This window comes from Quyinboa ferrireducens (assembly GCF_042436675.1).
In the GTDB taxonomy this organism is placed as follows: domain Bacteria; phylum Bacteroidota; class Bacteroidia; order Bacteroidales; family UBA5342; genus JBHJHP01.
The window spans coordinates 230,685-447,517 of the sequence record NZ_JBHMVA010000003.1; the positions used below are offsets into that span (position 1 = coordinate 230,685).

Sequence of the window (216,833 nt, forward strand, 5' to 3'; positions counted from 1 at the left end):
AATTTCGTCTGGCAGGTAATATTATGAAATTCATTATGTTCGCCGGAACCTTATTCACCATTCCAATTTATCTGCTGATCGCAAAGGAATTTGCTGTTCCTTTCTTTAACCTTATCATTCAATGAGTTCTCCGTTAATTAACCTTGAGAAATATCACATTATTCTGGCTTCAAACTCTCCACGGCGTAAAGAGCTGCTAAAAGGTTTGGGCATTATTTTTCAAATCAGGGCCTCAAACGAACTGGATGAATCCTTTCCGCATGATCTTCATCCCGCAAGCGTAGCAGAATTTCTGGCTCAAAAAAAAGCAGCGCATTACAAAAAAAGCATGGCCGATAATGAACTGATCATAACAGCAGACACGGTTGTTATTTCCGGTTCAGACATACTCAACAAACCGGCCAACAGAGAGGAAGCCATAGATATGCTTACGCTTTTATCGGGTAAAACACACGAGGTAATTACCGGCGTTTGCCTGACCACAAAACATAAACAAGTGGCTTTTTCAACTGTTTCTGATGTAACCTTTTGCAGGTTAACACCAGAGGAAACAGCCTTTTACGTTGATAACTACCGTCCATTTGACAAGGCTGGTGCTTACGGCATTCAGGAATGGATAGGTTTTATTGGTGTCGAAAAAATTAACGGATCATTTTATAATGTAATGGGACTCCCCGTTCAAAAACTCTATCAGGAACTCAAAAAGTTTTAATTGCAAATGAAACACATCTTACTCTTATTTCTTACTACCCTTATATCTTTTTCTGCCGCTGCCAAAGAAGGCATGTGGCTTCCCTTACTCATTGAACAATATAATATTGGCGAAATGCAGGCCAATGGTTTTAAACTCTCTGCCGAAGATATTTACAGTGTGAACCAGGCATCGATGAAAGATGGTGTGGTTAAATTCGGCGGCGGTTGCAGTGGTGTGGTTGTTTCGGACGCAGGCCTGGTCTTTACCAATCATCATTGCGGCTTTAAATACATACAACGACACAGCACAGTTGAACACGACTATCTTACAGATGGTTTCTGGGCTATGAACCGAAAAGAAGAACTTCCGAATCCGGGTCTTACTGTAACGTTTTTAAAAGAAATGCGTGACGTAACCAATGATGTTCTGAAAGGCGTTACCGATAATATGACTATCAGCCAACGCAATAATATCATACAAATCAACAGCGATACACTGATTAATCGTGCCATTAAAGGGAACCATTATAAAGCAGATGTAAACGCGTTTTTCGAAGGAAATCAGTATTTCCTGTTCATTTACGAAGTATATACCGATGTTCGTCTGGTTGGAGCACCACCTTCTTCGGTGGGCGGATTTGGCGGCAATACGGATAACTGGATGTGGCCACGCCATGGCGGTGACTTCAGCGTATTCAGAATTTATGCAGATGCCAGCAATAATCCCAAAGATTATTCCGATGACAATGTGCCTTATAAACCGGCTCACTCCTTTCCTGTTTCATTAAAGGGCGTTCATGAAAATGATTTTACAATGGTTTTCGGATACCCCGGCACAACAGAGGAATACAAAACATCGTACCATTTGAAAATGCTGCACGATATGCTTTATCCCAGGCTGATTGAGATCAGGGACAGAAAACTCGAAGTCATCAATTACCATATGAACCTTGATCAGGGACGACGCATAAAATATGCTGATAAGGAAGCCAGCCTGAGTAATTCATGGAAGCGCTGGCGAGGAGAAATCAACGGACTGGACCGGTTTGATGTTATCAGCAAAAAAGAAGCGTTTGAAAAAGATTTTCAAAACTGGGCCGACAACAAGGAAGCATACAAAAATATTCTGGATCAGTACAAAAAATTATACGGCAGGTATACACAACTAAATACAGATGCCAATGTATCGCGGGAACTTTTTGAAAAAAACAGCATGGAATGTTTCAGTAAAGCCGATGCCATACAGAAAATTGTGCAGAGAGCACAAATGGCTAAAAGCAGAGCTTCTAATGATGAATTTGCAGAGTTTTACAAGGATTATGATATAACCGTTGATCGCGATCTGACCAAACGGTTGCTGACATACTTATTTGCCTACAGTAACCAGAACATTGTTCCTGAAACACTAAAATCGGTTTATAAAAAGAAAAAGGGTGACATTGAAAAAGTTACGGACTATCTGTACAGGCATTCACTAATTGATGACACACTTTGGATCGCTGCCTACAACAAAGGAAATGACAAGGTAATTAAAAGTCTGGAAAAAGATCCGTTCCTTATTTCCTATAAGGAATATAACAGCATTTATAACGATAATTTAATGCCTCAGGTAAGAAAAATAAAAGCGTCTATTGACAGTCTGGACAGAATTTATATGAAAGCCATTATGGCGTATGAACCGGATAAGATCTTCTTCCCGGATGCCAATTCCACTATGCGGGTCTCTTATGGAAAAGTAATAGGTTATGATCCCAAAGATGGTGTACATTACAAGTATTACACAACTTCAGAAGGAATCCTACAGAAAGATGATCCTGAAATTTATGATTATAATGTACCGGATAAATTGCGTCAGTTATTGAACAAAGCTGATTTTGGACAGTATGGAGAAAATGGTTCGCTGCACATAGATTTTGTGGCAACCAATCATACCACGGGAGGGAATTCAGGAAGTCCGGTATTTAATGCCAATGGAGAACTAATCGGTCTGAATTTTGACAGGGCATGGGACGGCGTGATGAGCGACCTGTATTACAATCCAAAGATTTGCCGTAATATTACTGTTGATATCAGGTATATTCTTTTTATTATTGATAAATTTGCAGCCGCCGGATATCTGCTTGACGAAATGAAAATTATCCGGTAAACACAATAATTTAGAGAATATAAAGTTTTGGGTATTGTAGAAACGAACATGCGTAGATTATTCCTGATAATACCACTCATTTTGCTCTGTTTGCTTCCGTTGAATGCCCAGACGCGCTATGTTATTTTTGGTAAAGTAACAGACTCGATTGGCAATCCGCTCGAACTTGTAAGTATTCAGCAGAAATTTACCTTAAGGGGGACTACCACTGATTCTAACGGAAACTACGAGATCTCTTTCCCAAGAAAAGATTCAGTGACCATAATTTTCTCTCGTCTGGGAAGTAAAACCATCGAAAAAGTAATCCATCCAACAACTGATACTTACGAACTGAACATTGTGATGTCTGATGCTGTCACAACAATGACTGAGATTTCGGTGTCTGACAGAAAAACGCAATCAGCCACGATGCAGCGCATAGATTCCAAATATGCGGAAAATATTCCAAGTGCTTCAGGTAATAAAGTTGAAGAATTGATTATGACCCTGCCAGGTGTTTTCAATAACAATGAATTAAGTTCCCAGTATTCTGTGCGTGGAGGTAATTTTGATGAAAACCTGGTTTATGTAAATGATATAGAAATTTACCGTCCTTTGCTGATCCGTTCGGGTCAACAGGAAGGCTTAAGTTTCATTAATTCTGACATGGTCTCTTCCATATCATTTTCATCCGGTGGTTTTGATGCCAAATACGGAGACAAGATGTCTTCAGTTCTGGATATCAAATACAGAAAACCGACTGGTAACAAAGCATCAATTTCCGCCAGTCTTCTTGGAGCCAGTGCATTTGCAGAACACGCTACAAAGAATGGCCGGTTCACCCAGATGCACGGTTTCCGGTATAAAACATCTGCTTACCTGCTGGGTACTCTGGATACGAAAGCAGAATATAATCCAAGTTTTCTTGATTATCAGACCTATATGACTTATATGCTGACTAACAGAATTGAACTTTCGGTTCTGGGAAATATCAGCAAAAACAGATACGAATTCAGGCCCCAAAGCAGGGAAACCAAATTTGGAACATACAACATTGCCCGATCGTTAATGGTGTATTTCGACGGTTGGGAAAACGATGTATTCATGGCCGGAACCGGAGCAGCCAGTCTTTCATACCGTGTCAATGATAACAACATGGTAAAGCTCACCGGATCATACTACAGCACGGTTGAAGATGAAGCAAATGATATTCTGTCGGAATACTGGTTGAATGAACTGGATAATCAAATGGGGTCTGAAAACTACGGCGACAGTATTGAAAACATAGGTGTCGGAGGAGCACTGGAACATACCAGAAATCATCTGAATGCATCTGTGGCTTCAGTCTCTCTGCGTGGTACGCACGCGTTACTAAATCACACGCTGCAATGGGGAGCTACGCTTCAAAAAGAGATGATCACTGATAAAATCAATGAGTGGGAAATGCGCGACTCAGCTGGTTATTCATGGCCTTACAGTGAACAGGGTGTAGTTCTTTACAACCATTACAATACCATCAATTCAATATCAAGCAACAGGGTTAATCTATATTTACAGGACAGCTATAACTTTGTTGATATCGGTTTGATCCTGACCGGCGGCACCCGTTTAAGTTACTGGAGTTTTAATAATGAAACCTTATTCAGTCCCAGATTCTCTGTGTTATATACCCCAAAATGGAAACGAGACTTTGCCTTTAAAGGTGCCACAGGTATTTACTATCAGGCACCGTTCTACAAAGAGATCAGAAGTAGAACAGGAGAAATCAACACCCATATTAAATCGCAAAAATCAGTTCATTATGTGCTTGGCATGGATTACTATTTCCGGAAATGGGAACGGCCATTCAAGCTGTCCGTGGAAGCCTATTACAAAAACATGTCTAACCTGATACCTTATGATATTAAAAATGTTCAGATAAGGTATTACGGAGAAAATCTGGCTGTTGGCTACGCTGCCGGACTGGACTTCAGAATCTTTGGTGAATTTGTTCCTGGAGTGGATTCCTGGATTAGTTTATCTCTGTTAAGAACCAGAGAAGACCTGCTGAACGATATGCAACCGTTATATGAAGATGGCGTCCAAATAGGTATGGGTCCCGTAGATTATGTGCCGCGTCCAACGGATCAGGCCTACAACTTATCCATTTTCTTCCAGGATTATTTTCCGGGAAATCCAAATTACAAGGTTCACCTGAAAGGTGTTTACGCAGCCCCTCTTCCTTTTGGTCCGCCTAACGGTCAGAAATATCAGATGACAGGACGTTCTTCACCTTATACCAGGGTTGATATGGGTGCCTCCAGGTTAATCGTAGGTGAAAACCAAAAGAACTTTCTGCGCCATTTCAAGGAATTATGGCTTGGTCTGGATGTATTTAATATGTTTGATATTAACAATGTAAATTCATATTATTGGGTACCGGATAATTACGGCAATGTTTATGCGGTTCCAAATTATCTGACAGGTCGCAGGTTCAATTTCAGCATCACGGCAAAATTCTGAGGCATGCAACTGTTCTACACACCGGATATCATACAAACACAAACGCTTTCTCAGCTGGAATCTCACCATGCTGTTAAGGTTTTACGTTTAACCGAAGGTGATGTAATCCAGGTGGTTGACGGCAACGGCGGCTTCTATAATGCAGTTATTGTGAGCGCAAACGCAAAAGCCTGTAGGATTGAGCTTAATGAACCAATTCAGGACCAGCAGATCCGTCAATACAGATTGCACATGGCTGTTGCTCCGACGAAAAATATTGACCGGTTTGAATGGTTCCTTGAAAAAGCGACAGAAATTGGTATTGATGAAATTACACCTTTGCTGTGCGAACATTCGGAACGTAAAATAATTAAGCCAGACCGCATTGAACGTATCCTTGTTTCTGCCATGAAACAATCGCTTAAATCTTACCTGCCGAAGCAGAATGAAATGAGGTCATTTCAGGAATTCATTTCACAAGCCAATCCATCAGAAAACCTGATGATTGCCCATTGTTACGATACAGAAAGAGATACCATCAAAACCCTCATCCCGGACAGAGGAAATACCATTACCATTTTGATTGGCCCTGAAGGTGATTTTTCACCTGAAGAAGTAGAACAGGCTATAAAATCCGGCTTCTCCCCTCTTTCACTTGGAAATAGTCGCCTCAGAACAGAAACAGCCGCCGTTGTGGCCTGTCATTCTGTTTATGAATACTTTTTGTAAATTTCCAGGATAACCTTTATCTTAGTTCCATAAGGGTCATAAAGAACACAACAAATTTTAAAATGTTTGAAGAGCTTAATCAGTATCCATCCGATCAGTTTATTTTTCGTCCATGCGATTTGTTGGAAGAAGTCTGTAATGCACCGAAAGAAAGTTGTGGTATTTTCCTGATTTATGAATTAAATGAGGGAAACTCCAGGCTGGTCTATGTTGGGTCATCAGGAACGTCATTCGCTTCATGTAAACCCGGATTATTTGAGAAGATTGTTCATGCAGCGGATTACGACGGAGTTCCCGGTAAAATATTTTTCTACATGAATCTGATTAAAAGCAATGCTGAAGGCTTAAATTTTTATTGGTACGAAACTACCGAAGATGAGCCTGAAAAAATTGCAGGTTTGCTTTTCAAAAAATATTCAGATGTACATGGAAATCTTCCTGACTGGAACCTTTAGATAGTTGAACTGGTTTACTAAAACACTTATCTGGAATTTCTTCTTGCAGATTACCCTCTGAAACTGTATTTTTATTAATCTAATTTATATCTTCAGATTTAAGCAATATGTATCGGGTAATTTTATTATACATTTCCTTACTTTTTACAGGACTTTTTAGTTCTGGTTATGCCCAACAAAGGAACCAGGTTACATACCTCTTTATTGGTTCCTATACAAATGGTTCTCCAGCCGATGGTATCTACATTTACAAGTTCAATCCTTCCACGGGTGAACTCACCGAATCCGGCAGGGTAAGCCATGTTATAAATCCTTCCTTTCTGACTTTATCTCCAAATGGCAAATATTTATACGCGAGTAATGAAAGTCAGCTGGATAAACACGGTGCTGTTTCAGCTTATAGTATAGATTCTGTTCACGGAAAACTAACTTTCATCAATAGACAGGATGCCGGAGGAAGAAATCCGGTTCATGTTATTGTAAGTGCTGACAATAAGTATGTTGTTAACTCAAATTACACAGATCCTTCGGTTAGTTTTTACAGCTGTAATACAGACGGAAGCCTTGATCAGGCAACAGCTATTTACAGGTATTCCGGCAGCAGTATCGTAAAGGGCAGACAGGACGCAGCGCACATCCACTCCTCTATCTTCACTCCGGACAATAAATATGTTTTTTCTCCGGATCTGGGAACAGATCAGATTCGGGTTCTGAAACTCGAAAGAGGAACATTGATAAAAGACCCGGATCATCCTGACATTGAAGTGACACCTGGTGACGGCCCGCGACATTTTACCTTTCATCCTAACGGAAAATTTGGCTATTGTGTGGATGAACTAAGCGGTTCAGTTACAGCTTATAATTATAAGGACGGATCACTGGAAAAAATTGACCGTTATAAATCTTACAACAGCAATTCAGGAAAATACGCATCAGCCGACATTCATATCTCACCGGACGGAAATTTTTTGTATGCATCCAACCGGACAGATGAGAATACCATTTCTGTTTTTAGTATTAATACTGAAAACGGGACCCTCGAACGAATAGAAGTTTATCCTGTATTTGGAAATCATCCCCGTAGCTTTGTGCTTTCTCCCGATGGAAATTATTTGATTGTGGCAAACCAGTTCAGCGATAATATTATAGTCCTGAAAAGAGACGCAACAACCGGTAAACTTTCGAAAACAAATACAGAGTTAAAAATCTTTCATCCTTCCAGTTTGAAAATGAGAACATATTATAATTGATCCAGCTTATAAAACTTTAAATACGTCCCATGCAAGCCTTAAAATTTAAAATTGTATTATTTTCAATTGTAGCACTATTTGTATTCCCTTTCATGGTTTCATCCAAAACAACTGTCAACAAGCTTGTTTGCGAATATAAAACCAATCCGATTGGAATTGGAACAGTGCAACCAAGACTAAGCTGGCAGATAAACGCTGCGGGAAACAATGTCAGTCAGACGGCTTACGAGATAAAAGCTTTTTCCGGATCTGCAAATGATAGTGATGAATACTTAGTTTGGTCGACAGGGAAGGTACCCGGATCACAATCGGTAAATGTAGTTTATACTGGCGAACCCCTACAAACCGGTCAGCATGTTAATTGGAAGGTTCGAATCTGGGATCAGAACGACAAAGCAACAAAATGGAGCGATTTAGCCTCATGGGAAATGGGGATTCTTGAACCTGAATCGTGGAAAGCAAACTGGATAAGTGTATCTTCTGAACCGACAATGAAAGGTTCAAAACCATGCCAGTATTTTAGAAAGGATTTTAGCAGTGAGAAAAAAATTGCATCTGCAAGAGTTTATGTGACATCCAGAGGATTGTACCAGCTTTTTATTAATGGTGAAAAGGTAAGCAAGGACCTGTTCACACCAGGTTGGACAAGCTATAACAACCGGATTCAGTACCAGACTCACGATGTAACTAACATGATAAAAGCTGAAAATACAATTGGTGCGATTTTAGGAGACGGCTGGTACCGAGGATATATTGGTTTTAATAACCAGCAGAATTACTACGGTAATAAACTGGCTTTGCTGGCACAACTAGACGTAACCTACACTGATGGGACCAAAGAAACCATTGTAACTGATAATAGCTGGAAATGGAGTACCGGTCCTATTCTGTTTTCTGATATTTACAATGGCGAAACATACGATGCCAGACTTGAACAACCAGGTTGGGACGACACAAATTTTAATGATGCATCGTGGCAAAATGTTTCGGTTGAAAATTACACAAAGGAGGATCTGATTGCCCCACAGGGTGTTCCGGTTCGAGACACAGAGGAGATTAAACCATTGCGCGTTTTTCAGACACCAAATGGTGAAACAGTATTCGATCTTGGGCAAAACATGGTAGGATGGGTTCGTTTAAAGGTTCAGGGAAATGAAGGTGATAAAGTGACTCTGAAATTTGCAGAAGTTTTAGATAAAGAAGGAAACTTTTATACTGCGAACCTCAGGAATGCAAAAGCTACTGACACCTATATTCTGAAAGGAGATGGAGAAGAAATATACGAACCTCATTTTACATTCCATGGCTTTCGTTTTGTACAACTGGAGGGTTATCCCGGAACTCCTCATCTGGACGCCATAACAGGAGTTGTGATCCATTCGGATATGGAGCCCACCGGATCATTTTCGTGTTCCGATCCTTTAATTAATCAGTTGCAGCACAATATTCAATGGGGTCAGAAGGGCAACTTTCTGGATGTCCCGACAGACTGTCCGCAACGTGATGAACGGTTGGGCTGGACTGGCGATGCGCAGGTTTTCAGTATGACTGCTGCATATAATTATAATGTTGCAGGTTTTTACACCAAGTGGATGAAAGATCTGGCAGCAGATCAGTTGCCGGATGGTAAGGTTCCAAACGTAATTCCGGATGTATTGCATGGTGGCGGTGGTGCTACTGCATGGGCAGATGCTTCTATCATTATTCCGTGGACCGTTTACCGCGTGTATGGTGATACCCGAATACTTAAAGAACAGTACAATAGCATGATAGGATGGGTGGAATATATGAACGGTCGTGCTGGCAACAATCTTATATGGACAGGTGATTATCATTTCGGGGACTGGCTGGCTTTTGCCACTACCTGGTCCGACTATCCCGGAGCAACGACCGAAAAAGATTTAATTGCCACAGCTTATTTCTGTTACTCCAGCCATTTACTTAGTAAAATTGCCGGAATACTTGGGAATACAGAAGATGAAAAAAAATATGCGCAGTTGTCGAATCAGATAAAACAGGCGTTTAATGCTGAATTTGTCACTCCCAACGGAAGGCTGGTTTCGCATACACAAACAGCTTATGCCCTGGCCTTGTCTTTTAATTTGTTACCCGACAACCTAAAAAATAATGCGGCTAAATATCTGGCCGAAGATGTAAAGAAATTCGGTCACCTGACGACAGGATTCGTGGGAACTCCACTGCTGTGCAGTTCTTTATCCTCAACCGGAAGAGACGATCTGGCATTTAAGTTACTCATGCGTAAGGATTATCCTTCGTGGCTATACCCGGTTACTCAGGGAGCAACTACTATATGGGAACGTTGGGACGGACAAAAACCTGACGGTTCTTTCCAGGATGTTGGTATGAACAGTTTTAACCATTATGCCTATGGTGCAATAGGGGAATGGCTCTATACATACGTTGCCGGTATTCACCTTGATCCGGATCAACCGGGATACAAACACTTCTTCCTGTCTCCCCACATTGGTGGCGGCCTGACTTTTGCAAATGCATCATTTAAATCCATATATGGTTTAATACGATCAAATTGGAAAATCGAGAATAATACATTTGCCTATGAAGTAGAAATACCAGCAAATACCACAACAACAGTAATTCTACCTGGTGCAGATGTAAACAAACTGATACTGAATGACAAACCCCTGACAAAAATGATTAATAAAAACGCAAAAAGTACTTCTGCCGGATTATCAATGGAACTTGGTTCAGGTATTTACAGGTTCATGTATCCTGCCTTCTGATGCTTTTGAATTATTGTTTTTGATTATTTGTATAACTAATTCGTTTTAAATAAATTCGCAACAACGAATTTGTTGTTGAGTAACTATTATTCAAAATTTTTGACTAAGCATTTACCTGCATATCTCGAACATGAAACTGATATACTTATTTTACCTGATCATTTTTCTTTACAGTTGCAAACCATCGTGTAATCCAACCCATCTGGACATGGAAGCTATTCCTGATGAAATATTGAATAAGGTTCCTTATGAGGATGGCAAAATCTACCGGTTTCAGCATTCGGGTGGTAAAATAATAAACTTTACTGCAAGCAGATCCACATCTGTTTTAACGCACTACGACTACACAAACTGTCAATACACATTTGATTATCAGGAAAATAAAACACATTTATCACCAGATTATCCAGTGTTTGATATAGACATTGTTCTCCACTGGATACCACTATTCCCTGTAGAAGAAGATCCCTTTTTAGTGCCAGTTTGGGGACAACAACAGTATGATTCCTACTGTCATATAGGGAATTCAGCTTTTGAGTATGTTCTGGATACTTCTCAGTTAAAACAGAACTTTAATTTTCCTTCTTACGATACTAATGCTGAAAAAAAATATCTTGATTCAGTGTTTGTTGATTCGGTGCTCTATGATTATATATTGATTTTCAGGAATGACATATTTGTTAATACAGGTGAATTCCAACTCAAAAATATTGACAGCATTTACTTTAATTATGATGTTGGACTTATTAAAATCTTTATGTCAAATGGTGAATACTATAAAATATATCATTGAACTGCTTCTTGTTATCATTGTATTCATGTCCTGTACTGAAAATGCGGCTCTCAAAAAGGATGTCTATAATGTAAATATTGAAAATTCAGAGTGGATAAACTTTTCTGAACTGGAAAGAGATTTTTCCATGATCGACAACAATGCTATTTCATACAGCTTTGGTTTAAGTGATCGATATCACGAATATGATAAAAGCTGGACCTCAGTTGTAGGAATCAACACTCATATGTCCTATCGGGAAGAATATTACGAAAGTTATACATCAACATATGGCTTAAATTACAGCCTCAATTTAAGTGCTTCGTTTGAACCAAACGGTGATTGTCTGGATTGCAGACTGGGCGAGGTCAGGTTCAAATATGACCTTGATAAAAACATACTTTGTAATGTTGACTATGATAATGAATATAAATCGCTACAATCCACCTCTGATGGATACATTATACAGAATGACAGCATTTATTCAATAGCTGAATTTATAGATTCCGTTATGGTAAATCAGGTCACTTACTATAATGTTCTGCATTTTACATTGCATGATTTTGCAGAGGAATGGAAAGACTTTACAATAAATGAAATATATCTTGCTAAGCAAACCGGTTTAATTCAATACACCTACACAAACGGAATTTCGGTATGTCGTATTAACTGATGATTAAATACCACAAAAATCTTTCATAATTAACCAAACATAAACATCACTGCATTAATCAGCTTTGAGAAACAAAACCAAAATAGTTAATACAACGTTTAATATTAAGCTGGATGGTTTTAAAATAAAAATTAAGACACATGCATATAAATTTTAATTTTATGCCGTTAATACAAAAGTTAAAATCCATTTACATAAATAAAGGAATTAATGCATGAAGAAAACAATTAAGTATCTGTCAATAATAATCTTAATCATTATAATTCCGCTTGCCATAATACTGTACACTTCAGTATTGGGTTCAAATATCAAGGAGACTAAAACCGGATTTACTGAATTATTTGTTGGCGAAAATGTAACGCTTGACATTTTATTAAATGATTCTTTACCGCTCGGAAAAATTATTAATCATAAAAGGACCATCCTTTTAACTGCAAAACTTAAACGTTTTTCAGGCTACGTAAAACCAGGAAAATATATCATAAAAGAAGGCATGTCGAACAACGAACTGATTAATATTTTCCGATCCGGGAACCAGAATCCTATAACACTTACGTTCAATAATATCAGAACAAAAAATGATCTTGCAGGAAACCTGGGGAAGCAACTACTGGCTGATTCAGTTGAAATCCTGAATATTTTGAACAATACCAGTTTTCTTGCATCGCAGGGCTTCAATACATTTACAGCCGTCTGTCCTTTCCTTCCTGACAGTTATGAGGTGTACTGGACTATCAGCCCAAAGGACCTCTACGAACGTATGGTGTATGAATATAACAAGTTCTGGACCCAGGACCGTTTAAATAAAGCCAAAGCGCTTGGCATGACTCCTGATCAGGTCATTACATTAGCCTCGATCGTAAATGAAGAAAGTAATTTTTCAAAAGAACAGCCCGTTATAGCGGGTCTTTATATAAACCGCCTAAAGAGAGGTTATCTATTACAGGCTGATCCAACGTTGAAATTTGCACTGAATGACTTTGAAAAACAGAGGGTGATTAATGAGGACAAAGAAATTGATTCGCCATATAATACATACAAGTTTAAAGGTCTTCCTCCCGGCCCCATCAGGATTCCAACAAAAACAGCTATCGATGCGGTATTAAATTATAAAAAACACAAATACCTGTACATGTGTGCCAAAGCTGATTTTTCAGGAGAACATCATTTTTCGGAAACCTTTTCGGAGCATAAAAAATACGCCACAGAATATCAGAAGAAATTGAACAGCATGCGGATTTACAAATAAAAAAAGCCGGATCTTATGACCCGGCTCAAGCAATAAAAATATAATTTATTTTACTCTGTAACTGCTTTGATTCCAGGTAATTCTTTACCTTCGAGGAATTCAAGAGAAGCACCACCACCGGTTGAGATATGACTCATCTTATCAGCTAAACCACTTTGGTTAACGGCAGCAACAGAATCACCACCACCAATAATTGAAACAGAAGAAGAATCAGCTACAGCTTCACAAACGCCAAATGTTCCGTTAGCAAAATTTGGCATTTCGAAACATCCCATAGGACCATTCCAAACCACTGTTTTTGCTTTTGCAATTTCCGCAGCATACAGTTTCACAGTTTCAGGACCAACATCCAGTGCCATTCTTCCTTCCGGAATATCAACACCCACAACTTCAACATCAGCAGCATTATCAAATTTATCAGCAGCCAGGTTATCAACAGGCAGCAAAAACTTAACACCTTTAGCTTCTGCTTTGGCAAGAATTTCTTTAGCAGTACCTATCAGATCTTCCTCAACCAGAGAATTTCCGATTGAATGCCCCTGGGCCTTATAGAATGTATACGCCATTCCACCTCCGATAAGAATGGTATCAACTTTTTCAATGAAAGACTGAAGAACTTCAAGTTTACCTGAGACCTTTGCACCTCCAACGATGGCAACAAATGGTCTTTCAGGTTTTGCTACAGTTTCACCTAAAAACTTAATCTCTTTTTCAAGCAGGTAACCGGCCATTTTATCTGCCATAAAATTTGCAATAATGGCAGTAGAAGCATGTGCACGGTGTGCTGTTCCGAATGCATCGTTTACGTAAACATCACATCCTTCAGCAAGTTTCTTGGCAAATTCAGGCATTGCTTCTTTATCTTTATGCTCTGCCTTGTAAAAACGCAGGTTTTCAAGTACTAAAACTTCACCGGGTTTTAAGGCTGCTTTGGCTGCAAGAACCTTTTCTCCTATACAGTCATCAACAAACTTCACATCCTGACCCAATAATTTGGATAAGGTCGGAACAACATGACGCAATGAGAATTTATCCTCCGGACCATCTGTCGGACGACCGAGATGGGACATCAAGACGGCACAGCCTCCATCAGCAAGAATCTTTTTAATAGTTGGCAGAGCACCAACAATACGCGTATCGTCAGTCACTTCCAGAGTTTCCTTGTCAAGAGGCACATTAAAATCCACACGGACGATGGCCTTTTTACCTGCAAAATTGTAAGAATCAATGTTTAACATATATTTTATTTTAAAATTTAACTCTAAAAAGGGCTCACAAATATAGCAAATTATGGAAAAATGTCTTTAATACGGGTGCCTTACTTTTGCATTTTTTAAGGTATTGTGCAACGGGCGTTACACCCTATAAAAATTTGATTAAAAACGCGTAAAAAAGAACAATTTATTACCTTTGTGGGCATTAAATTTTTGAGCATGATTGACAAGATAAAACTGTTAGGAGAAGAAATAAATAATTTAAAGGCTGCCTCCCTTGATGAGGTTGAGGCACTGCGTATTAAATACATTAGTAAAAAAGGTTTGGTATCGCAGCTGTTTAATGACTTTAAGACCGTTCCAAACGAACAGAAACGTGAGATAGGTCTTCTCCTTAACGAACTGAAAAACAAAGCACTCGAAAGGATCAATCTGCTTAAAGAAGAAATGGAATCCGCTTCTGACAGCAGTAATGAAATGGATCTGACCATGCCTGGCTCTCCGATAGCAACCGGTTCAAGGCATCCTTTATCTGTTGTTAAAAATGAGATCATCGAAATTTTTAAACGCTTAGGGTTCACTATTGCAGAAGGTCCTGAAATTGAGGACGACTGGCATGTTTTTTCTGCGCTTAACTTTCCACCTGAACATCCGGCGCGTGATATGCAGGATACTTTTTTTATTAAAAAGGATCCGGATGTATTATTGCGAACACATACATCATCCATTCAGGTTCGTGTGACCGAAACCAGCAAACCACCAATCAGAATACTTGCTCCCGGCCGCGTATTCAGGAACGAAGCAATCTCTGCCCGTGCACACTGTATATTTCATCAGATAGAAGCACTTTATATTGACAAGGAAGTTTCATTTGCTGATCTTAAACAGACATTACTATATTTTGCCAAGGAACTATTCGGACCGGATACTGAAATCCGTCTGCGCCCGTCTTTCTTCCCTTTTACCGAACCATCAGCTGAAATGGATGTTTCCTGTTCGTTATGCCACGGTAAGGGTTGTAATGTATGTAAATATACCGGATGGCTTGAGATATTAGGTTGTGGTATGGTTGATCCCAATGTGCTTGAAAGTGCAGGCATCAATCCTAAAGAATACTCCGGCTTTGCTTTAGGCATGGGAATTGAAAGAATAGCTATGTTAAAATATGGCATAAAAGACCTGCGTCTTTACTTCGAAAATGACGTAAGATTTCTTAAGCAATTTGAATCTACATATTGATAGTTTTTACTATATTGCGGAAAGGCTTAAACTGTAATACATTTGAACTATGCGTAAAGTGCAAGGTGAAGATATCGATAAAAGTATAAATCTTAGAAAGTATTCAATTTTTGATTCTCTTACAGAAGGTGAAATAGAATCAATGAACATCGAAATTGAAACGCATGTATTTCCGAGGGGAAAACTCCTTTATGAAGAGGACCATCGGATAAACGGGTGCTATTTCGTTGAGAAGGGTATCGTAAAAATATTTAAGACCGGGATTGACGGGAAAGAACAAATTATACGGTTTGCCAAGGAAGGTGACCTCATTGGATTTCGTTCCGTTATTAATGCTGAACTGGCATGTACTACAGCTAAAGTAATTGATAATGCGCAGTTACTTTATATTCAGGGTGTTCATTTGCTGGAATTGCTTAAGCAGAATTCTGAGTTTTCAATGGCACTTATGCGTATGGCGTGTAAGGAATTGGGAGAATCCAACAAATATATTACAGATATTGCTCAAAAAACAGTTCGTGAAAGACTGGCAGAGGTACTTTTATTATTAATGGATTCATTTGATCTGGACAAGGATAACTACCTCAATATTTCATTAACCAGGGAAGAACTGGCAAACATGGTTGGTACAGCTACAGAATCTGTCATAAGACTTTTATCTGAATTTAAAGCAGACAACCTGATTGAACTCCAGGGAAGGCGGATTAAATTGATCAACATTCCAAAACTTATTAAAATAGGGAATGTTTACGATTAAAACAATTGAATGACAGACAGGCCTATAAATAGCCACAAAATCATTAACGACCCCGTTTTTGGATTTATACAAATCAACCACAATCTTATATTCCGGCTGATTGAACATCCGGTTTTTCAACGCTTAAAACGCATACGACAACTTGGGCTCAGTTCAAATGTATACCCCGGCGCACAACATACCCGTTTTCAACATGCCTTAGGTGCCATGCACCTGACACAGGAGGCTGTAAATGTATTGCGTTCAAAAGGTCAGAATATTACAGAGGAGGAAGAAGAAGCGGTACTTGCAGCTATCCTCTTGCATGATATAGGCCACGGTCCATTCTCTCATGTGCTGGAAGATACTATTGTCCATATAAATCATGAGGCAATTTCACTGGTTCTTATGGAAATGCTGAACAAGGAACTGGATCGCAAACTGGATCTTGCCATTAAAATTTTTAAAGGAAACTATCCAAAACGATTTCTTCACCAGCTTGTTTCAGGGCAGCTGGATATGGATCGCATGGATTATTTACGCAGAGACAGCTTCTATACAGGGGTTACAGAAGGAACCATTGGATCAGCCCGAATTATAAAAATGCTGAATGTGGTGGATGACCAACTGGTTCTGGAAGCAAAAGGCATTTATTCCATTGAAAAGTTTCTGATCGCACGCCGGCTAATGTACTGGCAGGTATATTTGCATAAAACAGCGCTTGCTTCAGAAAAAATGCTGATCAATGTATTAAAACGGGCCCGCGAATTACATAAACAGGGGAAAACACTTTATTTGACTCCTGCGTTAGAATACTTTTTCATTAATAACGTTTCAGTTGAAGGGTTGGAGTCCGACAGGAATGCCCTGAACCAGTTTATAAAACTGGATGATACTGATATTTTGACCTGTCTGAAATACTGGATTGACAATAAAGATATGATCCTTTCCGTATTATCAGATGGACTGATAAACAGAAGATTATATAAAATAGAAATAAGTAATACCCCTTTTCAAGAAACTTATATTCTTAAAAAAAAGCAGGAAATATTACAACGACACAATTTAAAAAACTATGAGCTGGAGTATTTTGTATTCCAGGGAACCACTTCATCTGAACTCTACACTCCGGATGTGGATAAAATTAAAATTCTATACAAAAACGGAGATGTGGTGAGTGTGGATGAAGCTTCTGAGATCATCAGAATTTCGCAACATATAACAAGTGAAGAGAAGTTTTTCTTCTGTTACATAAGAAATTGACAACAAAATTTGAACAAAACAGGGTTTTTAGAGAGAAATCTTTAATTTTGCCACAAATTTTTTTTTATGGAGTTTTCAGCTAAGCAAATAGCCGAATATCTTGAGGGAGACATAGATGGTAATCATAATACAACGGTTTCTGATTTTTCAAAAATTGAAGAAGGAAGGCCTGGTACTTTAAGTTTTTTATCTAATCCAAAATACGAGCCTTATCTATATACGACCAATGCATCGATAGTGTTGGTTAAAAGTGACCTCGAATTGAAACAGGAAATAAGTGCCACACTTATACGTGTTGCTGACCCCTACCAGGCCATAGCACGTTTGCTCACGCTGTATGAAAATTCCAAGCCGGTAAAAATAGGCGTGCACCCCAATACTGCAATTGATGAAACGGCTCAAATTCCTGAGACTGTTTTCATTGATGCCTTTGTTTCAATTGGGAAGAATGTCAGGATCAGCAGTGGCGTTGAAATTAATGCAAACTGTTCTATTGGAGACAATGTTGAAATAGGAGAAGACACAATTATATTTGCCGGCGTAAGAATTTACGATGGTTGCAAAATTGGCAGCAATTGTGTCCTTCATGCAGGTTCTGTTATAGGTTCTGATGGATTTGGTTTTGCCCCACAATCGGGAGACTATGCCAAAATTCCGCAGATAGGTAATGTAGTCATAGAGGATCATGTGGAAATTGGTGCTAATACAACTATAGACAGGGCAACCATGGGCTCAACCATAATCCGAAAAGGTGTAAAGCTTGACAACCTGATTCAGGTAGCCCATAATGTTGAGATTGGTGAAAATACGGTTATTGCTGCACAGTCCGGCATTGCAGGATCAACAAAAATAGGAAAGAACTGTATGATAGGTGGACAGGTTGGTTTTGCAGGTCATATTTCCATTCCTGATAATACTAAAATAGCGGCCCAATCAGGTATTGCAAACACCGTTAAAGGAGAGGGTAAAATACTGTTAGGTTCACCTGCTATTGGAATTATTGATTACAGAAAAGCATATGCAGTTTTCAAAAACCTTCCTGACATACAAAGAATTGTATATCAGACGGAACGAGAACTAAAGGCATTCAAAGAAGATATAGAAAAAGATAAAGCATAAAAACATGAGTATTTATCAGAAAACACTTGCTGCTGAGTTTTCCGTGGAAGGCCAGGGCTTACATACCGGGGCCAAAGTGAAAGCTACATTTAAACCAGCACCTGTTGACTCAGGATACCAGATTAAACGCATTGACCTTGATGACTCACCGGCATTTGATGCAGTAGCTGAAAATGTCGTAAATACCACACGAAGTACAGTAATCGGAAAAGGTGAAGCAACTGTTTCAACTATAGAGCATGCACTGTCTGCTCTTTACGCATCAGGCATTGATAACTGTCTGATTGAAATCAACGGCCCTGAAATGCCAATTATTGAAGGAAGTGCCAAACCTTTTATTGATAAAATAAAGGAAGCAGGAATTAAAGAGCAGGATAAAAAAGCGTTTATCTTTAAACCGACCTCTAAAATTGAATATACGGATGAAAAAACAGGAAGCAGCATTATAATTCTTCCAGACGATAAATTCAGTGTAAGTACTTTGCTTTCATACTCCGGTTCAAATCTTCTTGCAAATCAGTATGCAAATCTTGAGTCCATCGAGGATTATGAGGCTGAAGTATCCACATGTAAAACATTTGTTTTTCTGCATGAACTGGAGCCCTTACTAAACAGCAATCATGTAAAAGGAGGAAATCTTGATAATGCATTGGTAATCGTAGATAAAGAAGTTAATCAGGAAGAGCTGGACCGTCTGGCGGATTTATTCAATCATGAACATGTTAACGTGGAATCAAACGGTTACCTGAGCAATACCGAATTAACTTTCACCAATGAACCTGCCCGTCATAAAATACTTGATGTTATTGGCGATATTGCATTGATTGGATGTAGAATTGAGGGGAAAATAATTGCCACCAAACCAGGACACCTTGTAAATACTGAAATGGCAAAGGTTATTCGCAAAATCATTAAGCGTAATCCTGATCAGGTTCCGTTCTACGATCAATCCATAGAACCATTCATGGATGTGAATCAAATAAAAACGCTTCTGCCACACAGACCACCATTTTTAATGATTGATAAAATACTTCGGATTGAAGATCCTGAGACTATTATCGGTCTAAAAAATATTTCGATGAACGAAGATTTTTTCCGTGGCCATTTCCCCGAAGAACCTGTAATGCCGGGAGTATTGTTGGTTGAAGCTATGGCTCAGACGATGGGAATCCTTGTTCTGAGCGGTGTGGATGAACCCGAAAGATATTCAACATATTTTCTTAAAATAGACAACGTAAAATTCAGAAAAAAAGTGGTACCGGGAGACACTGTGATCTTCAAACTAGAACTCACTTCTCCCATACGTAGAGGTATTGCAAGTGCCAGAGGTCTTGCCTTTGTCGGCGACAAAGTTGTTGCTGAGGCAGAGTTCATGGCACAAATTATTAAAAACAAATAAAACCTAACACAAAGGAACAAATGAAACAACCATTAGCGTATGTACATCCGGAAGCTAAAATTGCTCCGAACGTGGTTATAGAACCTTTCGTTTCTATTGATAAAAACGTAGTAATTAAAGAAGGAACCCGCATTGGTTCCGGTGCCACCATTCTTGAAGGAGCAAGGATAGGAAAAAACTGTAACATTTTTCCCGGCGCAGTCATCTCCGGAATTCCCCAGGACCTAAAATTCAGAGGCGAAGAAACAACTGCTGAAATTGGTGATAATACAACAATCCGTGAATGTGTTACTGTTAACCGCGGTACTGTGGCTAAAGGGAAAACCATTGTGGGAAGCAACTGCCTTCTTATGGCATACGTACATGTAGCTCACGACTGTATTGTAGGTGATAATGTTATTCTTGGAAACGCCACACAGCTCGCAGGTGAGGTCATTGTTGACGACTGGGCTATTATGAGCGGTCTTGTAGCAGTTCACCAATTTTGCCACATTGGTTCACATGTCATGATTTCAGGCGGATCTTTGGTACGAAAAGACGTACCTCCTTTTATTAAAGCAGCACGTGAACCGCTTTCCTATGCTGGTGTAAACTCTATCGGTCTGCGCCGTAGAGGATTCGACAACGACCAGATCAGAGACATTCAGGAAATTTACCGTTATACGTATCAAAAAGGACTAAATAATACTGAAGCTTGTGATCTTATTGAAGCTGAACTGCCTGCTACAAAAGAAAGAGATGAAATAATTCTTTTCATCAGAAACTCAAAACGAGGAATTATACGAGGATATTTTCAATAATAAAAAAAGCGCTCTAAAGAGCGCTTTTTTTATGCCTTATTCAAACGATTCAGGGGACCTTCGGGTCCCTTGTTTATTAATCTTCAATTTCTTTTTCTACATCTTCAAGCTGATCCACTGATAGATCAGGGCCGGAAAACTGTCCGGGAAGTATTTGCTTTTTCAACGGATTTTTGTTGACTTCTAAATAGCTCTGACGATTTCTGAACGTATCCAGGGCCATATAAACGGCTTCACGCAAACTTTCTTCACTGGCTTCTCCTTTTCCAGCCAGATCAAATGCCGTTCCGTGTGCCGGACTTGTTCTTATTATGTTTAATCCGGCAGTATAATTTACGCCATGCTCCATGCTCAATACTTTGAAAGGTATCAACCCCTGATCATGGTACATCGCCAGTACAGCATCATACTTATATTCACGTTTCGCCCCGAAGAAACCATCAGCAGAAAATGGTCCGAACACCAACATTCCTTCCTCACGCATTCTGTTCAGCAACGGTTCGATCAACTCTTTTTCCTCATCGCCGATTACACCATTATCCCCTGCGTGCGGATTAAGTCCCATAACAGCTATGCGTGGTTTTCTTATATTGAAGTCTGTTATGAGTGACTGGTTAAGTATTCGAAGTTTTTTCTCAATCAGTTCTGCCGTAATGCTGCTTTTTACATCGCCCAACGGAATATGGCCTGTAACCACTGCAACTTTAAGATTATCACTCACCATCAGCATTAATGCTTCACCTTCAAAGTTACTTTCGAGATATTCTGTATGTCCGGGAAATTCAAAACCGGCTTTGGTAATACTCTCCTTGTTTATGGGTGCGGTAACAAGTACATCTATCAATCCTTCCTGCAAATCTTTAACAGCAGCATTGAGTGCATCAAATGAAGCTTTACCGGCCTCCGTTGTCAGTTGTCCAAGTTCTACTTTTATATCATCACTCACACAATTAATGATATTTGCTCTGCCATCTCTGGCATCACGCGTGTGATTAATGTTATTAAAGTTTATATTCTCAGATTCCGTTGCCTTTTTGTGATATGCCATAATCTTAGGCGAACCATAGATTATTGGAGTGCATAATTCAAACAGACGGTTATCACTTAAAAGTTTTATGATGACCTCGTATCCTATGCCGTTTATATCACCATGCGTTATTCCGACAACTATTTTATCATTCTTCATTTTCTTTTGTTTGAGTTCCCTGTGGTTTTTCTTCATCAGCCATCTTTACAGTATACAGAAGCGATTCCAGTTCGCGCAATGTATTGCGTTTATTCTGTTCCGGGGCATACAGAAATACCTCAACTGTTACAATCCTGTTAGAAGGTTCATCTATTCTTGTCTGGCTCACAAATGGTCCGCCCATCATGTCGTTAACTGTTTCCCAAATCCCCCTTATCTCTGCTACATACTTTCCATGATCCATAAACTGTGTAAGTACAGGTGGATAGAACATACCGGTAGACATATATGATCCCGGTCTTGAACCGGGAATATTTGCTCTCATGACAGAATCGCGGGTAGCAACCAGATTTTTCTCAGAAAGTTGACTTTGTGATTTATAATCATAACTGTAAATAGCAATGTACTTCATGTAGTCATTGCTTTTTGCAAGCATCCATACAAAATTATCCTGAAAACTGTATCGTGTAAAATCATTTGGTATTAGCATATCAACGCCTATAGAGTCTTTGACTTTTTGCATCAACTCTTTATTACTGAATTTACGGTAATTCGAAAGAAATCTCTCTCTTTCACCCTGATACATAAAAGATACCATCTTCATCCCTTCCTTTTCAACTACAGGCTTAAGATCACTGACTGAAGGAAGCTGCAATTTAATAAAGCGTTGTGTTTTGGAGAACAGATCTTTTTGATAGATAACTTTGGGTTGTGAATAAGTCTTACTTACATCTACATCAATAATACTGCGTGCTGTCTGAAGGATCCTTATGAAATTCTGATGGTCGGTATGTGATATATCAAACAATGTCTCTTCCCAGGGCAAACCAACTATATCCTGTTGAAACAGATTTTTAAGGGTATCTCCACCCGGAGAATTCCAGACATTCTGATCAATCACAATAAGCAGATCACCCGCACGTCCACTTGGCGTTGGCAGTGTGACCGATGTATTTTTACAAGAGAATAACAACAATAGCGATAAAATTCCAGCAAATGTTTTCAGATATTTCATTTATTTAAATTTTTTGTTTTGTTACGCCTTAAAACAAAAACTTCTGCACTCCTGTAACCTCTTCTATTCCCCATAAATTTTAAGCTTCTGTATTTGATATAATTTAGGATACTTAAAGTTTATGCTCATTTCATGGTGGTCAACATTTGGTTGAGTGATTGAGTTCCTTTTTACAAAACTAACAAAAAACAAAAAATATTGCTTTGAGAATCAATTAATTGTTTTCAATCCAATAAAAAGGATTTAAAATCACTGAACTTTGATGACAGAGACACAGTCTGCTTCTCGCCCTTCATAAACTCCTGAAGCTTTTCAGGTATGTCAACAGCTTCAGATACGATGCTTTCAACAGTATCAAGAAACTTTGCAGGATGCGCTGTTTCAATAAAAAACCCTGTTTCACCGTCCTGCAAACCTTCCTTTAAAGCTCTGAAACCAGTTGCTCCATGCGGATCAAGCAAATAGTTATATTCTTGCCAAACAGCTTTTACAGTTTCCCGTATTTCGTCATCAGTATATGTAAAAGCCGAAATATTCTTTTTAATTTCATCATACGATGACCCATACAGATCAAGCACACGGGCAAAGTTACTTGGATCACCCACATCCATGGCATTGGCTATGGTAGCTACAGATGATTTGGGTTCATATTTACCTGATTTAAGATAATTATAGAAAATATCATTTTTATTGTTGGCAGCAATGAACCTGGATAGAGGCAATCCCATTTTCTGTCCGAACAATCCAGCTGTAATATTGCCAAAATTACCACTTGGCACACTACAAACAATATCATCAGATATACCAAGCTTTTTTAATTGTGCCACCCCCCAGAAATAGTAAAAGGATTGAGGGAGAAAACGTGCCACATTAATTGAATTGGCAGAGGTTAATGTTAGTTTTACGGTAATTTCTTCATCCAGAAATGCCTCTTTCACTAAACGCTGACAATCATCAAAGGTTCCATCTATTTCAATGGCTGTTATATTTTGCCCCAGAGTAGTAAACTGCTTTTCCTGTATTTCACTAACCAGTCCTTTAGGATAAAGCACAAATACATTAATTCCTTCAACACCCAAAAATCCGTTTGCTACAGCACTTCCGGTATCACCCGAAGTAGCTACCAGCACATTTACTTCACCTTCGCCTTCCTTTTTGATAAAATGCGATAATAATCTTGCCATAAACCGGGCACCAACATCTTTAAATGCCAGTGTGGGACCATGAAACAGTTCCAATGAGTAGATATTGTCCGTAACTTTTACCAAAGGTATATCAAACTGCATGGTATCGTAAACCAACGCTTTCAATATATCGCGGTCAATATCTTCACCAAAGAATTTATCGGCTACTCTGTATGAAACTTCCTGTAAGGACAAATCTGTCATTGCATCAAAAAATGCAGAATCGAATGTGTTAATCCGTTCCGGCATGTACAACCCTTTGTCAGGAGCCAGACCTTTGGTTACAGCTGTTTGAAGTGTTGCCTTGGGAGCATTATGATTCGTACTGTAATACTTCATTTTACTATTTTAAAAACAGTTTCATAAATTCATTTCCGGATAATTCGCCAATCACACCTTTCTTGCAGGCATCCTCGTCATATTGTACAACATTGTCAGGTTTAAGTCCGGGCTTATAAATCACAAAAGGAATAGCCTCTCTTGTATGTGTTTTTATTTTCCATGGTGTCGGGTGATCCGGAAGAATGGCTATGGCAACTTCTTCATCCCATTTTTGCGTCTCTTCCCAAATAGTTTTCACCACTCTGTAATCAAGGTACTCTATCGTTTTGGTCTTTAATTTATAATCTCCTTCATGGCCCGCTTCATCGCTGGCTTCGATATGAAGATATACAAAATCGTGGCGTTTTAATGCATCAAGAGCTGCCTGAGCTTTGCCTTCATAGTTGGTATTGTAAAGTCCGGTGGCACCTTCAACCATAATCACTTCCATGCCGGCATACACACCAATTCCACGAATCAGGTCCACTGCAGAAATAACCGCCGAGCTGTTTACACCGTACAGTTCCTTCATGGTTTTCATAGCTGGCCGGAATCCGGGAGACCATGGCCAGATTGAATTTGCCGGATCCTTACCGGCAGCTTTCCTTGCGACGTTCACAGGATGGTTATCCAATAGTTCCTGCGATTTCAGGATCATGGAACGAATAAGTTCTGCTGTCTCTTGTCCATCTTCATTTGCTGCTTTGGGCAATACATCTTCAAACGGAGTTCCCGGCACATCGTGTGGCGGTGTACATTTAACCGCTTTACTGCCATTTTTAATCACCATCAGATGACGATAACTCACACCCGGATATATGGTTACTCCCTGGGGACATAAATTTTCATTCAGGTAAGCCACCAATTCTGCAGCTTCCTTATCACTGATATGACCGGCAGAATGGTTTTTCAGAATATCACCTTCTACACAAATAAGATTGCACCGTAATGCCAGGTCTCCATCTTTTAGTTCAACACCCATGCTGGCAGCTTCCAATGAACCACGGCCTTCGAAAACCTCAGCCACATTATACCCCATTACTGAAAGGTTTGCGATTTCACTTCCCGGATGAAACTCATCCGGTACCGTGTGAAGCATTCCACTTTGTCCATTTTTCGCTACCAAATCAATCCAGGGCTTCCCGGCCACCATCAGCGGAGTTTTATTATCAAGCTCCGGCTCCCGTTGGTCAGCCATCCCATCTCCTAAAATGACAATATATTTCATTTATTCTATTTTCAGTATCATGTATCAAGTATCGGGAATCAAGACAAATTACAAGTTACGGGTTACCGGGTTACTTGTGACTGACTCATAACTCTTTTACTTTCTACTTTTCACTTATAACTTACTACTAATTAACTTATTACTCCTAAGGATTCGCAATACTAATGATATCCGCAAACACGCCTGCTGCGGTAACACTTGCTCCTGCTCCATACCCTTTAATCATCATCGGGTATTCATTATAGCGTTCTGTGGTTATCAGTATAATATTATTACTCCCTTCAAGATCATAAAACGGATGTTTACTACCCACTTCCTTAAGTTCTACACTGCATGAACCATTTTCCATTGTGGCCACGTAACGCCATTTTTTGCTTTCGCCATCCAGAACTTTGCGTTTTTCTTCAAATTCGCCATCCAATTCACTCACTTTACTCCAGAACTCATCCAGTGTTCCATCAAAACAATCCTGAGGAATAAAAGGTTTCATCTGAACATCATTCTGCTCAACTTTATAGCCTGCTTCGCGCGAGAGAATGACCAGTTTCCGGATCACATCCACCCCACTCAGGTCAATTCTAGGATCCGGTTCGGAATACCCGGCCTGCTTAGCCATTAAGATAGCTTTACTCAATGGAATATCAGAACTTAATGTATTGAAAATGAAATTTAGTGTACCGGAAAGAACTGCTTCGAGTTTAATAATCTTATCACCACTTTTCATCAATGCATTCATGGTATTTATGATCGGAAGTCCAGCCCCAACATTGGTTTCAAATAAAAACTTCACACCACGTCTTTGTGCTATGGATTTTAATTCCTTATAATTATCATAAGCTGAAGATGCTGCAACTTTATTGGCGGTAACTACATGCACGTTGTGCTTCAACAGATCGTTGTACAATTTAGCCACTGCATCACTTGCTGTACAATCCACAAAAACCGAATTGAACATATTCAGATCAATAATTGACTTCTGATATTCAACCAAATTACTGACTTTAGCTGATTCATCCAGTAACTTTCTGTAATCAGATATTTCTATGCCATTCCGATCCAACACATATTTCTTTGAATTGGAAATACCCACCAGTCTGATTCTAAGCTGGTGTTCCTCCTTAAGCTTTTGCTGCTGTTTGGCAAGTTGCTGCAATAAGTCACTTCCAACAGTTCCTACACCAACCATAAACAGGTTCAACTCGATATATTCAGACAGGAAGAACGATTCATGTATAACATTCAATGCCTTACGCAAGCTTTCAAGCTTAATAACAAATGAAATATTCAGCTCAGACGCTCCCTGTGCACAAGCAATTACATTGATACCATTTTTTCCTAAAGTCTGAAACAACTTACCTGCTATACCTGGCGTATGCTTCATATTCTCACCGACAATAGCAATTGTGGCTAAATCCTTTTCTATGATAATATGGTTGATATCACCAAATTCAAATTCCTTTGCAAACTCCATGCGTATGGCCCGTTCTGCTTTTTCTGCATCGGCGTTTTTTATAGCGAAAGAAGTTGAATTTTCAGACGAGGCCTGAGAAACCAGGAAGACACTGATGTTGGCTTTGGCCAGAGCTTCAAACAAGCGGTGATTGATGCCGATTACACCAACCATCCCAATTCCCTGAATAGTAATAAGACAAGTATCGTTAATAGAAGAAATACCCTTGATGGCTTTACCGGAATCTCTTTCTTTACTTATCAGTGTTCCAACAACTTCAGGATTTATGGTATTTTTAATCATAACCGGAATCTCTTTTAAAAGAACCGGATATATAGTTGGCGGATAAATAACCTTAGCACCAAAATGTGACAATTCCATGGCCTCTGAGTAACTCAGCTTTTCAATGGGATATGCATTTTTAATCACTTTGGGATCAGCTGTCATAAAACCATCCACATCAGTCCATATTTCAAGCATATCTGCTTCCAGTGCGGCAGCAATAATAGCAGCAGTATAATCTGAACCTCCACGCCCCAGAGTAGTAATTTCACCTTTTGTATTACTGGCTATAAATCCCGGCACCACAGACAGCTGAGGCATCGCTGTAAATGCAGCACTGATCAGCTCATCGGTAATTTCAAAATCAACCACGTTTTTACCAAAGGAAGGACGTGTCTTAATAAATTTGCGCGCATCTTTATTAGGCACTCCACCTAAAACACTCGCCAGAATGATTGAAGACATCCTCTCACCGTAAGATACAATGATGTCTGATGTGCGATCAGAAAGTTCCTGGATCAGGTAAACACCGGTATAAATATTTTTGAGTTCATCCAGCAATTTATCGATCTGACTTTTCACGTCCTGATGAAGTCCGTTTGAAAGCAACTCATCTATAATAATCTGATGACGTGTATGAAGCTTCTCAAAATATTCCAAGTATTTTTCATCACCTTTCTGTGCATAAGCTGCTGTTTCAAGGAGCAAGTCTGTTACTCCGCCAATAGCAGATACTACAACTACTATCCTTTCCGAACGGGCTTCAACAATTTTTTTAACCCGCAAAATATTTTCAGCAGATCCTACAGAAGTACCGCCAAATTTTAAAACTCGCATATTATTTGAAAATTGGAAATTAATAAGACCATTAAAGAACACGTTGTATACACACAATTATATCATTTACCCCCCCAGGGGGTTGTTGTCATTGTTGTTGTATTTAACATAGCGTGCATTATGTCTTACTTATACAGAAAGTATTTTCGGCTGCAATATTAATTAAATTTATCCATACTTTAAAATTATATTAGAGCCCAAATACGATAAAAACTATTATTTATTAATTATCACCAATTAGAATAAAGCAATTTAGAGGTTTCTTCTTTAAAATTTATTATTTGATATTTTTGAAGAAATATAATACCTTTAACATCTGTTAAGTCAAGTTACCTTCAATTTGTATATATGAATCTCTTTACCCTATCACAAAGACCTTATATCCGAAAAGCAAAGAAGTTTTTATTGTACAGTTTCTTACTATTTGTTGTGGAAGGTTGTTGGGCACCCAAACTAGTTATTACATCAGCAAATGTGACGCAACCGGTAATGGTTGGAAACATCAGAACAATTGGGGGAAAACAGCAAATTGACACACTTCAATATTCACGAAGTGAATTTACTGCTAACATTCAAAATTTTGATTATTTCTGGAGTGCCGTATATGTTTACGGATATTCAACTCTAAATGAAGGTAGTAATAAAATTGATGCACAATTATTACCCATGATTGATACAGGTGATTCTTACGTGTCACTCAGAATAAATTCTGTGGATTTCAACGTTGCTGGTGGTTATTGGCTTTTTGTATATAGCTCTTATACTAAAGGTAAATTGAAAGGTACCGTTAGTTATCCATTTATGAAAGACTAAAGCTCGTTAATATGAATTTGATAAAATACAATTCCTTGCTTCTAATGTTATCTGTTTTACTAATATACAGTTGCAGTGCCAGCAAAGGATCCTTAACATTCTCCAAACTCGAATATCCTGCATCTATGAGTGCTTTTCTTTACGATCAGGATAATAATATCGTAATGAAAGGAGAAGAATTAATCACTATTGATACATTTGAAGTAAAAAAAACATTTTGGACTATGGCTTATGGTCTCATTCCTTTAACTAAAGAAGACACAATAATAGCCCAAATAAATAAAAGTGTAGAACAAGATGATGGTGACGGGATAATTAATTTAACAGTTATCATAGATCAGGGAGTAACCAATAAAATATTCTCATTTTTAATGTATGTCCCCAGTTATATTCCATTTGTTCCGGGTTCAGCACGAATAACTGTGCGTGGAGAAATAGTAAAACTTGTGCATACGCAACAAAACCAAGTCATAGAATCATACATTCCTAAAGAAGATATATATCTTGCTCTAAAACAGCGTATAAATGAAACTGAATAAATTTTTCGTAATATTATTTCTGACTGCTACTTTTTCGTTTGTTTACTCTTGTAAATCAAAAAAAGTACCTTTAACTCCAGAAGAATTAAATATTGAAGTAAGACCTGGAGACCAAGAGACATCGCTCCAATTATACATGATGTATATCCCAATAGCAACTGAAACTATATACACTGAAAACCAGGCAAGAACAAGAGCTGTTCAATTGGATGCAGATGTCATTCAATTTATTTACAGAAATTATTCAGGTAATGGCATTACCTATAGGTTCTGGAGGAAAAAGAATGATTAAAATCTATGTCCTTTATTTCATATCATAAATTCCAATTAAATAATTTTTTGTTATTGATATTGATACCCTAACAAGGCTGGTCATTACTTCCAAGCTTTGGAGAACAACCTCAACTTGATTCGATTTAAACGCCACTATTCATTAATCTTAAAAGAAATTACCATCTCCTATCTGTTAAATAGCAGTTGCACAATTGCTATTGTTAAAATTTGAAATATAAGGTAACTTTACAACTCTTTTTCTTTAGTTGAATTAAGGTCATTTGATATGTATAAATACTAATAAATACCATGAAAAAACACGTATTTCTTACTTGCATTTTATTCTTAACAGTTTCTGCTTTTTCGCAGGATATAAGCGGAACATGGAATGGTTTATTAAAGGTACAGGGCATGCAGCTCAGGCTTGTGTTCCACATCAGTAAAACAGATCAGGGACTTGATGCCAAAATGGACAGTCCTGATCAGAGTGCATTTGGTATACCCGTATCAAAAATTGAGTATAACGAACCGGAGCTGACAATAGAGGTTTCTAACATTGCATTAAAGTATACAGGAACGTACATGACCGATTCCATTGTAGGTACATTCACACAAATAGGGCAATCCATTCCTCTTGTTCTCAGGCATGAAGCAGTTAAAAAAGAAACGGTCAAAAGACCTCAGGATCCTGTTCAACCCTATCCGTACAAGGAAAAAGAGGTGACCTTTGAAAATAAAAAGGACGACATAACCCTCGCCGGAACATTAACCCTACCCTCCGCCGAAGGGAAATATCCTGCAGTGATCCTGATCACCGGGAGCGGTCCTCAGGACAGAAACGAAGAAATCTTCGGGCATAAGCCCTTCCTTATTATAGCCGATTATCTTACGAGGCATGGCATTGCTGTATTGCGTTACGACGATCGCGGTGTAGGCAAATCAACAGGCGATTTTCAAGCTGCTACAAGCAACGATTTTGTTAAAGATGTGGAAAGTGCCCTGGATTTTCTCAAAACTCAAACGAGTATTGATCCTAAAAAAATTGGCCTTATTGGTCACAGCGAGGGCGGACTTATAGCTCCAATTGTAGCAGATGACCGGCCCGATGTAGATTTTATTGTACTTCTTGCAGGTCCGGGGCTGCGTGGAGATAAAATCCTGCTGGAACAACAGAAATTAATAGGTAAAGTTTCAGGGATGAGTGATAATGATATAGCAGCTCAGCAAAGTAATAACAAAAAAATCTTTGATTTAATTCTCAATGCCAGGGATACAACGGGACTAAAAAATCAAATCAGAGCAATAATTTCCAATGCAGTGAATAAAAACGCTAATATGACTGTGCCTCCCGGAATGGATAAAGCAAATTTTGTAAAGATGCAAACAGATGCCATTACCACCCCGTGGATGCTGAATTTTATTAAATATAATCCTGCTCCTACCCTTGAAAAAGTTAAATGTCCTGTTCTGGCTCTGAACGGGGAAAATGATCTTCAGGTTCCGCCAAAAGATAACCTGCCTGCGATAGAGTTGGCTTTAAAAAAAGGTGGCAATAAAAATGTTACCGTAAAAGAGTTGACCGGTTTAAACCACTTATTTCAACACTCTGAAACCGGCAATCCTGCTGATTACGGGAAAATAGAAGAAACCTTTTCACCGGAAGCATTGGAGATTATGACTAACTGGATAAAAGAACAAACTAACTAACCAATTTTTATGAGATTTAAATTTTTTACTGCAGTTTTACTTATTGCAACTATTTCGGTTGCTACACGGGCACAACAACGTATCGAAACCGTACTTCAGTCAGAATGGAAATTCCATAAAGGAGAAGCAGTTGATGCCTATAAAATCAACTTTGATGACAGCAATTGGGAGACTGTTTCTGTTCCTCACGACTGGGCCATAGCAGGTCCGTTCATCAAGGACGGAAACGGTAGTACCGGTAAGTTACCATGGAAAGATGAAGGATGGTACCGGAAAAAACTGAACCTTACTGAAAATTATAGTGGAAAGCAGATTTACCTGGTATGTGACGGTATTATGGCATTCCCAAAGATTTATGTCAATGGAAAATTTGCGGGTCAATGGGATTACGGTTACAATTCCTTTTATCTGAACATTACAGATTTCTTAAAAACAGGTTCGGAAAATATACTCGCGATCCATGCTGACACACGAAATCATGACAGCCGATGGTATCCCGGTGGCGGAATTTTCAGAAAAATAACATTGGTCGCAGTGAATCCGGTTCACGTAGATACATGGGGAACCCAAATTACAACGCCGGTTATTAAACCAAATTACGCGGATGTACGCATTGGAACAATCATTCGAAATGCATCAGCCGCCGGTTCTGAAGTTACCGTTAAACACAGCATTATGAATCCTGAAAAAGAGTTGGTCGCAGAAAAATCCGTTAAAGGAAATATTGCTTCGGGCTCAGCACAAAGGCTGGAAACCACTCTTACCCTGAGCGAACCGCAAAGGTGGGATGTGGCTCACCCCAATATTTATACCGTGATTACCAGGGTTTACAGAAATAATGAGCTGATGGATACCTACAAATCCACGTTTGGGGTAAGGGAAATGCGATTTACAGCAGACAATGGTTTTTATCTGAACAATTGCAGGATTCAGCTTAAAGGGGTGAATCTGCACTCGGATCTTGGCCCTTTAGGAATGGCATTTAATAAAGGTGCGATGGAACGGCAGTTACAGATTATGCAGAGTATGGGATGTAATGCCATTAGAACCAGCCATAATGTGCCCGCACCCGAATTGCTTGAGCTTTGTGACAGTATGGGTTTACTGGTCTATAATGAGGCATTCGATAAATACGACCGCAAAGCAGATATCACTGACACCACAGATTTTGATGCTTTTGCAAAACGGAATATTGGAAATTTTGTAAAACGGGACCGCAATCATCCAAGTATTTTTATCTGGAGTGTCGGCAACGAAATGCACGATGTACAGACCAACAGTAATAACGGACTGTGGCGGCTGCATACCATGGTAAATTATGTGCATAAATATGACCCTACCCGTCCTGTAACCATGGCGTGCGATATGACGGGGCAGGCTGCAAACCGTCATTTCGATTTATATGATGTGCATTCATGGAACTATCAACGCAGATATGAGCTTGCCAGACAACTGGAACCAGAAAAAGCTGTTATCGTTTCAGAATCTGCATCTACATTAAGCACCAGAGGATTCTATGAATTTCCGCTACCGAAAAAACCGGATGATTTTACAAACTCGCTGCAGATTTCATCTTACGATCTGAATGCGCCTTATTGGGCAGAGATTCCGGATGATGACTTTAAATGGCAGCAGGAAGAACCATACGTAGCCGGAGAGTTTGTCTGGACCGGTTTTGATTATATTGGTGAACCAACACCTTACGATAACCGCTGGGTAAAAGAACATGGCATGACCGATGAAAATGCATCGCGTAGTTCATATTTTGGCATTGTGGATTTATGCGGTATTCCCAAGGATCGCTATTACCTGTACAAAAGTTACTGGAAACCTGACGAAACAACAATTCATATTCTTCCACACTGGAACTGGGAAGGTCGTGAAGGTGAAATTACACCGGTATTTGTTTACACAAACGGGGACTGTGCCGAACTGTTCCTGAACGGCAAATCACTTGGTAAAAAATGTAAAAATCCGAGGGCAGGTAAATCCGTCGACCGCTTCCGGTTGATGTGGGACAAGGTAAAATATGAACCCGGCGAATTGAAAGCTGTGGCTTACTTACATGGAAAAAAAATTGGCGAACAGATACTAACAACAACCAGCGATCCGGTTAAACTGAGAATATCACCTGATAGAAAAGTCATCAAAGCTGATGGTTCAAATCTGTCATTCATTCTTTTAGAAGCGGTGGATAAAGAAGGGAATGTATATCCGCTTGCTGACAATAAAATTAGCATATCAATCAAAGGTGAGGGAAAAATTGCAGGCGTCGGAAACGGCAATCCACAGTCGTTTAAAGGCTTTCAGTCCGCCTCCGTAAACCTTTTTTACGGTAAAGCCATGTTAATTGTACAATCAGGTGTTGATCCGGGAAAAATCATTATTGAAGCGACATCGGATGGGTTGAAGAAAGCTGTAACAACCCTGGAGACGAAGTAACGCTTTTACAATATTCATATCATAGGCAGTATCTTAAAATTAAAGGGTACTGCCTATGTTTTTTATAAATCATAAGTAGATGTGTTTCTCTGTAAATTTAATCAAGCTGTAAGCTACTCTTCAGGTCATGAATAAATTGTGCTTTTTCTTTTGGAAATTTAAAGTTATCATCCACTATCTTTCCGTCTGAATTTATCAGAATATACCTGGGTGCGCCTGATAAGGAAAAGTTCTTTTTAAAAAACGCAGTCTGATCAGAATTTAGCAAATAATTACGATCAAGCAGATCAAACTCGTTGGATACAAATTTCCAATCTTTTTCACTTGAATTAAAACATAAATAAACAAATACCACATTAGCTTCCGATTCCACTTCTTTTTTAAAGGCATTAATTGCTTTGAAGCCTGTTCTGCACGCGCCACAACCCGTGAACCAGAAGTCAAGAATTATGTTTTTCCCTTTATCCGTATTAATGATTGATTTTAATAGAACTTCGCCGCTTTCACCGGATTGCCATTGGTTCACAGGAAATGCAGTAAGTGCTTTCTCTTTTCCCTGAAAATCATTAATATGACCGGTAAGCATGTACAGATATGGAATATAATCAATCTTATCTTTAACCAATGTATAAACATACTCAACATTATCTGTTTGACGGTAATCTAAAACTTTGGCAACCAAATTTGAACAAACAATATCTCTAAATCTTCCAGGTGACATACTCAATACATTATTTGCCATAATTTTATATGCAGTTTTATCCAGTAGTTTAAGCTTTTCATTATTGTTAAGAAATTCATTTTCACTAATATATTTTTTGTTTTGCAGATGTGCTTCTTTATAGGCATTTCTAAAATCATACAATAGTTCACTTACAGATAGCGTATAAAAGAAATATAATCCTGATAGTGCTGCCAATGTATCATTCATGTTCACTTCCGCTTTAAACTTGCTCACAAAATTATCGAAGGCTCTCTTTTCTGAATTCTTATCGCCCAGATTATGATATTTGAGATTACATTTGAGTAATTCCATAATATTATCCAGATAAGAAGTCTTGTCATACCAGATTTTAAATATTTTGGTACAATATGGCTTGTCTGAATATTGCTGTAGATAATCCAGTTCGTTATTTCTTACTGTTTCTCTGTACAGTTTGTATTCATTAAAAGGTTTTCCAAACTGACGATTATTTTCCCTTGCATTGTTTAATTTACACCTGGTATTATAGGTTTCCTGCATGTCATAACATACATCAGAATGGCCTCCCTGATAATTCGTGTTTTCCTCACCGTCGGGATCAAAATAAAGCATGATGCTATCACCCGGTGAAACAAACAGATTATGAAGCTCATTCTTAAACTTATACATAATATCCTGTGCTGACAATAATTCCATTCTCAATGCAAACCTACCCAAACTATCAATTTTAGCATACTCTGAGTTTTCCTTAGTTAATACATAATTATTATAAGTAAACTCAATTACTGGATTTTCCGTTTTATACTTCTCATAGTTTTTTATAAAACCTAAAATAGTAACCGAACCAGGATGTAGAGTAAATGGCAGATTTCGGGCAATTCTTCCCGATCTGTCATTATTTGTTTTACAAATTCTGCTTGCATTATCATCTTTGAATTGAAATGCATTATCCGAAATTTTGCTAACAACCAAATTCTTTTGCTTATTATTATTCCCCAGAACAAGCTTAATGAACTTTTTTTTGTCAACTACTTTTTTAATTTCCCAGAATTTACAATCACTAATAACAAAATCCTCCTGAATGGAATAAACCCAGAAATCATCAGCATTTATATCAAAATAATTCCCATGGATACTTTCAGGTATCTTTACTGTTTTTCCTGAAGGACTACAACTAACGGAAGTAATAAAAAGAATGACAAAAAGAATTAAAATTTTTTTCACGGTATTTATAACGTAATTAGTAATCTGTTATAAAGGTAATTAAAAAATGTATACGTCAAATACATCGGCAAATATCAACAGGTTTCGAATAGTACAAACACTGTCCCATGAGCTTATAGAATAATATTTAGATAGAAAAATCCTCCTAATTTTTCACCAGCTTACCCGATGATATGGATTCACCGTTTACTTTTAATGAAAATATAAACAGGTTTGGACCTGAACCGGTGATATCTTCACTGAGGCTAATTTGATGACTACCCGGATTAAAGGTATTAAGCTGATGATATATTTCCATTCCTGTTATGGTTTGAATCCTTAATTCAACTTCCGCTTTATCAGGCAGCGTAAACTGAAACGTAACATTATCTTTGAATGGATTCGGAAATATTCTCAACCCCGTTGAAGTCAACCCGTAATTTGATGTAGCTATCATATCAATCTGGGTGTCCATCCATACCAATCGTTCCGTAATCCAGTTTTTCAGGAAATCCACCTCATTTGTGTAACTATGTCCGATGTAATAATTCGGCCATATATAGATATCAAGGACATCAAACCGGGTGAAGTTGCGTTGCTGGGCATCCTGTAACAGAACTGTACATGAATCGATATAACTCAGAATAGACTCATTGCTGTACGCACTTCTTCGCAGTTCATTCCAACGCTTTTTCAGTTGGGCTTCAAACCATGGATCTTCACGTAACCTGTCCCACCAGAAAGGAATAGCCAAACCATCCCATTCACTTACGCCATCCGATACCCAACCACTTATGTTGCCACCCTGGTAATAATCTGCATTACCGAAAGCCAGGTTAAAATCCCATAAAGGCCCCATGGTTAACCGTCCATTTTTACTCTCCTTATCCTTGTAAAAATAAGTACTTAAGCGGTAACCATCCACATTGCGTCCCAGTTCATTTATGAGGTAGAAATCTATATACGACGTTACATCAATAAAGGGACGGTAACCGGTAACAGGATCTTTAAATCCTCCGCCTTTTAGAGCATTTTCAAAACTAGTAACATAATTACGGATGTAATCCCGCTGAACCTGTGGCATGTTCTCATATTCCGGATAAACATAACTGATCGGAATATCGAAGTGACCACTTCTGTCTTTGCATGGAGAGGTCCATGCACCAAAATCAGGCCGGTCGATTTTAAGAATATACCCTCCGGTTACTTCATCACCCATTATTTCATCCGGGTTCAATGTTGCAATATTTACCCGGTCATTATCCTTTTTAACCTTTTCAGTTAACTGATAAACACCACGATAATCGTTGTTAATATAGAGTTCGCAAAAATGCGTACGTGGTGACCATCGTCCGGTTTCATTGCCCAGATGATATGCCACCGCATTCCGAATCAACGATTTATCAGAATAGGGTCCGTGTAAAACCCAGTCATTTTCTTTGGGTAATCCTAAAAGATTCACATTTAAATTGGTACCTGAATCTGTTCTTGTTTCTAATGTATAATTCTTTTTTTCAAAGGACTGGGACGATGATCCCCTGATCTCTATACCAATATATCCATCATATTCAAAGTCTGTATCTGTAATACTATTGTTTCCATCCGGATCATTTAAGACTTTCATGAGGGCCGTAATCTTGGGTTCATCCTGTATGGTTTGTCCCTGTGTATCAATCAGGATTAGCGGCAGATTACTTTCCTCTCCACTCTCCGGTGGTGTAAACCATGAAGGAACAGTCTGGTACAATCCTGAAACTCCATTGAGGCCTGCCGTCAAAAAAACTCTCCCACTCATATCGCTTGACCCAAGGCTAACGTTAATTATTTGTACTGCGAGTGTATTTGTACCGGTCACCAGAACAGAAGTACCTATGAGATAACGTTCAGGCTGCTGCCCCTGGTACATCAATGCTTCATGATCGAATGTTAGGGATGAATTGAAAACCGGACTGGGAGCCGTAAGATTCGATGATCTGGCTATTTCGGTTCCGTTGAGATAACAAACAAATGCATCATCATAATCTATATCCAGAACCAATTGATTAATAACCGAAACATCGCTAACCGTAAATGTTTTCCTGATATAAACAGAATTTATGTTGCTGAGAATTGTGAGGTCATCGTTATCACCATAGCCAAAACCTCCTGAACCGTATTTCCATGATGTATCATCAAAACCCGTCTTGTACCAATCTGCAGATGGTTCATAAGTTGCCTGAAGATATTTCCATGTATCTCCTTCAATAACGATCGATTCCCATTTGGTTTGTGAATAAAGGAATGGCGTTAAAACTAAAAACCAAATAATGAGGTAGCGCATTGGCACAAATTTTACGCATATTAGCGTAATTCTTTGTGATTTGCAAAAGTATTTGTCATGCCCGCATTATAAAAATATCTCTCACTCCAGTAAATTAAGTACATTTTGCCAGATCTTATCATCCACCGGAATGCCATTCTCCAGGTTTTTCTGACGGGTTAACAATGTACGTTCTCCGGGATAATAGGTATGTTCACCAGGCCGCATAGGTTCAACATCATGTGTGTAATTAATAATTTCATCCAGCAGTTTATCCTGGATATCCTTATCACCAAACCGTTCCGGATCAATACAAAGAAAGATTTGCGACACACCCGATTCATGCGTCTTCTGTCCAATCCTAAAAGTGGAATCACCTGCTGAAAGAACCGTAGCTATTATATCAAGAACCATGGATAACGCTGATCCCTTCCAATAACCTATTGGTAATCCTCGTTCCCTGGTTAAAATTTTTTCAGGGTCATTTGAAAGTTCATCATTTTGATCCCAGCCACCAGGAGAAGGTAGTTTTTCACCTTCAAGTTTGTATGAATTAATCTTACCAAACGAGTATTGAGACAAAGCCATATCCAGTACAACATGACCTTCTTTACGCGGAATGGCAACAACAAAGGGATTATTACCAATCCTACTGTCTTTGCCACCCCAGGCCGGCATATTGGGTTTGGTATTGGTAAATAAAATGGCTATACAACCGGCATTAGCAGCCTGCCATCCATATGTTCCTCCACGCATCCAATGATTGGTATTCCGCAATGCTACCAGTCCCATACCATGCATTTTGGCCAGTTCAATAGCTCGATTGGTACATTTAGTAGCATTTATAATTCCGGGACCAAGTTTCCCATCCCAACGTTCCATATTACCGAAAGATCCTAACATTTTAGCCTCAGCATTCGGGACAACCAATCCCAATTCAACATAGTCGAGGAATTGCCTGACCCGATTTATACCATGAGAATTTACACCATCGATGGTATTGTTGGTATATATCTCCGCCAAAACGGCTGCCTTAACTGAAGAAAAACCATATTTTACAAATAGCCGGAAAAGGACATCCTCCATTTCCTGAGATTGAATCAGCATGAATAATATTCTTTAAAATGAATAATTTACACGAATATTAAGATAATTAGCCGTGTTTTGCAAATTAGAACTTTAGTCGGACTAAAATTGTCAGGCGAAACAGTAAGAATATCTCCGTACAATTCTGGAATGTATAGAAAAAGGAAGAGGCTGCAAAAATATATGAAAATTGAGAGAATTCAACCGAGTTTTGATTCATAGATTTTAAATACCAAACGAAAACAAAACCATTCTCAGAAAAAATTTGGAAGAAAATTAAGACTTAGTCAGGTGCGAAACAGATGCATTTTGTAATAACTATTATTTTTCAGCTAACAAAATAAACTGATCATAATAATGCATTTTACCGTCACTCTTTTCACGCTTTAAGGTACTATAAACGTATGACTTTATATTCTTAAAACCCGCATCTTCAAACTGCGCCGAAAGATCCTCTGTTTCAAAGCCTTTATGAGGAACTTCTTCAAAATTATGAAATGAACCGTCCTCACTCACCAGATCGGATATAACAATTTTGGCATGATCCGAAGTTATTTTATACAAGTGTTTTAATACATCTTTGATGTTTATAATGTGATGAAAAGCCATATTGGAAACAACCAGATCAATGTCATTTTTAGTATAAAGCAATACATCACCATGGAGAAGCTCAACCTTATCATCAGGTTTAATTTTTCGTTTTAATATTTCAAGCATGGCTGCCGAGGTATCCACAAATACCACAGAATTTAGTTTGGGTAACAGTTTAAACCCAACAAGACCAGTTCCTGCACCCAGTTCAAGTGCCTTTTGATTCTTATGCAGGGTTACAAGCTTTAATAGCTCGGTCACATATTTTTCTGTCATTTTGATTTTTTGAGGACTGTCCCAGTCTGCAGCTTTGTCCGCGAAATTATCTATCATGATAGTTCTTTATAAAATTTTGGCAATTGATCTGATTCAAAAACATAAACTTTACCTAAAACAACATTTCAAGACTTTTGTTTTTAGGGAAAACCCGTGTTTTCAAAGATTTAAAAGTTTATAACCTATACCTTATTAAATCTAAGAATATTGTAGATTCCCTCCTTTCTTTCTTCTAACAACAAATTTCTATCAGGCAATTATCCTGCACGGCTACTTTCTTAAATATCCATTGAGATTCTGTAAGAGACAGCATAAAAAAATGCTGGCGAATTAATAATATGAAAATGAAGCATAGGAAATATGTTGCGATGGATACAAAATATTTTCTTAGACAAATTTAAAATTGCTTGTTGTCAGGGTGATTTAGAATAAATGTATTATTTTTAATCGATGTTTTATAATACGTAATCTAATATTTGACCCAGGAAATGCAAAACCTCAAACGAACAATATTATTTATGCTGTTACTGTCTGGACTAACAGTTTTTAGCCAGAATAAATATAAACCGGGATATTTTATTCAGAATAACGGTAAAAGAATAAACTGTTTTATCAGCGAATCAGATCTGAACCAAACCTTCAATGCATTTAAATACAGGTTAACGGCGTCGTCACCTGTTGTTAAAATTCTGGCGGATTCTGTAACTGAAGTAAATATAATAGATGGTATCAGGTATAAATGGACAGAAGTACCGAAAATTAACAAACGCTTATTTCTTAATGTTTTGGTTTCAGGAGAAGCAACTTTATTCCGTCAGGATAGTGAAGGTTCTGTCCTATACTTTTTTAAGTTGAGAGATTCGGAAACTATGCTTTTACCACCACCGGAATCAGAGAATCATCAGGATTATATTACACTACTGAAATCGGAACTTTTATGCCTTGGTTTAATTGATGCCGACTTTTCAAATCTGACCTATTCAGATTCTAAACTTATGACATTGTTTATCCGGTATAATGTATGTAAACAGGATAGTTACGTAAAGCTTAATGCAAAGAAGGAATATGACCTTTTTAACCTTTATATTAAACCTGGTTTTAGTTATAATTCGATGCAGGTTATATATATGCATGCAGATATGCCTTTTTCTGTACACTTTGGACATAAGCCGACAATGAGATTTGGTGCGGAAATTGAATTCAATATGAATATACTAAAAAACAGGACTGCATTGATTATTGACCCTTCGTATAATTACTTTTTCGCCGATAAGATTGAAAACTCCATCTACTCAAAAATAAGTTATACATCATTTGAATTTCCCTTTGGAATAAGGCAATATCTATCCATCTCTCCAAAATCAGAATTATTTGCAAATGTTGCTTATCTCGCCGATGTTGGTTTTAATTCTGACATTATTTATATTGATTATTTAGGTCATCGGACCACATATGATTTAAACAATGTAATTTTTTCGTACAATTTTGGCGTTGGCTATTGTTGGAACAAAAGACTGAACGTTGAACTTCGTTATAACTTCCAGAAGGAATTGTTCCCAAAAGAAGTATACTGGCAATCTAATCTCTCAGGATTCTCGTTAATAGTAGGATACAACATTTTTAAATAAGTTCAGATGTAAAACTATGGATAAAGTTTTAGTAGCAGGGGCAACCGGATATCTTGGCAAATACATTGTAAAAGAACTGTTAAACCAAAATTATTCTGTGCGTGCTATTGCCAGAACATCTGAAAAATTAAATGATATAAGGCATCCAAACCTTGAAGTGGTTAAAGCTGATGTAACCAAACCAGACACTCTTAAAGACTGCTTAACAGGGATAAAATATGTGATTTCTACTGTTGGGATCACACGGCAAAAAGATGGTCTGACGTATATGGATGTGGATTACCAGGCTAACATGAACCTTATGCAGGAAGCTAAAAATGCAGGCGTCCAAAAATTTATTTACACCTCTGCTATTAAAGGAAACCTATACCGCCATTTGAAAATTTTTGAAGCGAAAGAGAAATTTGTGGATGCATTGAAAAAATCAGGTTTATCTTACGTAATAATGCGCCCGAATGGCTTTTTCTCCGACATGACAGATTTCTTTGAGATGGCTAAAAAGGGACGTGTTTATTTGTTTGGTTCCGGAGAGCAAAAACTTAATCCCATTCATGGAGAAGATCTGGCAAAAGTATTTATTGAAGCAATAAATTCAAACACAACTGAAATTGAAATCGGCGGACCGGATATTTTAAGCCAAAATGAAATTGGTGAACTGGCCTTAAACGCGCTGGGTAAGCCGGTAAAAATTATGCACCTGCCGGATTGGATACGTAAATTTACCATTTGGACAGTTCGTACATTTACATCATCCAAAACATACGGTCCTATTGAATTTTTTTTGACGCTGATGGCAGATGATACCATAGCTGATTGCTATGGAAAGCATCATTTAAAAGATTTCTATAAGTCACTTACAGAATAAAATGCCTTCGTTTTTTTGTAAGGCTTTCAAAGCTTATTTGCTAAAATGAATCAAATTTGTGTAACATGAATTTTGAATTTATTATTCTGGTTTTCCCGGTTGTATTTATGCTCCACGAATTCGAGGAAATTATTTTCATGCGTCCCTGGATAAAAAGATCTGAATCAAAAATTATTTCAAAGTTTCCCAAAGCAGTACCTGTTATTGTAAAAAAACAAATGTCAGTAACAACTGAGGCCTTTTCATTCATTGTGGCGGAAGAATTCCTGATAGTCACAATTATTACACTGTATGCATTCTTTGTACAAAATAATACCCTTTTTGCATCGCTGCTTGCAGTTTATACGCTTCACCTGCTTATGCATATTGGTCAGGCCATATTGTTGCGATCCTATATTCCGGCACTGGCTACCTCTTTACTGACAGCTGTATACAGTATTTATACTTTGAACCTGTATCTCACGTCTGCATTTTTTGAGTTGAACCGGACAATAACTTATACGCTTATTATTTTAAGTGCGGCTGCAATAAATCTGTTACTGATGCATAAACTGGCTGCAAAAATTAAATGTTTACAATCAATAAAATAAAACGCATGAGTCTGTACAACATTATAAACTGGCTACTTTCAGGAGACGTTTCCATTCAGTATCAGGTTCATCGTGACCTTTTGAGAACAGAAAGAAAATACCTGAGATCAAGAATAGCTAAGGAAGGCTGGGGAAAAATGTTTCTATCAAAACAAAGACCAGATGGACATTGGGGCTTAAAATTTTATCAGCCAAAATGGACATCTACCCACTATACACTTCTCGATCTGAAAAATCTGGCAATCGATCCTGACATAAATTCAATAAATACTATTTTAACCAAAATATTGAAAGAAGAAAAGGCATCCGATGGTGGTGTGAATCCCATAGGAACTGTAAAGGTCAGTGATGTGTGCCTGAACGGTATGTTCCTTAATTACGCAAGCTATTTTAAATCCGATCCCGAAGAACTGAAATCAGTGGTTGACTTCGTTCTGACAGAGACAATGACTGACGGAGGTTTCAACTGCTGGTCGAACCGAAGCGGGGCAAGCCACAGCTCTCTACATACTACCTTGTCAGTTCTGGAAGGAATCGACGAGTATCGTAAAAACGGGTATACATACAGACTTGATGAATTAACGAAAGCTGAATCAACTTCACGGGAATTTATTTTAATGCATCATCTTTATAAATCCGATAAAACAGGAATGGTTATAAAGAAAGATTTTCTACGCATGCCCTACCCCTGCCGCTGGAGATACGACATTCTGAAAGCCATGGATTATTTTCAGTGTTCGGGTTCACCATGGGATAACCGAATGTACGATGCAACACGACACCTTATTACTAAAAGAAACAAGCAACAAACTTGGAATTTGCAGGCGCCATATCCCGGCAAAATCCATTTTGAAATGGAAACAGTTGGTCAACCATCGAGGTGGAACACATTAAGGATGCTCAGGATTTTAAAAGCGTATAACCCAAACCTGTTCCAACAATACATGCAATAACAGCCTTAATAAATCTTAAAACCGAAAATAATTTCTCCCGGGAGTTTCATTTTCCGTATTTTGTATAAATAGCAGAAAAAGTTTAGTCAAATGAAAATATTTGATCATTCCGTCGGTCTTTACACAGATCATTATGAGCTTACAATGGCACAGGGATATTTCCTTAGTGGTAAATATACACAACGTGCTTCGTTCGACTATTTTTACAGGCGTAATCCATATAAAGGTGGATTTGTAACCTTTTCAGGCCTTTCCACATTTCTTGAAATTCTAAAAGATTTCAAATTCAGTGAGGACGACTGTGCCTACTTAATATCGGTGGGTTTTGATAAGGAATTCGTGAATCATCTTAAAAATTTCAGGTTCCGTGGACATATCTGGTCAGTGCAGGAAGGTGAAGTTGTATTTCCCAATGAACCAATTGTCAGAGTTGAAGGTAATCTTTTGGAAACACAGCTAATTGAAACACTGTTATTAAATATTTTGAATTTCGAATCACTGATTGCGACTAAAGCCAACCGGATGAGGATGGTAGCAGGAGATCGTTTGCTTTTAGAATTTGGTCTGAGACGCGCCCAGGGTTTGGGTGGATTAATGGCCACAAAAGCAGCTATGAACGGAGGATTTGACGCCACCTCGAATGTTCTGAGTGCTAAAATATTTTCAGTAGTTAGTACAGGTACAATGGCTCATTCGTGGATACAGAGTTTCAGCACTGAACTGGAGGCTTTCAGAACCTACGCCAGAATATTTCCTGACAATTGCATTCTGCTCGTGGATACCTACGACACCTTAAAAAGCGGTGTGCCCAATGCCATTAAAATTGCGGAAGAGCTTAAAAGTCAGGGAAAAAAACTGGCGGGAATACGATTGGATAGCGGCGATTTAACGTACCTGAGTAAACAGACCCGCAAAATGCTGGATGCGGCCGGATTTCCTGACGCAAAAATTGTAGCTTCAAATCAGCTGGATGAATTCATTATTCAAAGCTTATTATCCCAGGGTGCCCCGATAGATTCTTTTGGTGTTGGAACTTCTCTCGCAACAGGGAAAGAGGATGCGGCACTGGATGGTGTTTATAAACTGTCCGATCTGGATGGGTCACCCACCATGAAATTCTCTGAAAACCTAGCCAAAATGACACTCCCGGGAAAGAAAAAAATCTTTCGGTATTTTGATGAAGAGGGATTATTTAAATGTGATGCCATTTTACTTGAAGAGGACACTCAGATAACTGCAATGTATCATCCAACTGAACCCGGAAAGCATTTGGATCTGCAATCCTTGAGGTTTGAAGAGTTATTAAAACCGGTTGTAAGCAGTGGTAAAATTGTGGTTTCTTCCGCTCAATCGAAAGAAATTGCTATATTTACAAAAAACAGGTTAAAAAAGTTACCTGAAGAATATAAACGTTTTTTAAATCCGCACGTTTATAAAGTCGGGATCAGTAATAAATTAATGCAGACCCGCAACAAGCTAACCAATCGTGAATAGATATCCCCTGACACTTTAATTAACTTTAAAACAGGAAAGGTATGAAAGCTTTATTAATTGTTGACCTGCAAAATGACTTTTTACCCGGCGGAGCGTTACCTGCACCAGACGGGAACAACATTATTCCGGTTGTGAATAATCTGATGGAAGATTTCCACTTTGTCATTGCATCCAAAGATTGGCATCCGAATGTATCCGTTCATTTTGAAAAATGGCCGGTTCATTGCGTTAGAGGCTCACTGGGATCGAAATTCCCTGTTGCACTGAGATCCAAAAATATTGATCTCGTCCTGAGAAAAGGAACAGAAGATACCGATGATGGTTATTCAGCGTTTGAAGCGACGAATGTTAATCTTGTAGATGTGCTCAACGAACGTGAAGTAACGGAGTTATATGTTTGCGGTCTGACCACAGAATATTGTGTTAAGGAAACGGTTCTGGATGCCATTAAAAACGGCTTTAAAACATTTGTGATCAAAAATGCTACCGAAGCTGTTAAAGCAAATCCGGGCGATGAAGAAAAAGCATGGAAAGAAATGTACGAAGCCGGTGCCGTAATTGTCGATGACATTAAGTACAACGGATTAAGTGCATAACCTGTTCGTTAAACCATTTTGGAAGGATCAACCCATTCATCAAACTCTTTTTCAGTAACATAATCCAATGCCATTGCTGCTTCCTTTAACGTGGTGTTTTCTTTGTAGGCTTTCATAGCGATTTCTGCTGATTTATAATAGCCAATATGCGGATTCAGGCTGGTTACGAGCATAAGTGAATTCTTAAGATTTGAATCAATTTTCGTCTTGTTTGCTTTAATTCCTTTAATACAATGATCACAAAAACTAAGACTTACATCTCCTAAAAGCCGGGCACTCTGTATGATATTAGCTGCTATAACCGGGCGGAACACGTTGAGTTCAAATTGTCCGTTACTTCCCGCAATACCGATTGTAACATCGTTTCCCATAACCTGGGCAGCCACCATTGTTACAGCTTCAGACTGAGTTGGATTTACCTTACCCGGCATAATGCTTGACCCTGGTTCATTTGACGGTATAATTATCTCTCCTATACCACCACGCGGACCACTGCTCAGCATCCGTATATCATTGCCAATCTTCATCAGACTTACTGCCACCCGCTTAAAAGCTCCGCTTAATTCAACAATGGCATCATTTGAGGCCAGGGCCTCAAATTTATTCGGAGCAGTTTTAAAAGGATAACCTGTTAATTCTGCAATTTTAAGTGCCGTGAGCTCATCGAACTTTTCAGGTGCATTTAAGCCGGTTCCAACAGCGGTCCCTCCCAGTGCAAGTAACGCAACTTTTTCCAATGCATTTTCAATCGCATCGATACCATTATCTATTTGCTGTGTATAGCCACTAAATTCCTGCCCTAAAGTAACCGGTGTTGCATCCATAAAATGTGTGCGCCCCAGCTTAACTATATCTGAAAACAAAACAGATTTTTCATGAAGTGCATCTCTTAGTTGCTTCAATCCGTTAAGTGTATTTTCTACCGTAAGCTGGTAAGCTGCTATATGCAGAGCAGTCGGAAAGGTGTCGTTGCTGCTCTGACTTTTATTGACGTCATCAACAGGGCTTAAAAATTTCTTTTCATCGCTCAGGTCTCCGCCATTCAGTACGTGTCCGCTATTAGCTATTACCTCATTCACATTCATATTTGTCTGCGTACCACTGCCTGTTTGCCATATAACCAAAGGAAACTGATCATCCAGTTTATGATCTAAAATCTCATCGCATACCGAAATAATAACATTGGCTTTATCTTTTTCAAATAAGCCTAATTCGTTATTAACCAACGCCGCTGACTTTTTTACAATTGCAAAAGCATGTATGATTTCCCCAGGCATGCTGGCTGCTGGTCCAATCTTAAAGTTGTTTAAACTCCTTTCCGTTTGGGCTCCCCAATATTTATCTTCAGGAACCCTGACATCTCCAAGTGCATCGTGTTCAATTCTGAATTTCATAGCATTGTAATTTATTGATAAACAAATTATCACGAAAAAATGCATAATACTTAAGGAACTTTAATATCTGCATAGAAGTTAAAACCATTGGGATTAAATTTGATCCCATAAATTATGTACAGCACAATTGTTTTTTTGTCAACATTCGACCAAAGAATCATTGCACTAATTTTGGTATATTTACAAACCAAAACTGAAGTTTATACTAACAATTAAAAAACAACTCTTATAATTCACAACATTATGACGCGTAAATTATTAGCAATTTTTCTTATTGCCTTATCTGTTAACCTTGTCGGGCAAACAAAACTTGTTGTAAAGCCCAATGATCCTATTGCAAAGATTCAGCCAACCATGTACGGAATCTTTTTCGAAGACATCAACTTTGCTGCAGATGGCGGAATATATGCTGAACTGGTAAAGAACCGATCATTTGAGTTTTTTGAACCAATGATGGGTTGGCTTGAACCAAACTCAGACAGGCATTCCCTCAATCTGAAATCAGGAAAAGCAACGCCCATTAAACGCAGTAGTGATGAAAAAAACCAGCATTTCATAAAAATTGAAGTGAATGATCCCAGTGGTTATTCCATTATCAACGAAGGATTTCGTGGCATGGGAATAAAAAAAGATGATACCTATAACCTGACTTTTTTAGCCCGCGAAGAAAAAGGGATCAATCATGTTATTTTCAGCCTCGTAGCTCAGGATGGCAGTATTATTGGTTCAGATACCGTAGCCGTTAATGGAAACAAGTGGGAAAATTATGCTACGTCCATTAGAGCAGATAAAACCTGCCCGAAAGCAAAATTGCAAATTACATTCGCTGAAAAAGGAATAATTGATATGGATATGATATCCATGTTCCCTGAAGATACATGGAAAGGCAGACCCAAAGGACTCAGAAAGGACCTTGTTCAGCTGCTGGCAGATATGCAGCCCGGATTCCTCAGATTTCCCGGAGGTTGTATCGTAGAGGGTCGTACGCTGGACCGTAGATACCAATGGAAAAAAACTGTGGGACCAATAGAGGAGCGCGAAAACCTGGTTAACCGTTGGAATACTGAATTTGCACATCGTCTCACGCCAGACTACTACCAGAGCTTTGGTTTGGGATTTTTTGAATATTTCCAACTGGCGGAAGACCTTGGCGCTCAACCGCTGCCTATTTTAAGTTGCGGTATGGCCTGCCAGTTCAACACTGGTGAACTTGTTCCCATGGAAGAACTTGATCCATATGTGGACGATGCTCTGGATTTAATTGAATTTGCCAATGGCGATCCTTCAACTGAATGGGGAAAGGTAAGAGCCGACATGGGTCATCCGGAACCATTCAACCTGAAATATATAGGAATCGGTAACGAACAATGGGGACCCGAATATTTTAAACGTTACAAAATATTTGATAAAGCCATTAAAGAGAAATATCCTGACATCGTGGTTGTTTCAGGCAGCGGGCCATTCCCTGATGGCGAGTATTTTGATTATGGCTGGGAACAACTTAAAAAACTTCATGCCGAAATTGTGGATGAACACTATTACCGTCCACCACAGTGGTTCCTTGATAATGCGACCCGTTATGACAACTACGACAGAAGCGGACCGAAAGTTTTTGCAGGAGAATATGCTGCCCAAAGCGTTGCAATAGCCAGTCCAAAAAACAAAAATAACTGGGACTGTGCACTTTCTGAAGCGGCGTTTATCACTGGAATGGAACGTAATGCTGATCTCGTTATAATGACTTCCTATGCACCTTTGTTTGCACACGTTGATGGATGGCAATGGACACCGGACCTGATCTGGTTTGATAATCTCAAATCTATGGGATCAGCAAACTATTATGTACAAAAAATGTTCTCCACAAACACAGGTGATGATGTGGTTCCAATTCTCCTGGACGGTAAAGATGTAACCGGACAGGATGGTTTATATGCAACTGCATCTGTTAAAAATTCTACCAATGAAATCATCCTGAAACTGGTTAATTCCACAAACACGGACAAAAGTCTTTCATTTGATTTTGAAGGCTTAAAAAAATTCGGTAAAAAAGTAACCGTAATCTCATTAACGGGTTCTTCTCCTGATGATATGAATACCTTGGATAATCCTAAGGAAATTTATCCCGAAGAAACCATCATAAAGACCAATGGGAAGGATATGAAACTTGACATTGGAGCCAAAAGTCTTGTTGTGGTTAAAATAAAAAAATAAGGAAACCTAACTAAAGAATAAAGGAGCAGGACTGAAAATTCGGTCCTGTTTTTTTATTTTTTCGTCAGTACAATTTCTGCCAAAACAGGAAAATGATCCGAAGGATAATGGCAATCCTTAGAATCCGTTAAAACACCATACCTGTTCACATCTCCAACCTTTTTGTTTACAAAAATGTAGTCAATGCGATTCTTAGGTATCTTGTGAAAAAAGAATCCATTGAATGTGGCATCAGGTCCATAAGGCGACTCTTTACTCAACATTTTGGTATCGGTATAATGTTGACTGATGAATACAATTGGTGCATCAACCGGCGTTGAATTAAAATCGCCCATCAGAATTACCGGATCATTTTCTGTATTCATTTCATCTATTTTGCGATGAATAAGCTTCAGTGATTCCAGCCTGGCTTTCGGTCCCATATGATCAAGATGAGCATTAAATATCCACATTTTTTCGCCGGATTTTTTATCCATGAGATAAACATATGAACATATCCTTTCCAAAGCTGCATCCCAGCCAATACTTGGTTTGTCAGGTGTTTCAGACAACCAGAATGTTGTTCCTTTTATACGTTTGAACCGTTCAGCATTATAAAAAACAGCCGAGTACTCTCCTTTTTGCTTGCCATCATCCCTGCCTACACCCTCGTAATGAAAACCCGGCAAATGTTGAACAATATACTCAACCTGATGATGCAGCCCTTCCTGAATTCCAAAAATCTCTGTTTTATGAAACCGGATCAAACCAACAACCATATCTTTACGGTGGTCCCAGTTATTAAGAGAATCTCCCGGATTATCATATTTTATGTTATAAGTCATTACGTTAAATGACTGGGCTGATAATGTTGCTATTGAAATAAATAATCCTAAAATTACAATCCGTATTCTGTTCATGTTCTTTCTTCTGTGTTTATAATTAAACAGTAGCATAGTTTAACTTGCTCTATTATCTGCTAAAATTAAAACTTTGTTTGTTTTCCACCGTAAAAAGTAATCAAAAATCAGCCTCCCGTTACGGTGTATCAGATTTTTTAATTCAATACAGGTTTTAACCGCGTGGATTCTTCATCGATATTAGTATTGGCAAGTTTGTACAGTTCTGCCACATCAATACTTATAAATCCCAATTCATTCATCACCTTTCCAATAATCAGATAACATCCGGGGCCTCTGAATGGAAAATCATTTGCAACCTGAGGAAACTGCACCGTATCTATCCAGTTTCCTTCTACATCCACAAAAACCCCGAAACTCATCATCTTACCATCATGAGTCTGAGTTCTTTTAACATGAACCAAATAACCAACAACACTAACGGTCTGATCGACTAAAAAACGTAATTCTCTGGCCTTAATAGTATTGTGCGGCATACTTTGTACTAACTGAAACGGTGTAAATGTGACCAGAAATCCCAGCAATTCCAACTCATTGTAAGCCTGCTCCAACTGATGATAGTACAAATCAGGCAGTTTGAATTCTTTTACCTTTTCTTCAAACAGCGTATTAGACGGGGTCGTCTTTTTGCTCTTCACCAAAATAAAATGTGCATCCCAAAGTAGTTCCTTCACAGATTTCCCGGTGAACCTGAATGCCCCGATCCGGATCAGAATGGTTATCTGCTCAAGCGATATAGGAACCTTTTTTATAAAATCCTGCAAATTTTTATAAAATCCATACTGGTAACGCTTTAGCAATATCTGACGTTGTGTTTCATTGTCGAGGTTATACATTATATTGAACCCCAGCCAGATTGTATCACCTTTAATCGTGGTTTCGTCCTCACTTCGGTTCACACATGGAACCTCAATCTTTGCACCATGCATCCTTGCCTCATGCAAATACAATTCTATTCTGTAAAAACCACCACCATTATTTATGGTTGCCACCAGATATTCCAGGGGATAATACGCCTTTAGAAACAAAGCCTGAAAACTTTCTACAGCATAAGATGCCGAATGGCCTTTGGCAAACGCATAATTGGCAAAACTTTCAATCTGTTTCCAGACCCTTTCGATGATATGTTCCGGAAAGTTTTTCTTCCGGCAGTTTGAGGAGAATTTTCCTCTCACCTTATCAAACTCATTGCGTTGCTTAAATTTCCAGGACATGCCCCGACGCAGAATGTCTGCCTCTGCCAGGGTCAGATCTGCAAATAAATGTGCTACTTTCAGTACATCTTCCTGGTAAACCATCACACCGTAGGTTTCCTTCAGTAAATCATACAATTCCGGCATTTCATTACGTGCCTTATCACGCAATTCCGGATGGCGGTACCGCAGCACATATTCCCGCATCATACCGCTTTTTGAAACTCCAGGCCGGATAATTGAACTGGCTGCCACAAGCCTCAGGTAATCATCTGCTTCAAGTTTTTGCAGCAGCATACGCATAGCAGGCGATTCCACATAAAAACAGCCAATAGTCATACCCTTCTTCAAGAGATCTTTTATTTTGACATCCTGCTTAAACCGGTTTATATCGTGAATATCCAGCTCTTCTCCCCTGTTATTGTAAACAATCTCCAGAGTGTCCTTTATTTTCCCCAATCCGCGCTGACCCAAAATATCAAATTTGGAAAAGCCAACATCTTCAGCTTCTATCATACTAAAAAATACAGTTGGGAAACCCTTGGGCGGCAACATGGTCGACGTGTAATAACTTAAAGATTTATCTGAAATAATGATACCACTGGAATGCACCGTTAAATGGCTGGGAAAACCTTCAATCAACTTACTGTACTTCAGCACTAACTGACCAATTTCATCAAAAGACCCGGTTCCTTTGTCTGCCTGTAACTTATCGATATCCGAAGCCGGTAGTCCAAACGACTTCCCCAACTCCCTGATAACAGATCTGTATTGAAATGTGCTGTAAGCGCCTACCAAAGCGGTCCGGTCCCAACCATGCCGGTCGAACAAATAACGGGTTACATCATTGCGGTCCCACGATGAAAAATCGATATCAAAATCCGGAGGTGATGTTCGGGAAGGATTAATAAAACGTTCAAAATACAGATCCAGTTCAACCGGATCCACATCGGTAATTCGAAGCAGGTAGGCGACCATACTATTGGCTCCGCTACCCCGACCGACATAGTAAAAACCACGGCTTCTGGCATAATTTACCAGATCCCAGTTGATCAAAAAATAAGAACAGAAATTCAGTTCCCTGATTATTTTTAACTCATGTTCCGTCCTGTCCAGAACAGCTTTTGACGGATGGTTTCCAAACCGGTATTTCAAGCCCTTTTTGCACTCCTCCACCATAAGTTGGTAATCTTCCTCCGGTGAGTTTGTAAAGCAACTTTTATTTTTAGGCGTTTTGAACTCAAACTGTATGGAACAGGAATCTGTCAAACGCTTAGTATTTTCCAGTATATACGGATAATCCGCATAAATCTTTGTAAGTTTTTGAGGAGTCAGCATAATTTCGTCAGGAGATGCCTCCTCCGACTTTGGTAACTTACTTAATAAGGTATTGTTATCAATGGTACGTAACAAACGGTGCACATTAAAATCGCGTTTATTCCGGAATGTTACCGGAGCGAGAATGACCAGTTTATCTGAATGATGTTGCCATTGTGAAAAGACAAGTTTAGATACGTCCGAAGGCCGAATGCCAATAAACTCATTCCGGACCAGTTCGCGAAACGGTGTTTTATTAAAAGGATAGACAATATAAACATCTGAAAATTCCGGAGCCCGTAACGAGAACTTCTTCCCGGAATGTAAATGTTGTGTGAGATGCTCATTCAGCGCCTGAAAACCTGCATTATTCTTTGCTATTCCTATGTACTTCTGTTCGGCACCATTTCGGAATTCAATACCAATAAGCGGTTTTATATTTGCCTTTGTGCTCAGACGAATAAAATCAAATACAGCCGAAGTGCTGTTAACATCGGTAAGTACCAACGTTTGATGCCCTTTGGATTGTGCCTCTTCCAAAAGCTGTTCGATAGAAAGCGTTCCAAACTTATAACTGAAATATGTATGGTTATTTAATAGCATTCCTTTTAAAGTTACAAGTGACTAAAGTTAAAAGTGAGCTAGAGTTATGTCAATTATAAACTGACGCATAATTTTATTCCTTCGCTTAGCCTTTAATTGCCTACCTCGCTCTGCTGAAGCTTTGCGAAGGCGAAGAAGGGACCCTCCCCGCGGAGTAGATTTCTCCTTTCCGCGAGTCGCCGAAGCTATAGCCGAGGAACAAGGGGACTGGGATGAGTAAAGGCAAATGATATTTAATCTTTGACACAACACTAATGTTAGTTGTACTCAAGTTTTAGACTTTAGTTCACTTTAGTCACTTGTAACTCTAGCTCACTTTAGTCACTTTCAACTTTAGCCCACTTATTTACAATCTTCTGTGAGCCGGAATAACAGGTGGTTCACCATTAAACGGATTACTCATCATTCCCACACCACTCGTATCCATTGTCACACTTCTCAGTACACTGTCCTGTCCAAATCTGTTACGTATCCTGTCCATTGCCTGATAAAGTTTCACATACCGTTCATTATCCTCAAACAAGTTCATCTGATATCCGCCACCCAGTAAATGACTGTAGCGCACACCCACTAATCTGACCAATACTCGTCTGTCGTACAACTGATCGAACAACTCCATTACGGTTTGAATAAGTGTATGATCAAGCGATGTATAAGTGATGCGTTTCTGACGTGTTCTGGTGTCAAAATCGGAATAGCGTACCGTAACCGTTACGCACGATGTAACTTTATTGCCGTTCCTGAGATAAAAAGCCAGTTTTTCCGCCATGGCCGTTAGAATACTTTTTAACTGACGTACATCAATGGTATCCTTTCCAAGTGTGAGCGACGATGATATTGACTTTCGTTCGTGGTAAGGAACAACTGGTGTGTTGTCAATTCCCTGAGCCTTTTTCCAAAGTGCAATACCATTCTTTCCCATCACCCGCTCAAGCAATTCAGGAGGCATTTCCTGGAGTGTTTTAATGTATTTTATTCCCAGACCAGTCAACATCTTATTGGTTTTATCACCAACCATAGGAATTTTTTTAACCGGCAACGGTGCCAGAAAAGCCTTTTCATTCCCATTAACAATCTGCATATGATTGTTCGGCTTAGCTTCTCCTGTTCCTACTTTTGAAACCGTTTTATTTGATGATAATGCAAAAGATATGGGAAGTCTTGTTTCCTTGATAATGCGTTCGCGTAAATCGATGGCCCACTTATAAGTGCCAAAAAAACGATCCATGCCTGTCATATCAATATAGAACTCATCTATGGAAGATTTTTCATACAAAGGCGAACGTTCTTTTATTATCTCGGTAATAGTGTCAGAAAATTTGCTGTATATAGAACTGTTTCCCCGTACCACAATAGCTTCAGGACATAACATTTGAGCCATCCGCATGGGCATAGCGGAATGAATGCCATAGGTACGCGCTTCGTAACTGCAGGCAGCCACAACTCCTCGGCCACTTGTTCCACCAACCAATACGGGTCTGTTGTTCAACTCCGGATTCAGAAGCCGCTCACACGACACAAAGAATGTGTCCAGATCGATATGTACGATTGATTTGTTCATTTTTAAGTTACGAGTGACTAGAGTTGGAAGTGACTAAAGTTGGAAGTGAGCTAGAGTTAGAAGTTTAGAAGAGTGTAAACTTTAGCTCACTTTAGTCACTATAGCTCACTTTAGTTCACTTTCTTATAGCTTTTTGCTTATCGAAGAAAAAATAGCAAGCAATTCCTTAGCTTCAACAGCCAGCTCATCCAAACCTTCTGTTCCATTTCCAAAATCTTTAATTACCTCTAACCAATATACTGTTTCACTTGCTTCACTTTCGGATATTTTAATTCTGCTTGAAAAATCAGCTCTACTTCTTGCCCTGTTTGCTTCACGGTAATTTGCTCCTATACTTGTTCCTGATTTTGAAAGTTGATTTTTTAAAACACGTCCTTCAACTAAACCCGGTAAGGCTGATGAAAATTTCAGTATACGAACTGCAAAAGATTTAGTTCTTTCTTCCAGAATTTTACTAAACTCTTTATTATCCATTTTCATCTAACTTTAGTCACTTTAGTTCACTTGTAACTTTAGCTCACTTTAGCTCACTTACAACTCTAGCTCACTTTAGTCACTTACAATTTTAGCTCACTTTAATCACCGAAACCACGACTCCCTGAACCCTGAAATTTCGGGTCAGAATAATGGGCTGATGAACCGGATTATCTGAGCAGGGACGCAATACAATGTGATCCTGATCCAACTGTAGTTGTTTTATGGTTGCATCATCATCAATGAGCGCCACAACGAGATCACCTGAGTTAGCTGAATGATCCTGCCGGATCAGGACCAGATCACCATCATCAATTCCTTTTTGATTCATGGAATCTCCTGAAGCCCTGAGAAAAAAATACCGCTTATCTTTTTCAATCAAATCAACGGATACAGAAATCTGAGCCTCCACATTTTCTTCTGCAAGCATAGGCAAACCGCACGCCACTGAACCCAACAATGGAACTTTAGCAGTAAGCGCTCTGTCACCCTGATCTTCAAACGTAAAATCTTCCAGTGCAAGACTGCCATCTCCTTTTCGGGTCAATGCTCCTTTTTCGGTAAGCTGTTGTAAAAGAACGGTTACTGAACGCGGCGATTTATAATCCAGATCACGCATTAAGCTCCTTGTACTCGGCATCTTACCATACAGCATTAAATAACTCCTTATGGCTTCCAATAATGCTGTTTCTTTATTTGACAACTCCAAAAACATACACAAATATACACTTTGTATATATCAGGATCAATAATTTTAACACTAATTTTGGGACAGGGATCAAAAAATATTTTGCAACCTTTACAGATCGAATTAATACAGAGTTGAATAACCCATCAGAATGCTTCCTGAATTTAACATACCACCTCCCTTTAGATACAATCCTTTAAAACATCACAGGTCATCCATTATTGAATTTATTAAATCGGCATCAAATACAACCATGAAAGAATGGGCTGAACTGGTTCAGTCGAATTACATTGATATTTACACAGGCCGGCTTACCCCAATAAACGTTTGCACCGAAATTGATGTCCTGCTAAACCACAAGGGTATTAAATCGAATGAACAATTTTTAAGTTGGGTTCATAGAGAAAAACCGTACAAAACACTGAGATTAAGCGATGATTCCGAATGGATTTTAAGAAAGGGAGAGCATGAAAAACGGTACATACACATTCATCCATCGCGTACCGGCGCTTTTACGTTAAGGTTTAAAGGAACCACGCTTATTACTGCTTATAAGCTCCATCAGAAATACAATGGAAAACGCTTTACACCAACACTTCAACAGGTAAATGAGGCCCGGAAAGAAATGGACCTCTCCCCTGTTAAACGTGTGGATCACGAAAAAGGGATCCTTAAGTGCTGGCAAACAATTTTCAGATAAACTTATCTGATCCTGATAATCTTACCTGTTTTAACCTGAGTTCCGCTGGCACCTGCTACCTTCAGTTCGTAGAAATAGACACCATCCGGCAAATCAGCTCCGGTTTGTGTTGTTCCATCCCAGTCAGCAAGATGCGTGCCTGCAGAATAATTTCCTGTCGTCAAGATCCGGACTACCTGGCCTGTTACACTTCGTATACTTAACTGAACCGATGCATGTGACTGCAATTCAAAGCTGATTGTCATCCGGTTATTAAACGGATTCGGATAACATGACGTCAGTAGTTCCTCAGGCATTTCAGGAGCCTGATTTGCAACAGACATCGGATCATCCCTGCCCGGAGAACCATTCACCAGTGAAGACACAGTCCAGTAAACTGAGCTGTCCTGATTTATTAACGGATTCTTTTTCACAGGAACAAGTGAATAACCATATCCATCCGGTTCTACCGGCCATGGATAGTCGTCAAAATATCTGACATCACAGATGGTATCGTTTGTCGCAGTAGCAACTAAAATACGCTCACCATTATTATCAAGCTGTCCGTCATATTCTCCAAATGGCATAAAACCATACCGGTTAAAAAAGTCATCTTCATCCGATGCCAGTACAATAAATCCACCCGGTTCCAGATAGGTTCCTTCAGGGAAAACATAACTAATGCCTTTAATAATCTGTACACCACTCATATCTATTGCAAAATCACCGATATTTTTCAGTTCAAGGAATTCAAATTTATCACCATCCACAGTATCGGATGCTTCAGGATGATAATTTATTTCTGTAATTCTTAAGTTATTTAAATCCTCCTGCACACTGAAAAATGCTTCAGATAATGCACTCCATTCATTGTTATAGTAGGTTCTTGCTTTTACATGTGCTGAACCGGATAACGTAATTGGTCCGCTATAGACATCAGCCATTTCACTACCTGAATCAGATTCCCTTATTCCCGCCTTTAATGTCGCTTTAATATAAAAATCTGAACTGGAAGTGTTACGGTTCAACCCCTGAACAGCCAGTACATTTTCCCCTTGCTTCAATAAATTAATGTTGGCAGATATCGAGAAAATTTCAAATGAAGCGGCTTCATGTGATCCTGTGGCAGCACTGGTAAATGTAAGAGATGACGGTGCATTGGCTCCGGCCACTAACTGTCCGTTCAGGTAAGCCGCAAACCCATCATCATATTGTACTGCTAAGGTTAATGTTGACAAATCATTTAAATTAAGATCACTGATTGTAAAAGGATACCGCACTAAACAACTACTATTTGGAGTGGTAGTATTACCATCATACATCTTATCTGCCACATCAATTGCAATCATAGCTTCATAACCGGAATTTGCTTCGTAACCAACACCTTTGGCTGAGCCAGATGTGTTTTCCCACGAGGAGGCATCATAACCGCTAGTATTCCAGGTATTGTCACTAAATCCAGACTCCGGAACCAATACCTGCATTGCATTTGTTGCGCTCACCAGATCCTCTTCTGTAACATTACCTACTTCACCTTTTATAGGATCACTTCCGTCCGTTGTATAATAAATCTCCCCATTGGCAACCTGCATGGTCAGTACGTCTCCCCTTGTTATGGTTGTTCCGGTTGTAACAGTGTTGTTCAGATACAGTTGCGGCACATCAATGTTTGGGTAAAATCCTGCACTTTTAAATTGTTGTAAAAGCTTAGCGGTTCGTTGAGGGAAATAGGTATTCTGCATGTAACTTTCAGCTGAAAGCCAGCTTGTTTTAGTATAAAGCAAATAAGGTGATGAACTCCAGGAATGCACATCACGTCTGTAGTCTCCCCAACGGGCCGATTCTCCATCAATGGCATCTTCAATCTGCACATAACGTTTCATCCATAATTCCACTGTTCTATCGGGAGTCAAAAGCCCGTCGTTGAAAAGATATTTATAGGCACGATCTGCAAAGCGACGCTTAAACAGTCCATTCTTCATCATATTCTGGAAAATATTGCTGGGACAACCATCGTTAAATTCACTTGTCACATTATCGTTCACGCCTTCCAGTATATGCTCTGCATCCCATACCAGGAATTTATATCCGGCACAACGATACACCCTGTTATACATAGCTGCCCAGTTATGGTGATCCCAATCAGAGTTGGCTCCATACATATTAATCAGCATATAGTCAATCAGGTTGTCCATATCCAGTAATGGCTTGTAACTGTAATTTACAGAACCATCCGGATTGTTGCCCTGAAGTTTTTGATAGGTTGCATCAGAAACAGTACCTGAATTAACTGTACTAATAAGTTCATTCCATGCATCACCTGATCCATCCATCACTTCAGAATAATCCTTAATCACATCAAACTCATCATCACTACCTTTCATATACGAAGCAGCAAAATCTTTATCCATGCGCTCAGATACGGTGTAAATACCCCAGTATAGTCCATTGATGAACAAATGGGTATACAAGGCATGACCTGACGGGTGCCCCATTGCACGCTGCATATCTTTTCCCCAGGTATCTCTGTGATATGTCGATCTTTCACGCTGATCAGAATCTCCATGAACCCATGTATTATTAAAACCACCGCGAAGAATCAATGTGTTAAAACTGTCATCAGCATCCTCACCAAAAATCGGAAAGTTCAACCTTGACGGGCCATATTCACTTTTAAACTTTAACCTGAAAGAGTGCTTTGGATTTTTAGTGGCCAGACGGCTATGTCCACCGTTAATGGTAATGCCACAATCAACCTGAAGAGAAAGAGAATCCTTGTTGTCAAACAATTCAAAGGAAATGGGTCTCTCCCAGTCCCTGCCTAGAGGATTATCGGTAAAAATAAATCCAGTATAAATATATATACCACCTGTTACTTCATCGTAATCGTGAGAAAAGAAATTTTCCTTTTTAGTCACGATTGAGATGGCCGGAAGCTCCTTTAAGGCTACCTTTAATGAAGCTGCAAATTCCGGATCAGCTACAAGTTCAGGATCCACTTCATAATCAGCAGGTGCATTCCCCGATAAGGTTTGAAACGGCCCCCACTCGTCGGGATAACCGGCAGGATTATTGGGCTGATGAATAATATCATCCACAAACAGATACGTTTGGGTGTTAATTTTACTGGCTGTCTGACCCGTCACAAAAGCAGAAGCCCGTAACACAGTGGTTGTACTGATATGGATTGGACTAACATACAGTGTTCCGTTTGATTCGGTCGGCTCACTGCCGTCGGTAGTGTAATATATTTTTGCTGAACCAACATTACTGCTTATTGTAAGATCAAATGCAGAATCATAAAATCCATGATTACGGCTGAATTCCGGTGCCGGAATGATACTGCTGCCCGACCCCGGATTAACTGTTCCGGGTGACAACACGGTAAACGAAACATAAGCGCCATCAAAATAACCGTATGATACATCTGTTTCCTGTACCGGGAAGGAAGGATCAAAGGCAGTTACAGGAACTCCCGAAGGATTTACCAATGCCAGGTATTCTCCGTTTCCACTCAGTTTGAAATTAGCATGTAATTCACCGGCAGGGTCCATACGGTCCTTTCCTGAAGCAAAAACTACAAGATATTTATCCGGTTCAAGCGTTATATCCGGGAAAACCCATTTTTTAAGATCGGCGGCATCATCGGTTAATGCCCATTCCTGTAAGTTGATAGCACCGGATGTTGGATTATAAATTTCTATCCAGTCGGAATAATCACCATCTTCATCGGTTATGGACGTTTGGTTTAATGCCAGAAACTCGTTAATACGCAGTGTCTGCGCCTGGATTCCAAAACTAATTGTCATGAGCATAAATCCCATAACAATACCTTTTAATAAGCGGTTAGCAGTAAAGATTAGATTCATAGTACCTTTTAAATTCCCAAAACAATAGGCTAAGATAATTTCTTTATTGTATTATTCACACTTTTTCTGAATATTTTTCCCATAAATGCCTTATTTTTAATGACTCTGATTAACTTTAGCCCTATGAATCATACACTAATTGTTTTTGTAATTGTCAGTATTCCGATGGTGGTTGCATCATGGCATCCGTTACAGAATATAAAGAGCCATGGGTTTTACAGATTTTTCGGGTGGGAAGGTATTGCCTGGTTATTCGCCAGCAACTATCGCTATTGGTTTAACAATCCTTTAGGTCTGAACCAAATTCTATCATGGATTTTTTTATTCATTGCAGCATACCTTGTAATATGCGGATATCTGGTTATGCGAAGAGCCGGAAAACCATCGAAAGAAAGAGACGAAAAAGAACTCTTCCACTTTGAAAAAACAACAAACCTGATTGATCATGGCGTTTTTAAATACATCCGTCATCCACTATACGCGTCACTGGTCTATCTCACATGGGGATTATTCTTTAAACATATAACTTTACCTCTTTTAATTGTTGCCATAATCTCCTCAATATTCATGTACATAACTACCTTGTATGAAGAAAAAGAATCCATAGCATATTTTGGAGAAAAATATAAAGCGTATATGTCAAAAACAAAGCGGTTTATTCCGTTTATTTTTTAACTCAACATTTACAAAATACAGGCCATGCAGGAAGAAATCCCTGATTTGTGTTGCCATGACATTATTTTCAACAAATATTTGAATACAGTGTTATTCTATATTTGAATTTGGTAAATTTAGCCTGATAAAACAGAAAGCAAAATGAAACTAACAAACTCCATCATCTTTATTTTCGGATTTACAATTTTTGCAGGTCTCTCATCATGTCAAATCGGATCAGAAGGTAATTCCGGATCTGCCCCTACAGCAAACGAAAATCTGAATGCTACGTTATGGATGCAAACTTCAGCAGAATATAACATGTTATGTCAACAAACCTACAAATTTGCATTTCTGAACTTAGAGCTGGCATTAAAGGATAAAACCTGGACGGCAGCACTGGAGCAAACCAATGATTTCTCTGACCTGCCACCGGCAATAATTGTAGATATTGATGAAACTATTTTAGACAACTCCCCTTTTCAGGCCAGACTCATAAAGAATCATCAGGCATATTCTGATGAATTATGGAAAGAATGGGTTCTTGAAGAAAAGGCTGAACCAATTCCCGGAGCCAAAGAATTCCTGGAAAAGGTGCAGTCCCATGGCGTAAAAATATTTTTTGTAACCAACCGCGTTCTACAGGATCCGACAGTAGAAAACCTGAAAAAGGAAATTTCTGCTGATATAACCGCAGAAGATGTACTTTGTAAAAACGAACAACCGGACTGGGGTTCAGACAAGACCTCACGACGTGCACTTATTGCACAATCCTATAGAATACTTCTGCTGATTGGCGACGATTATAATGACTTTACCTATCTGGGCAAACCCGATCCGAATGAAAGAAAACAAATGGCTTTAAATCAAATTGCTCATTGGGGAAAAGAATGGTTCGTCCTGCCTAATCCTACGTATGGCAGCTTTGACAAAGCACTGTGGAATTACGATTACAGTAAAACCGACCAGGAAAAAATCAAATCAAAATATCAGTATCTGAACACAAAAGAATAAAACGATCACAACCAGTTTACTGATTACTGAATATATTAATCGTTATTGAAACAAAAAAAATAAAAGGATATAAAGATGAGTTCTATCCACCTGTATCCACAGCAGTACAAAATTCCGGAGAACCAATTTTCTGTACCAGATATATAAGTTTTCAGACAGAACTACAAGGTAATGCGCATAGTGTTATGCGGTCATTCTACAAAATTTGAATGAATATGCATTTTTTATTTAGTATCGCAGTAAACATTAAGAGAATGAAGTGGTTTTACCACAGTACTGATATTTAATACAGGACCTATGCAACCGATATTAATTTACGGGATCATAATTATTGCCGGATATATTGCCGGTATAGGTGCACAGAAAGCAGGTCTCCCAAGGGTGACAGGTTATTTGCTGGTGGGTTTAATATTAAATCCTCAGATTACATCCGTTATTCCCGAAGGATTCATCAACAACACCGAATTTGTCACAAATATCAGTCTGGCATTCATTACACTATCTGTAGGTGGAACCTTAAAGATGAGCGAGCTGCGCAAAATGGGGAAAACCATCCTGCTTATCACAGTCATGGAAGCTGAAGTGGCATTTATAATGGTGTCCTTAGGCTTTTACTTTTTGTTTCCATACCTGGGAATTGACTCCAGCCTTGCAATATACTCACTGCCCATCGGATTAATCTTGGGATCGCTGGCCTGCCCCACCGATCCTTCAGCTACCTTAGCAGTCACTCATGAATACAAAGCGAAAGGAGAAGTCTCCTCCACTATTCTGGGTGTTGCAGCCTTTGATGATATTGCAGGCATTCTGAACTACAGTATATTTATTGTACTGGCCGCCACCATGATGACCGGTCAATCGTTTTCTTTCCATAAAGCATTTATGGAACCGGCTTACATCATAGGAGGTTCAATTATTTTAGGTATTGTAATGGGAACAGTTTTTAATCTTACCACCAGGTTTTCTAAAAAACTTAATGACGGGGTATTGATTTTAATGACCTTTGGATTTTTGATGCTGGCGTTCGGACTGGCAGAACTCATTAAAGTTGATGAATTACTGGCTACCATGACTATGGGAATTGCCATTGCAAATTTCAACCCAAAACAGGACAGGATTTTTAAAATTCTTGAGGGATATACAGAAGAACTAATCTTCGTACTGTTTTTTGTCATTTCTTCAATGCATCTTAATTTCTCTGTTGTTTCAAATTCTTACTGGCTCATTATAATTTTTATCATTTTAAGAGCGATGGGGAAATTCATAGGAACTTTCAGTGGTGCCATTATGGTAAAAGCAGACCGTAAAGTTCGCCATTTTACAGCCGGGGGACTGCTCCCACAGGGTGGCATTGTTATAGGACTGGCACTAATGATTAAACAAAACGACAGTTTTTCACAGATTGCCGACATGATAATAAGTATTGTTATCGGGGCAACCATAGTACATGAGATCATTGGTCCGGTAATGGCAAAATTCTTCCTTGTAAAAGCAGGAGAAATTAAAAAGGAAGCTGAAAGTAATACATAAAAAAGTGCCGCAACACATAGGTTACAGCACTTAACTATTTGGGATCAATACTATTTATTCAACGATCGTCATCTCATTAATTAATCGTTCTGCTCCGGCATATTTGTCAATGATGAACAGCACGTATCGTATATCCACATTAATGGTTCGCTGTAGCTCCGGTTCAAACGCAATATCGCCGCTCATGGCTTCCCAGTTGCCATCGAATGCCAAACCAAATAATTCTCCGTTGGCATTGATTACCGGACTACCGGAATTACCTCCTGTTATATCGTTATTTGTTAAAAAGTTAACGTGCATGGTTCCGTCTTTATCCGCATACCTGCCGTAATCCTGGATCAGGTACAGCTCCTTAAGTTTTTGCGGCACCACAAACTCCCAGTTTTTCGGATCTTCCTTTTCCATGACACCTTCAAGTGTGGTATAATATAAGTAGTGAACCGCATCGCGTGCCATGTAATCCTCAACCTGACCATAACTCATTCGCATTGTGAAGTTGGCATCAGGATAAAATACTTTATCCGGTTCCATTTCGTGAAGGCCTGCTTCAAAAAGTCTTCGTCCTTTTGAAATATTAAAATCCTGCTGTTTCATCAGTTCTGTTAACAGACTATATTCACTAAAAACAGAAACACCACCGCGAAATGCCAGATCATTTTTCAGAATTTTGATACTCGGTTTATCGAGAAATGCCATAAAACGATCTTTATCTACAAAAATTGATTTACGGAATAACTTATCGGCATATTTGGCATAATCGCCTTTATACTTTGATTTAATCAACTGGTAAACAGACGGATAATATACATTTGAAATTTCCTGTGCATATACCTTAAGCATAGCTTCCAGAACCTTCCTGTCGGTTGACGGATTATAGTCCTTGAAAAATTTTTCTCCATCTTCACGCATGCGATCAATCATAATCCTCTGCAGCTCCTCGTTACCGCTTATCATAATATCTGCGAATCGCTTTGCCCGATAAGCAAAGAAATAAACCTCAGTACCTGAAATCAAAGACTCACGCAGATAATTACGGGCTTTGTTCTGAGGTGCTCTGTTGATATAAGCTTCCTTCAGTAAAGGCAGTGCTTCGCCATATTTTTCTTTTCGTGCATCCGTTTGGTTGACCCAATTTGTAAACTGATCTTCCAGTTCTCTTTTTTTCTCCAAAACATGTAAATCGTTCAGACCCTTGTTCATTCCAATGCTATTCTTATAATAATTGGAACTGTGCGCATATTTTGTCGCGTACTGAATCCGGACCTTCTCACTTACCTGCATATCCTTAAGCCAGATATTCTGCTTAATTTCACGCACCTGGATCCGCGCCATATTAACAATGTCCATCCTTTCCTCGATACCCCATGAAGTCAGGTATCGATCCGTACTTCCCGGAAATCCCAGAATCATCGCAAAATCCCCCATCTGATTTCCTTTTAAGGACACAGGAAGGTGATATTTGGGCTTCATCGGGACATTCTGCTCAGAATAAGAAGCGGGGTTTCCCAAGGTATCAGTGTAAACGCGAAACATACTAAAATCACCTGTATGGCGTGGCCACATCCAGTTATCTGTGTCGGCTCCAAATTTACCAATTGAAGATGGAGGAGCGCCTACAAAGCGAACATCAGGATATTCCTGATAAACGTACAGGTAATATTCATTCCCTGAGTAGAAGGGCTTTACCACAGGAACATATCCCAAAGTATCAGGAACTTCACCTGCTATGGCAACCAAAACCGAATCAATTTTCAGTTCTCTTTTTGCTTCTTTCATATCGTCAGTTACACAACCAAGCACACGATCGGTAACATCTTCAATACTTTTCAGAAACTTTACAGATAATCCCGGTGTTGGAATTTCATCGGCCAATTCTTCAGCCCAGAAGCCATCCTCCAGATAATTATGCTCCACAGAACTATGACTCTGTATAGCAGAATAACCACAGTGATGATTGGTCAGGATCAAGCCTTTATCTGAAATGATTTCACCGGTACATCCCCTTCCAAAAATTACAACTGCATCTTTAATACTGGAATGATTAATACTGTAGATCTTATCCGCATTGAGCTTAAGACCCATTTCCTGCATGGTTTTGATATTAAGATCTTTGATGTAGGGCAGCATCCACATGCCCTCATCAGCCTTTACATAATTACCACAGGCAAGTAAGAATGCTACAAGCGTTAATAAAAAGTTTTTCATGTTTTTGTGTGTGTATTTCTTCAAAGTCCGCAAAAATAATAATAATCAGCAGATTGAAAATGAAAAAATCCTAAACATTTAAAAATTTATGTTTGTATATACGATCAAAAAAGGGAGAGATTGTTTATCATAAATAAAAAATAAATTTAATTTTATGCGCTTCAAACTTTATCATACAGTTGTGGGTTATTAAAACTGACTGTATGAATATGTTTAACCTTAATCTTTACAATTTTTTTTACTATGGCAGGAAATATAACACTTACCATGATTAAACCCAGAGCAGTAGAAAAGAACCATATTGGTCCAATTCTAGGTATCATCAACGAGCATGGGTTCAAAATCAAAGCAATGAAGTTAACCCGGTTATCCAAGGCACGTGCAGAACAGTTTTATGCGGTTCATAAAGGTAAACCGTTCTACGAAACACTGACAGAATTTATGTCGTCCGGTCCTATTGTAGCCGCGCTTCTGGAACATGATGATGCTGTTACCGAATTCCGTAGTTTAATTGGGGCCACAAATCCCGATAATGCCGAAGAAGGTACCATTCGGAAACTTTTTGCGGAATCAATGCAGCATAATGCAGTGCATGGATCCGACAGCGATGAAAATGCACTGATTGAGGCAGCATTTTTCTTTTCAGAAACAGAACGCTACTAATTTTTTGAATTAGTTCAGAACATTTAATACTTCTTATTGTTATTTAAATGAAATTGAAATAACGAAGTATAATGGAGAAATTGTGTCCGATTACATTTAAAAGCGTAGATAATAATGTTGCACGATTAAATTCGTCATTCATTATTGTTCTTTTTGCCTTGTTTTTTGCAACCGGGAGTCCTGTTGTCATTGGGTTTATCTTTCTTGACTTCCTGGTCAGAGGCTTTTGGGAATCTGCATTTAGTCCTGTATCAAGAACCAGCAAGTTTATTTTAAGCAATTTTCAGATAAAACCTAAAATGATTAATGCAGGCCCTAAAATTTTTGCAGCACAGGTAGGAACGTTTATTTCCGGTGCCGTATTGTTCTGCTCGGTTACGGGATTCAGCACAATAGGTTGTTACTTTGCAGGTGTTCTTGTATTCTTTGCCCTTTTGGAATCGGCATTTTCTTATTGTGTAGCTTGTAAACTTTATCCTTATTTAAGAAAAAGATAATTCTCAACAGTACATAAAAAATGCCCGGTGTTTGCCGGGCATTTTTTTATTCCGTAATATCAGTTATTTAACCAGTTGTGGAAGGTAACAAGCTATTAATCCAAGGTATTGTTTCTCTGACTTTGGTGTGGTTGAAATAACTTTTTGCCTGAACATCTGTTCCCTGTCAATTCGCTTTGCCGTAACATCTTTATCCAGTTTCCTGAATTCCTTATCCATTTTGGTTAAACCAAATACATTGTTCTTTTTTGCCTTGTACTGCAATTCCAGCTTATTACCGTACACAACATAATTATGGCAGTTATCACCCTCGCAAACTCTTACAACAAAAGTTTCATCTGTGTTTTCATATTTGATCACAAAAATTTTAAAATCGTCGTTCGACTTATCCAGATCCTTATACACTTCATAGTCACCCATTGAAGTGAATGTTTGTCCCTTCATCATTTTCTTTTCAGTAGCCTGGGCTGCAAAAGCCAGACAAATAACTCCTACTAATACTATAAGTTTTGTTTTCATGGCACTTGATTTAATATTCTGAACCAAATGTATAAAGCATTCTTACACCGTTCACTGAATTTTCAGTCTACCGCTGGTTTGAAGATACAAACGATAAACACCAATGTGCCAACAACTTCTGTTTCTGATCCAAGGTTGTTCACAACTCGTATTTATACGTTCCTGTAATGGGTCGGTCAACTCAGAATTAAACTTATAACACATACATTTGTTATTACATGTGATCATCAAAATTTTTACGTCATGAAAAAAAACATGGGTGCCATTGACAAGGTAATAAGAGTTATTATTGCTCTGACAGTTGGCGTACTTTATTTCACAAATGTTGTTACGGGAACTCTGGGTATTGTACTGCTTGTGATTGGAATTATTTTTCTTCTGACCAGCCTTGTAGGCACATGTCCACTCTATTTACCATTTGGAATTAGTACACAAAAAAAGAAATCTTAACCGTAATGTCTAAAGTTTTTGATCCGAAAAAACTACTGAAACTGGAATCGGAGGACCGCTATAAAGCGGTTCCTCCTAAAGAAACTCTCATTAAAACAGGACTAAAACCTGAATATTCTGTTGCCGATATCGGATGTGGAACGGGTTTTTTCAGTATCCCTGCAGCAAAATATGTTAATCCGAATAAGGTTGTTGCAGCCGATATTTCAGCTGAAATGCTGAATTTTGTCAATAGCCGCAAAATTGATGAAGAAATAAAGAATATTGACGTGGTAAAGATGGAACCAATGATAATTCCTTTACCAGACAATACATTTGATTTTACGTTTTGTTCTTTTGTGCTTCATGAGGTGCCGGACCAGGAAAAATATCTTAATGAACTTTTACGCATTACAAAACCCGGTGGCCGTGTTGTTATCCTTGAATGGCAGGTTATTGAAACACCTTCAGGCCCTCCTGTTAACATTCGGATTGAACCGGAAAAACTGAATGAATATATTAAATCGGAAACTGTGACATCAAAGGAAATGATGGTGATCGGTGACTGGTTTTATGCCACTATTGCTCATAAACGCTGATTCAGGTGACGTTAACAGAACCGTTATAATTCAGTGCCTTCATAACTGAATTTTTATAATTCCTTCCTATTGGTAATTCCTTCTCTTTAATTTCTATAATACTTGCACTGAACGCCGTAATATGCGGAACCGACACAATATAAGATTTATGAATTCTTAGGAAATCATCTGCCGGTAGTTTATTCTCAAGTTCGGTAAGACTGGCTTTTGTAATAATCCGTTTATCTGGCATGTATATTCTTACATACTCACTGTAACCCTCTATATAAAGAATGTCTTTCAACGGTATTTTCTTTACCATTTTATTCTCTTTCACGTAAATGTAAGAATCATCCGGGCCTTTTATTCCCTCGTTCACCTGAACCGTATCACTTTTGGTCTGGTAAAACTTATTCACCGATTTCAAAAACCGTTCAAACGTGATGGGTTTCAGCAGATAGTCCACAACATCCAGTTCAAACCCTTCAAGAGCGTGTTCCCTGTATGCGGTTGTAAATATTACTTTTGGCGGATTCTTAAGTATTTTCAAAAATTCGATTCCACTTATTTGCGGCATATGTATATCAAGAAACATCAGGTCAACTTTGCTATTATGCAAAGCTGTCATAGCTTCCATAGCATTACTGCAAACACCAACCAGTTCAAAATCTTCCAGTTTGGACACATGATCTTTCATCAGCTCCTGGGCCAATGGTTCATCATCAACTATAATACATTTGTTCTTCATGATAAAAACGATTGATGAATGAATACGCTAAAAGATGTAATAATTCCCCTGTGGTTTCCCCGTTTAATATCTGAGTTCAGAAGGTTCATTCTACTCAATTTTTTCAGGTATCAGTTGTAAAGTTACAAATTTATTGATTACAACAATTCAGCGTGTGTTTATCAACGAACAACATAATTCACAGGGTTAACGACACACATTACGGTTTAAAATACGTTCACATACCAAAATCGCGAAGGCAATATTACAATAACCTGATTCAATGCCACTTATCCATTTCTGACATCTTACATACTACGGTTGATTGAAAATTAACCTTATATTCGATGATCCGTTTTAGTTTTAAAGCTTAAATATCTTAAACAGACGGAATAATTCGGTAATTTTGAAACATGGATAATTATAGCCTAAGTACTGTTATATGAAAAGACTACTGCCTATATTAGTTGTCTTATTTGTTATATCAGGTTGTTCCGATAACAGAAAAGCAGAATATCTTTTAAAACATTTTATAGCTACGCACGAAAAAGGACTGGAACAATTGCATAAAGAAAATGCTGAGATGCTTTGGGATAATTATACCAGTCATAAAAATCCTGATAAATATTACTATAAGGCCGACAGTATACACAAACTTTTTAATCAAAAAACAGAAGCCGAATTAAATATCAGGGCAATATATAACAATATCTCGGAATATGATTTTCTAAACCGGTTGCGAAGTTCAGGTCTTGTTAGTGATCCTATATTAAAACGTGAACTGGAGAAGTTGTATGATCAGTATGCATGGGCAAGGTTTGATTTTTATACGCTCACAGACAAGCAAGCCCAGCTGGCTAATAAATTCTATGATCTGAAAAGGAGTAAACCGGAAGGTGATGACATTCAGTATTTGGGAAGTGACTCAATGTTGATGTATGACAGGAGAAGAAATGAACTGATTGCAGACTATAAAGATATCATCAGAGGAAAAAACAGTGCAGCAAAAAAGGCCGGATTTAAAAACTTCTGGTCTTACTGGCTTGATAAAAACGAACTATCAAATCAGGAACAGGAAAAAGTAATTTCAGCAATTGATAGCCTTACGCGCGGCGATTACCTGAAATTTAAACATACAATTGACAGTGTTATAGTTACGAACAAAGGTATTTCGCCAAATAAAATCACATACTCAGATTTTTACCTTAATGTATTAGAATTGACCCACCCTGACAAACCCAAAATTAACTTGAGTGAAGATTCTATAGAAAACACTCTCATAAATTACTTTAATGACAAAGGGTTTATAGACGGTAACATTTACTCAAACAGCGATATATGGTGGAGTAATGACAAGGTCAGAGGTAGTTTTGTAATCAATATGGATAACAGGGAAGACGTACGCATATATGGTTCTTTCAAACCTGGATTCTGGGACATGGTTAATCTTTTGCATGAAACGGGACATGCCTTTTATTTTAAAAATGTTGAACAGGACATTCCTTTTATGCTGCGTGAACCTAATCTTGCAATGAATGAAGCTGTTGGATTTGCTTTTCAATCTCTGTTTATTGCAGACCCTCAACTGACGGATCGTTTAGGTTTGAATCCTTTAAAATCAGAATATTTCAGCGATCTGAAAAATCCATACATGCTTTTTATGACGAGGGATTTGCTGGTCAGAGCCGAACTGGAAAAGGAGATTATTAAGGATCCGGATCAGGATATCAATAAACTATTCTGGGCACTGAAAAAGAAATATTTCTATTATGATCAGCCGGATGTTGAAAAAGTTCCGTTATGGATTCAGGATACGCATATCATTCATAATTCAGGAATTTACCAGGCATATATATATGCGGCAGCCATTGGAGGTATGTTGCTTGAAGAAGTAAAACACAATGAAAAATATGGTGAATGGATGACCGAGGACATCTTTAGATATGGCGATTCCAAATGTTGGAGAGATATCATAAAAGATGCTACAGGACAACCATTTACTCCGGAATATATCAGCAACTTATACAAATAAGTTGTAACATAATTGGGGAATTATGGCATCAAGTAATTACAAAGGACTTTTAAATGTAATATACCACAGTATATTCTGGTTGGTATACTGCCTTTTTATGGCTTCCTTAATCGGCATTAACGGGCAACAACCGTTCTGGCTTGTTTTTACGCATTACCTTTCAGGCATTCCTGCATTTGCTTTGTTTGCCTATACAATGTTAAAATACTTTGTCCCGGCACTGCTTACTAAAAAACGGAATTACCTGGCTGTTGCTTTAATTGTGACAGGCACAACAATTGCTTCGGGAATACTTTTTCTGTTACTGAATCATTTCGTGTTTTATGGTATATTCTGGCCTCATGCACTCGCCCCGGAAAAATGGTTTTCATTCAATCTGTTCATACAGTCACTTTTACCGGTTTGGATTCCCTCAATGTTCCTTGTTACCCGAAAGTTTACATCCGAATGGTTAAAAGAATCAAAAGCCAAAACAGAGTTGGAAAAAGAGAACCTGCAAACAGAACTAAAAATGCTTAAAAACCAGCTAAACCCTCATTTCCTGTTCAATACGCTTAACAACCTCTATACGCTGGCTCTAATGAAATCTGATAAAACTCCGGAAATGATTTCGAGGTTGTCAGATATGTTCCAGTTCATACTGTATGAATGCAATACGCCGGTTATTACACTAAAGAAAGAAATGAATCTGATCAACAACTATGTCAAACTGCAGCAACTCCGGTATGGTGACAGGCTGGATTATTCCATTCAAATCGATGTGGGCGTGGATAATTTCAGGATTGCACCTATGATCCTTTTTACATTTGTAGAGAACTGTTTTAAGCATGGAAGTGGTTCTGACCCCGGCATACCGTGGATAAAACTATCATTTGAACGCAAAGGTGACAAGTTGTTGTTTATTGCAGAGAACAGCAAACCCGGGAATTCCCAATCCCATAAAGCAGAAAAAAAAGGTATCGGCCTTTCCAACATGCAAAAAAGGCTTGAACTTCTTTATTCGGGTCACTATAAGCTTGACATAAACGAGAATAACAAAGTCTACAAAGCTGAGTTGCTGATGGAGGAATTATAAAATTATTCCGTCAGAATGTCTTTGAGATCAACAATTACGAAACTGCCATCCTTTATTTCGTATAAAACCTTCTTTGCGATGATCTGATTTGCTGAAACAGATAACAATGCAGCTGCTTTACCTGCCGGATTCAGAATTATGGTTTCCTTATTATTGGCAAATATATTGTACCCATACTTATTGCTGCGGTAGGGAAGATAATTCTCTGCCAGAACCAGATTTTTAACAAACTCAAAATTATGATCTATAACAACAAGATTATTATCACGAGTACTGATCAGATAATATGTATCCGGATCAATAATTTTACTGCCCTTAACATCTTCAGTTTTCAGATAAATTTTATCATTTAAAAAATGATTAAATGGATCAAGCACATTAATTAGAAATGATTTTTCCTCTATAACAGAACCGTCAACTAAAGAAAACGCTTTCATTTTGTCCTGATATAACACTGTCAACCTATCGTCCTGAATTTTCGAATCCAGAATCAGCTGATCATCTGTATTAAACTCTTTAACAAATAGTTGCTTCCCGTTATTCGGATTAAATGCAGTAAGATAAGGTTTACCATAGGATATTTTTTCATTCCCGTCTCTTGTATCCACACTCTGATCATAAACGTTCGGATCCAGCGGACCAACCGATGTTTCATTATACGATGCATATCCTTTATTAAAAAGATACAGTCTGTTGTAGCGGATAAATAATTCTGAACTACTTGACTTCCCCGATGGTATAGCAAATGTCCACTGAATATTTCCATCCAGATCGATTTTAATCAAATTATCCTTTGATGCAAAATAGATATAACCGTCTTCATTTAAAAGGTTTGAGCCAACATTAGATATTACTTCATTCTTCAGAAATACCCCTGAATACTTTGTAAATGCATATACATCAGATACATGATAGACGTCATTATTCACTATTTTTGTTTCATTCTCGCCTGTTATCATATCGTAATCCCAACCTTTGCCTGTTTTCAGATTTATGGTATGCAAACCGGCAGCAACAATAAGAATAACTGAATCGTTAATATGAATAATCTGATTGCTCCAGTTATACTGTTCACTTATTTCTCTTTTCCAGATAACTTCTCCGGTTTTCAGATCGACACCTTTAAGCATGTTTGTTACACCAATAGCCGAACGGTATGTATAACCTATTCCAACGTTCATTAGTGGATCAATATATTTCAGGTTTACTTTAGCATCCCACAATTCATCTCCATCACTTATCTTCAGACAGTTTAAAATATTATCCGATTCCAGAAATATATTATCGTTGTACTGCAGCACTTTGCTGTTTACATAATTTATGGACTTACTCCACTTTATATTGTCATCCTTAATGCTGAAGAGAATAAGGTCGCCACGGTTCTTAAGCCATTCTCCACTTTGGTTAACACGTTGCTGAACAACTGTAATAGAGTTGGTCAGGGTATCCAGATACGATTTCTGAATGACGCCCGGAAATTTGTATTCTTTTGCCACAACGGCTTTTCCGCTAATTAAATTTTTCCCTGCGTTATTTTCACTTACTTTTAGCTTTACCGAAGAAAAAGCCAAAGAAGAAATTAAACTGAAAATAATCAGAAATATAGTTGATGAATTTTTCATTGTTGATAAATATTCTACGTTGATCCATACATAAAAAGTGTCCCTAAGTTATAAAAAAAGAAACAATTTCAAAACTGAAAAGATTTCTGATATTGTAGTTTTCATGATGTTTATAAAACATTAACCCAAAGTATTTATTCAAAATAGATTTCCTCTTTTATTACGATCCTTTTTTTACTTTCTTTGTAGATATTACTACCAATTACATAATTATGAAAAAACTAATAATTCTTGCTATTTGTCTTTTTACGATAAATTTTTCTTTGCTGCATGCCCAGGACACAAACTGGGGTGTTGATTTTTCAGATGCCATTATGTATCGCTATCCCAATAACATTAACGATATGACAGGAAAAGGCTGGGAATATTCTAACAGCATTGTGTTATATGGGATGATAAAAATATACAACTACACCCATAACCCGGCTTATTTGGATTATGTAAAAAAGTATGTAGACAGTTATGTAAGTGCTTCAGGCTCTATAACTTTTAATTCTAACGCCAATAATCTGGATCATCTCCATCCCGGATTGCTGTTAAATTATCTTTATAGGGAAACAGGTATAGAGAAATATAAAAAAGCCGCAGATATTATACGAAGTGAATTTGACAAACAACCGCGAAATCCTTCCGGTGGATTTTGGCACAAACAGATTTATCCTAATCAGATGTGGGCAGACGGAATTTATATGGCCGAGCCTTTTTTACTTGAATATGGTTCAATGTTCAACGACATGGAATATGCCACTAATGAAGCAACTAAACAGACCACTCTGTTGGCAGCTCATGCATACGATGAGAGCAACCATTTAATCTATCATGGCTGGGATGAAACCAAAGCTGCATCCTGGGCTGATGCTAACGGTCGTTCTCCCGAAGTGTGGTCAAGGGGAATGGGCTGGTACTGCATGGCTTTGGTTGATATGCTGGATATTCTTCCAACTGATCATGCAAAATATCAGGATTTCATTTCTCTTGTACAGGGTTTGGCTCAGGGAATTAAAGAAAACCAGGATAACTCCACAGGACTGTGGTACCAGGTAGTTGATAAAGGGAATCTCTCATCAAACTGGATTGAGACATCAGGCAGCGCCATGTTTATTTACATGCTCAAAAAAGCACGCGATAAAGGTTATATTGATGCAACGTACGACGATGTAATTGCTAAAGGATGGGAAGGTATACAGGCAAAGATTACCATGGATAACAAAAATATGCCGGTTATCAATGGGTTTGTAGGTGGAATGGGGATTAAAGATGATTATGCAACGTATGTGGCGCAGTCAACCGTGAGTGCACCACCGTCCAGTCATCCTCATGGGTATTGCGCCATTCTTTCGTTGTCTTCGGTAATGGAATGGCCCAAAGAAAGAATTTACGATCTGAACATTGACATTGTCAGTAGAGGAAATGTAATCAATCCATATGAAAACACAGCCTACATGCCGGGAGAATACATTAAACTGACGGCCCGACCTCAAACAGGGTATCAATTTGATGGCTGGACCGGCGATGTAACAGACACAGATTCTGTAATCTATGTAAAAATGGATGCCAGTAAAAATATTACTGCGAATTTTAGTTCAATAACTCCGATTAAAAATGTAACTTCTGAAGCGTTAAACGTTTTCCCTAATCCGGTTCATAACAAACTACATATTACTACAGATGAACAGGTAATGGAATACCAGATACTAACAGTGGGAGGAAAAGTAGTTCAGGCAGGAACATGTACAACAGCATCTGAGAATACTATTTCAGTATCCGGCTTACCTGTTGGAATGTATGTATTAAAATCAGAGCATTCGCAGGCCAGTTTTATAAAAGAGTAAACGGATAAAACCAAAGAATGGGCATCCGGGTTAAACAATAATCTCCGGGTTCATAAAATTTCACTAAAATTCAACATTTTATTGAACAAAGAACACCTTTATGGTTTTATATACATTGAAATTTAAAACCAAAAAAAATGAGTAAAGTCACATTAAAAGGAACCCCGGTCAACACTATAGGTGCATTACCTGAAGTTGGACAATCGTTAAAAGATTTTGAATTAACCAAAGGAGACTTATCAAAAGCTAAACTGGCAGATTATAAAGGCCAAAAACTAGTTTTAAATATTTTCCCAAGTCTGGATACAAGTACATGTGCTGCATCGGTACGCCGCTTTAATAAAGAAGCTGCAGATTTAAATAATGTAAAGGTATTATGTATTTCGAAAGACCTGCCATTTGCACAAGGTCGTTTCTGTGGTGCAGAAGGTATTGAAAACGTAGAAACGCTTTCAGATTACGTAACCGGTAAATTTGGTAAAGATTACGGCGTTGAAATCGTTGATTCGCCGCTTGTTGCTTTGTTATCAAGGGCTGTTGTCGTAGCAGACGAAAATGGCAAAGTTTTATATACAGAGCAGGTTCCGGAAATTACGGAAGAACCAAATTATGAAGCAGCACTGAGTGCTTTAAAATAAAATACTAATCATTGCAAAAAGATCCGCTCAATAAATGGGCGGATTTTTTTATGGTTCAAAGTCACTGGGAAGATAAGCTCCATAGCGTTTTTTGGCAATGTCACCATTAAAAATCAATTCTCCACCTCCAGGGAGTGTACCGTCCTTTCTTATAACACAAGTATCTTTACCCACATATAAGAGCGAATATGATTCAGGCCTCAATCCGGTTAAAATTCTCCAGGATGCGTCATCGTTAAATTTAGATAAGTTGATTGGCTTAAAGTTATTGGTATAGTAATAAATAATCATTTCACGCCCTTTCATGCCTGTTATATATGCTTCATCATTTTCGTATGTAATACAACCACAGGAATCAAGGGAAAACTGATCCATTGTTTTAACAGAATCATTTTTGGAATATGTAAAAACATCGTACCCGTTTTCTGCCAGTTTATTTTCATACAACGAACGCATGAAATGCATAATAGAATGATAATACACCTTATACCTGTTTCTTCGGAACCGCATTTCCTGTAGTCTGGAAACCTGGTCGTAAGCTTTAAAGTAGGTATATCCGGCATTATTTATAACATTCATTCCAAGCTGCGGGTCATATGCTTCAACGAATTTTACCATATCATACTGCAGCAAATATCCCAGTCGTGGCAAATCAATCTGTAAGGGAGCTGTTGCCTTAACTTCAAAAGATTTGATTTTATTAATCAATTCCTTTTTGGGTGCATCATCTCCAAAATATTCACTTCTAAAGACCAACACACTGTCATTGAGGATTTCTGCATTTTCTCCCCAGAAATTATTCCCAAGAAAAATTTTTTTGAAATAGGTCATATTCTTTGACCTTAAATTCTCACTTTGCACGTTGATTTGTGAAATTTCGATATTTTTGGGTTCCAGGTTAATTTTCAGATTTCTTGAATATTCGGGCGTTATATCTAAAACTACCAGTTTATAGCTCAGGTGATTAATTACAAGCTGGCAGTTATCAATTTCATAATTCAGACTAAAGTATCCATCTGTACTGCTTATTGTACCAATAGTGGTTCCATTGATGTATACTGCAGCATATTCGACAGGCTTACCGGTATCGGCATCCATAATATTTCCTGTAATTTCAACAGAGTAACTCCTTGCAAATACAGCAAAAAGGAATATTAAAACGAGTGTTGATTTCATACTGCAATATCCGGTTATTTTAATGAGGTTATATCTAAAGTTGAAGTTTATAACATACCGGATAGAAGCAAGTTTTATGCCAGTAATTATTTAATAATTGTATTCCTCAAGTAATTGATTAAACACTTCAGTATCATCATCGATGATAATAACAATTTCTTCCTCAATACCCAACCTGAATGAATCCCGGGTTTGAAGATAAACTCTATCTCCATCCACATCTACATAAAATTTAACCGGGAATTTATTCGGCAGTCTGATATCATAATAATTGTAGGTATTATCTAAATGTAACGCTTCAGACCTTTGACCAGGCAACAATTCAGAGGCAACCCTTACCGTACCCCACTGAGCATTTCTAATGACAGCGTCAGAAAGACTATTTTGAATTTTAATAGAAGACGGTTCTTCCTGACAGGAGGATACGAGTAGAATAGCAAATACTATAAAAATAAACTTTTTCATAATCTCAGGGATTTACAATAATTTCAATATCACCAACATAAGAACTGGTTGCATTCTCCACCACGGTAAAATCAGAAAACACCTGCACTTTCCGATCAAGCAATTCCTTGTTATGGTTAGAATATTTAATCTTATTAATTTCACACACATATGCTCCCGGAGTAAGTACAATCCGGTCTTTAAGATATTGTACAAACTGGCCCGCAGTTTCCAGCTCATCCGGCGAATAATCATAAGGTGCTACGACCAGATAGTCGATTTTTTTATCTGAATAAGATAAATCGTTAATCACCCGGGATGTTAGCCCAGTGGTATCATGAAGCTCAGAAGTAAAGCATCCCCAGTACCTGGCATCAACGAACAACTTAACACTATCAATCCGTTCAAGATTCAGATATCCGTTTTCTTCATCCTTCAGACTAATTACGAAGGTAATCTGGCGGAACTTATTGGGACTATCAGGATCATCCACGACCACATCATCAAAAGAAATATAATCTGAAGTCCCTTGTGTTGAACAGGAATTTACTATTGGTAATATTATAATCAGTGCAAACAGGTAAAACTGATGTTTCATGATGCAAGTTTTTCAGGTTAATTTTAACTTCAACAGACTGCTTAACAGGTCAAACAATTCATTCAAATAAAAATAAGCAATTTAATATAAATAACAAATTTTATTCCACCACCTTTTATGCAATAGAAAACAGAACATCAAGATGTAACGTAAATGATAGAAATTAATCCTATAACAGCGGTAAAGTCACGGTAAAAACAGAACCATCTTCTTTCACAGAAATTGATTTCCCCGCCAGCATTTTATATTGGGCATCCAAGGTTTTCAATCCGGTTTGCGTGGAGTACGTTGTATCTTTTTTATTCAGGTTATTCTGAACACTTATAAAATTATCGTCAGAAGTAATTTTTACATTAAGCGGATGATTACGGTTCACGGCGTTGTGTTTAATGGCATTCTCAACCAGCAACTGCAACGCCATTGGCGGTAATTCTTTCTGAAGATCAGAATCCTTAATGTGTATTGCAACCTGCAATCCCTCACCAATACGTTCCTTATGAAGTGCAATATAAGAATGAAGAAACTTTACTTCTTCCTGCAAAAGCACCGTTTTCTGATCGTGACATTTGAGCATATACCGGTATACATTGGTAAAATTCTCTGTAAAGACCTCAGCATCATCAGGACTGTAATGTATCAGCGACTTTAGTACACTCAGGTTATTGAAAAGGAAGTGTGGATTCAGACGGTCCCGTAACTGATTGTAGTCACTCATGAGTTTAGCCTGTGTCAACTCATCAATTTCTTTTCGGCTGTTGAGGTAATCTCTTGTCAAATTTGACAATATGATAATCAATATGTGAATTAGGATTATTAACAGACCGATGATCAAGACAATCTGAGTTACATGGAGCGTTAAAAGATTTACTTCTCCCAACAGTTTTTCGGCAAGTTGGATCCATGCAAAAACCAAAAGAAGTGTAACAGCAAAAACGCTCAGAATCTGTATATAAAGGCTTTTCCCAAAACGTTCCCATTTTCTGAATAAACGGATAATAAAAAGATTAACTTCCGTTACACTGTTGAATGCCAGTACTGCTATGGTGTAAATTGTCAGTTTCAGTTCAGCCGGCAGAAGTTCCCATTTGGTCATTACACCGGTAATATAAATAATGATAATTGCCGATACAGATATGACAAGAGAACGTATCAGAACATATTTGGGCTTATATGTGCCGATATTTACAAAAAAATCAAAATTACCTGAACCAAACATATTGCTTTTTATTTCCCCATCCAGATTTTAAATTCGCCCGCTTTCAGCCTGCTGACAGTAATCACGAAGCCAGTCGGAGGTTTTGTCTCAACTATCAGCTTTCCGCCAAGGTCGTTATTCAGTTTACATACGGAATCTATATTTACAATAATTTTCCGGTTCGCCCTGAAAAAACGTTCCGGATCCAGTTCCGATTCCAGTTGTTCCAGGTTATAATCCAATATGTATTCTTTTCCCTCAAAATCAACGGCAAACGTCAGTTTATTATCACTGTAAATATAAGCAGTATCCTTGGTTTCCAGTTTTTGATATCCATGAATACCGGAGATCAAAAACCGTGTTCTGTTTTCCCTCTTACCGGTAACTATGGAGTTGAATAAATGCGAGATATATTCCTTGTCCTTCTGCAACGTGTATGAACCGGATCCCTCTAAGGCCTTCAGTTTTTCAAATTTTAAAAATGCCTGTTCCAGATCCTCCACATTAATGGGTTTCAGAAGATAATCAATACTGTTGACCTTGAACGCACGAATCGCGTACTCATCATAAGCCGTCGTAAATATAATCCGGCTGTCCATTTCTACGTCAATCTGCTTAAAAATTGAAAAGCATATGCCATCAGAAAGCTGTATATCCATGAGTATGAGATCCGGTGTTGAATGTTGCTGCAACCACAAAACGCTGTCCTCCACACTTTCGAGCACAGCTTCAATATTCCACAACGGACGAAGCTTTTCAGTCATTCCTCTAAGCATACGACTGTTGTGTGCTTCATCCTCAATAATAATCAGTCTTATGTTATCCCTGACTTTAGTGTGCATTATAAAATAAAGGCTTCTAAATGATAAAGATATAATAAAAATAATTTATTCACTCCGACTGAACCTTTCTTTCCCATCCTACACTTTTATCAAACAACTGGCATCAGGTTTAAAAATCGTAACAATCTGATCCTTAACCCAAAGGCATTATCATTCATTTTTCAAACTGATTGGTCACCTTGTAATAGTTGCTTTCCTTAATTTTAAAATCTGTCAACGCATCAATTTTGTCGCTGTATGCCTTCTGCCATTCAGCTTTCGCTTCAAGCACATTAACCACTGTCTCCATGCCAAGGCTGTAATTATCGTCGCAAACTTTCATGTTTTCATTGGCCTGATCCAAAGCTTTTCGAGTCATTTCAATGCGTGTCCAAGCATCCTGATAATTCAGGCGTGCCTGTTCAATATCGAGCATTAACAGCTCCTGTGCCTGTTGCAGTTCAAGTTGTTTTATCGTATAATCTGCTTTAGCTGATGCCACCTTCCCTTTGCGCTCACCAAAGGTGGTGATCGGTATTTTCACATTGGCAATGGCGCTGAAACCATGAGAATCATAGTTACTCATGTTTTCCAGTCCCACATTAAAATAGTTATATCCGGCAGACACACCGACGGTTGGCAGGTAATCACCCTGCACCATTTTCACCTGTTGTTCTGCAAGTTCTACCTGGCCCTGCAAAAGCTTATACTCCTCCCTGTCAGCAAATGATCCATGAGCCAGATGATCCGGATCAAACGACACATTACTTATGCTGTCATCAATCTGAATGGGTGAGAACAGGCCTACCCCAATTACTCTGCAAAGTGCCATCCGGGATAATTTAAGACCGGAGGCTGCTTTTTGAACCTGAAGGGTGGCATCGTTGTATTTTACCTGAACCTTCAGCAATTCATTCCGGTTCACCATACCCGTTTCGTAACTGTCATTCACTGTTTTTACAACCGCCTTCAACAAATCCTGGTATTCTTTGGCCAGTTTATATTTCTCCTGAACAGATAAATAGGTAAAATACATTTTATCCGTTTCAAAAATTACCTCATCCTCCTTTAGCTGTTTGTTATCAGAAGCCAGATTTTCAGCTATTCCGGCCATTCTGTTTCCTGCCAGAATCTTTCCACCAGCATAAATAGGTTGCTGTGCTGAAATGCCTGCAACAGCACCACCATACAACGTGATATCCAGTGGCAGAAAAGCATACGTATTGAATACAGGGTTTCCGTCCGGTCCGATAATGGGTTGCCCCGTAGCAGGATTAATGGCAATATTGGGCTTTAACTCCCCTGTTGTCATATCAAATGTTTTGGTAGGAAGTGTCAGTTCGGTCTGCAGTTCATGTCTGGAATACATACCGGTAGCCGACGCAGAAATATTCGGAAACCAGGCTGAACGTGCAGTAGTCTTCCCAGCCTTAGCCTTATTCATATTCTGTTCAGCAATTTTAATGGCTTTACTGTTTTCCAAAGCCATTGCATGGCACTGATCCAGATCCAGATTCAGCTTTAATGTATCCTGAGCTGCCAAGGAAACTGAGAACAGCACTGCCCAGCTATACATAATTATCTTCTTCATCTTTTTTCTCATTTTAATAAATTCAGGACTGTTTAACGGCTTCATGAATACTTACTCTGAAGAACACCGAATACAGGATCGGCACAAAAATCAGCGTTACCATGGTACCTACTATCAGACCGGCAATGATGGCCACGGCCATAGAGGCATACATCGGATCGGTTAATAAGGGGATCATTCCGAGAATAGTGGTCAGAGATGCCATAATCACAGGCCTTACCCTTGATATCGTCGCATCTACAACTGCATGGTAAGCAGAGGTGGAAGATTTCAATCTAACCCGTATTTCATCCAGCAGTACGATGGCATTTTTGATGATCATACCTGACAAACCAATTATACCGACTATTGCTATAAAGGATAAGGGCTGACCAGCCAGTAAAAGTCCGGGAACTATACCGATTACCGACATAGGAAGACACAGGATAATAATAAGTGGCCTCCGATAATCATTAAAAAGCAACAATAAAATCAGAATGATAATGCCTGCAGCCAGTGGCACAAAGCTCAGAATTTCCTTCATTGCATCTGATTTTAACTCCGACTCACCAACCCAGTTGAATTCGTAACCTTCAGGTAAATCAATGCTTCGGATCTGATCATCTATTTCAGCCTGAACCTCTGCCGGACTATGGCCGTCTATCGGATCACACTGTGCCTGTATGGCCCGTCTTCCATTCAGACGTCTCACCACCGGTTCTTCATAATCCATCACAACACCATCAGTTACCGAACTTAAAGGCACGGCTGTTAAGGTCTCCTTCAGAATATCGTTCATATTGGTTGAACCGGTAACCAAGCCCGTTATCGTATTCATACTAAGACTTGCTCCCACATTAGGAATGGTACTCCATACCGGAATATTATTCAGGTCTTCAATCCGGTTTCCGTTTTTATCCCGTAATCTGAAAATAACCTGCAACGGATTTTCTCCTTCGTATACTTTTGCTACAGGCAAACCGTCAGTGGCGGCAAGAAGGGCGTTGGATATATCGCTTCGGGTCACTGAAACACGGTTAGCCGCAGTTGGATTATAAACCGCCCTAAGTGTTTTTGCCATTGGGCTCCAGTCATCGTTCAGGGTATATTTGTCTACATGTGGATTCTGCAACATAATAGCCTTGGCCTGATCACTTAATCGTTTCAAAACTGCCGGATCGGGACCAGTAAACTGAGCCTCTATTGTATGTGTTGACTTAATTGACAGATTATATTTTCTAATCCGCGACTGTGCTTCGGGAAAGTGCGTATGCAGGTATTTACTGAACACCGGACGCATTTTCAGCATGGTTTCATAATCTTTAAAATTTACAATCAGTTCCCCGTAATTATCTGCATTCTCAAACATCATGGCCCGGACAAGTGCATAATGCATTGGCGACATACCCTGACTGGTCACCACCATTTTTACCTCATCGTAGGTATTAAAGTGATCGGTAATTTCTTTCAGTTTTTCATTAACTTCATCAGGCGTGCTACCCTTGGGAAGTGCAAACTCTATATAAAACTGGTTGTAATTGAAATCAGGGAAAAATGCTTTGTCCACCTTAGAGAAATTCCATACTGCAATGCCAAGCAGCAGGAAAGTTACCAAGATTGTTCCGGAACGATGATGCATAGCAAATTCCAGAAATCGCTTCATTCCCCTGTACAATGGTTTATTAAAAGGATCCGAAACTACTGTTTCCTTTTTGGGTTTCTTCTTTCCTTTTTTAAAGAAAATAGCCGTAAATACCGGGACCTGGGTCAGTGCCAACACCCAACTTATCGACAATGAAATAGCCAGAACAAGAAACAGGTCGCGTACATAAGTTCCTGCGGTATCCGGCGAGAGATAAACCGGCAGGAAGGCTGTAACGGCAATGAGTGTCGCCCCCAGCAGAGGTATGGCCGTTTGTTTTGTTGGTCTGGTATAGGCGCTCTTCCCTTTCCTGCCCTGTTTCAGTCCCACCAGGATTCCATCCATAACTACGATGGCGTTATCTACCAGCATTCCCATCGCCACAATAAACGCCCCAAGTGAGATGCGCTGTAAGGTACCATGAGCAATCAGTAAAAACGGAAAGGTAGCCAGAATTGTCAGGATCAGACCGGTACCGATAATAATACCGCCCCGTAATCCCATGGTGAACATCAAAACCAGGATGACAATAATCACAGAAAAGACCAGGTTCCACATAAAACCATTAATGGCGGTATTCACTTTCTCGGGTTGAAAGAAGACTTTTTGAAACGTTATTCCCTCAGGAATTTGTTTCTTCAGTTCCGCCATCTTTTCTTCCACTCGTTTACCCACAACCAGAATATTGTCTCCACTCTCCATGGAAAGACCAATCCCTATAGCTTTCTGATTGTTGACAAACATGGTGTTACGCAAGGGTTCGCTGTAACCTTTTTCAATAGTCACTATATCACCCAACCGGATCGATTCCCCTGTTACCGTCTTTATAAGTATATTTTCGAGATCCTCCTTTGTTGTTGCATTATTATCCACCTTAACCCTAAGCTGCTGGGTTCCGCTGATCATGTTACCGGCATAAAGCTCTTTGGTATAATCATTAAGTGCTGTAAAGATCTGAAGTGGCAAAATGCCCATCTCGCTCATTTTATCGGCAGTCAGCGTAATGTTCATCACAGGCTTCTGCTCACCGTAAATATCAATTCTACGTACACCTTTAACGTCGGTCATATTCTTCTCGATAAAGGTGGCATAATTGGTCATATCCTGGTACGAAAAGCCATCATCTGCTATCATGGCATAGAACATCCCGAACACATCTCCTTTATCGTCGTATACCATAGGCGTTTGAACACCCTCCGGAAGTTTAGGCATGGCCATATCCAGTTTATGCCTTAAGATATCCCAGCGCTGTGGAATCTCTTTTTGCGGAACCGTCATTTTAAGTTCCACCTGGATAATGGATACGTTGGCTTCCGAGCGGGAATGAATTTTATTGAGATCAGCCATCGCCGACAGTTCCTTCTCAAGAACGTCAGTCACTTTAAGTTCCACATCATGGGCTGAGGCCCCCGGATAGACTGTCACCACGTTGGCCACCATTACAGTGATTTCCGGATCTTCGAGTTTCCCCAGTCGCATATAGGAAAATATCCCTCCCAATATTATCGCGACAAGAACAAACCAGAAGATTTTTTTCTTCTTAAATACTAATTCTGAAATATGCATGATGTGGATAATTAAAGCAGGTTACCAATATTAGTCTTGCTCTCAGGAGCCACAATCCGTACCTTTTCATTTTCCTTCAAAAGGTTCAGGCCGCCTTTCACAACTTCATCTCCGGGGTTTAATCCGGACTTGATATTTATGTTACCATTGTTCAGGACACCGGATGTAATAATCTGCCGTGCATGCACCAGGGAATCATTTACAAGCCATACATAACTTTTACTGTTACGTTCAAAAACCGCACTGCCCGGAATACTGGTCACTGTTGTATCCTGTGCCTTATAGGTTACATGAACCGACACGTTCATTCCAGGCGCCAGTTGGGTGTCGCCTTCTGGATTATAATACAGATAAAGTTTATACAAACCGTTATTATTGGCCTTTTTATTAAAGCCCGAAGCAACAAGGGGGAAAATACGGTTGGGAATATCTTCCTGCGTACAGTTTATTTCCGTTATTCTGTCCCGCTTAATGTAAAGTTCTGCCGGCACATTAATATCCACCTTAAACGAACTGATGTTGATCAGCGAAGCTATCGGTGTTCCGTGGTTCACCAGTTCACCCTCATCAAACATCACATCTGAAATATAGCCGGAGAAAGGGGCGTACAGTTTAGTGTCCTTTAGCTGATCGTATGCATTTTTTAGTTTGACCTCGGCCATCTCCTTTCCGGCCTTCATTTTTTCGTAGTCGTTTTCAGACACGCTGCCTCGTTTTCTCAGTTCTGCAATACGGTCGTATTCAGACCGCAGCTGTTTGACCTGCGTTTCAATGGCATTTTTCTGAATCTCATAATCTCTTGTATCCATCTCGGCAACAAGCTGATCTTTCTCAACGAAATCCCCTTCCTTCACATAGATCTTTTTTATGGGACCTGCCACACGAAATGCCAGGTTAACCTGGTCAAGTTCTTCTATTACACCGGGAAATTGTTCCTGCCTGTCTGCAGAAATCTCAACAGCCCTAGCTGTTTTTACCAATTTTAAATACCCGTCTGTTGTTTCGCTTTTATGTCCGCATGATGCGAAAGACAAAAAAAATACCGCCATAAAGAGATTTACAGCGGCATTTGAGAGTGTACTTCTACGTACCATTAATTCTGGTTTAATATGTTACTATTCCTTGGAAAACTCATGACAAATTTAAGGTGCCCCGAGGGACTGAATGTAACAATCAGGCGTGCTTATTACCCAAATGCAGGAATCAGGGAGTGAAGTGAAAGCAGGAGTGAATGAAATATATAATTTCAGGTTAAAAACGTTGAGACCAATTGAGGAATATTAAATTGTTCCCCAATTAATAAAAGGGTTAACCTGATTTTGATAATGATGAACAATGCGTCTTTTCAGCACAAAAAGTATTCAATATATCTTAATGAAACGTTTGACATCATCTTGAAAGATATATAAAACTACCTAACCTGAGAATTAAGAGTATCCCCTTTATTGAAAATAACTCCTGCTAACCAAGAATATCTCTGATTTCTTTTCTCTATGTAGTGACTAAAAACTCGAATCAAGCTCAAACACAAACCACGATCCACCTTCATTAATCTCACGGAAATCGATTTTCTTTACTGATTTCTTTATAGGCGGGAAAAAAAGCTTATAAAAAATTTGACCATCTTTTGCTTCATCGGACAAAATACGTTCATCAATATTAGTGCCTTCTGCGGATGTAACAAACAAATTTTCTCCTCCTTCGCTATCACGAATACAGGATTTAGAAGGAATATAAATCCAACTCTCTTTGGGGATTTGTACCTGAAAATGTAATATGGTGGCAGTGTCACACAATTCAATTTTAGTAATATTAAAATTGCCCGATTTGGCTGTATACCCAGGATTATCAATATATTGACAATTTCCATCTTTACCTTTTTTCCCAGACTTTACCGATTTATCTACTCCAATATCGCTGGCAACATTAATTTCAAAGAAATGCCAGAAGTTCCCGTCTTTTCCTGAACGGTAGTCTATATTTTGCACTTCCTTATCAATTTTGGGAAAGTAAAGTTTTACAGATTTAAAATTAATACCCAAATCGTAATATGATTTATTGATTTCAATTCTCCCAAGACTATCCACAATTGATATTCCAGATGGTTGTACCTTTTTATAAAGTATATATACTCCTTCTGCTTTTTGCACATACAAACGTTCTCCACCCAAACTATTTATAATATAGGTTTTGGGTGAAACATGTAAAGCCCAGTTGGAATGATGTAATGCGCTTATCGTAACTATCGTGTATTCGTTTGTGATTTCAACACCTGACAATTCAACGTATTCTGCATTTTTAGCTTTATATTTCGGATGAGAAAACTTCTGAGCCCATATATTTCCTGCGCCCGTGACTAATATCATAAAAGTGATTATCAGTATTCCTGTGATTTTGGTTCTTTCTGTATTCATAGTTCTTTTAATTATTGAGTTGTTAATTATATTTTACTTTAAACGTCCAAGGTAAAGCCTGTACTCCTTTGGTTTTTTTCCCGTATTCAATTTTTATACTTTCCACATCATCTTGAATGCCGGCTAAATCCAACCGGTCAACTCCCAGACGAATCATACTTTCATTTTCTACTTCTTTAGGATTCACATAATCTTCATCAGTATTCCCTTTTTCTGTCACCGGTTCCTTTTCAATATACACTATTCTGGTTTTATAAACGGTATCAATTTTCGGTGGTTGATTTTTTAAATTCATCAATTGTTTTTTTACTTCCGACATATCTTCTTCCAGTAAGCTATTGTTATTAATTCGTTGCTGTAATTCAGTCCGGAGCCGGGCAATCTGCTGATTACGATTTTTAATACCGCTGTAGCCAAAGGAAGCTATTAAAATTATTACTACCGAAGCAGCCGCAAGTGTCCATGCCGGGATGCTTCGTGCTTCATTTGGCAAATTTGCTTGCACATTTTTCCAAACCTTATCCTTCCCATTTTCAATATCCTTACTGATGGAATCATTGAATTGGTTTTCCATAAAGGACTTAAACCGTTTTTCTATTTCTGATAATTTCATCTTTTGCTAAATGTTTTAGTTTTTTCACAATAAAACTGCGCGCCTTAAACAACTGACTTTTTGAGGTTGAGATACTGATATTCAATTTTTCAGCAATTTCCTTATGAGTATACTCTTCCACCACATACATCAAAAAAACAACACGATATCCATCCGGCAAGGTATTAACTACGCCTAGAAAAAAATCCATATCAATGCTTCCTTCTACATCTGCGGTGATTTCCAAATCGGTTTCATACATTTCCTCAGAGATTCCAATCTTTTTTTTCTTTTTAAGCATCCGGAGTGCTTCATTAATCACGATAGTTTTGATCCATTTAATCAAGCTTCCTTCTTCGCGAAATTCAAATGTATCTGAATACCTAATAACCCTAATAAAGGCTTCGCTTAAAAGATCTTCTGCATCTTCCCGAAGTTTAACGTAACGCACAGCCACTGCGTACATGGACTTGTAATACTGTTCAAACAGGATTTGCTGACCTCTTTTTGTGTGCAATATTTTAACTAAACGTTGCTCTTTCAAAGCAAGTAATTTGATTTTATTAAAGGGAACCTCAAATTATAATAAAAGGTTGCCTGCGAAAATATATTTTGTGAATTAACAAGGTAAGGGATTTGCTAAAATTTGTAAACAGAAGGAAAGGCTTGCTTCTCAACGTATTTATTAGACCTACCCATCCGGGACATGCGGAAAAAATGATTTCCCTTTCGTTTTAGCCTCCTCAATTAACCTTAGTATAGAATCATTGACCTCAATTCCGTAATCAATAAAATATCTGTTTTGTCCCAGAGATAATATCACAACATATTTTTCCCCTTGCTGAAGCCGGAAATAAGTATCATCGGAATAATGATTCATAGTCATTTCAATACGCCCCACTGTGTCAGTCCCAATCGTATCTCCGTTAATGTCAAAAGGATATAATACCTCTTTGGTTTCTTTACCTTCATAATTGTTTATTGAAAACTCCTGAGAAAAAATAGTATCAAACGAAATGAGTTGATCTTTATCTGGTTTAAGAATGGAATCCACATCAATTTGGTAGCGCTCTTTAACCAGGTCATATCTCACATGCATTCCATCATTTGCAAGAGAATCAAAATGACTTAGATAAATGGTATCAATATGATGTACAGAACAAATTAAGACAAGATCTGCATCGAGGAACCATCCGGCGATATCAAAGCTTGTAAAAACTCTTACAGAAAATGCCGACAGAACAGTTAAAAATGCCAATACCAGAACAATAAGGATTCTTTTCATAAAAGCCGTCTTTAAGCATCAATTTCTTTCACAGTCTGATCCAAACAGGAACAGGGTCAGTTCTTTAAAGAATTAAAGGTAAGGAATTTGATGAAATTTGCAAAGGGGATAGTGGGTTTACTGATCCGATGACTTCGAGTCATCGGATCAGTTTGTTGATGTTGCTTTGTGAATATTCAGCATCCTGCAATTGGCCGACAAGAGTACTATCTCATTAATCATCTTTTCTGCTCGGCCATGGATTTACATGACGTTATAATCACAGGGCTTCACCCTGTGTTATATGCCTATTGACCTTTGGCCAATTTTGTAATCCTGAATTGGCAGACTGCAGCTTTGCCTGAAGGGCAAACACAGCAATAGCCCGGAGTGAAGCTCCGGGTTTATTGATGTAGAGGGAATTAATAAACCGGGCAATAGCGCAATTAATCCTGATGCAGCATTTGTCGGTTTTGTTCAGGATGTTAATCATTGATGCATAATGAATATTCTGCTTTCTGCAATTGACCGACAAGAGAAATATCTCATAGAAGAACTTTTCTGCGAGGTCATTTTTATTTACAACAAAAACCCCGGGTGTTACCCGGGGCTATTATAAATATTGCCTTTCAGGCAATTTCTGGTTTGTTACTGATCCGATGACCTAAAGTCATCGGATCAGTTTAAATTTTTAACCTTTATTTCTTAAGTATGGTTTGTCTGAAGATTCCTTTTCCTGTATAGACTTTTATTAGGTAAGTTCCCTGGTTTAATTGGCTGACATCAAGAGTTTTTACGTTTCCGCTAATGTCATTGATTAACTGCCCACTCAGGCTGTAAATCTCCACATTTTGTACTTCTGCTTCGCTAGCAATATTCAGCGCTGCACTTACCGGATTCGGATACAACTGCACGTTAACTGCATTTGGATGATGAATGTCACTGGCAAATTCAATGCTCATCAGGAAGAGATTAGCCACATCAACCTTAGTAATTTCGTATGTGCCGGCAGTAAGTGTCGCCGTCATCACGCCATTGCTGATGGCATAAGCTGTTCCGTTAATATTGATCTCACCTGAAAAATCTTCGTTAAATACCAACACTAATGTTGCATCTTCTGCAATGGTAAACGATACGCTGGTGCCGGATTCTATCTTCAGACACTGGGTCAGCGTTAAGCCGCCATAGCTTACGGTACCTTTGGAATCCGACAGGTTCCCTGTGATATCAAAGAAATCACTTGATAAGCCTGATAAAGTGAAGTTATGCACCACATCACCGGTTATCTCACCGGTACCTCCTCCGGTTCCGCCACCTGATGCAACACTATCGCCCTGAACAGCAACCAATGTGGTTTCGTAACCTGTTAAAGCTGCTTTTAACGCAGTATTCACAGCATACGACTGATCATCTACTGCATTATTGAACGTCCATTTAAAATCACCTCCATTTACACGACCGGCCCACTGCATCACGGTATTTCTGGCATCCGCCGGAGTCTCTGCAGTATAGGTATACATCACTGATGAATTGGTATCGAAATTATTATAGGTATTGCTGCCATAAGACGATTTTACTGTTGCAGGAACAGTTTCGTCACGAGTAGTTGCCACATACGCGTCAAAATCAACGGTCGGATTAGGATATCCGGCATCACCATAAGGCACAAAGCGGCGTTGTCCTTCCATGTAGTTATTAAACGCCTTGATTGTTCCACCATCTTCTTTTGAGAATGTTGGCATATCTGAATAATCGTTGCTCTGCGTGCTTTCGTCGTACACATCCGACCCCTGCATGGATGTCAGCATCGGGTACCTGCAATGGCGGAAATAGTTGCCTTCCACAAACACAGACGATCCCAGTGTTGAGCCAACACCGTATTTTGCAATCCCATCGTAATAGTTGTTATATACATGAGCCGAATAATAACGCACACGCGGGTGACGGGAATCGGAATGGTCGTACCAGTTATGATGATAGGTGATAAACAATCCCTGGGTGGTTCCTTCACTCAGACCCAACAGGTTGCTTTTACCGGTATCCCAGAAATGGTTGTACGAAAATGTCACATAGGTGGATTTTTTACAATCCAGAGCACCGTCTCCTTTGGCCTGATCCGAATCACTTCCGGCATCACCGTAAAAAAAGTCACAGTGATGTACCCACACATAATCATTGTCCTGCTGCAGACCAATGTCATCACCTTCATTGCTGTTGCAGTTCATCAGGCCAATGTTCCGAATCTCAATATTCGATGCATTTTTGACCCGGATGCCCCAACCGTCTGCCACTGCATCTTCTCCTACACCTTCCAGGGTGATATAACTGGCTGCATTATTATCGTTTTCAATCACGATATCGCCTTTATCAAGGTATTCCGGATCGGTAATCTGACCAACCAGACGCAACACCAGCGGACGATTATCATCACCTTTCTTAAATCCTTCCAGGATCATTTCCAGACCAACGCACGGATTCTCATTGGCGCCGGTCACTTCCAGTGACACTTTATCTTTTGTGTTCTCTGTAATATACAGAACAACCGCATTATCTTTCAGCGTTCCGTCAGCTTTATAGGCTCCGGGAACCCTTCCGTTTGAAAATGAAAAACCGGTTCTGTCGTGAGCCAATACAGTGAGTGTCGCAGTTTCTGTAGCTTCGCCTTCTACATCCGAAATCACCGGAACAATTTTTAGGGTGTAACTACCGGCTTTCAGCCCCAACACGTCCGCACGAAAATACGAACCATAATCACGGATCAGTTGCGGATCGATTTGTTGATCAGTTATTCCTTCACCGGAATAATACACATTGTAGCTGTCGGCATTTTCAACAGGTTGCCATTTTACATAAGCAGATTCCAGCCAGCCGGCTGCATCATCAATAGTTACGGATTGTGCCAACATCGACACAGTCGTTAGCACAATGCTAACAAGCACCATAAGTCTTTTTACCATCATTACGTTTTTTTCAAGTATAGTTAGTACCAAGCAATTACTGGAACAAATTTAGCATTTTATTTAATTATAGGTTCGTTATGTATAATTTATATACAATCTGAAAAGTTTTAGAGACCGTGCAAACACTATTCATTTTTAAACATCCAGGTGATGCTCCCTTAATATATAATGAAGCAACGTCCCGTAGGGACGAAATCACAATAACTTTTCCGCAACCTGATTGATCAGGTCCGGCTCAAAGCCTTTACCGCTTAAAAAACGCATCAACTTCCCTTTGCGTTCAAATTCATTTTCGGCTTTAATGTATTTTAATTTTGTTTTGGCCAGATCATACGCCAGTTGCTGATAATCTTCCGCATCAATTTCATCATTGATTGCGGCGTTTATAATATGCTCAGGAATTCCTTTCCCATACAACTGGTATCTTATTTTAACCTTCCCCCATTGGTTGAACCGGAATTTATCACGCACATAAAACCTGGTAAAGCGCTCTTCATCAATATATTTTTCTGATACCAGATAGCTGATCAGTTTATCATGATCGGCAGGATTTAACTTCCAGTCGAACAGTTTCTTCCGGATATCAGTGATGCATTTCTCAGACCTGCTGCACAATGCTGCAGCTCTTGAAAGTGCATTCTGATATGTTATTTCAGCCATATTTAATCTTTACCGGCAATCTTAAAGAAACGGTTCCAGCGGATATTGGCAGGAAACGATTTATCCTTATCGAGTGACAACCAAACCAGAATCGGTTTACCCACAACATGATCCTCCGGCACAAAGCCCCAGAAGCGTGAATCCACAGAATTATCCCTGTTGTCTCCCATCATAAAATAGTAGTCCATTTTAAATGTGTAGGTATCAGTTTTTTCACCGTTTATATAAAAAATGCTGTCGCCTACCGATTTAAAATCATTATTCTCATAGGCATGAATAATCCTTTCATAAACCGGAATATTTTCTTTAGTCAGGTGAACGGTTGCACCCTTTTTAGGAATCCAGAGCGGACCGAAGAAATCTGCATTCCAGTCGTACAGATCAGAGTGAGGAAAGACCTGCGGATCTTTTTCACCCTTCATTTTTTTGCTGGGATTTACAGAAACCACATTGCTCAGTTCCTGTAACGCTTTCACATTATCATCTGTCAAAGGCATGCGGTAATATACGTTATAGTTCCCTGCATAGTGCTGATCCTCTTTGGCAATACCCAACTTCTCAAATATCTTAGGATTGATCTGGGTACCGTTGGTCACCACCATGTAATTAAACTGAATCCCTTTATGCGGTTTCTGCGGCACACCATTTACGATTACTCTTCCGTTTTTAACCACAAGAGAGTCACCAGGCAATGCCACACAGCGCTTTACGTAATTTTCCCTGCGGTCAACCGGACGCCATACAATCTCTCCGAAATCAACGCCAGGTACGGTATTATGACGCACCCTGTCCCGGCCATATTCACGACAAAGCTCGTAATAATCAGGATTAGGAATATTCGTACATACCGTGTCCCCTGTCGGAAAATTAAATACCACAATATCATCATGCTTTACATGTCCGAAACCTGCCAGACGTTTATATTTCCATTGCGGTTTTTCTATGTATGATTTGGTATGAATAATCGGCAAAGTATGCTGGGCCAGCGGAAAAGAAAGCGGCGTCATTGGGTTTCGTGGTCCATACGCCACCTTACTCACAAACAAATGATCGCCAACCAGCAATGTTTTCTCCAGCGATGATGTCGGAATTTTATAGTTCTGAAACAGATAAATATTGATAAGTCCAACAGCAATCAGGGCAAAAATAATGGCATCCAGCCATTCAACAATCCAGTGAGGTTTTTTACCACTTTTTGTTTTCTTGTAAAAGTCCCATGGAACTTTTTTAGAAACATACATATCAAAAATGATGACCACACCGGGTAATAACCACAGATTCTGTACCCAGATACAGAACAGAATGTAGATTGTTCCCCAGATGGCAAATTTTATCAAACCTTTGCGTTTAGCGTCCATAGTGTAATTATTAAAACTTTAACATGTCCTCCATTCCGAGGAATCCTTTATTATCTTTTACAAACTCTGCAGCAATTACTGCGCCCAATGCAAATCCTTTTCGGTTTTTTGCACTGTGATGAATCATGATCTCATCCACCTCTGAATCGTATTTTATGGTATGAATTCCGGGAACCTGCCCTTCGCGAATACTCTCAATGTACAAATCTTTCGTGTCACCACCCGGTTCATTAATCCATTTTTCCTTCCGGTCTATCCGGTCCATGATATCTTCTGCCAGTGAAATTCCTGTTCCACTGGGCGCATCCAGTTTTTGTGTATGGTGAACCTCAACCATGGATACATCGTATTGTGGAAAATCGTTCATTATATTCGCCAGATACTTGTTGACCGCAAAAAATATGTTTACGCCCAGACTAAAATTCGAAGCATAGAAAAATGTCTGACCCGCATTACACTGCTTCTTTATCTCGTCAATTTTATCCAACCATCCTGTTGTTCCCGAAACAACCGGCACATCGTGTTTAAAGCATTTCTGATAATTCTGATATGCTACGGAAGGAACCGTGAACTCAATAGCCACATCCGCACTTTTAAATGCCTCCGATTCAAAATCATCCTGGTTGTCTGCGTCAATGGCAACACAAACTTCATGTCCTCTGTCGATGGCGATTTTTTCAATCTCGTGTCCCATCTTTCCGTATCCTATTAATGCTATTTTCATTTCTTTTAGTATCAGGTATCAAGAATCAGGTATCAGGATTGAAATCCTGTGTTTTGATTCTTATGTCTTGATTCTTATTTTAAAACTGCAAATATACTATTTTATGCCTAACGCCTAATGCTTTCAGAAAACGACTTTGAAATCACTGAGGCTGCTCTCTCCGACGCACCCGGACCACCTACTTTATTCTGAAGCTCCTTATAGTCTTTCAGCATTTTAGTTCTGTAATCCTTGTTTTGAACCAGATTTTCAAACTCATGCTTTAATGTATTGTCAGTCAGTTTTTTCTGGATCAGCTCCTTCACCACTTCACTATTCATAATCAGGTTCACGAGTGAAACCCACGGAACTTTCACGATCCTGTTCATCACAAACTGAGTGATATTATTTCCCCACAGCCTGTAACAAACCACCTGAGGAACGTTCAGTAAAGCGGTTTCAAGTGTCGCTGTTCCCGATGCTACCAAAGCAACTTCAGCATGCTGCAACAACGCATAGGTCTCATCAAACACCAACCTAACCTTTGCACTTTCAACCAGTCTATTATAAACGGAACGATCCAAAACAGAAACACCGGCCACCACATACTGGTATTGCGGATATTGCGTAGCTATTCTTAAAAAATACGGCAATATCTGTGTCACCTCATGCTGACGGCTCCCGGCCAAAAGCGCTATGATGGGTTTATCATCCAGGCCAATCCGTTGAATAAATTCAGACCGTTTTTCATTTTTGCAGATCCTGTTTTCCAGTGCATCCACAACCGGACTTCCAACATATTCTACCGTAATGCCATGCTTTGAAAAGTAGTTCTCTTCAAACGGAAGAATAGCAAATATCTTATCGATATACTTTCTGATTTTTTCCACCCTCTTCTCGCGCGAGGCCCAGACTTTCGGTGCAATATAGTAGTAATTCGTTATGCCGGCAGTTTTTGTAAATTCAGCAATACGAAGATTAAATCCCGGATAATCCACAAAAATCATCAAATCCGGTTTCCAGCTTTCAATATCCTTTTTGCAGGCCTGAATGTTTCGGCCAATAGAACGCAGTTTTAAAATAACGTTGATAAGCCCCATCACCGCCGTATCCCTGTAATGTCTAACAAGCTCCATTCCTGCACCCTGCATCAAATCGCCACCCCATCCCCTGAATTCGGCATCAGGATGCAATAGTTTTAATGATTTAATCAGATTGGAGGCATGCAGGTCGCCCGATGCTTCCCCGGCTATGAGATATATCTTCATTTTATAGATATAAGACACAAGACATAAGACCTGACTTATATCTTTTTTATGGTTGATTTTTTAAGCCATCCCACATTCCCGTCTCCCAGTACTATTTCATTCCAGTCTCCGATGCTGTCCGTTACATTTACCTTAGTTCCCTCATGTAGGATAAACAATTCTGTTCCGCTATCATCAGGCGATCCCTTAACGGTTACCGTGGGACTAAATACTATGGCTCCGTTTCGCCCGGTAATCTTGTTTTTCTGTGAACCGGAATATGCAAAAGAAACCGCTGTAACAAGGATCATCAGAACACCAAAATAAAACCCTAGCTGCTTAAGTCCGGATCGGCCGGAAAACGTATAAACCGCAATGCTAACAATCAACAAAAAGAATGCGGCAATACCAGTGTAAGCCCATCTATCGGAACTCATATTATTTCCGATGCCAATGATCCAACGTTTCAGAAAAAACACATCCACTTTATCAATTTTGTCCACAACCATTTTCTGTGCCAACTGAAGATTATATTCCAGATCTTTATCTTTTGGCATGTAAAGTTTGGCTCTTTCGTAATTTAAAATGGCATACCCCAGCTGGCCAGTTTTATAATAGGCATTACCAAGATTAAAAAATAATGGGCCCGACACCAATCCTGTATCCACCAGGGATTCATAGACAGGAATGGCATTTTCAAAATCTCCTTTCGCATACAGATCGTTTGCCTTTTTCAGCTGATCGCTCTGCCCCATTACTGAAGTAAGGGAAACCAAAATAAGACTTAATATTATAAGCAATTGTTTCATGTCCTTTTTATTGTATCATGTATCAGGAATCGAGACTTCTATTTTACCAAACTTAAACTTCAATTTCTGAATTTGGCCAGTTACTATAGCTAACGCAAGTTCTCATAAATCTTATGTCTTAATTCTTAATATCTTGTGTCTTATGTCTTGATTCTTGTATCTAACTATAATTTATTATCCATATTGCTGATTACTGAAACAGCATTTTTATATGTTTCATCCATACCTCCGGCAACTGCAGAAGGTGCATAACGGGCATACTCGCAGGTATTCAGAAGGTCAATAAATTCTTTTACCTGATCCTCAGACACACCTTTTTCTTTCAGTATCCCTTCAATATTATCCTTATTCAACCGTGATAACGGAATATTAAGTTTATCGCTGGTATACCCCCACATGGCCCTTAGCACTTCTTCATAAAAGCCTTCCTTATCATCCTTTTTCATGAAATCGGCGGAAGTTTTCAACCGCTTTTTGGCCACTTTATTTGCCCGCTTATTTTTTACCAGCGCCACATTTGCTTTTTGTTTAGCCTGTTTTCTGTACAAAATCAGAGCAATAATATAAAGTACAACAGGTATAACAAGCAGCAACCAGAACGGTGTAGAACCGAACAGGAAAACACCCCTCGGTTTCAGCTTCAGATTGCCGGTTTTAATGTACCGTATATCCGATCCGAGAAACCTGACATCTTCCTTGGACGTATAATTTCTTACCGGACCTGACGTCTGGGTTCCCTCACCCTTTTCAACATGAATGGTATACTCCTGAGAACTCAGTGTTTTATATCTTCCGGCTTTCGGATCAAAATAAGGAATTTTAACAGCGGGAATTTTAAAATCACCTCCATATCTTGGAATAACCAGGTATTCGAATGAGCGTGTTCCGTTAACACCGGCAACCGTTGTGTTAAGACTGTTGGTCACCTTAGGATCATATTTTTCAAAATCTTCCGGGAATTCAACTTCCGGCGTTGGAAGTAGTTTCAGGTTTCCTTCACCCGATAACACCAGTTTAATAGTTACCGGATCGTTTTCCTTTACATCCTCGGATGTGATGGAAGACTTTAACGAAAAATTTCCCACCAGGTTTTGAAATCCTGCCGGTTTTGGTGATGGTAACGGCTTTACGTTCAAATTAATATCATTGGACGAAAGCTGTTTGGTAACATCCTGATATGAGTCAAACAGATCATCAAAGATATTATAACTTCTTCTTTGTGTCCGCATACGGATATTCAGGCTTATTTTAACCGGATCAATTTTAATCTCGCCCGAACGCTGCGGAAATAATACTTTTTGCTGTATCACATAGGTCTTATATACCAGACCATTATAATTCTCCACATTCTGAACCAGTGATCCGGTTTTGTTCTCAATGTCCTGTGTAAGGAAACCATTGAATTCCGGAATATCAGCATTTGTAATGTTGGAAACATCAACACGTGTATACAACTTTAAGGTATATAATACTGCGTCCTGCTGATACGGATTTGATTTGTTGACAATGGCACGGATAAAAATATCCCTGTTACTTATTCCGGCCTGCGAACCTGATTTCTGCCCTGTTCCGGTGGGCTGACCAGCTGCCACAACTTTTATAGTTAAAGAATTAGATGTCAGTTTCTTTCCATCCACTTCGATGGTAGCAGGCTGAATAGTATAGGTTCCCTCCTTTTGGGCAACCAATACATAGGTGTAAGTAAACGTTTGAGTTCTCGAAGATTTTCCGTTTATAAACTGATAACTTGAACTTTGCTGCGTGGTGGGCCCGGCTTTTTGTTGAAAACCATCAAAGGCCGGCGGACGTAAATTAGAACCGGCCTTGTTCAGTTCATATTGCAAATAAAATGGATTCCCCACAACTACAGCACCGGGAGCTTTAGCCACAAATTCCATATCTTCAGCATTCGCGCTTAATGCAACAAATGCCATCAGGAATAAGATTAATATTGTATTTATTTTATATGCTTTCATTGTGTCCACAAATGTAATAACGCTGTTTTCAATCACCAATCTTTTTCCACACGTTTTGATTTTGCTGCTTTAGCCTTCTGCAACTTGACTTTGTCCTGAACCTCTTTCTCATCCTGCTGCAACGCATTCAGAATCTGTTCTACATTCTGTTTGCTCATCTCACCTTCTTTAGGCTGTTGCTGTTGTTGGTCTTGTTGCTGTTGGTCCTGCTGATCCTGTTTCTGCTGCTCATTTTGTTGCTGTTGATCCTGTTTCTGCTGATCTTTATTCTGGTCCTGTTTGTCTTTATCCTGATCTTTGTTCTGATCCTTGTTTTGATCCTGTTTATCTTGGTTCTGATCCTGCTTCTGATTATTATTTTTATCTTCTTCCTCCAAAAGCTTCCTCAGTTTTGCCAATTCAACATTACCTGGATATTTATTTAATCCGGCCATTACAATAGATTTGGCTTCTTCATTTTTGCCATGTATATATGAAGCGGCTCCCCGGTCAAAATACTCTTCGATCGCCTGAGCACTCGAAGAAATACTTATTATGAGCATTGTTGTTAATATTAATACAAATTTTCCCATCATATTTTTATTCTGATATTCCTGTCACTTTTTTCATTTTATCAATAAAATCATTATATGCCGCTACCGTTTTATCCACTTTCAATCCTTCCTCCATAACATTCAATGCATCTCGAAACAAAAAACGATTGACTAAATCGTCAGCCTGTTTCTTAAGTTTTTTTGCATATTCAGACGGTTCAGGCTTATCCTGATTTTGTTGTTGTTGCTGCTGCTCTTGTTTCAGCATGGCCTGAGCATATGCCAGATTATAGCGGGTTTCATTATCAGAAGGATTATTAATAAGTGAGTTTTTGTAAGCTTCTGCACCCTTAGCGTACTTTTTAGTTTCCATATACGCATTGCCCAGATTATGATATACTTTAGCCAATTCTTTTTTATCTTCTGTCGTCTGAGCCAGAATCTGAAATTGCTGAATAGCTTCATCGTATTTCTTTTGCTTGAGCATGGCATTACCCAGATTAAATTTTCCCTGGTAAAGCTGATCCTTTCCTTCCAGACCTTTCCGGTAGGCAACCTCTGCCTCTGTATATTTTTTGTCCTTATACAAATCGTTCCCTTTACGAATCTGCTGCCTTTCCTGTTGTGCAAAAACAGATACTGTAAAAAACAGAATTAATATACTGATAACTGATCTCATCATATGCTTATTATATTCACTCCTTATCTTAAAATCCTCCGTCCCGTTAAACCGGGACACCTCCTGTAAAAAAAGAAGGACCGTGCTCAATGTCTTATATCTTATGTCTTGTGTCTTGTGTTTTCCTTAAACAAATTTATTCCGCTGAATAACCTGCTTTTTCTTTCGAGAATAAAAATTTCGAAAAACAAAACCACAAGTACAATCCAGGCCAGCCAATCGAACTGTTCCTCGTAATCGCTGTAAACCCTTGATTCCATTTCAGCTTTATCTAACTGATTTATATCATCATACAGTCTGTTTAATCCCACGTTCCCGTTTGATGCCCTGATTGGTTCTCCTCCACCAGCCCGGGCGATTTCCTGCAACATATTCATATCGAGCTTCGAAACGACCACATTTCCTTCTCTGTCTTTCCTAAAATCGTTGGTTCCGGGAACAGGAATCGGGGCGCCCTGTTCAAGACCCATTCCGATTGTATAAACCACAATGCCATCTTCTTTGGCTTTTTTTGCTGCTGCAACAGCATCATCCTCGTGATTCTCTCCATCGGTGATTACAATAATGGCCCTGCCGGCACCTGTCTCAGGACCAAATGATTTGATGCCCAGTTCTATGGCCTTCCCGATTGCGGTTCCCTGGACCGGAACAGAATTTGTATTAATAGTGGACAGAAACATTTTAGCCGACACATAATCGGTAGTCACCGGCAACTGTGTGTACGCATCCCCGGCAAAAACGATCAGTCCTATTTTATCATCATGCAATTTATCCAACAATTTTGAAATAGACTGTTTGGCTCTTTCCAAACGATTTGGTTTTATATCCTGAGCCAACATTGAATTGGAAACATCCAAAGCAATAACAATCTCAATCCCTTTGCGCTTTACAGTCTGCAGCTTTGATCCAAACTGAGGTCTGGCCAACACAAAGATCAATACAAAAAGAGAGAATAACAGCAAGTTATATTTCCATACCGGTCTCATCGGCGATACATCAGGCATCAGGCCTTTCATAAGTTCCGGATCACCGAATTCATTCAGTTTCTTTTTGCGGTTTTTCCTGTTTGCCAGAAAAAAAAGCCATAATGCAGGAATTAAAACCAGTGCATATAATATTTCGGGATTTGCAAATCTGAACATAACTCTGTCTTTATGGCATTGTTCTTAAAACGGTTAATCTCAACAAAATCTCTGCCAGAATAAATATGGCTGCCAGCATTGCAAAGAAGAAAAACTCTTCCGTTCGTTTATTAAACTGCTTCACATCCAACTTGGTTTTCTCCAACTGATCGATCTCTTTGTAAATTGCTTTCAAACTCTCATTATCCGTGGCCCGGAAATATTTTCCGCCAGTGGTTGAGGCAATATTTCGTAAAAGTCCCTCATCTATATTCACATCCATCATCTGATACTGTGTGGTGCCATATGGCGTTTGTATAGGCACCCTGGCTTTGCCCCTGGTTCCAACCCCAATCGTGTAGACCCTGATACCATATGTTTTTGCCATTTCAGCGGCTGTTTGCGGAGGAACTTCTCCGGCATTGTTTTCTCCATCTGTCAAAAGGATGATCACCTTTGATTTTGCCTTGCCATCCTTAATTCTGGCCACTGCCGTAGCCAGCCCCATGCCAATTGCTGTACCCTGTTCCAACTGTATGGATGGAATGTCTTTAAACAGGTTAATTAAGACTGCATGATCCGTTGTAAGCGGACATTGTGTAAAGGCCTCACCGGCAAAAACCACCAACCCGATATTGTCATCCGGGCGGCCGTTAATGAACTGCGTAGCCACATCAATGGAAGCTTCCAGACGGTTGGGTTTCAAATCCTCTGCCAGCATACTTCCGGAAATATCCATCGACAACACTATATCAATTCCCTCCGTATCCGTTTCCTGCCAGCTATTGGTAGATTGCGGCCTCGCTATAACAATAATAATTGAGGCAATCGCCAGCATACGTAAAATAAATGGCACATGGCGGAGATAATACTTATAACTTTTTTTTACCTGCCCGAATCCACGCAACGATGATACCTGTAGTGTAGCCGTATTCTTTTTCAGGTTCAGCACATACCAGGCAACTGCCGGTAAAATCAACAGCAGTAAAAACAGATAATGTGGATTCGCAAATATTAAATGTCCCATAACCTATTTTTGCTTTTCATCGTTAGTAACTTCACTCTCTTTGGCAATCTCCTCAATTGGTTTTACTTCCACAATTTTTGTCTGATTCACAATAAAGAAAGCGTTCATCATACTCAGATCATTTTCATCCGGGAGCGGATTCATTTTTGCAAATTTCACCAAGTCGGCCAGTTTTAATATCTGTCGCAGATTCTCCAGAACTGCATCACCTTCCAGGTCCGCCGTCTTCATAGCCTCCAGTATCTCATCCGATGTTTGCTCCATAGCTTTTATCTGGAATCGGTCCTCAATATAAACCCTAAGGATCTCCGTCAATCTGGTATAAAATTCCTTAATACGATCCGTTTGCCAGAGTTTTTCCTTCTTCAGTTTTTCCAGTTCATCCAGAGCCACTACATGAGCAGGCAGTTTTGGTTTTTCTCTTCTCAAGGAGAATACAGGCTCTTTGCGTTTTATTCTACGGAATAGCCAAATAAAAAGAATCACAAAACCAATTAGAAGTACACCACCTACCAGCCATGGCAACATCTCTCTGAAAGTGTAAGGTACATCCTCAACACCTTTAATATCGAAAATAGCCTGAGTTGTATCCACATTAAATGTGAAAATCTTTAAAGCCAGCGGGTTTGTTTCAACATAACCACCACCACTTTGTTGATCGATATTTATCCGGATAGGCGGAATCATGTAATGTCCACTATCGAATGATGTGATCAGATAACTTTTCTTCAGTAAAATATTATCTGCATCTATGGTAGTAGTATCCAGTTCCGTTGTGCCCAGAATATCAATTCCTTTTTGCAGAGTATCCCCGAATACGGGAAAATTGAGAATGACATTTTTGGGTTGCTTCACGTCCAGCCTCAAATGCGTTTGATTACCAATAAGCATCGTTACAGAATCAAGGGAAGCTTTTGCTTTGATTTCCTGTGAAAAGCTATTCACAGCACCACCAAACCAAATTAACAAACCGGCAACAAGTGAAATATTCAGTTTTAATCTGTTCATCTTAATCTTATGCTCTTTTCTTAAAAAGTGCCATTAATGCTTTCACATAATCTTCATCCGTTCTTACTGAAACAGCATCCACACCAGTTTTCTTAAACGACTGATCCAATTGCAACTGTCTGGTTTTCCAGCTTTCGGCATAACTGTTCCGTACTTTTACATCCGATGTATCAATCCATACATCCTCGTCCGTTTCAGCATCTTTAAACCTGACCAAACCTGCATTTGGCATCTCAGCTTCACGTTTATCGTAAATCTGCAAGGCAACCAGATCGTGCTTTTTAGATGCTATCATTAAAGAATCTTCAAATGATTCATCTATAAAATCAGAAATTACAAATGCTGTACACCTTTTTTTGATGGCATTTGTAAGATACTTTAAAGTCTCACCAATATTAGTCTGCCTGTGTTCAGGAGTAAAATCAATAAGTTCCCTGATGATATGAAGAATATGTTTTCGCCCTTTTTGTGGCGGGATAAATTTCTCAATACGGTCAGAAAAAAAGATGACCCCGATTTTATCGTTATTCTGAATGGCTGAAAATGCGAGTGTCGCCGCAATTTCGGTAATCATATTCTTCTTCAGTTTAGAAATGGTACCAAATTCACGGCTCCCCGATACGTCAATCAGCAGGACAACGGTCAACTCCCTCTCTTCTTCAAATATCTTGACAAACGGATGGTTGAACCGGGCCGTCACATTCCAGTCAATGCTACGGATATCGTCCCCGAACTGATATTCACGGACCTCACTGAATGTCATACCACGTCCTTTAAATGCGGAGTGATATTCACCGGCAAAAATGTTCCGTGATAATCCACGGGTTTTTATTTCAATCTGACGTACGCGTTTAAGCAGATCGCTTGTTTCCATAAAATCAGGAGTTGTTATTTAGCCTTTTACGGCACTTCTACTTTATTCAGAATTTCGCTTATAATTTCGTCTGAAGTAAGGTTATTGGCCTCTGCTTCGTAGGTTAATCCTATTCTGTGGCGCAATACATCATGACATACAGCCCTTACATCTTCCGGAATTACATACCCTCTGCGTTTAATAAATGCATAAGAACGAGCTGCTGTAGCCAGAGAAATAGATGCACGTGGAGATCCACCGAAAGCAATCATATTTTGCAGGTTCGATAATCCAAAATCCTGCGGATAACGCGTTGCAAATACAATATCCACAATATAGCGTTCAATTTTCTCATCCATGTACACGTCCTTAACAACCTCACGCGCATTTAGAATATCTTTGGGCGTCAGTACTGCCTGTGCAGTTGGAAATACCTTTGAAATATTTTGTCTGATAATCAGTTTTTCCTCATCCTTTTTAGGATAATCGATGACAACCTTCAGCATAAACCTGTCAACCTGTGCCTCAGGCAAAGGATATGTACCTTCCTGTTCAATCGGGTTTTGTGTTGCCATAACCAGAAAAGGTTTAGGTAGCGGATACGTTTTTTCACCAATCGTCACCTGACGTTCCTGCATTGCTTCAAGCAAAGCACTTTGTACTTTTGCCGGTGCACGGTTAATCTCATCTGCTAATATAAAATTGGCAAAAATCGGTCCGTGTTTTACAATGAATTCTTCCTTTCTCTGGCTGTAGATCATCGTTCCGATAACATCAGCCGGAAGCAGGTCAGGCGTGAACTGAATACGGCTGAAATCTGCGTCAACTACATTTGCCAGTGTATTAATGGCAAGGGTTTTAGCCAGACCAGGAACACCTTCAAGCAATACATGCCCATCGGATAATAATCCAATCAGTAATGATTCAACAAGATGCTTCTGCCCGACAATAACTTTGTTCATGCCAATGACGATGGTTTCAACAAACGCACTTTCTTTTTCGATGCGTTCGTTCAATGCTCTAATATCAACTGTTTGCTCCATGCTATAAGGTTTTATCTATCTTTTCATTTTGTAAGCCTTTGATTAGGCAGCACCAAAAGTAAACGATAACACTATAAAATTGATTTAACCATTGTTAAAAAAAATTAATGGTTAAGTATATTTTAAGAAGGTTAACATATTGTAAGATCAGGCTTTAGTCAGAAAATGACGCAACTCATCTTTGGAAATATTATGCGTTAATTTACCCTCATGTGCATAGGATATTGCGCCAGTTTCTTCTGAAACAATTATGACTTGCGCATCTGTTGCCTGAGCAACCCCCAGACCTGCCCTGTGTCTCAGCCCAAGATTTTTTGAGATATCAGTATTATGAGAAATGGGCAATATACAACTTGCAGCTTTAATCTTATTCCGGTTAATAATTACAGCACCATCATGTAAAGGACTGTTTTTAAAAAAAATATTTTCCAACAGGGAGGATGAGATATTGGCATTTAATAGTTCACCTGTTTTAGTGATATCAACAAGTTCCGACTGATTGCTTATAATAATTAAAGCCCCGGTTTTGGTTTTAGACATATTCTCACATGCCTGGACAATCGGATTGATATAAATATTCAGCATACCACTTTTATTAGTGGCCATAACCTTTTCCCACGAAAACCATTTATCAAATTTATACCGTGAGCCCAACAGCAGTAGGAATTTCCGTATCTCCTCCTGGAAAAGAACAATTATAGCAATCACACCCACGCTGACCAAAGCATCCAGTATTGAACCCAGCAGTTCCATTTCGAGAGCTTTTACTAAAAGCCAGAATACAATAAATGAAAAGAGTCCGAAAAAGATTTTCAGCGCTACCGTACCTCTTATAAGCTTATACAGCTGGAAAAGCAGCAATGCCACCAGGGTAATATCAAGAATATCAATGGGTCGTAGCTCTAAAAACATTGGTATAAATTATGAATGTGTATTAACATAAATACGAATACACTCTTTTGCCGCCCTCACATCGTGAACCCTTAAAATATTTGCACCGTTTTGCAAGGCAATAATATTCGCAGCAACCGTACCTTCAAGACTATGATCCTGTGTTGTTTCAAGGGTTTTATATATCATGGACTTTCTGGATAAACCAACAAGAAGCGGTAGTTCAAAAACCTTAAATTCATCCAGTCTGGCCAACAATTCAAAATTATTTTCAAGCGTTTTACCAAAACCAAATCCCGGATCCAGTATAATATCACTTACGCCCATAAGTCTGAGCTTATCAACTTTTTCGGAAAAATATTTTACAATTTCCCTGAAAAGATTTTCATAAAACGGTTCAGCCTGCATTGTTTCCGGCGTACCTTTCATGTGCATCAAAATATAAGGTACACGAAGATCGGCAATGGTTTCAAACATTTTTTGATCCATACTGCCAGCCGAGATATCGTTTATCATGTTAACATTAAATTCATTCACGACATTACGTGCAACTCCTGACCGGAATGTGTCAACCGATAAAATTATATCAGGATATGATGAACGAATCTCATCCAAAACGGGCAACAGTCTGTTTAATTCTTCCTGTTCACTTATCAGTTTTGAGCCGGGACGAGAGGACCAGCCCCCCACGTCAATAATGTCAACTCCCTCCTCAACCATTACCTTTACCCTCTCAAGAGCATTATCAGGACTGAAAAACCTCCCCCCGTCAAAAAAAGAATCAGGTGTGATATTCAGTATCCCCATAACTACCGGATCTTCAATTGAATAAAGAAATCCGTTTATATTCAAATGGTTTTGTTTTTTAAAAACTTTAGCCACAAATCAGAATTTGATATAATTTTTTACAAAAATAGGTGTTTTAATGAAAGTAGGAAACATTAATTAAAGTCTAAAAAAATTAAACTTTAACATTGTGTTTGTAAATAAATTATTAAAAAAATAATTCTTTAAACAATAAGGTTTGGTTTAAATAGTTATATTTGCAACGATTAGATACATAATTTTTATAAAGCTATGAAGCTGAAGACCATTTTGTATTATACCATTATTGCCACCGTACTCTCTTCTTGCGGAGCAGGTTCAGGAGGTAAAAATGAATCCGGAACTACAGGCTGGGTTTACAACGATGATAAATATGGAGGTTTCGAAGTAACTGACGAGCGCCAATTTTACAACAACCGCGTTATGCCTCCGGGCATGATTTACATTAAAGGTGGAACATTTACAATGGGGCGCATATCAGGAGAAGTTCTGACTGACGCGAATAATATGCCAAGAAGGGTAACTGTTTCCAGCTTTTATATGGATCAGTTTGAAATCAGTAATTTGCAGTGGAGAGAATACCTGCATTGGTTAAGCGTGGTTTATCATAATATGCCTGGTGTAACAGAGAAGGCTTTGCCTGACACTACCGTTTGGCGAAGGGAACTAGCCTTTAACGAACCTTATGTTGCTGGTTATTTCAGGCATGTGGCATACAATAACTACCCTGTTGTTGGTGTGAGTTGGGAACAGGCCGATGAATTCTGTCGCTGGAGAACCGATAGGGTTAATGAAAAGATTCTGGCGGACCGTGGTTACCTTTCCTTGCCGGATTTTGCAACAATAAAATCAATGACCAGTCAGGATTCTATAAATGATATCGTGTTCAATACTTCAAAATATCTTTTCAACACGACTTACAAGCCACTTGACAGAAAAGGAAATTCAGTAACCAAAACGAACTGGGACGAAGGTCACCTTTTACCGGAATACAGGCTTCCATTTGAAGCTGAATGGGAGTACGCTGCATATGGTATGATTGGCATCGAAGGAGAAGAAAACTACGGACAAAGAAGGATCTATCCATGGGATGGTCATAGTCTGAGAAATCCTGCGAAAGAGTTCAGAGGTCTGATGCTTGCAAACTTCGCACGAGGCCGTGGTGATATGGGCGGTATGGCTAGCCGGCCAAATGACGGTTTTACTGCCACTGCACCAGTTGACTATTTCCAGCCTAATGATTACGGATTGTTCAATATGGCCGGAAATGTAAACGAATGGGTTGCAGATGTATACAGAACACAGAGCTATAAATTTGTAGAAGAATATAACCCATACCGTGGTAACGAATTCAGGGAAATTGAATGGGAATATAAAAACATCGATGGTAATATGGTTAAAATACCTGCATCCGATTCACTGGGAAGAGTAAAATACGTTCTTCTTGATAGTTTGAATGATGTAAGAAATGCCAAAGATGGTGATCCTGCCTCACACCTTGAAGACTGGACAGCTCAGTTATCGCCGGAACAGGCAACAGATAAAATGTATGGCGGAACAACCAATGAAGAAAAAGTTCTTGCATCCAGAGTATCAAACGATGTAAGGGTATTTAAAGGTGGAGGATGGAGAGACAGGCCATACTGGTTGCAACCTGCAAATCGGCGCTTTCTTGATCAGGGCAAGGCCAGGGACGATTTGGGATTCCGATGCGCAATGACTTATTTAGGAACAGATATGTAAAACATTTAAACCCTGGCTTTTGCCGGGGTTTTTTATTGATGGTATATGATTAACCCCGGAATAGATACACTTTATAACCTGTACTCCACGAATCCTGTAATTACCACTGATAGTAGGCATTGTCCCCGGAACAGTATTTTCTTTGCATTAAAGGGAGATAATTTCAACGGCAACCGGTTTGCTCTGAACGCATTGAAAAATGGATGCAGTACAGTAGTTATAGATGAAAAAGAATTTTATGTAGAAGATGGTAGACATGTATTGGTTAGCAATGTGCTTGAATCCTTACAACAGTTAGCCAATTTTCACAGGAGAAAATTTACCATCCCCGTGATAGGCATTACCGGTACAAATGGGAAAACAACGACTAAGGAATTAATATCATGTGTACTTTCACAAAGATTTAACACACACTTCACAAAAGGTAATTTTAATAACCATATTGGTGTTCCCCTTACGCTTCTTCAACTTACCAGCAAACACGAGATAGCAATCATTGAAATGGGAGCCAATCATCCTGGAGAAATAGGTGAATTAAGCAAAATTGCAGAACCGGACTATGGCATAATTACCAATATCGGGAAAGCACATCTTGAAGGTTTCGGATCTTACGAAATTGTCATCAGGACTAAAAACGAACTTTACGATTTCATTCGTTCAAAACACGGAAAACTGTTTGTTAATAAGACCAACGAATTATTAATGCGTCTATCTGAAGGGATTGAAAGAATTCTTTACGGAACGGAAAAAGTTAAAGTTAATTCAGAACAAAGTTCGCCTTTACTGGAATTATTTTATAAAAAATCAGAGTCGGATGAAATTGTGAGAACAAATCTTATTGGGAAATATAATCTGGAAAATATTCAGGCAGCTGTATGTATTGGTAACTTTTTTGGCGTTTCAGATGAAAAAATTATTAATGCTATTGAAAATTATCAGCCAACAAATAACCGATCTCAGGTACTTAAAACGCAGAAAAATACACTTATCCTTGATATGTATAATGCCAACCCAACCAGCATGGCAGCAGCAATAAGTGAATTTCAGGCATCAGAATTCAGCAATAAAGTTGCCATATTAGGCGATATGAAAGAGCTTGGGGAGTTTGCGGAGAAAGAACATAAAACAATTTTAAATTTGTTTGAAAGAAAACTATTTTCTCGCTTAATTTGCATTGGTGAAGTTTTCACAAAATTTAATGATAAATATCCCAAAATTGAATTTTATCCTACGACAGAAGTGGCGTTGGAACAAATTGCTTTAAAACCCATTACAAATTCTTACATTTTGCTAAAAGGTTCAAGGAGCATGAAATTAGAAATCCTGTTGACAGAGCTATAGGTAACTTGCAAAAAATCTATTATATTTAAGGAGCGTAAAATATTAAAACAATGAGTTATCTCCAATTCGAGAAACAAGACCTTATAAATCTTGAAATCTCATTAGACAAAGAACTATTAAGAACGAGCCGAACAGGTGCATACAGTTGTTCAACAATAAGTGCATGCAACACCAGGAAATATCATGGATTACTGGTTTGTCCGGTTCCGGAACTTGATAACGACCCACACGTATTGCTTTCATCATTAGATGAAACTGTGGTTCAACACGAATCCGAATTTAATCTCGCACTGCATAAATTCGACAATGAGCACTATTCTCCCAAAGGTCATAAATATATCCGTGAATTTGAATGTGAAACAATTCCGAAAGTAACCTACCGGGTTGGAGGTGTTATTCTTACAAAAGAGAAGGTATTTATTTCAGGAGAAGACCGGGTTTTGCTGCGTTATACCTTAGTAGATGCACATTCGCCTGTCATCATGAAATTCAAACCTCTGCTGGCATTCAGAAATTACCACGCCCTAAGCGGTTCTAACATGAATGTCAATCACAACCACAGGATCGTTGAAAACGGCATAGCCACAAGCATGTACGACGGTTATCCCGAACTTTCTATGCAATTCTCAAAAACCGTAGAATATGTTGCTGTACCACATTGGTATTATGGAGTTGAATACAGAAAAGAACAGGAACGAGGATATGATTTCAAAGAGGATTTGTTCTCTCCAGGATTCTTTGAGCTACCTATCAAAAAGGGAGAAAGCATAATTTTTTCTGCCGGAACAAGTGAAATAAACACAAAAGGGTTAAAGCAGAAATTTACGTCTGAAGTTAAAAACAGGTCACCGAGAAATAATTTCATTAACTGTCTGAAAAATTCGGCGCACCAGTTTATTGTATACAAAGAAGACCGGGCAGATATTAAAGCCGGATACCCTTGGCTTCCGATAAGGGGCAGGGATACATTTATTGCTTTGCCGGGATTATCTTTATCCATAGGAGGCACACAACCATTCAGAAATACATTTAAGAATATTATTTCTGATATGAATCTTTACCTCGACAAACATATTATTCCTCCGGGCATTCAGGATTATGATGCCCCGGATGTATTACTTTGGGCTGCCTGGTCACTACAAAAGCTTACAGGAACAATCGGTCTGGAATTCAGTAACTACGAAACTGTATATGGAAAGGCAATAAAATATATTATTGATGGTAATGTCAATCGACTTAGCTTACACGATAATGGTTTACTATATATTGATGGACAAGACATTCCCGGTTCGTGGATGAACGCTGTTTCTGAAGGCAAACCATCTGTATACAGAAGTGGTTATCTCATAGAAGCCAACGCACTATGGTATAATGCATTATGTTATTTCAGAGATAACTGTTCGCCAAAATGCAAACAGAAAAAGCTGATTAAAGAAATTATAGCAAAAGTTGAAAAGAGCTTTTTAGGGATATTTAAAAACGGAGACAGTACTGCTTTGTATGACTTTGTTGATCCGGCCAATAATTATAAATGCAGAATTATCAGACCGAACATGCTTTTTGCTGTTTCACTTGATTATTCACCCATAGAAAAAGATCTTCAGAAAAAAGTACTGGATGTTATTGAAAAGAATTTGTTAACTCCACGTGGCTTACGGTCACTCTCTCCGAGGGAACCGGATTTTGTTGGTGATCTTCATGGCAACCAGCATTTCAGGGACAAATATTATTTTAACGGTTCAGTTTGGCCATGGCTACTGGGATCTTTTACCGATGCATATTTAAAAATATACAAGAATAGCGGGGTGCATTATCTTCAGACTTTACTTGATGAATTTGATGTTGAAATGACCCATAACTGTATCGGTTCAATATCAGAATATTATAATGGCAACCCACCCCATGAAGGACACGGCGCTATTTCTTCAGCGATTAATGTGGCTGAACTGCTGAGAATTGCATTGAAATTACAGGATTTAGAAAAAAATAATACTTTATGAAGGTACTCATGTTTGGGTGGGAATTTCCACCTCATATATCTGGCGGACTGGGAACAGCAAGCTATGGATTAACAAGGGGACTCTCTGCACAAAAAGACCTTGATATAATCTTTGTTGTTCCAAAAGCCTATGGCGACGAAGACACCTCACGCATGAGCCTGATTGGTGCCAATAAGATTCCTATAACCAAAACAAAAGTTGAGTTAAAAGAAAACAATACCCGAATTGAATATCTGGAAGTTTCTTCAAGAATTGTACCTTATGTTGATCCGGAAGAATATTGGAAGTTACTTGACTATAATGTGTCGACAGAATATAAAACAGTCCAGACAAAAGATGACGGTACGATTGATTTCAGCGGGACTTACGGAGCCAATCTTTTAGAAGAAATTTACAACTACTCGCTTGTTGCTGAAGTTATTGCCAGAGACTATGATTTTGACGTGATCCATGCCCATGACTGGCTGGCATATCCTGCAGGAATGGCTGCAAAAAGGGTTTCCGGAAAACCACTGGTTCTGCATGTTCATGCCACAGATTTTGACCGCAGCCGTGGAAATGTGAACCCGGAGGTTTACAGAATGGAAAAAGAGGGGCTGGATTATGCTGACAAAATTATTTCGGTAAGTAATCTGACCCGAAACACCGTTATAGAAAAATACTTTATTGACCCGGCAAAAGTTACGACCGTTTACAATGCCGTAGAACCGATAAGCAATCTCGATAAACTAAAAATCAAGAAAGGCATAGATGATAAGGTGGTTACCTTTTTAGGCAGGATCACCATGCAAAAAGGCCCGGAATATTTTGTTGAAGCGGCTTACAGAGTTTTACAGAGAATGAGTAACGTGCGGTTTGTAATGGCAGGTTCCGGCGATATGATGAGAAAAATGATCTCGATGGCGGCGTCACGAAAAATAGCTGACAGGTTTCATTTTACCGGATTTCTTAAGGGAGATCAGGTATTTGAAATGCTTAAGGTTAGTGACGTATATATAATGCCATCCGTTTCTGAACCCTTTGGTATATCACCTCTTGAAGCAATGCAGTCCAATGTTCCGGTAATTATTTCCAAACAATCCGGTGTAGCAGAGATTTTAACTCATGCATTTAAAGTTGACTACTGGGACATTGACGCGACAGCCGACATGATATACGGGTTACTAAATTATCCTGCTTTAAGTTCTATGTTTAAAAAAATGGGGCGGATTGAAGTGGATAACCTTAAATGGGAAAATGCAGCCCTTAAGGTTAGAGAAGTATATAACTCAGTTTACAGTCCAAAATAATCCTTTATGAAAACGATTTGTTTCTATTTCCAGGTTCACCAACCTTTCAGACTAAAAAGGTATCGTTTTTTTGATATTGGCAACGATCATTATTATTACGATGATTATACGAATGAATCTATAACAACAAAAGTTGCCTACAACTCATACCTTCCAGCAAACAAACTGATTCTAAGTCTGATAAAAAAACACAAAGGTGCATTTAAAGTTGCCTATTCCATCTCGGGACTTGCACTGGAGCATTTTGAACTTTATGCTCCTGAAGTTTTAGAAAGTTTTAAGGAATTGGCAGCCACAGGTCAGGTTGAATTTTTAGCTGAGACATATGCCCATTCACTGGCAGCTTTAAAAACAAAAAGTGGTTTCAAACAACAGATTGAAAAGCACAGCGAAAAGATTGAAGAATTATTCGGGCAAAAACCTACAGTTTTCAGAAACACTGAACTTATATACTCGGATGAAATGGGACTGACCATTTCTGAGCTGGGTTTTAAGGCAATGCTAACAGAAGGTGCAAAGCATGTTTTGGGTTGGAAAAGTCCTAATTTTATGTACTGCAACAGCCTGAATCCAAAACTTAAAGTTTTACTCAGAAATTATAAACTTAGTGACGATATAGCGTTCAGGTTTTCAAATTCTGCATGGAGCGAACATCCTTTAACTGCGGACAAGTATATTGGATGGATTAATTCTCATGATCAAAAGGAAGAAATTTTCAACATCTTTATGGACTATGAAACCTTTGGTGAGCATCAGAAAGCTGATACAGGAATTTTTGACTTTATTAAGTCATTACCAGAAGTGGCCATCAAAAATAAATTCAAATTTGCCACACCATCTGAGGTTGCAAAATCCTTTAATCCGATCTCTGCCATTCATGTTCCATATCCAATTTCATGGGCTGATGAAGAACGTGATCTTACGGCCTGGCTTGGGAATGAACTTCAGGATGAAGCATTTAATAAATTGTACAAACTAAAACATCTGGTTGATAAAGTAGATGATTTTGTTTTGAAAAAGAACTGGCAATATCTGCAGTGCAGCGACCATTTTTATTATATGTGTACCAAGTTTTTCTCCGATGGAGAGGTTCATGCTTATTTTAATCCTTACGATTCACCTTACGATGCATTCATGAATTATATGAATGTTTTGAGCGACTTTGAACTGCAGCTCAAGGAAGCAACAAAAGGGATGGATGAAAAAACATTAAAAATAGCTTCTCTTGAAAAAGAGCTGGAGGAAACCAAAAAGCAGCTTAAATCCATTCAGACTAAAATTGAAGTCAGAAACGAAGTAAAACCTGTGGCAGCCACCAAAACAACAACATCAAAAAGTGCTGCTACAAAAACATCTGCTAAGAAAACTACAAAAACCAAAACAACCGTAAAAGGTACAGCTAAACCGAAGACAACTTCCAAAGCAGCACCAAAAACAAAAGGCAAAAAATAAAAAACTGATCTAAATATTTACAATATTTTTAACCTTGCAAATTTAAGTAGCAAGGTTTTTTTTCCGGCAGTTTCAAAATCAACGATGGCTTTTTCACCCTGTAAAGTAATAACTTTTCCTTTACCGAATCTTATATGCTCTACCGTATCTCCTGCCTTGATATTCTCAGCAGGATCCGGTTTAAAATCAGACGTGTCTCGTACCGGAGTATTCCTTTCAGGTCTCTTAAACCGTGCACCGGATGCAGATTCTGTCTTCTTCCTGTTCACAAAACCTTGCCTGTCCTGATTGGCACGATTTACTGAACCATTCCCCAGCAGCAGGCCAACAGATTGTGGATTATCATAAAATTCCAGATCAATATCTCTTAAGAAACGGCTCGGTTTACAAAAAACAGGTGTACCATAGCGGTATCTGGATTTTGCATAAGATACCGTGCAGTTAACCTCGGCCCGGGTTACAGCCACATAAAACAGGCGTCGCTCCTCCTCCATGTCCTTTGGATTATCCATAGCTTTGGCCGAGGGGAAAAGCTCTTCTTCCAGTCCGGTAACAAATACATTTTTAAATTCAAGACCTTTTGACGCGTGTACAGTCATCAGGGTTACTTTATTCCGGTCTTCCTCTTTTTCATTATCCTGATCAGTTAACAGGGAAACCTCCTGCAGAAAATGTTCCATCCCGTCCGGACTTCCTTCTTCTCTGGCAGAATCGGCAAAATCCCGGATTGCATTCAGAAGTTCCTCAATGTTTTCAAGCCGGCTAACATTCTCTGGTGAATTATCTGACTTTAACTCTTTAACCAATCCTGATTTATGCGCGACCTCATAAGCCAGTTCGTAGGCATTACCATCCTCGGAAACAGTTCTCATCTGAACAATCAGATTTCCAAATCGGGTCAGCTTATTCGCAGTACCGGAATTAACATTAAGATTGTACCTGTGCGGATCTAGACAGACTTTTAGCATCGGTTCATGATTAACTGCAACCAGTTCAGACAATTTATCCATGGTTGTTTTTCCTATTCCTCTGGCAGGGAAGTTTATCACTCTCTTCAGAGCCTCATCATCTGAAGGATTAATAATAAGCCTGAAGTAAGCCAGTAAATCTTTAATTTCCTTGCGTTGATAAAATGAAAGGCCTCCGTAAATTTTATACGGAACATTTCGTTTTCTCAGTGCCTCTTCAAACACCCTTGACTGTGCATTAGTGCGATACAGAATGGCAAAATCCTGATAATCGAAATGATCACGAAGGCGCAATTCATTTAAACGGTTTACCACTAAAACACCTTCCTCCACATCGCTGTAAGCATTTATAAAAGAAATTTTATTCCCAGAATCATTTTCAGAAAATATATTCTTTTTATACTGATCCTTGTTTTTATCGATCAAACTGTTTGCCGCCAAAACAATAGTTTGTGTTGATCGATAGTTCTGTTCCAGCTTATACACATTGCATCCGGGAAAATCTTTTGGAAACCTTAGTATGTTATCCACTTTGGCTCCGCGAAAACTGTAAATACTTTGTGCATCATCACCAACGACACAGATATTCCGGTGTTTTTCCGACAGCTTCTTAATAATCAGATACTGAGCCATATTGGTATCCTGATACTCATCCACAAGCACATACCTGAACTGATCCTGGTATTTTGTCAAAGCCTCGGGATGATCCCTGAAAAGTATATTGGTAAAAAGCAACAGATCATCAAAATCCATAGCTCCTGCTCTTTTGCACCGGTTCGCATAAATTTTATATATCAAACTGATCTGAGGCATTTTATTCATGCCATCTGTCTGAACCAATTGTGAATTAGACTCGTAAGCACCATGCGTAATAAGATTATTTTTGGCAAGTGATATTCTGGATTGAATGTAACCGGGTTTATATACTTTGTCATCCAGCTTCAGCTCCTTAACAATGGTTTTTATCAAAGATTTGGAATCGGAGGTATCATAGATTGTAAATGTTGCAGGAAATCCAAGCAACTCGCTTTCCTTGCGTAGAATTCTTGAAAAAATTGAATGAAAGGTTCCCATCCATAAATACCGGGCAACCTGATATCCGGCAATTCTGGCTATACGATCCTTCATTTCCCTGGCAGCCTTATTCGTAAAGGTCAGGGCAAGTATCGATCCCGGATTTACACCATTATTTAAAAGATGTGCAATACGATAGGTTAATACCCTTGTTTTTCCCGAACCTGCTCCAGCAAGCACCAGGGATGGTCCGTCTGTATGTATAACCGCTTCTTTCTGAGCGCTGTTTAATTCCTTTAAAAAATCTTTCACTTTACCGGATTAAAACCTCAAATTTAATACCTTGACATGTGGAAGGCAAAATCACTTCTGCATACTTATTAACAAAATTCCTGCAGCAATTAATAATTATTAAATTCAATGATTATTTTTTAACGCTATCATCAATTACCTTTGTAGAGCAAAAGCACAATTAGGCTTTTTCATAAGGTTATATTAGGTTAATAGGTTATGGTTAAGGGGTGGGCCACCACCCCTTAATTTTTTTTGTACATTTAAATTAAATCCTGATTTTTTACAAATTGAAAAAAGTTTGGATTTTTTTTTTTGAACCATTGCAAAAATAAATTCTTGTTGTATATTTGCACCGCCTTTAACAATAAGGGCTGATCAATAAAGCGATTGATCAACATTTTGGTCTGGTAGTTCAGTTGGTTAGAATACATGCCTGTCACGCATGGGGTCGCGGGTTCGAGTCCCGTCCAGACCGCCTTCGCTCGCCGAAGTCACCGGAAATCCGGTACGAAGGCGAGCTTTTTATTTTTACCAGAACCTAATTGCAATGCAAACTACGAGCTACGTCGGTCAAGGACCGCTTAATCATGACAACCATTTTGTTTATATTCTTAAATGCTCAGATGGATCTCTTTATACCGGATGTACACAAAATCTTAGTGAACGATTAGAACGACATCGAAAAGGTTATGTCATTTCAACTAAATACAGACTTCCGGTTGAGATTATTACCTATATAGTATTCTCAAATAAATACAAAGCCTACGATTTTGAAAAATATCTAAAAACTGGTTCCGGTAGAGCATTTGTAAACAAAAGATTTGTTTAATCTCTTCGCTCGCCGAAGTCACCGGAAATCCGGTACAAAGGCGAGCTTTTTATTTTTACCAGAACCTAATTGCCATGCAAACTACGAGCTACGTCGGTCAAGGACCATTTAATCTTGTAAACCGTTTTGTTTATATTCTTAAATACTCAGATGGATCTCTTTATACGGATGTACACAAAATCTTAATGAACTATCTGAACGACATCAGATAGATTACGCCATTTCAACAAAATACAGACTTCCGGTTGAAATTATCACTTATATTGCATTCAAAGATAAATAGAAGACACATGTTCTTGAGAAATACTTTAAAACAGGATCAGCATGGCCGGTTAATCCAAGAGGCAACCATTAAGATTCCCCTTTGCCCGTTATGAAAGTGCAAAGGAATATCCTGATAACTTATGACCACGAATCACAGTTTGGTATTTGATTTGGATTTCCGGGCAGAAAAAACAAAAATAAAAATCAGGATATTTCCAGATTAACTAAACTCCTGAAGGAACGAATAATAAATTTCTGATAACCAGAATAAGACTATTCGTTAAACAGGGAAACGATCTTGTTTATGTAAATTATAGCCCGCTTTTTGGGAAAATAATCCCTATAATAGATATAAAAACACTATTAATTGTTAATTTTTTTTAACAATTTCGTATATTGAAAAACCGCATTTATTGAGAACAAGAAAAAAACCACACTAATTTGTATCAACATATGAGATACGAACCTCAAAACTCTGCAACAAAAATGAGAATCAAATATTAAGATTGAAACAATTATAATTTACTTAACTAAAAAAGTATGGCAAATTTTATGAAAAAATCCCTTTTGCAACCCGGGTTGTATATATCCCGAAAAGTTGCAGTTACAATTGCAGCACTTTTAATTACAACGTTTGGTGTTTTTGCACAAACACAAACGGTAAAAGGTAAAGTTACTGACGCCAAAACCGGTGATCCGTTACCGGGTGTTAATGTTGTAGCCAAAGGAACAGGAACAGGTGTTATAACGGATATTGACGGAAATTATACGTTTAATGTCCCTGAAGGTACAGAAACTATCGTTTATTCCTTCATAGGAATGAAAACTATGGAAATTCCTTTTACAGGTCAGTCGACTATTAATGTTAAACTTGAGGAATCAAGCATTGGTTTGGATGAGGTAATCGCAATCGGTTACGGCGTTACAACAAAACGCGATTTGACAGGTGCTGTAGCTTCCATAAAAACAGATGAATTAGTAGAAACCCCTGTTCCAAATGTTGCACAGGCACTACAGGGTAAGCTTTCCGGTGTAGCTGTATATACCCAGGATGGTCGACCCGGTGCTGATATCAAAATCAGGATACGTGGTGGAGGTTCTATTACTCAATCAAATGATCCTTTGGTTATTATAGATGGAATACCTGGCTCTTTGGATGAAATACCTGCAGATCAGATTGAATCCATTGATGTACTAAAAGATGCATCCTCTACAGCAATCTATGGAGCACGAGGTGCTAATGGGGTGATCTTAGTTACAACAAAGGGTTTGAATACTCCTGAAGGAAAAACAAAAATTTCCTATAGTGGGTATTACCAGTTTAAAGAGATTGCAGCAATTCATGATGTTCTGAACCCACAGGAATACCTCTTGCATCAATGGAGTTATATGAGAGCAATGGATGGAACCGGAAACGTCAATGGTGCAGCTTCTGATGCGTTGGCAAGCTATTATGGCTTAGGGACAACCTACGGTAATCATTATAGTGAATATGCCAATCAAAGCATCCATAACTATACCGATAACCTTATTCGTAATGCAGCTGCACAGGATCATAATATCAGTATCTCCAGTGCTACAGAAAAAACTAAGCTCTCTTTTAGTGCTAATAAAACAGAAGATCAGGGTATAAAAATTAAATCCGGATATAGCCGTCATAATGCGCTGCTCAAGCTAGAGCACCAACTCTATGACAAAGTAAAAATTGGTTTTGATGTAAAATATGTACAGTCCCGTGAAGAAGGAAGAGAAAGTACATCTAACGGTACAGGTTCGTTCCTTTCTTCAGCATACATGTTTAAACCCATTGACAATCCACTTGGACAGGCTGATGAAATACCTTCAGGTTTTGGAAATGGTGATGTTAACCTCGATAACACCTACAATCCTTATACCAGGACAATGGATCAGGATAATATAACGTATCGCCAGCGCATAAGAGGATTAGCCTATATAAACTGGGATATTATTAATGGACTAACATTACGTTCTGAAATTTCAGGCAACCGAAATAATAGTGAAAATCAATATTATGATGCTGGTGTTGCTTTAGCTGACAGTACTGGACTTGTTAAAGACAGATTTGCACGTTTGACACTTAGCAGGGGATATGGGTACCGTTCTGCTACTACAATTAATTATGAAGTACAAAATCTGGGCGACCACAAATTATCAGTCCTATTAGGTAACGAAATTCAAAAGTCCCAATCTTCCAGCAGTAGAATGCAAATGCAAGGCTATAAATCTGATTATTCCTTTGAAAAAGCCATAGCAAGAATACAATTGGGTCAGTATAAAGATATTGATAGGGAAAATTATTATGATGTGGATGGTAATCCTGTTAGAGTTGATTTAATTAATAAGAACTATTTTGATTTTTATAACGATATTGGTGTTGCCAGTACAACACTATCTTACTTTGGCAGATTAAATTATGGCTACAAAGGACGCTACTTACTTACAGCAACATTAAGGGCAGACGGGTCCTCAAAATTTGCGCCAAATAACAGATGGGGATACTTCCCGGCAGGTGCTCTTGCATGGCGTATTTCTGATGAAACATTCATGGATAATGCGAAAGGCTGGCTCGATAATTTAAAACTAAGGATATCCTATGGTACATCAGGCGCAGACCATATTCCTTATGATGCCTGGAATTATTTATATTATCCAAATTTTGATGAACGCGGCAATGTAACTTTTGTGGATAACGGATATTTTCCAAATGATGATCTAAAGTGGGAAACCACAATATCCAGAAACTTAGGTTTAGATCTTAGTGTTTTCAACGGACGTATTTATGGAAGTATAGAATTATACAACAATAGCACCAAAGATCTTCTTGTAGAGGTTCCGGTAGCAGTAGAAAGTGGGTATACAAGTAAGTACATGAACATTGGCAGAACATCTAATAAAGGGGTCGAAATTGCTCTTGGAGTAGATATTATTCGCAAAAAGGATTTTACACTGAGTCTCAATGCAACCTACAACTACAATAAAAGTAATGTTGACGAACTTCAAGACCGTGTAATCACTGATTATGGCACACAATGGAACTCAAGTGCTACTTACCCAGCATATGATTATATTTTTAAAGAAGGAACCCCAATTGGTACTGTTCAGGGCTATGTTTCAGATGGATTTTACACTACCGATGATTTTGATTACGATAGCTCTACCGGACAATATACTTTAAAAGATGGAGTACCTTACTATTCTGATAATTTTACTGATATAGGAAATTATCCAAATCCTTTTAACGTAGTTAGAATAGATTCATCCAGCAATCCTGTTACTATAGGAACTATTTTCCCGGGAGCTTTAAAAATTAAAGATGTAAATAAAGATGGAGAAATTAATACTGATGATATTACCGAGCTGGGGCAAATGACACCAAAGCATACCGGGGGATTTGGTATTAATTTATTTTATAAAGGCATTGATTTTAGTGCAAACTTCACATATGCGCTTGGAGGACATGTTTATAATATTGCAAGCTTATTGAATACAACTGGTAGAAAAGACTATACCTTCGGAGCTAACAGGTTAGGATTTGTAAGAGATTCTTATAAGATATTTGATATAAACGACTCGGGAGACCTTTATGCGGTTACTGATCCAGAAGAACTGGATGCATTAAATGCTTACGCCAAATACTTTACACCTTATATGGAAAATGGTTTGGTGCTTTCACAGTTTATTGAAAAGTCAGATTACCTTAGATTAAACAGTTTAACTTTAGGGTATACATTACCTAAATCGCTAACTAAAAAGATTTGGATTCAAAAATTACGTATTTATGCTACAGGAGGAAACCTGCTATTAGTGACAAAATATACAGGACTTGATCCAGAAGTAAGTGCAAATGAGAGTAAAGCGGCCTATCCAACTCCAGGTCTGGACTTTGGTTCTTATCCAAGATCAAGAACCTACACACTGGGTGTAAATGTAGATTTTTAAATTGTAAAAAAGTAAAAAGATGAAAAAGTTACATTATTATATACTATGGTTAATAGGGATAGGAGTTTTTGGAACTTCTTGCAGCGATTTTCTTGAACAAAAATCTTTGTCAGATATACCTGCCGATGAGTTTATGTCTGATCCAACAAATGCTCAAGCAGTTTTGGCAAGTGCTTATGATGCATGGACTTACCCAATGATACACTCTAATGGGTTATTTTATGAATTGAGTGTATGTAGTTCAGATGCAGAACGCCACCCTGAAAAGTATGAAGCTCAAACACGTCATATACCGGAGAATTTATACTATGGTGGAACCTCAGGCTTCGATATCAATTTTGCAAAAAATGGGTACTCTAATGCATATGATATTATTGCTATCTGTAACAAATTAATAACCAATTACGAAGCCTTAGATGTCTATCAGGAATGGATGAAAGAAGGAGCAACTCCAACCACATTATCGAATATTTATGGGCAGGCTATTACGTTAAGGGCAACCTGTTATTACGAATTGTGTCGTTATTTTGGTGATGTACCTCTTCAAACTACAAGTTTATTTGTAGATACAGTATTAACAAATAGAGACTATATTTATGAGTATAATATTGAGAAACTTAAATCTGTTGTTCCAATTATGTTCAGGGTTGGTGAAGCTGGTGAAGATGCAATAATTATGACCCGTACTTATGCTGAAGGTTTAATTGGCAGATTAAGTTTATTCGCTGGGGGTTATGCAACTCGTAGAACTGACATGGGACCGGATTTTTATCGTGACCTCGATGGAAATACCATTACATATGAACAGATGGGTGCTGCCAATAACGGTGGTGTATATAATCGACGTACTGATTATCTTGATTTTTACAGAACCGCAAAGAAATATCTTGAGGATTGCGTAGCGAATTCAGGAACAGTTGAACTAGTATCATCGGATCCTCGTGGGTCCATTAATGATGGCTATGGGAATCCTTTCCAGTACGTTTTCCAGCAAATGCTTGATCTTAGAGTATCTTCTGAGTCTGTTTATGAAATACCAGTAGAACAGGGAAGTGCAACAAATTCAGAACGTCCTTATGCCTTTGGACGTCCATCCGGAGGAGGTGGTTCAAATGCATTCCCATGTAAAAGTTATGGACAGAGCAGAATGCAGCCAACCTATTATTATGGTGATTTGGATCCTGAAGATTTAAGACGTGACGTTACCGTAGCTGTGACCGCAAGTGTTGGAAATGGAAGAGAAACCTTGATAAGCTTAGAACCAGGTAGTAAAACCAATGGAGGCCTTGCTAATAACAAATGGGATGAAAATCGTATGAACCCTCCATATTATCAAAAACAAAGAAAGGCAGGAGTAAATAATCCATATATGCGTATGTCTGATGTTGTTCTTATGCTTGCAGAAGTCTACGCAGAACTTGGTGAAGAAGGAACCGCCAAGGAGATGTTAAAAAGAGTAAGAAGCCGTGCTTTTCCTGCCAGCGCACAAACAGAAAAAGTTGATAATTACATTAGCGGATTATCCGGCGAAACTCTTAAAGATGCTATTTTAACTGAACGTAAGTTAGAATTTGCAGGCGAAGGATTACGTAAATGGGATATGATCAGAACAGGCAAACTTCCGGATATGATAAAAACTCTCAAAACAAATCTAACGAATATGATTAATGGCATTGAATCCAATGGTTATTATCAATTCAGTAACGGAAATGAAATCCCTGCTTATGTTTGGACGAAAGAAGTTGATGCCAAAGCTGAAATAGGTCATCGTTTAACAACTCAGTGTACAGACGAAACTAATCCTGTTTTATTTCCTGGCTGGAGAGGTCAGTATAACGATTGGGAAAATGTTGGCGGTGCAGGTATTGGTGCAAAGTACAACGACGATTACAATACCAATACAGCCATTAAAGGTTTATTTAGTCACATTGTTCCGGGCAGTTCTGAAGCTCTGGCTTTGGAAGCTGATGGATATGAGATGAAGAAATGGGGACAATGGTATGTAGAATACCGTGATGAATACTCTACATATGTTTTCCGTGGTTTTGAGGATGGTAAGGCACCTATTTATATGGTACCTCTTCCTGCAGTTACTATTTCCACATCTAATGGTTCTATAACAAATGGTTATGGATTTGACCAACAATAAACTTTAAAATATTCATAACAGAAGGGAGGTCCTTAAGGACTTCCCTTTTTCGGCTTAAATGCTAACCTTCTTCCCGCTGTATTATGAAAAAGAAATTATTCGCTTTTGTGGTCATATTGAGTTGCGCTCTTATCGGACCAATCAATAGTTTTAGTCAAACCGAAGATTCCATCACACAAAAAGTTTTGGAGACCATGTATGATGCCACCCGTTTTATGGTGGATGACGTCAGTACCAATGGTGGTTATCTTTGGAATTATCTGCCTGATATGTCTCGACAATGGGGTGAAATGGAAGCATACCCAACAATGATATGGCTCCAACATCCAGGCACAGTAAGCATGGGGCATGTGTTCATGGAAGCCTATCACGTTACAGGTAATGAATACTATTATCAGGCTGCAGAAAAAGCAGCTTCAGCAATTATCTGGGGACAAAACCCTGAAGGTGGATGGAATTACATGGTGGATTTTGCAGGTGATAGATCATTAAAACACTGGTACGAAACAATCGGGAAAAACGGTTGGAGGTTGGAGGAATTCCAGCATTACTATGGCAATTCCACATTCGATGATGATGTTTCAAGCGATGCTGCCCGTTTTTTACTACAGGTATACCTTGAAAAGCTGGATCCCAAATACAAACCCTCCCTGGATAAAGCAATCGACTTTATTTTGGAGAGTCAGTATCCAAATGGCGGCTGGCCACAACGCTATCCTTTACGACATGATTTTATCAAACAGGGATTTCCTGATTATACTTCGTTTTATACATTTAATGATGATGTAACTTGGGAAAACATAAATTTTCTGATACAATGTTACCTCACACTTGGTGAAAAAAGATTTCTTGAGCCCATAAAAAAAGGAATGGATTTTTACCTGCTTTCGCAGGACGGTTGCGGAGCGTGGGCACAACAACTGGATATGGATCTTAAACCTGCCAGTGCACGAACTTTTGAACCGCTGGCCTTTTTACCATCCACCACTTGCGAAAATGCATTTTTGCTGCTTAAATTTTACCAGTACACCGGTGATACTCGTTTTCTTGAAAATGTACCTGCCGCAATTAAGTGGCTTGAGAATACAAAACTACCAGAAACCGAGATTGAAGGCCAACGCACACATCCGACCTTTGTCAATACTGAAACTAACAAACCTATTTTCGTTCACCGAAAAGGATCGAATGTTAAATATGGCATTTATTATACCGATGAAAGTGATCAAAACCTCCCTTCACATTATTATGGAAAATGCAGGGTTCCATTAGAACAACTGAAAAACGAATATAAGCGCCTTTCAGAATTAAATGCTGAAGAAGTCACCAAAGAGTCTCCTCTCCTTCCCTCACCATTTACTCAAGCAAGTACACCACAAAAATATTATAATCTAAGTGGTTTCAAATTCATGTTTAACTCAAAAAAAGAAACTGTTTCTGATATCATAAATTCACTGGATGAAAAACACCGATGGCTTATTAAACATGCCATGACCAGCCACCCGTACATTGGTGACGGACAAAACAAAATCGAAACTGATAAATATGCAACGACCTTTGTAGGAGACGAAACAGACACGTCACCTTACAGGGATATGTCTGACCAGGAATATATCTCTACATCACAATATATACGTAATATGCTGGCGCTCATTCAATTTCTGAAAAATAATCAACATGAAAATTAATATCATCCTCACTTTTATAATACTATCATTGCTGAATTCCTGCAATACCAAAAAGCAGAAAGAAGATAAAAGTACCCAGGATATTTCCGGGACATATTACGAAAATCCTGTTCTCGGAGGGGATTACCCTGATCCGTCCGTTTTTCGTGATGGAGAAGATTATTATATGACACACTCCTCATTTGAATACTATCCCGGATTATTGATCTGGCACTCTAAAGATCTTATTCACTGGGAAAGAATTGCACATGCCTTGCATAAATATGTAGGTTCCGTCTGGGCACCTGACTTTTTAAAGTTCAACAATCGGTATTACATTTACTTCCCTGCCGGAGGTACAAACTGGGTAGTAACAGCCGATTCTCCTGCAGGTCCGTGGTCCGAACCCATTGATTTGAATCTCAGGGGTTTTATTGATCCGGGGCATATGGTTGATGCTGAGGGCAACAGATATTTATACCTCTCTAAAGGTTTCGTGGTCGGACTCTCAGAAGATGGTCTAAGTGTTTCTGGTGAACCAAAACATATTTATGATGGATGGCAATTCCCTAAAGAATGGAGTACAGAATGTTTCTGCCTTGAATCGCCTAAACTAACCGTAAAAAACGAATTCTATTATCTAACTGTTGCCGAAGGTGGAACTGCAGGACCAGCTACAGCACATATGGTAGTTTCTGCCCGTTCCAAATCCCCGTTTGGTCCGTTCGAAAATTCACCGTATAATCCTGTAGTGCATACAGAAAAAAGGGATCAGCGCTGGTGGTGTCAGGGCCATGGAACTTTAGTGGATGACACCGATGGGAACTGGTGGATAATGTATCATGGTTATGAAAAATGTTTTCAGACGCTTGGGAGACAAACATTAATGCTTCCTGTTGTATGGACAGATGATCTTTGGTTTAAGGTTCCGGATGGAATAAACAGCTCTGACAAACTAAAATTACCAACCGGCAAAGCATTAAATCTGAACAGTTCTTTATCCGATAATTTTTCAGCAGATGAACCGGGCTTGCAGTGGCAGTTTTATAAAGACTTTGATCCTGACAGAATAAAAGTCAAGAACGGAAAACTGGTTATGTCTGCAAAAGGAAGATCATTTGACGAAACAACGCCATTTCTTGTGAACGCCAGCGATCGTAAATATGAGGTTACTGTGGAATATAACTTAATCGGTGATGCAATATCCGGTCTTTGTCTTTATTACAATAAGGAAGGAAATATGCGGATAGAGGTCAGTAAAACCAGATTTACTGTTTACAACAGACAAAACGCAAAAATACGTGAACCCAATACGCTCGGGAATCATGGATACCTGAAAATATTAAACGATGAAAATGAAATTAGTTTCTATTTTAGTGGAGATGGCCAAATTTGGACAAAAGTTGAACGCAGTATAGATGCTACAGGGTTCAATCATAATGTATTCGGAGGATTTATGAGCTTAAGGCCTGGAATTTATTCTTACGGAACAGGCGAGACCACCTTCGATAATTTTACGTATACTAAACTTTAGGTATAAACTAATTTTTATACTGATCCGGGTCGATAAATTTACTCAGGTTAACCATATTAAAACGCTCTCCCTTAAATATGAGATCCGAGGCGTTTTCTCTGGTGACGTGTATATTAGCGTACTCACCACTGACCAGTATATCCAGTAAACGTTTTAATTCCAGCAAACTTTCATTATCACCTACTATCGAAATTGCCATGCCGAGAGCCGAACGTGCTTCTTCGAGTTCATTATTTTCGATCCTCAGTGCAATAAGCATGACCCATACATCCTCCTGTTCAGGGTTCAGCTTCAATGATTTTGTAAATGCCTCCGACGCCTCCTTTTTAAAACCTGAATAAAAGTAACTCTCAGCCATTCCTGTCCATGCTTCGTCATCTGTTTCATCCATTTCAATGGCTTTCTTAAAGCAGTTGACACTTTCTATATAATCTTTAGTAGACTGCTTACAATAACCTAGACCAATCCATGCATCATAAACATCCGGTTCAGACTCAAGAATAGAATAGTAAGTTTGCTCCGCAGATACATAATCACCTAAACCTTCATAACATTCCGCCAGATATATCAGCACCTCTTCGTTATGTGTTTCTGCTTTCAAAAATTCCTGAAATGAATCCAGGGCTTCCTGGAATTTATCCTGCCGCAACAGTGCAATGCCCTTCTGGAATATGGCATTATAAAAACCAGAATCGATCACTAAAGCATAATCAAACGCATCAACGGCTTTATCATAATCCTCATTCGAATTGTGCGACATTCCCATATTGTACCAGGCTTCTTCGTTGTAAGGATCAACATCCAGAAGCTGATTCAAATAAGTTATTGCCAGATCAGATTTGCCATTCTCTTCCGAATTAAGAGCAAGTTCAAACAATATATCAATATTGAACGGATTATGCATCAATCCCTTTTTCAGATAATACAATGCTACATTAGGCTGTTGAATACCCATATACAGAAATGCAATATCAAGGCACATTCTGTCGATATCGTCATCACTTGTTTTCAAAAGATTTTCGAACACATCATTTGCAGCCTGAAATTTATCCATACGCAGAAGTAACTCACCCTCAAGCATAAGCACTTCTTCGTCATAAATTTTAAAACTAAGCGTTTCAATAATTCCAAGGGCAGAATTATACTTACCCATTTTGTGCAATACCCTTGCCTGCCATAACAATAGCGTAATTGAACCAGGATGCTGTTTTAAACCTTCTTCAACAACCAACAGGCTTTTCTTAACCTTCATATGGTTAAGATAGTACTCTGTAAGACTTTCAAACTCTTCAACATCAAAATACCCAATCTTTTGTTGGTAAAGCATATCCTCATAACGACTTACAACATCATTGTTGCGATTTCCGTCCTGATTAAACTGTTTTTGATGCATAAAAGCAATTTTGAACAAATTTTGGAAGATATTTTGGCTGTAGCAATAGGTAATTGCCATAATTCTACAAAACCAACAGCTCATTTTTCACAAAAAACTGATTTACAATACCTTAATCACAGAAAGCAAGATGTTAATATTTTAAAAAGTTATTAACACTCTGTGTCTGCAAACACCTTTTTATACCGGTTATAGGCCAAAATCAGTAAAACGATAACAAATAATACCGCATAATAGATCCAGGATGGCAGTGAATAAATGCTTCCTCCGCCGGCATAAGAGTGCATACCACCAAGAAAATAATTTACACCGAAATATGTCATCAAAATAGTTGAAAATGCGACCAACGAACCTGCCACGTAGTAAAAACTCCCCTTCAGGCCCGGCAAATGATTCAGATGGGCAACCAACGTGTACACCAGAACCGAAACCAGGCACCAGGTTTCTTTCGGATCCCACCCCCAGTATTTTCCCCAGGACTGGTTTGCCCAAACGCCGCCAAGAAAACAACCAATTGTAATCAGGTATAATCCGGGAATCAGGATCATCCTGTTAACGACTATCAATTGACGGATTGTACCGGAAATACGGGGAGCGTTTTTATCTGTAAGAACCGTCATAAGCAAAAGGGTAATTAACGCCAGCATAGCACTCCCACCCAAAAAAGCATAACTTGACGTAATAACCGTTACATGTATATTGAGCCACACCGATTTTAATACCGGGACCAAAGGTGTAATCTGTGGATTCATAAAACTCAGGTGAGCCACCATTAAGGCCGATGCTGAGAGTAAACTCAGTAATGCAAACGTAATATCTGATTTCCTGAAGAAATAAATTCCGATGAGCAGACTTATCCATGAAACAAATATCATTGTTTCGTATCCATTGCTAACCGGAACATGTCCGGTCATGATGCCACGCAACAGTAAGCCTACACCATGAAAAAGGGCTGCACCAATCAGTAGTATTCCAAGTCCTGTAGATACATATCGTGCTAACTTTTTCCTGTTTATCTGGGCAATAATAGCCACAATCAAAAATATAAAGCCAACAAGCCCGTAAAAATGTGACAACCGTTCAAACACGTTCAGTTTATTATATAAAAGCTCAATATTCCGCATCCTGTCAGATGGCAGTATTTGGGGAGCAAACTGTTTCTGCCAGCTGTCCACAAAATCCATCGCTTTTTGAAATTCTTTCGGGTCCTTGCTGAAAAAATTCAGATAAAACTGAGAAAATGTTTTCTCTGTCAGACTGTCTCCGGTCATAAACACATTGGGCACAGACCTGAGATCTATCCATGGATCGGACGCTTTACCGGGCAATGGAAACAGGTTTATTAATCTACCTTGCCTTAACATATTAAATATGTTCGCCCGCTCATCCAGTGCCAGTATATTGTTCTCTGTCTTAGTCCGTTCAGAAGGTTTTTTCCGGTTAATATTCTGAACAACCGTTTGCAGAATATAGGCTCCGTCTTTAGTAAACAAATCATTGTATGCAATCCTTTTTCCCGGGTTATTATCCAGAAATGGAATTCCTGTTTCACTTTTGAAAATATATGGCTTGGCAGAACTGGCAGAAGGATCTTTAATGATCTCCAGAATGATGCCTTCGGCTTTCCGGTTTTTTTCTTCACTTTTCCGGCTCATTTTTCGCAACAGATCGCCCGCATATGTATTCATCGGCTTTATTCTTCCGTTTGCCTGAACCCAGACCTCTCCGAACATCCTGGCTGTTTCAGGGCTTACCTGCGAATCTGATTGTGCCGAAAGAGGTAATGTAAATAAGATTAATCCCAAAATAACAACATGCGTATTTTTTACTTTTCCTAAATATTTTACAAACCGGCTCTTCCGATCTGTAAGCGCTTTAAGCATTCCCAACGCCAGCAATAAATACCCAAGATAAGTAACGGACGATCCAACCGGGTCATGGTTTACGGCAAGAATAGTTCCAAGTTCATCCTCATCATAGGAAGCCTGAAAGAATCTGTAACCGCGGTATTTCAATATGTGGTTCATGTAAATAGAATAGGCAAAATTGTTGTTTTGTTCCGGGTCATTAACATGTACATAACTAATAAACGACGATGGACTTTGCGATCCCGGATACCGTTCCACTATAAAACTATCAAGCGCTATTTTGAATGGCAGAATTTTTTCCTCCTTACCAATTGACAGTACCACCGAAACGTCACCGAATTTAACTTCGGTAGGTTCGTGTTGCGAATAATGGTAAACAAAAGCCTCTGCCACTTCCTGATCCCGGGATATCCTGAATTTTGTCACCGGATATTGCATCTCGCCTTTTGAGTAGACCTCAGAACGAATATTTAAATCAGTACCATCTACCACAACACTTTTGTTATAGTAATCCTGATTAAATTTGTTTGGTCTTACTTTTCTATGATCCTCATAAATGACGGAACTGGCCTTCATAACTTTTACATTAAGCACTGTTTGGTCCAGTTGCAATAGATTTGAAGAGCTCCCTTCCCGAATACCGATACTGCCTGTTTCGCCCACAAATCGGGTAATTCCGGCACCAATGATTATCACTGCAATAGAAAGATGAAACAACATAATCCCTAGCTTACCCTTTCTGTAAAGCCGGGAATAAAAAATGTTTACCACAGAACCTACAGCAATGTATCCCAGCATGAATTCAAACCATGATGCATCATAAATCAGATACCGTGCCTCATCCGTCCCGGCATTATACTCAATAAAAGTAGCCACTGAAATAGCAATCGCAAAAACCAATCCCAGCAAAGCCAGAATTCTTACAGAAAAAAGTTTATAGATTATATGTTTCATTTTCTTGCCCTGAGCATTTCTCTTTTTCCAGGCGGTCCCGGAAGTCTTTCCACATTAAAACCAGCCCGTTGCATCCGCCTTCTAACCTCACCCTTGGCACAATATGTCACCAGGATGCCTCCTTTATTCATTGCACCGTAAATGGTTTCAAAGATTGCTTCATCCCACATTTCCGGTTGTTTTTCTGGTGCAAACGCATCAAAATAAACCAGATCGCAGTTTTCCAAATCTATCTCCTGAGTCAAATCTGCTTCCAGTTTTAAAATTGAAAACCGATCTGTAATCTCCGAAACCAAATTCCACGGAGCCTGATGTATATCAGAAAACAACTCCCTGATCGTATTGTTTGAATGTACCGTATAATTTAATTGAATTATAAGATTAAGATCCAACGGATATTTTTCCAAAGTTGTATAGTGAACCTTCAATTCTGGATCACTATAAGTATAGTCCAGCGTAAGCAACGCATTAAGTCCTGTTCCAAAACCTATCTCCAGTATCCTGATATTTTTTCTTGCCCTGGATAATTCTTCAAGACCAGCCTGAATAAATACATGTAATGATTCTCTAACTGCCCCTTTATAAGAATGATAGTGTTCATTCAATTCAGGCACAAATAATGTAGCCGAACCATCTTCGGTTTTTTTAATTTTAAGTTCCTTAATATCCATGCCATGTAAAACTAGTAATACTTCAAAATAAAAACAGATCCAAATATATCACTTTTTAAAGTGTATTTTCAACAATTATTTCGCTCTAAATCCCTCGTTTAATAAGGGTTGCAAAATATACAGTGATTCATTTTTATGTTTTATAGCATTTTTTTAACGTATTTTAACGCTCCAATATGTTGTCCAGCATAATTATTTGCGTACTTTTGTTGTGGGATTTTTTTCATAGTATTAGATTTAAGGTTAGCAAAAGAGGTAGGCGGTGCTTTGGATAAGTGGCCTACCTTTTTCTTTTTCACCTATTCATAAAAACATTATCAATCCTGCAGATTTATTTCTATAATCTGTTTATTATTTAATCAGTTACAGCTTATTATATATTGTAAGGGGATAGAGATTCCGCACATTTAATGCATAATCTTATAAGCCAGTTCTTTCAATAAATCTCCCTGGGACGAAGACACATTTCCAAAACCTTTGCTCTTAGCATCGTATTCACGCAACAACGACACCACATCCATGACCTTCCAGGCATTGTATATTTTTGCGGCGGACTTGTATTGCCCGACGAAATAAGGATTAATGCCAAGTGATTTTGCCACCGATCCATCAGACTTATCTTTCAGGTAGTGAAAGATCATCAGGTTAGAAAAAAAATTAAAGACAGGCACCATAACCATCTGCATCGGGTAGTTCTTCTGATTAGCAGCAAAGTAGTTCACAATCCTGTTTGCTTTTAGCACATTTCGTGTTGCAAGTGCTTCCTGCAGTTCAAATGCATTATAATCTTTTGAAATACCAATATATTCTTCAATCAGCTTCGGGGTAATTTCATTGGAATCCTTCGGCATTACCAGCTTCAATTTGTCTAACTCATTTACAACCTTGCTCAAATCGGTGCCAAGAAACTCCGCCAACATTAATGATGATTTTGGAGATATGGACAAACCTACGTTCCTGCAATAATCGTTTATCCACTCCCCCATTTTATAATCCCTCACTTTGTCAGAGGTATAAACCACACCGACATCCCCAAGCATCCTATAAACTTTTTTCCGTTTATCGAGCTTCCCGTATTTGTAGCAAATTACGAGTAAAGTAGACGATTGTGGCTGCTTCAGGTAATGTTCCAGCTGATCAATATTCCCCAGATTTTGTGCCTCTTTTACGATAACCACCTGCATAGGAGCCATCATGGGGAAGCGTTTAGCTGCATTGATCACTGTAGCCGTATCCACATCACGACCATACATTACCGTTTGGTTAAATTCCTTTTCCATATCATTCAACACATTATCCTCAATGTAGTCGCTGATAAGGTCAATGTAGTATGGTTCTTCGCCCATCAAGAAATAAACAGGCTTAAATTTCCGGTTCTTTAAGTCATTTAGTACAGAAATATGGTCCATCGGAATTAGTCGTATTTCAGGTGTTTAACAGAACGTCCGTTGATAATGATCTCCCGCAATGACTCAATGCCAATTTTCAGATGATCCTCTACATAATCGCGGGTTACAATGGTATCACTTTTATCAGTTTTAATACCTTCCGATATCATGGGTTGATCCGAAACAAGCAGTAATGATCCGGTTGGAATATGGTTGGCAAATCCTACGGTAAACAAGGTCGCTGTTTCCATATCCACGGCCATGGCACGCGTGGATACCAGATATTTTTTAAACTCATTATCATATTCCCAAACCCTTCTGTTGGTTGTATATACTGTTCCTGACCAGTAATCGCGTTCAAAATCACGGATGGCTGAAGAAACAGCTCGTTGAAGGGTAAATGCAGGTAAGGCCGGAACAACAGGTGGCAGGTAGTCGTTGCTTGTTCCCTCACCTCTGATCGCCGCTATTGGCAAAATCAAATCCCCAAGATTATTTCTCTTTTTAAGGCCTCCGCATTTTCCCAGAAAAAGTACAGCTTTCGGCATAATGGCCTGAAGCAGATCCATGATGGTTGCTGCGTTGGCACTTCCCATACCGAAGTTTATAATGGTTATTTCACCATTTGAAGCATTCGGCATGTTGCCTTCTTTCCCTACAATAGGAACATCATACCATTTTGAAAATAACTCCACATAATGATTAAAGTTGGTAAGCAGGATGAATTTTGAAAAATCCTCCAGTTTACGTTTGGTGTACCGTGGTAACCAATTCTCTACAATATCTTTTTTGGTTTTCAACATAGGAACATTATTTTTAACCCTGTTTTTATCCGAATGTTCAAAAATAGCAAAATGACCCGATTAAATCTTCCGGATCATCCGTTTAATATAAAAAAAGAAGGTGAAAAAACACTGATCTTTGATGTTTTCAGAAAACGCTTTGTAGTTCTGACACCGGAAGAACATGTCCGACAGTCTTTTTTGGCTTATTTGCTAAACTACAAAAATTATCAACGCGGACTTATTGCAGTTGAAACCGAAATAAAAATAAACAATCTATCCCGACGGTGTGACGCTGTTGTTTATAACAAAAAAGGTGAACCGGTTATGATTCTGGAATTCAAAGCACCTGAAATAAAGATCAGCCAGAAAACTATGGATCAGATTTGCAATTACAATCTGAAATTGAATGTAACTTATTTTGTTATTTCGAACGGATTGCAACATTTTTGTGGAAAAATTGAGAAGAGCAATAACACATTTAAGTTTTTATCCGATATTCCGGATATGAATACAATAGTTCAATGAAACAACTTATACTGATCTTACTGATTTTATTTCCTGTTTTCCTTCAGGCGCAGACAAAAAGGGACAGTTTTTTGATTTCTCCCCGAATATCATTTGCGGATTTTTCAAACAGAAATCAGTGGGAAGGTTACTCCATTAACAAAGTTCCACCACTGGCTTTCCAGGTTGAAAAGTTCATCAACGACTATTTTACTTACGGCGTTTTAGTTGGTTTTTACCGCAATAAATATACCAACGATACATTATCGACTAATTTTCACCGGGATTTTAATATCGGGTTTGGAGGTTTGGCATCATTCCATTACGGAAACTGGATTGAAAAAATCACAAACGACAAGGTCCGGTTCAATGACTTTGACCTGTATGTAACACTGGGATTAAACTGGGTAGTAACCAATACAACCATACGCGAGAATTATCACCATCAAAACGGTTTGGATGAAAAACTTGATGAAACTACGGTAGATTTTTCATTTGGTCCCATAGCTGGAGTTCGCTACTATATAACCAATAAGTTTGCCATGAATCTAGAAGTAGGCACCGGAAACCTTGGCATCGTAACCATGGGCGTTTCATGGAACCTGACCAGAGATAGAAAGCCTCGCCCGGAATATAAACCGGAGAGGTTAGTTCCGGGTGATGTAAATTAAATTTATACTATACGGTATAATACTGCCAGGTATAAATTAAAACCGGAATTCCAGATAAGGCGATAATAAAAAACTCTCTAAACCATAATACATTACAACAGAAGTATTACATTTTACACCGGCATACAAACCTTTAAAAACATTGTACGAATAATTAATGTCCAGATTTAAACCTAACATTTGGTCCCTATAATAGTCAAGTTGTAAATTTGAATAGATATAACCAGCTTCACCATTAACATATGCCGGCTCTGCCATATAGCTAATCTGAGGTGATTTCATATCTATATAAACAGGTCCTACGCCAACACTCAAATTTGAGTTTTTGAAATTCAAATACCTGTAAAAGTTAAAACCAAACATCCGGTATTCATCATTCACCCTTGTATTAACAATATTGCTATCAAAAATGTCTCCATGTGTAAACTTTACAATCCCGGATCCAAACCATAATCCAACAGATGCATTCTCCTTGTAATGATACTGATATTCCATCCACATCATTTGTCCGGGCTGTCCGGGTTCGTTACCCGGTATTAGGTATTCATCATTATCAAAAATGCCAAATATATTTGTAAAATACCCGTAGCCTGATTTGCCGGAAAATTTTACATTCTGACTTTCCTGTGAAAATAACTGAATACCGATAACACCATATAAAACAATAATTAAACTAATCTTTTTCATCTGTTTAAATTTTTTTACTTTGCAGAAAATCTGCAAAAAAGTTGTATTACATTCAGGAATTCAAACAAACTTATTTTAAGCATTCACTTATGGTAAGCTTAAAAAATTTTATTCTCATTTCATATTACTCAGGTTTATTTAGTAAAACTCCAACACTTAACTTAACACCTATTACATCCGGCACATAACATTTAAATGTATCCATAAATTTAAACCCTGTATAATCAATCTTTACGCCCAAACTTAATTGATCCTTTAAAACTTCATATGTATACCTAAAATGAACGCCATAACCGGTTAGGTTCTTTTTATAATCGCCCGAAATAATGGCTATTTCATAAATTTTATCACTACCCTCAGACTCACGGCTGTCTAAATAACTGATAAACGGTGTAGAATTTCGTGACACTTTTCCACGACCAACAAAAGTGCCAATAGCAACCTTACTTCGTCCATTTATTAAAGGGTAATAATTAAAACCTAATTTAGGAAGGTTATACGAAAACTGAGAATTAAAACCAATTCCATAAAACGCATACATGGGATTATCAAATTCATCATATGAAGAATTAAACTTTTCATATCCGGCAAAAACCGAAAACCAGTCAACAGGGAAATATTCTAATTCAACTTCCAAAGGGATATCTGCATAGTGCTTCCCATCCGTAGAATATCCAGAATAAAAGATAACATTAAATGGTTGTGATTTAATAAATTGCGAACAAATAACAATAACTATTGATACAATTATTTTTTTCATAATGCTGCATTTACATGGGGTGCAAAAAAATTGCACCCCTATATAATCAGTAATTTAAAACACGGTGAGGTGTTGTAATTATCAAATAATTACTCAATTTTCTAAAAGCAAATCCATCTTTTAAATATGATCCATTAAAAGACCACCCATTGTTCGTCTTATTGGTAGCAAAAAACCAGTTTCTATCCCAAGGCATAACATAAATTATTTGATCCTGAGAATAGATTTTCTTTGAAATAGATACAGAAACTTCCTGTCCTTGTTTATATTCAACTCCTGTGGTTGCATCCTTGATATCCTGACCAAATGTAAACTTTGCTACTGACCCAAAAGTTAATTCAGATTTCTTGTCCTCTTCCCAGACTCCAAAAATATTTGCTGTTTCTTCTGGTTTCCAATTTGTGTCCCATGGAATACTTAATGAAACAAATCCGGACTCATAACCACCTATAGCCTTTCCAATACGCCATCTGGATATATTACATGAGATATTTGTGGTAAATGTTCCTGTTACATGACCATCACTACCTACATTCACAGAACCTTGTTCAAATCTTAATTCTGAACCACCATCAAATAATCCATCTAATTGTTTTGTTAAATAAACCCAGCCAACTTTTACCTCATTAATTTCATTTGTTGCAACCGGATCAATTGGATCAATAGTCGGTACCGTTGGTTCTTCAATCTCTTTAGGAACTATTAAATATACCGGTTTTTCTTCTGCATATTCTTCATTCACAGTTACAATAATATATGGATCAGAAAGAATTGATGTGGATTTTAAATCCGTTGAAGATTTATATTCATATCCATAATTAATGCTATCATTCAGTAGAGGATGATAAGAAATGGTTGGAATTCTATTATTTTCATCATATTCTTCCAGCGGATAAGGAACATAGAGCGCCAAATCATTCTTAATTAGATATTGCTTTAGATCATCAAAATCAGTAGATTTCAATTTCATTTGATCTAAAGCCTTGTCAAATTCAGATTCAAATACTGATTGATTAAATCCGGTACTTTTCAACACTTCATTATCTCCCGGATTAAATAAATCCCTGAAAAAAACGAAGTCATCAGAATACATGTGCTTGCTAATAATAACAGAAATTTCATTAGTTACATCTTTATTATCAGCCATTCTTGCTAATACTTTTGATGCATCATCCATCTTTTTAAGGAGCAAATCTTGTTCCTCTGTTAACAAAACACTTTCACTAATTTCATTTTGTAAACTCTCGCGTTTTTCACATCCCGTGAATAAAACGACTCCAAATAAAAATAAATAAAATATTTTTTCCATTTTTGTATTGGTTTAAGGGATGAAAATCCCGGTTAATTTAGGGCAGTATTATTTTTAATATAAAGTACTGCCCTTTTACTTTATATCATAATCACTAAATTGAATTGATTGATAATCTGGCCAGTGGTTATCAATTCAGGGTATTACAAAATAACAAATATTTTATTAAAATTGACAAATTCAATAAATGTTATTTAACACTTAATGAAGATTAAAGGCTTGTCAGATAAGATATTCCAATATATAAATGTCTCAGAAAGTCACCACCGCTTTCATCACATTGTCTTTGTAGGCCTCCACCAGATCATAAACGTTCTGCGATTTAGTATAATCCACCCGGTGGGTAATCATTTGTTTCAAATCTGATGATACGCCCGCCAGCATATCTATGGCATCCTGCATGCAATGGTTCTGCCGGCGTACATTTTTAATGGTAATTTCTTTACGGCGCAACTGATCCACCGGGAGGTTCCACACATCAAATTCGGGAATTCCAACAATCATCAGTGTTCCTCCGGGTTTCAGCATTTCAATAGCCTGTGCTACCGCATCCTGCTGTCCGCAACATTCAAATACTACGTCAAGTTGGTTTTCGTACAATGCATTTGCTTTTTCTACAAGATTTTCCTTTAATGGATTAATGGCATAGTCAGCACCAAAAGTTTCTGCAGTATGCAGACGATAGTCCAGTTTTTCAGATACAATGACGGATGAAGGATTGTTCGGTTTTAAGGCGCTTAAAACACTCATGCCAATAGGACCAAAACCTAAAATACCAATATCCAGACCTGAAACATTTCCAAAACTCTTAACGGCATAAATACCTATTGAAAAAGGTTCGCATAACATGCCATCATCAAATGATAACTTTTCTGGTAATTCAAAACAGGTATTGGCAGGCATGACAATATATTCCTTCATACATCCGTCCGATTGTCCGGGATTCCCAAGGAAAGTCAGGTTTCGGCAGGTATGCTCTCTTCCGGCTCTGCACTGATCGCACTCACCACAGGACATGGCCGGATCAACCGCTACCCTTGAACCGGGCTTTAGATTTTTAACGCCCTCACCCACTTTTACTATTTCCCCGGCAAATTCATGCCCAAGCACAAAGGGATAAGCCACAACCTGCGAACCTATTCTTCCGGTCCGGTAATAATGCATATCCGACCCGCAAACGCCAACCGATTTAACTTTTATAAGGACCTCACCCTTTCCCGGTTCATTCACGTCAGGGATATCAACCACTTCAAGCGTTTTTATATTGGTAAGTGCTACTGCTTTCATTCTTCTTTAGATTTAAGACATAAGACTTAAGACACAAGATTTTACTTGGAATCAAAATGATAAAAAAACGCGCCTTCTTTCAGGGCGTAACTACATTGATAAATGGATGCCTCCGGTAATTGTTCAAGAACGATTTGGATCAGAACAAAAGCCAACGGAAAATATTCGGCCCGCATTTCGTCCATTCCGGGCACCTGTTTACGTTGTTCAGTTGTCATTACCGACAACTCATCAGCCATTTTTTGCAAAACCGGGCTTTCAATTTTAAACCACGTCTTAACATCCGGATCAACCGATTTACCCAAAGTAGTAAAAGACCCTGTTTCTATCATGGCCCTAATGGTATCGAATGAACCTGATGAACCGACCATACTTACAGGATTAAATTGTTTTAAGGCAACAAATAAATCATGTAATTCCTTCTGCGCAAATTCTCTTACCTTTTCCAGTTCTGCTTTTAATGGTGGATCCGATGGTTTAAAACGATCCAGTAATTTGGTAACACCCACATAAAAACTTTGCTTCCAGTAAATTTTGGACCTATCCGTTATAATAAACTCCACACTGCCTCCACCAATATCCATAATCACCACTTTATCATCGCCCAGCGGAAATCCGTTTTTTATACCGGCATGAATTAAAAGCGCTTCGGTTTCACCATCAATGGTATGAACCGATAAACCAAACCGTTTCAGTGCTTCTGCCGCAAAATCCCCTCCATTAGAAGCAGCCCGTACGGAAGCTGTTGCATAGGTTGCAATATCATCATCCGATAAACCGTAAGACTCACAAAGTTTCCGGTGTTGCGAAAGAGCATTTACACCCCTGGTAAATGCATCCGGAGCTATGGTATTATCATTAATTCCTCCTCTCGCCAGTTTTGCATGAATCTTGCGGTCCTCTAATACTTTAAACCTGCCATCCACAAATTCCGCAATTAAAAGGTTAATGGTATTGGATCCTATATCGATTATAGCTTTGATCATAATTAATTCGTTTCCACAAAAATAGACGTTTCGTCACCAAAATGAGGTTTTACAACAGAAAAAAATCATGTATATTTGAATCAAATTCTGATCGTGAAGCTATTTTACAGTGTAGAAAATACAGGTCTTAAGGAGCCCGTTGTTACGTCCGGAATGTTCGATGGGGTTCACTCAGGGCATCAGATTTTGCTCAGCAGAACCATCATCAGAGCAAAAGAGATGGAGCGTCCGTCTGTAATTGTAACTTATAAACCTCATCCACGCATCGTTTTACAAAAAGAACCAGGTATTGAACTGCTGACATCTTATGATGAACGGATCAGGCGTTTTGAAGAATCCGGCATTGACGCTGTAATTGTGTTGGATTTTACCAAAGAATTTGCCAAACAATCTGCCACTGAATTTCTTAACCATTATCTGATCCATAAACTGAATATGGCTCATTTTATCATTGGCTATGATCATCGTTTCGGGAAAGATCGTGAAAAGGGTTTTGAAAGCTACAAGACCATATGTGAAACTCACGGAGTTGGTATTGAGAAGGTTCAGGCACATTTTGAGGAAAATAAAGTGGTTTCTTCTTCTTTGATCAGGGATCATTTGAGAGAGGGTGAAATTAAACGGGCCAATTGTATGCTGGGCTATGAATACATGCTAAGCGGAACGGTTGTGAAAGGTGTTCAGATTGGACGGAAACTGGGCTATCCAACAGCCAACATTCAGCTTGATGACCCATTGAAACTTATCCCTGCCCAGGGCGTCTATTCCTGCTGGGCAGAACTCGAGGGATTAAAATATCCTGCAATGTTGAATATCGGTTACCGTCCAACCCTGAATAAAAATAAGGAAGATGTTACCATTGAAGCGAATATCCTTAATTTTGATAAAGATATCTACGGTGCAAAAATCAGATTGCACCTGGTTGGACATTTGAGAAATGAGATGGCATTCGAAAATCTTAATGCACTGATCAGGCAGCTCCACGAGGACGAGAAAAAAGCATTGGTTCAGCTTTCAAAATAATCTACTGCTCTTTTATCAGATACAAATTATTATCCTCAACAAGATAAAGCATTGGCGCAATCATAATATTTGGATATTTCATCCTTAAACGTCTGGCTTCGCTCAACACAAAATCAACCTCATTCACAATTTCAAAAAGAGGTGCAAAATTATTAAAGTGATCCACAGCAACCTCTCTCTCCCATCCGGCACGGTCAACCAACCCGTCAATAAACAACTCCTTTCTTGCTGCAAGATTTACCATTCCGCAATTGTTATGACCAATTAAAGCGATATGGTTTACACCACCAACCGCAATGGCATAAGAAACCTTAAATTCACTATACCTTAAATTTGCGCCACCAGAACGAATGATATAAGCAAAGTTTTCCGGAATTTTCAGATGTTTCCGGTTGTCCATACACATTCCTACGAGAAGTTGCGCCGTATCAAAACTTTCATGTTTTTTACCCAGATTCTGATATTCAATAAGGTCACCTATTGGTGTATTAAGATATTCCGAAAAAATGTCTTCCCTGGATTTAATTTTTACTAGTCTGTCCATAATAATTATTTGGTCGTTTTTATAACAGCGGTCAATCCTAAATGTTTATTTTGTTGTTGCTTATCATCCCTCGAATACCCTTCCATACATGTTTTTTCTGCTACATCTCAAACGTTTAACACAATATAACGCTTGTTTTATTTTGCCGCTTGACAGTTGGATTTAAATCCGCTATATTTGCATGCTGAATTAAAATCAAGAAACATTACTATGTCAGAAACATTAACCGAAACAGTACCTTACAAAGTTAAAGACATCACTTTAGCTGAATTTGGTAGAAAAGAGATAGAGATAGCTGAGCAGGAAATGCCCGGTTTAATGTCGATCAGAAAAAAATATGCAGCCACACAACCTTTAAAGGGTGTACGCATTATGGGGTCACTCCATATGACGATACAAACTGCAGTATTAATCGAAACACTTACATCACTTGGAGCAGATGTTCGCTGGGCGAGCTGTAACATTTTTTCAACTCAGGATCATGCTGCTGCAGCAATTGCAGAAGCTGGCATTCCCGTTTTTGCCTGGAAAGGTGAAACATTGGAAGAATACTGGTGGTGCACTAAGATGGCGCTTTCTTTTCCAGATGGAAAAGGTCCGCAGTTAATTGTGGATGATGGCGGAGATGCCACATTACTGATTCACAAAGGATATGAAGCGGAAAAAGATGCATCGGTTCTAAATGCAAATGTAAAAAGCAAGGAAGAACAGGTTATCCTGAATTTACTTAAGGAAACTCTGGCCGAGGATTCACAAAAGTGGCACAGGGCAGTTGCCGAATGGCGAGGTGTATCTGAAGAAACTACCACGGGCGTTCACAGGTTGTACCAGATGAAGGAACAGGGTAAGCTCCTGGTTCCGGCCATCAATGTTAATGACTCGGTCACCAAATCTAAATTCGACAATCTTTATGGCTGCCGTGAATCACTGGCTGATGGTATAAAACGTGCAACCGACGTTATGCTGGCAGGGAAAGTGGTGGTTGTTGCAGGTTATGGTGATGTGGGCAAGGGATGTGCACACTCTATGAGAACATATGGTTCGCGTGTTATTGTAACCGAAATCGACCCGATTTGTGCACTTCAGGCTGCCATGGAAGGTTTTGAGGTCACCACTATGGAAGAAGCAATTAAGGAAGGAAACGTGTTTGTGACCACTACCGGTAACAAAGACATCATTACTGCTGAACATATGGCCGCCATGAAAAATCAGGCAATTGTATGTAACATTGGCCACTTTGACAACGAAATTCAGGTTGCTGAACTGGAAGCATGGAATGGTATAGAGAAAATCAACATCAAACCACAGGTTGACGAATATAAATATCCTGACGGACACTCTATTTTCCTTTTAGCAGAAGGACGTCTGGTAAACCTTGGTTGTGCGACGGGTCACCCTTCGTTTGTAATGAGTAACTCATTTACAAACCAGACCCTTGCTCAGATTGACCTTTGGGTCAACAAAGATAATTACGAGGTAGATGTATATCGTTTACCAAAACACCTTGATGAAGAAGTAGCACGTTTGCACCTTGAAAAAATTGGCGTAAAACTGTCTAAACTTTCAAAAGAACAGGCTGATTATCTTGGTGTTCCAGTAGAGGGTCCTTATAAACCGGATCATTATAGATATTAAAAAACACTAATTATTATAAGTAACAGGCTGTCAGAAATGGCAGCCTGTTTTTTATTGAAGTGATTCCAGGATATACGGAAGGAAAATAATAACTCCGGCTATCACCGAAAATATTGCAGCCATAAGAACTGCGCCAGCTGCCAAATCCTTTATCCGCTTAATTCTTTTATCATAATCAGGAGAAACCAAATCAGATAAGCCTTCCAGGGCAGTATTAACAGCCTCCAGACCAAACACAAGTGATGCAAACAGCAGGATAATGAGCCATTCAAACCGGTTGACACCAAAATATATTCCGAGAATGATGACCAGAATAAAAACAATAAGTTGGATTATTGCGTTGCGTCCATTTCCAAAAAGATAAAAGATCCCGCTAAACGCATATCTGAAACTTTGCAGAACCTTCTTTAGAAGCATAAGCTGTGTTTATTTTTGCAGTACTTTATCAATCAGATTCATCATTTGTGATTTGTAGATCGGCTTTGAGATATATTCATCACAACCTGAATCTAAAATTAGCTGACGTTCATCGGGCATGGCATATGCAGTTTCTGCTATAACAGGAACCTTAACGCCCATATTACGAATTTCCTTCAGAGCGTTCAATCCGTTTTTCTGAGGCATATTGATGTCAAGTAAAATAATGTCAGGCACCTTTTTCTTTACCATATCAACCAGGATATTGCCATTACCGGCATGTTCAATAAGAAAACCTGTTCCTGAAAGAAATTCCTTAATGAGAATAAATGAATATTCATCATCCTCGGCAACATACATAAGCTTACCTTCGTATTTTGATTCTGTAACTCCCATATAATAGATTTTGTGCAAACAACTTCATCTTTAAATACTATTAGCAACAGATCACAAAGACATCAACAAACATTTTGTACAACCTAAGTCCTGTAAATTTATGAATAAAATTCAAATAACAAACTTTTAAATACTTCTATCTTATTGAACGTGTAAAAACGTCTCTGTTTATTGGTATTGAATCGTTTGTAAATGGCTGCTGTTTATAATATCTTGTATTACCGTTGTTATACTGGTACATTGAATATATAATCGTCTTTTTCGAACGCGTTACATATATTTTCGTCACCTGCATATTTTTATATTCATGAAATTCATACTCATTTCCATTGGATTTTCCCATGGCAACAGGAACCGGCTCAGGCTTTTTCTCTGTCCTGGTCTGAACCGGATTCACAGGTTCATTCAACTCTTCGTTTTTTGTTTCAGCTATCGGCTGTTCTTCTGCTATTTCTTCTTTTAAAGCCTCAAAGTTTTGTTCCTTTTCCTCCGGTTCTTTTTCTACAACAGGTTGCTCTGATCCAGTTTCAACAGGAATTTCTTGCGGTTCCTCTACATAAGCCGTTAAAACAGAATCCTCCGTAACCGCTACAATCCCATCCGTTTCATGTATATTTAAAACTGAGTCTGGATTCAAATCCATAACCGCAAATGTTATTGTATCTACAGGCAGTTCTGTGGCTGAATCCTCATCCTGAATAAGCGTATCTTTAAGTGTCGGCATCTGAGCCAGCATATTTGCGTTTGCTATGGAATCTAACCTTCTCTGTTCCGCCCGCTGCGCAAGTAATTGCTTTCTAAGCTGCACCTCTTCTTTTACCTGTGCAATTTTATTTTTAACATACAGATTATAGTCCCGATCGTAATCAAATTTTATGAACTCTTCTGAAAAGAATATTTTCCCAACCGGTTCCTTGTAAAACAAGGTATCTATTTCCGGTGTATCTGTATAATCCTCTAAATGAACCATAAAGAAGAAAGGATCAAATTCAACTTTCTCATATTCCTTTGGTGTTTTAGTAGAAAATGAGATCTGTTTTGCAATGGTTCCCTCCTGGGTAAAGCTAAATAAAAAGGTATGACCGACGGGCAATGCTAAATTAAACTCACCACTACGTTTACTAAATTTAACATTAAGCCACTCAAAGTCATCTTCCTTAATTTTTATTTCGGCATTACTTAACGTTCCAAGGTCACTTGTGAGCTGTCCGAAAACCTCTATCATATTTTGATCCTTATCCTGTGCATACCCCTCAAAACTCCCCATAAGAAAGAGAATCATAAAATAAAAAATCCAAATTACATGTATTTTAAATGCATGAATAATTTTCATATTTCAATAATAATGATACATTTCAAATATACAATCAAACTTACTTACATGTATCAAGTGAAAGTTAAGTTTTCAAATTCATAATAATAAATAAATACTAGCATATCACAAACTAAACATTTAATTAACTTTTTGATTAACTGATAGTTACAAGAAAAAAAAACCTCGTTTTTCTTGCTCATATCAATTCGTCATCGTAATATTGCGGCGACCTACTGGATGAATTAATCTACATTTTTTATTTATGAGAATTTATAGTATACTTATATTATTAAGTTTCTTTATGGTTATTCAACCAGGGATTGATATACTTGGTAGTGGCAGCACAGAGATCAATAATCCGGTAAATGCGATGATCCTGCTTGAAAAAAACAGAGATCATATATATCCAGCTAATATTGAATATCTTGATAAAAGAACTCCGATAAAACTGGATTATAATGCGGACGTAAAAAAATATATTGACTTTTATATAATAGATAACCCTGAAATGTTATCTGTTATTGCAGGAAGAAGTGAATATTATTATCCTATTTTTGATGATATTCTTGCCAAACATAATCTACCACTGGAATTAAAGAATCTGACAGTTGTTGAATCTGCACTAAATCCATTTGCAGTATCCAAATCCGGTGCTACAGGATTATGGCAATTTCTATTCCATACCAGCAGAATGTTTCATCTTAACATTGATTCATACGTAGATGAAAGAAGAGATCCTGAAAAATCGACAGAAGCCGCATGCGAATTTCTATCGTATCTTTACCGGATTTTCAACGACTGGCAATTAGCAATAACAGCATACAATTGCGGTCCGGGTATGATTGAAAAAGCGATTGAAAAAGCTGGTGGAAGTACTAACTACTGGGAAATAAGACAATATTTATCAGCAGAGGCAAGGGATTATTATCCAAAATTTGTGGCTGCCTGCTATATCACTTCATTTCATGATACACATGGAATCAAATCATCTAAATTTGACTTCAAATACGATGAAGTTGAGTCCGTAAATGTGAAACAATCAATATGGTACAAACAGATTTCAAAAGTCATCGGAGTTAATGAAAGTGACATCCGTATGTTGAATCCGGTATACAAACAGGATTATGTACCCGTTTACGACAATGCCGTGAAAATTAATCTTCCCAAACATGCGGTAAAACAATTTATCATGAACGAAGAGAAAATCTATGCCTATAAGCTTGAAGCAAAGGATTATAATGACATCAGAGCTGAAGCTGGCAGAATAGAGGGAAAATATAAAACAATACATTTTGTGCAGCGGGGAGAATACTTTCATCAGATTGCAATGAACAGCAGTTGTACATTGTATGATATCATGAAGTGGAACAGCATGGCTGACAAAAATCTCAAAGCAGGACAGGCTCTCGTTATTTACAGAGAAAATGAAAAAGTAAATAAAAATGTTCCTAAACTTAAAAATGCAGAAAATGAACCTGTATTACTGGTAGATAACAACTAATTGATGTATCTTAAATATAAATACAAAGGGTTGCCGGAAACATTCGGCAACCCTTTGTATTTTTAAAAAATCTTTTTCTACTCCAGCGGCATTGCATATGTTCTGACATCCTTATCTGTAATCTCTGTATCACATAATATAAGAACCCTTTCAACAACATTCCGCAATTCTCTGATATTCCCAGTCCATGGCAGGTTTTGTAATTCCATAATTGCAGTATCACTGAACTTTTTTGATGGGATACCCAGTTCCTGGGAAAGTAACTGATTAAAATGCTCAACCAGCAAAGGAACATCCTCCGCCCGTTCCTTTAAAGAAGGAACATGAATGATAATAACACTTAACCTGTGGTAAAGGTCCTCCCTGAAGTTCCCCTTTACAATCTCATCCTTTAGGTTCTTATTTGTTGCTGCAATTACCCGTACATTAACTTTTATATTTTTATCACTTCCCACGCGCGTAATAACATTTTCCTGTAATGCCCTAAGTACCTTGGCCTGAGCCGATGCACTCATATCTCCTATCTCATCCAGAAAAATCGTTCCTCCGTCAGCCTGTTCAAATTTGCCTTTCCGTTGCTTAATAGCTGAGGTAAATGCTCCCTTCTCGTGCCCGAATAGTTCACTTTCTATCAACTCAGAAGGAATAGCTGCACAGTTCACTTCCACAAAAGGCTCTTTATTACGCAAACTGTTCTCATGCAACAGCCTGGCAACAACCTCTTTTCCTGTACCATTTTCTCCGGTAATCAATACCCTTGCGTCCGATGGAGCCACACGTTTAATCATATCCCTGATCCGGTTTATTTCTTCCGATTCACCGACCATTTTCATAGAACCCGAAAGTTTCTTTCTCAATGCTTTGGTTTCGGTAACAAGTGTATTTCTTTCGAGTGCATTTTTTATGGTTACCAGTAAACGGTTCAGATCGATGGGCTTTTGTATAAAATCAAAAGCACCTTTTTTAATTGCTTCAACAGCCGTATCAATATCACCATGACCCGAAATCATTACCACCGGCTGTTCTTCATTCAGTGCTTTAATCTTTTCCAACACCTCCATACCATCTATTTCAGGCATTTTTATATCGCAAAATATAACATCATAAGCATTGGCCTGAACCAGTTTTAAACCTTCTGTCCCGTTTTCTGCTAAATCAACAGAGTGATTCTCATATTCTATAATATCTTTCAACGAATTTCTGATGCTTCTTTCATCATCAATTACTAAAATACTTGCCATAAAAGTTAGTTTTAAACAAAAATAACCAAATATTGTATAATACCCTTATTAAACCTAGTTTTGGATTTATACGGTTTATTACATTGTTTTTTTTAAATTTGAAGACATAACCGGGATAAGCTTAAGTGAAATGACAGAGAGTAATTTACCACCAAAAAAATTTTACGGAATTGGAAGGGAAGCCTTATATCCTCAGGAACAACTTCTTGACATAAAAAAGAATAACAAACGGTTTTCCATCGGAATCCCGAAAGAAAATCATAATGTTGAAACCCGAATTCCACTCACACCGCAGGGAATAGGCCTGTTGGTTGATAACGGACACGAAGTATACATTGAATCCGGAGCCGGAAAAGCAGCTAATTTTAAGGACACAGATTTCAGTGAAGTTGGCGCTTTTATAACGGAAAACCGAAATGAAGTATTCACAAAAGATATTGTAATAAAAGTTACGCTACCAACAGAGGAAGAGATAGGCATGATGAAAGAGCGAGGGATACTCTTCTCCACGCTTAATCTGTTGGGAATGGACATAACCATGGTTAAAAAGATCATGGATAAAAAGCTCACGGCTATTGCACTTGATTTACTTATGGATGAAAACGGAGCCTTTCCCATTGTGCGTTCTTTAAGTGAAATTGAGGGAAATCTGTCCATAACTCTGGCTTCACAGCATTTGAGCACTATTCATGGAGGCAAAGGTGTACTTTTAGGCGGTGTAACAGGAATTTCTCCGACCGAAGTAGTAATTCTCGGGGCCGGTACAGCAGGGACTTTTGCAGCTAAAACAGCTTTGGGCATGGGAGCAGTTGTGAAAGTTTTTGATTATTCAATTGCTAAACTACGTGAACTTGAACACAATCTGGGACAACGAGTCTTTACCTCTAACCTGCACCCGAGCGTATTATCCAAATCCCTGAAATCTGCAGATGTAGTCATCGGAACATTACGTTTTTTATATGGATCCAGACGTTTTATGGTTACTGAAGAGCTCATCCGTCTTATGAAACCGGGTACAGTTATCGTGGATTTGAGTGTGGATCAGGGCGGCTGTTTTGAAACGTCAAAATGTACAACGCTAAAAAACCCAATGTTAGAAGACCATGGCGTCAAACATATCTGTCTGCCGGTTATGTCTGTTCTGGTTCCGCGTACTGCATCCATTGCTTTCAGTAATGTTATTACGCCCATACTGCTGGAGATGGGAGAACGTGGTGGCATCATGGAACACATAAAATCCGATAACGGATTCTGCAACGGTGTTTATATCTATCAGGGCATTCTGACAAATCATTACATTGGTCAACTGTATAATATACCATCCAAAGATATTGGCTTACTCCTGGCTGCATTTTAGAAATGATACTGTTCGGGATTATTTCAGGATTATATGTAATTTTTGCAGTCGCTGTCTTTTCAGGGTTACTGTTAAGCAATGATCCAAAAAATGACCAAACAACTGACAATATTAAATTTGATGTGCTTATCCCGTTTAAAAACGAAGCACAAAATCTTACAGCATTACTTACTTCACTGGCGAACCAAACCATCCCTGCCAGCAATTATGAAATCTACCTGATCAACGATCACTCCAGTGATGAAGGTGAAGAAATAATAGCACGGTTCAAAAAACATCATACCAATATACATCTCCTTCAAAATTCGGGATCAGGTAAAAAAGATGCGTTGATTACCGGATTCAAGGCTTCAATCAATGAAATAATTTTAATGTCAGATGCTGACACCGCTGTTCCTAAAAACTGGATTGCATCGCATTCTGAACAATATAATGCAGACACAGATATGCTGATCGGATCAGTAAAAATGAATCCGGTAAAAAAAACCTTCTGGCCTCTGATCCAGGTTCTTGAATACAAATCAATTTCCGCCATCACCAATGGAATGGCAGCTTTGCGACTACCGGTTATGTGCAGTGCTGCAAACCTTTCCTTTCGAAGAAGTGCTGTAAAAGATATAAATGAAGCTCTGAATATAAACTATACATCGGGTGATGATATGTTTTTACTGCATTATTTCAAAAGACACAAAAAAACAATCAAACGTAACAATTCTGTTGTTGAAATCCGGACAGAGCCGCTAAAAAAACTCCTTAGCCAAAGAGTGCGATGGAGTGGGAAAGCAACAGGTTACTCCGATTCTATGACACTAATCACGGGCCTTACAGTATTATTAATGAATCTTTCTGTTGTTGTTGCTGCTTTTATGAGTTGTATTGATCCTAACCATGTAAGTATATTTTACGATTTGGTTCTTATTAAATTTTTAGCAGACCTGCTCATCACCATTCCGGTTTTAAAAAAAGATGAGTATTCTCTTCTATGGATGACAATACCACTATCTGCTATTTATCCGTTTTACAGCATAATCATAAGCCTGACAGGCATCCTGAGACGTCAGGATAAAAGCGGATGGTAATGCCTAAAAGTAGTTTTTTAGCAGCTTCAATAATTTTCAAATTTATTTTAAAATATACACATTTGTGTTTTGATACTGACTGGTCATGGAACATACTGAAACTTTTATCACTTTGGTAGAAAATGCCATAAAAAAATATTGGGACTCTCCGGCATTTTCAGATTATGAAGGGCAAACCATAAGCTACGGCGAAGTGGGAAATAAAATTTTAAAACTTCATCATGTATTTAAAGAATGTGGCATTAAAAAAAATGACAAGATATCGCTGGTCGGAAGGAACCAGGCAAACTGGGGAGTGATTTATCTTGCTGTAGTAAGTTACGGAGCTGTCATAGTCCCTATTCTACCCGATTTTAAGACCAGTGACATTCATCATATTGTAACTCATTCAGATTCACTACTCCTATTTATTTCGGATAATATTTTTGAAAAGATCGATGAAACAAAAATGCCTAACTTAAAAGGCATTGTATCCCTGAATGATTTTCATCTCGTACATGAAAATGAGAAGTGTGTTGTAAGAAAAGCAATCGAATCACTTGATAATATACCGGTTCAGGCAACTGCTGAAAATTTTGAACTCCCCAAAGCGTCTCTTGATGATGTAGCAGTGATATCCTATACATCAGGAACCTCAGGATTCTCAAAAGGTGTAGTACTCCCGAACAGAAGTCTCTGGAATAATGCCCGCATTGTATTCGATGATGAAATAAACCTTAAAGAAGGAGACAAAATTGTGTCCTTTCTTCCGCTAGCCCATGCATACGGGTGTTTATTCGAATTTCTGACACCATTTATTTTTGGGTGTCACATAACCTTCCTCACAAGAACACCATCACCACAGGTGGTTACAAAAGCATTCCGGGAAGTCAGGCCAAATATGATTCTTGCGGTTCCACTTATTATTGAAAAGATTTACAAAAAGAACATACTGCCTGCCATTGACAAATCCACCATGAAGCTGATCATGAAGGTTCCACTGGTCAATAAAACCATTTTCAAAAAAATAAATGAAAAACTCACTGCTGTATTTGGCGGAGAATTTGATGATGTAATTATTGGTGGCGCCGCCTTTAACAAAGATGTTGAGAAGTTCCTTAAACGCATTGGATTCAAATTCTCGGTGGGTTATGGCATGACGGAATGTGGACCGCTGATCAGTTACCGGAACTGGCAGAATCACAAGCTTGAAGCTGCAGGTCGTGTAGTTTCCGGGATGGAAGTAAAAATTGATTCAGAAGACCCCAAAAATATTCCCGGTGAAATTCTGGTGAAAGGCAAAAATGTAATGATTGGATATTACAAGAACGCTGAAGCCACAAGAGAAGCCTTTACTGATGATGGCTGGTTAAAAACCGGTGACCTCGGTGTAATTGATGATGAAAACTTTATTTATATTAAAGGCAGAAGCAAAAATATGATCCTGGGAGCAAGCGGACAGAATATCTACCCCGAAGAAATTGAAGCGGTTATCAATAATATGCCTTTTGTAATGGAAAGTCTGGTAAGAGATAATAATGGGAAACTGGAAGCCCTGGTATATCCCGATTTTGAAACAACAGATGCAGCCGGAATGACCATACAGGAAGTTGAAAATACAATTCAGGGACATCGTAAAATGTTGAATGAATTATTGCCGGCTTATATGAATATTTCAAAAATCACACTCTTCCCGTCCGAATTTGAAAAAACGCCAAAGAAAAGTATTAAACGCTATCTTTACATTAATTAGCTTTGAAAAATTACGTCATCATAGTAGCAGGAGGCAGCGGAACACGTATGCAATCAGATATCCCTAAACAGTTTATGATTTTAGGAAACAAACCTGTTCTGATGCATACCATTGACCGTTTCACGGATTATGACCCCGAAATTGAGATCATCCTTGTATTACCAGAACAACAGATTGAATACTGGAATGAATTGTGCAATACATATAACTATCATGTAAAATTTAAAATTGCGCATGGCGGCAGCGTGCGGTTTGAATCTGTAAAAAACGGTTTGAAGCATATAACAGAAGAAGGTATCGTCGGCATACACGACGGCGTGCGACCATTTGTTTCAGTCGACACCATACAACGTGCCTATCAAAAAGCATCGAATGTAGGTGCCGTCATTCCGATCCGTGACATGGAGGAATCACTTAGATTTTCGGATCAGAGCACCAATTATGCCGTAAACCGTGATCACCTGAAAGTGGTACAGACCCCACAGGTTTTCAAAACAAAAATTATTAAAGAAGCCTACTCAAAACCTTATATTCCGGAGTTCACGGATGACGCATCCGTAGTTGAACGATCAGGCTTTAAAATTCATCTGATTGAAGGTAACCGCGAGAACATAAAAATTACAACTCCGTTCGATTTTATACTTGGAAATGCACTTTTGAAATCAGAGTAAAGCTGTCCATCGACCATTAATCTTGGGAAAACACCCTGTGCTTTTATCTTATCAGCGTCATAAAAAAAATAACACAACTGCCTATTAATAAATGCATTAACACTCCACACTCAACAAAAAAACATATACATTTTTTGTAATATTTTTGAAACATATATTTCTCTTTGTTGTAACTGGTGCTTAGTTCCACTGTAATAAAGCACCCCTAAACTTGCAGCGTAATTTAAACAACAACATATTTTTATAATGAAGAGAAATCTAACGTTTGTTTTTGCACTATTCATTTTATCTGTTTCTGTAAGTGCACAAACTCTTGTGAAGGGAATTGTTAAGGAGATTCAGGGAGACAAGGAAGTACCTCTACCATTTGCCAACGTTTACATAGAAGGAACTACGCTTGGAACGACCACAAATTTTGATGGTAACTACGAAATTAAACTTGAACCTGGTACATACACCATCTCATTCAGTTTTATTGGTTACGAAAAAGTTTCGAAAGAAATAACTGCTGATGGAGAAACTCCGATAGAAATTAATGTGACACTTAAAGCCGGTGAAGGACAAAAACTTCAGGAAGTTGAAGTAGCAGGAAAAGCTAACCGTGAATCGGAAAACATGCTGATGCTGGAACAGAAAAAAGCGGTTGTAGCCGTTGAAGCCATTGGGGCAAAAGAGATGTCACGTAAAGCTGTTTCGGATGTTGCTGCTGGTGTTAAAAAGGTAACCGGAGTTTCCATGATGGGATCTAAACAGCTTTTTGTGAGAGGATTGGGAGACCGGTACAACAGTGCCGAATTAAATGGGCTTCCGATTACCTCTCCGGATCCGGCAAAAAAAGTAGTAAAGCTTGATATGTTTCAGGCTGATATCGTAAAACTGCTTGAAGTCAGCAAAGTGTTTAACGCTAAAAATTATGCCGACTACACCGGAGCCTTAATTAATATTGAAACAAAAGATTATCCAACAGAACCTTTTCTTTCTGTAAGCATAGGAGGGAAATATAACTCCAACAGTACAGGCAAACCATTTTATATGATCAATTCTGCCGGCAACAAGTTTTTCGGTTTTGACGTAAATGCACGCCGTAGTCTTACGCCAAAGAATTACCTGGTAGTGAACCGTATCATGAATATCGGAGAGGATTTTCATCCGGCATCTTTTGGATTCACAACAAATAATGCCAGTCCAAACAGTAGTTTCTCAATTAACGGAGGCAAGCTTTTCGATTTAAATGGTAGTAGTAAAATAGGCGTACTTGCAAGCGTTTCATTTGATAATGAATATGAATACAGTCCGAACGTCATCGATCTCAATATCTCTAATAAACAGGGAAATATTGATGGGAACTATGTCAGCCAGATATATTCTTATAACACCTATTTCACATCGCTTCTGAGCTTATCATTTTTAAACGGCGACAGGAATAACATCACTTATAATATGGTGTACCTTAACAATGGCGAAAATGGTTTTAAGCAGAAAAAAGGATTATCTCCAGACTGGGGTGAAGAGGATACTGCATTGATCCGAAATGCGGAGTATATAAAATACCGTTTGCTGAGCAACCAGCTCAGGGGAAAACATAAACTGAATGATAAATTATCGTTTAACTGGAACGGTAGTTTTATGAATGTTAAGTACGACATTCCTGACAGACGAGAAATTGTCTATCAGCAAAATCCGGATCTTCAATGGACATATTTTGCTTTAAACAATGGGAATGATACAAAACGTGTTATCATTCAGCAAAACGCCATTGAATATAACGCTACGGCGAGTTTAGATTATGCCCTGAACGATGATAAAGGAAACGTTTCAGTTGGAGCGTATTACCGTTCAAAATACCAAACCTATAACTCATACATGTTTGGCTACTTGTTTAACCAGTCAAATCTTGAGAATTACACCGTTGATATTTCTAATCCAGATGCATATTTCGGCCCACAAATTTTTGACAGGATCAAATCAAACACAAATGATGGAATGGGTTATGATGGGAATTTAAATATCTACTCCGGGTTTGTTGATTTTGTATACAACTTAAACAGGTTGACGATCAATGCAGGTTTAAGAACCGAATACTCCGGCATGGAAATTATTTCTAATACAAATAAAATCAACAATAACGAAGCATCTTATGCTTTTGATAATCTGGATCTATTTCCGGTACTGAACCTGAAATACAGTTTAAATAACAAATCGAATGTGCGTTTTGCTGTAAGCCGTACAGTAACCCGTCCAAGCTTTTATGAAAAATCACCGGCACAGATGATTCCTGAGCTTGGCGAACGTTTAACAGTTGGAAATCCCGGAACAAAAGCAAATCCCACTGCATATGGCTATCTTGAAAACTCATACAGCAATAATATTGACATAAAATATGAAATCTTTCCAAAACAAAATGAACTGTTCTCAATAAGTGCTTACTATAAGCAAATTATTGAACCCATTGAACAGAAGCTTGCATCAACGGGTGGAACAGACTTTATAAAGACATTTGTAAGCACTCCGAACAATGCAACTGCAGCCGGAGCGGAATTTGAACTTAAAAAGCGATTCAACAATATTTTTGCAGGTCTGAATGCAGCCTACATCTATACCAATATTAAGATTCCGGATAGTTTTGACGAACTCACAAAAGAACGTCAGCTTCAGGGAGCTTCTCCATATATTATTAACGCCGATTTGGGGTATAACCTGAGATATGGTAAAGGAAAAACCAACGTATCTTATTTTGGCCTTGTGTTCAATTCATTTGGAGAAAGACTGTTTGCTGTAGCATCGGACGGTATTGGTAATCAATACGAAAGCCCTTTCAATGCGCTTGATTTTGTATTGAAAAACAGTATTAACCAAAAACTAACGATTAATCTCACGGTTAAAAACATTTTGAATTCAACCGTACAATACAAACAAGATATATATGCCGACCTTGAAAACCCAAATGTAAAAACCGGACAGATACTGGTATATGAATACAAAAAAGGGATCACTGCCGGCATAGGAATATCATATAAGTTTTAAACAAATGTATAATCAAACTTTATAACAAAATGAAAAAACAATTTTTAAATTTTCTGTATGTAATCCTTTTTGGATTTAGCTTAATCCTTGTTTCATGTGACAAAGAAACAGGTAATCCTGATCCTACTCCTTCAACTAATCTTACAGGGAGTATTACCGGAGACGTAATTATTTCTGAAAATGTTTTTCTTGTAGGAGAAGTTACGGTTGAAGATGGTGCAACCTTAACCATTAACAAAGGCGTAACAATTGTAGCAGATGCAAGCGATCTCTCTTACCTTCTCGTTAAACAAGGTGGTAAAATTATTGCTGAAGGTACAGCGGATGAACCAATCGTATTTACTTCCACATCACATGAAGCAGGAGCCTGGGGAGGTCTGCATATTTGTGGTAAAGCATCTATCAATTCGGGTGCTACAGGCCTTTCTGAAATTGGAAATGCAGCTTATGGTGGAACTACCGACGATGATAATTCAGGTATACTGAAATATGTTCGCGTAGAGTATTCAGGTACTATTCTCGATCCAACACACGAAGCAAATGGTATTTCCTTTTATGGTGTAGGTAGCGGAACTATTGTAGATAACGTAGAAGTTTATATTGGTGCAGATGATGGTATTGAATTCTTTGGAGGAACAGTGAACATCTCACATGTAAAAGTTTATGGCGCACAGGATGACAGTTTTGACTGGACTGAAGGATGGAGAGGAAAAGGTCAGTATCTGACTGCTATTCAGACCCCTGACGGAGACCGTGGTTTTGAAGGTGATAACCTTGGATCAAATAACACTGCAACTCCTTATGCCAATCCTACTTTCTCTCAGGTTACTTTAATCGGTGACGGGATGAATGGTGGTTACGGAATGAAACTGCGTGAAGGTACTAAAGGTGAAATCTACAACTTTATTGTTACCGGTTTCGATAAAAGAAGTATTCATGTGGAACACGACCAGACTTTGTTAAACGTAGTTGACGGTTCTTTAATGGTTGACTATGGTTATGTAAACGATGTTGTCAGCGATGTAGCTATCAAATATTCTGCATCAGAAGATGTAGATCAGGATGGTAATGTAATTGGTGTACATGACAAACCAGCTAATCTGGCTGATCATTACTTTGAGAATTCTTCAAATATCCACCTAATGGACCTGACACATGACGTTAACGGAGCAACCACCTATACCGGAGGTAAAGACGCTTCAACCATTGATCCATGGTTTGCTTCAGATGATAAAATTGGAGCCGGTAGTGACTGGTCATCATGGATGAAAAGTGGTGATGATGTTGATGCTTCAACACTGAATACAACAAAATTACTTAGTGGTATTATCAGCGAAGATACTTATGTATTTGAAGATGCTGAGTTAATTGGTAATGTACGTGTTAAAGATGGTGCTACACTATATGTTAAACCAGGTGTAACCATTACAGCTGACCCTTCAGATCTTTCATACCTTCTAATTGAGCAAGGTGGTAAAATTGAAGCAATCGGGAATGCAAATCAACCAGTTGTATTTACTTCTTCATTACACGAAGCAGGTGCCTGGGGTGGTCTGCATATTTGCGGTAAAGCATCTATCAATTCAGGTGCAACAGGTCTTTCTGAAATTGGAGGTGCCACTTATGGTGGAACTGATGATGCGGATAATTCAGGAACATTAAAATATGTTCGTGTTGAATATTCAGGTACAATTCTTGATCCAGAACACGAAGCAAACGGCATTTCCTTCTATGGTGTTGGAAGTGGTACAGTTGTTGACCATGTAGAGATATATGTAGGAGCCGATGATGGTATTGAGTGTTTTGGTGGAACAGTTAGTTTTAAACATGTATATGTTTACGGAGCTCAGGATGATAGCTTTGACTGGACTGAAGGCTGGAGAGGAAAAGGTCAGTACCTGATTGCTGTTCAGACTCCTGATGGTGATCGTGGTTTCGAAGGAGACAACCTCGGATCAAATAATACTGCAGAACCGTACGCTAACCCAACCTTCTCACAGGTTACACTTATCGGAGACAATACCAACGGTGGTTACGGAATGAAACTACGTGAAGGAACCAAAGGTAAAATTTACAACTTTATTGTAACCAACTTCGACAAAAGGAGTATTCATGTAGAACATGACCAGACTTTATTAAACGTTGTGGATGGTTCATTGATGGTTGACTACGGATATGTAAATAGTAATGTAAGTGATGTTGCCATTAAATATTCTGCTTCAGAAGATGTAGATGAAAATGGTAACGTAATTGGTGTACATGATAAACCAGCCAATTTAGCTGACCACTATTTTGAAAACTCTGCAAACATTCACCTGATGGATTTAACCAGTGGTGTTGATATGTCAACTACATACACCGGAGGTATGGACCTTAGTTCTACCGACAGCTGGTTTACTTCTGACGACAAAATAGGTGCTGGTTCTGACTGGACGACAGGATGGATCAAAGAATAAGATAAATTAAAAGATGAAACGTTAGACAATGCTCCTGGAAGCAGGAGCTTGTTTAACTGTTCTCTTCATTGTTGTTTTAAGTTGCTGGATTGCTACAGCGTTAGCAATCAAGACATCCCCTGCGGGGGATGTCTTCTTAAATTTAATTATATTTGTACATTAACAAGTGTTGATATGGAGGATTATAAAATACTTGTCGTAGACGACGAAGAAGATTTATGTGAAATCTTACAATTTAACCTGGAAAGTGAAGGTTTTTATGTTGAGACTGCATTTTCCGCCGAAGAAGCCTTAGATAAAGAAATAGCCGGTTTCGACCTTATTCTGCTCGATGTAATGATGGGCAATATTTCCGGTTTCAAAATGGCCAGTATCCTGCGAAAAGATCCTAAGACAAAAAAGGTTCCTATCATATTCCTTACGGCCAAAGACTCAGAAAATGACACACTTACAGGTTTTACCTTGGGTGCGGATGATTACATATCAAAACCATTTTCGATTAAAGAGGTTGTAGCCAGAGTTAAAGCAGTGTTACGCCGTGTAAAAGAAGCCGAAGAAGCACCCGAAGAGGTTGTTGCCTATGAAGGACTGGAGATGAACATCAATGAGAAAAAGGTAAAACTTGATGGTGATGCTGTAAAACTTACGAAAAAGGAATTTGAAATTCTGAAACTGTTTTTGGAAAACCAGGGAAGAGTCTACTCCCGTGATGAAATTCTGAACCGGGTATGGAAGAATGAATCGTATGTTCTGGACCGCACTATTGACGTTAACATCACCCGTTTAAGAAAAAAAATAGGCGAATACGGTAAAAACATTGTTACTCGCCTGGGATACGGATATTGTTTTGAGATAAACTAATACAGCATAGCAACATACAATACCAATGAAGTTTCGCATACTGAACAGTTATAACAGAAAGCTGTTTTTCTATTTCTTTGTAATATTTGCCATCTTTTCGGTTGCAGTTGGTGTGTTTCAGTTTGAACGCGAAAAACAGGCAAAAACAGAATCTCTCGAAACAACATTGTATACGTATAATCAGATGGTGCATAACTATCTGAAAGCTAATCCTGCTTCATTAACATCAACGGGAAGCATCATATCCTACTTTCCTGATTCAAATCTCAGGATCACCATTATAAAATTTGATGGTGTTGTAATATATGACTCATTTGTAGAAGACTATGAAGATCTGGAAAACCATCTTTACCGCCCGGAAGTACAGGAAGCTTTACAATCAGGAAAAAGTGGCAGCCGTATCCGGTTTTCAAATTCTACAAAACGCGATTATTACTACTACGCATACAAATACCCCGAATATATTGTCAGAACTGCACTGCCCTACAACATTGAAGTAAAGAAGTTGCTAAGGGCTGATAATGTATTCATATTTTTCATTATTATTTTATTTTTTATTTCATCTGTTTCGCTCATATATGTCGCAGACAGAATGGGGAAAGCTATATCAAAGCTGGAGTTATTTGCAAAAACAGCAGCCAACAATGAACCTATTGATGTCCAGGTTCAGTTTCCGAATAATGAACTGGGAACCATAGGCCGTGAAATTGTCAATATTTACAAAAGTTTGAAAAAGACACAGAACGCCCTTTCAAACGAAAAAGAGAAGCTGATCAAACACCTTCATACCTCACAGGAAGGCCTGGCTATATTTTCAAAATACAAAAAAGAGATTCTGGCGAATAACCATTTTATTCAATTTGCCAATGTTATTGCAGATCAGCAAATTGTGTGGTCGGATGAAGTATTTGGATTAAAAGAATTCAAACCTATCAGTGATTTTATTGACGTGGAATTGTCGAAAGACAAAAAAATGCTGGACGGTTCTGTCAGGGAAGAAATGAATATCACAAAAAACGGCAGGTATTTCCAGATATACTGCATTATTTTTCAGGATAAGAGTTTTGAAATTTCCATTACAGATATTACCATGCGTGAACGCGAAAAGATTCTAAAGCGTGAACTAACTAGTAATATTGCACATGAACTAAAAACTCCGGTAAGTTCAATACGCGGATATCTTGAAACCATTGTTCTAAACGAAAATCTTGACAGGGATAAACAACGTTTTTTTATTGAACGCTCTTATGCACAGACCCAAAGGCTCACGGATCTTATAAATGACATCTCATTCTTAAACAAGATTGAAGAAGCAAGTTCTGTATTCGAACGCGAGAAGGTCAGTATCAAGGAAGTGGTCACCAACGTATTTCTCGATGTACACCTGAAACTGGAAGAAAAAAACATTTCCTACACTGTAGACATCAACGACGATGTGGTTATGAACAGTAACCAGTCTTTGATCTATTCTATTTTCAGGAACCTTGTGGATAATGCCATCACTTATGCCGGAGAAAACATTTCACTTATGGCAAGTTGTTACCGGCAGGATGAGCGATTCTTTTATTTCAGATTTTACGATACGGGAAGCGGTGTAAAAGAAGAACACCTTAGCAGGTTATTTGAGCGTTTTTACCGCGTTGATTCAGGAAGATCGAGAAAGATGGGCGGAACCGGACTTGGACTTGCAATCGTAAAAAATGCAGTAAGTCTGCTTGGTGGTGAGATTACCGTTAAAAACAGAGTAAATGGCGGATTGGAATTTCTGTTCAGCTTTATGAAAACATTGTAAATAAGCGATTTGTGAAATTTCAGTTTATGGAAGTCCGGCATAGAATTTAGATTACAATAGTTCGAAGTCCCCATTTGGCAAAGGAGGTGTCATGACGGGAGATTTTCACTAATTCAAAACCATTACAATAAAATTAGATCTTTAATTGAACTGACGTTAATCCGGACTTACTTCCTTTCACTAATTTGAATAAGCTTCAAAATCTATTCCATCAAACTAAATTTATCCCCATCCTTCAACACCGGGAATTTTTCTCTGAATTCCTTTAAATCAGACAACGACATCTGAATAGCTACAACAGCTTCGTGCCCATGCGGAGAATTCATAAGCATTCCTTTGGGATCAACAAACACAGAACCACCTGTATAGCCAATCTGATTTCCGTCTGCTCCTGTTCGGTTCAATCCGAAAACATAACATTGGTTTTCGATGGCACGGGCTTTAAGTAATGTATCCCATACATGTTGCCGTTGTTTAGGCCAGTTTGCCGTATAAATAATAAGATCATAGTCATTCTGATTTCTACTCCACACTGGAAAACGTAAATCATAACACACCTGCAACAATATTCGCCAGCCTCTGAATTCCACAACTATTCGCTCCTCTCCTCTCGTATATGCATTATCTTCTCCACTCATACTAAACAGATGCCGTTTGTCGTAAAAATCAACTTTACCGTTGGGATGAATAAATAAAAACCTGTTATAATACTTGCCAGCTTCGTTGATTACCATAGATCCGCCAATAGCCATATCATATTTTAAAGCGACATCTTTAAATGCTGATACTGTAGGGCCATCCATTTGTTCTGAAATGGCCTCCACGTGATTTGAAAAACCAGAAGAAAAAGTTTCGGGTAAAATAAAAATATCGGGTTTTATCCTCAGATCATTGATTATATCGAGGTATCTGTTAAGATTTGCTTCCGGATCTTCCCATACTATCTCACCCTGGTGACCATATATAAATAACTTATCCTTTTTCATATATCAGCTTTTGCATAAATTTAAACAATTTTTGTCAATGACAGCCCGTCAAAAAGCATTTTATCCTTTATTAATAAAGCGACCTAAGGCTGGTTTTACGAATGATAATTATCATTTTAAACTCCGTAAGGATAACGGACTTTTGCGGCAATAAAAGCTGATTTTAAACTAATTAGATATGAAACCACGAATTCCACTTAAGAAACGCATTTTAGAATATGGCATGATCATACTGGGTGCATTTATTCTGGCATCCGGCTTTGTGTTTTTCATTAATCCCTATAATATTGTTCCGGGTGGTGTTTTCGGGATCGGAATCGTTATTCACCATTTAATACCTGCCATTCCGATAGGAACATTCGGACTCGCATTAAATATTCCACTCACCTTACTGGGCATCCGCATACTTGGCCCTAAGTTTGGTATTAAAACAGTTCTGGGAATGGTTCTGACATCTGCTTTTATGGATGGACTGACATACTTTATCGGAGAAAACGATCCATTAAAACTGGCTGACGACCTGCTTCTTGCATCCATCTTCGGCGCCATTTTGCTGGGTGTAGGACTTGGATTAATTTTTCGTTCAAGAGCCACATCCGGCGGATCGGATATTATAGCCATGATCTTTGCCAAATTTTCAAACCTGCCTGTTGGACAGCTTTTAATCATGATTGACTCATCAATCGTATTGGTGGGTTTGCTGGTCTTCCAGGACTGGAAAATCCCCCTGTATTCATGGTTGGTTATTTACATCACCGGACAGGTTATAGATATTGTGCTGAAAGGGATAAGTTATGACAATGCCCTGATGATTGTTTCAGAAAAACATGAAGAGATAAAGGACAGGATCATTCACGATCTTGAACGTGGCGGAACCTACCTGAAAGGTGAAGGCATGTTTACCGGCCAGGAAAAGAATGTCATCTTTGTAGTGGTTTCACGCCGCGAACTGACCATATTAAAAAGCTGGATTCACCAGATAGATAAAAATGCCTTTGTAACAGTTATCGATACCAGGGAAATCCTTGGAGAAGGTTTCAGGCAACTTGAAGAGGACAATTAATTTCGTTGCTTTAGTCTCCGTGTGATTAATGCAAAAACCGGTTATATCCATCTGTAATTAATCAAATAAACTGTCCCTCTTTGAAAAAGAGGGTGGTCCCGACGCTTCGGTCGGGATCGGGAGATTTAAAAGAAAAACTTAGTTACAAAATAAATTGTCTGGACTGAGCCCCATTAGATGAGTCGATATATTCTAATCCAACTCAGGTTTTAAACATTCTGATTTTTATTTGCTTCTGTATTCTTTAGGCGATAGGCCTACCTTACGTTTAAAATATTTACCAAAAACCGACTGATCAGCAAAATTTAGTTCATCGCTAATTTGCTGAATCGTAAGCTTTGAGGATTTTAACAATGCTTTTGCTTCCAGTATCACATAATCATCAATCCAGTCATTTGCTGTTTTGCCTGTATCCGCCTTAACAATCTGTGATAAATATTTGGGAGTCAGATTTATTTTATCTGCATAAAATTTAACTTGCCGCTCGGTTTTGAAGTGCTTTTCAGTTAGTTCTAAAAATTGTTCCACACTCTCATTTTGTTTCGTAGAAATCGATTCCTTTTGAGGGACCTTATGCAGCCATGAATTTGAATGATAGTAAAACGCTATCATTAAATGCTGTACAATATCTTTTCGGTGAATATTTTCGGTCATTTCAACTACCTTTTTCAGCATAAAATAATATGTTTTTAACAGATTCAAATCCTCATCATTTAGCGGCATAAACGGATTTTGTCGTACCGAAATGGCCAACGGCAATCTTTCTTGTATATCGGGCAACAAATTATCAGTCATTCGTTTAGACATAACAATAAACAATCCTTCAAAGTCATCACTGACAAATTCATGCTGCAGGATTTCATCCGCAAGTAAAGTAATCATACACGGAGCCTTCGTTTCGTACGAATATAACCCTATTTTCCCACGGGTTATACCTTTAGTGCAAATGATAAATGTTGTCACATCACTCCTGAACGGATGTGCAAAGGCAGGTAAAACTTTAATATTATCAAACAACACGAAATCATCATCAATTCCCAAAATCTTACCATCGAAACTGTTTTTAATATCCAATTGCCACGTTAATGGCTTAATCTCTTTTGCCATATCATTAATAGTTTTAATAAATGTACAACAGCTGTATATAACCAATAGCACAATACGATAATAATACCAATATACAAGTCATATAGACCAATAAAAATAATGCTATTCCACCAATAAACCAATACTTACGACAATTTACCATTGTTGTAATACAGATCTCCCCTTACTTTTGTAGTGTTAAATCTTACTGGTAAACATAAAAAAAAGGAGGCTAAAATGAATACAAAAATTATTTTATCAGTTGCAATGGCATTAGGAATTTCAACAACATCTGAAATCAGTGCACAAAATGTAATTAATTACACACATCAAACAAAGGAGGTTAAAATGACAAAAAAAATTAAAAAGTCTCACAAACTTATTGAAGACGGAGTTGTGTCGGGCTATAAATTAATTGAAAACGGCGTTGTTTCAGGTTACAAAAAAATAGAAGAAGGCGTTGTTTCAGGCTACAAAAAAGTAGAAGACAAAATTGTAGATAATGTTTTCAGAAAAGATGATGAAACAATTGAGGAAGCTAAAAACAGATTGAAAAGTTAATTGAACACTGAAGTAAACAATAATAAATTCTAAATGAGGCTGTCCAAAAAGACAAATAAAAATATTTTGGACTTATAAATTGTAAGCAATCTTTTTTTACCCCTCCAAACCTCTCCGTCAGCTGACGGAAGGCTTTAAGTCCCCTTTTCGCGTGTCGCCGAAGCTATAGCGGAGGCGCAAGGGGATTTAGGGTGAATTTTGTAAAAACTACTTACAATACGTAAGTAAAGATAATCCTGATATGACTTTTGAGACAGCCTCTCTAAAAAACTAACGATGAAGGTTAAAGATAAAGTGATAGTTGTCACCGGTGGTGGCAACGGAATGGGAAGGGAAATAGTTTTAAACCTTCTTAAAAAGGGAGCTAAAGTAGCGGCAGTTGATATTAATGAACCGGCACTGGAACAAACTCAAACATTAGCAGGGGATTTAGCCGGGAACCTATCCACACATGTTTTAAATATTACCAATAAGGCAGAGGTTGAAGCTTTCCCTGAAATTGTTATTCAGAAGCATGGTACAGTTGATGGATTAATTAACAACGCAGGCATAATTCAACCTTTTGAAAAGGTTAATATTATAGGATATGATATTATTGAAAGAGTAATGAATATCGATTTTTATGGCACCCTCTTTATGGTAAAGGCATTTTTGCCTTATTTGTTAAAACAACCGGAAGGACATATCGCAAATGTATCAAGTATGGGAGGATTTTTGCCGGTTCCAGGGCAAAGTATTTATGGCGCTGCCAAGGCAAGCGTTAAAATCATGACAGAGGGCTTATCAAAAGAACTGTCAAATACTAATGTTCACACCACAGTTATCTTTCCTGGTGCAATTGCCACTAATATAAAAGTAAATTCCGGCGCTGAGGAAGCAGGGGAAAACGATGATAAAGCCAAAAATTCGCTTATTAAACCTCTTCTCCCTTCTAAAGCAGCAGAGATTATAATTAGTGCCATTGAAAAAAATAAACAACGCGTATTTGTTGGAAATGACTCAAAAGTAATGGATGCCTTGTACAGGATAAATCCAATGTTTGCTGCCAGCCTTATTGCCAAACAGATGAAGTCACATGTTCCGGATTAAAGGTGATAAAAGGACAAAGATTTGAAATTTAACAGATAGATATATGAAACAGGTTTGTGTTATAACAGGGGGCGGAAGTGGTATGGGGCTTGCCACCGCCAAAGTTTTAGGAAAAGATAATTATATTCTTATCGTAGGCAGGACACAAAATAAACTCGAAAATGCTGTAGCTGAACTAGCTTGTGAAGGGATTGAAGCAGAATATTTTGTGTGTGATGTTTCTGATCGCGACTCGGTGAATGAGTTGGTTGCAAAAGCTACCTCATTGGGGAATATTTTCACGGTTATAAATGCTGCCGGATTATCTCCCAATATGGGTAATGCTAAAGCATTATTACAAGTTAACGCTATAGGAACAATAAATATTCATGAAGCTTTTTATGAGGTAATGGAAGAAGGTTCAAGTATTATTGATGTTTCATCTATGTCGGGTCATATGGTACCTTCCTTAATAATTCCCAAAAAATTATATCGATTAAGTAGGACTAATAAAGATTTATTTCTGCGTAAAATGATGAACCGGATTAAAATACTGCCCGGTAAATTAAAAGCAGAAGTAGCTTACGCTGTTTCAAAAAACTTTGTTATATGGTATTCAAAAACAGATGCTGTTAAATTCGGGAATAAAGGAATGCGCGTGTTAAGCGTATCTCCGGGATTTTTTGAAACACCAATGGGCGAATTAGAAAAAAAACGTACAGATGCTTATATTAAAAACAGTGCAATAAAAAGGATGGGACACGTTGAAGAGATAGCTAACCTTCTGAGCTTTTGCGTTAGCGACAAAGCCAGTTATTTAACCGGTACCGATATTTTATGTGATGGAGGTTGTATTGCCTCCGGTTAACTGAAGAAATCAACAGAAACTAATAACTGATTAGTATGAAAATTACAATGCGACCTTAACATAAATACTGGTATAAAACATACTGTATAAATTTTGGAAGTTTAATGAATTATACATTTACTCACCTGTTGGAAAGGTAAAATATAACTTTGTATTTTTTTACTTACCTTTAATTCGTTGAAATGAACCGACCCAATTCCTGATTGGAGTGCTTCTTGTAATAATTATAATTGATTAATTCTGGTACTAACAAATAAAACGAATACTTTACCGAATTAAAAAATGGAATATAAAATTCAATCCTACAGAAAAGGACAGGAAAAGGATATCAGCAAACTTGTTAAGAAAGTATATGATGAATATGTAGCTCCTGATTATACTGAAAAAGGAAATCGATTCTTTTATGACTGGATTTCACCGGAAAAAATAGCGGGTCGGCAAGTTGAACAAATAAGCTTGCTTGTTGCGACAATTAATACCAAAATCGTCGGAATGATTGAGATAAGAGAAAACAGGAATGTATCATTGCTCTTTGTGGACAAAAATTACCATGGTAAAGGAATTGCAAAAGAACTTTATAAAGCAGCATTAGAGATTTGTTGTTCCAGAGATAAGCAATTAAATAAATTTTACGTTCATGCCTCGCCGTTTTCAATTCCTGTTTACGAACGACTGGGATTTAAGGCCACCGGTGAAATGCAGGAAGAACATGGAATTAAATATTTACCTATGGAAATGGATTTAAAAAATAATTAAATGTGATCTGATAACATTTTATATATTTCGAAGTGGGATACCTGTATCCGGAAATCATCAATAAACTGACACGTATGTAAAGCTAAACAGATGAATAAAAAGTCCCTTACTATTTTGATCTTCCTTATGGCGATAGTAGCATCACTTTCTTCCTGTAAGTCACTTATTGGTACTACTACCCGGAATTGGAAAAAAGAGATCATAAATGCTGAAACCACAGACTATAGGCTATTTGCCTGTTTAAATCTATCATCAGGTTGCCAGCACACCTTAAAAATAATAAGTAAGGATAGCATTATTTTTACAAATACCGATTTAGAAGATGTTTTAATGACATTGTCGGACAAAACGATTAATACCTGCACATTTGTTAATCTGACAGGAATTCGTAAGGATTTTAAACTTGATATCAAGTATTATCCTGCAAAAAATACTGATATCTCACAACTAAAGACTCACAAAGACACAATTCTGTATCAACTAGGTAAAAAACTAAAATACTCATTTGAACTTGATACATCTGAACTGAACACTTACACTGTAACTATCAATGATAAAGAAAAACTGAATAATTTCGTATCACCGTATTCGGGAAAGGTTAGATTCAACAAAAGGTTTGTATGCTTTGAAGGTGATAACCTTAATAACATTTTGAAAAATATAAGCTGCTATGTAGAGGGTTTAATCATTGATACCAGTATTGAAGATCCTTTAAATTACAGAATCAATCTCAAAAGTCGTGAAAAGGAAAAGGTCATGAAGTTATTAATGCAGGATTATGGTTTGCAATTTGAACAAAAGTATGTAAAACTGGAAACTGCTGTTTTCAAATTTCAAAAATTTTAATGACATATAGCGGGATAAAAAATTATAACAGATAATGATAAAAACTTGTCCGTCTCTAAAAGAGAACCCCTTTACGATATTATATCCGAAAGGGGAAGATTTCAACTAAAACTTATAGACGTGTCCCTTAAAGTATTTAAACGAGATTGGCTAAAAAAATAAAAACCTGTAAGTTTATATAACATATCATGGATAAATTAAAAAGAACAAGACTTATTCTCATTTCTATACTTATAATGACTCCCTGGATATCAAGGGCACAATTTGTTGAAATGCAATTCAATCTTACAGGGGCTCATTATAGAGATGCCAATAGGATTGATTACGACAACGATGGCGATTTAGATATTGTGTTAAACGGATTGCTATACCGAAATGACGGTAATTATGCACAAACAGTAACCGATGCCGTCGGCAATACTTACAACACTGTTACCATTGGCAATCAGGTTTGGATGAAAGAAAACCTGAAAACAACAAAATTTAATGATGGCACCCCAATACCCGAAGTAACAGATAATAATGGATGGAGCGCAGCTAACACACCGGCATATTGCTGGTACAATAACGATAGTAATACTTATAAAGCTATATATGGCGCTTTATATAATTGGCAAACAATGAACTCGGGCAAGCTGTGCCCAACGGGGTGGCATGTACCAAGTAACGAAGAATGGCATGTGCTGGAAAATTTTTTAGGGAATTCTGTTGCCGGAGGTAAAATAAAATCTACAACCAATGATTGGAGAACTCCAAATGTGGGAGCCACAAATGAAAGTGGTTTTACGGCACTACCAGCAGGTTATCGCGGTTCCGTAGGGTCGTATTTTTGTCCAATAGGTGCAGGTGCTTATTTGGGAAGCTTAACAGAATTCACAGCATCAGAGGCATATTGTATAGAAGTACACAGTAATGTTCAGGAAATATATTTTATGAATGTTTCAAAAGGCAATGGAAACTCTATAAGATGCATTAAGGATAATAGCGGTACTTCAATTGGGAAAATGCCAAATACTGAGATCAAGGTTTACCCCAATCCGGCAACCAATTATTTATATTTCGAGAACCTTTCGTCCAATACCACAGCAAATATCTATTGCTTAACAGGTCGTTTAATTAATCGTGTAAATATTGAAGGAGGCTATATTGATATAAGTCATCTGCAACCGGGTATTTATATTATTGAAATACAAGACAACGGATCATTTGAAAAAATCAAGTTTGTAAAAAATTAATTTAAAGCCTTAAACAAAAAACATGGACACATTAAAAAAAACATTCTACTTATTGATATTGGTCTTTCTAATATGCAATAAACCCCTTATTGCCCAATTTACAGAACAAACCAACATTGGGCTAACCGGCGTTCGTTATAGCTCAACAGCCTGGGGAGATTACGATAACGATGGGGATTTGGATATCCTTCTAATAGGAAATAATCTGGGCGATCTTATCTCAAAAATATACAGCAACAATAGCGATAACACCTTTACCGAGCAAACCGGTATTTCCTTTATAGGAATTAATAAGGGGTCTGTTGCCTGGGGCGATTACGACAACGATGGGGATTTGGACATCTTACTATCAGGAGAAGCAAAATCTTCCATTGTTTCTAAAGTATACCGCAATAATGGGAATAATAATTTTACCGAACAAACTGATATATCGCTTACAGATGTTCAAGGAAGCTCGCTCGCCTGGGGCGATTACGATAACGATGGGGATTTGGACATCCTCTTATCCGGAGCTTTATCATCCGGTCAGATTTTAAAAATCTATCGCAACAATGGGGACAACACATTTACCGAACAAACAGGCATATCACTTACCGGTGTATCCAGCAGTTCTGCATCCTGGGGCGATTATGATAATGACGGATATCTGGATATTCTTATAACAGGAATAACAACCGACGCTGAAAAGATTTCCAAAATATACCGTAATAATGGGGACAATACATTTACCGAACAAACCGGAATTTCGCTTACGGGGGTATTCCTCAGTTCTGCATCCTGGGGAGACTATGACAATGACGGGGATTTAGACATATTATTAACCGGTCAGAACAACGATGCTGAAAATATTTCCAAAATATACCACAATAATGGTGACAATACATTTACCGAACAAACCAATATTTCACTTACCGGGGTATCCAATAGCTCTGTATCCTGGGGCGATTATAACAATGACGGTAATTTGGACATCCTTTTAACAGGAACAACCGGATCTGAATATATCTCCAAAATATACAGTAACGGTAACACTACCATTCCGGAAAACAGCATTGCAGCACAAAAAACACAAACTAACAGGGTATCTAAAAAAACAACCCTATCAAATAAACAGATTAATGCAACCAATACCCCTCCAGAAAAAACCCAAATAGCAAGCAGCGAAGTATTGGGAAACACGGTAACTTTAAAATGGCATCCTGCAACCGATGACCACACGCCATCAAAAGGCCTTAGCTACAATGTAAGGGTAGGCACCACACCAGGCAGCAACGATATTGTAAGCAGTTGTTCCGATACCAGCGGCTATTTCCGCCTGGCACAAATGGGCAATGCCCAGCTCGATACCTTTTTTATTTTACGAGGCCTTGCCGAAGGTACCTATTATTGGAGTGTGCAGGCAATCGATAACTGCTTTAAAGGTGGGGCTTTTAGCAATGAAGGTACGTTTACCATTTCGGCTACAAACGTTGAAAATATTCGCGCAGCAGACAACCAAATAATAATGTATCCAAACCCGGCAACCGATTATATATTAATTGAGGGATTAAACACAAAATCAGAAATTACAATCAGAAACATTTCAGGCGCTTCCATATCTTCATTCGAATACGAAGAAAATCAGACTAAAATAAATATTTCGGATTTAACAAAAGGCATCTATTTAATCGAGATAAAAGAAAATAGTATTAATAATCGCATATTCAAGATCATAAAAAACTAAATCATTTAACCTATGAAGACAATCATAATACAGTTGCTAATTATTACCATATTGCTTTTTGCATTTGAAAACAAATCCTTTTGCCAATCATTCACACTCGTAGAAGGCTTTTTCCCCGATGGCGATTTTTATGACCTGGATTGGGGCGATTTGGATAACGATGGCGATTTGGATTATGTATTTACTAAACCTGTTTACCCAACAACTGGAGGAATATCGGGCTCAAATATTAAAGTATATGAAAATAAGGGTAACGGTATATTTTCAGAGATAGTATCTTTTAATCCTTCAAGCGCACCACATTCAGTTGCATGGTGCGATATCAATAACGACAATTACCTGGATTTGATCGTAATCGATTTTGATTTACCAACAAATGGTCGAGGCACACGGTTTTATAGGAATAATGGTGATAAAACATTTTCATTAATCTCAGGGCTGAGATTAACTCCGGAATATGATGGGAACTTGGCTTTAGGCGATTTTAATAACGATAGATATAAGGACATTATATATAATGGACATGCAGCCGGTGGTGAAAATAAGAGCAACACCTATTTATATAAAAACACCGGAAATGAAACGTTTACTCAAATTTCAAATCATAATATAATTGGGGTTTGCTATAGCTCGATGGATTGGGGGGATTTTGATGGTGATGGTTTTTTAGATTTACTCATATCAGGTCTGGATCTTGATACGGGTGAGAAACATACAAAAGTTTATAAAAACAATGGTAATGAAACGTTTAGTGAATTACTGTATAATTTCACAGGTGCTCAAAATAGTGGTGGATTACGTGGAACATGTAGTGCCTGGGGAGATATCGATAATGATAATGATCTTGATATTGTGCAAGTATTCGATGGAAAAATTTATTTATACAAAAACACAGGCCAGGGAAGTTTTTATGCTAACTACGATTCTATAATTGTTTCCGAAATATATAAAGGTTCATTATCTATTGGTGATTACGACAACGATAATGATTTAGATATTTTAGTGGCGGGTTCGAATACTAGTTCCTCAATAACAAAAGTCTTTTCCAATAATGGGAACGGTGCTTTTACCGAAAATACTGATATTGAATTTTCATCCTATCCTTCAGATAATCGTTTTACCCAATGGATCGATTACGACAACGATGGCGATTTAGATATTATATTAAATGGTTTGCTTTACCGAAACGATGGTAACTACGCACAAGCCGTAACCGATATCAATGGCAATACCTACAACACCGTAACCATTGGCACACAGGTTTGGATGAAAGAAAACTTAAAAACTACCAGGTACAACGATGGTAGTCAAATACCCAAAGTAACTGATAATAACGAATGGTATGGTTTGACCAGCCCTGCATATTGTTGGTACGATAACGACAGTGCTACTTATAGAGCAGAGTACGGAGCATTATATAATTGGCATACCGTAAATACTGGTAAACTTTGTCCTACGGGATGGCATGTGCCAAGCTATTCTGAATGGGAAGTGCTGGAAAATTTTCTTGGCGAAGAGGTTGCAGCGAATAAATTAAAAGAAGCGGGAAATACGCATTGGCTTAATATGAATTCAGAGGCTACTAATAGTTCCGAATTTACGGCTTTGCCTGGTGGTAGACGTAAATCTAATTTTGCTAACCAAAGCGACGTTGGTTATTGGTGGTCCGCAACAGAATACAATACAACAAGCGCATGGGGATTATTCATGGACAACCATAAAACTTACGTTGTAGATGCATATCACGATAAAATGATAGGATATAGTATCCGTTGTCTAGAAGACAGTACAAGCACATCACTGAAAAAAACGAGTGCTTTATCACCAATAAAAGTCTATCCCAATCCTGCAAAAAACATATTATACATAGAAAGCAACACTAAAACAGAAGTAGCTGTTAGCATTTTCAATTTACAAGGCAAACAGATTTTCAGTAGCCAGGTAAACTCAAACAGCATCGATATTTCATACTTACCACCAGGAATTTACTTTACAAAAGTGATCGCTGGTGAAAACAGCTCTATCACTAAATTGATAAAAGAATAATGCGATGAGATATAAAACAAATAAGACCCCAAAGAATATTCATAACAGATTGGTCTTTTATATTGCTTTGCTTTTATTGGCGTCTAACTCTTTACATGCTCAGCCATTTGTTTTAGAAGAAGGAATATTCCCATCAGAATCGTTTCGGGATATTGACTGGGCAGACTACGACAACGATGGAGATATGGATTACGTTCTTATTAGATATACAGGAACATCGACAACTCACGTAATTCAGGTATTTACTAATAACGGACAGAACAATTTCACCGAGACTATCTCAATAGAGGTTCCATATGGCGCCAACTCATTATCGTGGTTCGATTACGATAATGACAACGATTTGGATATTCTGCACATTTCAGGAGGCTTCGATTCAAGCGGATCAGAAATTTATAAGAACAATGGAGACCATACTTTCACAAAAGTAGAAAGTCTTAATTTAAAAAAAGCCTGGGATGGGAATAATGCAGTTGCCGATTTTAACAACGATGGTTTTATCGATATTGTTTATAGCGGACATATTGAAGAAAGTGAGACCTACTTATACAAAAATAATGGTAATGGAACCTTTACCGAAATACTTAATCATTCAATAAAAGGATTATGCTACGGATCGTTTGATTGGGGTGATTTTAATAACGATGGCTATTTAGACCTGCTTACTTCGGGGCACGATTTTCAAAATTCTTTAAACTATACCAAACTTTATAAAAATAATGGTGACGGAACATTTACCGAGGTCAAAAGTAATTTTACCGGAGTATGTAACAGTTCAGGTTCAAGAGGTACACCCAGCCAGTGGGGAGATATTAATAACGATCAGTTGTTGGATATTGTGCAGGTTGGAAATGGATATATCTACACCTATTTTAATAATAATGGAAGCAGTTTTACTCAAGGCGACTCTGTTTATGTTGAATCGCTGGATAAAGGATCGGTATCTCTAGGTGATTTTGATAAAGACAATGATATAGATATTCTGTTGTCAGGAGAGAATATCGCTTGTGTATCCAAAGTTTACAGCAATAATGGCAACGGCACTTTTACTGAGGAGACCAATATTGTGCTATCAAGCGAAGCATCAAAAATTACGCGCTGGGTTGATTATGATAGTGATGGTGATTTAGATATTGTATTAAATGGTATGCTTTACCGAAACGATGGTAACTACGCACAAACCATAACCGATGTCGACGGTAATACCTACAACACCGTAACCATTGGCACACAGGTTTGGATGAAGGAAAACCTAAGGGTAGCACATTATGCCGATGGTACACCCATTCCAAAAATTACCGATAATGACGAATGGGCAAATTTAGCTGACAACAATACCGATAAGGCTTATTGCTGGTTTAATAACGATAGTAGTAGTTATGCACAAACTTATGGTGCACTTTATACCTGGGCAGCTGCAACGAACGGTGGTACTACTGAAATAACACAAGGAGTATGTCCAACCGGTTGGCACCTGCCAAGTGATGTTGAGTGGACAGAACTCGAAACTTACATGATAGCGAATGGATATAATTACGACGGTACTACCACCGAAAACAAAATTGGCAAATCACTTGCTACAACCAGTGGTTGGATAGAAACTTCTGCTGCCGGGACGGTTGGGAATGACCTTCAAAGTAATAATAGTAGTGGTTTTTCTGCATTTTCAAGTGGCTATCGTAACGATAATTTTGGAGTGAGTAGAAATGCAGAGAAAGGTTGTTATTGGTGGAGTTCCACGGCGTATAGCGACGCTCAAAGTTACATTCGATATTTATGGCATAACTTTTCCGAATTAGATCGCCAAGAACGTAATATGTCGTACGGACATAGTGTACGCTGCATAAAAGACAGCACAAGCACATCAGTGAAAAAAACGAGTGCTTTATCACCAATAAAAGTCTATCCCAATCCTGCACGAAACATTTTACATATCAAAAGCAATACAACAACAGCGGTAGCTGTTCGCATTTTCAATTTACAAGGCAAACAGGTTTTCAATAGTCCGGTAATAACAAACAGCATCAATATTTCAGACTTACCACCAGGAATTTACTTTACAAAAGTGATAGCTGGTGAAAACAGCTCTATCACTAAATTGATAAAAGAATAATGCGATGAGAAATAAAACAAATAAGATCCCAAAAGAATATTCATAACAGATTGATCTTTAATATTGCTTTGCTTTTATTGGCATCTAACTCTTTACGTGCTCAACCATTTGTTTTAGATGAAGGAATATTCCAATCGTTTCGGGATATTGACTGGGCAGACTAGGACAACGATGGAGATATGGATTAGGTATTTACTAAACCTGTTTACCCAACAACTGGAGGAATAACTGGCTCAAATATTAAAGTATATGAAAATAAGGGTAATGGTGTTTTTTCTGAATTAATATCTTTTAATCCTTCAAGCTCACCACATTCTGTTGCCTGGTGCGATATAAATAACGATGGATATGAAGATTAATATACAATGGTCATGGATCAAATTGATATTTTCAATACTGCTCTATTTTCCAGGCATATTAAAATATCAACTTCACAAACTGAGAATATGGAACCTGATAAGGATAATCCATTATGTGTCCTCCGGATTTATCAAAGTTATCTCCGGTCTTACTAACGAGCCTGATATGGCTCAAAAAAACCATTTTACTTTTCCTCATTTACACACTTTTCAGAAGGCTACCAAGCTTTTCCTTCCCAAAAAAGAACTCCTTTCCAAAATTATATCAGAAAGGGGAAGATTTCATTTAAGACTCATACTTTTTAAAAACAGAAGTAGATGTGTGTCCGCCAAATCCGAAGGTATTATTTAGAGCTACAACAACTTCCTTCTCCATTGCATTGTTCGGCGTAAGATTGAGTTTTGGACTTATATCCGGGTCTGTTTCATTAAGGTTTATTGTTGGTGGAATAATATTCTGCTCAACAGCCTTAATACAGGCTATTGCCTCTATTGCACCTGCCGCCCCCAGCAAATGTCCGGTCATTGACTTTGTAGAACTAATCTGTATTTGATCCAACGAATCTTTAAATACATGTTCAATTGCAATGCATTCACTTATATCTCCAACCGGAGTTGATGTTGCATGTGCATTAATATAAGAGACGTCACTGGCATCAATTTTTGCATCGTTTAATGCATCTGTCATTGCAATCTTAGCACCAAGTCCTTCCGGATGTGTGGCCGCAACATGGTAGGCATCAGAAGCAACCCCATAACCAACTAATTCGCAATAAATTTTAGCACCTCTTTTTCTTGCATGTTCGAGTTCTTCAATCATAAGAACTCCTGCTCCTTCTCCGGCCACAAAACCATCACGGGTTTTATCAAAAGGCCGTGATGCCTTTGCAGGATGATCATTCAACGTAGATAAGGCTTTCATTGAATTGAAACCTCCAATTGCAGCCTGAGTGATAGTAGCCTCAGACCCTCCGGCCAAAATAATATCTGCCCTTCCCAGACGAATAAGATCCAGAGCATTTGCGATGGCGTGGTTGGATGAGGCACAGGCAGATGTAACCGAATAACTTACACCATGCAACCCGTATTTAATGGAAATCTGCCCTGCGGCAATATTCGAAATCATTTTTGTTATAAAAAAAGGGTTGAACCTTGGAGAATTAATATTTTCACTGAACTTCATGATTTCCTCCTCAAAAGTTTGCATGCCGCCAATACCTGTAGCCAAAATAACCCCGATTTTATTTACATCACATGATTCAATATGTAAGTGTGAATCATTAATACACTCTTCTGTTGCAGCTAAAGCGTAAAGCGTGTATAAATCCATCTTTCTGGCTTCCGGCTTTGTTACATATGCCAAAGGGTCAAAATTCTTTACTTCGCAGGCAAACTTTGTTTTATGGTTAGCTGCATCAAATTTTGTTATTGGAGCAGCCCCGCTCCTGCCTTCCAGAAGGTTCATCCAAAAGTCATTAACACTGTTACCAATTGGTGTTATTGCTCCCATTCCTGTTATCACTGCTCTTTTCATATATATTATTTTATGCTGAACGAATTACAATATACTTATTAATAAATAAGTTTATCGGATAAATTTTTTTAGACTTTTACACTCTCTTCAATGGAAAGGCACATATTTTTATAATCAATCGTATTAATAACCTTAGAAAGCTGTAAGCTGGCAACTAAACCTGAAAAAATAATTGCAGCTTTGTTTTCAGGTGATTCATCAAATGCAAACAATCCCTTTTGTTTTCCGGTATTGAGAATATTTGAAAGCCATTGAAGTATTAATGTAATCATTTTGTTGAGTTCCTTTTGCGTGACTTCATTTAATGTGTCAAACGCAGGACTTAATGCCCCTACCAAGCACACCTTTTTCTCCCGATGACTCTTTAAATATATTTTTATAAAGGTATTTAGCTGTTGAACTTCATCAAATCCTCTGCTATGCATATTGTCCACCATTTCTTCAAAGCGTTGGATATTTGTCTTAATAATACTTGTTCCTAAATTAGCTTTTGCCGGAAAGTAGTAATGAATCGCTGCATTTTTAATGCCTAATTCAGAAGAAATATCCTGATAGCTAAATGCATTATAACCTTTCGTTCGTATAAGGTCTTCACCCAACTCAATAATCCTTTCTCTGGTACCGGACATGATTATTCAATTTTATTACATGCAAATATACTTACTAATTAGTAAGTATAAAAAAAATTATGACTTTTTATATTTTGAATATTCTTTCAGATGGAAAACTCATCAAGTAAATGATAATATAAAAATAGCGCCCACCTAAACTAAGATATCTTTATGAAGTGGTTTAAAGTTTACCCATATTCCCGACAAGCCAGGAAGATTATCCGTCTTGAAAAGTTATGGTACAGATCCTCCCGATAAGATATATCCTTCAGCCTCAGGAATGAGCGCCCCGCTGCAGAGCAGACGGGGTATCAATAAGGAATTATTCGTTTTATCGCCCAAGGGGCGGGGAATAAAACCCATAGATACCCCGACAAAAGTCCGGGATCAGTTCGACTTTGTAATTTCAGTTCACTTCGTCTCTGAGATCACAGTCTCACTGTTTTAACTGTACATAAACCGCTTTATGCTTCTTTTGGGTGTCTTTTCGAACTCTTCCTTCTGAATTTCAACTTTTTGCAGCTGTTCGTATTTGGGAAGTGATTTATTGACCTCTTTACGCATCTCTTCCATTTTTTCGGGAAGAGCTTCTTCGGTAATTCCTTCTGTTTTTAATACATCCTGATCAGCAAATACCAAAGCTACCAACTGACTGTTGCGTTCTACCACAAGGCTTTCCATAACCAATGGCATATTGTTAATGCGGTTTTCTATCTCTTCGGGATAAATATTTTTTCCGTTAGCACCCAGAATCATATTTTTGCTTCTCCCTCTGATGTAAACAAAATCGTTTTTATCAATCACTCCAAGGTCGCCGGTATGCAACCATCCGTCTTTGTCAATGGTGGCTTTTGTACTCTTCTCATCCTTATAGTAGCCAAGCATTACATTTTCACCTTTTGTCAGAATTTCGCCCACCACATTATACGGATCATCCGAATCTATCTTAACCACCATCCGGTCTACCACCTTTCCTGCAGAATACGGCTGAGTGGTATCCCACGCATCATAACTGATTAAAGGAGCGCATTCTGTCATGCCGTATCCAATGGTGAAATGGAATTTAATTTTACGGAGGAAGTCTTCAATTTCCTTGTTCATAGGTGCACCACCAATCACTATTTCATAAAAGTTTCCGCCAAAGCTTTCTGTCAGCTGCTTCCGTACTTTGTTGTAGACCACTTTATTCAGACCTGGAATCTTCAACATAAATTTTATTGACCCCTTTTCAAGAGCCGGTGCAATTCGCTTTTTATACACTTTTTCCAGTACCAACGGAACCGAAAGAATAAGATGAGGCTTTATTTCACCAAAGGCTTTGGTTACCATCTGTGGCGAAGGCATTCGGTCGATGAAGGTTGTATGACAACCCAGACTGAACGGGAATAAAAATTCGAATAATTGACCATAAATGTGCGCCATCGGCAGGAAGGAACAAATTTTATTCCCAGCCTCCAAAGGCATATGCTCCTGTGCAAAGATTATATTCGACACCAGATTATTCCGACTGATCATCACCCCTTTTGAAAAACCTGTGGTTCCCGAAGTATAGGACAATACAGCCAAATCATTCTCTGGAAATTCATCCAGCTTAATATTAGGTTGTGTCGCTTCATCCTCTTTATCAGCTCCTCTTTTTTCAGCCAGTAACCTGGCAACCTTTTGTCCACGTCGTTCCCATGTCACGTCAAATGAATCCAGCGAAATTGTAGTTTTAACCTTTTTCATCTGAGCCATATCCAAGGGTTTTGCCAACGCATCCGAAACAATCATCAGTACAGCTTCTGAATGGTTAACAATATAATGCACGTCGTCAGGTTTAAAATCCGGTAAAATGGGAACCACTACCGCACCATACGAAACAATAGTAATATATGATATTGCCCAGTTGGCAGTATTCCTTCCTAATAAAATTATTTTATCACCGGAATTTATACCAGCATCCTTAAACAACGAATGGAACAAATCCATATGTTGGGCAACATCACTATAGGCATAGGTTGAACCTTCATAGTCAGAAAAAGCATTTAGACTCCAGTTTAATCTCAGGGTATCACTAAAGATTTTGTTCAGTTTCTTTTTCATCATCATGGGATTTTACCCGTGAAAAGTACGCATAAATTCCCATAAATGCAATTGCATGTGAACTATAAAAGTGGATGGACTAAAGCTATTTTACAATATAATTATAAATGTAGTTATCCCGTCCTCCAACAATCAGATTAAAACTTCCCGAAGATTTTAAAAAGCCAATGGAAAATGGGGTGTTGCCTGTCAGCGGGAATCCACTTTTTTCAGAACCGTCATTATTAAACAAATAAATGTTTTGCTGTACTCTGTCCACTATTCCAATTTTATAATCGCGAGCAGAAAATTTATATATATTGGGACAGTCAGTTATGTCATCGGGGAATACGCGCTCAAATAGCAGATTACCCAAATAATCGAAAACTTTCATTGATTTACCTTCAACAGTAATAATCTCAGTGCCTCCACTCCCATCTATATTTTCAACTACCATTTGATATGTTTGGGTTTTCAGCGGTAATTTACGTTTGTTCACCACCCCTGACATCATTATGGTCACAAGGTTACCCTGAGTGTCACCGGTCAGTATCGCTTCTGCACCTCCCGGACCTTTGGCAAGTGGGTAGAAGTCCACATTTTCATTTTTACTGAACTGATCCGAAAGCGTTACACGTTCTTTTCCCTGTCTGTCAAGTATGTATACCCGGTTTCTGTCTGCACATAGGATGTAGTCCCTTTTTCCAAATCTTATATGTTGAACCGTATGTAATACTTCGTGATCCGTCTTACCGAAATTCCAGCCTTTAACCCTGTTCCCATCCACTGAATAAAGCAATATTCTGCGATCCTTAACAGGTATAAATATCCTGTAGTTTAGGCTGTTATCATAATCTGCCAATCCAAGACCCGTTGTTGCCCCGGAAGGTAGCTTTACAGGATACCGTTCCACATAATTACCGTTCCTGTCGAGCATTATTAACCGGGTGGCTGTGTTAAACAGAAGCTGCAACTTGCCGTTTTTATAGCTGTCAACCTGATATATTTCGCTTATTATTGGTTCACCCAGCGACTTCTTCCATAAAATTCTGCCGGAAGGATTAATCAGATATATTGTATGCTTCAAATCCTGAACAAAAATTTCGTTCTCTTTGGTATAATGATTCAATACCAAAGCCGGTTTCATGATGAAACTTGTATCCAGAAGACTTTGCCAGATGGTTTCAGCGTCAGACTTTTGCTGACCTGAATAGTCCATTATCATATTAACGTATGGAAATTTACCGGAAGCATCAACCTGAAATCCTATTCCGTTAAGATTCGAAAATACGTCGTTATTTCCCGGAAGAGATTTATAGAATGATTCACTCCAGGAATCTTTTGATGTCAGCGGTATCGATCTGCTGTCCTGATAAAACAACAGGTTATAAGAGGTGGAAAGATTGTGGTAGAAATCATCAAAATACGACTGCCGGGGCAAAGTTTTACCGAGTACATTGGCATAAAGAATATCCTTCAGAACTTTTTTGCTGGGCGCTGCAAAAAGATAATTGTCATAGAGCGCCCAGAAATGAAGATCGTCACTTTTAAAAATATTCCCGTATAGAATACCTATCATTTCGGACAGGTCAAAATCGTAACAGGTATATTGTAAATCTTTGTCAATCCTGAGTTCATCAATAAAAGCCTTAGGCTTTTTGTGTTCCTTTTCCGCATAATATTTTATTTTTCCGTTCAGGGCACTTTCAGCAAGACTGTTTCCCTTAACTTTTGCAATCAGGTACGAATTTCTTTTATTATTGGTATACCCGGCATAGGTGACCTTCAGAAATTCACCGCTGAAGAAATCATCAGCAAATAACTCCGGATTTTGCCCCAGAAGATCTCCTGTCTTGTTTAACCATATATTATAGGCGTCCAGTTTATTCTGTGCTTCCAGATATTTTTTATAGTTACTTCGAAAAAGATTCATGTCACTAATGTTTGCCACAGAGAACTGTTGTGCACCAACCGGTACAACATCCAGAATATTTATTTCTGAAGGTTTTTGTCCCCTGAAGGCTGAAACATAGTTTGAGTTATTTATGGAATAAAATCCCATAAAAGAAAGCAGGTTACTCTGAAGGCTTACATCAACACCAAACCAGCTGTTATCTCCGGCAATTTGCTCCAGCTTAATAAGCAATGGTTTTGAAGCTAATGGCTTTATCATCGACATTAGTTCGTCTGTATTCATAAAAACAGTTGCCAGTGCATTCGATCCCCTGGTAGCAAGTATCTCGTTAAACCCCTTTTTAATGGTCACTCCTGCTTTATTCTGAAACTCCCGGGCACTTCTTTCCAGGGCAATTTCAGACGGACTCCACACCAGGTAGTTATCATATACATAATATCCTGAATATCCACTGCTGTCACTAAAATTATAAATGGTTATGTTATCGTATTTCTTATCAGTCCTGGTGCCTTGTGAATTGTTGTTAATGAAACTTTTCATATTCGCAGAAGATATTTTGGCAAGAACAGGAATAACAACCAGAGGAACCACATCATCCTTGCCTGTCACCTGATAAGAAACTGCGATCTCGCTGTTATCAAGCCCCGCTTTCAATTCAGATTTGCTACTTAGAAGGGAATCTAAAACTGTTAAATTTTTAGAAATTTTTCCGATCATTGGTGTTTTAATCAGGTCTTTCCAAACTAAATTCTGCGTTTCGAGTTCGCTTATGAAACTAATCATCGACTCAGACGTAATAATAAAAGCTGCGTCAGATGGAATAGCCTGAAACATATGGTTGTCCAATTCTTTGACCGGCTTTTCATTTAATCGTCTATAAAACAGTATAATTACAAGAGCCAACAAAATGACAGAAAGAAAATAAAGGATCCTGCGTAACATATCGGTGATTGTTTTCAGCAAATTTCTGAAATTCAGAACGTAATCCCAACATTACAGCAGTGAAGGTTTTTAATATTTAATCAACAAAATATTATAAGCGAAAAACAGTTATTTTTGTAGAATTAAAATTATTAATAGGTTTGCAAACAAATAATAAAAAATGACAAACACTAAACTTTGGACACTCCTGCTTTTAACAGCTATAATTTTCACTTTGACATCCTGTTTCAACAATACAGTCACTTATTCCGACAAAGGAACAATGACTTCTTTCTATATTCCGGATCAGAAGAATGCTATAGATGTATCAAACATTGAATTTATTATAACACAACCTGCAACAGAAGCAGATACCGGACTAATAACCAATCCGTATGAGGTGTTCCCCTACGGTTCATTGAAAGATCGTCTAAAACCTGTTTTTTCTGCTGACGGACAGGCTGGGATATACTGGGAATATCATGATTCAGTTGAAGTTAAGAAGCCTGTAACAGATGATTCATCTATTGTCGTAAAAGTTGATACTATTATATCTGCCGTTATAAGCTCGGGAACAACTGCAATTGACTTTTCGGATACTGTATTGCTAAAAGTACTTTCACAGGATGGAAACAATCTTACATTTTACCATGTGGTGATTAATGCCGATAAAACTTATCCGGGTTCTATGACCTGGACGCAACTCTCCGACAGCATTCCTGCTGGTCTGACTGCTTATTCTGAATCCTTTTATTTAAATGATAAATTATTTGTTTTATCCGGCAATATTATTCCTGAAACAGATGAAGTTTCTACAACTTTATATTCATCCGAAGACGGAATAACATGGTATAATGTAAGTATTCGTGGAGATTTCCCTAATGGCATATATCACACTGTTAAAGTTTATAACGGGAAAGCCTACATTATTGGATATATTGGCTGGGATAGCAATTCACACACGTTTACAGCAAACGAGGAAATATGGAGTACCTCAGACGGGTTAAACTGGACGAAAACCGAATATCCGGCAGGAATGCATTCCGTATTTAAAAATGCCGATATATTTAATAACGAACTGGTTGTTTGGGGAGGAAGTTCTCTAAACGCAGCTGCAACAACTGTAGAGGATATGCCTTATACAACATCGGGAGAAGTACCCCTACCAGACTATACTGCCTGGTATTTTGATGGAAGTGAATGGTCTCAGGGAGCAAATATTCCATCCGATATGGCTGTCCGCTTCAGTACATCATGTCAATACGAAGATCATGGTCAGGTTTATGGTGGAGAATTGGCTGATGGAAGCAATTCAGGCTTATTCTGGTCGTTTCAAAATAAAAACGTATGGATTAATTTCCCTAAAACAGATATGGAAACATTGTCGGATGCCACGCTTATTACACTGGACAGGAATCTTTGGTTATTTGGGGGAATAAATTCAGATGGTGTTACGAATCATACCATTCAGGTTTCAAAAGATGGAGGATTAACCTTCCTGTCAGGTTACGACCTGGAAGAAGAAAATTTATTTCCCGGTATTGATTACGCTGCCAGGACTGGTCAACAGGTTGTTTTAACTCCTGATCATACTGTCTATGTTATTGGCGGTGAAAACAGAACATTAACTCCTAATAGTGATTCCACTGAATATACTTTAAAGGTTAAAGAATTATATGATTTCTGGGAAGGAGAAATGAAAAAGTATTCCAATTAAAGTCTAGCTTTAAAGTTTGAAAAAAGACGGAAAGGTTTTTTAAATTAAGAAATTCTAAATTAATTTTTTTAGTCTGTTAATTTTTTATTAATATTACGCTGGTTTTTGAATTAAAAAGTTGTATGGATACCTACCAATGGGACGATAAAAAGGTTTTGGTTGCCGAAGATGTGGAAACCAATTTCCTGTTAGTTCAGGCTATTTTAAAAAAGACAAAGATTAACATAACATGGGTTACAAATGGACTGGGAGTTTTTGAACAACTGGAAAATGGATTAAAACCTGATTTGTTACTTCTGGATATCAGAATGCCTGAAATGGATGGATATGAGGTCATGGAGAAGTTAAAATCCGAAAATAGTGAAATGCCTGTTATTGCACTTACAGCCTATGCAATGCGGGAGGATGAAGAGAAAATACGAAACTATGGTTTCAATGCTCATGTGTCCAAACCGATAAAGTCAAAACTCTTACTGGATACAATGGCCGATTATTTATAATCGGCTTTTTAATTTAAATTTTATGAGTGAAATAATCTGCAATCATCTTGGAATATCAAAAGATGATTTTATAAATATAATAAAGGAAAAGAACCTGACCACTCTGGACGAGGTGTTGGATGAAACCGATGCCGGGAGTGTATGTGGAACCTGTATTCCGGACATTGAACAGATTCTTAACGATGTTCTGAACGGAAAACTCTAAGGTAATCAATCCACGGTACTTGATTTTTTGCCATCAGAGAATATAGTAACAATCCTGTCGCCCTTTTTAAGTTCACTGACTTTATTTACAATCAATCCGTTCTTACTGGTTATTGAATACCCTTTTTCGAGAATCTTAACAGGATCCTGATAATTAACTTTAATTTCATACTTCCCTAAAAGTTGGCGGGAATTCTCAATCTTCTGAGAGACTGCAGAATATAATTTTGACCATAACTGATTCAGCACTTCAGTTTTCGACTTTGCAGAATGAACCGAATCTTTCTGCAATTCTTTCATATATGAATTCAACTGTGTTCTTTGTCCGGCGATCCTTAAATGAACACCTGCCTGCATATCTTTCGATAACGAATCAAGAATGAACCCATGTTCCTGCATACGTTGTTGCGTTACAGGTTTAATTTGTGAAATCGCCATTGCCAACCTGTTTCTGCTGTCATTCAGGATATCTTCTGTTCCAGAAAAAATTCCGTCAGCCAAATCATTTAAACGAGAATCGAAATCCGAAAAGCAGGAAATTAAAAATTCTGCCACAGCTGTTGGCGTTTTCAGTTTGGTATGAGCCACCAGGTCCAGTACCGTTTCATCTTTATCATGACCTATGCCTGTAAGAACCGGTAAAGGAAACTGAGCCACCATGAAACACAGTTCATAATCATTAAAACAATTCAGGTCCAGAACAGCACCTCCACCTCTTAGTACCACTACAGCATCAAAAACATCAGCATATTCAAACACGCGGTGAAACGCATCCATTATGGATTCAGGCGCTTTTTCTCCCTGCATTACTGCCTCAAACAATTTAACATGAAAGTGATAACCATACCCATTATTACTAAGCTGATCCATAAAATCCTGCAGACCTGCAGCAGTGGAAGAAGATATAACCGCCACTGTTTGGGGAAGCACCGGAAGAACCAGCTCGCGGTTCATATCAATTACACCATCTTTTGTAAGCAGATCAATGGTTTGCTGCATCTTCAGGGCCATCTCCCCTACAGTATATGCAGGATCAATATCACGGATATTTAAACTCATTCCGTACATTTCGTGATACTCCACCACACCCCGGACCATAACCTCTAATCCTGCTCCCAGTTCAATACCGGTACTGGTTTCAAAAAAAGGCTTCAGCATTCTGAATGCCGCCGACCAGATTGTTGCCCGCATCCGGGCACTGATAGTATTCGTCTGCTCATCTTTTTCAACCAACTCAAGATAGCAATGCCCTGAAAAAGAATTGACCTTATATTCTGCAATTTCTGCTATAACCCAATATGAAATTTCAAGGTGTTCATCAAGCGTCTGTTTGATAACTGATGATAATTCGGATAGTGTTAGTTGCTTTTGTCCACCGTTATGCATTACAATACGCTTATTTTTTGACTTACGGTCCGTTTATTTGTCACAATATTTAAGACGTACATTCCGGGTGCAATGCCTTCAGGGAAATATATTTTCTGAATAAATTCGTTATTTAAAGTTCGTACTTCCATAACTCTGCCTTCCATGGAATATAAAGTTAGAACAGAAAGTGTTTCCCCTGGAGGTGTTTCCACAAAAAACGCTTTAACAGCCGGATTGGGGTACACTTTAATAATGCTAAACCGTTCAGTTTCCTTTTTCGATTCCTCAAGCCATGCCTGGTAAATATTGGGAATACCATACCCAACACTGTCATTGGGAACGGTATATCTGTTGCTGAAAGATATAATAAGGTCCCTGATCTGAGGTGCTGTTTTGCGCGGGAATGCCTGCCATAAACAAGCACTCATACCTGCCATTACCGGTGAAGAAAAAGATGTTCCGTTGCCGGTTCCGACCGTGCCGTTCGTAAGCTGAACAACCGTATGATAACCATTGGCTGCCACATCCGGTTTTATTCGACCATCCGCAGTTGGTCCACGCGAACTGAAATATGTGTATGTACTGTCTTTATTTACGGAACCCACAGCCAACACCTTTTTCCCATCAGCAGGACCAATAATTGATTTCCAAACCTTATTCCCTTCATTTCCGGCACTATTAACCACCAAGATGCCTTTTGATACAGCTATATCAGCGCCACGGGTAACCCTGATATTTTTTCCGTTAAGATCATGTTGTGTATAACTCATAGAAGGATCATCAAATTCAGAATATCCCAGGGATGAATTGATAATATCAGCGCCAACACTATCAGCAAACTCGGCTCCGGCAATCCAGTAATCCATCTCAACAGGATATTCAGAAGCAGCATCCTCAGTATGTATCAACATATAGCTTGCACCCGGCGCTGTTCCTATCAGGTAGCCGGGAATATTTCCCCCCATAATGCTTAACACAGCCATTCCATGTGAATGTGTTTCAAAAATATCCCCGCCCGGATTAACAAAATCCTTTGTGAGTAATATCTGATTGTTCATCCATAAAGAATCATAGGCCGGAAGTTCATTCACGTGATAAAAGCCGGCATCGAGCACTGCAATCCATTTCCCCTTTCCTGTAAATCCCATAGCATGCATTTCCTGCCCGTTATGCATGACTATCTGATCAATTGAAGTACCATAATCAAATGTTGCGGGACTCAGGGTTTCAAATTTCATTTTTGCTGATTTCAGTCGTGGTTCAATCCATGTCAGGTTCACCGAATCAACAAAAGATAACTGCTGAATTTGCTTAACTATCAGTGTATCATCCGTCATAACGGTTACAGTATTCAACCAACGGCTCGTACAGCGAATATCCACCCCAAGGTTCCTTATAATATTCACATAGTTACTTAATACAGGTATATCCAGCGAATCTATCCTAACATTCTGGTTCAGCCTTCGTTGCAAGGATCTTTGAGAGAGATACTTTTCGGGATGTTCCAGGGAATATTCTGTTCCGTTTTTATCATGCAACCAGACAAGATATTTCTTATTCTGACCCTGAGAATTCAGGGTCAGGCTTAAAAAAAACAGTATAATCAGCAGGTGTTTTAACATAATACTTAGTTACAAAACAAATTTACAAAAGAAAGGATCAAATTTAATACTACAATTCTGATCTGTTTAAAAAAATAAAAGGGAAGCCGTAAAACCTCCCCATTATAGAAAAATTGAAACTAAAGAGCCTTAATTAAAGTAACATACTGGCTAATTCCGACAGGTACGAACGTTCGCCCTTCACCAGGTTAATATGTGCAAACAGATCCTGTCCTTTCATCCTGTCTGCGAGATACGCCAGTCCGTTGGAATGTTCATCCAGATAGGGAGAATCTATCTGTTGAATATCACCTGTAAATATCATCTTTGTACCTTCACCGGCACGTGTAATGATAGTCTTTACTTCGTGTGGTGTAAGGTTTTGAGCCTCGTCAATAATAAAAAATGTATCAGAAAGGCTGCGCCCACGAATATAAGCCAACGGAGTAATCATTAATCTTTCCTCTTCTGATAAAATCTCTATTTCCTTCACCTCTTTTGAAGCCGGAGTAAACTGATGCTTTATCACATTCAGGTTATCGAACAGCGGCTGCATGTACGGCATAATTTTTTGTTTCTCGTCCCCCGGTAAAAATCCAAGATCGCGGTTAGCCAGCGGAACTATTGGCCTAGCCAGCAAAATCTGGTTATAACTTTGATGTTGTGCCAGGGCAGCGGCTAATGCCAGCAACGTTTTTCCTGTTCCTGCACGACCGGTAAGCGCCACCAGTTTAATATCCTGATTCATCAACACATCCAGAGAAAAGGCTTGTTCCGCATTTCGTGCTTCAATACCAAAACATTTCTCCTTCATCACCTTTTTTATATGACCACTGAATGCATCATAACGAGCCAGAACACTGCTTGAATGATTCTTAAGAATAAAACAGTCATTGGGTGTGACTTTTTCCTTAAAATTGAATTCCTCAAGTGGCATGCCTTCATGTTCTTTGTACAACCTAGCAATCAGGTCGCTGTCATAGCCTTCATGAATTTTAATCTGCTTGTGAATAACCTCCGGATCCTTAACCTTATCGGTTCTGTAATCCTGAGCCATAACGCCAATGGATTTGGCCTTCAATCGCAGGTTGATATCCTTGGAAACAAAAATGGTTGGTTGTTTTGGATTATTGTTTTTTATCCAGTCTGCAATGGCAATGATCCGGTGATCCGGCGTCATTTCAAAAAATGATTCCTGCATGGACTCCGGAAAAGGCTTACCTGCTACCACAAACAAACGTCCTTTACCTCTTCCCAGGCTAACGCCTTTAGTGAAAAGTTCGTCTCCTGCAATTTTATCCAACTCTCGTGTAAATTCCCTCGCGTTAAAATTTATCTGGTCGTTACCCTTCTTAAATTTATCCAGCTCCTCCAGTACATGTATGGGCAGGTAAATGTCATTTTCCTGAAACTGATAGATGCATTCAAAATCGTGCAGAATAACGTTAGTGTCCAGAACAAAAGATTTTTTTACTTTAGGCATATGTATAATATTGTAATAGTTTAAAGATAAAAAAATATCGAACCCGAATTTTTTACCCCGTTTTTTATCCCCAATTTTACATCCGGTTCACTCAGCATAAATTAGGTTAAAAGCTGGAAATCAAAACTTAAAACGGCGGGTTATTTTATCAACAATAAATGAACTACGAAGAAACACTTCAATATTTATTCAGCAGCCTCCCAATGTACCAACGTGTGGGAAAAGCAGCCTATAAAGCTAATCTTGACAATACTCATGCACTGGATGCATATTTTGGTCATCCGCATCGTGAATTTAAAACAGTTCATGTAGCCGGAACAAACGGGAAAGGAACGGTTTCTCATATTTTGGCAGCTGTATTTCAGTTGCACGGTTTTAAAACCGGATTATATACCTCTCCTCACCTGTTTGATTTCAGAGAACGCATAAAAATTAACGGGGAACCGGTTAGCAAGGAATCTGTTATTGACTTTGTAGCAGAACACAAAGCACTTTTCGAAAACATTCAGCCCTCCTTTTTCGAAATGACAGTCGCTATGGCATTCAAAGTTTTTAAGGATGAAGGCGTAGATATTGCCATTATTGAAACCGGAATGGGCGGACGGCTGGATTCCACGAATATAATTTCACCTTTGGTTTCGGTGATCACCAATATTGGATACGATCATACCCAGTTCTTGGGATCAACGCTGGAAGCCATTGCAGGTGAGAAAGCTGGCATCATAAAACCCGGAATTCCTGTAGTAATCGGAGAAACTCAAAAAGAAACGGAGCCTGTTTTTAAAAGCAAAGCACTCGAATCCGGTTCAACCATAACTTTCGCTGACCAGCGATACAAATCTGATATCCTGCTAAGGGAAACATTTTCTCAGACCATTACGGTTGGAGAAAAAACTTACAAAACGGATTTAACAGGAAGTTACCAACGCAAAAACCTGACCACTGCATTGGCTGCACTCCATGTATTAAAATCTGAATATGATCTGAATGATGATCTTATTACCAATGCCCTTACTGCTGTAAAATCGGTTACAGGGCTGAAAGGCAGATGGGATGTGATCAGTGAGTCACCTGATATCATCTGCGAGACCAGCCACAACGAAGCCGGCATCAGGGAAATGGTGGAACAGTTGAAAATGTTTGGATCAAAGCAAATACATATTATAACAGGTATGGTTAACGATAAGGACCCGGATGCCATATTACCTCTGTTGCCACAAAAAGCCAGATATTATTTTACAAGGGCACAGGTTGAACGGGCAATGCCTGAGACTGATCTTCAGAACCACGCCCGCAGATATGCCTTAAATGGTAACGCATATCCGAAAGTTGACCAAGCCATTAATGCAGCCAGAAAAGTTGCCGGATATGATGATGTTATTGTTATTACCGGAAGTATTTTTTTAATTGCAGATGCTATGGAGTATCTCAGTTCGTCACGGGGTGAGTAGCTCAAAGATTTAATATATTCTCCCGTTGACTAAATTGCATCCATCATTTGATATTTTCCATTATTTTTGCGCATCATGAAATGTAGGGAAAACTGCGGAGCATGTTGTATAGCTCCATCCATATCATCTCCCATACCGGGAATGCCAAACGGGAAAAAAGCCGGAGAACAGTGTATCCATCTCACGAATGATTTCAGATGCGGAATATTTACCAGTCCCGAAAGGCCCAAAGTATGTGCCGGATTTATGGCAGAAGAGCTGGTTTGCGGTCACAGCAGAGAAGAAGCATTAACGATTCTCAGTGAATTAGAAGCATCCTGCAGACAATCCTAACATTGCTTTCCTTTGTAACCAAACAGATGGTGTTTGGCGATATGATCCATCACCTCTTCAGGAATGTATTCACATAATTTCTCATCACCGGTTTCTATCAACTGCGTAACATGTTCTGTAGTAATCCCAAGATGCTCAGGTGAAATATCTCTCAGAATTAATATTTTTCTGGTTGCGTTAAGATACTGCCATAACAGACCATTCTCTTCCGAAAACCTGATATCTTCAGGATAGATGACCTCCCCTGTTTCATGATCAAGAGAAGGATACAAATACATTTTTACATTCTCCTGAAAAAGGGCTCCCATAGCTTCAAGTAAACCGCCCCGAAGGTCGTTATAATAAGTACTGTCAATAATTTTTTCAAACGTTGGCAATCCAACCACAATTCTAAGTTTGATCATCTTAAATTGTCCGAAATAATCTACCAACTGGAAAAAGCGGTTAAACTTGGAAACCATTACACTTTGCCCCATTATATTGAGCAGATCAACTCTGTGCAGAAAGTCTTTTTCATCCAGATTAGCATCCTGTATCAGATAGTTCAGCGAAATCTCACAGAACGAAATGGTATTATCAGGCTTGTAATCTTCGTCATGTTCAAAGATTTCCATGCTATCCTGAATGAAATCCATCCCAAGCTTATTGATCGGCCTGAAATAGCCTCTGAAAACAAGGGCATTTTTCCGGTATAACATATCCCCCGGTTGCTGCACCTGTCCATCCTGGTCAAACATAATGGCTGGTGTCATATTGGTACGGACCAGCATAAGATTTAGCAATCGGTTATCTACCCAATCCATATCGGGTCCTTCCACATACACATAATCCACCTCCACCCTGTCACTATCCAGATTATCAAGGAGTCCCTGTAAAATTTTTCGTGGATCCTCCCACAAAAACAAACCACCATAGATCAAATTCACGCCCAGCGTTCCAAGTGTATACTGTTGCAAAAGGGTATCGTTTTCAAGCAGTTTTACGTGAATATATATGTGGTTTGGTTCATACCGTTGTGTGCCTTCAACAGCTATACCCAGCCAACCGTGACCATTATTCGTTTTATGGTAATTCAGAGTTTCAACGGTATCGGCAAAGGCAAAAAATTTCTGATCGTTCTTTTTATCAAGTATTTTTATAAGCTCATTATATTCATACGTCACCATTTTTCTTAAACGGTCCTGTGCGACATAGCGTGCCGGCTTACCCTCGTTGTAAAAATGATCGCTAAACAGTTTGTCGTATGCTGAAATAGATTTGGCAACAGTATTTGACGCACCACCGGCCTGAAACAAATGACGTGCAGTTTCCTGTCCTCCACCAATCTCTGCTATAGTTCCATAGTAATTTGAATCGAGGTTGATATGAACAGACTTTTCTTTTATTCCAAGGGTTTTCATAATATCAGCATTTATACAAATGTAAAAATAATTACAGGTGTTTGATGTATTAACAACAAAGATAGCCGGATGTTTGCACATGAATTCAAATAAAAGCTTATTATCTTTAGGACGTAAAACAGAACATTATGGTCAGAAAAATAGTAATGTCCGCAATAGTTGCGTGCCTTTTAACTTCATTATCCGCACAGGATCGTGTAACAGGAAAACCCTTTGCTACCCGTTCCGAGGTTTTGGGTCAACACGGTATGGTGGCTACAAGCCATCCATTGGCCACACAAATAGGACTTGACATTCTTAAAAAAGGAGGAACAGCTGTAGATGCGGCTATTGCAGTTAATGCAGCCTTAGGATTAATGGAACCAACCGGTAGCGGAATTGGAGGTGATGTATTTGCGATTATCTGGGATGCCAAAACCCAAAAACTGTACGGATTAAACGGCAGTGGAAGATCACCGGAAAAACTGACCCTGGAATATTTCACCGAAAACGGATATAAGCAGATTCCTCCGCTGGGTCCTTTACCGGTCAATGTTCCTGGATGTGTGGACGGTTGGTTTACGCTGCATAAAAAATTCGGAAAGCTATCAATGAAAGAAATCCTGCAACCTGCTATTGACTATGCAGAAAACGGTTTTCCTGTAACCGAGCTAATCGGTTATTACATTCAAAGATCCGTTCCCTACTACATTTCAAAAGGTTTTCCGAATGTAGGAGAAACCTATACTATTAAGGGAAAAGCGCCCGGGAAGGGTGATGTGTTTAAGAATCCATATCTGGCAAACACTTACCGGTTGATCGCAACAAAAGGGCGCGATGGATTTTACAAAGGGAAAGTGGCTGAAACTGTGGCAACGTTCATTCAGGATCAGGGAGGATTTCTATCGGTTGAGGATCTGGCCAAACACCATTCGGAATGGGTTGAACCGGTGTCAACCAACTACCGTGGTTATGATGTATGGGAACTTCCACCAAACGGACAGGGCATCACGGCACTTGAAATGCTGAATATTCTGGAAGGTTATGAATTTTCTCCCGGAGAATACGGATCAGCACGTCACATTCACCTGTTCACAGAAGCGAAAAAACTGGCGTTTGAAGATCGTGCTAAATATTACGCCGATATGGATTTTGCAAATGTTCCGGTTGATTACCTGATTTCAAAAGCGTATGCAGATAAACGCAGAGAAGAAATTGATCTGCACAGAGCTGGAAAATACAATGCAGGTGAGATCAGCAAAGGCGAAACAGTTTATTTTACGGTGGCCGATAAGGATGGCAATATGATCTCGATGATTCAAAGCAACTACCGCGGCATGGGAAGTGGAATGGTACCTCCGGGCCTGGGTTTTATGTTGCAGGACCGTGGTGAACTCTTCAGTCTTAACGCGGAGGATGCCAATGTATATGAACCCGGGAAACGGCCTTTCCACACCATCATCCCGGCATTTATAACCAAAGACGGCAAACCCTATATAAGTTTTGGTGTTATGGGTGGCGATTTTCAGCCCCAGGGACATGTGCAGATTGTGATGAACCTGATCGACTTTAAAATGAACCTCCAGGAAGCAGGCGACGCACCGCGTATCAATCATAACGGGTCATCCACACCAACAGGAATAAAAGCAGAAGATACCGGAGAAATTACGTTGGAGAGCGGTTTTTCCCAGGTTGTCATCAGGGAACTGATGCGCATGGGACATCAAGTGGGTTTTGACGATGGCATTTACGGCGGTTACCAGGCCATAAGGTACGATGCCGAAAAAGGTGTGTATTATGGTGCATCTGAATCCAGAAAAGACGGACAGGCTGCCGGATATTGATAAAAGATATCATGCAATCCTGTTAATCTATTGCCCATATACATAAAGATGATGCAGAACATACATACTATTAAAATAAACTCAGGAAAGGTAGATATTGCATTAAGAAAGGTTTATAATTCTAACTAAGGTTGAGATTCAAACATGCAAAAACTTATTGATTATATCACACAATTTGTGAAACTGGATGATGAGGCTATTCAGGCACTGAAGGACCTTGCAGAAATTGAGATCTACAGAAAAAACCAATATATCCTTGAAAACGGACAACGTTGCAACAAAATCTGGTTCCTGAAAAAGGGAATGGTACGAAAATTCCATTTATGTGATGGAAAGGAGATTACAACATGGATTCATACTGAAAATGAAACGTTTACATCCCTGCAAAGTTATGCTCAAGATACCCCGTCTGACGAATTTTTACAGGCATGCGAGGATACAGAAGTCATAGGAATTACAAAAACCAATAGTGAAAAACTTTCCCGACATCCTCAATTTATAGTTTTTACAAGCACCTTAATGGAACGTGAATTTGTTAATATTGACAAGCATACCAAAGCTCTGAATCAAAGAGATGCCAAAGGAAAGTACGAATACCTGCGGGAAATCGCTCCCGAAATAATTAAAAGAGCTAAAATTGGACATATTGCATCTGTAATAGGTGTATCAAGGGAAACATTAAGTAGAATCAGAAGAAGTTCATTTTTGTGACCTGGATCAAAAAAAATACCATTTGCCTTGCTGAACTTTGCCAAATCAAAATTAATAAAAATGGCAAAGACATCTATCTACAAAACAGACGAGGGCAAAGAACAGATTATAAAGTACTATAATTCCCTCTTGTCACAATGGACTCAACCGTCCAGACAGTTTTACATTGACACACAATTAGGAAAAACACATATTATAGAAAGCGGAAACAAAGAGAACCCGGCAATTCTTTTATTACACGGCACGGGATCCAATTCAGCCATGTGGACTTATGATGCCAAAATATTATCTGAGACATTTCATGTATTCGCGATCGATATACCGGGCGAGTGCGGAAAAAGTTCAGAAAACAGACCCGATTTCAAAGATGAGAATTATTCCAACTGGATCTCTGCAATTACCAAAAATCTGGGATTAAACCAGGTTTCATTAATCGGTTGCTCTCTTGGAGGATGGATTGCTATGGATTACGCGATTAATCATCCGGATAAGGTAGATAAGCTGATATTAATGGCTACTGCCGGTGTAACGCAGATAAAACTGAAATCTGTTCTATGGATTATTCTTACATCATTAACAGGAAGTTGGGGATTTAATCAACTCAATAAAATGGTTTATGGAAACCTGACAATTGATAGTCAGGCTCTTGAATTTGCTTCATTAATTAAGAAGTATTTTATCCCACGGACAGGTGCATTACCGGTTTTTACAAACGAATCACTTGGCAAAATAAAAGCGTCAACTTTATTTATTGGTGGTGAAAACGACTGTTTTTACAATTCAGAAAAAGCAGCATCGCGCTTAAAAGAGTATGTCGACAATATACAATGTCATGTATTAAAAAACACAGGACATATTTTGATAGATCAAACAACTAAAATACTGGAATTTTTAAAAACTGATTACAATGAAATTTGAGTTTACCGGACAACTAAAAACATTGATTGAGAAGGCACATAGTGGAAATTCATTAGATGTTGACTATATCATGAATCATTTAAATATTGAATCAACATTGGCAATAACACGGTATGTGGATTTCGCACTAAGCCTGGTTGAAAACACAGATGGTATAGAACGGATAAAATATTATTTATTCAATGGCACTCTGATACAGAGAAACTACGCCAGTTTGTTTTTAAACAGACTTGGTGAGTGGAAACCCGTAAAAGAAGCTTACGAAAAAGGATTGATTGATAAAATTCAGGCATATTCCCGTTGATATGAATAACATATATAGTAAACAACTAAACAGATTTCACCAAACCTATACTATAGTCCCTTATTTCGTTTTTACAAAATAATTAATCCGCTCTCAGTTCCTGTACACGGTGAGATTTTTCATACACCAAAACCTTCTGCTTTTGACCACTGTTATGTCCGATATATTTTTCAGATCCTGCAAGTAAAACAGGGAAAACCCGTCGAAAATCTCCAATCTCGCCGGTACTTTCAATTTCTGCCTGCCAGACAACTTTAAGCTGATGATGCAAATTTGAATATGCAATATCGTATGCTGTTAAATACAGATACCGGTTGTATTTTGTTTTAGCTTTATTTACCGTCTGATAACCAACTATTTCCATTTCTTCTTCACCTTCCGAATCTACAGCGCCAGTAGGAGCCCACACCGGCAATCGTTGTTCAGTAACATCAAAATCGGGAACACTCATCCCGTATTTAAAGTAAATGACATAATCCGCATCTTTTAAATCCTTTACCATCCGGTATCCCTTATCGGTAAATACCTTTGCCATCTGGTTATAAAATTCCAGATACTGCAGGTCATAAGGAATTATGGTTGTGTCTTCTGGTATCAAAACACATGTTTTGCCTATGCAAACAGAATCGTTACCATAGCTATCTACATATACATTAAAACCGGTACTTTCACTATATGCATGATATGCTTTGTAACTGTTGTAGGTTGCACATCCCGAAAATATCACGATTAAAATTGGAAAGAGTAAGAATTTCTTCATGGTGTTAACTTTTTATATCGGGAATTATCAGCTAACAGATAAGCAAAAAACCTGCCAGATATAAAGCACTTGACACATAGAATCTCCTACTCCCCGCTTTTGATTCGAGGGGCCAGGTTAGTCATATATAATGACTCTTTTCCGTATTTTAATTTACAGAGTTAAAACTCAGAATCATTCACCAGGAATTGCAGGGCCCTTAGTATAAAAATTATATCAACCGGTTGAACCCAACGCATTGGCAATGGCGTTTACACATTGCAGCAAAGCAAACAACAGATCATTTTCTTCGGTCGTATTCTCACCTTTTATATTGCGCCACTTTCTGATCAGTTGAACCTGGGCATCGTGCAGTGAATTTAATGCATCAGCCCTGAGCATTGTTGAATAAAAGTGGTTCATCCTCCGTTCACGAATTGGTTTACCAAGCAATTCTGACAACATCTTCCGCGTCAGTTCCAATTCACCAACTATCTTACCCATAATGTTTTGACGAACTGTTTCATCCTCTACAAGTCCTGCATATTTTTTCATGACTTCTTCATCGGTAGCAGCCAAACTCGAATCCAGGTTGGTAAGCACATACCGAACAAACGACTCATATTTTGCCAATCGTTTGAGTTTGAAAAATGCTTCCGGATTTTCATTATGTAACTCATTCAGCGTTGATCCCACCCCAAACCAGCTTGTAATGTTAAACCGGGTCTGGGCCCAACTGAATACCCACGGAATTGCCCTGAGGTCATCCATGGTTCGCTGGCCGGTTCGCCGGGCTGGTCTCGACCCTATTTTGCTTGACTCAATTACATCAATAGGTGTAGCCTCGGAAAAGAATTGCAGGAAATTAGGGTCAGACAACAACTGATGATAAAAACAACTGCCACGTTCTCCGAGATGTCTGAACAGCTCTGAAATTTCATCCTGCTTTTCAGAGGTATATTTGTGTAATATCGTCTGAGCCGAAACAGTGGCCAGCATCAACTCAAGGTTGTAGGATGCGTTCACCATGTTGGCATATTTTCGCTCAATAGTTTCCCCTTGTTCTGTCACACGAAATTTTCCCTGGATGGAATTGTGCGGCAAAGCCTTTATGAACCAGTGTATCGGCCCCGAACCACGGCTTATGGTTCCACCCTTACCATGAAAGAACCGGATCACTACTCCATGCTTTTTACCCGTCTCCGTCAGCTTCCGTTGAGCCTGGTTCAAAAACCATGAACTGGCCAGAATACCACCATCTTTATTACTATCGCTATACCCGATCATGACATCCTGTATCATCACGCCCTTTTCACCAGCCTGTAGTTTCAAACTGTTCTTTACAATATCCTGACTGAGATAATCATCAAGAATCTCAGGACTTTTCACAAGGTCATCAATAGTTTCAAATAATGGAACAACGGGCAGTATTGTTGAAAGTCCGTTTTCTGCCTTTTGGGTCAGCCCAGCCTCACGTAAGAACAGATACACAGTAAGTAAATCTCCCGCATTACGGGTCATGCTCACAATAAGTTTTCCGATGGAGCGGCTCGTATAATGGCTCACATGTTCGCTAACCACTTTAAGAGTCTCAATCACATTCATGGCTTCCTTACCGGCTTCTGAATGTGATACAAGAAATGGTCGGTTAATTTTCAGTTCTCTGGCAAGAAAGATTCGTTTATCTTTTTCATTCTTCATGACGGAAGCTGCTGTATTTTCATCTATGGAGGCAGCAATTATCTGATGTAGCGCTTTTTCGTGATACGCACTGTTCTGGCGAATATCCAGCTGTGCCAGATGAAAACCAAAAATCTTCAAAATACGTCTGAAACGTCCGACATCCACATGCGCCACTTCCGGAATTCCATACGCCATCAGTTCCCGGTATAATAAGTCAATGTCATTCAAAAGCTGTCCTGAATGACTGTATGCATTATCCCTGTCCTGTAAATCAATATTGTGCTCATGCACTACATCAATTGGGAGCTTATACAGCATAAGCAATACATAAGCCTTGAAAATTTCAGAACTGTTTTCTTTCAGAACCATCACACCTTCTGTGTCAAGTTCCTGTACCAAGGCATGAATACGTTCAGCAAATTGCTCACTCACACCACTAATTTCCTGGTAAATACTGAGCTTACCAGCCAGCATAATCAGTTCTTTCTTAACAATTATAAAAGCGTGTATCCGTAAACGATTCAGTGTAATTCTGGTGATTTCAGGAGTTACCAGAGGATGGCCGTCACGATCACCACCTACCCAATTGCCAAATGACAATCCGGGAAACAGATTGTTATCTTTCAATTTCTCAGGATCAAAACCAACCTCTTTCCAGGCCAGTCTGAGTCTTTTGTCCAATAAAATAACCACATCAGGAAATACCCTGGTCAGGTAATGCAGAATGTTATCAAGTTCGGACTCCACCCTTGGCTTTTTAATGTAAATCTCATCGTTATTCCAGAGTCTGTGTAATATATGCTTGATTTCATCACGAATATCCTCCTGTTCAATATGAGTATACATTTTGTTTTCACGCTTTACCAGCAACAGATAGAGTTTACGGTATTCTTTTAAAACAACTGTTCGTTTGGCCTCCGTTGGATGTGCTGTCAGTACAGGTTCAATCAGGATATCGGGTAAAACTTCCAGAATCTGGTCTTCGGTAATCCCGTTTTCCTTTAACAATTTAAAGTTTGATGCCCAAAGTCCGTTTACACCAGCCATCTCCTTCTCTTCTTTTGCTCTGCGGCTCTGAACCGCACCATTCACTTCAACCAGGTTAAGCAGCTGAAAACTTAATGATAATAAGTGAATATAATCGTTACTGAGCAGTACATTTTCCGGAGGATTAACGTTTGGCCTGATCCAGGGAATATAGGGTACGAGTTCGTGTTTTCCACTCTCTTCCAACACTTCCTTTACACATTCAAGGAGATAGTTCAGATCGTAATAAGGTTTTCCCAATGCGCTTTTTACTTCTTCGAATACACTTTTCATGCTGAGAACTATGTTTAGTACCAAAACAGGAAAAGCATATTAACAGTTCATAAAACGCCCGGGAAATATCATTTAGCCTTAGACCCGGTATTCAACAGAAAACGGTAGAATTAAAAACACCATTTAACCCCAGGAGAAAAAACCTGCGTAATATTCGTTGTTCTCCCATGATATTTTTTTACCTGCAAATCAGATTATTACTGATAATCCTGTTACTGTATTGCTGAATAACAGCTTTTAATTTCTGCTCCTGCCTGGTAATATCAACTGTGGATATAATATTGTGTTTCAGGAAAGGATCGCTTTTATAATTGAACACTGATGTGACTTTCTTACCATTGAAATAAATCACCAGATCACCTTCCATATACTGGTAGTTATCACCAATAAAATTCAGGACATATGTTTTGCTTTGTTTATCCAACAAATTATCCCCAAATGCCACATAGCAGCCCGGATAATGAAGGTAATGCAATACAGATGGCATAATATCGGTTTGCTGTGCAAGTCGCTCATCCACACCCTTTAAACTTCCGTCAGGCGTATAAAATATAAGGGGTATGGCAAATGCATTCACATTGGTTTTATATTCCCTGTGAACCGGTGTTGTACTGTGATCTGCTGTAATAACAAACAAGGTATTCTTAAACCATGGTTCTTTTGATATACGTTTAAAAAACAGCCTTAAAGCATTATCGGTATAGCCCACACATTTGTGCAGAGGCATATCTCCAACCGGAAAAACGCCTTCATATTTTTGAGGCACTTTGTAAGGATGATGAGATGAAAGTGAGAAAAAGACATTTAAAAAGGGCTTATTATCCTTGCCGGTATTTTCTGCGATAAATTGCAGAAACTGTTCATCCCATATTCCCCAGATACCGTCAAAATACCGGTCATCGTTGAATTCCTTCTTGCCCATATAATGCTCAAATCCAACCATTTTAGTAAAAGCAGAAAATCCCATTGAACCGTTCGGCGCCCCATGCCAGAACGTTGTATTATAGCCCTCACTACTTAATAATCCCGCCATACTGCTTACTTCGTCCGATGAGTATTCGGAGAGAACAAAGGGCAAAACCAGTGCAGGTAAACCTGAGACAATGGACGGAAGCGCATCGATGGATTTTCTGCCATTGGCAAAAGCGTTAGGAAATACCAGACTTTCACCAGCCAGTGAATCCAGAAATGGAGTATAACCTTTATACGGTTCACCCTCAAGAGAATCGTTAAAACAACCAAAGTGTTCCCTTGAGAAGCTTTCCAGTATAATTACCATCACATTTTTATCGGATACTTTCAGGGAATCATTAACAGGATAAACCGGATTGAAATAGGTGGTCATCCGTTCATCGGATGTAAAATAATCCTTTTTGGTATACGTTGCTTTACCGAATGTCCTGATGATGCTGAAGGGCGTATTCAGTACGATTGCCACTTCCTCCGGTGAGCTGACATAATCCCCTGCGTTACTCAATGTTATAGGACGTGTACTGTGACGCCAACCTCCCCGTATACCAATTACCGCTATTGCAACGTATAATAAGAGCCCTAAAAAACCGGCAGGATAGGCCATCCATTTCCGTTTAAATGAGGTAGGTTTAAGCTGTACACGGTTATATAAAAACACCAGCAAAAAGATTAAAACAATCCAAACGACAAATGCAAACCAATAGTCAATTAAAAAGCGGCCCGCAAGTTCAGTCAGATTGACTTCGTGTTTAAAACTGCCTATAATGTTAAAGGTGGTACGTTTAAGAATGAACGGATAATATTCAAAGTCGATGACATTTAAAGCTAAACCAAATGCATTTATAATCACAAATAGCCACTTCAGAAGTTGTCTGTAACCCCGGCTGTTCAACCAGGGGAATGGTATGATCGCCAGGATAAACCATATACTATTGAGATAAAAGATGGCACTGATATCGAATTTAAGTCCACCAAGCATCATCCTTCCAAAACCCGCTAAGGTGACATTTTGGAACATATCTGTATTAAACAGATAAAACAATACCCTGCATATAGTATATAAAAAAAGCAATATAACGAAACGATACAGCAGCACAAAAAATCCACTGATGCGGAATCGTTTAAATAAATACGTATTCATATAGGTTCAATATCAACAGCGTAAAAGTAGTAAAAACAGGTCAGATGTCTTAAAGAATTCACATTTGTTTCATTTCAAACTAAAAGTTATTGATGTAGAGATTTGTATTTCATAAATCAGATCATCTCAAGCCGACTGTAAATTCTCTTTCAATTAAATCATCACAAATGGTAAAAACCAATATAAATAAACATAGTTACTATACGTTTAAAATTTATATTTTCCCTTCAGTTTATCTGGTCAAAATAAACATGTGATATTGACATTTTATTGTTTCAGAGCATACCTGAAATTTTATCACAGAAGTCAATATAAATGTGTAGTTTAAGTCAAAATGGACCATTTTAAGCAATCGATTGCCAAAAAATTTGACATAATGATCAAAAAGCCCATTAAAATTTCAAATCACAAGGTTTTTTTTATATATTAGCCCACTAACTAATTCTAACTAATCACTAAAACATTCTAATTTTATGAAAAAGCTTTTTACACTTATCGTATTTTTTATTGTGGCTTTCGCTACAATTAACGCTCAAAAAAATGTCATCTACATTACCGTCATGAATCTCACAGATGGTACAGCGGATGCAGCTGAACAACCCGTTATTGATGACATTACAGGTCTTGATGGTGGTAGTGCATACACTGTAACCTTACAAGAAGTATCGTATCTGGTTGAAGCTAATAAGGATGCATTAAATGCTGCAGACCTTGTAATTGTTGGCCGTTCCTGTAACAGTGGTGATGTGATTCCTACTTTGCCTGTACTTGCTCAGGTTACTTCCCCTGTTCTTTATATGAGTCCCTGGGTTGCCAGAGGTGACAGAGGGGGATTAGTTGCAACAGGAGGTTCTGCAAATTATGTAACAGGATCTGAGGCACCGTTACAGGCTGTAGTTACTGCCGAGGCAGCTGCAAGTCCGGTTTTCGCGGGGATATCAGAAGGGACAATCGAATGGTGGACCGGCATGTATAGTCTTTTTGATGCTGAAGGGACTACAACTACAAATGCTTCTTTGAAGGTAAAAACACCTAATGATGAAGTTTTACTGGTTATGTATGATGCTAATGTATTAATGGATGGTTCTGCTGGTCGTACTGCTGATGGTGTTCGTGCATACATGGGTAATGGACAGGATAATGCAGATCCTGCTAACTATTTTACCTTTAGCGATGACGCCAAAACAGTTTTCAATAACCTGGTTAAATATTTGGCAGATCAGGTGACAGCAATTGATGATGTACAAACAGAAGCTGCTAAGCTGACGATTGTAAATTACAATGGAACAGTTCGTATTTCAAATGCGAAACTCAGCGATGTAAGTGTATACACATTAAGCGGACAGCTGGTTAACAAGCCTGTTGTTTCAAACCACACTGCTGAAGTTACGAATCTTAACAAAGGTGTTTATCTTGTTAAAGCCACTGTAGACAGTAAAGCTGTTACCGGTAAATTTATCGTTCAGTAATTTATTTCTTAAAATATTTACAAGGGGTAATGCAGTATGCATTATCCCTTTTTTATGTCCGTGAATAAACCAGAAAACAAAATTTCACGATTTATACTTTTTCATGTCGCTTCATTAATAAAACTATTACCCCCTCACTTTTCAGTAGTTTTTCAAAATAACTTTCCGTTCCGGTTTAATTGATTACTTTTGCGCGCTCAATAGATTCGATAACAAAGAGCACAAAAAAAATAATATGATAACAGTTTCTGATCTGGCCATTCAATTTGATAAAACTCCCCTTTTCTCCGATGTTAATGTGAAATTTATGCCTGGCAACTGCTATGGTGTAATTGGCGCCAACGGGGCGGGAAAATCCACATTCCTACGCATAATATCAGGTGAACTGGATTCAACCCGCGGTTCTGTTGCTTTGGGCCCGGGAGAACGCCTTTCTGTTTTGAAACAGGATCACAATGCGTTTGATGAATATCCTGTTCTGGAAACTGTATTGCGTGGACATGAAAATCTTTTCAGGATCATGCAGGAAAAGGATGCACTTTACGCCAAACCTGATTTTTCTGAAGCAGATGGCTTTAAAGCGGCAAAGCTGGAAGATGATTTTGCCACTATGGATGGCTGGAATGCGGAAAGTGATGCTGCCATGCTTTTAAGCGGCCTTGGCGTAAAAGAGGAATTTCATTATCAGTTGATGCAGGATATTGATGCAAAACTAAAAGTAAAAGTACTGCTGGCGCAGGCGCTGTTTGGAAATCCGGACAATCTGTTGCTGGATGAGCCAACCAACAATCTGGACCTTGATACAGTTCTCTGGCTTGAAAACTACCTCTCAAACTTTGAAAATACGGTGATTGTCGTTTCACACGACCGTCACTTTCTGGATAATGTGTGTACTGACATTGTGGACATAGACTATGGAAAACTTAAAACATTTTCCGGCAACTACACCTTCTGGTATGAATCCAGTCAGCTGGCTCTAAGGCAGCAGGCCAATCAGAATAAGAAAGCGGAAGAGAAAAAGAAAGAACTGCAGGAATTCATTTCGCGCTTTAGTGCCAATGTGGCTAAATCGAAACAAACGACCAGCCGTAAAAAGATGCTGGAGAAACTGAAGATCGAAGAAATTCAACCGTCAACCCGACGCTATCCGGGTATCATTTTTCAACCTGAACGCCCTGCTGGAGACCGGATACTAACCGTAACAGGACTGGAATATGAACTGGAAGGTACAACCTTGTTTAAAGATGTCAGTTTTACGGTTGAAAAGGATGATAAAATTGTGCTTATCTCCAGGGATAACCGTGCGGTTACCACGTTCTTTAAAATGATTCTGGGTGAAATAAAAACAAAGCCTGATCAGGTGGAATGGGGCCAAACCATCAAAACAGCCTACCTGCCACAGGATAATACGGCTTTCTTTGAAAAGGACATGAACCTGCTGGACTGGCTTGGTCAGTTTTCATCCAACACCGATGAGAGCTACCTGCGGGGGTATCTGGGTAAAATGCTGTTTAACCGGGAGGAGATTACCAAAAGCTGTACCGTGCTTTCCGGTGGAGAAAAGATGCGTTGTATGATCTCACGCATGATGCTGCAACAGCCCAATATGGTTATTCTGGATCATCCGACCAACCACCTTGATCTGGAATCGATTCAGGCCTTTAATAACAATATGAAGACCTATCCGGGCCACATCCTGATGGCATCTCACGACCACGAATTTATCCGAAGCGTGTGTAACCGCGTTATTGAATTAACGCCAATCGGTATTATCGACAAATACATGGATTTTGAAGATTATCTGGCGGATGAGAAAATCAGGGAACGACGGAATGCGATGTATGAAGGGTAATTAGTTTCATTATTGAGAATTAATAATATTCAGAATTCACATTAGTCATTATTTCAAAAATCCGCCAGAATATGCGGCCTTGATGGGCTCTTATTTCATTTGAAGTTACATTCTCCGGCCTTAAATTACATGATTTCTTTTTAATCCCGGGGTAACACCCCGAGCTACCAATATTTGACTCCTACTGAGTCTTTTTACAACTAAGATCTGTAAAATATTAATCTTCCTTATTATCAAATCAAGTGCAGATTTTTATTCTCTGATTAGTCCTGGCTGTCATATTTTTTAAACCCAATACGTTTCCTTTTAGAAATTTGAATTTCTTTTTGTTTTGCTTCTTCAAACTGCTTTAAATATTCAAATATCAGCATTATTTTTTTGTCGTGATCAGCAGACTTGTATTCAATGTCGTCCAGTCGTCTCATGAGGTTTGTATTATCATTAAATGCTTTCCTCAATTTAATAAAAGTCCTCATTATGGCAATGTTAATATCTATAGCCTTTTTATTTTTTAAAACACTGGATAGCATTGCGACACCAGTTTCGGTAAATGCAAACGGTCTTGCCCCTCCAAGTATCTTTTTGGAAGGTATCACATTTTGTGATACCAGTAAATCAATTTCATCATCTTCTAATTCAAACATAAAATCTAAAGGGAATCGTTCAATATTTCTTCTTACAGCTTGTTTTAAGACTCTTGTTTCAACATCATACAGATATATCCAAAATAACCTTTTTGTCCCTCAATAATAGTATTTTACTGGCTATTGTTTCAAATGGTATAATAATATTTGACATGGCTAATGGGGAATAAAATATCAACAAATTACATAAATATACAAAAACAACCCAATATCTCAACATTTCATATGTCAGAACTTTTTGCGGCCCTGATAAGCTTTTATTTCATTTGGAGATATGCTTTCCGGCTTTTATTTTCATTAACTTTAATTTCTGAGGTATAACTTGGGATTGAAAATCCTGACCGAACCATAAAGGCTAAAATAATTGTACTTTTTAAGCAAATTAAGCATATCCCCAAGGCAATGCATCCATAAAAATTGGTGTCTTAGCCAAAGACGCCATCGCAAACAGAGGGTAATAAATTTACTCTAAAAGAATATTAACTGAATCAATTTGAGTCTTACGAACTAAGGTATATATATAAAAAGTATCATCTTGGAAAAAATAGATTTGATTTTTGCTATCCTTAACGGCACAAAAAACTATATTGCTGATATTAGAATCAATTGAATAAACCTTTAAATTACTATAATGAACGGCATTAAAAAATCTCCACGAAACATAAAGAGAATCGTATGATATTATATTTTCTTTTAGATGAGATAATTCTTCAATCCCGATTGATTCAGGCATATTTAAATAATCCTCGGATGATTTTCTCCTATTACAACTTACACATAAAAGAATTAGAAAAACAAATAATATTCTACTATTTTTCATTCCGTTTCAGTATTAAATTGTGTCATTTCTCCATTAATGTACAGTTGAATAACTGCATTTAAAAATATTTCCATTTCAATAACTTGCAACTCAACTGGATAAGTTAAGTCACCATATAAAATATACTTGGAAAGAACACCTGAACTCTCCTGAAATTCTAATTCAAAATAAGTTTCTCCTGGTGGAGGAAATGATTTATCCTTTGGTATTTCAATTTTAGATAAATCAATTATGTTAAATGGTATTTTATAGCTTAAAGCATATTTTTTACCATCTATCATTAAATGGTCATTATTTACAACAGCAAACTCTTGACATGTAAACCAATAAGGTCTTTTTATAATTTTTAGTGAAACGGAACTAATATAATTCTTTTCAGCCAGCAATTTAACTTTCGAGAATGATCTACCATACCCTTCAAAATAGACTTCAACCCCGTTTTTTCGTACTTCAATACTGTCTATGTGAGAATTAATATTATCGGAACAACAATTTAGCTCAGTTACTTTATAAATTCTATTACTTAGTTGTATCTTTTCCAGACAATAGGGGATCCAATTAGTTATAATAAAAGAATCCTGAATCACAATAATTTCATTACTTTCACTATTCTGGTACACCCCACTAATATTACTACTACTGAGTTTTATATACCTGTTACAGCTGCAGATTAAAACAAATGATAACAATAATAATATTCTTGTAATCTTAACCCCCCTATATATTAATAAAGACATATTTAATCATTTACAAAAAATAATAGCTCATTTGATCATTTCATCAGGATCCCATGTCACTTCATACTCATACCATTTATTATTAGATCTGGCCAGAAAATGTTTACCTTTTACGATAGTTTTGGAGACATTTGGAATTCTGCCCTTTTCTGTCCCATTTTTTATTGACCTAAACTCAAGATTAAAAATATCCTCTTTATCAATCATGTCTTTATCAGCTAATAGTGCAGTTGTAGCAACAATACCAAGTTTTGAATTAAAATGACAATTTATTACTCTCCTGGACTTTGTTTTTATTTCCCATAAAATTTCTCCTTTTGACAGATCTATCATATGCAACATATATGATGAACTAACCAGCAAATATTTACCCGTATCATCAATAAAAGCATTATGAATAATCTCAGCATCAGGTAAAATTTGGTCAAATAAACCTTTAAATATAAGCTCCCCTTTATTGGTGAAACAAAAAAAGACATTTTGATAAAAACTGAAAACAACCAAAAAGTTACTATTAGATGAGAAATTGACAACAGGTTCAATATTTACTTCGCTGATATGTAGTATATCCCCATCCTTATTAAAAAAACCGATATATTTTGAGGGAGCTTCTCCTTCGAAATAAGCCACAAAACAGTTATTATCAGGAGATATTTTTTTAGTATTAAAAGTCCTTATATAAACATCATTTAAGGATGCACTTTTTAAATGATTCTTTTCATCTTTTGATAGTAATGCAATATCTGTATAGTCAATGATATTATTTTGAACTATATAATTATTAATTGAATCAATTTCCTTTATTTTATTTATTTTCAGATGCTTTTCTGATTTCTGAGCACTTGCATTATTCAGAATTCCAAATAACAATACGAGCGTAATAATGGGTGTAATTCTTTTCACATTAATAATTTTAAGAATACTTCATAATGTCCTTTCAGAGTCTTTTATTATTCAACAGCAAAGTAAATATACAAAAACAACCCAATATTTCAACATTTCATATGTCAGAACTTTATGCGGCCTTGACGGGTTCTCATTTCATTTGGAGTTGCATTCTCCGGCCTTGATTTACATGATCTTTTAATCCCGGGGTAACACCCCGGGCTACCAATATTTGACTCCTATGGAGTCTTCTCACAAAAAATGTCATGATTTGAATTGGCCGCTTCACTAATCAAAGTTTGGCGTAGGCACCAGCCTACGTCATATTTAATTATTTACAAAGAACAAAATCTGATGATTTTTCGATTATGACAGTATCCCTTTCCGTTACTCCAAAAAGTTTAAATTTTCCAGGATCATCTAATTGTTTTTTTATTTTTTCGACATCATCAGGCAAATAACCATATTTTAATGCAACTCTAAAAAACCTTTTAGCATTAGCGTCTAACATAATGGTATCAGAATCAAAATAGCGCAGCTCCAATGAATTTGTGTCAATTTCAATGTAATATTTATAATAATATTCACTGACATTTAGGTTATGATTCAAGTTGTTATGCACTTCAAGAACAAAAACAAGGGGTATATATCCAAATCCATAATCAGAATTAATTTGCAATTTTTTAATCAAAAATAATAAACCATCACCTTCTGAATCCTGTTTTACGAATCTTAATTCACTATCACTGCATGTTCTATGACCACATGAAATAAGGGTAATAGCTGCATAAGCTATCAAGAATCCCATTAAAAATAACTTAGTCATTTTCTTCGCTTTAAATATTTTCAGTTTAATAGACTCCAACTTAACTCATAACGCGAGCTTAGTTGTTTAAAACGACGTAGCTTAGAAGCTATGCCAAACAATTAAACTACTTGCATCTTGCTTTTAGAAAGACTTTATATTGTAGTAAATACTAAATATAAAACATAAAAACCCTATTAAAAAAAGCATTAAAGTCCATCGATATTGACTTTTTAATTTTATATCAGTTGTATTACTAATCTTACCAAGGAAAATAAATACAATTTTTATATCATTCTGATTAGGAATAATTCTTTTTAGACTTTTTTCATCAATATCATCTTTCAGATGCTCTTTCATTTTATTAATTGAGCCTAAAACTATTAATAAGGATATTATAGCGCTAAAAAATCCAATCATAACCATCAATAATTAATACCATTTTCACTATAATATGTGTTTTTCAATGAAACATCTTTCACTTCCCTTATCCAAGTTTCTCCAATTACCTGTGATAGACTTTGTTTCATCCGGAGAAGTGTTCTCCAGCCTTGATTAAGATACCCTTTACACCAACCTAATTTAAGCTATCACAAAAGTTTCTAATGATAAAACATGTATCCATCTCAGGGTTTTTAACTATGATTTTATTATCATATTCATCCTTATTTATTGTATCACCTTTAAATATGAATTCATAAAATCCGCTCCTATCCATAGGTAGTGAAAATGAATAAACAGAACCATTACTTTTTATGTCTATCACAGGAAAAGAATGATTTTTATAATCTATATACTTTTTTATAACTACACCTGTTATTTCAGATTCCCAAAATGCGTTATAAACATGGTCACAGTTTTTTCGCTTAAATTCATCCAGAGTAAAAAAAAAATACAATAATGTCAATACCGCCAATGTGAAGGTTATTTTACTCCGATTTTTAATAATTTTTTCAAACCACATAATTTCATATCTAAATTATATATTCCTTTATATCTTAAAAATCTTCAAAGTGAATTACAGCCTTTCTTTTTATATATCTTTTCTTTTGAGAATCATAAAATTTCACCTTAAATGTCATTTCGTTCTTTACCATTGTCTGTAATTTAAAAGGCAAATTTTCATTTTTATTATATTTTAAATTATAATCCTGAGAGAATCGTTTTTGATCATATGGCATTACTGAAATCAGATTCTGGAGCATAAATGAAAAATCCGCATTATTAACTGAACAAAGTTTAGCTTTTGCACCATTCGTTTCAAATACGTACCAAACTATATTTAAATGCGCCCCATGATTCATTATTTTTTCTACAACAAAATATTTCGCATTATTTGTTATAAAATATGATGTAGCATATATATTACCTAGAAGATAAACATCCGAGGGATCAATTTCAACTTGTTTAATATCTTCATATAAACCGTCCTTTCCGGATTTTAACAGTACAATAAATTGTTTATTAATTTCAGGAAATCTTGACAATAAACTATCTTCATGTTGCTCATAATATTCAGTATCAAAACATCCACCAAAACTACAGCCAAGAGGCTTAATTATGGCCTTATAGTCATTATTATCAGAGAATATGGTATCCATGCAACAAACCTTACCCGGGATAGTTCCAAAACTATGAACACTAAAAAAGACTAACAGAATAAAAATATTTGAATGTTTCATAAGCTTATTTTCAACAACAAACGTAAATATACAAAAATCGACGTAGTCAGAAGACCACGCCGAGCAAATTACTGTGTACATATTAGTATCCCGACGAACTACGTTCTCGGGATCAGTTCAACTATGTCAATTCAGAACATTATAAGTAATGATTCTGAATTGACACTTTCACTGATTACACCAGCCCATGGTCCAGCATGGCATTGGCTACCTTGAAGAAACCGGCCACATTAGCACCTTTTACGTAATCAATATAACCATCGCTTTGTTTTCCGTACTGCACGCAGGCATTATGAATGTTCAGCATAATCTGTTTCAGTCGGTTATCCACCTCTTCCGGCATCCACATCAGCTTCATGGCATTTTGCGACATTTCCAGTCCTGATACGGCTACACCACCAGCATTGGCTGCCTTACCCGGAATAAAACCAACTTTTTGTTCCAGAAAATATTTGGTAGCTTCCAGCGTGGTAGGCATATTAGCCCCTTCAGCAATAATACTGCAATTATTTTTAACCAGAATCCTGGCAGATTCCAGGTCCAGCTCATTCTGTGTGGCACACGGCAATGCCACATCGGTATTTACTTTCCAGACATCATTACGGTCTTCGCTGTACTGAGCTTTTGTCCTTGTCTCACAATACTCAAGAATCCGTCCTCTCCGCACCTCTTTTATTTCTTTTACAAGATCCAGGTCAATACCGTCCATATCGATAATACAGCCATTTGAGTCAGACATCGTCACCACCTTACCGCCCAGTTGCTGTACTTTCTCGGCTGCATATATGGCCACATTTCCGGCTCCGGAAATTGTTACTATTTTATCCTTCATGGTAGTACCATGTTCTTCAAGGAACTTTTCGGTAATATACACTAAACCGTAACCAGTTGCCTCTTTTCTGATCCAGCTCCCCCCCCAGTGTGTTCCTTTTCCTGTGAGCACGCCTTCGAAGCGGTTGACCAGACGACGATACTGACCAAACAAAAAACCGATTTCACGTCCGCCCACGCCAATATCACCGGCTGGCACATCCGTATTGGGACCTATATGGCGGTATAATTCTGTCATGAAACTCTGGCAAAAACGCATAACCTCGTTGTCGGATTTTCCCTTCGGGTCGAAATCCGATCCACCCTTGCCACCTCCCATAGGTAAGGTAGTCAGAGCATTTTTGAAGATCTGCTCAAATCCAAGAAACTTAAAGGTACCCAGACTTACTTCAGGATGGAAGCGTAAACCACCCTTATAGGGGCCCAACGCACTGTTAAACTCAATACGATAGCCACGATTCACATGAATTTTACCCCGATCGTCCTGCCAGGGCACACGAAACATCAGGATCCTGTCCGGTTCGGTAATCCGTTCAATAATATTGGCTGCTTCGTAACGGGGATTTTTGTTATACACTTCTTCAATAGACTCCAGTACTTCACGTACTGCCTGGTGATATTCAACCTCACCTGGATTTTTTTCAATGAGGTTCTTTAAAACTTGTTCGGTGTTCATAGTTTTTGATTTATATTTCTATAAATGAACAAAAAACACCACGCTTTCTGAATGATTTTTATCAGCCCGGAAAACTTTATGGATCAGGATATTAATTATAAAAACAACAGCATCAAATTACATTAACCAGAACATTTACCGATTAATTAGTTCTTAATTGACAGATAAACGTTACGACGAAATCTAAACAATTAATAAATCGGGATCAGATTACAATTATTAAAAGCCGTTTCCGTTTCAAATAAAGATTTAAAGGTATATTTTTGTGGAAAATTATTTTAAGACTTAAGATAATAGACATAAGACAAATTCGCAAAGAACAGAATCATATGAACATAAGCTTAACGGATAAGAAATTTGTGATCACTTTAGTGGTGGTAATCTCGGTAATACTCACAGGTGTTTTAGTCATGTTTTTTATACAGAACAACCAGATGAATCAGATGGAGGAATCGTTTAATATTGAAAAGGATTCTCTTCTGGGAGACTACCGGGAACTTGCATTTCAATATGATTCGCTGATGCCGCAAACCGATTCTATGATTCTGCGTCTTGAAATTGAACGCCAAAAGGTGGTTCAACTGATGGAAGAACTGGAAACCGTTAAAGCTACAAATGCTTATAAAATCAGAGAATACAAAAAGGAGCTTTCAACCATGCGTAAAGTAATGAAGCACTATGTATTCCAGATAGATTCCCTGAGCCAGGTAAACCAGGAACTGCGGGAAGAAAATAAAAAAGTAGTTCAACGCTATGAAGAGGCATCGCAGACCGTAAATAAGTTGCAGGAAGAAAAAGAAACACTGGTTAAAAAAGTGGAAATCGCGTCTCAGCTTGAAGCAACTGATTTTAGTATTGAGATGCTGAATGATCGCAGCAGGACAACCAGAAGACTGAGCAAGGCCGTAAAAATTGAAATTTGTTTTAATCTGAGCAAGAACATTACAACACCTGTTGGGGAAAAACCTGTGTACTTAAGAATTACAGCTCCCAATAATGAGGTCCTTATAAAAGATTCAAATAACACCTTTAAGTATCAGGATAAGGATATTCTCTACTCCATAATGCGGGTTATAGAATACGAAGGTGAAGCCATGCAGGTATGTGGATACTGGAAGATTGAGGAGTTTCTGTTCGAGGGAGAATATCGTGTTGACGTATTCGCAGATGGTTATCTAATCGGACAGGCTGTATTCGAATTAAGTTGATTATTACAAAGTTTTGTATAATTTACTGAGAGCAAACAGATTACTTTAAGGATCTTTTTTTTAGAATTTTTTCAAATAATCTCATTTTTTTCTTTTATAACCGGTTTTTAATCCTACCTTTGCCTAAATTTTAATTAAAATAAGTAATGAATAAAGGTATTGTAAAATTCTTTAATGATTCTAAAGGTTATGGTTTTATTAAAGATGAAGAAACAAACAAAGAGTATTTTGTACACGTATCTGGCCTGGTTGATCAGGTTGGAGAAAATGATGAAGTAACATTTGATCTTCAGGAAGGAAGAAAAGGATTAAATGCAGTTAATGTAAAGCTTGCTTAATATTATTGATCCAAATATAAAAGGACTTCCAAGGTTGACCGTCGGTCAGCCTTTTTTTGTGCCTAAAAAAACGATTTAAAGTGGAGATTAGGAGATTAAAAAAGGCCATATTAAGTATATCCAAAATCCTCCGCCCGTCGTTTGACGGACACCTCCTTTTAAACCTTAGATTTGTGGATATATTCTTAAATGATCTGGAAAGGCTTAAATTTGAGATAATAACATAAATTCAAAAAGAAAGGAAAACCAGTAAGTAA

177 protein-coding genes and 1 tRNA gene (1 of these 178 only partly in view) are annotated in these 216,833 nt (G+C 38.2%); 90 read left to right on the plus strand and 88 right to left on the minus strand.

Going from position 1 to position 216,833, the window contains the following annotated elements; all coding sequences use genetic code 11:
* The 11 genes from ACE01N_RS07050 to mltG all read left to right on the plus strand — a co-directional run.
* Positions 1–125, plus strand: the final stretch of a protein-coding gene (locus ACE01N_RS07050) for a geranylgeranylglycerol-phosphate geranylgeranyltransferase (RefSeq protein ID WP_380586273.1). Its footprint begins 859 nt before the window's first position; only the last 125 of its 984 coding nucleotides appear in the window; its start codon lies beyond the left edge, outside the window; its stop codon occupies positions 123–125.
* Positions 122–712 carry a Maf-like protein gene (locus ACE01N_RS07055; protein WP_380586276.1) on the plus strand — a complete coding sequence of 197 codons (591 nt, stop codon included), beginning with the start codon at positions 122–124 and terminating at the stop codon, positions 710–712. Before ACE01N_RS07050 ends, ACE01N_RS07055 begins: the two co-directional genes overlap by 4 nt.
* Positions 713–718: 6 nt before the next feature.
* Positions 719–2,839 (plus strand): S46 family peptidase, encoded by a 2,121-nt coding sequence (locus tag ACE01N_RS07060; RefSeq protein ID WP_380586279.1) that lies wholly within the window; start codon positions 719–721, stop codon positions 2,837–2,839.
* A gap of 48 nt (positions 2,840–2,887) precedes the next feature.
* Positions 2,888–5,320 carry a TonB-dependent receptor gene (locus tag ACE01N_RS07065; protein WP_380586281.1) on the plus strand — a complete coding sequence of 811 codons (2,433 nt, stop codon included), beginning with the start codon at positions 2,888–2,890 and terminating at the stop codon, positions 5,318–5,320.
* A gap of 3 nt (positions 5,321–5,323) precedes the next feature.
* Entirely contained in the window at positions 5,324–6,028 is a 705-nt protein-coding gene (locus tag ACE01N_RS07070; protein WP_380586283.1) for a 16S rRNA (uracil(1498)-N(3))-methyltransferase, read from the plus strand.
* Positions 6,029–6,090: 62 nt separating this feature from the next.
* On the plus strand, positions 6,091–6,483 hold the full coding sequence (locus ACE01N_RS07075; protein ID WP_380586285.1) for a hypothetical protein: 393 nt from the start codon (positions 6,091–6,093) through the stop codon (positions 6,481–6,483).
* Positions 6,484–6,590: 107 nt separating this feature from the next.
* The gene (locus tag ACE01N_RS07080) at positions 6,591–7,733 is read left to right on the plus strand and encodes a lactonase family protein (RefSeq protein ID WP_380586288.1); all 1,143 of its coding nucleotides are present in this window, start codon (positions 6,591–6,593) and stop codon (positions 7,731–7,733) included.
* A gap of 29 nt (positions 7,734–7,762) precedes the next feature.
* Positions 7,763–10,495: a glycoside hydrolase family 78 protein gene (locus tag ACE01N_RS07085; RefSeq protein ID WP_380586291.1), complete on the plus strand. Its 2,733-nt coding sequence runs from the start codon at positions 7,763–7,765 to the stop codon at positions 10,493–10,495.
* Between the two features lie 130 nt (positions 10,496–10,625).
* Positions 10,626–11,288: a hypothetical protein gene (locus ACE01N_RS07090; protein WP_380586294.1), complete on the plus strand. Its 663-nt coding sequence runs from the start codon at positions 10,626–10,628 to the stop codon at positions 11,286–11,288.
* The gene (locus ACE01N_RS07095) at positions 11,260–11,940 is read left to right on the plus strand and encodes a hypothetical protein (RefSeq protein ID WP_380586297.1); all 681 of its coding nucleotides are present in this window, start codon (positions 11,260–11,262) and stop codon (positions 11,938–11,940) included. The genes ACE01N_RS07090 and ACE01N_RS07095 overlap by 29 nt, the downstream gene beginning before the upstream one ends.
* Before the next feature lie 214 nt (positions 11,941–12,154).
* The gene (gene mltG / locus ACE01N_RS07100) at positions 12,155–13,189 is read left to right on the plus strand and encodes an endolytic transglycosylase MltG (RefSeq protein ID WP_380586300.1); all 1,035 of its coding nucleotides are present in this window, start codon (positions 12,155–12,157) and stop codon (positions 13,187–13,189) included.
* A gap of 50 nt (positions 13,190–13,239) precedes the next feature.
* Here mltG and ACE01N_RS07105 read toward each other — a convergent pair whose 3' ends face one another.
* Positions 13,240–14,427 (minus strand): phosphoglycerate kinase, encoded by a 1,188-nt coding sequence (locus ACE01N_RS07105; protein ID WP_380586303.1) that lies wholly within the window; start codon positions 14,425–14,427, stop codon positions 13,240–13,242.
* A 195-nt stretch (positions 14,428–14,622) separates the two neighbouring features.
* Between ACE01N_RS07105 and pheS the strand changes: the two genes are divergently transcribed.
* The 6 genes from pheS (at position 14,623) to lpxA (ending at position 20,959) form a co-directional block, all read left to right on the plus strand.
* Positions 14,623–15,642 carry a phenylalanine--tRNA ligase subunit alpha gene (gene pheS / locus ACE01N_RS07110; protein WP_380586306.1) on the plus strand — a complete coding sequence of 340 codons (1,020 nt, stop codon included), beginning with the start codon at positions 14,623–14,625 and terminating at the stop codon, positions 15,640–15,642.
* Between the two features lie 49 nt (positions 15,643–15,691).
* Complete coding sequence (locus tag ACE01N_RS07115) at positions 15,692–16,399, plus strand: Crp/Fnr family transcriptional regulator (protein WP_380586309.1); 708 nt, start codon at positions 15,692–15,694, stop codon at positions 16,397–16,399.
* 9 nt (positions 16,400–16,408) lie between these two features.
* Positions 16,409–17,641 carry an HD domain-containing protein gene (locus tag ACE01N_RS07120; RefSeq protein ID WP_380586312.1) on the plus strand — a complete coding sequence of 411 codons (1,233 nt, stop codon included), beginning with the start codon at positions 16,409–16,411 and terminating at the stop codon, positions 17,639–17,641.
* Positions 17,642–17,707: 66 nt separating this feature from the next.
* Positions 17,708–18,760 (plus strand): UDP-3-O-(3-hydroxymyristoyl)glucosamine N-acyltransferase, encoded by a 1,053-nt coding sequence (lpxD, locus tag ACE01N_RS07125; RefSeq protein ID WP_380586315.1) that lies wholly within the window; start codon positions 17,708–17,710, stop codon positions 18,758–18,760.
* A 4-nt stretch (positions 18,761–18,764) separates the two neighbouring features.
* On the plus strand, positions 18,765–20,159 hold the full coding sequence (locus tag ACE01N_RS07130; protein ID WP_380586318.1) for a bifunctional UDP-3-O-[3-hydroxymyristoyl] N-acetylglucosamine deacetylase/3-hydroxyacyl-ACP dehydratase: 1,395 nt from the start codon (positions 18,765–18,767) through the stop codon (positions 20,157–20,159).
* 20 nt (positions 20,160–20,179) lie between these two features.
* Entirely contained in the window at positions 20,180–20,959 is a 780-nt protein-coding gene (lpxA, locus tag ACE01N_RS07135) for an acyl-ACP--UDP-N-acetylglucosamine O-acyltransferase (protein ID WP_375728348.1), read from the plus strand.
* A 76-nt stretch (positions 20,960–21,035) separates the two neighbouring features.
* On the opposite strand, the gene pdxA is transcribed toward lpxA, so the two are convergent.
* The 5 genes from pdxA to thrA form a co-directional block, all read right to left on the minus strand.
* Positions 21,036–22,145 (minus strand): 4-hydroxythreonine-4-phosphate dehydrogenase PdxA, encoded by a 1,110-nt coding sequence (gene pdxA, locus ACE01N_RS07140; RefSeq protein WP_380586322.1) that lies wholly within the window; start codon positions 22,143–22,145, stop codon positions 21,036–21,038.
* Complete coding sequence (locus tag ACE01N_RS07145) at positions 22,135–23,160, minus strand: DUF4837 family protein (RefSeq protein WP_380586325.1); 1,026 nt, start codon at positions 23,158–23,160, stop codon at positions 22,135–22,137. Before ACE01N_RS07145 ends, pdxA begins: the two co-directional genes overlap by 11 nt.
* Before the next feature lie 224 nt (positions 23,161–23,384).
* The gene (gene thrC, locus ACE01N_RS07150; protein ID WP_380586328.1) at positions 23,385–24,683 is read right to left on the minus strand and encodes a threonine synthase; all 1,299 of its coding nucleotides are present in this window, start codon (positions 24,681–24,683) and stop codon (positions 23,385–23,387) included.
* Positions 24,684–24,687: 4 nt separating this feature from the next.
* On the minus strand, positions 24,688–25,893 hold the full coding sequence (locus ACE01N_RS07155; protein WP_380586331.1) for a cofactor-independent phosphoglycerate mutase: 1,206 nt from the start codon (positions 25,891–25,893) through the stop codon (positions 24,688–24,690).
* A 145-nt stretch (positions 25,894–26,038) separates the two neighbouring features.
* Complete coding sequence (gene thrA, locus ACE01N_RS07160) at positions 26,039–28,462, minus strand: bifunctional aspartate kinase/homoserine dehydrogenase I (protein ID WP_380586334.1); 2,424 nt, start codon at positions 28,460–28,462, stop codon at positions 26,039–26,041.
* 348 nt (positions 28,463–28,810) lie between these two features.
* On the opposite strand from thrA, the gene ACE01N_RS07165 reads away from it, so the two are divergent.
* The 5 genes from ACE01N_RS07165 to ACE01N_RS07185 all read left to right on the plus strand — a co-directional run bounded on the left by ACE01N_RS07165 (position 28,811) and on the right by ACE01N_RS07185 (position 34,236).
* On the plus strand, positions 28,811–29,275 hold the full coding sequence (locus tag ACE01N_RS07165; RefSeq protein WP_380586337.1) for a hypothetical protein: 465 nt from the start codon (positions 28,811–28,813) through the stop codon (positions 29,273–29,275).
* Positions 29,276–29,439: 164 nt separating this feature from the next.
* On the plus strand, positions 29,440–29,814 hold the full coding sequence (locus tag ACE01N_RS07170) for a hypothetical protein (protein ID WP_380586340.1): 375 nt from the start codon (positions 29,440–29,442) through the stop codon (positions 29,812–29,814).
* Positions 29,801–30,106 carry a hypothetical protein gene (locus ACE01N_RS07175; protein ID WP_380586343.1) on the plus strand — a complete coding sequence of 102 codons (306 nt, stop codon included), beginning with the start codon at positions 29,801–29,803 and terminating at the stop codon, positions 30,104–30,106. Before ACE01N_RS07170 ends, ACE01N_RS07175 begins: the two co-directional genes overlap by 14 nt.
* A gap of 290 nt (positions 30,107–30,396) precedes the next feature.
* Complete coding sequence (locus ACE01N_RS07180) at positions 30,397–31,794, plus strand: alpha/beta hydrolase family protein (RefSeq protein ID WP_380586346.1); 1,398 nt, start codon at positions 30,397–30,399, stop codon at positions 31,792–31,794.
* 9 nt (positions 31,795–31,803) lie between these two features.
* A complete protein-coding gene (locus ACE01N_RS07185) occupies positions 31,804–34,236 on the plus strand; it encodes a glycoside hydrolase family 2 TIM barrel-domain containing protein (RefSeq protein WP_380586349.1) in 2,433 nt (810 codons plus the stop codon).
* 97 nt (positions 34,237–34,333) lie between these two features.
* Here the strand turns inward: ACE01N_RS07185 and ACE01N_RS07190 are convergent, their stop codons facing one another.
* The 4 genes from ACE01N_RS07190 to ACE01N_RS07205 all read right to left on the minus strand — a co-directional run bounded on the left by ACE01N_RS07190 (position 34,334) and on the right by ACE01N_RS07205 (position 40,451).
* Entirely contained in the window at positions 34,334–36,163 is a 1,830-nt protein-coding gene (locus ACE01N_RS07190) for a TlpA family protein disulfide reductase (protein WP_380586352.1), read from the minus strand.
* 145 nt (positions 36,164–36,308) lie between these two features.
* On the minus strand, positions 36,309–38,462 hold the full coding sequence (locus tag ACE01N_RS07195) for a CotH kinase family protein (protein WP_380586355.1): 2,154 nt from the start codon (positions 38,460–38,462) through the stop codon (positions 36,309–36,311).
* A gap of 81 nt (positions 38,463–38,543) precedes the next feature.
* Positions 38,544–39,548 (minus strand): 3-dehydro-L-gulonate 2-dehydrogenase, encoded by a 1,005-nt coding sequence (gene yiaK, locus ACE01N_RS07200; protein WP_380586358.1) that lies wholly within the window; start codon positions 39,546–39,548, stop codon positions 38,544–38,546.
* Between the two features lie 300 nt (positions 39,549–39,848).
* Entirely contained in the window at positions 39,849–40,451 is a 603-nt protein-coding gene (locus ACE01N_RS07205; protein WP_380586361.1) for a class I SAM-dependent methyltransferase, read from the minus strand.
* A gap of 461 nt (positions 40,452–40,912) precedes the next feature.
* Between ACE01N_RS07205 and ACE01N_RS07210 the strand changes: the two genes are divergently transcribed.
* From ACE01N_RS07210 to ACE01N_RS07235, 6 genes are all read left to right on the plus strand, one after another.
* The gene (locus ACE01N_RS07210; protein WP_380586364.1) at positions 40,913–42,022 is read left to right on the plus strand and encodes a hypothetical protein; all 1,110 of its coding nucleotides are present in this window, start codon (positions 40,913–40,915) and stop codon (positions 42,020–42,022) included.
* Positions 42,023–42,038: 16 nt separating this feature from the next.
* Positions 42,039–42,887 (plus strand): SDR family oxidoreductase, encoded by an 849-nt coding sequence (locus tag ACE01N_RS07215; protein WP_380586367.1) that lies wholly within the window; start codon positions 42,039–42,041, stop codon positions 42,885–42,887.
* 65 nt (positions 42,888–42,952) lie between these two features.
* Entirely contained in the window at positions 42,953–43,477 is a 525-nt protein-coding gene (locus ACE01N_RS07220; RefSeq protein WP_380586370.1) for an HXXEE domain-containing protein, read from the plus strand.
* Positions 43,478–43,482: 5 nt separating this feature from the next.
* The gene (locus tag ACE01N_RS07225; protein ID WP_380586373.1) at positions 43,483–44,430 is read left to right on the plus strand and encodes a hypothetical protein; all 948 of its coding nucleotides are present in this window, start codon (positions 43,483–43,485) and stop codon (positions 44,428–44,430) included.
* Positions 44,431–44,520: 90 nt separating this feature from the next.
* Complete coding sequence (locus ACE01N_RS07230) at positions 44,521–45,924, plus strand: nicotinate phosphoribosyltransferase (RefSeq protein ID WP_380586375.1); 1,404 nt, start codon at positions 44,521–44,523, stop codon at positions 45,922–45,924.
* 41 nt (positions 45,925–45,965) lie between these two features.
* Complete coding sequence (locus ACE01N_RS07235) at positions 45,966–46,520, plus strand: isochorismatase family protein (protein WP_380586378.1); 555 nt, start codon at positions 45,966–45,968, stop codon at positions 46,518–46,520.
* 8 nt (positions 46,521–46,528) lie between these two features.
* On the opposite strand, the gene fumC is transcribed toward ACE01N_RS07235, so the two are convergent.
* Complete coding sequence (fumC, locus tag ACE01N_RS07240; RefSeq protein ID WP_380586381.1) at positions 46,529–47,914, minus strand: class II fumarate hydratase; 1,386 nt, start codon at positions 47,912–47,914, stop codon at positions 46,529–46,531.
* 243 nt (positions 47,915–48,157) lie between these two features.
* On the opposite strand from fumC, the gene ACE01N_RS07245 reads away from it, so the two are divergent.
* Positions 48,158–50,125, plus strand: coding sequence for an alpha-L-arabinofuranosidase C-terminal domain-containing protein (locus ACE01N_RS07245; protein ID WP_380586384.1), 1,968 nt, complete (start codon positions 48,158–48,160; stop codon positions 50,123–50,125).
* A 53-nt stretch (positions 50,126–50,178) separates the two neighbouring features.
* Here the strand turns inward: ACE01N_RS07245 and ACE01N_RS07250 are convergent, their stop codons facing one another.
* From ACE01N_RS07250 to lexA, 5 genes are all read right to left on the minus strand, one after another.
* Positions 50,179–51,024 carry an endonuclease/exonuclease/phosphatase family protein gene (locus tag ACE01N_RS07250; RefSeq protein WP_380586387.1) on the minus strand — a complete coding sequence of 282 codons (846 nt, stop codon included), beginning with the start codon at positions 51,022–51,024 and terminating at the stop codon, positions 50,179–50,181.
* A gap of 137 nt (positions 51,025–51,161) precedes the next feature.
* Positions 51,162–54,137 carry a DNA polymerase III subunit alpha gene (locus ACE01N_RS07255; RefSeq protein WP_380586390.1) on the minus strand — a complete coding sequence of 992 codons (2,976 nt, stop codon included), beginning with the start codon at positions 54,135–54,137 and terminating at the stop codon, positions 51,162–51,164.
* A 346-nt stretch (positions 54,138–54,483) separates the two neighbouring features.
* On the minus strand, positions 54,484–55,698 hold the full coding sequence (dinB, locus tag ACE01N_RS07260; RefSeq protein WP_380586394.1) for a DNA polymerase IV: 1,215 nt from the start codon (positions 55,696–55,698) through the stop codon (positions 54,484–54,486).
* Positions 55,699–55,821: 123 nt separating this feature from the next.
* Positions 55,822–56,172, minus strand: coding sequence for a four helix bundle protein (locus ACE01N_RS07265; RefSeq protein ID WP_380586397.1), 351 nt, complete (start codon positions 56,170–56,172; stop codon positions 55,822–55,824).
* Positions 56,173–56,263: 91 nt separating this feature from the next.
* Positions 56,264–56,887, minus strand: a complete 624-nt coding sequence (lexA, locus tag ACE01N_RS07270) for a transcriptional repressor LexA (RefSeq protein ID WP_380586400.1) — start codon at positions 56,885–56,887, stop codon at positions 56,264–56,266.
* Positions 56,888–57,011: 124 nt separating this feature from the next.
* On the opposite strand from lexA, the gene ACE01N_RS07275 reads away from it, so the two are divergent.
* Entirely contained in the window at positions 57,012–57,560 is a 549-nt protein-coding gene (locus tag ACE01N_RS07275; protein WP_380586404.1) for a hypothetical protein, read from the plus strand.
* Between the two features lie 2 nt (positions 57,561–57,562).
* Here ACE01N_RS07275 and ACE01N_RS07280 read toward each other — a convergent pair whose 3' ends face one another.
* A complete protein-coding gene (locus tag ACE01N_RS07280; protein ID WP_380586407.1) occupies positions 57,563–61,408 on the minus strand; it encodes a lamin tail domain-containing protein in 3,846 nt (1,281 codons plus the stop codon).
* A gap of 123 nt (positions 61,409–61,531) precedes the next feature.
* On the opposite strand from ACE01N_RS07280, the gene ACE01N_RS07285 reads away from it, so the two are divergent.
* The 3 genes from ACE01N_RS07285 (at position 61,532) to ACE01N_RS07295 (ending at position 64,606) form a co-directional block, all read left to right on the plus strand.
* Positions 61,532–62,083, plus strand: a complete 552-nt coding sequence (locus ACE01N_RS07285; RefSeq protein ID WP_380586410.1) for a methyltransferase family protein — start codon at positions 61,532–61,534, stop codon at positions 62,081–62,083.
* A gap of 141 nt (positions 62,084–62,224) precedes the next feature.
* Positions 62,225–63,076: a 5'-nucleotidase, lipoprotein e(P4) family gene (locus ACE01N_RS07290; protein WP_380586413.1), complete on the plus strand. Its 852-nt coding sequence runs from the start codon at positions 62,225–62,227 to the stop codon at positions 63,074–63,076.
* 297 nt (positions 63,077–63,373) lie between these two features.
* A complete protein-coding gene (locus ACE01N_RS07295) occupies positions 63,374–64,606 on the plus strand; it encodes a cation:proton antiporter (protein ID WP_380586416.1) in 1,233 nt (410 codons plus the stop codon).
* Positions 64,607–64,660: 54 nt separating this feature from the next.
* On the opposite strand, the gene ACE01N_RS07300 is transcribed toward ACE01N_RS07295, so the two are convergent.
* The gene (locus ACE01N_RS07300) at positions 64,661–66,811 is read right to left on the minus strand and encodes a S46 family peptidase (RefSeq protein ID WP_380586419.1); all 2,151 of its coding nucleotides are present in this window, start codon (positions 66,809–66,811) and stop codon (positions 64,661–64,663) included.
* 243 nt (positions 66,812–67,054) lie between these two features.
* Here ACE01N_RS07300 and ndk point away from each other — a divergent pair, with 243 nt between their 5' ends.
* The gene (gene ndk, locus ACE01N_RS07305) at positions 67,055–67,474 is read left to right on the plus strand and encodes a nucleoside-diphosphate kinase (protein WP_375728316.1); all 420 of its coding nucleotides are present in this window, start codon (positions 67,055–67,057) and stop codon (positions 67,472–67,474) included.
* A 71-nt stretch (positions 67,475–67,545) separates the two neighbouring features.
* On the plus strand, positions 67,546–67,971 hold the full coding sequence (locus tag ACE01N_RS07310) for a DUF4395 domain-containing protein (protein WP_380586424.1): 426 nt from the start codon (positions 67,546–67,548) through the stop codon (positions 67,969–67,971).
* 63 nt (positions 67,972–68,034) lie between these two features.
* Here the strand turns inward: ACE01N_RS07310 and ACE01N_RS07315 are convergent, their stop codons facing one another.
* Positions 68,035–68,490: a hypothetical protein gene (locus tag ACE01N_RS07315; protein ID WP_380586427.1), complete on the minus strand. Its 456-nt coding sequence runs from the start codon at positions 68,488–68,490 to the stop codon at positions 68,035–68,037.
* A gap of 243 nt (positions 68,491–68,733) precedes the next feature.
* On the opposite strand from ACE01N_RS07315, the gene ACE01N_RS07320 reads away from it, so the two are divergent.
* Together ACE01N_RS07320 and ACE01N_RS07325 are read left to right on the plus strand one after the other, a co-directional pair.
* Complete coding sequence (locus ACE01N_RS07320) at positions 68,734–68,940, plus strand: YgaP family membrane protein (protein ID WP_380586430.1); 207 nt, start codon at positions 68,734–68,736, stop codon at positions 68,938–68,940.
* A 5-nt stretch (positions 68,941–68,945) separates the two neighbouring features.
* Positions 68,946–69,518: a class I SAM-dependent methyltransferase gene (locus tag ACE01N_RS07325; protein WP_380586433.1), complete on the plus strand. Its 573-nt coding sequence runs from the start codon at positions 68,946–68,948 to the stop codon at positions 69,516–69,518.
* A 1-nt stretch (position 69,519) separates the two neighbouring features.
* Here the strand turns inward: ACE01N_RS07325 and ACE01N_RS07330 are convergent, their stop codons facing one another.
* Positions 69,520–70,245: a LytR/AlgR family response regulator transcription factor gene (locus ACE01N_RS07330; RefSeq protein WP_380586436.1), complete on the minus strand. Its 726-nt coding sequence runs from the start codon at positions 70,243–70,245 to the stop codon at positions 69,520–69,522.
* 421 nt (positions 70,246–70,666) lie between these two features.
* Between ACE01N_RS07330 and ACE01N_RS07335 the strand changes: the two genes are divergently transcribed.
* Positions 70,667–72,256, plus strand: coding sequence for a gluzincin family metallopeptidase (locus ACE01N_RS07335; RefSeq protein ID WP_380586439.1), 1,590 nt, complete (start codon positions 70,667–70,669; stop codon positions 72,254–72,256).
* 97 nt (positions 72,257–72,353) lie between these two features.
* Positions 72,354–73,331 carry a sensor histidine kinase gene (locus ACE01N_RS07340; RefSeq protein ID WP_380586442.1) on the plus strand — a complete coding sequence of 326 codons (978 nt, stop codon included), beginning with the start codon at positions 72,354–72,356 and terminating at the stop codon, positions 73,329–73,331.
* A gap of 2 nt (positions 73,332–73,333) precedes the next feature.
* Here ACE01N_RS07340 and ACE01N_RS07345 read toward each other — a convergent pair whose 3' ends face one another.
* A complete protein-coding gene (locus ACE01N_RS07345) occupies positions 73,334–74,953 on the minus strand; it encodes a hypothetical protein (protein WP_380586445.1) in 1,620 nt (539 codons plus the stop codon).
* A gap of 212 nt (positions 74,954–75,165) precedes the next feature.
* Between ACE01N_RS07345 and ACE01N_RS07350 the strand changes: the two genes are divergently transcribed.
* Positions 75,166–76,785 carry a glycoside hydrolase family 88 protein gene (locus tag ACE01N_RS07350; protein ID WP_380586448.1) on the plus strand — a complete coding sequence of 540 codons (1,620 nt, stop codon included), beginning with the start codon at positions 75,166–75,168 and terminating at the stop codon, positions 76,783–76,785.
* A gap of 137 nt (positions 76,786–76,922) precedes the next feature.
* The gene (tpx, locus tag ACE01N_RS07355; RefSeq protein ID WP_375728306.1) at positions 76,923–77,423 is read left to right on the plus strand and encodes a thiol peroxidase; all 501 of its coding nucleotides are present in this window, start codon (positions 76,923–76,925) and stop codon (positions 77,421–77,423) included.
* Between the two features lie 48 nt (positions 77,424–77,471).
* Here tpx and ACE01N_RS07360 read toward each other — a convergent pair whose 3' ends face one another.
* The 28 genes from ACE01N_RS07360 to folP form a co-directional block, all read right to left on the minus strand.
* A complete protein-coding gene (locus ACE01N_RS07360) occupies positions 77,472–78,599 on the minus strand; it encodes a carboxypeptidase-like regulatory domain-containing protein (RefSeq protein ID WP_380586453.1) in 1,128 nt (375 codons plus the stop codon).
* Between the two features lie 90 nt (positions 78,600–78,689).
* Positions 78,690–79,064, minus strand: a complete 375-nt coding sequence (locus ACE01N_RS07365) for a hypothetical protein (protein WP_380586456.1) — start codon at positions 79,062–79,064, stop codon at positions 78,690–78,692.
* Positions 79,065–79,068: 4 nt separating this feature from the next.
* A complete protein-coding gene (locus ACE01N_RS07370) occupies positions 79,069–79,641 on the minus strand; it encodes a hypothetical protein (RefSeq protein WP_380586459.1) in 573 nt (190 codons plus the stop codon).
* Between the two features lie 169 nt (positions 79,642–79,810).
* Positions 79,811–80,857, minus strand: a complete 1,047-nt coding sequence (locus ACE01N_RS07375; RefSeq protein WP_380586462.1) for a sensor histidine kinase — start codon at positions 80,855–80,857, stop codon at positions 79,811–79,813.
* 8 nt (positions 80,858–80,865) lie between these two features.
* Entirely contained in the window at positions 80,866–81,678 is an 813-nt protein-coding gene (locus ACE01N_RS07380) for a LytR/AlgR family response regulator transcription factor (RefSeq protein ID WP_380586465.1), read from the minus strand.
* A gap of 154 nt (positions 81,679–81,832) precedes the next feature.
* The gene (locus tag ACE01N_RS07385) at positions 81,833–83,248 is read right to left on the minus strand and encodes a TolC family protein (RefSeq protein WP_380586468.1); all 1,416 of its coding nucleotides are present in this window, start codon (positions 83,246–83,248) and stop codon (positions 81,833–81,835) included.
* A gap of 22 nt (positions 83,249–83,270) precedes the next feature.
* Positions 83,271–86,435 (minus strand): efflux RND transporter permease subunit, encoded by a 3,165-nt coding sequence (locus tag ACE01N_RS07390; protein WP_380586471.1) that lies wholly within the window; start codon positions 86,433–86,435, stop codon positions 83,271–83,273.
* A gap of 11 nt (positions 86,436–86,446) precedes the next feature.
* Positions 86,447–87,529 carry an efflux RND transporter periplasmic adaptor subunit gene (locus ACE01N_RS07395; RefSeq protein ID WP_380586474.1) on the minus strand — a complete coding sequence of 361 codons (1,083 nt, stop codon included), beginning with the start codon at positions 87,527–87,529 and terminating at the stop codon, positions 86,447–86,449.
* A 408-nt stretch (positions 87,530–87,937) separates the two neighbouring features.
* Entirely contained in the window at positions 87,938–88,849 is a 912-nt protein-coding gene (locus ACE01N_RS07400) for a hypothetical protein (RefSeq protein ID WP_380586477.1), read from the minus strand.
* A 22-nt stretch (positions 88,850–88,871) separates the two neighbouring features.
* Positions 88,872–89,462 carry a hypothetical protein gene (locus ACE01N_RS07405; RefSeq protein ID WP_380586480.1) on the minus strand — a complete coding sequence of 197 codons (591 nt, stop codon included), beginning with the start codon at positions 89,460–89,462 and terminating at the stop codon, positions 88,872–88,874.
* Positions 89,431–89,985, minus strand: a complete 555-nt coding sequence (locus ACE01N_RS07410) for an RNA polymerase sigma factor (RefSeq protein WP_380586483.1) — start codon at positions 89,983–89,985, stop codon at positions 89,431–89,433. Before ACE01N_RS07410 ends, ACE01N_RS07405 begins: the two co-directional genes overlap by 32 nt.
* Positions 89,986–90,132: 147 nt before the next feature.
* Positions 90,133–90,726, minus strand: coding sequence for a hypothetical protein (locus ACE01N_RS07415; protein ID WP_380586486.1), 594 nt, complete (start codon positions 90,724–90,726; stop codon positions 90,133–90,135).
* Positions 90,727–91,403: 677 nt separating this feature from the next.
* Positions 91,404–93,665 carry a pectate lyase family protein gene (locus ACE01N_RS07420; RefSeq protein WP_380586489.1) on the minus strand — a complete coding sequence of 754 codons (2,262 nt, stop codon included), beginning with the start codon at positions 93,663–93,665 and terminating at the stop codon, positions 91,404–91,406.
* Between the two features lie 195 nt (positions 93,666–93,860).
* Positions 93,861–94,325 carry a regulatory protein RecX gene (locus ACE01N_RS07425; protein WP_380586492.1) on the minus strand — a complete coding sequence of 155 codons (465 nt, stop codon included), beginning with the start codon at positions 94,323–94,325 and terminating at the stop codon, positions 93,861–93,863.
* A 2-nt stretch (positions 94,326–94,327) separates the two neighbouring features.
* Positions 94,328–95,683 carry a S26 family signal peptidase gene (locus ACE01N_RS07430; RefSeq protein WP_380586495.1) on the minus strand — a complete coding sequence of 452 codons (1,356 nt, stop codon included), beginning with the start codon at positions 95,681–95,683 and terminating at the stop codon, positions 94,328–94,330.
* Positions 95,684–95,693: 10 nt separating this feature from the next.
* On the minus strand, positions 95,694–96,407 hold the full coding sequence (gene dapB / locus ACE01N_RS07435) for a 4-hydroxy-tetrahydrodipicolinate reductase (RefSeq protein ID WP_380586498.1): 714 nt from the start codon (positions 96,405–96,407) through the stop codon (positions 95,694–95,696).
* 107 nt (positions 96,408–96,514) lie between these two features.
* Positions 96,515–97,654: a lipid-A-disaccharide synthase gene (lpxB, locus tag ACE01N_RS07440; protein WP_380586501.1), complete on the minus strand. Its 1,140-nt coding sequence runs from the start codon at positions 97,652–97,654 to the stop codon at positions 96,515–96,517.
* A gap of 35 nt (positions 97,655–97,689) precedes the next feature.
* Positions 97,690–98,442, minus strand: a complete 753-nt coding sequence (locus ACE01N_RS07445; protein ID WP_380586504.1) for a tetratricopeptide repeat protein — start codon at positions 98,440–98,442, stop codon at positions 97,690–97,692.
* A 164-nt stretch (positions 98,443–98,606) separates the two neighbouring features.
* Positions 98,607–100,376, minus strand: coding sequence for a BatD family protein (locus tag ACE01N_RS07450; RefSeq protein WP_380586507.1), 1,770 nt, complete (start codon positions 100,374–100,376; stop codon positions 98,607–98,609).
* A gap of 74 nt (positions 100,377–100,450) precedes the next feature.
* Positions 100,451–100,960: a hypothetical protein gene (locus tag ACE01N_RS07455; RefSeq protein WP_380586510.1), complete on the minus strand. Its 510-nt coding sequence runs from the start codon at positions 100,958–100,960 to the stop codon at positions 100,451–100,453.
* 37 nt (positions 100,961–100,997) lie between these two features.
* Complete coding sequence (locus tag ACE01N_RS07460) at positions 100,998–101,633, minus strand: tetratricopeptide repeat protein (RefSeq protein WP_380586514.1); 636 nt, start codon at positions 101,631–101,633, stop codon at positions 100,998–101,000.
* A gap of 98 nt (positions 101,634–101,731) precedes the next feature.
* On the minus strand, positions 101,732–102,772 hold the full coding sequence (locus ACE01N_RS07465) for a vWA domain-containing protein (RefSeq protein WP_380586517.1): 1,041 nt from the start codon (positions 102,770–102,772) through the stop codon (positions 101,732–101,734).
* A 10-nt stretch (positions 102,773–102,782) separates the two neighbouring features.
* Positions 102,783–103,778, minus strand: a complete 996-nt coding sequence (locus tag ACE01N_RS07470; RefSeq protein WP_380586520.1) for a vWA domain-containing protein — start codon at positions 103,776–103,778, stop codon at positions 102,783–102,785.
* A gap of 3 nt (positions 103,779–103,781) precedes the next feature.
* Positions 103,782–104,786 carry a hypothetical protein gene (locus ACE01N_RS07475; protein WP_380586523.1) on the minus strand — a complete coding sequence of 335 codons (1,005 nt, stop codon included), beginning with the start codon at positions 104,784–104,786 and terminating at the stop codon, positions 103,782–103,784.
* Positions 104,787–104,793: 7 nt separating this feature from the next.
* Positions 104,794–105,660: a DUF58 domain-containing protein gene (locus ACE01N_RS07480; protein ID WP_380586526.1), complete on the minus strand. Its 867-nt coding sequence runs from the start codon at positions 105,658–105,660 to the stop codon at positions 104,794–104,796.
* Between the two features lie 26 nt (positions 105,661–105,686).
* Complete coding sequence (locus ACE01N_RS07485) at positions 105,687–106,682, minus strand: AAA family ATPase (RefSeq protein WP_438826945.1); 996 nt, start codon at positions 106,680–106,682, stop codon at positions 105,687–105,689.
* Positions 106,683–106,829: 147 nt separating this feature from the next.
* Positions 106,830–107,594, minus strand: a complete 765-nt coding sequence (gene cdaA, locus ACE01N_RS07490) for a diadenylate cyclase CdaA (protein ID WP_380586529.1) — start codon at positions 107,592–107,594, stop codon at positions 106,830–106,832.
* Positions 107,595–107,603: 9 nt separating this feature from the next.
* Positions 107,604–108,455, minus strand: coding sequence for a dihydropteroate synthase (gene folP / locus ACE01N_RS07495; RefSeq protein WP_380586532.1), 852 nt, complete (start codon positions 108,453–108,455; stop codon positions 107,604–107,606).
* Between the two features lie 195 nt (positions 108,456–108,650).
* On the opposite strand from folP, the gene ACE01N_RS07500 reads away from it, so the two are divergent.
* Genes ACE01N_RS07500 through ACE01N_RS07520 form a run of 5 tightly spaced genes read left to right on the plus strand, consistent with a single transcriptional unit; the run spans position 108,651 to position 116,223 of the window.
* Positions 108,651–110,141 (plus strand): SUMF1/EgtB/PvdO family nonheme iron enzyme, encoded by a 1,491-nt coding sequence (locus tag ACE01N_RS07500; protein WP_380586535.1) that lies wholly within the window; start codon positions 108,651–108,653, stop codon positions 110,139–110,141.
* A 45-nt stretch (positions 110,142–110,186) separates the two neighbouring features.
* A complete protein-coding gene (locus tag ACE01N_RS07505) occupies positions 110,187–111,482 on the plus strand; it encodes a UDP-N-acetylmuramoyl-tripeptide--D-alanyl-D-alanine ligase (protein ID WP_380586538.1) in 1,296 nt (431 codons plus the stop codon).
* 50 nt (positions 111,483–111,532) lie between these two features.
* Entirely contained in the window at positions 111,533–113,482 is a 1,950-nt protein-coding gene (locus ACE01N_RS07510; protein WP_380586541.1) for a glycogen debranching enzyme N-terminal domain-containing protein, read from the plus strand.
* Positions 113,479–114,771: a glycosyltransferase family 4 protein gene (locus ACE01N_RS07515; protein WP_380586544.1), complete on the plus strand. Its 1,293-nt coding sequence runs from the start codon at positions 113,479–113,481 to the stop codon at positions 114,769–114,771. The genes ACE01N_RS07510 and ACE01N_RS07515 overlap by 4 nt, the downstream gene beginning before the upstream one ends.
* Before the next feature lie 6 nt (positions 114,772–114,777).
* A complete protein-coding gene (locus ACE01N_RS07520) occupies positions 114,778–116,223 on the plus strand; it encodes a glycoside hydrolase family 57 protein (protein ID WP_380586547.1) in 1,446 nt (481 codons plus the stop codon).
* A 17-nt stretch (positions 116,224–116,240) separates the two neighbouring features.
* On the opposite strand, the gene ACE01N_RS07525 is transcribed toward ACE01N_RS07520, so the two are convergent.
* On the minus strand, positions 116,241–118,517 hold the full coding sequence (locus tag ACE01N_RS07525) for an ATP-dependent helicase (RefSeq protein ID WP_380586550.1): 2,277 nt from the start codon (positions 118,515–118,517) through the stop codon (positions 116,241–116,243).
* A 383-nt stretch (positions 118,518–118,900) separates the two neighbouring features.
* On the opposite strand from ACE01N_RS07525, the gene ACE01N_RS07530 reads away from it, so the two are divergent.
* The 6 genes from ACE01N_RS07530 to ACE01N_RS07555 all read left to right on the plus strand — a co-directional run bounded on the left by ACE01N_RS07530 (position 118,901) and on the right by ACE01N_RS07555 (position 128,899).
* Positions 118,901–118,974, plus strand: a tRNA-Asp gene (locus ACE01N_RS07530).
* 72 nt (positions 118,975–119,046) lie between these two features.
* Entirely contained in the window at positions 119,047–119,328 is a 282-nt protein-coding gene (locus tag ACE01N_RS07535) for a GIY-YIG nuclease family protein (protein WP_380586553.1), read from the plus strand.
* Positions 119,329–120,144: 816 nt separating this feature from the next.
* A complete protein-coding gene (locus ACE01N_RS07540; protein ID WP_380586555.1) occupies positions 120,145–123,552 on the plus strand; it encodes a SusC/RagA family TonB-linked outer membrane protein in 3,408 nt (1,135 codons plus the stop codon).
* A gap of 19 nt (positions 123,553–123,571) precedes the next feature.
* A complete protein-coding gene (locus tag ACE01N_RS07545; RefSeq protein WP_380586558.1) occupies positions 123,572–125,701 on the plus strand; it encodes a RagB/SusD family nutrient uptake outer membrane protein in 2,130 nt (709 codons plus the stop codon).
* 83 nt (positions 125,702–125,784) lie between these two features.
* Positions 125,785–127,386 (plus strand): pectate lyase, encoded by a 1,602-nt coding sequence (locus ACE01N_RS07550; RefSeq protein WP_380586561.1) that lies wholly within the window; start codon positions 125,785–125,787, stop codon positions 127,384–127,386.
* Positions 127,376–128,899: a family 43 glycosylhydrolase gene (locus tag ACE01N_RS07555; protein WP_380586564.1), complete on the plus strand. Its 1,524-nt coding sequence runs from the start codon at positions 127,376–127,378 to the stop codon at positions 128,897–128,899. Before ACE01N_RS07550 ends, ACE01N_RS07555 begins: the two co-directional genes overlap by 11 nt.
* A 7-nt stretch (positions 128,900–128,906) precedes the next feature.
* Here the strand turns inward: ACE01N_RS07555 and ACE01N_RS07560 are convergent, their stop codons facing one another.
* Positions 128,907–130,292 carry a tetratricopeptide repeat protein gene (locus ACE01N_RS07560; RefSeq protein ID WP_380586567.1) on the minus strand — a complete coding sequence of 462 codons (1,386 nt, stop codon included), beginning with the start codon at positions 130,290–130,292 and terminating at the stop codon, positions 128,907–128,909.
* On the opposite strand from ACE01N_RS07560, the gene ACE01N_RS07565 reads away from it, so the two are divergent.
* The gene (locus ACE01N_RS07565) at positions 130,287–130,448 is read left to right on the plus strand and encodes a hypothetical protein (RefSeq protein WP_380586570.1); all 162 of its coding nucleotides are present in this window, start codon (positions 130,287–130,289) and stop codon (positions 130,446–130,448) included. The two genes, ACE01N_RS07560 and ACE01N_RS07565, sit on opposite strands and share 6 nt — an antisense overlap.
* Here the strand turns inward: ACE01N_RS07565 and ACE01N_RS07570 are convergent.
* From ACE01N_RS07570 to ACE01N_RS07585, 4 genes are all read right to left on the minus strand, one after another.
* Complete coding sequence (locus ACE01N_RS07570; protein WP_380586573.1) at positions 130,445–133,114, minus strand: cytochrome c biogenesis protein; 2,670 nt, start codon at positions 133,112–133,114, stop codon at positions 130,445–130,447. The two genes, ACE01N_RS07565 and ACE01N_RS07570, sit on opposite strands and share 4 nt — an antisense overlap.
* The gene (gene mnmC2, locus ACE01N_RS07575) at positions 133,111–133,785 is read right to left on the minus strand and encodes a tRNA (5-methylaminomethyl-2-thiouridine)(34)-methyltransferase MnmC2 (RefSeq protein WP_380586577.1); all 675 of its coding nucleotides are present in this window, start codon (positions 133,783–133,785) and stop codon (positions 133,111–133,113) included. The genes ACE01N_RS07570 and mnmC2 overlap by 4 nt, the downstream gene beginning before the upstream one ends.
* A gap of 407 nt (positions 133,786–134,192) precedes the next feature.
* Positions 134,193–135,194: a DNA polymerase III subunit delta gene (gene holA, locus ACE01N_RS07580; RefSeq protein WP_380586580.1), complete on the minus strand. Its 1,002-nt coding sequence runs from the start codon at positions 135,192–135,194 to the stop codon at positions 134,193–134,195.
* Between the two features lie 5 nt (positions 135,195–135,199).
* Complete coding sequence (locus tag ACE01N_RS07585; protein ID WP_375728257.1) at positions 135,200–135,976, minus strand: AMP nucleosidase; 777 nt, start codon at positions 135,974–135,976, stop codon at positions 135,200–135,202.
* Positions 135,977–136,027: 51 nt separating this feature from the next.
* Here ACE01N_RS07585 and ACE01N_RS07590 point away from each other — a divergent pair, with 51 nt between their 5' ends.
* Both ACE01N_RS07590 and ACE01N_RS07595 read left to right on the plus strand, forming a co-directional pair.
* Positions 136,028–136,483 carry a type I restriction enzyme HsdR N-terminal domain-containing protein gene (locus ACE01N_RS07590; protein ID WP_380586584.1) on the plus strand — a complete coding sequence of 152 codons (456 nt, stop codon included), beginning with the start codon at positions 136,028–136,030 and terminating at the stop codon, positions 136,481–136,483.
* Complete coding sequence (locus ACE01N_RS07595) at positions 136,480–137,133, plus strand: outer membrane beta-barrel protein (RefSeq protein ID WP_380586588.1); 654 nt, start codon at positions 136,480–136,482, stop codon at positions 137,131–137,133. Before ACE01N_RS07590 ends, ACE01N_RS07595 begins: the two co-directional genes overlap by 4 nt.
* Positions 137,134–137,169: 36 nt before the next feature.
* Here the strand turns inward: ACE01N_RS07595 and ACE01N_RS07600 are convergent, their stop codons facing one another.
* The 5 genes from ACE01N_RS07600 to ACE01N_RS07620 all read right to left on the minus strand — a co-directional run bounded on the left by ACE01N_RS07600 (position 137,170) and on the right by ACE01N_RS07620 (position 142,162).
* Entirely contained in the window at positions 137,170–137,820 is a 651-nt protein-coding gene (locus ACE01N_RS07600; RefSeq protein WP_380586591.1) for a hypothetical protein, read from the minus strand.
* A 124-nt stretch (positions 137,821–137,944) separates the two neighbouring features.
* The gene (locus tag ACE01N_RS07605) at positions 137,945–138,580 is read right to left on the minus strand and encodes a hypothetical protein (protein WP_380586594.1); all 636 of its coding nucleotides are present in this window, start codon (positions 138,578–138,580) and stop codon (positions 137,945–137,947) included.
* A 46-nt stretch (positions 138,581–138,626) separates the two neighbouring features.
* On the minus strand, positions 138,627–139,889 hold the full coding sequence (locus ACE01N_RS07610) for a hypothetical protein (RefSeq protein WP_380586597.1): 1,263 nt from the start codon (positions 139,887–139,889) through the stop codon (positions 138,627–138,629).
* Between the two features lie 252 nt (positions 139,890–140,141).
* A complete protein-coding gene (locus ACE01N_RS07615) occupies positions 140,142–141,176 on the minus strand; it encodes a zinc-dependent alcohol dehydrogenase (protein ID WP_380586600.1) in 1,035 nt (344 codons plus the stop codon).
* 41 nt (positions 141,177–141,217) lie between these two features.
* Positions 141,218–142,162, minus strand: a complete 945-nt coding sequence (locus ACE01N_RS07620; protein ID WP_380586603.1) for a Ppx/GppA phosphatase family protein — start codon at positions 142,160–142,162, stop codon at positions 141,218–141,220.
* Between the two features lie 93 nt (positions 142,163–142,255).
* On the opposite strand from ACE01N_RS07620, the gene ACE01N_RS07625 reads away from it, so the two are divergent.
* Positions 142,256–143,185, plus strand: a complete 930-nt coding sequence (locus tag ACE01N_RS07625) for a bifunctional riboflavin kinase/FAD synthetase (protein WP_380586606.1) — start codon at positions 142,256–142,258, stop codon at positions 143,183–143,185.
* Position 143,186: 1 nt separating this feature from the next.
* On the opposite strand, the gene ACE01N_RS07630 is transcribed toward ACE01N_RS07625, so the two are convergent.
* Positions 143,187–143,729, minus strand: coding sequence for a carbonic anhydrase (locus ACE01N_RS07630; RefSeq protein ID WP_380586609.1), 543 nt, complete (start codon positions 143,727–143,729; stop codon positions 143,187–143,189).
* 210 nt (positions 143,730–143,939) lie between these two features.
* Here ACE01N_RS07630 and ahcY point away from each other — a divergent pair, with 210 nt between their 5' ends.
* The gene (gene ahcY, locus ACE01N_RS07635; RefSeq protein ID WP_375728249.1) at positions 143,940–145,364 is read left to right on the plus strand and encodes an adenosylhomocysteinase; all 1,425 of its coding nucleotides are present in this window, start codon (positions 143,940–143,942) and stop codon (positions 145,362–145,364) included.
* Between the two features lie 51 nt (positions 145,365–145,415).
* Here the strand turns inward: ahcY and ACE01N_RS07640 are convergent, their stop codons facing one another.
* From ACE01N_RS07640 to ACE01N_RS07650, 3 genes are all read right to left on the minus strand, one after another.
* Entirely contained in the window at positions 145,416–145,781 is a 366-nt protein-coding gene (locus ACE01N_RS07640) for a diacylglycerol kinase family protein (RefSeq protein ID WP_380586613.1), read from the minus strand.
* 9 nt (positions 145,782–145,790) lie between these two features.
* A complete protein-coding gene (locus ACE01N_RS07645) occupies positions 145,791–146,177 on the minus strand; it encodes a response regulator (protein ID WP_380586616.1) in 387 nt (128 codons plus the stop codon).
* A 136-nt stretch (positions 146,178–146,313) separates the two neighbouring features.
* Positions 146,314–147,459: a hypothetical protein gene (locus tag ACE01N_RS07650; protein WP_380586619.1), complete on the minus strand. Its 1,146-nt coding sequence runs from the start codon at positions 147,457–147,459 to the stop codon at positions 146,314–146,316.
* Positions 147,460–147,754: 295 nt separating this feature from the next.
* On the opposite strand from ACE01N_RS07650, the gene ACE01N_RS07655 reads away from it, so the two are divergent.
* Positions 147,755–148,993, plus strand: a complete 1,239-nt coding sequence (locus ACE01N_RS07655) for a lytic transglycosylase domain-containing protein (protein WP_380586622.1) — start codon at positions 147,755–147,757, stop codon at positions 148,991–148,993.
* A gap of 77 nt (positions 148,994–149,070) precedes the next feature.
* On the opposite strand, the gene ACE01N_RS07660 is transcribed toward ACE01N_RS07655, so the two are convergent.
* Positions 149,071–150,234, minus strand: a complete 1,164-nt coding sequence (locus ACE01N_RS07660; RefSeq protein ID WP_380586625.1) for a sigma-54-dependent transcriptional regulator — start codon at positions 150,232–150,234, stop codon at positions 149,071–149,073.
* 130 nt (positions 150,235–150,364) lie between these two features.
* Here ACE01N_RS07660 and ACE01N_RS07665 point away from each other — a divergent pair, with 130 nt between their 5' ends.
* The 8 genes from ACE01N_RS07665 to ACE01N_RS07700 all read left to right on the plus strand — a co-directional run bounded on the left by ACE01N_RS07665 (position 150,365) and on the right by ACE01N_RS07700 (position 163,206).
* A complete protein-coding gene (locus tag ACE01N_RS07665) occupies positions 150,365–151,591 on the plus strand; it encodes an alanine dehydrogenase (protein WP_380586628.1) in 1,227 nt (408 codons plus the stop codon).
* 2 nt (positions 151,592–151,593) lie between these two features.
* Entirely contained in the window at positions 151,594–152,670 is a 1,077-nt protein-coding gene (locus tag ACE01N_RS07670) for a glycosyltransferase (protein WP_380586631.1), read from the plus strand.
* Positions 152,671–152,755: 85 nt separating this feature from the next.
* The gene (locus ACE01N_RS07675) at positions 152,756–154,402 is read left to right on the plus strand and encodes an AMP-binding protein (RefSeq protein WP_380586634.1); all 1,647 of its coding nucleotides are present in this window, start codon (positions 152,756–152,758) and stop codon (positions 154,400–154,402) included.
* Positions 154,403–154,404: 2 nt separating this feature from the next.
* Entirely contained in the window at positions 154,405–155,073 is a 669-nt protein-coding gene (locus ACE01N_RS07680; protein ID WP_380586637.1) for a 2-C-methyl-D-erythritol 4-phosphate cytidylyltransferase, read from the plus strand.
* Positions 155,074–155,319: 246 nt separating this feature from the next.
* The gene (locus ACE01N_RS07685; protein WP_380586640.1) at positions 155,320–158,097 is read left to right on the plus strand and encodes a TonB-dependent receptor; all 2,778 of its coding nucleotides are present in this window, start codon (positions 155,320–155,322) and stop codon (positions 158,095–158,097) included.
* Between the two features lie 29 nt (positions 158,098–158,126).
* Positions 158,127–160,553: a hypothetical protein gene (locus ACE01N_RS07690; protein ID WP_380586643.1), complete on the plus strand. Its 2,427-nt coding sequence runs from the start codon at positions 158,127–158,129 to the stop codon at positions 160,551–160,553.
* A gap of 174 nt (positions 160,554–160,727) precedes the next feature.
* A complete protein-coding gene (locus ACE01N_RS07695; protein ID WP_375728237.1) occupies positions 160,728–161,414 on the plus strand; it encodes a response regulator transcription factor in 687 nt (228 codons plus the stop codon).
* Between the two features lie 1,090 nt (positions 161,415–162,504).
* Complete coding sequence (locus ACE01N_RS07700) at positions 162,505–163,206, plus strand: sensor histidine kinase (RefSeq protein ID WP_380586776.1); 702 nt, start codon at positions 162,505–162,507, stop codon at positions 163,204–163,206.
* Positions 163,207–163,409: 203 nt separating this feature from the next.
* On the opposite strand, the gene ACE01N_RS07705 is transcribed toward ACE01N_RS07700, so the two are convergent.
* Positions 163,410–164,192 carry an amidohydrolase gene (locus ACE01N_RS07705; protein WP_380586648.1) on the minus strand — a complete coding sequence of 261 codons (783 nt, stop codon included), beginning with the start codon at positions 164,190–164,192 and terminating at the stop codon, positions 163,410–163,412.
* 178 nt (positions 164,193–164,370) lie between these two features.
* On the opposite strand from ACE01N_RS07705, the gene ACE01N_RS07710 reads away from it, so the two are divergent.
* Entirely contained in the window at positions 164,371–165,255 is an 885-nt protein-coding gene (locus ACE01N_RS07710; RefSeq protein WP_375728234.1) for a YitT family protein, read from the plus strand.
* Between the two features lie 225 nt (positions 165,256–165,480).
* On the opposite strand, the gene ACE01N_RS07715 is transcribed toward ACE01N_RS07710, so the two are convergent.
* Positions 165,481–166,362 (minus strand): helix-turn-helix domain-containing protein, encoded by an 882-nt coding sequence (locus ACE01N_RS07715; protein WP_380586652.1) that lies wholly within the window; start codon positions 166,360–166,362, stop codon positions 165,481–165,483.
* Positions 166,363–166,578: 216 nt separating this feature from the next.
* Here ACE01N_RS07715 and ACE01N_RS07720 point away from each other — a divergent pair, with 216 nt between their 5' ends.
* The 10 genes from ACE01N_RS07720 to ACE01N_RS07765 all read left to right on the plus strand — a co-directional run bounded on the left by ACE01N_RS07720 (position 166,579) and on the right by ACE01N_RS07765 (position 177,916).
* On the plus strand, positions 166,579–166,902 hold the full coding sequence (locus tag ACE01N_RS07720; RefSeq protein WP_380586655.1) for a hypothetical protein: 324 nt from the start codon (positions 166,579–166,581) through the stop codon (positions 166,900–166,902).
* A 276-nt stretch (positions 166,903–167,178) separates the two neighbouring features.
* Positions 167,179–167,991 carry an SDR family NAD(P)-dependent oxidoreductase gene (locus tag ACE01N_RS07725; protein WP_380586658.1) on the plus strand — a complete coding sequence of 271 codons (813 nt, stop codon included), beginning with the start codon at positions 167,179–167,181 and terminating at the stop codon, positions 167,989–167,991.
* Positions 167,992–168,034: 43 nt separating this feature from the next.
* The gene (locus ACE01N_RS07730) at positions 168,035–168,838 is read left to right on the plus strand and encodes an SDR family oxidoreductase (RefSeq protein ID WP_380586662.1); all 804 of its coding nucleotides are present in this window, start codon (positions 168,035–168,037) and stop codon (positions 168,836–168,838) included.
* Between the two features lie 282 nt (positions 168,839–169,120).
* The gene (locus tag ACE01N_RS07735; protein ID WP_380586665.1) at positions 169,121–169,594 is read left to right on the plus strand and encodes a GNAT family N-acetyltransferase; all 474 of its coding nucleotides are present in this window, start codon (positions 169,121–169,123) and stop codon (positions 169,592–169,594) included.
* 90 nt (positions 169,595–169,684) lie between these two features.
* The gene (locus tag ACE01N_RS07740) at positions 169,685–170,440 is read left to right on the plus strand and encodes a hypothetical protein (RefSeq protein ID WP_380586668.1); all 756 of its coding nucleotides are present in this window, start codon (positions 169,685–169,687) and stop codon (positions 170,438–170,440) included.
* A gap of 188 nt (positions 170,441–170,628) precedes the next feature.
* Positions 170,629–171,675 (plus strand): FISUMP domain-containing protein, encoded by a 1,047-nt coding sequence (locus tag ACE01N_RS07745; RefSeq protein ID WP_380586671.1) that lies wholly within the window; start codon positions 170,629–170,631, stop codon positions 171,673–171,675.
* Between the two features lie 22 nt (positions 171,676–171,697).
* Positions 171,698–173,398 carry an FG-GAP-like repeat-containing protein gene (locus ACE01N_RS07750; RefSeq protein ID WP_380586674.1) on the plus strand — a complete coding sequence of 567 codons (1,701 nt, stop codon included), beginning with the start codon at positions 171,698–171,700 and terminating at the stop codon, positions 173,396–173,398.
* 12 nt (positions 173,399–173,410) lie between these two features.
* Entirely contained in the window at positions 173,411–175,444 is a 2,034-nt protein-coding gene (locus tag ACE01N_RS07755; RefSeq protein ID WP_380586677.1) for an FG-GAP-like repeat-containing protein, read from the plus strand.
* A 4-nt stretch (positions 175,445–175,448) separates the two neighbouring features.
* Positions 175,449–177,557, plus strand: a complete 2,109-nt coding sequence (locus ACE01N_RS07760; RefSeq protein ID WP_380586680.1) for an FG-GAP-like repeat-containing protein — start codon at positions 175,449–175,451, stop codon at positions 177,555–177,557.
* Between the two features lie 239 nt (positions 177,558–177,796).
* Positions 177,797–177,916 carry an FG-GAP repeat domain-containing protein gene (locus ACE01N_RS07765; protein ID WP_380586779.1) on the plus strand — a complete coding sequence of 40 codons (120 nt, stop codon included), beginning with the start codon at positions 177,797–177,799 and terminating at the stop codon, positions 177,914–177,916.
* Positions 177,917–177,974: 58 nt separating this feature from the next.
* Here ACE01N_RS07765 and ACE01N_RS07770 read toward each other — a convergent pair whose 3' ends face one another.
* From ACE01N_RS07770 to ACE01N_RS07790, 5 genes are all read right to left on the minus strand, one after another.
* Positions 177,975–178,115, minus strand: coding sequence for a hypothetical protein (locus ACE01N_RS07770; RefSeq protein ID WP_380586683.1), 141 nt, complete (start codon positions 178,113–178,115; stop codon positions 177,975–177,977).
* 87 nt (positions 178,116–178,202) lie between these two features.
* Positions 178,203–179,450 carry a beta-ketoacyl-ACP synthase II gene (gene fabF / locus ACE01N_RS07775; RefSeq protein ID WP_380586686.1) on the minus strand — a complete coding sequence of 416 codons (1,248 nt, stop codon included), beginning with the start codon at positions 179,448–179,450 and terminating at the stop codon, positions 178,203–178,205.
* Positions 179,451–179,518: 68 nt separating this feature from the next.
* The gene (locus ACE01N_RS07780) at positions 179,519–180,079 is read right to left on the minus strand and encodes a TetR/AcrR family transcriptional regulator (RefSeq protein WP_380586689.1); all 561 of its coding nucleotides are present in this window, start codon (positions 180,077–180,079) and stop codon (positions 179,519–179,521) included.
* A 426-nt stretch (positions 180,080–180,505) separates the two neighbouring features.
* Positions 180,506–182,146, minus strand: coding sequence for an AMP-binding protein (locus ACE01N_RS07785; protein ID WP_380586692.1), 1,641 nt, complete (start codon positions 182,144–182,146; stop codon positions 180,506–180,508).
* Positions 182,147–182,231: 85 nt separating this feature from the next.
* Positions 182,232–184,982, minus strand: a complete 2,751-nt coding sequence (locus tag ACE01N_RS07790; protein ID WP_380586696.1) for a hypothetical protein — start codon at positions 184,980–184,982, stop codon at positions 182,232–182,234.
* A 160-nt stretch (positions 184,983–185,142) separates the two neighbouring features.
* Here ACE01N_RS07790 and ACE01N_RS07795 point away from each other — a divergent pair, with 160 nt between their 5' ends.
* The 3 genes from ACE01N_RS07795 to ACE01N_RS07805 all read left to right on the plus strand — a co-directional run bounded on the left by ACE01N_RS07795 (position 185,143) and on the right by ACE01N_RS07805 (position 187,383).
* Positions 185,143–186,678, plus strand: coding sequence for a DUF6242 domain-containing protein (locus tag ACE01N_RS07795; protein ID WP_380586699.1), 1,536 nt, complete (start codon positions 185,143–185,145; stop codon positions 186,676–186,678).
* Positions 186,679–186,800: 122 nt separating this feature from the next.
* Entirely contained in the window at positions 186,801–187,178 is a 378-nt protein-coding gene (locus tag ACE01N_RS07800) for a response regulator (protein WP_375728223.1), read from the plus strand.
* A gap of 22 nt (positions 187,179–187,200) precedes the next feature.
* A complete protein-coding gene (locus tag ACE01N_RS07805) occupies positions 187,201–187,383 on the plus strand; it encodes a (2Fe-2S)-binding protein (protein ID WP_380586704.1) in 183 nt (60 codons plus the stop codon).
* A 5-nt stretch (positions 187,384–187,388) separates the two neighbouring features.
* Here the strand turns inward: ACE01N_RS07805 and xseA are convergent, their stop codons facing one another.
* From xseA to ACE01N_RS07820, 3 genes are all read right to left on the minus strand, one after another.
* The gene (gene xseA, locus ACE01N_RS07810; protein WP_380586707.1) at positions 187,389–188,768 is read right to left on the minus strand and encodes an exodeoxyribonuclease VII large subunit; all 1,380 of its coding nucleotides are present in this window, start codon (positions 188,766–188,768) and stop codon (positions 187,389–187,391) included.
* Complete coding sequence (locus ACE01N_RS07815) at positions 188,768–190,372, minus strand: S8 family serine peptidase (protein ID WP_380586710.1); 1,605 nt, start codon at positions 190,370–190,372, stop codon at positions 188,768–188,770. The genes xseA and ACE01N_RS07815 overlap by 1 nt, the downstream gene beginning before the upstream one ends.
* Positions 190,373–190,505: 133 nt before the next feature.
* Positions 190,506–191,834 carry a PhoH family protein gene (locus ACE01N_RS07820; protein ID WP_380586713.1) on the minus strand — a complete coding sequence of 443 codons (1,329 nt, stop codon included), beginning with the start codon at positions 191,832–191,834 and terminating at the stop codon, positions 190,506–190,508.
* A gap of 158 nt (positions 191,835–191,992) precedes the next feature.
* Between ACE01N_RS07820 and ACE01N_RS07825 the strand changes: the two genes are divergently transcribed.
* On the plus strand, positions 191,993–193,285 hold the full coding sequence (locus tag ACE01N_RS07825; protein ID WP_380586716.1) for a bifunctional folylpolyglutamate synthase/dihydrofolate synthase: 1,293 nt from the start codon (positions 191,993–191,995) through the stop codon (positions 193,283–193,285).
* Positions 193,286–193,360: 75 nt separating this feature from the next.
* The gene (locus ACE01N_RS07830; protein ID WP_375728217.1) at positions 193,361–193,618 is read left to right on the plus strand and encodes a YkgJ family cysteine cluster protein; all 258 of its coding nucleotides are present in this window, start codon (positions 193,361–193,363) and stop codon (positions 193,616–193,618) included.
* Here ACE01N_RS07830 and ACE01N_RS07835 read toward each other — a convergent pair.
* On the minus strand, positions 193,615–195,018 hold the full coding sequence (locus ACE01N_RS07835) for a hypothetical protein (protein ID WP_380586720.1): 1,404 nt from the start codon (positions 195,016–195,018) through the stop codon (positions 193,615–193,617). The two genes, ACE01N_RS07830 and ACE01N_RS07835, sit on opposite strands and share 4 nt — an antisense overlap.
* 128 nt (positions 195,019–195,146) lie before the next feature.
* On the opposite strand from ACE01N_RS07835, the gene ggt reads away from it, so the two are divergent.
* The 4 genes from ggt (at position 195,147) to ACE01N_RS07855 (ending at position 198,774) form a co-directional block, all read left to right on the plus strand.
* Entirely contained in the window at positions 195,147–196,841 is a 1,695-nt protein-coding gene (gene ggt / locus ACE01N_RS07840) for a gamma-glutamyltransferase (protein WP_380586723.1), read from the plus strand.
* A 144-nt stretch (positions 196,842–196,985) separates the two neighbouring features.
* Positions 196,986–197,552 carry a Crp/Fnr family transcriptional regulator gene (locus ACE01N_RS07845; RefSeq protein ID WP_380586726.1) on the plus strand — a complete coding sequence of 189 codons (567 nt, stop codon included), beginning with the start codon at positions 196,986–196,988 and terminating at the stop codon, positions 197,550–197,552.
* A 60-nt stretch (positions 197,553–197,612) separates the two neighbouring features.
* Positions 197,613–198,470, plus strand: a complete 858-nt coding sequence (locus tag ACE01N_RS07850) for an alpha/beta fold hydrolase (RefSeq protein ID WP_380586729.1) — start codon at positions 197,613–197,615, stop codon at positions 198,468–198,470.
* Complete coding sequence (locus ACE01N_RS07855; protein WP_380586732.1) at positions 198,460–198,774, plus strand: hypothetical protein; 315 nt, start codon at positions 198,460–198,462, stop codon at positions 198,772–198,774. Before ACE01N_RS07850 ends, ACE01N_RS07855 begins: the two co-directional genes overlap by 11 nt.
* Positions 198,775–198,856: 82 nt before the next feature.
* On the opposite strand, the gene ACE01N_RS07860 is transcribed toward ACE01N_RS07855, so the two are convergent.
* The 3 genes from ACE01N_RS07860 to ACE01N_RS07870 all read right to left on the minus strand — a co-directional run bounded on the left by ACE01N_RS07860 (position 198,857) and on the right by ACE01N_RS07870 (position 204,629).
* Positions 198,857–199,534 carry a hypothetical protein gene (locus ACE01N_RS07860; protein WP_380586735.1) on the minus strand — a complete coding sequence of 226 codons (678 nt, stop codon included), beginning with the start codon at positions 199,532–199,534 and terminating at the stop codon, positions 198,857–198,859.
* Between the two features lie 216 nt (positions 199,535–199,750).
* Entirely contained in the window at positions 199,751–202,516 is a 2,766-nt protein-coding gene (locus ACE01N_RS07865; protein WP_380586737.1) for a phosphoenolpyruvate carboxylase, read from the minus strand.
* Positions 202,517–202,694: 178 nt separating this feature from the next.
* A complete protein-coding gene (locus tag ACE01N_RS07870) occupies positions 202,695–204,629 on the minus strand; it encodes an LTA synthase family protein (protein WP_380586740.1) in 1,935 nt (644 codons plus the stop codon).
* 473 nt (positions 204,630–205,102) lie between these two features.
* Here ACE01N_RS07870 and ACE01N_RS07875 point away from each other — a divergent pair, with 473 nt between their 5' ends.
* The gene (locus ACE01N_RS07875; protein WP_380586742.1) at positions 205,103–206,098 is read left to right on the plus strand and encodes a T9SS type A sorting domain-containing protein; all 996 of its coding nucleotides are present in this window, start codon (positions 205,103–205,105) and stop codon (positions 206,096–206,098) included.
* 235 nt (positions 206,099–206,333) lie between these two features.
* Positions 206,334–207,950: an ABC-F family ATP-binding cassette domain-containing protein gene (locus ACE01N_RS07880; RefSeq protein ID WP_380586745.1), complete on the plus strand. Its 1,617-nt coding sequence runs from the start codon at positions 206,334–206,336 to the stop codon at positions 207,948–207,950.
* A gap of 263 nt (positions 207,951–208,213) precedes the next feature.
* On the opposite strand, the gene ACE01N_RS07885 is transcribed toward ACE01N_RS07880, so the two are convergent.
* From ACE01N_RS07885 to gdhA, 9 genes are all read right to left on the minus strand, one after another.
* A complete protein-coding gene (locus ACE01N_RS07885) occupies positions 208,214–208,672 on the minus strand; it encodes an ORF6N domain-containing protein (protein WP_380586781.1) in 459 nt (152 codons plus the stop codon).
* Positions 208,673–209,057: 385 nt separating this feature from the next.
* Entirely contained in the window at positions 209,058–209,327 is a 270-nt protein-coding gene (locus ACE01N_RS07890) for a hypothetical protein (protein ID WP_380586748.1), read from the minus strand.
* A gap of 83 nt (positions 209,328–209,410) precedes the next feature.
* Positions 209,411–210,151: a hypothetical protein gene (locus ACE01N_RS07895; RefSeq protein ID WP_380586751.1), complete on the minus strand. Its 741-nt coding sequence runs from the start codon at positions 210,149–210,151 to the stop codon at positions 209,411–209,413.
* Between the two features lie 27 nt (positions 210,152–210,178).
* The gene (locus tag ACE01N_RS07900) at positions 210,179–211,054 is read right to left on the minus strand and encodes a hypothetical protein (protein ID WP_380586753.1); all 876 of its coding nucleotides are present in this window, start codon (positions 211,052–211,054) and stop codon (positions 210,179–210,181) included.
* A 313-nt stretch (positions 211,055–211,367) separates the two neighbouring features.
* A complete protein-coding gene (locus ACE01N_RS07905; RefSeq protein ID WP_380586756.1) occupies positions 211,368–211,862 on the minus strand; it encodes a hypothetical protein in 495 nt (164 codons plus the stop codon).
* 123 nt (positions 211,863–211,985) lie between these two features.
* Positions 211,986–212,261, minus strand: a complete 276-nt coding sequence (locus tag ACE01N_RS07910; protein ID WP_380586759.1) for a hypothetical protein — start codon at positions 212,259–212,261, stop codon at positions 211,986–211,988.
* A gap of 157 nt (positions 212,262–212,418) precedes the next feature.
* On the minus strand, positions 212,419–212,805 hold the full coding sequence (locus tag ACE01N_RS07915) for a hypothetical protein (RefSeq protein WP_380586762.1): 387 nt from the start codon (positions 212,803–212,805) through the stop codon (positions 212,419–212,421).
* A gap of 34 nt (positions 212,806–212,839) precedes the next feature.
* Positions 212,840–213,523: a hypothetical protein gene (locus tag ACE01N_RS07920; protein ID WP_380586765.1), complete on the minus strand. Its 684-nt coding sequence runs from the start codon at positions 213,521–213,523 to the stop codon at positions 212,840–212,842.
* Positions 213,524–213,698: 175 nt separating this feature from the next.
* The gene (gene gdhA, locus ACE01N_RS07925; protein ID WP_380586768.1) at positions 213,699–215,030 is read right to left on the minus strand and encodes an NADP-specific glutamate dehydrogenase; all 1,332 of its coding nucleotides are present in this window, start codon (positions 215,028–215,030) and stop codon (positions 213,699–213,701) included.
* A 329-nt stretch (positions 215,031–215,359) separates the two neighbouring features.
* Here gdhA and ACE01N_RS07930 point away from each other — a divergent pair, with 329 nt between their 5' ends.
* Together ACE01N_RS07930 and ACE01N_RS07935 are read left to right on the plus strand one after the other, a co-directional pair.
* Positions 215,360–216,238: a hypothetical protein gene (locus tag ACE01N_RS07930; RefSeq protein ID WP_375728195.1), complete on the plus strand. Its 879-nt coding sequence runs from the start codon at positions 215,360–215,362 to the stop codon at positions 216,236–216,238.
* Positions 216,239–216,384: 146 nt separating this feature from the next.
* Positions 216,385–216,576, plus strand: a complete 192-nt coding sequence (locus ACE01N_RS07935) for a cold-shock protein (protein ID WP_375720276.1) — start codon at positions 216,385–216,387, stop codon at positions 216,574–216,576.
* Positions 216,577–216,833 lie beyond the last annotated feature (257 nt).

What these genes read in the sequence shown, in the direction of transcription:
- ACE01N_RS07055 (WP_380586276.1), top strand. Translation starts at nt 122, where the DNA reads ATGAGTTCTCCGTTAATTAACCTTGAGAAATATCACATTATTCTGGCT.
- ACE01N_RS07060 (WP_380586279.1), top strand. Translation starts at nt 719, where the DNA reads ATGAAACACATCTTACTCTTATTTCTTACTACCCTTATATCTTTTTCT.
- ACE01N_RS07065 (WP_380586281.1), top strand. Translation starts at nt 2,888, where the DNA reads ATGCGTAGATTATTCCTGATAATACCACTCATTTTGCTCTGTTTGCTT.
- ACE01N_RS07070 (WP_380586283.1), top strand. Translation starts at nt 5,324, where the DNA reads ATGCAACTGTTCTACACACCGGATATCATACAAACACAAACGCTTTCT.
- ACE01N_RS07075 (WP_380586285.1), top strand. Translation starts at nt 6,091, where the DNA reads ATGTTTGAAGAGCTTAATCAGTATCCATCCGATCAGTTTATTTTTCGT.
- ACE01N_RS07080 (WP_380586288.1), top strand. Translation starts at nt 6,591, where the DNA reads ATGTATCGGGTAATTTTATTATACATTTCCTTACTTTTTACAGGACTT.
- ACE01N_RS07085 (WP_380586291.1), top strand. Translation starts at nt 7,763, where the DNA reads ATGCAAGCCTTAAAATTTAAAATTGTATTATTTTCAATTGTAGCACTA.
- ACE01N_RS07090 (WP_380586294.1), top strand. Translation starts at nt 10,626, where the DNA reads ATGAAACTGATATACTTATTTTACCTGATCATTTTTCTTTACAGTTGC.
- ACE01N_RS07095 (WP_380586297.1), top strand. Translation starts at nt 11,260, where the DNA reads ATGGTGAATACTATAAAATATATCATTGAACTGCTTCTTGTTATCATT.
- mltG (WP_380586300.1), top strand. Translation starts at nt 12,155, where the DNA reads ATGAAGAAAACAATTAAGTATCTGTCAATAATAATCTTAATCATTATA.
- ACE01N_RS07105 (WP_380586303.1), bottom strand. Translation starts at nt 14,427, where the DNA reads ATGTTAAACATTGATTCTTACAATTTTGCAGGTAAAAAGGCCATCGTC.
- pheS (WP_380586306.1), top strand. Translation starts at nt 14,623, where the DNA reads ATGATTGACAAGATAAAACTGTTAGGAGAAGAAATAAATAATTTAAAG.
- ACE01N_RS07115 (WP_380586309.1), top strand. Translation starts at nt 15,692, where the DNA reads ATGCGTAAAGTGCAAGGTGAAGATATCGATAAAAGTATAAATCTTAGA.
- ACE01N_RS07120 (WP_380586312.1), top strand. Translation starts at nt 16,409, where the DNA reads ATGACAGACAGGCCTATAAATAGCCACAAAATCATTAACGACCCCGTT.
- lpxD (WP_380586315.1), top strand. Translation starts at nt 17,708, where the DNA reads ATGGAGTTTTCAGCTAAGCAAATAGCCGAATATCTTGAGGGAGACATA.
- ACE01N_RS07130 (WP_380586318.1), top strand. Translation starts at nt 18,765, where the DNA reads ATGAGTATTTATCAGAAAACACTTGCTGCTGAGTTTTCCGTGGAAGGC.
- lpxA (WP_375728348.1), top strand. Translation starts at nt 20,180, where the DNA reads ATGAAACAACCATTAGCGTATGTACATCCGGAAGCTAAAATTGCTCCG.
- pdxA (WP_380586322.1), bottom strand. Translation starts at nt 22,145, where the DNA reads ATGAAGAATGATAAAATAGTTGTCGGAATAACGCATGGTGATATAAAC.
- ACE01N_RS07145 (WP_380586325.1), bottom strand. Translation starts at nt 23,160, where the DNA reads ATGAAATATCTGAAAACATTTGCTGGAATTTTATCGCTATTGTTGTTA.
- thrC (WP_380586328.1), bottom strand. Translation starts at nt 24,683, where the DNA reads ATGAAGTATTACAGTACGAATCATAATGCTCCCAAGGCAACACTTCAA.
- ACE01N_RS07155 (WP_380586331.1), bottom strand. Translation starts at nt 25,893, where the DNA reads ATGAAATATATTGTCATTTTAGGAGATGGGATGGCTGACCAACGGGAG.
- thrA (WP_380586334.1), bottom strand. Translation starts at nt 28,462, where the DNA reads ATGCGAGTTTTAAAATTTGGCGGTACTTCTGTAGGATCTGCTGAAAAT.
- ACE01N_RS07165 (WP_380586337.1), top strand. Translation starts at nt 28,811, where the DNA reads ATGAATCTCTTTACCCTATCACAAAGACCTTATATCCGAAAAGCAAAG.
- ACE01N_RS07170 (WP_380586340.1), top strand. Translation starts at nt 29,440, where the DNA reads ATGAAAGGAGAAGAATTAATCACTATTGATACATTTGAAGTAAAAAAA.
- ACE01N_RS07175 (WP_380586343.1), top strand. Translation starts at nt 29,801, where the DNA reads ATGAAACTGAATAAATTTTTCGTAATATTATTTCTGACTGCTACTTTT.
- ACE01N_RS07180 (WP_380586346.1), top strand. Translation starts at nt 30,397, where the DNA reads ATGAAAAAACACGTATTTCTTACTTGCATTTTATTCTTAACAGTTTCT.
- ACE01N_RS07185 (WP_380586349.1), top strand. Translation starts at nt 31,804, where the DNA reads ATGAGATTTAAATTTTTTACTGCAGTTTTACTTATTGCAACTATTTCG.
- ACE01N_RS07195 (WP_380586355.1), bottom strand. Translation starts at nt 38,462, where the DNA reads ATGCGCTACCTCATTATTTGGTTTTTAGTTTTAACGCCATTCCTTTAT.
- yiaK (WP_380586358.1), bottom strand. Translation starts at nt 39,548, where the DNA reads ATGCTGATTCAATCTCAGGAAATGGAGGATGTCCTTTTCCGGCTATTT.
- ACE01N_RS07205 (WP_380586361.1), bottom strand. Translation starts at nt 40,451, where the DNA reads ATGATAGATAATTTCGCGGACAAAGCTGCAGACTGGGACAGTCCTCAA.
- ACE01N_RS07210 (WP_380586364.1), top strand. Translation starts at nt 40,913, where the DNA reads ATGCTGTTACTGTCTGGACTAACAGTTTTTAGCCAGAATAAATATAAA.
- ACE01N_RS07215 (WP_380586367.1), top strand. Translation starts at nt 42,039, where the DNA reads ATGGATAAAGTTTTAGTAGCAGGGGCAACCGGATATCTTGGCAAATAC.
- ACE01N_RS07220 (WP_380586370.1), top strand. Translation starts at nt 42,953, where the DNA reads ATGAATTTTGAATTTATTATTCTGGTTTTCCCGGTTGTATTTATGCTC.
- ACE01N_RS07225 (WP_380586373.1), top strand. Translation starts at nt 43,483, where the DNA reads ATGAGTCTGTACAACATTATAAACTGGCTACTTTCAGGAGACGTTTCC.
- ACE01N_RS07230 (WP_380586375.1), top strand. Translation starts at nt 44,521, where the DNA reads ATGAAAATATTTGATCATTCCGTCGGTCTTTACACAGATCATTATGAG.
- ACE01N_RS07235 (WP_380586378.1), top strand. Translation starts at nt 45,966, where the DNA reads ATGAAAGCTTTATTAATTGTTGACCTGCAAAATGACTTTTTACCCGGC.
- fumC (WP_380586381.1), bottom strand. Translation starts at nt 47,914, where the DNA reads ATGAAATTCAGAATTGAACACGATGCACTTGGAGATGTCAGGGTTCCT.
- ACE01N_RS07245 (WP_380586384.1), top strand. Translation starts at nt 48,158, where the DNA reads ATGACGCGTAAATTATTAGCAATTTTTCTTATTGCCTTATCTGTTAAC.
- ACE01N_RS07250 (WP_380586387.1), bottom strand. Translation starts at nt 51,024, where the DNA reads ATGAACAGAATACGGATTGTAATTTTAGGATTATTTATTTCAATAGCA.
- ACE01N_RS07255 (WP_380586390.1), bottom strand. Translation starts at nt 54,137, where the DNA reads ATGCTATTAAATAACCATACATATTTCAGTTATAAGTTTGGAACGCTT.
- dinB (WP_380586394.1), bottom strand. Translation starts at nt 55,698, where the DNA reads ATGAACAAATCAATCGTACATATCGATCTGGACACATTCTTTGTGTCG.
- ACE01N_RS07265 (WP_380586397.1), bottom strand. Translation starts at nt 56,172, where the DNA reads ATGGATAATAAAGAGTTTAGTAAAATTCTGGAAGAAAGAACTAAATCT.
- lexA (WP_380586400.1), bottom strand. Translation starts at nt 56,887, where the DNA reads ATGTTTTTGGAGTTGTCAAATAAAGAAACAGCATTATTGGAAGCCATA.
- ACE01N_RS07275 (WP_380586404.1), top strand. Translation starts at nt 57,012, where the DNA reads ATGCTTCCTGAATTTAACATACCACCTCCCTTTAGATACAATCCTTTA.
- ACE01N_RS07280 (WP_380586407.1), bottom strand. Translation starts at nt 61,408, where the DNA reads ATGAATCTAATCTTTACTGCTAACCGCTTATTAAAAGGTATTGTTATG.
- ACE01N_RS07285 (WP_380586410.1), top strand. Translation starts at nt 61,532, where the DNA reads ATGAATCATACACTAATTGTTTTTGTAATTGTCAGTATTCCGATGGTG.
- ACE01N_RS07290 (WP_380586413.1), top strand. Translation starts at nt 62,225, where the DNA reads ATGAAACTAACAAACTCCATCATCTTTATTTTCGGATTTACAATTTTT.
- ACE01N_RS07295 (WP_380586416.1), top strand. Translation starts at nt 63,374, where the DNA reads ATGCAACCGATATTAATTTACGGGATCATAATTATTGCCGGATATATT.
- ACE01N_RS07300 (WP_380586419.1), bottom strand. Translation starts at nt 66,811, where the DNA reads ATGAAAAACTTTTTATTAACGCTTGTAGCATTCTTACTTGCCTGTGGT.
- ndk (WP_375728316.1), top strand. Translation starts at nt 67,055, where the DNA reads ATGGCAGGAAATATAACACTTACCATGATTAAACCCAGAGCAGTAGAA.
- ACE01N_RS07310 (WP_380586424.1), top strand. Translation starts at nt 67,546, where the DNA reads ATGGAGAAATTGTGTCCGATTACATTTAAAAGCGTAGATAATAATGTT.
- ACE01N_RS07315 (WP_380586427.1), bottom strand. Translation starts at nt 68,490, where the DNA reads ATGAAAACAAAACTTATAGTATTAGTAGGAGTTATTTGTCTGGCTTTT.
- ACE01N_RS07320 (WP_380586430.1), top strand. Translation starts at nt 68,734, where the DNA reads ATGAAAAAAAACATGGGTGCCATTGACAAGGTAATAAGAGTTATTATT.
- ACE01N_RS07325 (WP_380586433.1), top strand. Translation starts at nt 68,946, where the DNA reads ATGTCTAAAGTTTTTGATCCGAAAAAACTACTGAAACTGGAATCGGAG.
- ACE01N_RS07330 (WP_380586436.1), bottom strand. Translation starts at nt 70,245, where the DNA reads ATGAAGAACAAATGTATTATAGTTGATGATGAACCATTGGCCCAGGAG.
- ACE01N_RS07335 (WP_380586439.1), top strand. Translation starts at nt 70,667, where the DNA reads ATGAAAAGACTACTGCCTATATTAGTTGTCTTATTTGTTATATCAGGT.
- ACE01N_RS07340 (WP_380586442.1), top strand. Translation starts at nt 72,354, where the DNA reads ATGGCTTCCTTAATCGGCATTAACGGGCAACAACCGTTCTGGCTTGTT.
- ACE01N_RS07345 (WP_380586445.1), bottom strand. Translation starts at nt 74,953, where the DNA reads ATGAAAAATTCATCAACTATATTTCTGATTATTTTCAGTTTAATTTCT.
- ACE01N_RS07350 (WP_380586448.1), top strand. Translation starts at nt 75,166, where the DNA reads ATGAAAAAACTAATAATTCTTGCTATTTGTCTTTTTACGATAAATTTT.
- tpx (WP_375728306.1), top strand. Translation starts at nt 76,923, where the DNA reads ATGAGTAAAGTCACATTAAAAGGAACCCCGGTCAACACTATAGGTGCA.
- ACE01N_RS07360 (WP_380586453.1), bottom strand. Translation starts at nt 78,599, where the DNA reads ATGAAATCAACACTCGTTTTAATATTCCTTTTTGCTGTATTTGCAAGG.
- ACE01N_RS07365 (WP_380586456.1), bottom strand. Translation starts at nt 79,064, where the DNA reads ATGAAAAAGTTTATTTTTATAGTATTTGCTATTCTACTCGTATCCTCC.
- ACE01N_RS07370 (WP_380586459.1), bottom strand. Translation starts at nt 79,641, where the DNA reads ATGAAACATCAGTTTTACCTGTTTGCACTGATTATAATATTACCAATA.
- ACE01N_RS07375 (WP_380586462.1), bottom strand. Translation starts at nt 80,857, where the DNA reads ATGTTTGGTTCAGGTAATTTTGATTTTTTTGTAAATATCGGCACATAT.
- ACE01N_RS07380 (WP_380586465.1), bottom strand. Translation starts at nt 81,678, where the DNA reads ATGCACACTAAAGTCAGGGATAACATAAGACTGATTATTATTGAGGAT.
- ACE01N_RS07385 (WP_380586468.1), bottom strand. Translation starts at nt 83,248, where the DNA reads ATGAAGAAGATAATTATGTATAGCTGGGCAGTGCTGTTCTCAGTTTCC.
- ACE01N_RS07390 (WP_380586471.1), bottom strand. Translation starts at nt 86,435, where the DNA reads ATGCATATTTCAGAATTAGTATTTAAGAAGAAAAAAATCTTCTGGTTT.
- ACE01N_RS07395 (WP_380586474.1), bottom strand. Translation starts at nt 87,529, where the DNA reads ATGGTACGTAGAAGTACACTCTCAAATGCCGCTGTAAATCTCTTTATG.
- ACE01N_RS07400 (WP_380586477.1), bottom strand. Translation starts at nt 88,849, where the DNA reads ATGAATACAGAAAGAACCAAAATCACAGGAATACTGATAATCACTTTT.
- ACE01N_RS07405 (WP_380586480.1), bottom strand. Translation starts at nt 89,462, where the DNA reads ATGAAATTATCAGAAATAGAAAAACGGTTTAAGTCCTTTATGGAAAAC.
- ACE01N_RS07415 (WP_380586486.1), bottom strand. Translation starts at nt 90,726, where the DNA reads ATGAAAAGAATCCTTATTGTTCTGGTATTGGCATTTTTAACTGTTCTG.
- ACE01N_RS07420 (WP_380586489.1), bottom strand. Translation starts at nt 93,665, where the DNA reads ATGATGGTAAAAAGACTTATGGTGCTTGTTAGCATTGTGCTAACGACT.
- ACE01N_RS07425 (WP_380586492.1), bottom strand. Translation starts at nt 94,325, where the DNA reads ATGGCTGAAATAACATATCAGAATGCACTTTCAAGAGCTGCAGCATTG.
- ACE01N_RS07430 (WP_380586495.1), bottom strand. Translation starts at nt 95,683, where the DNA reads ATGGACGCTAAACGCAAAGGTTTGATAAAATTTGCCATCTGGGGAACA.
- dapB (WP_380586498.1), bottom strand. Translation starts at nt 96,407, where the DNA reads ATGAAAATAGCATTAATAGGATACGGAAAGATGGGACACGAGATTGAA.
- lpxB (WP_380586501.1), bottom strand. Translation starts at nt 97,654, where the DNA reads ATGAAGATATATCTCATAGCCGGGGAAGCATCGGGCGACCTGCATGCC.
- ACE01N_RS07445 (WP_380586504.1), bottom strand. Translation starts at nt 98,442, where the DNA reads ATGAAACAATTGCTTATAATATTAAGTCTTATTTTGGTTTCCCTTACT.
- ACE01N_RS07450 (WP_380586507.1), bottom strand. Translation starts at nt 100,376, where the DNA reads ATGGCATTTGTTGCATTAAGCGCGAATGCTGAAGATATGGAATTTGTG.
- ACE01N_RS07455 (WP_380586510.1), bottom strand. Translation starts at nt 100,960, where the DNA reads ATGCTCATAATAAGTATTTCTTCGAGTGCTCAGGCGATCGAAGAGTAT.
- ACE01N_RS07460 (WP_380586514.1), bottom strand. Translation starts at nt 101,633, where the DNA reads ATGATGAGATCAGTTATCAGTATATTAATTCTGTTTTTTACAGTATCT.
- ACE01N_RS07465 (WP_380586517.1), bottom strand. Translation starts at nt 102,772, where the DNA reads ATGTTCAGATTTGCAAATCCCGAAATATTATATGCACTGGTTTTAATT.
- ACE01N_RS07470 (WP_380586520.1), bottom strand. Translation starts at nt 103,778, where the DNA reads ATGGGACATTTAATATTTGCGAATCCACATTATCTGTTTTTACTGCTG.
- ACE01N_RS07475 (WP_380586523.1), bottom strand. Translation starts at nt 104,786, where the DNA reads ATGAACAGATTAAAACTGAATATTTCACTTGTTGCCGGTTTGTTAATT.
- ACE01N_RS07480 (WP_380586526.1), bottom strand. Translation starts at nt 105,660, where the DNA reads ATGGAAACAAGCGATCTGCTTAAACGCGTACGTCAGATTGAAATAAAA.
- ACE01N_RS07485 (WP_438826945.1), bottom strand. Translation starts at nt 106,682, where the DNA reads ATGGAGCAAACAGTTGATATTAGAGCATTGAACGAACGCATCGAAAAA.
- cdaA (WP_380586529.1), bottom strand. Translation starts at nt 107,594, where the DNA reads ATGTTTTTAGAGCTACGACCCATTGATATTCTTGATATTACCCTGGTG.
- ACE01N_RS07500 (WP_380586535.1), top strand. Translation starts at nt 108,651, where the DNA reads ATGAAGCTGAAGACCATTTTGTATTATACCATTATTGCCACCGTACTC.
- ACE01N_RS07505 (WP_380586538.1), top strand. Translation starts at nt 110,187, where the DNA reads ATGATTAACCCCGGAATAGATACACTTTATAACCTGTACTCCACGAAT.
- ACE01N_RS07510 (WP_380586541.1), top strand. Translation starts at nt 111,533, where the DNA reads ATGAGTTATCTCCAATTCGAGAAACAAGACCTTATAAATCTTGAAATC.
- ACE01N_RS07515 (WP_380586544.1), top strand. Translation starts at nt 113,479, where the DNA reads ATGAAGGTACTCATGTTTGGGTGGGAATTTCCACCTCATATATCTGGC.
- ACE01N_RS07520 (WP_380586547.1), top strand. Translation starts at nt 114,778, where the DNA reads ATGAAAACGATTTGTTTCTATTTCCAGGTTCACCAACCTTTCAGACTA.
- ACE01N_RS07535 (WP_380586553.1), top strand. Translation starts at nt 119,047, where the DNA reads ATGCAAACTACGAGCTACGTCGGTCAAGGACCGCTTAATCATGACAAC.
- ACE01N_RS07540 (WP_380586555.1), top strand. Translation starts at nt 120,145, where the DNA reads ATGAAAAAATCCCTTTTGCAACCCGGGTTGTATATATCCCGAAAAGTT.
- ACE01N_RS07545 (WP_380586558.1), top strand. Translation starts at nt 123,572, where the DNA reads ATGAAAAAGTTACATTATTATATACTATGGTTAATAGGGATAGGAGTT.
- ACE01N_RS07550 (WP_380586561.1), top strand. Translation starts at nt 125,785, where the DNA reads ATGAAAAAGAAATTATTCGCTTTTGTGGTCATATTGAGTTGCGCTCTT.
- ACE01N_RS07555 (WP_380586564.1), top strand. Translation starts at nt 127,376, where the DNA reads ATGAAAATTAATATCATCCTCACTTTTATAATACTATCATTGCTGAAT.
- ACE01N_RS07565 (WP_380586570.1), top strand. Translation starts at nt 130,287, where the DNA reads ATGCATAAAAGCAATTTTGAACAAATTTTGGAAGATATTTTGGCTGTA.
- ACE01N_RS07560 (WP_380586567.1), bottom strand. Translation starts at nt 130,292, where the DNA reads ATGCATCAAAAACAGTTTAATCAGGACGGAAATCGCAACAATGATGTT.
- ACE01N_RS07570 (WP_380586573.1), bottom strand. Translation starts at nt 133,114, where the DNA reads ATGAAACATATAATCTATAAACTTTTTTCTGTAAGAATTCTGGCTTTG.
- mnmC2 (WP_380586577.1), bottom strand. Translation starts at nt 133,785, where the DNA reads ATGGATATTAAGGAACTTAAAATTAAAAAAACCGAAGATGGTTCGGCT.
- holA (WP_380586580.1), bottom strand. Translation starts at nt 135,194, where the DNA reads ATGGACCATATTTCTGTACTAAATGACTTAAAGAACCGGAAATTTAAG.
- ACE01N_RS07585 (WP_375728257.1), bottom strand. Translation starts at nt 135,976, where the DNA reads ATGTTGAAAACCAAAAAAGATATTGTAGAGAATTGGTTACCACGGTAC.
- ACE01N_RS07590 (WP_380586584.1), top strand. Translation starts at nt 136,028, where the DNA reads ATGACCCGATTAAATCTTCCGGATCATCCGTTTAATATAAAAAAAGAA.
- ACE01N_RS07595 (WP_380586588.1), top strand. Translation starts at nt 136,480, where the DNA reads ATGAAACAACTTATACTGATCTTACTGATTTTATTTCCTGTTTTCCTT.
- ACE01N_RS07600 (WP_380586591.1), bottom strand. Translation starts at nt 137,820, where the DNA reads ATGAAAAAGATTAGTTTAATTATTGTTTTATATGGTGTTATCGGTATT.
- ACE01N_RS07605 (WP_380586594.1), bottom strand. Translation starts at nt 138,580, where the DNA reads ATGAAAAAAATAATTGTATCAATAGTTATTGTTATTTGTTCGCAATTT.
- ACE01N_RS07610 (WP_380586597.1), bottom strand. Translation starts at nt 139,889, where the DNA reads ATGGAAAAAATATTTTATTTATTTTTATTTGGAGTCGTTTTATTCACG.
- ACE01N_RS07615 (WP_380586600.1), bottom strand. Translation starts at nt 141,176, where the DNA reads ATGAAAGCAGTAGCACTTACCAATATAAAAACGCTTGAAGTGGTTGAT.
- ACE01N_RS07620 (WP_380586603.1), bottom strand. Translation starts at nt 142,162, where the DNA reads ATGATCAAAGCTATAATCGATATAGGATCCAATACCATTAACCTTTTA.
- ACE01N_RS07630 (WP_380586609.1), bottom strand. Translation starts at nt 143,729, where the DNA reads ATGGACAGACTAGTAAAAATTAAATCCAGGGAAGACATTTTTTCGGAA.
- ahcY (WP_375728249.1), top strand. Translation starts at nt 143,940, where the DNA reads ATGTCAGAAACATTAACCGAAACAGTACCTTACAAAGTTAAAGACATC.
- ACE01N_RS07640 (WP_380586613.1), bottom strand. Translation starts at nt 145,781, where the DNA reads ATGCTTCTAAAGAAGGTTCTGCAAAGTTTCAGATATGCGTTTAGCGGG.
- ACE01N_RS07645 (WP_380586616.1), bottom strand. Translation starts at nt 146,177, where the DNA reads ATGGGAGTTACAGAATCAAAATACGAAGGTAAGCTTATGTATGTTGCC.
- ACE01N_RS07650 (WP_380586619.1), bottom strand. Translation starts at nt 147,459, where the DNA reads ATGATTCTCTTTCTTATGGGGAGTTTTGAGGGGTATGCACAGGATAAG.
- ACE01N_RS07655 (WP_380586622.1), top strand. Translation starts at nt 147,755, where the DNA reads ATGAGAATTTATAGTATACTTATATTATTAAGTTTCTTTATGGTTATT.
- ACE01N_RS07660 (WP_380586625.1), bottom strand. Translation starts at nt 150,234, where the DNA reads ATGGCAAGTATTTTAGTAATTGATGATGAAAGAAGCATCAGAAATTCG.
- ACE01N_RS07665 (WP_380586628.1), top strand. Translation starts at nt 150,365, where the DNA reads ATGACAGAGAGTAATTTACCACCAAAAAAATTTTACGGAATTGGAAGG.
- ACE01N_RS07670 (WP_380586631.1), top strand. Translation starts at nt 151,594, where the DNA reads ATGATACTGTTCGGGATTATTTCAGGATTATATGTAATTTTTGCAGTC.
- ACE01N_RS07675 (WP_380586634.1), top strand. Translation starts at nt 152,756, where the DNA reads ATGGAACATACTGAAACTTTTATCACTTTGGTAGAAAATGCCATAAAA.
- ACE01N_RS07685 (WP_380586640.1), top strand. Translation starts at nt 155,320, where the DNA reads ATGAAGAGAAATCTAACGTTTGTTTTTGCACTATTCATTTTATCTGTT.
- ACE01N_RS07690 (WP_380586643.1), top strand. Translation starts at nt 158,127, where the DNA reads ATGAAAAAACAATTTTTAAATTTTCTGTATGTAATCCTTTTTGGATTT.
- ACE01N_RS07695 (WP_375728237.1), top strand. Translation starts at nt 160,728, where the DNA reads ATGGAGGATTATAAAATACTTGTCGTAGACGACGAAGAAGATTTATGT.
- ACE01N_RS07700 (WP_380586776.1), top strand. Translation starts at nt 162,505, where the DNA reads ATGCGTGAACGCGAAAAGATTCTAAAGCGTGAACTAACTAGTAATATT.
- ACE01N_RS07705 (WP_380586648.1), bottom strand. Translation starts at nt 164,192, where the DNA reads ATGAAAAAGGATAAGTTATTTATATATGGTCACCAGGGTGAGATAGTA.
- ACE01N_RS07710 (WP_375728234.1), top strand. Translation starts at nt 164,371, where the DNA reads ATGAAACCACGAATTCCACTTAAGAAACGCATTTTAGAATATGGCATG.
- ACE01N_RS07715 (WP_380586652.1), bottom strand. Translation starts at nt 166,362, where the DNA reads ATGGCAAAAGAGATTAAGCCATTAACGTGGCAATTGGATATTAAAAAC.
- ACE01N_RS07720 (WP_380586655.1), top strand. Translation starts at nt 166,579, where the DNA reads ATGAATACAAAAATTATTTTATCAGTTGCAATGGCATTAGGAATTTCA.
- ACE01N_RS07725 (WP_380586658.1), top strand. Translation starts at nt 167,179, where the DNA reads ATGAAGGTTAAAGATAAAGTGATAGTTGTCACCGGTGGTGGCAACGGA.
- ACE01N_RS07730 (WP_380586662.1), top strand. Translation starts at nt 168,035, where the DNA reads ATGAAACAGGTTTGTGTTATAACAGGGGGCGGAAGTGGTATGGGGCTT.
- ACE01N_RS07735 (WP_380586665.1), top strand. Translation starts at nt 169,121, where the DNA reads ATGGAATATAAAATTCAATCCTACAGAAAAGGACAGGAAAAGGATATC.
- ACE01N_RS07740 (WP_380586668.1), top strand. Translation starts at nt 169,685, where the DNA reads ATGAATAAAAAGTCCCTTACTATTTTGATCTTCCTTATGGCGATAGTA.
- ACE01N_RS07745 (WP_380586671.1), top strand. Translation starts at nt 170,629, where the DNA reads ATGGATAAATTAAAAAGAACAAGACTTATTCTCATTTCTATACTTATA.
- ACE01N_RS07750 (WP_380586674.1), top strand. Translation starts at nt 171,698, where the DNA reads ATGGACACATTAAAAAAAACATTCTACTTATTGATATTGGTCTTTCTA.
- ACE01N_RS07755 (WP_380586677.1), top strand. Translation starts at nt 173,411, where the DNA reads ATGAAGACAATCATAATACAGTTGCTAATTATTACCATATTGCTTTTT.
- ACE01N_RS07760 (WP_380586680.1), top strand. Translation starts at nt 175,449, where the DNA reads ATGAGATATAAAACAAATAAGACCCCAAAGAATATTCATAACAGATTG.
- ACE01N_RS07770 (WP_380586683.1), bottom strand. Translation starts at nt 178,115, where the DNA reads ATGAGGAAAAGTAAAATGGTTTTTTTGAGCCATATCAGGCTCGTTAGT.
- fabF (WP_380586686.1), bottom strand. Translation starts at nt 179,450, where the DNA reads ATGAAAAGAGCAGTGATAACAGGAATGGGAGCAATAACACCAATTGGT.
- ACE01N_RS07780 (WP_380586689.1), bottom strand. Translation starts at nt 180,079, where the DNA reads ATGTCCGGTACCAGAGAAAGGATTATTGAGTTGGGTGAAGACCTTATA.
- ACE01N_RS07785 (WP_380586692.1), bottom strand. Translation starts at nt 182,146, where the DNA reads ATGAAAAAGAAACTGAACAAAATCTTTAGTGATACCCTGAGATTAAAC.
- ACE01N_RS07790 (WP_380586696.1), bottom strand. Translation starts at nt 184,982, where the DNA reads ATGTTACGCAGGATCCTTTATTTTCTTTCTGTCATTTTGTTGGCTCTT.
- ACE01N_RS07795 (WP_380586699.1), top strand. Translation starts at nt 185,143, where the DNA reads ATGACAAACACTAAACTTTGGACACTCCTGCTTTTAACAGCTATAATT.
- ACE01N_RS07800 (WP_375728223.1), top strand. Translation starts at nt 186,801, where the DNA reads ATGGATACCTACCAATGGGACGATAAAAAGGTTTTGGTTGCCGAAGAT.
- ACE01N_RS07805 (WP_380586704.1), top strand. Translation starts at nt 187,201, where the DNA reads ATGAGTGAAATAATCTGCAATCATCTTGGAATATCAAAAGATGATTTT.
- xseA (WP_380586707.1), bottom strand. Translation starts at nt 188,768, where the DNA reads ATGCATAACGGTGGACAAAAGCAACTAACACTATCCGAATTATCATCA.
- ACE01N_RS07815 (WP_380586710.1), bottom strand. Translation starts at nt 190,372, where the DNA reads ATGTTAAAACACCTGCTGATTATACTGTTTTTTTTAAGCCTGACCCTG.
- ACE01N_RS07820 (WP_380586713.1), bottom strand. Translation starts at nt 191,834, where the DNA reads ATGCCTAAAGTAAAAAAATCTTTTGTTCTGGACACTAACGTTATTCTG.
- ACE01N_RS07825 (WP_380586716.1), top strand. Translation starts at nt 191,993, where the DNA reads ATGAACTACGAAGAAACACTTCAATATTTATTCAGCAGCCTCCCAATG.
- ACE01N_RS07830 (WP_375728217.1), top strand. Translation starts at nt 193,361, where the DNA reads ATGAAATGTAGGGAAAACTGCGGAGCATGTTGTATAGCTCCATCCATA.
- ACE01N_RS07835 (WP_380586720.1), bottom strand. Translation starts at nt 195,018, where the DNA reads ATGAAAACCCTTGGAATAAAAGAAAAGTCTGTTCATATCAACCTCGAT.
- ggt (WP_380586723.1), top strand. Translation starts at nt 195,147, where the DNA reads ATGGTCAGAAAAATAGTAATGTCCGCAATAGTTGCGTGCCTTTTAACT.
- ACE01N_RS07845 (WP_380586726.1), top strand. Translation starts at nt 196,986, where the DNA reads ATGCAAAAACTTATTGATTATATCACACAATTTGTGAAACTGGATGAT.
- ACE01N_RS07850 (WP_380586729.1), top strand. Translation starts at nt 197,613, where the DNA reads ATGGCAAAGACATCTATCTACAAAACAGACGAGGGCAAAGAACAGATT.
- ACE01N_RS07855 (WP_380586732.1), top strand. Translation starts at nt 198,460, where the DNA reads ATGAAATTTGAGTTTACCGGACAACTAAAAACATTGATTGAGAAGGCA.
- ACE01N_RS07860 (WP_380586735.1), bottom strand. Translation starts at nt 199,534, where the DNA reads ATGAAGAAATTCTTACTCTTTCCAATTTTAATCGTGATATTTTCGGGA.
- ACE01N_RS07865 (WP_380586737.1), bottom strand. Translation starts at nt 202,516, where the DNA reads ATGAAAAGTGTATTCGAAGAAGTAAAAAGCGCATTGGGAAAACCTTAT.
- ACE01N_RS07870 (WP_380586740.1), bottom strand. Translation starts at nt 204,629, where the DNA reads ATGAATACGTATTTATTTAAACGATTCCGCATCAGTGGATTTTTTGTG.
- ACE01N_RS07875 (WP_380586742.1), top strand. Translation starts at nt 205,103, where the DNA reads ATGAAAAAGCTTTTTACACTTATCGTATTTTTTATTGTGGCTTTCGCT.
- ACE01N_RS07880 (WP_380586745.1), top strand. Translation starts at nt 206,334, where the DNA reads ATGATAACAGTTTCTGATCTGGCCATTCAATTTGATAAAACTCCCCTT.
- ACE01N_RS07890 (WP_380586748.1), bottom strand. Translation starts at nt 209,327, where the DNA reads ATGCCTGAATCAATCGGGATTGAAGAATTATCTCATCTAAAAGAAAAT.
- ACE01N_RS07895 (WP_380586751.1), bottom strand. Translation starts at nt 210,151, where the DNA reads ATGTCTTTATTAATATATAGGGGGGTTAAGATTACAAGAATATTATTA.
- ACE01N_RS07905 (WP_380586756.1), bottom strand. Translation starts at nt 211,862, where the DNA reads ATGACTAAGTTATTTTTAATGGGATTCTTGATAGCTTATGCAGCTATT.
- ACE01N_RS07910 (WP_380586759.1), bottom strand. Translation starts at nt 212,261, where the DNA reads ATGATTGGATTTTTTAGCGCTATAATATCCTTATTAATAGTTTTAGGC.
- ACE01N_RS07915 (WP_380586762.1), bottom strand. Translation starts at nt 212,805, where the DNA reads ATGTGGTTTGAAAAAATTATTAAAAATCGGAGTAAAATAACCTTCACA.
- ACE01N_RS07920 (WP_380586765.1), bottom strand. Translation starts at nt 213,523, where the DNA reads ATGAAACATTCAAATATTTTTATTCTGTTAGTCTTTTTTAGTGTTCAT.
- gdhA (WP_380586768.1), bottom strand. Translation starts at nt 215,030, where the DNA reads ATGAACACCGAACAAGTTTTAAAGAACCTCATTGAAAAAAATCCAGGT.
- ACE01N_RS07930 (WP_375728195.1), top strand. Translation starts at nt 215,360, where the DNA reads ATGAACATAAGCTTAACGGATAAGAAATTTGTGATCACTTTAGTGGTG.
- ACE01N_RS07935 (WP_375720276.1), top strand. Translation starts at nt 216,385, where the DNA reads ATGAATAAAGGTATTGTAAAATTCTTTAATGATTCTAAAGGTTATGGT.